The 230686-nt window shown below is 49.9% G+C and carries 199 protein-coding genes and 1 pseudogene (2 of these 200 only partly in view); 103 read left to right on the plus strand and 97 right to left on the minus strand.

The window, feature by feature from the left end:
* The 4 genes from mgtE to E7746_RS12375 form a co-directional block, all read left to right on the plus strand.
* Positions 1 to 99: the end of a magnesium transporter gene (gene mgtE / locus E7746_RS12360; RefSeq protein ID WP_135946878.1), read on the plus strand. Its footprint begins 1272 nt before the window's first position; 99 of the gene's 1371 nt are visible here — the last part of the coding sequence; its start codon lies off the left edge, out of view; it ends in the stop codon at positions 97 to 99.
* A gap of 73 nt (positions 100 to 172) precedes the next feature.
* Positions 173 to 754, plus strand: a complete 582-nt coding sequence (locus E7746_RS12365) for an FKBP-type peptidyl-prolyl cis-trans isomerase (RefSeq protein ID WP_136411000.1) — start codon at positions 173 to 175, stop codon at positions 752 to 754.
* 61 nt (positions 755 to 815) lie between these two features.
* Positions 816 to 1427: a nicotinamide riboside transporter PnuC gene (pnuC, locus tag E7746_RS12370; protein ID WP_136411001.1), complete on the plus strand. Its 612-nt coding sequence runs from the start codon at positions 816 to 818 to the stop codon at positions 1425 to 1427.
* Complete coding sequence (locus E7746_RS12375) at positions 1391 to 2023, plus strand: thiamine diphosphokinase (RefSeq protein WP_136411002.1); 633 nt, start codon at positions 1391 to 1393, stop codon at positions 2021 to 2023. Before pnuC ends, E7746_RS12375 begins: the two co-directional genes overlap by 37 nt.
* Positions 2024 to 2033: 10 nt before the next feature.
* Here E7746_RS12375 and E7746_RS12380 read toward each other — a convergent pair whose 3' ends face one another.
* Together E7746_RS12380 and E7746_RS12385 are read right to left on the minus strand one after the other, a co-directional pair.
* Positions 2034 to 2462: a hypothetical protein gene (locus tag E7746_RS12380; protein ID WP_136411003.1), complete on the minus strand. Its 429-nt coding sequence runs from the start codon at positions 2460 to 2462 to the stop codon at positions 2034 to 2036.
* Between the two features lie 16 nt (positions 2463 to 2478).
* A complete protein-coding gene (locus E7746_RS12385; RefSeq protein WP_136411004.1) occupies positions 2479 to 5670 on the minus strand; it encodes a toll/interleukin-1 receptor domain-containing protein in 3192 nt (1063 codons plus the stop codon).
* Between the two features lie 373 nt (positions 5671 to 6043).
* Between E7746_RS12385 and E7746_RS12390 the strand changes: the two genes are divergently transcribed.
* The 5 genes from E7746_RS12390 to E7746_RS12410 all read left to right on the plus strand — a co-directional run bounded on the left by E7746_RS12390 (position 6044) and on the right by E7746_RS12410 (position 9667).
* On the plus strand, positions 6044 to 6529 hold the full coding sequence (locus tag E7746_RS12390; RefSeq protein ID WP_136411005.1) for a hypothetical protein: 486 nt from the start codon (positions 6044 to 6046) through the stop codon (positions 6527 to 6529).
* Between the two features lie 44 nt (positions 6530 to 6573).
* Entirely contained in the window at positions 6574 to 7029 is a 456-nt protein-coding gene (locus E7746_RS12395) for a hypothetical protein (RefSeq protein ID WP_136411006.1), read from the plus strand.
* Positions 7030 to 7199: 170 nt separating this feature from the next.
* Positions 7200 to 8507 carry a gliding motility-associated protein GldE gene (gldE, locus tag E7746_RS12400; RefSeq protein ID WP_238337191.1) on the plus strand — a complete coding sequence of 436 codons (1308 nt, stop codon included), beginning with the start codon at positions 7200 to 7202 and terminating at the stop codon, positions 8505 to 8507.
* Complete coding sequence (locus E7746_RS12405) at positions 8494 to 9108, plus strand: hypothetical protein (RefSeq protein WP_135946882.1); 615 nt, start codon at positions 8494 to 8496, stop codon at positions 9106 to 9108. The genes gldE and E7746_RS12405 overlap by 14 nt, the downstream gene beginning before the upstream one ends.
* Positions 9101 to 9667 (plus strand): 4'-phosphopantetheinyl transferase family protein, encoded by a 567-nt coding sequence (locus E7746_RS12410; protein ID WP_123394746.1) that lies wholly within the window; start codon positions 9101 to 9103, stop codon positions 9665 to 9667. The genes E7746_RS12405 and E7746_RS12410 overlap by 8 nt, the downstream gene beginning before the upstream one ends.
* Here the strand turns inward: E7746_RS12410 and upp are convergent.
* The 5 genes from upp to E7746_RS12435 all read right to left on the minus strand — a co-directional run bounded on the left by upp (position 9649) and on the right by E7746_RS12435 (position 13791).
* Positions 9649 to 10302, minus strand: a complete 654-nt coding sequence (gene upp, locus E7746_RS12415) for a uracil phosphoribosyltransferase (protein ID WP_123394747.1) — start codon at positions 10300 to 10302, stop codon at positions 9649 to 9651. The genes E7746_RS12410 and upp overlap by 19 nt on opposite strands.
* Before the next feature lie 32 nt (positions 10303 to 10334).
* Entirely contained in the window at positions 10335 to 10955 is a 621-nt protein-coding gene (locus E7746_RS12420; RefSeq protein ID WP_123394748.1) for an HAD family hydrolase, read from the minus strand.
* A gap of 115 nt (positions 10956 to 11070) precedes the next feature.
* Positions 11071 to 12051: a 6-phosphofructokinase gene (gene pfkA / locus E7746_RS12425; protein ID WP_123394749.1), complete on the minus strand. Its 981-nt coding sequence runs from the start codon at positions 12049 to 12051 to the stop codon at positions 11071 to 11073.
* Between the two features lie 80 nt (positions 12052 to 12131).
* Positions 12132 to 12755, minus strand: coding sequence for a hypothetical protein (locus E7746_RS12430; RefSeq protein ID WP_123394750.1), 624 nt, complete (start codon positions 12753 to 12755; stop codon positions 12132 to 12134).
* A gap of 13 nt (positions 12756 to 12768) precedes the next feature.
* On the minus strand, positions 12769 to 13791 hold the full coding sequence (locus E7746_RS12435) for a lysylphosphatidylglycerol synthase transmembrane domain-containing protein (protein ID WP_136411007.1): 1023 nt from the start codon (positions 13789 to 13791) through the stop codon (positions 12769 to 12771).
* Positions 13792 to 14000: 209 nt separating this feature from the next.
* Here E7746_RS12435 and E7746_RS12440 point away from each other — a divergent pair, with 209 nt between their 5' ends.
* Positions 14001 to 14912 carry a helix-turn-helix domain-containing protein gene (locus E7746_RS12440; protein ID WP_135946884.1) on the plus strand — a complete coding sequence of 304 codons (912 nt, stop codon included), beginning with the start codon at positions 14001 to 14003 and terminating at the stop codon, positions 14910 to 14912.
* Here E7746_RS12440 and E7746_RS12445 read toward each other — a convergent pair whose 3' ends face one another.
* The 4 genes from E7746_RS12445 to E7746_RS12460 form a co-directional block, all read right to left on the minus strand.
* On the minus strand, positions 14913 to 15479 hold the full coding sequence (locus tag E7746_RS12445) for a DUF6291 domain-containing protein (RefSeq protein WP_123394753.1): 567 nt from the start codon (positions 15477 to 15479) through the stop codon (positions 14913 to 14915). It lies immediately after the preceding gene.
* Between the two features lie 67 nt (positions 15480 to 15546).
* Positions 15547 to 17745, minus strand: coding sequence for an alpha-galactosidase (locus E7746_RS12450; protein ID WP_136411008.1), 2199 nt, complete (start codon positions 17743 to 17745; stop codon positions 15547 to 15549).
* A gap of 219 nt (positions 17746 to 17964) precedes the next feature.
* Positions 17965 to 18243 (minus strand): hypothetical protein, encoded by a 279-nt coding sequence (locus tag E7746_RS12455; protein ID WP_136411009.1) that lies wholly within the window; start codon positions 18241 to 18243, stop codon positions 17965 to 17967.
* Entirely contained in the window at positions 18240 to 19277 is a 1038-nt protein-coding gene (locus E7746_RS12460; protein ID WP_238337198.1) for an NAD-dependent epimerase/dehydratase family protein, read from the minus strand. Before E7746_RS12460 ends, E7746_RS12455 begins: the two co-directional genes overlap by 4 nt.
* Before the next feature lie 239 nt (positions 19278 to 19516).
* On the opposite strand from E7746_RS12460, the gene E7746_RS12465 reads away from it, so the two are divergent.
* Positions 19517 to 20533 carry a malate dehydrogenase gene (locus E7746_RS12465; RefSeq protein ID WP_123394912.1) on the plus strand — a complete coding sequence of 339 codons (1017 nt, stop codon included), beginning with the start codon at positions 19517 to 19519 and terminating at the stop codon, positions 20531 to 20533.
* 72 nt (positions 20534 to 20605) lie between these two features.
* On the opposite strand, the gene E7746_RS12470 is transcribed toward E7746_RS12465, so the two are convergent.
* The 6 genes from E7746_RS12470 to E7746_RS12495 all read right to left on the minus strand — a co-directional run bounded on the left by E7746_RS12470 (position 20606) and on the right by E7746_RS12495 (position 29911).
* Positions 20606 to 21628, minus strand: a complete 1023-nt coding sequence (locus E7746_RS12470) for an MBL fold metallo-hydrolase (protein ID WP_136411010.1) — start codon at positions 21626 to 21628, stop codon at positions 20606 to 20608.
* 2 nt (positions 21629 to 21630) lie between these two features.
* Positions 21631 to 22344 carry an SAM-dependent methyltransferase gene (locus tag E7746_RS12475; protein WP_123394910.1) on the minus strand — a complete coding sequence of 238 codons (714 nt, stop codon included), beginning with the start codon at positions 22342 to 22344 and terminating at the stop codon, positions 21631 to 21633.
* Positions 22345 to 22539: 195 nt separating this feature from the next.
* On the minus strand, positions 22540 to 24621 hold the full coding sequence (locus E7746_RS12480; protein ID WP_136411011.1) for a hypothetical protein: 2082 nt from the start codon (positions 24619 to 24621) through the stop codon (positions 22540 to 22542).
* A gap of 20 nt (positions 24622 to 24641) precedes the next feature.
* Positions 24642 to 27368 carry a TonB-dependent receptor gene (locus E7746_RS12485; RefSeq protein ID WP_136411012.1) on the minus strand — a complete coding sequence of 909 codons (2727 nt, stop codon included), beginning with the start codon at positions 27366 to 27368 and terminating at the stop codon, positions 24642 to 24644.
* 243 nt (positions 27369 to 27611) lie between these two features.
* On the minus strand, positions 27612 to 28745 hold the full coding sequence (locus E7746_RS12490) for a DUF4421 domain-containing protein (protein WP_136411013.1): 1134 nt from the start codon (positions 28743 to 28745) through the stop codon (positions 27612 to 27614).
* A 128-nt stretch (positions 28746 to 28873) separates the two neighbouring features.
* Positions 28874 to 29911, minus strand: a complete 1038-nt coding sequence (locus tag E7746_RS12495; protein ID WP_136411014.1) for a linear amide C-N hydrolase — start codon at positions 29909 to 29911, stop codon at positions 28874 to 28876.
* A 187-nt stretch (positions 29912 to 30098) separates the two neighbouring features.
* Here E7746_RS12495 and E7746_RS12500 point away from each other — a divergent pair, with 187 nt between their 5' ends.
* The 6 genes from E7746_RS12500 to E7746_RS12525 all read left to right on the plus strand — a co-directional run bounded on the left by E7746_RS12500 (position 30099) and on the right by E7746_RS12525 (position 37709).
* Positions 30099 to 31919 (plus strand): Na/Pi cotransporter family protein, encoded by a 1821-nt coding sequence (locus E7746_RS12500; protein WP_136411356.1) that lies wholly within the window; start codon positions 30099 to 30101, stop codon positions 31917 to 31919.
* 180 nt (positions 31920 to 32099) lie between these two features.
* Positions 32100 to 32543 carry a response regulator transcription factor gene (locus E7746_RS12505; RefSeq protein WP_168184384.1) on the plus strand — a complete coding sequence of 148 codons (444 nt, stop codon included), beginning with the start codon at positions 32100 to 32102 and terminating at the stop codon, positions 32541 to 32543.
* Positions 32540 to 32809: a winged helix-turn-helix domain-containing protein gene (locus E7746_RS12510; RefSeq protein WP_136411016.1), complete on the plus strand. Its 270-nt coding sequence runs from the start codon at positions 32540 to 32542 to the stop codon at positions 32807 to 32809. The genes E7746_RS12505 and E7746_RS12510 overlap by 4 nt, the downstream gene beginning before the upstream one ends.
* Before the next feature lies 1 nt (position 32810).
* A complete protein-coding gene (locus tag E7746_RS12515; RefSeq protein WP_136411357.1) occupies positions 32811 to 33410 on the plus strand; it encodes a ribonuclease HII in 600 nt (199 codons plus the stop codon).
* A 135-nt stretch (positions 33411 to 33545) separates the two neighbouring features.
* On the plus strand, positions 33546 to 35927 hold the full coding sequence (locus E7746_RS12520; RefSeq protein WP_136411017.1) for a TIM-barrel domain-containing protein: 2382 nt from the start codon (positions 33546 to 33548) through the stop codon (positions 35925 to 35927).
* A gap of 396 nt (positions 35928 to 36323) precedes the next feature.
* Positions 36324 to 37709 (plus strand): alpha-amylase family glycosyl hydrolase, encoded by a 1386-nt coding sequence (locus E7746_RS12525; RefSeq protein ID WP_168184385.1) that lies wholly within the window; start codon positions 36324 to 36326, stop codon positions 37707 to 37709.
* 523 nt (positions 37710 to 38232) lie between these two features.
* Here E7746_RS12525 and E7746_RS12530 read toward each other — a convergent pair.
* A complete protein-coding gene (locus E7746_RS12530) occupies positions 38233 to 39621 on the minus strand; it encodes a DDE transposase (RefSeq protein WP_136409462.1) in 1389 nt (462 codons plus the stop codon).
* Positions 39622 to 39826: 205 nt separating this feature from the next.
* On the opposite strand from E7746_RS12530, the gene E7746_RS15390 reads away from it, so the two are divergent.
* The 3 genes from E7746_RS15390 to E7746_RS12545 are packed head-to-tail and all read left to right on the plus strand — an operon-like array spanning position 39827 to position 41482.
* Positions 39827 to 40252, plus strand: a complete 426-nt coding sequence (locus tag E7746_RS15390) for a Fur family transcriptional regulator (RefSeq protein WP_136411019.1) — start codon at positions 39827 to 39829, stop codon at positions 40250 to 40252.
* A 31-nt stretch (positions 40253 to 40283) separates the two neighbouring features.
* A complete protein-coding gene (gene rbr / locus E7746_RS12540; protein ID WP_123394897.1) occupies positions 40284 to 40826 on the plus strand; it encodes a rubrerythrin in 543 nt (180 codons plus the stop codon).
* Positions 40827 to 40837: 11 nt separating this feature from the next.
* A complete protein-coding gene (locus tag E7746_RS12545) occupies positions 40838 to 41482 on the plus strand; it encodes a flavin reductase (protein ID WP_168184386.1) in 645 nt (214 codons plus the stop codon).
* A 119-nt stretch (positions 41483 to 41601) separates the two neighbouring features.
* Here the strand turns inward: E7746_RS12545 and E7746_RS12550 are convergent, their stop codons facing one another.
* Positions 41602 to 42261: an FRG domain-containing protein gene (locus E7746_RS12550; RefSeq protein WP_136411020.1), complete on the minus strand. Its 660-nt coding sequence runs from the start codon at positions 42259 to 42261 to the stop codon at positions 41602 to 41604.
* Positions 42262 to 43056: 795 nt separating this feature from the next.
* Here E7746_RS12550 and E7746_RS12555 point away from each other — a divergent pair.
* A complete protein-coding gene (locus E7746_RS12555) occupies positions 43057 to 44358 on the plus strand; it encodes a Fic family protein (RefSeq protein ID WP_136411021.1) in 1302 nt (433 codons plus the stop codon).
* Positions 44359 to 44602: 244 nt separating this feature from the next.
* Here the strand turns inward: E7746_RS12555 and E7746_RS12560 are convergent, their stop codons facing one another.
* Both E7746_RS12560 and E7746_RS12565 read right to left on the minus strand, forming a co-directional pair.
* Positions 44603 to 44824 (minus strand): DUF2795 domain-containing protein, encoded by a 222-nt coding sequence (locus tag E7746_RS12560; RefSeq protein WP_008863178.1) that lies wholly within the window; start codon positions 44822 to 44824, stop codon positions 44603 to 44605.
* A gap of 57 nt (positions 44825 to 44881) precedes the next feature.
* Positions 44882 to 45445: a cob(I)yrinic acid a,c-diamide adenosyltransferase gene (locus E7746_RS12565; protein ID WP_136411022.1), complete on the minus strand. Its 564-nt coding sequence runs from the start codon at positions 45443 to 45445 to the stop codon at positions 44882 to 44884.
* 164 nt (positions 45446 to 45609) lie between these two features.
* Here E7746_RS12565 and E7746_RS12570 point away from each other — a divergent pair, with 164 nt between their 5' ends.
* The gene (locus E7746_RS12570; protein ID WP_136411023.1) at positions 45610 to 47280 is read left to right on the plus strand and encodes a nucleoside kinase; all 1671 of its coding nucleotides are present in this window, start codon (positions 45610 to 45612) and stop codon (positions 47278 to 47280) included.
* Here the strand turns inward: E7746_RS12570 and E7746_RS12575 are convergent.
* Positions 47277 to 47807 (minus strand): RNA methyltransferase, encoded by a 531-nt coding sequence (locus tag E7746_RS12575; protein ID WP_136411024.1) that lies wholly within the window; start codon positions 47805 to 47807, stop codon positions 47277 to 47279. The genes E7746_RS12570 and E7746_RS12575 overlap by 4 nt on opposite strands.
* Before the next feature lie 55 nt (positions 47808 to 47862).
* Positions 47863 to 48471, minus strand: a complete 609-nt coding sequence (locus tag E7746_RS12580) for a class I SAM-dependent methyltransferase (RefSeq protein WP_136411025.1) — start codon at positions 48469 to 48471, stop codon at positions 47863 to 47865.
* 103 nt (positions 48472 to 48574) lie between these two features.
* Here E7746_RS12580 and E7746_RS12585 point away from each other — a divergent pair, with 103 nt between their 5' ends.
* On the plus strand, positions 48575 to 50437 hold the full coding sequence (locus E7746_RS12585; RefSeq protein ID WP_136411026.1) for a TonB-dependent receptor plug domain-containing protein: 1863 nt from the start codon (positions 48575 to 48577) through the stop codon (positions 50435 to 50437).
* A 92-nt stretch (positions 50438 to 50529) separates the two neighbouring features.
* On the opposite strand, the gene ribF is transcribed toward E7746_RS12585, so the two are convergent.
* Genes ribF through E7746_RS12605 form a run of 4 tightly spaced genes read right to left on the minus strand, consistent with a single transcriptional unit; the run spans position 50530 to position 54095 of the window.
* Complete coding sequence (gene ribF, locus E7746_RS12590; protein WP_136411027.1) at positions 50530 to 51453, minus strand: riboflavin biosynthesis protein RibF; 924 nt, start codon at positions 51451 to 51453, stop codon at positions 50530 to 50532.
* Between the two features lie 2 nt (positions 51454 to 51455).
* Positions 51456 to 52562 carry an Mrp/NBP35 family ATP-binding protein gene (locus tag E7746_RS12595; protein ID WP_123394882.1) on the minus strand — a complete coding sequence of 369 codons (1107 nt, stop codon included), beginning with the start codon at positions 52560 to 52562 and terminating at the stop codon, positions 51456 to 51458.
* A gap of 32 nt (positions 52563 to 52594) precedes the next feature.
* Complete coding sequence (gene trmB, locus E7746_RS12600) at positions 52595 to 53395, minus strand: tRNA (guanosine(46)-N7)-methyltransferase TrmB (protein ID WP_136411028.1); 801 nt, start codon at positions 53393 to 53395, stop codon at positions 52595 to 52597.
* A 1-nt stretch (position 53396) separates the two neighbouring features.
* A complete protein-coding gene (locus E7746_RS12605) occupies positions 53397 to 54095 on the minus strand; it encodes an XRE family transcriptional regulator (protein WP_168184387.1) in 699 nt (232 codons plus the stop codon).
* A 182-nt stretch (positions 54096 to 54277) separates the two neighbouring features.
* On the opposite strand from E7746_RS12605, the gene panB reads away from it, so the two are divergent.
* Entirely contained in the window at positions 54278 to 55096 is an 819-nt protein-coding gene (panB, locus tag E7746_RS12610; protein WP_136411030.1) for a 3-methyl-2-oxobutanoate hydroxymethyltransferase, read from the plus strand.
* A 126-nt stretch (positions 55097 to 55222) separates the two neighbouring features.
* Here panB and E7746_RS12615 read toward each other — a convergent pair whose 3' ends face one another.
* Positions 55223 to 55753 carry a hypothetical protein gene (locus E7746_RS12615; RefSeq protein WP_136411031.1) on the minus strand — a complete coding sequence of 177 codons (531 nt, stop codon included), beginning with the start codon at positions 55751 to 55753 and terminating at the stop codon, positions 55223 to 55225.
* Positions 55754 to 56115: 362 nt separating this feature from the next.
* Here E7746_RS12615 and E7746_RS12620 point away from each other — a divergent pair, with 362 nt between their 5' ends.
* The 6 genes from E7746_RS12620 to E7746_RS12645 all read left to right on the plus strand — a co-directional run bounded on the left by E7746_RS12620 (position 56116) and on the right by E7746_RS12645 (position 60638).
* A complete protein-coding gene (locus tag E7746_RS12620) occupies positions 56116 to 56973 on the plus strand; it encodes a lysophospholipid acyltransferase family protein (RefSeq protein ID WP_123394877.1) in 858 nt (285 codons plus the stop codon).
* Positions 56970 to 58187 carry a sigma-54 interaction domain-containing protein gene (locus E7746_RS12625; RefSeq protein ID WP_136411032.1) on the plus strand — a complete coding sequence of 406 codons (1218 nt, stop codon included), beginning with the start codon at positions 56970 to 56972 and terminating at the stop codon, positions 58185 to 58187. The genes E7746_RS12620 and E7746_RS12625 overlap by 4 nt, the downstream gene beginning before the upstream one ends.
* A gap of 49 nt (positions 58188 to 58236) precedes the next feature.
* Complete coding sequence (locus E7746_RS12630; RefSeq protein WP_238337210.1) at positions 58237 to 58764, plus strand: LptE family protein; 528 nt, start codon at positions 58237 to 58239, stop codon at positions 58762 to 58764.
* A 10-nt stretch (positions 58765 to 58774) separates the two neighbouring features.
* Positions 58775 to 59557, plus strand: coding sequence for a hypothetical protein (locus E7746_RS12635; RefSeq protein WP_136411033.1), 783 nt, complete (start codon positions 58775 to 58777; stop codon positions 59555 to 59557).
* 12 nt (positions 59558 to 59569) lie between these two features.
* On the plus strand, positions 59570 to 59929 hold the full coding sequence (gene secG / locus E7746_RS12640; protein ID WP_123394874.1) for a preprotein translocase subunit SecG: 360 nt from the start codon (positions 59570 to 59572) through the stop codon (positions 59927 to 59929).
* 247 nt (positions 59930 to 60176) lie between these two features.
* A complete protein-coding gene (locus tag E7746_RS12645; protein ID WP_136411034.1) occupies positions 60177 to 60638 on the plus strand; it encodes an Lrp/AsnC ligand binding domain-containing protein in 462 nt (153 codons plus the stop codon).
* Positions 60639 to 60726: 88 nt separating this feature from the next.
* Here the strand turns inward: E7746_RS12645 and E7746_RS12650 are convergent, their stop codons facing one another.
* On the minus strand, positions 60727 to 61623 hold the full coding sequence (locus E7746_RS12650; protein WP_123394872.1) for an FKBP-type peptidyl-prolyl cis-trans isomerase: 897 nt from the start codon (positions 61621 to 61623) through the stop codon (positions 60727 to 60729).
* 32 nt (positions 61624 to 61655) lie between these two features.
* Positions 61656 to 62276: an FKBP-type peptidyl-prolyl cis-trans isomerase gene (locus E7746_RS12655; RefSeq protein ID WP_136411035.1), complete on the minus strand. Its 621-nt coding sequence runs from the start codon at positions 62274 to 62276 to the stop codon at positions 61656 to 61658.
* A gap of 345 nt (positions 62277 to 62621) precedes the next feature.
* Between E7746_RS12655 and E7746_RS12660 the strand changes: the two genes are divergently transcribed.
* From E7746_RS12660 to E7746_RS12700, 9 genes are all read left to right on the plus strand, one after another.
* Positions 62622 to 63818 (plus strand): C1 family peptidase, encoded by a 1197-nt coding sequence (locus E7746_RS12660; protein ID WP_136411036.1) that lies wholly within the window; start codon positions 62622 to 62624, stop codon positions 63816 to 63818.
* 30 nt (positions 63819 to 63848) lie between these two features.
* The gene (locus tag E7746_RS12665) at positions 63849 to 64574 is read left to right on the plus strand and encodes a tRNA threonylcarbamoyladenosine dehydratase (RefSeq protein WP_136411037.1); all 726 of its coding nucleotides are present in this window, start codon (positions 63849 to 63851) and stop codon (positions 64572 to 64574) included.
* On the plus strand, positions 64571 to 65251 hold the full coding sequence (locus tag E7746_RS12670) for an ABC transporter ATP-binding protein (RefSeq protein WP_123394868.1): 681 nt from the start codon (positions 64571 to 64573) through the stop codon (positions 65249 to 65251). Before E7746_RS12665 ends, E7746_RS12670 begins: the two co-directional genes overlap by 4 nt.
* Positions 65252 to 65923, plus strand: a complete 672-nt coding sequence (locus E7746_RS12675; protein WP_123394867.1) for a NigD1/NigD2 family lipoprotein — start codon at positions 65252 to 65254, stop codon at positions 65921 to 65923.
* 12 nt (positions 65924 to 65935) lie between these two features.
* On the plus strand, positions 65936 to 66247 hold the full coding sequence (locus E7746_RS12680) for a DUF3467 domain-containing protein (RefSeq protein ID WP_123394866.1): 312 nt from the start codon (positions 65936 to 65938) through the stop codon (positions 66245 to 66247).
* Between the two features lie 32 nt (positions 66248 to 66279).
* Positions 66280 to 67770: a cysteine--tRNA ligase gene (cysS, locus tag E7746_RS12685; protein WP_370640273.1), complete on the plus strand. Its 1491-nt coding sequence runs from the start codon at positions 66280 to 66282 to the stop codon at positions 67768 to 67770.
* A gap of 17 nt (positions 67771 to 67787) precedes the next feature.
* A complete protein-coding gene (locus E7746_RS12690; protein WP_136411038.1) occupies positions 67788 to 68732 on the plus strand; it encodes a DMT family transporter in 945 nt (314 codons plus the stop codon).
* Between the two features lie 9 nt (positions 68733 to 68741).
* Complete coding sequence (locus tag E7746_RS12695; RefSeq protein ID WP_136411039.1) at positions 68742 to 70142, plus strand: ATP-dependent DNA helicase; 1401 nt, start codon at positions 68742 to 68744, stop codon at positions 70140 to 70142.
* A 274-nt stretch (positions 70143 to 70416) separates the two neighbouring features.
* Complete coding sequence (locus E7746_RS12700; protein WP_168184388.1) at positions 70417 to 72372, plus strand: ATP-binding protein; 1956 nt, start codon at positions 70417 to 70419, stop codon at positions 72370 to 72372.
* 2 nt (positions 72373 to 72374) lie between these two features.
* On the opposite strand, the gene E7746_RS12705 is transcribed toward E7746_RS12700, so the two are convergent.
* Genes E7746_RS12705 through E7746_RS12715 form a run of 3 tightly spaced genes read right to left on the minus strand, consistent with a single transcriptional unit; the run spans position 72375 to position 74632 of the window.
* A complete protein-coding gene (locus tag E7746_RS12705) occupies positions 72375 to 73082 on the minus strand; it encodes a YgjP-like metallopeptidase domain-containing protein (RefSeq protein WP_136411041.1) in 708 nt (235 codons plus the stop codon).
* The gene (locus E7746_RS12710) at positions 73079 to 73948 is read right to left on the minus strand and encodes an NAD kinase (protein ID WP_136411042.1); all 870 of its coding nucleotides are present in this window, start codon (positions 73946 to 73948) and stop codon (positions 73079 to 73081) included. The genes E7746_RS12705 and E7746_RS12710 overlap by 4 nt, the downstream gene beginning before the upstream one ends.
* Before the next feature lie 27 nt (positions 73949 to 73975).
* Positions 73976 to 74632: a CBS domain-containing protein gene (locus tag E7746_RS12715; RefSeq protein WP_168184389.1), complete on the minus strand. Its 657-nt coding sequence runs from the start codon at positions 74630 to 74632 to the stop codon at positions 73976 to 73978.
* Positions 74633 to 74766: 134 nt separating this feature from the next.
* Between E7746_RS12715 and E7746_RS12720 the strand changes: the two genes are divergently transcribed.
* The 7 genes from E7746_RS12720 (at position 74767) to queG (ending at position 82817) form a co-directional block, all read left to right on the plus strand.
* Positions 74767 to 75480 carry a pyridoxine 5'-phosphate synthase gene (locus tag E7746_RS12720; RefSeq protein WP_136411044.1) on the plus strand — a complete coding sequence of 238 codons (714 nt, stop codon included), beginning with the start codon at positions 74767 to 74769 and terminating at the stop codon, positions 75478 to 75480.
* 44 nt (positions 75481 to 75524) lie between these two features.
* Positions 75525 to 76328, plus strand: coding sequence for a MotA/TolQ/ExbB proton channel family protein (locus E7746_RS12725; RefSeq protein ID WP_136411045.1), 804 nt, complete (start codon positions 75525 to 75527; stop codon positions 76326 to 76328).
* A 14-nt stretch (positions 76329 to 76342) separates the two neighbouring features.
* Positions 76343 to 76792, plus strand: coding sequence for an ExbD/TolR family protein (locus E7746_RS12730; protein WP_123394857.1), 450 nt, complete (start codon positions 76343 to 76345; stop codon positions 76790 to 76792).
* Positions 76793 to 76828: 36 nt separating this feature from the next.
* On the plus strand, positions 76829 to 77632 hold the full coding sequence (locus E7746_RS12735) for a hypothetical protein (protein WP_136411046.1): 804 nt from the start codon (positions 76829 to 76831) through the stop codon (positions 77630 to 77632).
* A 126-nt stretch (positions 77633 to 77758) separates the two neighbouring features.
* Complete coding sequence (locus E7746_RS12740; protein WP_136411047.1) at positions 77759 to 81271, plus strand: protein O-mannosyl-transferase family; 3513 nt, start codon at positions 77759 to 77761, stop codon at positions 81269 to 81271.
* A 15-nt stretch (positions 81272 to 81286) separates the two neighbouring features.
* Positions 81287 to 81904 carry a polysaccharide deacetylase family protein gene (locus E7746_RS12745; RefSeq protein ID WP_123394854.1) on the plus strand — a complete coding sequence of 206 codons (618 nt, stop codon included), beginning with the start codon at positions 81287 to 81289 and terminating at the stop codon, positions 81902 to 81904.
* On the plus strand, positions 81879 to 82817 hold the full coding sequence (queG, locus tag E7746_RS12750; protein WP_123394853.1) for a tRNA epoxyqueuosine(34) reductase QueG: 939 nt from the start codon (positions 81879 to 81881) through the stop codon (positions 82815 to 82817). The genes E7746_RS12745 and queG overlap by 26 nt, the downstream gene beginning before the upstream one ends.
* Here the strand turns inward: queG and E7746_RS12755 are convergent.
* Complete coding sequence (locus E7746_RS12755) at positions 82802 to 85357, minus strand: carboxypeptidase-like regulatory domain-containing protein (protein WP_136411048.1); 2556 nt, start codon at positions 85355 to 85357, stop codon at positions 82802 to 82804. The genes queG and E7746_RS12755 overlap by 16 nt on opposite strands.
* Complete coding sequence (locus E7746_RS12760) at positions 85354 to 86208, minus strand: GLPGLI family protein (protein WP_238337211.1); 855 nt, start codon at positions 86206 to 86208, stop codon at positions 85354 to 85356. The genes E7746_RS12755 and E7746_RS12760 overlap by 4 nt, the downstream gene beginning before the upstream one ends.
* Before the next feature lie 194 nt (positions 86209 to 86402).
* Between E7746_RS12760 and E7746_RS12765 the strand changes: the two genes are divergently transcribed.
* Positions 86403 to 87884: a sensor histidine kinase gene (locus E7746_RS12765; RefSeq protein WP_123394850.1), complete on the plus strand. Its 1482-nt coding sequence runs from the start codon at positions 86403 to 86405 to the stop codon at positions 87882 to 87884.
* Complete coding sequence (locus tag E7746_RS12770; RefSeq protein ID WP_136411050.1) at positions 87881 to 88564, plus strand: response regulator transcription factor; 684 nt, start codon at positions 87881 to 87883, stop codon at positions 88562 to 88564. The genes E7746_RS12765 and E7746_RS12770 overlap by 4 nt, the downstream gene beginning before the upstream one ends.
* Here the strand turns inward: E7746_RS12770 and E7746_RS12775 are convergent.
* The 3 genes from E7746_RS12775 to E7746_RS12785 all read right to left on the minus strand — a co-directional run bounded on the left by E7746_RS12775 (position 88561) and on the right by E7746_RS12785 (position 92158).
* Positions 88561 to 89439, minus strand: coding sequence for a transposase (locus E7746_RS12775; protein WP_136411051.1), 879 nt, complete (start codon positions 89437 to 89439; stop codon positions 88561 to 88563). The two genes, E7746_RS12770 and E7746_RS12775, sit on opposite strands and share 4 nt — an antisense overlap.
* Before the next feature lie 69 nt (positions 89440 to 89508).
* Entirely contained in the window at positions 89509 to 91062 is a 1554-nt protein-coding gene (locus E7746_RS12780; RefSeq protein WP_123394847.1) for a YifB family Mg chelatase-like AAA ATPase, read from the minus strand.
* Between the two features lie 106 nt (positions 91063 to 91168).
* On the minus strand, positions 91169 to 92158 hold the full coding sequence (locus E7746_RS12785) for a DUF4369 domain-containing protein (protein WP_168184391.1): 990 nt from the start codon (positions 92156 to 92158) through the stop codon (positions 91169 to 91171).
* A 180-nt stretch (positions 92159 to 92338) separates the two neighbouring features.
* Between E7746_RS12785 and E7746_RS12790 the strand changes: the two genes are divergently transcribed.
* Entirely contained in the window at positions 92339 to 93184 is an 846-nt protein-coding gene (locus E7746_RS12790) for a phospholipase A (RefSeq protein WP_238337215.1), read from the plus strand.
* Here E7746_RS12790 and E7746_RS12795 read toward each other — a convergent pair.
* The 7 genes from E7746_RS12795 to E7746_RS12825 form a co-directional block, all read right to left on the minus strand.
* A complete protein-coding gene (locus tag E7746_RS12795; protein WP_317130896.1) occupies positions 93181 to 93570 on the minus strand; it encodes a DUF2752 domain-containing protein in 390 nt (129 codons plus the stop codon). The genes E7746_RS12790 and E7746_RS12795 overlap by 4 nt on opposite strands.
* Positions 93571 to 93573: 3 nt before the next feature.
* A complete protein-coding gene (locus E7746_RS12800; RefSeq protein ID WP_136411054.1) occupies positions 93574 to 94005 on the minus strand; it encodes a CD225/dispanin family protein in 432 nt (143 codons plus the stop codon).
* A 53-nt stretch (positions 94006 to 94058) separates the two neighbouring features.
* Positions 94059 to 94943, minus strand: coding sequence for a deoxyribose-phosphate aldolase (gene deoC / locus E7746_RS12805; RefSeq protein WP_123394842.1), 885 nt, complete (start codon positions 94941 to 94943; stop codon positions 94059 to 94061).
* A gap of 25 nt (positions 94944 to 94968) precedes the next feature.
* Positions 94969 to 95295, minus strand: coding sequence for a nucleotide pyrophosphohydrolase (locus E7746_RS12810; RefSeq protein ID WP_123395398.1), 327 nt, complete (start codon positions 95293 to 95295; stop codon positions 94969 to 94971).
* 22 nt (positions 95296 to 95317) lie between these two features.
* Positions 95318 to 95770 carry a D-aminoacyl-tRNA deacylase gene (gene dtd / locus E7746_RS12815; protein WP_123394841.1) on the minus strand — a complete coding sequence of 151 codons (453 nt, stop codon included), beginning with the start codon at positions 95768 to 95770 and terminating at the stop codon, positions 95318 to 95320.
* Positions 95771 to 95897: 127 nt separating this feature from the next.
* A complete protein-coding gene (locus tag E7746_RS12820; protein ID WP_168184392.1) occupies positions 95898 to 96854 on the minus strand; it encodes a glycosyltransferase family 2 protein in 957 nt (318 codons plus the stop codon).
* A 34-nt stretch (positions 96855 to 96888) separates the two neighbouring features.
* Positions 96889 to 97860 carry a glycosyltransferase family 2 protein gene (locus tag E7746_RS12825; RefSeq protein WP_168184393.1) on the minus strand — a complete coding sequence of 324 codons (972 nt, stop codon included), beginning with the start codon at positions 97858 to 97860 and terminating at the stop codon, positions 96889 to 96891.
* A 102-nt stretch (positions 97861 to 97962) separates the two neighbouring features.
* On the opposite strand from E7746_RS12825, the gene E7746_RS12830 reads away from it, so the two are divergent.
* Genes E7746_RS12830 through E7746_RS12840 form a run of 3 tightly spaced genes read left to right on the plus strand, consistent with a single transcriptional unit; the run spans position 97963 to position 100390 of the window.
* Complete coding sequence (locus E7746_RS12830; RefSeq protein ID WP_136411056.1) at positions 97963 to 98787, plus strand: glycosyltransferase family 2 protein; 825 nt, start codon at positions 97963 to 97965, stop codon at positions 98785 to 98787.
* A gap of 14 nt (positions 98788 to 98801) precedes the next feature.
* Positions 98802 to 99548 (plus strand): lipopolysaccharide kinase InaA family protein, encoded by a 747-nt coding sequence (locus tag E7746_RS12835; protein WP_123394837.1) that lies wholly within the window; start codon positions 98802 to 98804, stop codon positions 99546 to 99548.
* 20 nt (positions 99549 to 99568) lie between these two features.
* Positions 99569 to 100390, plus strand: coding sequence for a glycosyltransferase family 2 protein (locus E7746_RS12840; RefSeq protein WP_123394836.1), 822 nt, complete (start codon positions 99569 to 99571; stop codon positions 100388 to 100390).
* A gap of 2 nt (positions 100391 to 100392) precedes the next feature.
* Here E7746_RS12840 and E7746_RS12845 read toward each other — a convergent pair whose 3' ends face one another.
* Positions 100393 to 101157 (minus strand): glycosyltransferase family 2 protein, encoded by a 765-nt coding sequence (locus tag E7746_RS12845; RefSeq protein ID WP_136411057.1) that lies wholly within the window; start codon positions 101155 to 101157, stop codon positions 100393 to 100395.
* An 18-nt stretch (positions 101158 to 101175) separates the two neighbouring features.
* A complete protein-coding gene (locus tag E7746_RS12850) occupies positions 101176 to 101886 on the minus strand; it encodes a DNA alkylation repair protein (protein ID WP_123394834.1) in 711 nt (236 codons plus the stop codon).
* A 294-nt stretch (positions 101887 to 102180) separates the two neighbouring features.
* Between E7746_RS12850 and E7746_RS12855 the strand changes: the two genes are divergently transcribed.
* The 5 genes from E7746_RS12855 (at position 102181) to uvrC (ending at position 108228) form a co-directional block, all read left to right on the plus strand.
* Complete coding sequence (locus E7746_RS12855; protein ID WP_123394833.1) at positions 102181 to 103413, plus strand: nucleoside recognition domain-containing protein; 1233 nt, start codon at positions 102181 to 102183, stop codon at positions 103411 to 103413.
* 71 nt (positions 103414 to 103484) lie between these two features.
* Positions 103485 to 103910: an rRNA maturation RNase YbeY gene (gene ybeY, locus E7746_RS12860; RefSeq protein ID WP_136411360.1), complete on the plus strand. Its 426-nt coding sequence runs from the start codon at positions 103485 to 103487 to the stop codon at positions 103908 to 103910.
* Between the two features lie 24 nt (positions 103911 to 103934).
* Positions 103935 to 105812: a tRNA uridine-5-carboxymethylaminomethyl(34) synthesis enzyme MnmG gene (gene mnmG, locus E7746_RS12865; RefSeq protein ID WP_123394831.1), complete on the plus strand. Its 1878-nt coding sequence runs from the start codon at positions 103935 to 103937 to the stop codon at positions 105810 to 105812.
* 58 nt (positions 105813 to 105870) lie between these two features.
* Positions 105871 to 106389: an adenine phosphoribosyltransferase gene (locus E7746_RS12870; RefSeq protein ID WP_123394830.1), complete on the plus strand. Its 519-nt coding sequence runs from the start codon at positions 105871 to 105873 to the stop codon at positions 106387 to 106389.
* A gap of 18 nt (positions 106390 to 106407) precedes the next feature.
* Positions 106408 to 108228 carry an excinuclease ABC subunit UvrC gene (gene uvrC / locus E7746_RS12875; protein ID WP_136411058.1) on the plus strand — a complete coding sequence of 607 codons (1821 nt, stop codon included), beginning with the start codon at positions 106408 to 106410 and terminating at the stop codon, positions 108226 to 108228.
* Positions 108229 to 108288: 60 nt separating this feature from the next.
* Here the strand turns inward: uvrC and E7746_RS12880 are convergent, their stop codons facing one another.
* The gene (locus E7746_RS12880) at positions 108289 to 109380 is read right to left on the minus strand and encodes a TlpA disulfide reductase family protein (protein ID WP_168184394.1); all 1092 of its coding nucleotides are present in this window, start codon (positions 109378 to 109380) and stop codon (positions 108289 to 108291) included.
* Between the two features lie 180 nt (positions 109381 to 109560).
* On the opposite strand from E7746_RS12880, the gene E7746_RS12885 reads away from it, so the two are divergent.
* Positions 109561 to 110934, plus strand: a complete 1374-nt coding sequence (locus tag E7746_RS12885; protein WP_136411059.1) for an MATE family efflux transporter — start codon at positions 109561 to 109563, stop codon at positions 110932 to 110934.
* Here the strand turns inward: E7746_RS12885 and E7746_RS12890 are convergent.
* The 5 genes from E7746_RS12890 to nadA form a co-directional block, all read right to left on the minus strand.
* Positions 110900 to 111421, minus strand: a complete 522-nt coding sequence (locus E7746_RS12890) for a hypothetical protein (protein WP_123394826.1) — start codon at positions 111419 to 111421, stop codon at positions 110900 to 110902. The two genes, E7746_RS12885 and E7746_RS12890, sit on opposite strands and share 35 nt — an antisense overlap.
* 80 nt (positions 111422 to 111501) lie before the next feature.
* Entirely contained in the window at positions 111502 to 113901 is a 2400-nt protein-coding gene (gene porZ, locus E7746_RS12895) for a type IX secretion system anionic LPS delivery protein PorZ (protein ID WP_136411060.1), read from the minus strand.
* A 23-nt stretch (positions 113902 to 113924) separates the two neighbouring features.
* On the minus strand, positions 113925 to 114515 hold the full coding sequence (locus tag E7746_RS12900) for a non-canonical purine NTP diphosphatase (RefSeq protein WP_136411061.1): 591 nt from the start codon (positions 114513 to 114515) through the stop codon (positions 113925 to 113927).
* 64 nt (positions 114516 to 114579) lie between these two features.
* Positions 114580 to 117351: a leucine--tRNA ligase gene (leuS, locus tag E7746_RS12905; protein WP_136411062.1), complete on the minus strand. Its 2772-nt coding sequence runs from the start codon at positions 117349 to 117351 to the stop codon at positions 114580 to 114582.
* 33 nt (positions 117352 to 117384) lie between these two features.
* Positions 117385 to 118365 carry a quinolinate synthase NadA gene (gene nadA / locus E7746_RS12910; protein ID WP_135946969.1) on the minus strand — a complete coding sequence of 327 codons (981 nt, stop codon included), beginning with the start codon at positions 118363 to 118365 and terminating at the stop codon, positions 117385 to 117387.
* Positions 118366 to 119369: 1004 nt separating this feature from the next.
* On the opposite strand from nadA, the gene E7746_RS12915 reads away from it, so the two are divergent.
* Positions 119370 to 119876, plus strand: coding sequence for an RNA polymerase sigma factor (locus tag E7746_RS12915; RefSeq protein WP_123394822.1), 507 nt, complete (start codon positions 119370 to 119372; stop codon positions 119874 to 119876).
* A gap of 181 nt (positions 119877 to 120057) precedes the next feature.
* The gene (locus E7746_RS12920) at positions 120058 to 121311 is read left to right on the plus strand and encodes a DUF4925 domain-containing protein (protein WP_168184395.1); all 1254 of its coding nucleotides are present in this window, start codon (positions 120058 to 120060) and stop codon (positions 121309 to 121311) included.
* Positions 121312 to 121969: 658 nt separating this feature from the next.
* Here E7746_RS12920 and E7746_RS12930 read toward each other — a convergent pair.
* From E7746_RS12930 to E7746_RS12945, 4 genes are all read right to left on the minus strand, one after another.
* Positions 121970 to 123250, minus strand: coding sequence for a hemolysin family protein (locus tag E7746_RS12930; protein WP_136411064.1), 1281 nt, complete (start codon positions 123248 to 123250; stop codon positions 121970 to 121972).
* A 172-nt stretch (positions 123251 to 123422) separates the two neighbouring features.
* The gene (locus tag E7746_RS12935; RefSeq protein ID WP_136411065.1) at positions 123423 to 124301 is read right to left on the minus strand and encodes a carbohydrate kinase family protein; all 879 of its coding nucleotides are present in this window, start codon (positions 124299 to 124301) and stop codon (positions 123423 to 123425) included.
* Between the two features lie 32 nt (positions 124302 to 124333).
* On the minus strand, positions 124334 to 125515 hold the full coding sequence (locus E7746_RS12940) for an MFS transporter (RefSeq protein WP_238337217.1): 1182 nt from the start codon (positions 125513 to 125515) through the stop codon (positions 124334 to 124336).
* A 3-nt stretch (positions 125516 to 125518) separates the two neighbouring features.
* Positions 125519 to 127336 (minus strand): GH32 C-terminal domain-containing protein, encoded by a 1818-nt coding sequence (locus E7746_RS12945; RefSeq protein WP_238337219.1) that lies wholly within the window; start codon positions 127334 to 127336, stop codon positions 125519 to 125521.
* Between the two features lie 235 nt (positions 127337 to 127571).
* Here E7746_RS12945 and E7746_RS12950 point away from each other — a divergent pair, with 235 nt between their 5' ends.
* The 4 genes from E7746_RS12950 (at position 127572) to E7746_RS12960 (ending at position 135386) form a co-directional block, all read left to right on the plus strand.
* Entirely contained in the window at positions 127572 to 130307 is a 2736-nt protein-coding gene (locus E7746_RS12950; RefSeq protein WP_136411067.1) for a hybrid sensor histidine kinase/response regulator transcription factor, read from the plus strand.
* A 217-nt stretch (positions 130308 to 130524) separates the two neighbouring features.
* Positions 130525 to 133581, plus strand: a complete 3057-nt coding sequence (locus E7746_RS12955; protein WP_136411068.1) for a SusC/RagA family TonB-linked outer membrane protein — start codon at positions 130525 to 130527, stop codon at positions 133579 to 133581.
* Positions 133582 to 133622: 41 nt separating this feature from the next.
* Positions 133623 to 133901 (plus strand): hypothetical protein, encoded by a 279-nt coding sequence (locus E7746_RS15300; RefSeq protein WP_238337221.1) that lies wholly within the window; start codon positions 133623 to 133625, stop codon positions 133899 to 133901.
* Positions 133902 to 133913: 12 nt separating this feature from the next.
* On the plus strand, positions 133914 to 135386 hold the full coding sequence (locus E7746_RS12960) for a RagB/SusD family nutrient uptake outer membrane protein (protein WP_238337224.1): 1473 nt from the start codon (positions 133914 to 133916) through the stop codon (positions 135384 to 135386).
* A 116-nt stretch (positions 135387 to 135502) separates the two neighbouring features.
* On the opposite strand, the gene E7746_RS12965 is transcribed toward E7746_RS12960, so the two are convergent.
* The 4 genes from E7746_RS12965 to E7746_RS12980 are packed head-to-tail and all read right to left on the minus strand — an operon-like array spanning position 135503 to position 139174.
* Positions 135503 to 136348, minus strand: coding sequence for an SDR family NAD(P)-dependent oxidoreductase (locus E7746_RS12965; RefSeq protein ID WP_168184396.1), 846 nt, complete (start codon positions 136346 to 136348; stop codon positions 135503 to 135505).
* Positions 136345 to 137151, minus strand: coding sequence for an SDR family NAD(P)-dependent oxidoreductase (locus E7746_RS12970; protein WP_136411070.1), 807 nt, complete (start codon positions 137149 to 137151; stop codon positions 136345 to 136347). Before E7746_RS12970 ends, E7746_RS12965 begins: the two co-directional genes overlap by 4 nt.
* Positions 137148 to 138386 (minus strand): NADH:flavin oxidoreductase, encoded by a 1239-nt coding sequence (locus tag E7746_RS12975; RefSeq protein ID WP_136411071.1) that lies wholly within the window; start codon positions 138384 to 138386, stop codon positions 137148 to 137150. The genes E7746_RS12970 and E7746_RS12975 overlap by 4 nt, the downstream gene beginning before the upstream one ends.
* Positions 138387 to 138400: 14 nt before the next feature.
* Positions 138401 to 139174, minus strand: a complete 774-nt coding sequence (locus tag E7746_RS12980) for a DUF1295 domain-containing protein (protein WP_136411072.1) — start codon at positions 139172 to 139174, stop codon at positions 138401 to 138403.
* Between the two features lie 460 nt (positions 139175 to 139634).
* Here E7746_RS12980 and E7746_RS12985 point away from each other — a divergent pair, with 460 nt between their 5' ends.
* The 4 genes from E7746_RS12985 (at position 139635) to E7746_RS13000 (ending at position 145096) form a co-directional block, all read left to right on the plus strand.
* Positions 139635 to 140738 (plus strand): PDDEXK nuclease domain-containing protein, encoded by a 1104-nt coding sequence (locus E7746_RS12985; protein WP_136411073.1) that lies wholly within the window; start codon positions 139635 to 139637, stop codon positions 140736 to 140738.
* A gap of 145 nt (positions 140739 to 140883) precedes the next feature.
* Positions 140884 to 143463 carry a YfhO family protein gene (locus tag E7746_RS12990; protein WP_238337227.1) on the plus strand — a complete coding sequence of 860 codons (2580 nt, stop codon included), beginning with the start codon at positions 140884 to 140886 and terminating at the stop codon, positions 143461 to 143463.
* Positions 143453 to 144169 carry a hypothetical protein gene (locus E7746_RS12995; RefSeq protein WP_136411074.1) on the plus strand — a complete coding sequence of 239 codons (717 nt, stop codon included), beginning with the start codon at positions 143453 to 143455 and terminating at the stop codon, positions 144167 to 144169. Before E7746_RS12990 ends, E7746_RS12995 begins: the two co-directional genes overlap by 11 nt.
* Before the next feature lie 12 nt (positions 144170 to 144181).
* Positions 144182 to 145096, plus strand: coding sequence for a site-specific tyrosine recombinase (locus E7746_RS13000; protein ID WP_123394808.1), 915 nt, complete (start codon positions 144182 to 144184; stop codon positions 145094 to 145096).
* A 4-nt stretch (positions 145097 to 145100) separates the two neighbouring features.
* On the opposite strand, the gene E7746_RS13005 is transcribed toward E7746_RS13000, so the two are convergent.
* The 10 genes from E7746_RS13005 to E7746_RS13050 all read right to left on the minus strand — a co-directional run bounded on the left by E7746_RS13005 (position 145101) and on the right by E7746_RS13050 (position 161230).
* On the minus strand, positions 145101 to 145709 hold the full coding sequence (locus E7746_RS13005) for a DUF4294 domain-containing protein (RefSeq protein WP_238337228.1): 609 nt from the start codon (positions 145707 to 145709) through the stop codon (positions 145101 to 145103).
* 73 nt (positions 145710 to 145782) lie between these two features.
* Positions 145783 to 147354, minus strand: coding sequence for an L-aspartate oxidase (gene nadB, locus E7746_RS13010; protein WP_136411076.1), 1572 nt, complete (start codon positions 147352 to 147354; stop codon positions 145783 to 145785).
* Positions 147355 to 147418: 64 nt separating this feature from the next.
* Positions 147419 to 148849 carry an MATE family efflux transporter gene (locus tag E7746_RS13015; RefSeq protein WP_136411077.1) on the minus strand — a complete coding sequence of 477 codons (1431 nt, stop codon included), beginning with the start codon at positions 148847 to 148849 and terminating at the stop codon, positions 147419 to 147421.
* A 281-nt stretch (positions 148850 to 149130) separates the two neighbouring features.
* A complete protein-coding gene (locus E7746_RS13020) occupies positions 149131 to 150063 on the minus strand; it encodes an Abi family protein (RefSeq protein ID WP_238337230.1) in 933 nt (310 codons plus the stop codon).
* A 606-nt stretch (positions 150064 to 150669) separates the two neighbouring features.
* Positions 150670 to 154137 (minus strand): hypothetical protein, encoded by a 3468-nt coding sequence (locus E7746_RS13025; protein ID WP_136411078.1) that lies wholly within the window; start codon positions 154135 to 154137, stop codon positions 150670 to 150672.
* A gap of 27 nt (positions 154138 to 154164) precedes the next feature.
* Positions 154165 to 155616: a hypothetical protein gene (locus tag E7746_RS13030; protein ID WP_136411079.1), complete on the minus strand. Its 1452-nt coding sequence runs from the start codon at positions 155614 to 155616 to the stop codon at positions 154165 to 154167.
* Between the two features lie 53 nt (positions 155617 to 155669).
* The gene (locus E7746_RS13035; protein ID WP_136411080.1) at positions 155670 to 156749 is read right to left on the minus strand and encodes a FimB/Mfa2 family fimbrial subunit; all 1080 of its coding nucleotides are present in this window, start codon (positions 156747 to 156749) and stop codon (positions 155670 to 155672) included.
* A gap of 350 nt (positions 156750 to 157099) precedes the next feature.
* Positions 157100 to 159154, minus strand: coding sequence for a fimbria major subunit (locus tag E7746_RS13040; RefSeq protein ID WP_136411081.1), 2055 nt, complete (start codon positions 159152 to 159154; stop codon positions 157100 to 157102).
* A 58-nt stretch (positions 159155 to 159212) separates the two neighbouring features.
* A complete protein-coding gene (locus tag E7746_RS13045) occupies positions 159213 to 160610 on the minus strand; it encodes a hypothetical protein (RefSeq protein WP_238337231.1) in 1398 nt (465 codons plus the stop codon).
* Between the two features lie 53 nt (positions 160611 to 160663).
* Positions 160664 to 161230, minus strand: coding sequence for a DUF3575 domain-containing protein (locus E7746_RS13050; protein WP_262709695.1), 567 nt, complete (start codon positions 161228 to 161230; stop codon positions 160664 to 160666).
* Between the two features lie 700 nt (positions 161231 to 161930).
* Between E7746_RS13050 and E7746_RS13055 the strand changes: the two genes are divergently transcribed.
* From E7746_RS13055 to E7746_RS13095, 9 genes are all read left to right on the plus strand, one after another.
* Positions 161931 to 162509 carry a DUF3575 domain-containing protein gene (locus E7746_RS13055; RefSeq protein WP_136411083.1) on the plus strand — a complete coding sequence of 193 codons (579 nt, stop codon included), beginning with the start codon at positions 161931 to 161933 and terminating at the stop codon, positions 162507 to 162509.
* A gap of 41 nt (positions 162510 to 162550) precedes the next feature.
* Positions 162551 to 163990, plus strand: coding sequence for a DUF3868 domain-containing protein (locus E7746_RS13060; protein WP_168184397.1), 1440 nt, complete (start codon positions 162551 to 162553; stop codon positions 163988 to 163990).
* A gap of 45 nt (positions 163991 to 164035) precedes the next feature.
* The gene (locus tag E7746_RS13065; protein ID WP_136411085.1) at positions 164036 to 166207 is read left to right on the plus strand and encodes a fimbria major subunit; all 2172 of its coding nucleotides are present in this window, start codon (positions 164036 to 164038) and stop codon (positions 166205 to 166207) included.
* 150 nt (positions 166208 to 166357) lie between these two features.
* Positions 166358 to 167401 carry a FimB/Mfa2 family fimbrial subunit gene (locus E7746_RS13070; RefSeq protein WP_136411086.1) on the plus strand — a complete coding sequence of 348 codons (1044 nt, stop codon included), beginning with the start codon at positions 166358 to 166360 and terminating at the stop codon, positions 167399 to 167401.
* A 46-nt stretch (positions 167402 to 167447) separates the two neighbouring features.
* Positions 167448 to 169118: a hypothetical protein gene (locus tag E7746_RS13075; protein WP_136411087.1), complete on the plus strand. Its 1671-nt coding sequence runs from the start codon at positions 167448 to 167450 to the stop codon at positions 169116 to 169118.
* Positions 169119 to 169122: 4 nt separating this feature from the next.
* Positions 169123 to 171558, plus strand: coding sequence for a fimbrial tip adhesin FimD (fimD, locus tag E7746_RS13080; RefSeq protein ID WP_136411088.1), 2436 nt, complete (start codon positions 169123 to 169125; stop codon positions 171556 to 171558).
* 34 nt (positions 171559 to 171592) lie between these two features.
* Positions 171593 to 173626: a DUF4906 domain-containing protein gene (locus tag E7746_RS13085; protein WP_136411089.1), complete on the plus strand. Its 2034-nt coding sequence runs from the start codon at positions 171593 to 171595 to the stop codon at positions 173624 to 173626.
* A 164-nt stretch (positions 173627 to 173790) separates the two neighbouring features.
* Positions 173791 to 175224 (plus strand): alpha-amylase family glycosyl hydrolase, encoded by a 1434-nt coding sequence (locus E7746_RS13090; RefSeq protein ID WP_136411090.1) that lies wholly within the window; start codon positions 173791 to 173793, stop codon positions 175222 to 175224.
* A gap of 134 nt (positions 175225 to 175358) precedes the next feature.
* The gene (locus E7746_RS13095; RefSeq protein WP_136411091.1) at positions 175359 to 176129 is read left to right on the plus strand and encodes a hypothetical protein; all 771 of its coding nucleotides are present in this window, start codon (positions 175359 to 175361) and stop codon (positions 176127 to 176129) included.
* Here E7746_RS13095 and E7746_RS13100 read toward each other — a convergent pair.
* Genes E7746_RS13100 through E7746_RS13110 form a run of 3 tightly spaced genes read right to left on the minus strand, consistent with a single transcriptional unit; the run spans position 176126 to position 178941 of the window.
* Entirely contained in the window at positions 176126 to 176731 is a 606-nt protein-coding gene (locus E7746_RS13100) for a WbqC family protein (RefSeq protein WP_136411092.1), read from the minus strand. The genes E7746_RS13095 and E7746_RS13100 overlap by 4 nt on opposite strands.
* A complete protein-coding gene (gene lepB / locus E7746_RS13105) occupies positions 176728 to 178131 on the minus strand; it encodes a signal peptidase I (protein WP_202877186.1) in 1404 nt (467 codons plus the stop codon). The genes E7746_RS13100 and lepB overlap by 4 nt, the downstream gene beginning before the upstream one ends.
* A 60-nt stretch (positions 178132 to 178191) precedes the next feature.
* The gene (locus E7746_RS13110; protein WP_136411094.1) at positions 178192 to 178941 is read right to left on the minus strand and encodes a 4-hydroxy-tetrahydrodipicolinate reductase; all 750 of its coding nucleotides are present in this window, start codon (positions 178939 to 178941) and stop codon (positions 178192 to 178194) included.
* Between the two features lie 123 nt (positions 178942 to 179064).
* Between E7746_RS13110 and E7746_RS13115 the strand changes: the two genes are divergently transcribed.
* From E7746_RS13115 to E7746_RS13125, 3 genes are all read left to right on the plus strand, one after another.
* The gene (locus tag E7746_RS13115) at positions 179065 to 180717 is read left to right on the plus strand and encodes an alpha/beta fold hydrolase (RefSeq protein ID WP_136411095.1); all 1653 of its coding nucleotides are present in this window, start codon (positions 179065 to 179067) and stop codon (positions 180715 to 180717) included.
* A gap of 88 nt (positions 180718 to 180805) precedes the next feature.
* Positions 180806 to 181303 (plus strand): transposase, encoded by a 498-nt coding sequence (locus E7746_RS13120; protein WP_136411096.1) that lies wholly within the window; start codon positions 180806 to 180808, stop codon positions 181301 to 181303.
* A gap of 172 nt (positions 181304 to 181475) precedes the next feature.
* A complete protein-coding gene (locus E7746_RS13125; RefSeq protein WP_136411097.1) occupies positions 181476 to 183992 on the plus strand; it encodes a glycoside hydrolase family 2 TIM barrel-domain containing protein in 2517 nt (838 codons plus the stop codon).
* A 3-nt stretch (positions 183993 to 183995) separates the two neighbouring features.
* Here the strand turns inward: E7746_RS13125 and E7746_RS13130 are convergent, their stop codons facing one another.
* The gene (locus E7746_RS13130) at positions 183996 to 185285 is read right to left on the minus strand and encodes an ATP-binding protein (RefSeq protein WP_136411098.1); all 1290 of its coding nucleotides are present in this window, start codon (positions 185283 to 185285) and stop codon (positions 183996 to 183998) included.
* Between the two features lie 409 nt (positions 185286 to 185694).
* Here E7746_RS13130 and E7746_RS13135 point away from each other — a divergent pair, with 409 nt between their 5' ends.
* Together E7746_RS13135 and serS are read left to right on the plus strand one after the other, a co-directional pair.
* On the plus strand, positions 185695 to 186144 hold the full coding sequence (locus E7746_RS13135; protein ID WP_136411099.1) for a GatB/YqeY domain-containing protein: 450 nt from the start codon (positions 185695 to 185697) through the stop codon (positions 186142 to 186144).
* Positions 186145 to 186172: 28 nt separating this feature from the next.
* Entirely contained in the window at positions 186173 to 187444 is a 1272-nt protein-coding gene (serS, locus tag E7746_RS13140; protein ID WP_123394783.1) for a serine--tRNA ligase, read from the plus strand.
* On the opposite strand, the gene E7746_RS13145 is transcribed toward serS, so the two are convergent.
* From E7746_RS13145 to E7746_RS13175, 7 genes are all read right to left on the minus strand, one after another.
* A complete protein-coding gene (locus E7746_RS13145; RefSeq protein ID WP_136411100.1) occupies positions 187441 to 188037 on the minus strand; it encodes a TatD family hydrolase in 597 nt (198 codons plus the stop codon). The two genes, serS and E7746_RS13145, sit on opposite strands and share 4 nt — an antisense overlap.
* Positions 188034 to 188258, minus strand: a complete 225-nt coding sequence (gene yidD, locus E7746_RS13150) for a membrane protein insertion efficiency factor YidD (protein WP_370270938.1) — start codon at positions 188256 to 188258, stop codon at positions 188034 to 188036. Before yidD ends, E7746_RS13145 begins: the two co-directional genes overlap by 4 nt.
* Positions 188255 to 188644, minus strand: coding sequence for a ribonuclease P protein component (locus tag E7746_RS13155; protein ID WP_123394781.1), 390 nt, complete (start codon positions 188642 to 188644; stop codon positions 188255 to 188257). Before E7746_RS13155 ends, yidD begins: the two co-directional genes overlap by 4 nt.
* A gap of 104 nt (positions 188645 to 188748) precedes the next feature.
* Positions 188749 to 189501, minus strand: coding sequence for a uroporphyrinogen-III synthase (locus E7746_RS13160; RefSeq protein ID WP_123394780.1), 753 nt, complete (start codon positions 189499 to 189501; stop codon positions 188749 to 188751).
* A gap of 25 nt (positions 189502 to 189526) precedes the next feature.
* Positions 189527 to 190324: a DUF4271 domain-containing protein gene (locus E7746_RS13165; protein WP_123394779.1), complete on the minus strand. Its 798-nt coding sequence runs from the start codon at positions 190322 to 190324 to the stop codon at positions 189527 to 189529.
* Positions 190325 to 190337: 13 nt separating this feature from the next.
* Entirely contained in the window at positions 190338 to 190898 is a 561-nt protein-coding gene (locus tag E7746_RS13170; RefSeq protein WP_136411101.1) for an LOG family protein, read from the minus strand.
* A gap of 4 nt (positions 190899 to 190902) precedes the next feature.
* Positions 190903 to 191511: a riboflavin synthase gene (locus E7746_RS13175; protein WP_136411102.1), complete on the minus strand. Its 609-nt coding sequence runs from the start codon at positions 191509 to 191511 to the stop codon at positions 190903 to 190905.
* 646 nt (positions 191512 to 192157) lie between these two features.
* Between E7746_RS13175 and E7746_RS13180 the strand changes: the two genes are divergently transcribed.
* Positions 192158 to 194956, plus strand: a complete 2799-nt coding sequence (locus tag E7746_RS13180) for a sugar-binding domain-containing protein (protein ID WP_136411103.1) — start codon at positions 192158 to 192160, stop codon at positions 194954 to 194956.
* 4 nt (positions 194957 to 194960) lie between these two features.
* On the opposite strand, the gene E7746_RS13185 is transcribed toward E7746_RS13180, so the two are convergent.
* The 7 genes from E7746_RS13185 to E7746_RS13215 all read right to left on the minus strand — a co-directional run bounded on the left by E7746_RS13185 (position 194961) and on the right by E7746_RS13215 (position 200402).
* On the minus strand, positions 194961 to 196241 hold the full coding sequence (locus E7746_RS13185) for a hemolysin family protein (RefSeq protein ID WP_123394776.1): 1281 nt from the start codon (positions 196239 to 196241) through the stop codon (positions 194961 to 194963).
* Positions 196238 to 197035, minus strand: coding sequence for an LPS export ABC transporter periplasmic protein LptC (gene lptC, locus E7746_RS13190; RefSeq protein WP_238337238.1), 798 nt, complete (start codon positions 197033 to 197035; stop codon positions 196238 to 196240). The genes E7746_RS13185 and lptC overlap by 4 nt, the downstream gene beginning before the upstream one ends.
* A gap of 4 nt (positions 197036 to 197039) precedes the next feature.
* Entirely contained in the window at positions 197040 to 198299 is a 1260-nt protein-coding gene (locus E7746_RS13195) for a hypothetical protein (protein WP_136411104.1), read from the minus strand.
* Positions 198286 to 199017 carry a type III pantothenate kinase gene (locus E7746_RS13200; protein WP_123394774.1) on the minus strand — a complete coding sequence of 244 codons (732 nt, stop codon included), beginning with the start codon at positions 199015 to 199017 and terminating at the stop codon, positions 198286 to 198288. Before E7746_RS13200 ends, E7746_RS13195 begins: the two co-directional genes overlap by 14 nt.
* A gap of 130 nt (positions 199018 to 199147) precedes the next feature.
* Positions 199148 to 199531: a hypothetical protein gene (locus E7746_RS13205; protein ID WP_136411105.1), complete on the minus strand. Its 384-nt coding sequence runs from the start codon at positions 199529 to 199531 to the stop codon at positions 199148 to 199150.
* A 34-nt stretch (positions 199532 to 199565) separates the two neighbouring features.
* Complete coding sequence (locus E7746_RS13210) at positions 199566 to 199868, minus strand: FtsB family cell division protein (RefSeq protein ID WP_123394772.1); 303 nt, start codon at positions 199866 to 199868, stop codon at positions 199566 to 199568.
* Between the two features lie 51 nt (positions 199869 to 199919).
* Entirely contained in the window at positions 199920 to 200402 is a 483-nt protein-coding gene (locus E7746_RS13215) for a hypothetical protein (RefSeq protein ID WP_168184398.1), read from the minus strand.
* A gap of 103 nt (positions 200403 to 200505) precedes the next feature.
* On the opposite strand from E7746_RS13215, the gene E7746_RS13220 reads away from it, so the two are divergent.
* Complete coding sequence (locus E7746_RS13220) at positions 200506 to 202092, plus strand: mechanosensitive ion channel family protein (RefSeq protein ID WP_136411107.1); 1587 nt, start codon at positions 200506 to 200508, stop codon at positions 202090 to 202092.
* Between the two features lie 10 nt (positions 202093 to 202102).
* On the opposite strand, the gene E7746_RS13225 is transcribed toward E7746_RS13220, so the two are convergent.
* Both E7746_RS13225 and gap read right to left on the minus strand, forming a co-directional pair.
* Positions 202103 to 202783 carry an SGNH/GDSL hydrolase family protein gene (locus tag E7746_RS13225; protein ID WP_123394769.1) on the minus strand — a complete coding sequence of 227 codons (681 nt, stop codon included), beginning with the start codon at positions 202781 to 202783 and terminating at the stop codon, positions 202103 to 202105.
* Positions 202784 to 202971: 188 nt separating this feature from the next.
* Positions 202972 to 203982: a type I glyceraldehyde-3-phosphate dehydrogenase gene (gene gap / locus E7746_RS13230; RefSeq protein ID WP_123394768.1), complete on the minus strand. Its 1011-nt coding sequence runs from the start codon at positions 203980 to 203982 to the stop codon at positions 202972 to 202974.
* A 281-nt stretch (positions 203983 to 204263) separates the two neighbouring features.
* Here gap and mscL point away from each other — a divergent pair, with 281 nt between their 5' ends.
* The 6 genes from mscL to E7746_RS13260 all read left to right on the plus strand — a co-directional run bounded on the left by mscL (position 204264) and on the right by E7746_RS13260 (position 211536).
* Complete coding sequence (gene mscL, locus E7746_RS13235) at positions 204264 to 204695, plus strand: large-conductance mechanosensitive channel protein MscL (protein ID WP_123394767.1); 432 nt, start codon at positions 204264 to 204266, stop codon at positions 204693 to 204695.
* 28 nt (positions 204696 to 204723) lie between these two features.
* Positions 204724 to 205932, plus strand: a complete 1209-nt coding sequence (locus E7746_RS13240; protein WP_123394766.1) for a saccharopine dehydrogenase family protein — start codon at positions 204724 to 204726, stop codon at positions 205930 to 205932.
* A gap of 248 nt (positions 205933 to 206180) precedes the next feature.
* Positions 206181 to 207476, plus strand: coding sequence for a formyl-CoA transferase (gene frc / locus E7746_RS13245; RefSeq protein WP_123395390.1), 1296 nt, complete (start codon positions 206181 to 206183; stop codon positions 207474 to 207476).
* Positions 207477 to 207575: 99 nt separating this feature from the next.
* Positions 207576 to 209303 carry an oxalyl-CoA decarboxylase gene (oxc, locus tag E7746_RS13250; protein ID WP_136411108.1) on the plus strand — a complete coding sequence of 576 codons (1728 nt, stop codon included), beginning with the start codon at positions 207576 to 207578 and terminating at the stop codon, positions 209301 to 209303.
* Between the two features lie 45 nt (positions 209304 to 209348).
* Positions 209349 to 210320: an AEC family transporter gene (locus E7746_RS13255; RefSeq protein ID WP_136411109.1), complete on the plus strand. Its 972-nt coding sequence runs from the start codon at positions 209349 to 209351 to the stop codon at positions 210318 to 210320.
* Between the two features lie 148 nt (positions 210321 to 210468).
* Entirely contained in the window at positions 210469 to 211536 is a 1068-nt protein-coding gene (locus E7746_RS13260; RefSeq protein WP_168184399.1) for a lysylphosphatidylglycerol synthase transmembrane domain-containing protein, read from the plus strand.
* A gap of 54 nt (positions 211537 to 211590) precedes the next feature.
* Here E7746_RS13260 and E7746_RS13265 read toward each other — a convergent pair whose 3' ends face one another.
* The 3 genes from E7746_RS13265 to E7746_RS13275 form a co-directional block, all read right to left on the minus strand.
* On the minus strand, positions 211591 to 212394 hold the full coding sequence (locus tag E7746_RS13265) for a M48 family metallopeptidase (RefSeq protein ID WP_370271022.1): 804 nt from the start codon (positions 212392 to 212394) through the stop codon (positions 211591 to 211593).
* A 125-nt stretch (positions 212395 to 212519) separates the two neighbouring features.
* Complete coding sequence (locus E7746_RS13270) at positions 212520 to 212900, minus strand: AraC family ligand binding domain-containing protein (protein WP_317130897.1); 381 nt, start codon at positions 212898 to 212900, stop codon at positions 212520 to 212522.
* 4 nt (positions 212901 to 212904) lie between these two features.
* On the minus strand, positions 212905 to 213399 hold the full coding sequence (locus tag E7746_RS13275; protein WP_136411111.1) for a hypothetical protein: 495 nt from the start codon (positions 213397 to 213399) through the stop codon (positions 212905 to 212907).
* A 122-nt stretch (positions 213400 to 213521) separates the two neighbouring features.
* Here E7746_RS13275 and E7746_RS13280 point away from each other — a divergent pair.
* From E7746_RS13280 to xyn10D/fae1, 5 genes and pseudogenes are all read left to right on the plus strand, one after another.
* Positions 213522 to 213783, plus strand: a pseudogene (locus E7746_RS13280) (nitroreductase family protein); the annotation flags it as partial.
* A 70-nt stretch (positions 213784 to 213853) separates the two neighbouring features.
* Complete coding sequence (locus tag E7746_RS13285; protein WP_136411112.1) at positions 213854 to 214411, plus strand: sugar O-acetyltransferase; 558 nt, start codon at positions 213854 to 213856, stop codon at positions 214409 to 214411.
* A gap of 224 nt (positions 214412 to 214635) precedes the next feature.
* Positions 214636 to 215076 carry a flavodoxin family protein gene (locus tag E7746_RS13290; RefSeq protein WP_238337392.1) on the plus strand — a complete coding sequence of 147 codons (441 nt, stop codon included), beginning with the start codon at positions 214636 to 214638 and terminating at the stop codon, positions 215074 to 215076.
* Positions 215077 to 215336: 260 nt separating this feature from the next.
* A complete protein-coding gene (locus tag E7746_RS13295) occupies positions 215337 to 215954 on the plus strand; it encodes a hypothetical protein (RefSeq protein ID WP_136411113.1) in 618 nt (205 codons plus the stop codon).
* Between the two features lie 441 nt (positions 215955 to 216395).
* Positions 216396 to 218549, plus strand: coding sequence for a bifunctional endo-1,4-beta-xylanase/feruloyl esterase (gene xyn10D/fae1, locus E7746_RS13300; RefSeq protein ID WP_136411114.1), 2154 nt, complete (start codon positions 216396 to 216398; stop codon positions 218547 to 218549).
* Positions 218550 to 218625: 76 nt separating this feature from the next.
* Here xyn10D/fae1 and E7746_RS13305 read toward each other — a convergent pair whose 3' ends face one another.
* Together E7746_RS13305 and E7746_RS13310 are read right to left on the minus strand one after the other, a co-directional pair.
* Positions 218626 to 218841, minus strand: coding sequence for a hypothetical protein (locus tag E7746_RS13305; RefSeq protein ID WP_136411115.1), 216 nt, complete (start codon positions 218839 to 218841; stop codon positions 218626 to 218628).
* 94 nt (positions 218842 to 218935) lie between these two features.
* A complete protein-coding gene (locus tag E7746_RS13310) occupies positions 218936 to 220075 on the minus strand; it encodes a dipeptide epimerase (protein ID WP_136411116.1) in 1140 nt (379 codons plus the stop codon).
* Positions 220076 to 220265: 190 nt separating this feature from the next.
* On the opposite strand from E7746_RS13310, the gene E7746_RS13315 reads away from it, so the two are divergent.
* From E7746_RS13315 to E7746_RS13340, 6 genes are all read left to right on the plus strand, one after another.
* Entirely contained in the window at positions 220266 to 221951 is a 1686-nt protein-coding gene (locus tag E7746_RS13315; protein WP_136411117.1) for a phosphoethanolamine transferase, read from the plus strand.
* A gap of 96 nt (positions 221952 to 222047) precedes the next feature.
* Positions 222048 to 223691 (plus strand): dipeptidase, encoded by a 1644-nt coding sequence (locus E7746_RS13320; RefSeq protein ID WP_136411118.1) that lies wholly within the window; start codon positions 222048 to 222050, stop codon positions 223689 to 223691.
* A gap of 6 nt (positions 223692 to 223697) precedes the next feature.
* On the plus strand, positions 223698 to 224171 hold the full coding sequence (gene queF, locus E7746_RS13325; RefSeq protein WP_123394920.1) for a preQ(1) synthase: 474 nt from the start codon (positions 223698 to 223700) through the stop codon (positions 224169 to 224171).
* Between the two features lie 12 nt (positions 224172 to 224183).
* Complete coding sequence (gene queC, locus E7746_RS13330) at positions 224184 to 224849, plus strand: 7-cyano-7-deazaguanine synthase QueC (RefSeq protein ID WP_136411119.1); 666 nt, start codon at positions 224184 to 224186, stop codon at positions 224847 to 224849.
* Between the two features lie 45 nt (positions 224850 to 224894).
* Positions 224895 to 225956 carry a hypothetical protein gene (locus E7746_RS13335; RefSeq protein WP_238337239.1) on the plus strand — a complete coding sequence of 354 codons (1062 nt, stop codon included), beginning with the start codon at positions 224895 to 224897 and terminating at the stop codon, positions 225954 to 225956.
* A 164-nt stretch (positions 225957 to 226120) separates the two neighbouring features.
* Positions 226121 to 226450, plus strand: coding sequence for a hypothetical protein (locus tag E7746_RS13340; protein WP_136411121.1), 330 nt, complete (start codon positions 226121 to 226123; stop codon positions 226448 to 226450).
* 116 nt (positions 226451 to 226566) lie between these two features.
* On the opposite strand, the gene E7746_RS13345 is transcribed toward E7746_RS13340, so the two are convergent.
* Positions 226567 to 228669 carry a glycoside hydrolase family 97 protein gene (locus E7746_RS13345; protein ID WP_136411122.1) on the minus strand — a complete coding sequence of 701 codons (2103 nt, stop codon included), beginning with the start codon at positions 228667 to 228669 and terminating at the stop codon, positions 226567 to 226569.
* 299 nt (positions 228670 to 228968) lie between these two features.
* On the opposite strand from E7746_RS13345, the gene E7746_RS13350 reads away from it, so the two are divergent.
* Both E7746_RS13350 and E7746_RS13355 read left to right on the plus strand, forming a co-directional pair.
* Complete coding sequence (locus tag E7746_RS13350) at positions 228969 to 230462, plus strand: TolC family protein (protein ID WP_136411123.1); 1494 nt, start codon at positions 228969 to 228971, stop codon at positions 230460 to 230462.
* A 9-nt stretch (positions 230463 to 230471) separates the two neighbouring features.
* On the plus strand, positions 230472 to 230686 hold the 5' portion of the coding sequence (locus E7746_RS13355; RefSeq protein ID WP_123394927.1) for an HlyD family secretion protein. Its footprint extends 814 nt past the window's final position; 215 of the gene's 1029 nt are visible here — the first part of the coding sequence; the start codon lies at positions 230472 to 230474; the stop codon falls past the right edge of the window.

The raw sequence follows: 230686 nt of genomic DNA on the forward strand, positions 1-230686 counted from the left end.
ACAGGGCCCTTCATATCGATTACCAACGACATTATCGGTATGGTCATCTATATGTCGATAAGCTCGGCACTGCTTGCGGCATTCGGGACCGCCGTTTAATCCTTTTTGGCTCGATTTTTGTTATTAACTTATAGTACAATAAGTATATCACACAATAAAAACTGAATAAATTATGGAAAAGATTGAACCCGGCAAATATGTCGAGATGGTATATGACCTCTATGTTGTGGAGCCCGATGGCGAGAAGCTTGTTCATCAGGTTGATGCCGAAGCTCCCGAGAAGATAATATTCGGCGTTACTCGCGGCGTCATTGTTCCGCTTGAAAAGGCCATCGAAGGCTTGACAACAGGCGACGCATTTGATGTCAAGGTGTCGGCAGCCGAAGGCTTCGGAGCTCATGACCCCGAGCAGGTGGCTCACCTTGAGAAGGAGCTGTTTGAGGTCGACGGAAAGTTTGACTCCGAACTTGTAAAGGTAGGCGCCACAGTACCTATGATGACAGCCGACGGATATCGCATCGACGGCAAGGTGATTGAAATCACCGACAAGGAGGTGGTAATGGACTTCAATCATCCTCTTGCAGGCAAGGACACCCGCTTTGTGGGCAAGATCGGCGTAGTACGCGAAGCAACTCCCGAGGAGCTGCAGCCGGCTCACGGTTGTGGTGGATGCGGATGCGGCGACCACAGTTGTGGTGACGGATGCGGTGATGGTTGCGGCGACCACGGTTGTGGCGACGGATGCTGCAAGTAAGCTCCCTGTAATTGGTTTTCAATCCATCGAAACATGGTTCTGATCAATTGCCACAGCTTCTATGGATTATCTTGAGATAGTAGGCACAGCAATAGGCGTTGCCTACCTATATCTGGAATATAAAGCAAGTATATGGCTATGGATAGCCGGCATAATCATGCCGGCTGTCTATCTTGTTGTCTACTACCGAGCCGGCCTTTACGCCGACTTCGGCATAAACGTGTACTATCTTTTAGCTTCGTTCTACGGACTGGCGTGCTGGCTTAAAAGCTCTCCCGCCACCGATAAGGACAAGGAGCCGGAACTTCCCGTAAGGCGCACCCCGGTTCATCTCTATCCGAGGCTGGCGGTTGTATTCTTGGTGCTCTTTGTGGCTATAGCCATGATTCTGATAGAATTTACCGACAGCAATGTGCCCTGGGCCGACAGTTTCACCACTGCGCTGAGCATCGTCGCTATGTGGATGCTTGCCAAGAAGTATGCCGAGCAGTGGCTCGTGTGGATATTGATCGACATAGTGAGCAGCGGCCTATACGTGTATAAAAGCCTCTATTTCACAGCCGCACTGTATGCGGTATATGCTGTCATCGCAATATTCGGTTATAGAAAATGGTTACAACTTGCAAAAACGAATCAATGCTGTCAGTCAATGACTTCAAGCCCGAAGCCGTAATTGTAGGAGCCGGTGAGTTCCCGAGCCATCCCATACCTCTTAAATGGCTTGAGGGATGCCAACGGGTCGTGTGCTGCGACGGAGCGGCCGACCGCTATCTGGAAACCGGCATGCCTATATGGCGCATCGTAGGCGACTGCGACTCTTTGTCGCCCGAAAACAGCCTGCGCTATGCCCCGATTATAAGACGGTTTGCCGACCAGGAAACCAACGACCAGACCAAGGCCGCCCTATATCTGCACGGAAAAGGCTACAACCACATTGCCATCATAGCCGCCACAGGCATGAGGGAGGATCACACACTCGGCAACATCAGCCTGCTCATCGACTACATGAGGCAGGGCATCGACGCGCGCATCTATACCGACTATGGCGTATTCATCCCCGTGTCCGGGAACGCCTCATTCCGGTGTCCCGCAGGCACGCGAGTGTCAATATTCAGCTTTGGAGCTACAAAGTTCCGCGCCGAAGGATTACGCTATCCCCTCCACGACTTTACAAGCTGGTGGCAGGGCACACTCAACGACACAGTCAACGACGACTTCTCAATAGAAGCCGACGGCGACTATCTCGTATTCATAAACTACGAAAAATAATCACTCTGCACTAATCAACATTGATGACAAGCTCGATGCTTGATTCATCGTAGGTCTTGGGTATCACATAAGCCACGGCCATGTCGGTAACAGCTGTAGTGATATCTTTTCTTACAAGTATATTAAGAATGTACCGCCCGTCGCTGTAACTCAATCCGTAGTTTAGTTTTTTGATACCATAGTATATTGTCGATTTCACTATCAGCAGTGTGTGCTTGTTGAAGTCCACCTTGGTTGGATTTGCCGCCTCCCCCACTATCCGGGTCAACTCCGCCTGGTCGTTGACCAAGACAGGCTCGTCGATCGGGCAGTTCAGCTCCGAAGCACTTACCGGCAACTTATATTCATGCCATGTAAATTCTTCCTCATCGTCGGAGCACGACATTGTGACAAATGCCGTCATCACACACAAAAGCACAATCAGATACTTTAGTTTCATATCAATTCTATCCTATTTAATCTTCTGAATAAAACTTGACATTATTATCTATAGCCTCTATCCGTTCTTTTGCTACCGCGCTGTCAACCTGTTGGTACAATTGCTTTGCTATTGCATAGCTGCGCACTAAATCATCGGTACCTGAATAGAACGCATCGCCCCATGATTGAAGTGACTCGTTATTGGATATCTCCGACACAAGCTTTAGATTTGTAGTAAAAGCCGATTCAATAGATAACGCTACCGAAACTACCGATAATAACACTGCTTGCAAATTCAAATCATCCTCATGCTCCGCAATGTCCAACAATTGCACTTGGTCAAGAATTGTCACACCTGAAAATTTGTCAGGATATTTAGCTTTTATTCTGAGCCACAATAATGCTGCTTCTTCGGCCAATCTCCGTCCCATGCCCATACTGCAGTAAGGGAATACATCCTCATCATCATTGATCACCCTGTCGCATCGTATACCCAATGCCTTAGCCGCATCAACCCCGCCAATCCAGTCGGCGGTCAAGCTATAAAGCTCTTTCGGCAGATATTTACATTCGACATATTCGGGCGCAATTCCATTAAGCATAGGCAAAGAGTCGGTTCGGCGACGACACACATCATAGAAGTCCCGCAAATAAGAGTCCACCTCTTCCTCGTCGTAAATCTCCAAAGGAATCATCAGCCTTACATACTCGTCAAGGCGTGAAAAATCAATATTATCTTCAATCTCCTTGATTCGTTCCTTACGTTCATTATCAGCTATTTCCAATTTTTCGGGAGCTGACTCGTTTTTACGCTTTTGGGCAATTCCGTACCAATATACGGCTGCCGGCAGGTTGTCTATGCCTTTATCTTTTTCTTCAAAGTATATTTCCCCGAGATTATAGGGAGATATTTTGTCATTGCGGAGCGAAGCCTTTTTATACCACTTTATAGCCTCGGGAATGTCTATCGTTGTTCCTATTCCCATTTGATGGAAAACTCCCATATCGATTAAGTTCTGTACTGAGTTTACCGATTCAACAGCTTTATTCAAATATTTAAATGCCTCTATCTGGTTGGGCGACGTACTTAAATCTCCACTCAGATTCATAAGCATTAACGAGCTGTAATAAGGCTCGTATGCCTCTTTTAATCCTGCTTCGGCGGCACGTTTCAAGTAAACGTTGGCCTCTTCAAGAATCTTTTCATCGTCATCATCGTCAACATTATATTGGCTCTTTATAAACTTACCGTATTCCAAATCGGCAACCGGTCCTGCACCTCCGTCAATCGCCTGTTTATAGTACTCTTTAGCTTTTTCAAGCTTTATGGGAACTCCGACACCGTTGGCATAGAGATACCCGAGTCTTATGGCTGCCTCTATTTTACCGGCATTCAATGCCTTTTCAAGATATTTACGACCGGCAATTTCATCGGAAAACGGCAGTTCGATATCCGTAAGAATGACTCCATACTTTAACATTGCCACGGCATCTTCATTCTCGGCAGCACGTTTAAGGTATTTCATCGCTCTTTTATCATCTTTTTGAGCCCAACTGTATTCCTGGAAATTACTGCAATCTTTTAGGATAATGTAATCCTCCAGCTCTTTGGTACGGAATATTTCATATAACCCTAACAACGATTCTTTTCTGCCAACACCTCCCAAATTGGCGGCTTCTTCAAAATATTTTATACAAGCTTCATTTTTGCCCTCAGGTGAGTTTGAGTCACGACACATTACGCCGAGCATATAAAAACAATTGGATTGAAACATTGCCGCTCCACGCTTAAACCAATCCCATGCAAGTTTATCATCCTCATCTACACCTTCGCCATTATAATACATGACCCCAATGAAATAGCAAGAAAATCCATCACCCGCACCGGCTGCTTTGCGGAACCATTTCAATGCATTTGAATAATTCTGGGCTACACCGGTACCAAAATAATAACATAATGCAATGGCCGACAAGCATGACGGCTCTTCATATTCGGCTCCTTTCATCAGCCACTCGATACCTTTTTGAGGATCTTTTGTTTTAAATGTATTTGGCTCATACATATATAGGTTGGACATATCAGCGTATGCTTCCATATATCCCAATGATATTGCTTTGTTATAACATTCAACAGCCTTATCCATATCTTGAGGTATATCATTTCCTTCCCAATACATTTGCCCCATAACCGAGTATGCCTCAGGGATATTGGCTTCAACAGCCTTTTTAAGCAATTCTATTCCCTTCAACGGATTCGGCCTTGCCGACCATCCAAATAATGTTTCCTTTGCAAGATAAAGAATTGCCCTATTATTTCCCGCCTTTATCGATCTCTTCAACAGCGATAGATAAGTGGGGAGATCCTTCTCCACTCCAATGCCTATAGCATAGCATTTGCACAAGGAGTATATGCCGAATGAATCATTCTTTTCCGATGACTCTTTAGCATATCTATACGACTTTTCGTTGTCAACGTGCTTATTCTTATAATAACACGACATAATGAATGCCGCGTATGAATTACCATTATCGGCCTGCTTTTCAACGCAGTCAAACTCCGCATCGGGAATGCTCCATATTCGAGAACGGTAATCGACTATTCCGGCAACCAATTCCCGCGAATCCTTGTAGTCGTTCAATGCGGGTTCCAGAAGATCGGAAAATGCTGAAGGTAAATCGAATTCCAAAAGAGCGCTCTTGCCGAATTTATAGGACGATTCATATTTCGACTCATCAGCATTTTTTGGCAAACTCTTATCGATGGACGGTTTTGCATTGTCGCTCTCCCGGACTTTATCGACATTCCTGGCCTCCGGCCTCTCTTTCAGCTTTTTACCAAGTTGTTGCGACAGTTTCTTGCCAAGTTCAACGATTTTATCCTCATTGAATGGCACAGCGTCAATGCGGTTGAACCTCACCAATCGATAAGCCAGTTTATAATCCGACTTGAACGTGCCAATCTTAAACGACACTATGGTCTTTTCAAAGTCAATGGCCAGCGCTATCTCATTGGCGGTATTCTCCGATTGATTTGAATTTTCCGACCATACAAACAGCACTATCTGACATTCAAACAAAGCTTTTGCAATGACTTCAGCAAAGTCATCGCCTAAATCGATTGCCGAGCGGTCGATAAAGCTCGTTATGCCGTATTTATCCAACTCCTGCTCTATGCGGTCTACAATTTCGGAATCCTTGCGCGAATAGCTTATGAATACATCACTCATAATGATTGGCCTATGTGAGAAAAGTTTATAAAGGCTGCAAAATGCAGCTGAAATATTTCAGTAAAAAGCATCAAAGTCCTGCCGACAACCGGTTTATTACGACAAAGATGCTTTTCTGATTCAAATATAACTAATAGGTTTATAAATTCAAACTATTTCATGTCATATTTAGATATTAATTAACCATTGCAAATGCCTCAATGATAATTTTTTAGTTCCCGGCAATTTTTTATCTGTTGTAATCGTGATGCGGAACAACACTCGCAATTGAAAACAATATCACAATATTAACAATAATTAGCATTACCGTTATTGTATTTTACCCATGCGATATTGTATATTTGCAACAGCAATACAATATTATAGTTCTTATATGAAACCAAACATCACATCCCGTGACAAAGACTTCATTGAAGCTTGTCAATCTGTTCTGTCACACTGTTCATGCGATTCGAGGCCATGCATGAGGGCTATAGTGGCATCGGCCATCGCATCTCCGGCGCCGAGTTACTATGTTTCACCCGATTATGCATTCCGAATCATATCAAGCTACCTCAACCATGGTAAATTGCCAAGCAGGAGGCTTGCGCGTGAAATGTGGCTTGAGATAGCCTCTAAAGTGACGCGGCTGAAGCGCGAAAATCCCTCTATGCCATTGATAAAGGCGGTTACCGAGGTAACTGCGCACGAGCATGCATCGCGGTTCTTTATCTCCGACACCTATGCTCTGCGATTGCTTCAGCGTCGCAACCGCAGCAGCCGGCTCGCACTGAAGCCCAACCTGCTCTCTTGGCACGACGGAGGAAATCCGTTCCGTCGCAGTCCGCGCCACATCCGCCACACACGCCAATCTGATTAACATCCTAAAATTTAACATTTTAAAAATCAATCAAACACACACCCATGAAAACAACATCTTCAACAATTACACTACGACTGAGTTACGATGAAATCGCTAAGGAAATTCACGCCGCTTCGGCCTTGCGAAGCTACTTCTCACGAATCGACGAGCAGCTGCCGCCCATGCTGCTGAGCAACCATGACAAGGCTCTCGCCCCCGTAATAGCCGATGCCTGCGCTCTTATCGCACTGCGTCTTGCCGACAATTTGGCCGATGTCACTCTCGACAATGAAGAGTATGCCGAATTTGTGGTTATGCCACGCAACATCTCGGCGGCTACGGCATTGCGCCGCGCACTTGAGCATGCAGTAGCAGCTTACGCGCTTCACCTCTGCTTCGCCGGGGTCGATAACACCCTTGCCGCCGACGGCTATAGAGTGGAATCTGACGCCCATATCGACGGCGTGAAGTCGTCGCTCCTGCGCATCAGCGGCACGCCCCGTGTGACGGGTTGGTGATGACGCCTGCATAAATTATTGTTACAAAGGGTGGTGAGTTGAAAAATTTTACGTAAATTTGCAGAGCTTTATAATAGCATCGGCGCAGGAGCGTCGTTTTTGTTTAACTAATTTATAACGACTTGGACACTGACCCCTTGCCAGCCACATCGCCTTTGGTAGCGATGATAATGGCTGCTGAACAACTTGTTACCGTAGTTCCCCCATCTGCAGGCTGCATAGTCGCACTCGTGTGCGCCGCCATAGCCCTTGTGGTTTCCGGATTTGTTTCAGGTAGCGAAATTGCGTATTTTTCACTCACCCCCTCACAGTGTGAGGAACTTGATGAGTCACCCAAAGGAGCATCTATAAGAAAACTGCTCTCGGCTCCGGAAAGACTTCTTGCTACTATTCTCATAGCCAACAATCTCGTCAATGTGACGATTGTTATTCTGTGTAACTTCGCCATGAACCGCATTTTCATATTTCATAGCGGAGTCCTAAGTTTTGTATTCCAGACCGTAGTACTTACATTCCTGATTTTGCTCTTCGGCGAGATTCTGCCGAAACTTTATGCCAACAACTACACCCTTCAGTGGGCGAAAATGGCCGTAGGCGGAATCGGAGCTATGGTCAAAACGTTCTCGCCGCTCTCGTCGATGCTCGTCAAGAGCTCTACTATCGTAAACCGCGTGGTCACAAAAAAGGCCGAGAACATATCTACCGACGACCTCACCCAAGCTCTTGAAATAACCGATGTAAAAGCGCCCGACGAAAAGGAGATGCTTGAAGGCATTCTCAAGTTCGGCGACACTACAGCTTCCGAAATCATGACACCGCGCGTCGATATGACCGACATCGACATCACTTCCACATTTGAAGAGGTTATGGATGTGGTGCTCTCAAGCGGATTCTCCCGACTTCCCGTCTACGCCGACACCGAGGACAACATTAAAGGCGTGCTCTACAGCCGCGACCTGCTTCCCTATATCGGACGCAAGACCGAGAACTTCGAATGGCAGAAACTTGTGCGTGAAACCTACTTCGTGCCCGAATCGCGCATGATCGACGACCTCCTTGAGGACTTCCGCCGTCGACGCATCCACATGGCTATCGTGGTCGATGAGTACGGAGGCACCCAGGGCCTTGTGACCCTTGAGGATGTACTTGAAGAGATTGTGGGCGACATCAACGACGAGTACGACGAAGAAGAGATTACCTACCGTAAGCTTCCCGACGACACCTACGTGTTTGAGGGCAAGACACTGCTCACCGACTTTTTCCGTATCACCGACCTTGACGAGGAGGATTATGCCGCCGTAACCGAGGATTGCGACACCCTTGCCGGAATGTTGCTTGCCATAAAGGGTGACTTCCCCAAAAGCAAGGAGTCGATTGTCTACGGCCGCTGCCGATTCCTCGTGTTGACAATAGAGCGTCATCGCATAGCAAGCGTAAGAGTCAAGGTAATGCCTGTCGAGGACTATGCTGAAAAGTGATCTACGCCGCAGTCGCGTCATAAGCTATGCGGCAGTACTGCTTGTCACGGCCGTTTCCGTGCTTGGAATGGAGTGTGGCCGCTCCGACAACAGCTCCCCCGCCCCGCGGCGCACGGCCTACCCCCGCATCGAGTGTTACGACACGGTCTACGCCCGCGTCAACTCTTTCCCTTTGAACTTATGGATAAACTTCAACGCTTCGGTCGACGGACAACGCGATGACGACGGCTCGCAATGGCTCGATGTCACCTATCCGCGTTACAACGCCGTCCTGCACCTCACCTATACGCCTGTCAACCGTGGCACAGCAGCCCGGGTGCTCGACAACCGCCGGGAGCGCATGGACATGAACGTTGGCGAACATCATGCCGATGTTACCGCAACAACCTCGCAGTCGGGCGTGACATCCCTTATCGTCAAGGCTCCTGCCGCTGTCGTGACTCCGCTGCAGTGGATGGCTACCGACAGCGTTGCATTTGTGCTCAGCGGTGCCCTGGAGATTAAAGGCAACGACAGGTCGGCGGAAGAAACGGCTCCTATTGTCGAAGCCGTCTACAACGACATCCTGATGGCGGCGCGGAGGCTGTCACGTGATGATTGATACCCTTGAACTTGCCGGATGCAGGGTCTACCTGCTGGAATTTGCCGTGGGCGACAGGTGCAGCGGTCAGCGCGAAGGCGAAAAGCGGGCCGTAAGGGAGATTGTTGAGTCGGTTTTCGGCGACAATGCCGTTTTGTCGCATCGCCCCGACGGTTCACCCGTGGTCGAGGGATGCAATGTGGAAATATCGGTTTCCCACTGTCGCGGAGTCGCGGCGGTTGCTGTCAATACCGATTCGCAGCGCATCGGCATCGACATCGAGGAGTTTCGCGACGCCTTGAAGAAGGTCGCTAAAAAATATCTTTCACCGGCTGAAATGGAGCGATGCACCGCTCCCTGCCAACTGCTTACCGCATGGACCGTCAAGGAGGCCCTTTACAAGGCCGCCGGAGTAAGCGGTGTGAATTTTGCCAACGGTGTGAGGCTTCCGTTGCCTGAAAGCGACACGGGCGAAGTCGACACTCCGTCGGGTGTCAAGCGGTTCAAGGTCATGTCGGTTGACTGGCGAGGTCGACGGCTCAGCATTGCCATTCCCTGCGCTCACTCCTTTATTCCGTAGGCAAGATCGCCGGCATCACCGAGTCCCGGCACAATGTAGCTGTGGGAATTTATTTCGGGGTCTATTGCGCCCACCCACACCGTGGTCTTGTCATCGGGAAATCGTTCGCGTATATAGTCTATCGCAACCTGTGAGGCGATCACCGATGCTATGTGAATCTTTTCGGGCTCACCCTTTGTAAGCAACGCCCGGTAGCTCAGCTCCATCGATGCGCCGGTGGCGAGCATGGGATCGGCAAGTATGAGCGTCTTCCCGTCAAGGCGCGGCGATGCTATGTATTCAATGAACACATCGAAGTTCTCTTTCTCCTTATATTTGCGATAAGCCGACACAAAAGCGTTTTCGGCCTGATCGAGTGTGTTCAGGAAGCCGAGATGAAAAGGCACTCCTGCGCGGAATATCGTGCCGAGCACAACTTTGTCGGCAATTACATTGCAGGTTGCGGTGTCGAGCGGTGTCGTTATTTCGACCTGACGGTAATTGAATGTCTTGCTTATTTCGTAGGCCATAATCTCGCCTATTCTTTCAAGATTGCGGCGGAATCGGAGCATGTCGTGCTGAATGTCGACATTACGCAGCTCCATCATGTATTGACTGATGACCGAATGATTGTCGTCGAAGTTTACTATCTTCATGGTTGTTATTGTTTAGTGACGGTGTTATGTTGTTATGAGAGGCCCTTCTCGGCGATAAGGTCGTAGAACTCCTTGCCGGGAGCCACGTGCATTATATTGAATCCCAATGCGGCCGCAGCATCGACATTGGCCTGCGAATCGTCGAAAAACAGGGTTTCCTCAGGCTGTATGCCCAATTTGCTCACGACACGCTCAAATATTTCGGCATCGGGCTTTATGCACTTCTCCTCAAATGAGGTGACGGTGCCGTCGAAGTAGTCGTGCAGTTGCAGTCCCTCCTGGCGGAACTCCTCGGCGATGCGCGAATTCCACATGATTGAGTTGGTGTTGGAGAGCAGGTATATTCCGAAGCGCTCACGGAGTTTGCGCAGCTCTTGCAGTCGGCGCAAGGGTATTCCCACCAGAAATTGGTTGAATGCGTTGTCGATTGCGGCATCGTCGACATCCTCGGGAATGTGACGGCGCACCTCCTCGCGAAACTCCTCTTCAGTTATTTTACCCTCCTCAAGTTTCAGGAATGGGCCCTTCTGGCCGTAGTCGCCCAGAAAGCGGTCTATGTCGTTCATTCCGAGCCGACGGAAAGCTGCCTCGCAGTTTTGTCGGCGTATGTCCATGATGACACCGCCGAGGTCGAAAAGCAAATTCTTTATCATGTCACAAACTTACTAAATTTTATCATTACGGCATCGCATTAAATGCCCGAAAATGCAGAATCCGGCAACTCAGTTCAGTGAGAGGCCGGATTCCGTAAAAATTTTAATTGGCTTATTATATCGACAAGCGGCGAAGTGTGTTGAGCAGGTCGCGGTTGATGGGCTTGTCATTCTTGATGGCCTTTGAGAACGGAACGTAGACAATCTGGTCGTTGGATATACCGATCATCACGTTGCGCTGATCCTCAAGGAGAGCGTCGATGGCGGCTGAACCGAGGCGCGACGCAAGGATGCGGTCGCTTGCCGTGGGTGAACCACCGCGCTGCAGATGTCCGAGTATCGACACTCTTACATCATAGCCGGGATACTCGTTCTTCACGCGTTCGGCGAGAGCCATTGCACCGCCGGTGACGGGGCTTTCGGCTACGAGCACGATCGATGAGTTTTTGCTCTTGCGGAATCCGTTCTGGATAAGTTCGGCCAACTGGTCGACCTCGGTCGATATTTCGGGGATTATAGCTGCTTCGGCTCCGGCGGCTATGGCACCGTTAAGGGCAAGGAAGCCTGCGTCGCGGCCCATAACTTCGATAAAGAAGAGTCGCTCATGGCTCGTTGCGGTGTCACGTATCTTGTCGACACACTCCATGATGGTGTTGAGGGCTGTGTCGTAGCCTATGGTCTTGTCGGTACCAAACAGGTCGTTGTCAATTGTACCGGGAAGACCGATGATGGGGAAATTGAATTCGGAAGCGAATATGCGCGCTCCTGTAAGCGAGCCGTCGCCGCCTATCACAACAAGAGCGTCGATGCCGTGCTGGCGTATTGTGTCGTAAGCAAGCTGTCGTCCTTCTGCTGTTTCAAACTCTTTACAACGGGCGGTTTTCAGGATTGTGCCGCCCATCTGAATGATATTCGATACGTTTTGGGTCTTGAATTCAACTATCTCGTTGGTTATAAGGCCGCGATAGCCGCGGTAGATGCCTTTTACCTTGAAACCGCTGAATATTGCCGAGCGGGTTACCGCACGAATTGCGGCGTTCATTCCGGGAGCGTCGCCTCCCGAGGTGAGAATACCAATAGTCTTAATTGCTGGCATATATATTATTATTAATAAAATGAACAAGCGTCACGGCGCAAAGATACTTAATAGGAGTGTGATATGCAATAAATGAAATCCTAAATTTTATTTACGGGGCTCTCTGCGTCGGCGTCACCGTTGTTCATGTTGTCGGCCGGCGTTGAGGCCTCGGCGGCCTTGGTTGTTGCTACAGGTTCCACAGCGGTGATGATGCAGCATGTGGCACCGCGCCAGGGGAGCGATCCCCAATAGCGTTTATAGGTGACATTGACCTGACGGCCGGTACCCTTGACATCTACGAGCATTTTTGCCAGTTCGGGATTGTCGACCGAGAAGATGAAGTCACGTGAATAGAGTCGCGTCGAGTCGGTAAGCGCACTCTGCACAATCATCTGTCCCTCCCAGGTCTTGAACACGATTCCCCTGCGCTCCATCGACACTATATAGCCTCGCTCGGTGGCATCGGTAACGTATGGATTGAAGTAGCGTATCCATGTAGCGGCGGCGAGCACAAGCGCGATAATGACCACCGACCACCAGAATATGCGTTTCCACGCGCGGCGACGGCGATGCGGCTTCTCCTCGCGTGCGGGCTGCTGTGGCTCGTTGGCTTCAGTCTTGGCGTTAATGTCGTTGTCGAAGTTGATCGTTGAAGGCTGCGTCGACTGCTTGTTATCATCGTCGTCGGCCATGAAGTAATCGGGCTTGTTGTCGAAGTCCATGTTATAGGGAGCTTTAGTTGATTGATTGTTGTTGCTTTGAGGTGACGCTGCGCTTGTCGAGGGCTATGCCGATGAATGCATATAGTCCGAGCAACACAAGCAGGCATGTCTGTGCGCCCCACACTATCATGGCGAATGCCGCAGCCTGATTCATGCCCACGCCGTAGATGCCGAGCGAGAAAATGACGGCAATGTGCCAGGGGCCGAGTCCGCCGTTGCTGGGGATGCCCATCGATACGCTCGAAAGCACGAATGTCACGAGAGCGGCCACGATGCCGAGATGCTCGGTGAAGGGGAAAGCGAAGAATGCAAGATAGAGCTGCATGAAGTAGCAGCCCCAGATGGCTACGGTGTAGAGGAGCCAGCGGCCCTTGTGAGGCATGCGACCTATGACGGCAAATCCTTCCCAAAGGTCGGCCACTGCCTTGCGCACCTTCAGCACCCATTTGTTGGTGGTGCGGCTTGTGAATAGCCACACAAGCAGGAGCGCGCCCGCTACGACTACGCCCCACACCCACGGCGAACTGATTGTGTTGAGAATGCCCTGATAGGTTTCAGGATATTTTTCGCCGAAAGCGATAAACGCGCTGTTGGCGATGAAGAATGTGCTCACTGTGAGCAGCAGCACGGTCACGGTGTCGGCAAGTCGGTCACACACCATTGAGCCAAACACGGTGGTGAATTGCGAGTCTTGTCTTTTTGCGATGTAGATCGAGCGCCACAGTTCGCCAAGACGCGGAAATATCAGGTTTATGGCGTAGGTGCCGAATATACTCCACACGAGAGGATTCAGCGGAGTCCTTATGTTGAGCGCATTAAGCTGTATGCTCCAGCGCATGGCTCGGAAAATATGGGAAAATATACTGATTACTAACGCTATACCTATCCAGATGTAGTTGCATTTGCTTATCTCCTCCTTCATGGCTTCGATGTCGACCTTTGTGTAAAGGTAGTAACATAACCATGCGCTCAGCACTATAGGCAATCCGTACTTGAACAGGTTGCGAAGCAGGGCCATTGATTTTTTCTTTTCCACGTTGTTGAAAAATGTAGGTTGAAAGACTCACTTTAGTGATGCAAAGATAGCACAATTAAATTACACCGTCACAACATAGCCAAGCCTAATTTGGGCAACGAAATGGATGATTGTTTCTATTTGTTGGCATAAAAGTCGAATAATAGGTAAATATTATGATGATTTTATGAAATATCTTATTTTTGTGGAATCAAAGGATAAAAACTGACATGAAAGAACAATCAATCGAGCTCGACCACATTAAGCATATTGCCAATTTTTCATCAGACTACAGCAGTTTCGGCCGCGATTACGTGTTTTCACGGTTGAAACCGGGCACGCATCCGGCGTTGAACTATGAGAGTCCGTGGCGTTTCAACGGCATGACATTGGTGCTGGCCCTTGAAGGATTTAAGTCGATAGAGGTCAATCTTGAGATGCTGGAGGTAAGTCCGGCATCGATAATATCGATACATCCCGACAGCATCGTGAGAATGGGTGAGATTGACTGGTCACACCTTGAAGCATACGTCCTGTTTATGTCACGCGATTTCATCCGCGACATAAACCTCGACATGAACGTGATTAATGCAAGTGTGCTGATGTCGCATCATAAGCCGGTAATAAAGCTTTCCGATAAGGAAACCGAACTCGTGCGACGCTATCTTGAACTGCTGCACCTGAATGCTTCGGAGGACGAAAAAAGTCTATACGTAAAGAGCATTGCCCGCAATCTTGTGGCCGCACTCGTTTATCAGATTATGGAAGCCGTGTCAAAGCGCAAGAACGAAACCGAGGAGGAACCCGATTCTCACTCGCGTTCTCGCCGTGTGAGTTATGTCCACGATTTTATGACTCTTGTCAACCGACACCACGGGCGGGAGCGTTCGGTGGGATTCTATGCCGACAAGCTTTACATCTCTCCGAAATATCTGTCGCTGATAATCAAGGAATCGACCGGTCGCAGCGCAGCCGAATGGATCGACGAGTATGTGATACTTGAAGCCAAAAATCTGCTCCGGTTCTCAGGCAAAAACATCCAGCAGATAGCCTACGAGCTCAACTTTACCAACCAGTCATCGTTTGGTAAATACTTCAAGCACCTCACCGGCATGTCGCCTTCGGAATTCCAACGCTCCTGATTAGTGGCGGCGGCGATGGCGGTTGCGGCGGCGCGACCTGTGGGCGATGAGCTTTTCAAGCGTGCTTTTGCCCGGTTGGCCGGCGGCAGGGACATTGACTGCGGCAGGCGCAGGCTCGGCCACCGGAGCGGGCTGTCGGCCGCTTGGCACCGTTGCCGGGGCAGGAGATGCCGATTCCGGTTGCTTAACCACCATCACAGGGTCAGACTGCACTGCGGGCTTAGGTTGCATTGCGGGGCTGGGCTGCGCCGAAATGTTGCGGACTATCGAGGGCCTTTGCTCGGCCTCCTGGCGGCGGGATTGTGATGCGGCCTTGCGATCGCGGGCGAGGCGGCGAAGCTCACGGGCACGATAGCGGCGGCGTATCGTGGGCATGATGAGCATGAAGATGGCGCGGGGCACGCCCTCCGAAACTTCAATTACCGTCAGGTCGCGCTGATAGGCCTCGATTGCGGCGCATATCTCGTCGCGGTAATGCTTGGGAAGGCGGTCGACTGCATCCTTCCACTCCTGATCAAACTTTAATCCCCGGCCTCGGCGGCTCTGTACTTTCGATGTATTTTCCATAGTTACTTTTTTCCTGCAAATATAGTACGCCGAAACCCCCGATTTCACCCCATAATGTCGCGAAGCGCTATTCCATGGCGGTGAGCTTCACGACGCGACTTGTGTTGCGGCTTGAAGTGAAGGCGTCAAGGCCGACCTTCATCAGGTAGTCGCCCGACAGCACCTCTCCGTTGCGGGCAAGTGTCGAACGCCTTCCGGGCATAAGGTTTATCTCCTCCACCTTATAACGCTTGTCGGGGTCGAGGCCCTGCAGCTTGACCGGCAAAAGCTTCTCCTGAAAGCGGGGATTGATGTCAAACGCGTAGAGAATCGCAAGATTCTTGTCCTTGGAAACATAGTCGACAGCGGCGTGATTGCTTTCGTAGGGCGACACGAGCCGGTACAAATCGCCATCCATCACAGCCGGTTGCAGGGCTTTCCAGTTGGCCACCGCCTGGCGACAATAGGCGAGTTCGTCGGGAGTCATCTCCTTAAGACCTATGTCGAAGCCGAGCTTGCACATAGACGCAACATCGGTTCGGAATTTCATCGAAGTATTCCTGTTCCAGCTCGTGACATGGGCCGCCATGGCCTTGGATGGGAAGAACTGTGAAAATCCCCACTGGATATAGATTCGCTCCACAGGATCAGTATTGTCGCTGCACCAAAATTCAGTGAAATATTTGAGAGCCTCGTAATCGCAACGGGCACCGCCGCCCGAGCAAAGCATCATGGGCACATCGGGATATTTTGCCTTTATGCGTTTCAGTACATTGTACACTCCCCTCACATGATCGATATAGAGCTGTCCCTGCTTATCCTTGCAGTAGGGAGAGTATATGTTGGTTATTGGGCTGTTGCAATCCCACTTGAAGTAGGCCACCTCGGGATTCTCGGTGAGAATGTCGTCGACCACTCCGTAGACATGATCCTGCACCTTGGGATTGCTCATGTCGAGCACAAGCTGATTGCGATAGTAGTAGGTGTCGCGGTTAGGCTGCATTATCACCCAGTCGCGATGTTTCTCAAACAGTTCGCTCTTGGGATTGACCATCTCCGGCTCAATCCATATACCAAACTTGACACCCGCATTACGGGCCGAGTCGACCAATGCGGCTATACCGCCGGGCAACTTGTCGTGAGTCACCTCCCAGTCACCGAGGCCGGCACGGTCGTCCTTTCGCGGATACTTGTTGCCAAACCAGCCGTCGTCGAGCAGAAACATGTCGACACCGAGATCCTTGGCCTCCTTCATCAATTGTGCGAGCACATCCTGATTGAAATTGAAACCGGTGTTCTCCCAGTTGTTCAACAGCGTCAACCGGGAGCCCATGCCATCCTTAAGGCTGTAGTTGCGGGCCCAGTCGTGCAGATTGCGACTGCCCTGCGCCGCACCGTCGTAACTTACGGTAAAGATGAACTCGGGAGTGGTGAATATCTCGCCGGCTTTCAGCTCATAGGTCGAGGCATAGGGATTTATGCCCGGAATTACGCGCAGATTACCCACATTGTCAACCTCAAAGATGAATCGGAAGTTGCCGGTCCAGCCAAGCGTACCCATGATCACCTCGCCCGAATGTTCCTTCACCGGCCCGTCGATGCCTATTTCAAAGAACGGATGAGTGTGCATGGCCGCACGGCTTCCAAGCTTGGTGTCGATGACCTTCTTGCCAAACTGAAGCTGCTGACTGCTCATCTGCGCCTCCTTGGCCCAATCGCTGCTAAACTCGGTGAGAAAATAGCTCCCGGCACTCTTATACAGCATTGTCGACGCATAGGCCGAAAGGGTCACGGGCTTGCTCTCGGAATGCGATATCTCGCTCCAGGTCTTTATAACATTCTCCTTGGGATAGGCTACATAGTTCAATGTCACATTCACGGGATACTTGTCGTCTTTCAGATTAATAACCGTCATAGTGCCTCCCTCGACGGCCTTAGACTCGGAATCGACATAGTAGAGATAGGTTGTGGGATTGCCATCGGCATGAGTCACGGCAAGAGCGGGCTCAAAGAACTCCTCATTGCCCGAAGCCGAGTACACTTCCCAGCCTCGCCTCGACACCGAACCGTCGCTGGCGGCGTGACGATACCAGTCAAAACGCGTCAAATCCTCATCATGACGCAAGCGAGGGCCAAGATAGCTTTGATACAAGCGGCCGTTGTCGCCCACTTGAAGAATCAGATCGGTATTGTCGGTACCTATTCTTATTACCTTTTTCTCGGCACATTCAGCCTCGACAGGCAACATAAACAAAATTACGGCAATGATTGAGATTAATGCTTTCATGATAATGCAGTCAGAGTTTTTGCAAATTTAATCAAAACCTGACAAAATCCACACCTATAAAAGAGCGTTACGGTAGGGGTATAAAAAAAATTATTTGTCTCACGACAAATAATCTCCTTAACCTTAAATCTAATACCATGAAAAACACATTGCAAAGGTAATGCTTTTTATGTTATAAAACATAGTTTCCGGAATAAAAATCGCTATTTTTCACACTTTTTAACAGTATAAATAGAATCCAATTGCCGCATAAGAGAGCAATAATACGCATAAAAGGATGATGCTCAACTCCTTACGCTGAGCATAGCATTTATAGGCATAATATCCCGACAATATCGCATAAATCGGGAATATCACGGTCATAAGCCATTTTGTACTATCCTCGTCGGCCGGATCAAGCGATGTCATGACAAACGGCCATGAAAAAAGCGGCAACATCATCACTATTATGACGATTATGAACCACAACGGCGGACGATTGTAATTGTCGGTACTCATTTCTTTAATTTTTTATTAGCTTCCTTCTCCTCGGCCTGCTCCTTACGGTAGGCCTCAACTGTGGCCTTTATGCCCCGCTCCAGGTCAAATTGCGGATTGAAACCGAAATCGGCCACTGCATCCGACACATCGACATTCCAGTTGCGCTGCTTCATAATCTTATACTTGTCGGAGTTGAGCGTCGACGGCTTCATCTTTGCCACGCCGTACTTCTCGGCGACTATCGAGGCAATCTTGACGGCCCACAGCGGCAATCTCACGGGAATCACCCACTTCTTGTCGAGCTCACGCGCCACGATGCGACGGAACTGGCTCTGCGTATAGGCTTTAGGCTCGCTTATAAGGTAAGATTTTCCGGTCTTGCCACGTTGCAGCGCGTCAAACACCGCCGCAGCCAGGTCGCTTACATAAATAAATGTAAGCATCTGCTTGCGATAGCCCACTCCGAAATCCCAATGACGGTCGATGCTCTTTATCATCATCAGATAGTCGCGCTCGTGAGGGCCGTAAACGCCTGTGGGCCTGAATATAATCCACGGAAAGTCGGGAGTCATGGCCAAGAACGTTTCGCTCTTCACCTTCGACAGGCCGTAACGTGTATTGGGATTGGGAATGTTGCGCGAGGTGTAAGGCGCATAGCCCTTCTCGTCGCCGGGGCCGAGAGCGCTGAGGCTGCTCATATAAAGGAACCGCTCGGGAACCTTGTCAATGGCCTTGAGAGTTTCAACCACGCTTTTAAGATACATATAGTTGATGCGGTTGAAGTCGAAGTAGTTGGTCACCTTGGTCGCACCGAGATTGTAAACAATCCAATCCCACTTCTCGCCGACGGGAAGTGCGTCGGAGAGAGCCTGTTGCATCTGAACCGGATCATCATAGTCAAGAACGACAAAGTGCAACCTCGGGTCGTCGAGAAACCTGCGCGAAGTCGATTCACGCACTGCCACCCATGTTTCATAACCGCGCCTCAAGCTCTCGGCGGCAATAAAACCGCCGATAAAACCTCCGGCACCAATAATCAATACTCGTTTCATAATTGCAAAGATACGAATAAAAAGATACAAATAAGTTGAGAGCAATGCCAAATATTCTTATGATTGGAGCATTGCCGAACATGAGTATCTAAGGCGATAAGTTGAGAGCAAAAGTAAAATTATCAGAAAAACAACATTACATAACAGTCATAAGCAAACAAAATCGACACGACGATGTTATGAATATAGAACAATCAGCAAATAACCATATTAATATCAACATAAAAACATTTTGTTCTATGAGCTTTTTAACAAATGAAAAACTGACCATTGTCGGAGCTGCCGGAATGATCGGTTCCAACATGGCACAAACAGCGGCAATGATGCGACTCACTCCCAACATCTGCCTATACGATCCCTTTGAACCGGCTCTTAAAGGTGTAGCCGAGGAGCTTTACCACTGCGGTTTTGAAGGAATGAACATAACCTACACATCAGACATCAAAGAGGCACTCACCGGAGCATCCTACATCGTATCATCGGGCGGCGCCGCCCGTAAGGCCGGAATGACCCGCGAGGACCTTCTGAAGGGCAACGCCGAAATCGCAGCACAGTTTGGAAAGGATGTGCGCGCTTATTGTCCCGATGTAAAACACATCGTAGTCATATTCAACCCCGCCGACATAACCGGACTTATCACTCTGTTATACTCGGGACTCAAACCCTCGCAAGTAACCACTCTCGCAGCACTCGACAGCACCCGACTACGCAGCGAATTGTCGAAGTACTTCAAGATTCCCGCCGACGACATAGTAAACGCCCGCACCTACGGCGGTCACGGCGAACAGATGGCAGTGTTTGCCTCCACGACAACCGTCAACGGCAAGCCTCTAACTGAAATCATAGGCACCGAAGCCCTGCCCGAAAAGGAGTGGGAGGAGATGAAGGTGCGTGTGATACAGGGAGGAAAGAACATCATCGATCTTAGAGGAAGGTCGTCGTTCCAAAGCCCGGCCTACCTGTCGATAGAGATGATTGCCGCCGCGATGGGCGGAAAGCCTTTCCGCTGGCCTGCAGGAACCTATGTAAACGACGCCAAGTATCATCATATAATGATGGCCATGGAAACGACCATCAGCAAGGACGGCGTCAAGTGCAAGGAGATTACCGGAACACGCGAAGAGCAGGATGAGATGGAAAAGAGCTACCAGCACTTGTGCAAGCTCCGTGACGAAATAATCGAAATGGGCATTATTCCTCCCATCAAGGACTGGCATAAACTCAACAAATACGTTGACGAATCCACCGACAAATAAAATAATTACATAAGATGCTTCATAACGAGGAGGCCTGCGCATCACCATGATTGCGAAGGCCTCCTTTATTTCTTATATCCTGAGAGTGTAGAGTCGCGAGCAGTCGAAGCGCGGAAGCGCGACAAGCTGTATGTCGGCACCTATGTCGTCGGGTGAATCCATGCCGCCGCCCACCTTAAGGCCGATATTCTCCAACGCCGTGCGCGACTCGTTGAGCGCAATCTCGGGAGTGTTGTTGTCGTGACTAAGGTGACACAGGAATACATAGGACAATCTATCGGCATAAATCGAGGCGAGATACTCGGCCGTCATGCGGTTGTCGAGATGTCCGTTGACGTTCATTATGCGCGCCTTCAGATACTCGGGGTAGGGCCCGAATCGAAGCATATTGAGGTCGTAGTTGCTTTCAATCATCAGGTAATCGGCCCGGCGCATGTAGTAGTCGGCGCGTTCCGATATGCAGCCGAGGTCGGTAGCAAATGCAAACGCCCGGTTGTCGTGCTCGACATAGAATCCGGCATTGTCGCTGCCGTCGTGCATCACCTCGAAGGCAGTAAACGTGAAGTTGTCGACAGTAAACGGAATCTCCTTGTAAATATTGACCTGATAGTCCATTATGCGTCGCGACACGCTGTGACGGCGCAATATGCCCGAAAGAGTGCGCGGCGTGCAGTAGAGCCTTATGTGACGATATTTGCGCACGATCGAGTAAGCGTAACGCATGTGGTCGCTGTGATCGTGGGTTATGCATATACCCTTCACGTGGTTCATGTCGAGGCCATACTCATTAAGTCCGCGCTCGATGCGCTTGCAATCGACCCCTGCATCGATCAGGAATCCAGAACGCGCATCGCCTATGTAGGCGCAGTTGCCGCTGCTTCCGCTGCCGAATGACATGAACACAATCTTGTTGGGCACAGGCTTGACCACTACCGGGCCGAGCGGGTCGCCGTCGACCTTTACTTCAGCCTGGCCACCGGTCAGTCCTGCAAGCCTGGCATGTCGTTCTATATCGGGATGCACCGGCATCGACGACTCAAAGTCGTCAAAAAGGCCCGGCATATCATGTGATGAAAAATTGATGCGTTTCGCCATAGTTATTTGTAGAGCAAGAAAATGGTTGGAATCTTATCATAGTTATATGTGGCCCGGGCCCACTTGGACAGCGGCTGAGTGATTATGCTCTGCCGGGAGCAAGTGATGTCGGATGCGACACAAAGCAACAGCGATTGCGGCAGCGTGCGTGACAGCTCGGCAATCAGCTTGTTGTTGCGGTAGGGAGTTTCGATGAAAATCTGAGTCTGATTCTCCCTCATGATACGACGCTCCATTTCATGCATTTTGGCGGTACGCGCCGACTGGTCGATGGGCAGATAACCGTTGAACGTAAAGCTCTGACCGTTAAAACCGGAACCCATCAACGATAGCAATATGCTCGAAGGCCCCACAAGCGGAACCACACGATAGCCACGACGCTGTGCGATAGCCACAACATCGGCACCCGGATCGGCGACGGCAGGACATCCGGCTTCGGAAATCACGCCAATGTCGTGCCCCTCCTCGGCAGGGCCAAGCAGAGCGGGAATCTGCTCGGGAGCCGTGTGCTGATTCAGCTCGCTGAAATGGAGCGAATCAATGTCAATGGAACGGTCGCATGCCTTCAGGAATCTTCGCGCCGAGCGCACATTCTCGACAATAAAGTAGCTTACGCGGTGAATCACCTCCAGATTGTAGGAGGGAAGCACACGGTCAACGGGCGAATCGCCAAGCGTAACGGGAATAAGATAGATTGTCGGAATGTCCCGGTCCATAATACAAATTGATTTACAGTCTGCAAATTTACCTATTAAACTCCATTCCACACACTTAATAATTGCAAAAAAGCGATTATGTCGTAAATTATTACAAATCAGTAGCCATTGTCACCACAAAAAAGAGCGACGACATCGATGATGCCGTCGCTTCGATATTAGAATTCCAATTTTTACCTTTTCAAAGAGCTTATTTTATTCACCCTTCACTTCACCTCCGAGCCATGTAGAGTAGATGAGCTTGAAGTCGGCCTTTCCGGTCACCTCGTAGCGTACAGTGTCGTTGACATTGCCGCTCTTTCCATCATAAGCCGATGAACCGTAATAGGTCACGTAATCAATCTCGTAAACAATAGGCTGGGTGTAGCCGTCGATCAAGTTGGCCTCGGGATAGAGAGCCTTCAAGGTAGCCGGCATGGTGACATAGAGGAAGTTTTCGCGCATCTTGGGAATAACCACACTCTGGGTCATGTCGGGCCACATGCTTGAAGCATACTTCTCAACCTGCGATATGTCATGGTTGACATTGCAGTAGAAAGCCGAACATCCCGAGAAGAATTCCGAATTGCCACGGTCGATATAGCCTTCGCCCTCGTTAGCCTTAACCCAGTCTACAGTAGTCTGATAGAAGGTGAGTCCGGGTTCTGACTGGCGGACATTGGGAATCGATATGGTGACATTGGGATTGAACATCCAAGAGCCCTTGGTCTTTACATACTGCTCGGTAACAACATCCACGTTGGTGTTCATTACCCATTCGCTGCCGTTGTAGGTAAGCTCCTTGCAACGCACTGTAGTGCTCTTGTCGGAGCCGTAGTACTTATAGGCAACATACTTAACATCGTCGGCCAATGCATAGGGGAACTTGTTTTTCAGGAATACGGGAAGCAGTGTTTCAGGCAGGGTTCCGGAGAGGTTGCCATACTTCTGACCCATTGCAGTGTAATCGTCGTTGGTAAGCGTAACGACATTTGAAGCCAAGCTCCAAGCCGAGCCGTTGTAGGTGTACAATGAGTTGGCGGGAACTGACTCAACAGGAGTCGGAGCAGGAACATAGGGATTGTCCTCGGCCATTGGAGCGGTTGCCGTACCGTTAACCGAAGTGATGATGAAGTTAAGATAGGTGGGCTCACCGGTATTGCGGTCGAGATTCACCGACATCATGTAGCCGGTTATTACAGCATCCTCACCCTTCTTGAAGAGAGCCTTGGTGGCTTCGGTGGGCTGATAAGCGCTGCACTTTGTTTCGGCACCTTCGACTACAAAGTTGGTGTAGTTGCCGGTAGAGATGACATTGGCAGTGAACTTGACATATATGCCCATCTTGCCTTTGCCGTCCTTGTTGGCGGCTACAAACTCATCGCGATAGGTGTTCATTGCAGCGCCGTCAAGCTCGATAGGAGCGGGATAGTCGTAGATTTCGCTACCCACTACATTTTCGCTGTTTATCGACATCTGCAGGCCGCCGTTATACTTCGAGCCGGTACCGTTCAATGCGATCATCTGACCGATTTTATAATTGTCGGCCACGAAGTCGCGTCCAACATACACGAGCAAGCTTCCAGAATCGTCGCTCAATATATAACCCTGAGCGCATATAGCGGTAACAAAGCCCTGAACATTGTAGGTTTCACCAATCTTGACATCCTTGATGGGAGTGATGACACCATTCTCAAAGTCAGGTTCAACTTCGGCTTCATTATAAGAAATCAATACGTAGTCGCCTGAAACAGCCTCGGGGAAACGCTGCGACAGCAGTCGAGGCAGATAGCTTGAAGCGGGACGCTCGGGAGTGAAAGCCTTGGCATAGGCTGAAGTGCTACCCCACACCTCCTTATATTCGTCGTCGGACACGGTAGCCATCTCGGCGGCATCAACCTGAGTGATAAGCTCGGGCACAGCCTGAGCCTGCTTGTAGGTAAGATTTATAGCCGAACCGTCGTTAAGAGCGAAGTAAGGGAAGAGGATTGAATCCATGTAGGCGGGAAGGTAATCCTTTGCGGGGATTTCATCGGTAAAGTAACCGTTGCTGCCTACTGCCGACAGCTGCTTGCTCAAGCCCTTAGACTTAGCCAACGCAACATTCGCAGGATTAGCTGCTACATTCTTATAATCGTCGGCAGTGAGCGTATAGTCCAAAGTTTCCACGTTAGAGCTTACGGGAGGCACTTCAAAGCCGTCGAGATAATCCTCATTCCAGGAGTTTTCCGAACAACCAGCGAGTGCGACTACGGCTGCGCCGATAATCATGCTCTTGAATATATTGTTATATTTCATTGTCGTTTCGCAATTTTATATTAGAAATTAATTCTCATACGAACGGTGTAGGTGCGGCCGAATGAATAGAATACGCTATAAGCTTCCTGCCATGTTCCGTTGGACGAGGTAGGAGTCTGGGCATCCATGATGTAGTTATAGTTGAACAAGTTGTAGACATTGCCGTAGAGAGTGGCATTGACATTTCCAATCTTGAAACGATAACTTGCATTGAGGTCAAGCTGCTGTCCCCAGGGAATTTGCCAAAGGTCGTTGACATTGATAGCCTTTGTTCCGAGCGAAGAGGGCGAAATGTAGAAGTCGCTGTAGTTGCGGGCATTCATCACCCAGTCACCGCCGATGCGGAATCCCTTGAAGGGAAGGAAAGTCAATGAAAGCGAACCGGTGGTCTGAGCCGAACCGCCCACCTTCACGCCCTTCTGGTTAAGGGTCGACTTCAAGTGGTTTTCAGCACCGATACCGTCGGCAAGAGCACCATCGGTAAGATTCTGGATAGGCTGTCCAAGCTGATTGTAGAAGTAACCGTTGGCATTGCTGTCCCAAATCCAGTCACCCCATGAAATCATACCTTCGACATTCAACCATCTTACAGGAATCCAGTTGAAGTTCATCTCTATACCCATGTGACGAGCGTCGACACCGGTCATGTTCATATAGAATGTACCATCGGCGCGAGAGAACTCACCACGACGCGACAATCCGCTGCGGTCCATCCACTTGGTCCAATAAGCATTTACGCTGATAGCAAATGTGCGGGAGTTGTAACCGTAACCGATTTCATAGGACATTACCTTTTCGTTTACGGCATCCTTGTTGATGGCGTTGGAGTTGGTCGAGTTAAGGAATGCACCTCCCGAGAAGAAGGGGGCACGGCTTATGTAACCGAGATTGAAGAATACGTTGTTGAAATCGTCAATGTTATAGTTGGCACCACCCTTTATGGTTCCACCGATGAAGTTGACAGTTTCCGACTTTTCGTTAGCCTTGTCGTAGTAGAACTTGTCGCGACGCCAGTAGCTTGTGTTGTTAAGGGCACCCGACAATACGAAATTGAACTTACCGTCAAGGATTGTGTATTCGCCCTGGCCGTAGATACCCTCCTGTACAGTGTAACCGAGATAGTTGCGGTAAACGATGTCGCCTATGCCGAGTTTCTCGTATTTCCAGTTGGGATTGGCGGCAGCCGAGTTCAAAAGCGGGTCAACATCCTTACGTGTGCTGTAGTCGATGAAGTATTCACCGCCATATAGGTCGTTAATCTTGTTCTTGTGATCGCCGACATAGTAACGGAGGTCGATACCGCCGGTCAAATTCAATTTGTTGCGACCGAGTTCAAGCTCTTTCTTGTAGCTCGATACGAGTCCAAACCACTTGTGCGAGTTGATTGACTCCGACATTACAAGCTTTGAACCGTTGGTACTTGCTGCGTTAAGATCCTGAATAGCACCGTAGTTAAATGTACCGTCGGGGCGACGGAACTTCATGTTGAGCTCACCGTACTGGGCACCGCGCCAATCGGAGTAGGTGTATCCGTCGAGGCCCGAACCCTGACCGCTGTAACCGCCTCCGTTGGCAAGAGAAACGTAAACAGCCGATGAGAGTGAAGAAGTTTCATCGATTTTCCAGATGTGGTTCAATGAAATCTGAGGCTTGTGATAGTAGTTATAGCTCGAGTTGCGCATCTGTCCGTTATTGTCGTAACCGAATGTGGGGTTGTAACGGTACATGCTTTCGCTACCCATATAGCGCTTTGCATAGGTCTGATAGCCGTCAATTGTAAGACCGCCATAGTTGGAGTCACGCTTGTAGTGAGTCTGAGGAGCACCGAAAGCGGTCAATGCCAACTGATGGTTTTCATTTATGCGCTTCGACACGTTCACGAAGTAGTTGTAGCTGTTGAAGGGAGTGCCCTGGATGTATCCGTCGCCCCACTTGCGCGAAGCAAGCACGGTTATAGCCCATCCGTTCTTCATAAGACCGGTCGACACCTTCACACCGAAGTTGTTCATTCCGTCATTACCCATTCCATACCAAACGCTACCGCCCTTCTCGACATCGATAGTGCGGGTGGTGATGTTGATTGTACCGCCCACCGAGGGAGTCGACACGATAGTGGCACCAAGACCGCGCTGAGTCTGAATATTGGCAGCGACATCACCGAGTCCGGCCCAGTTGGACCAATAAACACCTCCCCACTCCATGTCGTTGATGGGAATACCGTTGACCATCACAGCGACATTGGGGCTCTTGAAACCACGCATATTGGTCTTAGCGTCACCGAAACCGCCACCGTCACGCGTTGTCCACACACCGGGTGTAGTCTTCAGCACTTCGGGGAGTTCCTGATTACCGAGCTTGACATCGATAGTCTGTGCTCCAAGAGTCGACACTGCCACAGGAGTAAGACGTGTGCGGGCAGCCGACTGGGTTATCACGACATCCTTAAGCATCTGGGCCTCAACCTCCATGGGTATTGTACCCATGTCGGGCTTTGCGACAACCTCAACGGGCTTGTATCCGATGTAAGTGATATTGAGTTTCTTGCCTTGGGGCACAAGCAAGGTAAAATGTCCGTCGACATCGGTAGCAGTGGCCGTGGAAGTTCCCGGAAGGGTCACTGTAGCACCGATGATAGGTTCGCCCTGCTCATCGACTACTACGCCACTACATTTGATATCATCCGGCGCGGCTATCGCCGCTGCACACATGAGCCAGATAGCACTGGCCAAGAGAAGGAGTCTCTTCATAATAATAATGACTTGGTTTGATTGTTAATTAAACTGTAACTATTTTAACACACAAAGTTGCAAATTGTAACCGGCTACTACGCTGACAAACTTCTATGTTATTGAACTGCAAACGATTCAGTAGGCTTGGGTGCTTAAATAATTATTTACAAAGATATTAAATTATATTGAATATCTATTAATAACACTACACCAAAATCACCGTTGAAGATGTTAAAAATTAGACAGGTCGGCAATAATCGCTTAAAAACGCGTGCCAATGTTTAATGTGACTGAATTATTGGAGTTGACAAATGTGTAGGAGCTTTTATAATATATGTGTCCGTCATATCGCCCTACGAGCGATGCATAAAGGCTCCTGTGGTTGTAGACAACCGACATCATAGCGCGCACATTGGTTGAAAACATGTCCTTGCGCCCTTCGGTAGCGCCTTCGTAGGAGTGGCGGTAGCCTATCGACGGCAGAATCGTGGCATTTATCAGCCACCGCTTGGGATGTAGCACCCAGTTATAGGCATAACCGCCTATAAGACCATAGTCGGTGTAGTGAAAGCGATACTTTTCATAGTCGCCCGGGAGCTTTTCGAGCATTTCGGGTGGAAGTCCCGAGAAATCGATGTTGATGTTCTGATGGGTCACCGCCGCGCCGGCAATCCACGAGCCAGCGCTTCGCAGCTGATACTTGGAGTAGCTGTAGGCAGCCGCCTGCGAATAGCGGGAATGGTTGAAGAAGTAGTATATGTCGCCTCCCACCGATGACAGCGACACATCGTCGAAGCGCTGCGACAGGTGCTCGCCCTTGTTGTAGTCGCCGAAGCGCGTTATGCGGGTACCGCCCGAAGTCGACGACAGATTCAGGTTGGCCGAAAACAGGGCGCAGCAGAAATTGAAGTCGAAGTTATGGTGATTGGCCACAGGATGACCGAATACATCGTTGGCATTAAGGGTGTAACCCACGCTCACGGCCATGAACGACAAGTAAGCACCGACATCGCTGAACACATCCGACACCATGTTCACCCTCATCTTGTGAGGGAATAGCAACGTATAGTTCTCCATCCAGTTGTAGCTCTTCAATCCCGCCTTCCAGTTTTTTCCGGCACCCACAACGTAATCGGGGTCATAGCTGTTGAAGGTGCGATCGCCCCAGTTGTAGACACCCACACACCATCGCCAGAATCCCGGATAGTCGATGTCGGGGTCGTTTATGTGAAATCCGTTATCGATCAGCTGACGATACCACTTTGCCGTGGGTGCCGAAAGTGTGTCAACCGAAGTCGAATCGGGCAAAACGCCGTCATGCGCAACGGCACCGGCCGAGCACAGCACAGCCAATGACACGAGAGTCAACCTAAGCCGGAGCAAGAGTGGGTTCATCAACTATAACTATATTAACGTAATGCAAAAATAGCACTATTAATCGACAGCGCGCAATTCAAGAGCTATAAAAATATTCCGCCCGGTAGCAAAAGCCGGACGGAATAAGAGGTTAACGCAACCAACAATCAATACATGGGCTTGAAGGGTTCCGACGACTTAAGACGATCGGTGACATCACCAATCATCACGCTCGACTTGGATGTGTCAAGCTTCATGACGGGAGCTCCGGGACGCAGGTCACACTTCTTAAGGTCGATGTAGTATATACCGGGGTTGGTCACAATGTCAAAGTAGTAAAGACGGTCGCGCAGATTGGCAAACGAACGCCACTGAGTCGATGACACATTGGGCTCGCCTTCGATACGATAGGTGTAAGGCACTGAAACGTTGACCAATATGCTTCGTATTATGGCAAGTCCGAGGTCAGAGTCGGCGGTTTTTTCAACATGGCCGTCAAAAAAGTATCCGCGTACAAAGCGGTCGGGGCTCTTTACAGTTCCGGGAAGCATGTTTTCGCCGCCAACCTTTATCCAGTACTCGTTGATAGCCTGCATTTCGGGATAGGGAGGATCGTTTGTCATCGCCTTCATATCCTCACCCTCGTAAACCTTTATGGCTCCGTGGTCAAACTCAAGAATAGCGCTACGGCCCTGAGCATCGGTGATGCCCCAGTGTAGAGCCGACACCGTTCCGCCGTCGAATGTAGCACCCGAGATGTCGAAGTTGTGCTCCTTAAGCACCTTTACCACTTCGGGAGTCGTTGCATTCATGTCGAGCAACCAGGCAACAAACACGGCAAGCGACATTCCGGGACGGCCGGCAGTCGAGTCGTTGTTGTAGACCGTTCCCTTGCAGAACAGGCCGTTTATGGCAAGTCCCATCTCGTTCATGCCCTCGGTCACGCCTCCGTCGTAGCCTACGGCATATATGGAACCGTAACGAGAAGTCCATTTCACTACGTTATCTCCGACATTGCCAACCTTGGCCATTCCACGCGGATAGACATACAGGTTGGTGGGTATGGGAGTTTTCCAATCAAGCGAACGCCCCACTATGCGAAGAGAATCCTCGCCCACATAAAGGATGCGGGAACAAGCATCGGCGCGAGGTGCGGTCAACGACGCCATCATAGCCGCAATACAAATAAAGAATCGGAGTTTCATTGTCAAGACATTTTAATACTTACGATTAAAAACGCTTGAGAGGATTATTAAGTTCGGGTGTCATAACAGCCGTATAGAAAATTTTATATCACAAAATTTTAACGAATTTATGTAATAAGGAACTTTTATTATATCTTTGTCGTTGGAAACAAAGAAGATTCTCATCAACGACTTCGATGCCTCAAGTATGAACTATACATTATTAGACTTTTTAGCTCTCCTCGGTTCCGTCGGTTTGTTCCTCTACGGAATGAAAGTGATGAGCGAAGGCCTCCAGAAGGCTGCGGGCGACCGCTTGCGTAACATCCTTTCGGCAATGACCCGCAACAGATTCACAGGTACATTGACCGGTTTTGCCATCACCGCCCTGATTCAGAGCTCGTCGGCCTCCACCGTAATGGTAGTCAGCTTCGTAAATGCAGGCTTGATGACGCTGGCCCAATCAATGGCGGTCATCTTCGGAGCAAATGTGGGTACGACATTCACGGCATGGATCATAGCCCTGTTCGGATTCAAAGTCGACACATCGCTCTTCATCCTCCCGCTCATAGCATGTTCCGTCCCGTTGCTCTTCTCAAAGAAAAGCCGCACCAAGTCCATAGGCGAGTTCCTGATAGGATTCTCATTCCTCTTCATGGGTTTGGACATGATAAGCGACTATGTCCCCGACCTTCAGAGCAATCCCGAAATGTTTGCCTTCCTCGAGCGTTACGCATCGATGGGCTTCACTTCAGTGCTGCTGTTCCTGCTTGTGGGTATAATAGTCACGGCAGTCATCCAGTCGTCGGCGGCGACATTCGCCATAGTACTTATAATGTGTACCAAGGGATGGATATCATTTGACCTTGCCTGTGCCGTAGTGCTCGGCAGCAACATAGGAACCACCATAACGCCGCTGCTCGCGTCAATGAGCGGAAACGTTGCGGCAAAACGAACGGCGATGGGACACCTGCTGTTCAACGCCCTCGGCATAATATGGACTTTGTGTGTATTCTATCCGTTTGTCAACCTCAACGTGTGGATAACCGAAGCCCTCGGACAAGGCAATCCGGAAACTCTGTTTACCTACGTGAATACTCTCGAAGATACACAGCCCGACATATACAACCAACTCTTTGCCGGCAGTCTTCCGGCAGGACATGAAGTGCTGGCCAAGATCGCCATGATGCAGTTCAGCGTGTCATTCGGCCTCTCAATGTTCCACACCGTGTTCAATCTCATCAACCTTTCGATAATGATATGGCTCACGGGAATGTATGTGAAGATTGTCGAGAAGCTAATCCCCGCAAAGCACAAGGAGGACGAAGAGTTCCAGCTCAAATTCATATCGGCCGGCTTGCTCAGTGCTTCAGAACTCAACATAGCCCAGGCCGAGAAGGAGATGACCGTATATGCCCAACGCGTACAGCGCATGATCGACATGGCGGAAAACCTCGTACACTCCAAGGAGAAGAGCGAGGAGTTCTCGCAACTGTTCTCGCGGCTTGAGAAATATGAGGAGATTTCCGACCGCATGGAAATCGAAATCGCCAACTACCTCAACCGATGCGCCGAGGGGCGACTCTCCAATGAAGGTAAACTCCACATCGCCGCGATGCTCAACATCGTCAGCGAAATCGAGAGCATAGCCGACTGCTGCTTCGGATGCGCCAAGATACTCATACGCAAGCAGGAGAGCGGTGTCGACTTCACCGAATTGATATACAAGAACATCGACACGATGTTTGGCTACCTGAAAGAGGCTATGACCGACATGATAGAGCTGCTCAGCGATGTAGAAAAAGCAAGGGAAGTGGCCATCATACGCTCCTACAACAAAGAGCGTGAGATCAACAACCTGCGCAATCAGCTGCGCACCAACAATGTCGAGAACATCAACAACAAGGTGTACGAGTATCAGTCGGGCATATACTACATGGACATTATCAACGACCTCGAAAAGATGGGCGACTATATAATAAATGTAGTAGACACGATTCGCGACCATTTTCGCAAGCATGTTGCTTAAGTAATTACATCTATGTGGCAATACCGTGACTGATGTTACGAATTGCCATTGTAATGTGATATAAGGGTTAAAAATGTGCTACAATGCGGTTACTAACATTGTAGCACATTGCTTTTACCGTTATCTTTGTCATATCAGTCATGCGAAATCATCTCAACATTCATGAAAATGCATCCTATTATGAAGCATATAGAATCAACATCCGAGCAACCGTGCCGCATACTCATTGCCGACGATGAGCCGCTGGTGTGTGAACTTATGCAATTCAATCTGGAGAAAGAGGGATTTGAGGTTGATGTGTTCCGCAATGTCGATGAGGCTTATCAGGCCGATCTCCCCAACTATAATCTGTTTATAATCGATGTGATGATGAACGACATGATGGGCATGCATTTTGCGCATCACCTCAAGCAGACAAAGAGCACCACATCGATTCCACTGATATTCTGTACGGCCTGCGATGGCGAAAATGACATCATCAACGGCCTTAACTCGGGCGCCGACGACTATATCCTGAAACCCTTCTCGATGAAGGAGATGATAGCCCGTGTTAACGCAGTGCTGCGCCGCCACCGCATGAGCCCCCCACCCCGCCGGCAAAAGTGCTTACCTGCCGTGACATGAGAATCAACATCGACGACATGACCGTGTACATCGGCGACAAGCTGATTGACCTCACCAACAACGAATTCTATCTGCTGACACTCTTTGTCAACAACCGCAACCGCCTTTTCAGCCACAACGAGATCATAGACACGATATGGCCGGGTGAAATGCCGGTGAGCCGACGCACTATAGACATAAACATAGCCCGACTGCGCAAGAAGCTCGGCAGCTACGCCGAACAGCTGGTCGACCGCCCGGGATTCGGTTACGGATATGTTGAGTGAAATGCTTCCCACATGCTATATAGCCGGGCGCAACGAAGCCGGCTGCGACGAAGCGGGACGAGGATGCCTTGCGGGATCGGTGTATGCCGCCGCAGTGATACTCCCCGACGACTTCCACCATCCGCTGCTTAACGACTCAAAACAGCTTACCGAAGCAAGGCGCGAGAAACTGCGCCCCATAATCGAGGCCGAGGCCGTTGCCTGGGCAGTGGGCATAGTAACTCCTGAAGAGATCGACCACATAAATATACTCAGGGCATCGATACTGGCAATGCATCGCGCCATAGATGCATTGAGCATAAAACCCGGTGCAATAATAATCGACGGGAATCGATTCTCGGCCTATGGCGACATCCCTTTTCAAACTTTTGTCAAGGGCGACGGACGCTTTGGCAACATAGCGGCAGCGTCAATTCTCGCCAAGACCCACCGTGACGAGTACATGAGAAACCTGCATGAGCAATATCCGCAATACGGATGGAATGTTAACAAGGGCTATCCCACCCGCGCCCACCGCGCAGCAATAGCCGAATACGGTCCCACGCCCTACCACCGCATGACCTTCCGCCTCCTCGACCCCCAGCAGCTCACCCTGTTCTAAAGCCGTTAACACATTTTAAGCGGGGCGGGGCGATTATCGTAATATACTGTAATCCATTGTTGTTGATTTGCTGTTTTTGTTAAAAAGCAGTATATTTGCATCGTCTCTATTTTTAAGAATTAGTTTACAATCAACATGCTAAAACGACTGAATCTAATCAGAACGGCGGTGATGGGTATTTTCGGAACCGTCGCCGTATGGCTCAATGCCGCACCTACAGGTACCATGACCACAGTCACTCCCGACGGCAACTGCGTAGTAGTCCGTGCCTTAAGCGACAATATAATCAGAGTAACCAATGCTCCCCGCGGCGTGAAACCAAGCCACACTCAAGCTGCCTCCATGAAGGCTGAAAAATTCAACGGTAAAATCGTAAAAAACGGCTCACAAATCGTGATGACACTGCCTTCGGGTCTTGAAGTGTCGCTCAACACTGCGAGCGGCGCAACATCGTTCACCGGAGGAAAAGAGCGACTGCTCTATGACTCGGGAGTGAGGACAACAGCATCGGACGGACGCAAATCAATGTCACTCGTGCCGGCCAAAGGCGGCTCATTCTACGGAGCCGGAGAACGCGGCCACAGCTTCAACATAGAGGGCGACACACTGGTGATGTATAACCGTCAGAACTACGGTTACGGCGAAGGCGATCCCCGCATAAACCAGATGAATATATGCATCCCGCTTTTTGTAAGCAACCAGGGTTACGGCGTGCTCTTTGACGACTATGCCGCAGCGGAACTGGTAATGAGCGATCCCATCACATATACCACCGAGGCCGAAGCCCCGATATCATACTATTTCATATACGGAGCCGACAATCTTGCGTCGGTTACCCGTGAATACACCCGACTTACAGGCCGACAGGAGCTGCCTCCTTTCTGGTCGCTCGGATACATAACATCGAAATACGGATACCACAACGAATCGGAAACCCGCGGAGTGATCGACACGCTCAAGAATGCCGGATATTCGGTTGACGGGGTGGTGCTCGACCTATACTGGTACGGAAAGGAAACCGACATGGGACGGCTCGAATGGAACAAGGAGCAGTGGCCCGATCATCGCAAGATGCTCGCCGATCTTAAGGCTCAAGGAGTCAACACCGTACTAATATCGCAACCCTACATCAACAAGATAGGTGCAATTGACAACTACAATCAGCTTGCCGAAAAAGGCATGCTCACTCATGACGCACAAGGCAAAATAAACGATGTCACCACTTGGGTGGGCGAGGCAGGAATGTTTGATGTAGCCAATCCCGACACACGCCGCTGGCTGCGCGAGCGTTACCGCACACTCACCGATGAAGGTGTAGGCGGATGGTGGGGCGACCTCGGCGAGCCCGAAGTGCATCCCGAAACCATAGTACACGCCAACGGAGAGAAGGCGCGTCAATACCACAATGTCTACGGCAATGTATGGAGCTCAATCATATATGACCTATATAAGGACGAATACCCCGACACACGACTGATGACGCTCATGCGAGGCGGAACTACCGGCCTGCAGCGTTACAGCGTATTCCCGTGGTCGACCGATGTGTCACGCTCATGGGCAGGCCTGCAGCCTCAAATAAAGATAATGCTCAATTCGGGCCTTAGCGGATTGGCATACATGTCACATGATGTGGGTGGATTCGCAATCGACAAGGAGAATCCCATTGATCCCGAACTATATGTGCGCTGGCTCCAGCTCGGAACATTCTCCCCCATTCTCCGCACCCACGCCCAGGAATTTGCCGAGCCTTACCACTATCCCGAATATGCCGATGAGCTGCTCGACTTGGTAAAAACTCGTTACCGTTGGTTGCCTTACAACTATACGCTTGCCTACGAAAACGCTTCGCAGGGATATCCGATGGTGCGTCCTCTCAACTTCGACACACACGGAGCCACACCCTACGATTCGATAACCGATGAATACATGTGGGGCTCCGAGGTGCTTGTGGCACCCGTGCTGCAACAAGGCGCCCGCAAGCGCGACATCGTAGTGCCCGACGGCACATGGATCGACTACAACAACCCCGATGTCACCTATCACGGGCCATCGAAAATAAGTTACGACGCGCCCCTCAACGTATTGCCGATGCTCATTCGCGCAGGAGCTTTCATCCCTCAGGCCGATTACGAGATGGACAACACGGGCGACTACGACGCATCGCGATACACAGTGCTTTACTATCCGCGAAGCAATGTGACGAGCGACTACGTGATGTTTGAGGACGACCGCAAGTCAACATCGTCACTTGACAACGGAGAGTATGCCCTGATTACATTCCGCGGGGCGGCATCGAAGTCATCGATAACCGTCGACATCGATATGTCGGGCGATTATCCGGGAATGCCAACCGAAAAGACAATCACACTGGTTCTGCCGGGAATCAAGAGTTCAAATATAAAATCAGTTACCGAAAACGGACGAGTTCGCACGATAACTGAATCAGCCGACAAATACTTCACTCTTACGGTGACGCTTACGCGCAACGAGCCGCTGAAAATAGTATTGTCACTGTAAAAAATAATTCTTGTCCTGAACCAAATTTTTAATGCTATGTTATAATAGTACATAGCAAAATTACTTTTTCCATTGCAAGAAATGTGATAATGATTGGTTTATTATCAGGTAAGGGGATGCCGTGACGGCATTCCCTTACTTAATTTATGCAGCGCCCGCAAAATAAGGCTGACCTAATAAGAATATTGACAACATTTGGCTTGAGCCTGGGCCGATAACTGAATATGACAACCTTTAGCAAATAGTAGTTGATTAACAACTCGTTAGCTTAAAGGGGAAAGCAATCGTAAAATTGAAATATGTTGCGTCATCAGGTATTGCGATGAACAATCGCAACGTGATGGAAGTTATTTGTTGATAATGATTTTCACACACCTATTTCACTTACAAATTCTTATGGAAACGAAACACAACAAACCGAGCAGCGACTGGAGGTCGCTAACAATCTATCAGATTATGGTCGGCTCTTTCCTCCATGGAGAAGGGGGTGCTGAAGGCTATGACAGCCTTTGGGGGCCGGCTGGGGAACGTAAAGACGGTAATCTGCAGGGAGTAATTCAGGCACTTGACCATATCGTACGCATAGGCGCCAATGCTATATGGTTAACGCCGATATTCGACAGTTCGGAGGCCGACGGTGGTGAAAAGCTTCAAGCCACAGGCTACTTTGCCAACAATTATTTCAAGATTGACCCGCACTTCGGCACCGAGGATGACTTAAGGGAGCTTGTTGAGAAAGCCCATGAGCGCGGCATATACGTGTTTCTCGACGGTGTATTCGGCCATCATGGAGGCGTGAATGAACCCTCGCCATCGGGTTTTCAGATTGACTCTACGCCCTCACTCAGCGACAGAGGCGAAGACGGAGGCACGGGAAATGTAAAGTATCCCGAATCACTCGATTATTTCAAGGAGGTTGCCACCTATTGGATCGACAAGTTTGACATCGACGGCTGGCGATTTGACCAGTCCTATCAGCTGTGCCAGAACGGCCATAACTACTGGTGCGAAATATCCCAAGCCGTGAGGGAAATTTGCGACAAACGCCGTAACGAAGGCAAAGAATGGGGCATTCTCGGATACATGGTAGGTGAGGACTGGAGCGATGCAGGAAGCATCAGTTCAAGAATATTCCGCGATGGAGGCTTAAAAAGCGCATTTGACTTCGACGGCAAACAGCTTATCAGCGGTTCGATGAACGGTGACGACTACGGCGGCCTTGACAACGGATGGGACGACATAATGAGAGTGTACTCATCGCCTGCCGATCGAGGTTATGCTCCCGACGATGTGTTGCCCAACCTGTTTCTGACCAACCATGACGGAGTGAGAGTGGCCGACAGCTTCTATGACGACAATAATGAGATAAATCTAATGACCCGATTTGCCATCCTTGCAGGATACAACGGGCCGATAACGCTATATTACGGTGACGAATTTGCCGACCTTTCGCGCGACTGCGAAGGAAGTCAATCGGACAACGCCTCACGCACATCGGGGCATCTGAAAGCCGATGACGACCGCGAACGCCGACTGTTTAACTACGTGTGTGACGCGATGACATTCAGGCGTGACAATCCGGCCATGTGGAGAGGTCGAAACGAATTTGACCGATACCGAAAAGATGATGCCGAGATTCTTGTAGTCATTAAAACGGACGACGAAACAGGCAATCGCGTGGCAATGATATTTTCAGACCGCGATGCCGATGTGACGCTGCCGGGGGAAGAGAATCCGCGAAAAGTGAGAGGCTATATCCCCGAGCTGATAAAACTCGCATGATACAATCCATTTAGCAGCACATGTTACAAATCACATAGTCGTCATAATGGAGTGAATTATATAACAAAAAAGGAAGCGAAAGAGGGTTGAAACTCTTTCGCTTCCCTTTTTCATTTGAATATATCCTATGAAACGAGGCAAATCAATAAGTAGGTTATTAGATGAGCAAGCGTGGGAGAGCAGTATATGCGATAGTTATGTGACTATTTATTGCAAAACGAATTGCCCAAAAGTCATAAAAGATCAGCTATATAAACGAATATCGGCCGTTAATAGTGTTGTGTTAGATTTTTGTCAAAATTGCTGTTTTAAAACCTATTAAAACAATATTTTAATTAGGGATATTCAGTTAATGGCTTGATTTATCAAGCTGAAAATGGAGCGTGGTCGCCCTATGGCGGTGCTGTTTTGATTATGAGGGCAAATTTTCAATTCTCGGCGATAAAATATGACATTTCGGACAAATAGGGATACACTGATTCGCCTCCGATGTGCTTCGGAGATGAGATGACAGTATGATTTTTCACGCTCGCTGTTTTTGTAACTGCTTCTCTTTTTCTTCGATGGCGAGTTGTCGGGCGGCAAGTGTTGCGGCGTTTGCCATGTGGATGCCGAAAAAGAGCAGCAGGGTTTCGCTGCGGGAGTTGCGTGCCGCTATCCGGCCAACGCTGTAGTGTTGTTTCTGATTACCGAAACTGCCCTCCATGGCGGTAGAGCGCAGTGTCCCGATTATTCGTCGGGCTGTGCTTATGTCAGCATCTTCATCCTTGGGCTTCGGGCCTTTGCGGACAAAACAGGTCGTCATGCCGTTTTCGGTGCAATACCGCCGGTTGTCGTTGTTGGCATAGATGGTGTCTGCCCCTACCCTGGTCACTTTGATACCGGTCAGTTCCTGTTGATATTCAATACACTCCTGTAATCTCACGCCCTCGTTGAAGGCTTCGAAGGAATGGTGTTCGATGAATGAAATTCCGTCAATCTGGATGTTGTTGACCTTGACTCCGAACTCCACTCGCTTGTTCTCCTTGCCTCTGACAATAGGACGGATGTACGGACGGTCTATGCTGACGATACGGTGTTTCACCTCCTTTTTCTGAGCAAGTGCGCTCTGCTGGCGATACACCTCTTTTAATGCACTGAGACGCTTGCTTTGCTCTGCGGTGAGCGTGATGTCAACGGTGTGTATCTTGCAGATTCTGTTCCATTGACCTATCTGTTTGGAAAGCAGGCCGAGCAATCGACGGCGGAGTTTGGCGGTTGCCGCCCTGGTGTGCTTGCGATGCTTGGCATAGGTGAGTCTGTCGCGGTCAATATCACGATACTTGTTGCGTGGCAACCGTTCCTTCAACGCCTTGCAGGTCTTTTTTATAAGTGATTGAATCCACTCGCAGCATTCCCACAACAGCTTTACATCTGTCGGGAATCGCAGATGGCTCTCGTAACAGGTGGCGTCGGTCAGGCACAGGTTCTTGTCTTTTAACAAACCGCCCCACTTGTCATACAGCAATTTCTGTAGTTCTTTGATATCAAGAGCTCCGGCTATACGCTGACGGATAGCACTGACTATCTTGCCGTTCTTTATGGGGTTGGCCGGATCTATGAGCACCCCGCAGAACATCTGTATGTGTATACTGCCGTTGAGCATCTCGATCAGGCCGTCATCCGACTGTCCGGTATATGGCTTGAGAAACATCAGCGCCACCTCTCCCTCCGGCGGGAACATCGGAGTGTTGCCCTGAGGATGCGTTTTGGGAAAATGCGAACGGATTTTCTCTGCCAGTTCTTTCAATGGCAATTGCGCATGGATGCGCCCGAGCTCGCTTACGGCAAAACTCTCGCGATATTTTTGCATGAAATCGAACTCGGTAAACGGCAACGTGGCCGTAATCTCGGATATTTTTCGTAACTTCACGTACAATTATTTTAAGAATTACCCCCGAATAAGCCCGTGATGGGTCCATCGGGGGTTCATTGTAAAGTTACAAAATATCTACGACTTTGGCAAACAATTAGTTGGCAATTAACTGAGTATCCCTAATTAATAAGTGTTAAATAGCTTGGTGCTGTATTAAATTAAATGCAACTTTGTACTATATATAGAATTGTTTTGATTCCAGATGAAAAGTTATGATGACAAAACCACTCTTCTCAAAAAGCTCACTGACGCGGGCATAAGACCGTCTATGCAGAGGCTTGAGATTTTAGAATTTATATCCTCATGCGATAGTCATCCTACTGCCGATGAAATATATTCCTTCATGCATCAGAATAATCCAACACTATCACGCACAACGGTATTCAATAGCGTAAAATTGCTCGCTGAGAATGGCCTTATAAACGATATCAACATATCATCCGGATCCACCAGGTACGATTCAACACTAAATACGCCGCACGCACATTTTATATGTCGCACCTGCAAAAAAATTTTTGACATTCCACTTGATATGTCGATATTGACAGTCCCTGCCGATTTTTTGTGTGATAACATAAATGTATATTTTAAAGGCGTATGCCCGGAATGCAGCAAAAAACAAATATAAACAGTTTAATAACCAAATAATAATCAAGAAAATGAAAGATTTAAAAGGAACAAAGACCGAGCGTAACCTTCAGGAAGCATTTGCCGGTGAATCAATGGCACGCAACAAGTATTCGTATTTTGCATCAAAAGCACGCAAGGACGGTTACGAGCAGATTGCAGCAATCTTCGAGGAAACTGCAAACAACGAAAAAGAGCATGCTAAACTATGGTTCAAACTGCTGAACGGAGGCGAAATCTCGGACACGATGGACAATCTGCAAGCTGCAGCGCAAGGAGAAAACTATGAATGGACCGAGATGTATTCAAAGATGGCTGAGGAGGCTGAAGCCGAAGGATTCCCGGAAATAGCTTATCGCTTCCGCGCTGTCGCCGCGATAGAAAAGCACCACGAGGAACGCTACCGTCGTTTGTTGCAGAACATTGAAGAAGGCATCGTGTTTTCACGCGAGGGCGACACTGTATGGATTTGCCGTAATTGCGGACACATACACATCGGCAAGAAAGCCCCTGAACTCTGCCCCGTATGCCATCACAAGCGCAGCTTCTTTGAAATAGAGGCAAAAAACTATTAATGCCGGAAGCGATGGACAGCAATGCTCTATATAACATAACTTACGGACTATATGTTGTCGGATGCTATTCCGACGACAAGCCCGCCGGTTGCATTGTCAACACCTGTTTTCAAGTTACAAGTGAAAATCCTACGCTGGCAATTTGTCTAAACAAAAAGAATTACACCCTTGACTGTATAAAGAAGAATCCAAAATTCTGCATATCAATCATATCAGAAGATACTGATCCTATGATAATCAGCTCCTTCGGATTCAGGTCATCGCGTGATGCCGACAAATATGCCGACTTCGGATATGTTGACCTTGACGGTGCTCCGGCTGTCAAAGGCAACTTCTGCGGCCGTCTTGTTCTGGATGCCACTGATTTCATAGACTGCGGAACGCATGTCATTGTCATAAGCAAACTGAAGGATACGCAAGATGGAAGCGGCGCACCCATGACATACGAGTATTACCACAAAGTGATAAAAGGAAGCGCGCCCAAAAACGCCCCCACCTACCGTAGCGAACAGGAGTCGACTACAGTGACCAAGAAAGATGTGCGCAGATTCAAATGTGACATATGCGGCTATGAGGTAGAATCGGAAACTAATCTTCCTGACGATTTCGTATGTCCGATATGCGGATTCGACCGCTCGCATTTCAAAGAGATATAATCGAGCAATCGACCGACAGTCGAGCGGAGCTTCACAACTACTAAAGATTTTCTTTTCCTGCAGTCGATGATTCCTGCAGCGAAAAGAAAATCTTTTTGTCAGTAGGATTTCACAAAATCCTAAGATAGCAAATCAATCATCGTATCAAACGGTGTCATATTCATACCGGGGGCCGATATATCAGCTTCCATGCCTATGGGCCACACTTGGTTATCCTGATTTGGCCCGAAATTAAAAATACCCGTCGGCATAAAATATATAACGCCTTTTCTCACAATCTCCATAACCGGCCGATAGGTTTGTGTAAGGCTATCATAATCGGAAGTAGCAAAAAATGCAGCTACGCCAAAACTGTTGGTCAAGTCAATCACATTGGTTTCTATGCCGTAATGTTGGGCAAGTCCGATATAATTGACAGCCAAACCGCCCTCAATCTCATCCTTTATTTCAGGATTGTCATTAAGGATAGTCTTGAAATCTTCTATCTGCACAAGCCGTTCCAACTTCTGCGAATCGCTCCATTTCCTGCGATAAAGCGATGGCAGACAACGCTCATAATAAGAGCTTTGCCCTCTATATAACGGCTGAAATGGAGTGGGCGATGCCACGACATGGTTATCATACAATGTCATTACTTCAAAATGAGGTGCCGCATACCATCCAATGTCCCAGCCCTTGGACTTTATATAGTTGAACACTTCAAATACATCCTTAAAGACATATCCATCGGAATTCACATCTTCATCCGAAGGCATCGAAGGGAATTTATCGTTCATCATAATATGCAAATATAAGCCCTGCAAATGAATTTATTGCAATACAATCACACAAAAAAATAGAGGCAGTTCATTTTGACACTACCTCCTACGCATTAAAAGCCTGACGATTTTATATCAATACTTCTCTTTATTTAATGATGTTTGAGAACCTATCTATCAATCAGTTGCATTATCGATTTATATAATATAACAAATCTATTTTGTCATAAAAGGCGATGGAATGCTATTAATTCTATGAATTTATTATTCAGGCATTATTGATGACTAAGATTGCCGGATATTCCAGTCCAAACTATTCCAATTTTTCAAAATTGGAATAGTTTGGAATAGTTTTAGAATTACAATAATTCCTTTTTTTGCCAATCATATCTCGTTTGGATTAAATGAGTTTCATCATCTTGTAAACTTTCATAATGCAGCGGGAAGCGAAGCTACGAGGTTGGACGTTTGCAATAAAAGTATACAAAAAGCGATTGACAAGTTTATCTATTCGCTTGCCAATCGCTTGTATTTAAGCTGTTTATATCTTAAAATCGAGTTGATTTTATATCAATATTCCTCCTCTTTGAAAAGTTATACACATACTGATTATAAGTGTAATACAAAATAAGTAGTGTAAAGTGGACAAACAAATTCGGCATGGACAAACAAACGGTAAAACAAAAAGAGACAAGCACTTCAATCGGCAAATATAATTAAGTTAATATGCGGAAACACAATGCTATAGATTATTATTTATCGCAAATTTGGATAAATTACGACAAATTGCTATATTTGTATTCTAAATAAACATATATGATTGAACAACCTCCATTTATTACGCAGGACATAGACACTTCATTGGATAATGAAGAATTGAAGAATCTTATTTCCTCAATCAACAGTCGCTATCTTTATTGGAGTGATGTCAAATATCGTATGCCTTCAGGCATGACGGGCATTGAATTATGGAGCAAGGTCAAATCAGTGAGAAATCTAACGGATGTCAAAATTTGGCCTCAGAATAACATACATTTCTCTCTGACAAATACAATGCAGAGGTTATGTCACGAGTTTGACATGAATTTTGGAGGCTCATGGGGTGCTTCCAGAATATTCCCTGACGACAAAACTACCCAGGAACTGTATCTTATCAGTTCTATAATGGAGGAGGCCATTGCCTCAAGCCAGATGGAGGGCGCCTCCACAACGCGTGAAGCTGCAAAAGAGATGCTTCGGAAAAAAGTATCTCCCAAAGATAAGAGTCAGCGCATGATTCTCAACAACTACAATACAATCAATTTCATTCGCGATCATGCTAAAGAAAAGTTGACTCCGGCATTAATAATGCAGATACACGGCATGATGACAGAAAATGCACTTGATGTTCCAGATGCCGCCGGTCGTCTAAGGCGAGATGATGAAAATATTGTAGTTGGCAACGGCATAACTGGAGAAATCGTGCACACTCCACCATCGGCAGAGTGTCTGAATGAATTCTTGGATTGTTTATGTACTTTTTTCAATGATGAGAATACCGGAATTTTCGTTCATCCGATAATCAGGGCTATAACAATACATTTTCTTGTTGGTTATTACCATCCTTTTGCTGATGGCAATGGTCGCACCGCAAGAGCTCTGTTCTATTGGTATATGATGAAGTCAAACTATTGGCTTGTGCAGTATCTGTCTATTTCACGTATCATAAAAGGCTCTAAAAAATCTTATGAAAAAGCATTTCTTTATTCTGAAGCAGACGGTAATGATATAGGATATTTCATACAATACAATCTGGATGTGCTCCTAAAATCATTTGACGCATTGAGCCGATACATCAAACGGAAGAATAATGAGAAAAAGAAAGCCGAGAAACTTTTGCATCTTGGCAATATTACAAAACGCCAATCTCAAATCTTGAGTTTATGTATTGAGAATTCGGACATCGTACTTGTCTCGACCGATATTGTTGGCAAATTTGGAGTAACTCCCAACACAGCAAAATCAGACTTAAGAAAACTGACCGAAAAAGGCTACTTGAGTGAAATCAGTTTGAACGGTAGGACAAAAGGTTATATACGCTCTGCTAATTTTGAACAACTTATAGGCAAAATCAAATAGAACATTCATATCAATTTATCGCAATTTATCGCAATTTACGATAAGTTACGCGTTAATTATTTAAGACACAGATACATATCGCACAAATAATGCCAAAACGCATATACCCTCGAAAATACTCTCCCTCTTTTGGGCAGACAAATTTCGGTGTCTGACGGCATAAAATCTAATGGAAATAACAATGGCCAAACAAATTGCATTTTGCTTGGCCATTGATTATAAGTTGTTTGCGTCAAATTTCCGATCAATATTCTTCCTCGTTGAAGAAGAAGTCCTCTTTGCTGGGGTAGTCGGGCCAGATATCTTCGATGCATTCGTAGGTTTCGCCTTCATCTTCCATTTCCTGAAGATTTTCGATTACTTCAAGCGGCGCTCCCGAACGCATTGCATAGTCAATAAGTTCTTCCTTGGTTGCGGGCCAAGGTGCATCTTCGAGCTTTGATGCAAGTTCCAATGTCCAATACATAGGCCTATTTAATTTTATAGTTATTAGAAAGGTAGAATTAGTCTGTCTATTGATCAACTAACAATTCTTATCCCAAAATATTTCATCAAATTGATTGGCGACATTGTTAAAACGTGCAAACACAAACAGGAAGTCGCTTAATCGATTCACAAATTTCAATACATTGGGATCGACATAGGTAGTGTTGGAAAGGGCAACTATGCGACGCTCGCAGCGACGGCACATTGTGCGGCACACGTGAGCGACTGCCGAGCGATGTGTTCCTCCGGGCAATACAAACGATGTCAACGGGGGCAACTGCGCATCCATAACATCGATTGAGTTTTCGATACGCTCGATGTCCTCATAGGTCAATCCGTTGCAGTGGGTTATGGCATTATCGACATTTGGAGTCGCAAGATATGCGCCTATGTTGAATAGCTTGTTCTGAACAAAACGGAGCAGGTCGACATATTCAGACTGAAGATTGGGGATTGCAATCAATACGCCGAGGTTGGCATTGAGTTCATCAACCGAACCGTAAGCCTCGATGCGTATGTCGGTTTTCTTCACTTTTTGTCCGCCAACGAGCGAAGTCACTCCGAGATCGCCCGTACGAGTGTATATCTTACTTTTAGTCATAACGTTAAAAGTGTTTTTGATTTGTAATGGGCGGCAAAGGTAATCAAAAAAAGTGACAAATACAATAAATAATCGTCTTGGATTTTTTTAACTGTTGTCGGAAACTTATTTGCCCTAACTTTTGTATCTTTACAAAAGTATAATTCATTTTCGACTATTAAATTATGAGCGACCAACTGAAAGTTTATTGTAAGAATATAGAAGAGTATATTCCGTTCAAGGGCGGCGACACGCTTATGGACATATACAACACCATCGCCGACCGCATTCCCGAGCGTCCGATATGCGCTCATGTCAACAACAAGACCGAGGACCTGCAGTTTCCGTTGTTCGCTCCCAAGCAAGTCGAATTCCTCACCCGCCAAAGCCCTTCGGGACATCGTGTCTACGTGCGCTCGCTGTGCATGATGCTTTACAAGTCGGTAGTCGACCTGTTTCCGGGCGTCAGGCTCATAATCGAGCATTCCATATCGCGCGGTTACTACTGCAGGCTTACAGGTGACATAACCGTAAACGAGGATGTAGTCACGCGACTAAAGGCCCGGATGACCGAACTCGTAAAGCGTGATATAAAATTTGAGCGCAAGGAGCGTCTTACATCCGATGTTATAAAGATATTCGAGAAGCAAGGGCTTGACGACAAGGTTAAGCTGCTACGCTCCATCCATGAATTATATACCGTATATTATCGCCTCGACAACGTGTGCGACAGCTACTATGGCAATCTCGCGCCGTCGACCGGCATGCTCAACATATTTGACCTCCAATTGTATAAGGAGGGATTCCTGCTACTTGGAGCCGACAGCAGCAACCCGTCAATGGCCGCGTCACCAATAGTACAGGAGAAGATGTATCACGCATTCACCGACTACCTGGCCTTCAACCGAGTGATCGGGGTCGACAACGTGGGTGAACTAAACGAAGCTGTGGCCAGCAAGGAGTCGGCCATGCTGATAAATGTAGCCGAAGCACTGCATGACAAAAAAATAGGACGAATATCCGATGACATTTCACGCCGTTACGCCGAAGGAGGCGCAAGGATCGTACTCATCGCCGGACCGTCATCATCGGGAAAGACCACATTCACCAAGAGGCTTGCCATACAACTTATGACCAACCTCCTTGAGCCTAAAATGATATCGCTCGACGACTACTTTGTCAACCGCGAGGTTACACCGCGTGACATTGACGGCGACTATGACTACGAATCACTGTATGCCCTCGACCTCGAAACATTCAACCGCGACCTCAACGCTCTTATTGCCAGCGAAGAAGTGAATCTGCCCACCTATAACTTTGAGCTTGGACATCGTGTGTACAAAGGGAAAAAGCTGAAACTTAACAGCAATTCAGTGCTGCTAATCGAAGGTATCCACGGCCTTAACCCCGAACTCACGGCCCACATCGACGCCAAGATGAAATACCTCATCTATGTGTCGGCACTGACCACACTGTCGATCGACGACCACAACTGGGTGCCTACAACCGACAACCGACTGCTGCGCAGAATAATACGTGATTACAAATACCGTGGTGTTAGTGCCACCGACACCATAAAGCGATGGCCAAGCGTGCGTCGCGGCGAAGAAAAGTGGATATTCCCGTTTCAGGAAAACGCCGATGCTATGTTCAACTCCTCGCTAATATTTGAGCTCGGCGTAATGAAAGAGTTTGCCGACGACATTCTCAACGGTGTTCCACGTGACATCAGAGAGTATGCCGAAGCCTACCGCTTGAGGAAATTGCTCAGCTACTTCACGCCCATCACCGACAGGCTTATACCGTCGACATCGCTTCTGCGTGAGTTCTTGGGAGGTTCTTCGTTCCACTATTAACGGAGCGAAGCCTCAAAGAAGTGCCACATGGCCACAGCCGCGCTTACCGATACATTGAGCGAGTGCTTTGTGCCAAACTGGGGAATTTCGATGCACACATCGGCGGCATCCACAACCGATTGTTCCACACCCTTGACCTCGTTGCCGGCAACAATAGCATATCGGCGACCGGGCTCGACCGTCATCTTCTCAAGCGACACGCTACCCTCGACCTGTTCGAGCACACACAGTGTGTAGCCCTCGGCCTGCAATTCCTTCACAGCCTCAAGAGTGTCCTTACAGTATTGCCAATCGACCGAATCCTCGGCACCAAGGGCGGTCTTGTGAATCTCGGGCGAAGGAGGACAGCCCGTGACACCGCACAGCAGTACCCGCTCAACCTTGAAGGCGTCGCAGGTGCGCAATATCGCGCCCACATTGGTAAGACTCCTCACATTGTCGAGCACCATTACAAGCGGAAGCTTTTCGGAAGCTTTGAATTCTTCGGGGGAGATGCGGTGCAAGTCCCAAATGGTCTTCTTTTTCATCTTGCCCGCAAAGGTAGCTAAAATCTACCTCTTAGGCAAAAATAGCCGTTACAAGCTACTGAGGCTTGGCAACCCGCACTATGTAGCAGCTGTCGTTATCCTCTACATAATCGACATTCAACCCGGCATGCCTCAGGTCATCGGCAAGCTCATCGGCCGACACAAGGAAATGACTGTGAACATGGTTATGCTGTCGCTCATGGTGAATGGAATTAATCTCCTCCTTGCTCGAAGGAAATGCAATCACGATGCGTCCGCCGGGCATCAGATTTCCTTCATAGAGTCGAGCCACCGTAGCCACAGGATCGTCAAGATGCGGAAGCATGCAGAACATCATTATTCGATCGTAGGCACCAAACAACCTGTCGCGCTCTATATTTCCCAAAATAAACCTTGCCTTTTCGGTCGACGAGAATTTACGGTGAGCCACCTTAAGCATCTCGGTCGACATGTCATAGGCATCGACCCATCCGTTTTCGGTAATTTTTTCCACAACATAGGGGATAAGCACTCCCGTTCCGGTTCCACAGTCAAGCACAACATCATCAGGCCCGATACCGGCCTTGTCGATGATGTGGTTTATAGCTTCGACATTATATGTGTTTATCTCATCCCATAACTCGGCTACGGAATCAAAAAAATCAACATTATTCTGACAGCTCATAGTGATATGCTATATAATTTTACTAACTTTAAAACAATTTTATAATTTTAATTGTTCATTGTTAAAACAACGAACCCTAAATATTTACCCAAATCCCAAATCAATGAGAAATCAATTATTGTCGATTGTGCTTTCGGCCTCAAGCCTTGTCACATTTGCCGGCTCGTTAAATGACACAATACCGCTGCATGAAGTCCAATTCATACAGCCCGGCAAAACAAATATCGAGCTTATTCCCCTGAACTCAATGCGCATAACAGCCGAACAGATAAACCGAAGCACCGAAACATCCCTGCTTCCGGTGCTTGTCAACAAAGTGCCCGGACTCTTCGTCACCGAGCGAGGCATGGCCGGATACGGAGTTTCAGGCGGCTCGGCCGGAACAATCAACATACGCGGTGTGGGACAAGGCAACAAAGTGCTGTTTATGATCAACGGCCTACCCAACTGGGCGGGAATATACGGACACTCGCTCGCCGACACATACACAACCACCGAAGTTGACCATCTGGAGGTGGTGCGCGGCCCGTCATCGCTGCTCTACGGCTCAAATGCAATGGGCGGCTCGGTCAACATCATAACCCGCGACCAGGATCGAAACGGATTTCAAGGAAGAGCCCGCATGATGTGGGGCACTCACGCAACACAACGTTACGGCATAAGCCTCGGTTACCGTCACAATAAATTCCAGGCTACAGCCGGAGCTCAATACGACCGCTCCAAAAACAATCGCCCCGGAAGCAACTTCTGGCTTGCCAACGAGGTGGCCCAGATACGCTACAATGCATCCAAGAACTGGAACGCAGGAGCCAACATCAACCTCACGCAAAGTTTAGCCCGAAATCCGGGTGCAACCAACGAACCGCTGCTGTCGATGTGGACTCACTTCTTCCGTGGCACAGCCGCGTTATATGCCAACAATGTGTATGACCGGTTGAGAGGCGGTGTTCAGATGTACTACAGCTGGGGACAACATTGGGTCGATGACGGATATGCTCCCGATGCCGAACCGTCGGACTACATTTTCCGACTATCCGACTTCAACCGCGGATTTACCGCTTACGAAACATTGAACCCGTGGACCGGCAGCGACCTAAGCCTCGGATTTGACTACAAGCAATACGGAGGCCACGCCTGGAACGACCTTGATGAAGGAGGCCGGGAAGAGATAATCGACCGCAAGGAAACCGAAGTAGCAGGCTACCTGATGCTCCAGCAGCAACTGTGTGAAATGATGTCGGTAAACGCCGGAGTACGACTCGAGCATAACACTCAATTCGGTAACGAATGGGTACCTCAGGCCGGATTCATATTGCATCCCGTGCTCAACAACACCGTGAAGTTCTCGTTCAGCAAAGGATATAGGGCTCCAAACCTTCGCGAGCTCTACCTCTACCGTCCGGCCAATCCCAACCTCAACCCCGAATACATGTATAACTACGATGTCGAAATACGCCAGCGACTGCTTGACGGACATCTCGACATGGGGCTGTCGCTATTCTTCATCGATGGAAAAGACATGATACAAACATCGATGGTCGACGGCCGTCCGCTCAACGGCAACACCGGATCGTTCATCAACAAAGGCGTGGAATTTGACGCTACATATATAATCAACCGTCAATGGAACGCCAACGCCAACTACAGTTATCTGCATACATCAAAACCCCTGCTGGCCGCTCCCCGCAACAAGTTCAACGCGGAGGTCAACTACAATCCGGGGCAATTTGAGTTCACCGCCGAAGTACAGTCGATATGGGGGCTGTACACCAATGTCACCTCAGGCACCAAAAACGATTACACTCTGCTTAATCTACGTGCAGCCTATAATGTCGACATTGCCGGAATATGCGATGCCAAGATATTCGTAAAAGGCGACAACCTCACCAACAAGCACTATGAAATAAACGAAGGTTTCCCCATGCCCGGCGCAACCGTAATGGCCGGATTTGAAGTGAAATTCTAACCATGACATCAAAATCAAAGGAAGTCACTCTCGCATTTAAGCGAAGGGTGACTTCCTCGTTTATTATCGTTATGTGACGGCGGCAATCTGCGCTATAGCAACAGGGCATTGGCAGCCTCGACATCACGCGCAAGTTGCGCTTTCAATTCGTCAAGTCCTGAAAAGCGCATCTCCTTGCGCAGAAAAGCCATAAACTCAATGCGCATTTCCGTTCCGTAAAGATCGCCGTCATAATCAATTATGTGTACCTCAATGTTCACCGGTGAATCGCATCCGTCAACCGTAGGACGATGACCTATGTTCAATATTGCCCTGTGGCGACTGCCGTCACTTAGGGTGGCAAATGCGGCATACACTCCGTTACCCGGCACCAATATGGAATCACCTATCGGCTCTATATTAGCAGTAGGGAAACCCAATTGACGACCAAGTTTCTTGCCGTGTATCACACGCCCCCTTATCGAGTAAGGTCGGCCAAGCAGCTCGGCCACCTTCCCCACTTCATGCTCATGCAGTAACTTCCTTACAGTCGACGAACTTACCGAAGGTGTCGCCACGCTACGATATTCATCGGCGCATATTATCTCAACACCCTCCTCGCGGCCAATCCTGATGTAGTCATCCATGTCAAGGTTCCTCTCATGTCCGAAGCGGTTGTTAAAACCCTTCACCATGGCCTTTACCGAATAACCGTCGCGCAGCATGACAATGAAGTCGCGGGCTGACATGGAGCGCAACCCGTCGTTAAAGTCCATCACCACACAATCGGCTATCCCGGCATGGGAAAGCATCTCCAGCCGGTCGTCAAGCGTCGAAAGCATCTCCACACGTGAACCGGGATTCACCACCTTGCGAGGATGATTGCGAAACGTAATCACCGTAGGCGACAATCCCATCTCGTCGCCCGCCTGACAGAGCACATCAAGGAGATGACGGTGTCCGGCATGGACTCCGTCAAACATCCCCACGGCCGCAATTCTCGGCCGCGTCCTGTCATAGGAAGTCAGCAGATTCATCCTTAAGAGTGAGTCACAACCTTTGCCGACGGAGGCAGCTGGGAGTTACGCTCTTCAACCGCTTCAACAACCGAACGCCCGAGGTCGAGGAACGCCTCACCGGTTATGCTGTCGTTCAATGCGATGGGCGAACCGCTGTCACCACCTTCACATATTGTACCAACAATAGGTATCTGCGCGAGAAGCTTCACCTTAAGCTCTTCGGAAAGCTTGACAGCTCCATCGCGGCCAAAGAGATAGTAACGCTCGTCGGGGTGAGCGGCAGGAGTGAACCATGCCATGTTTTCCACGATTCCAAGCACCGGCACATTGACCTTTTCATCGGTAAACATGGCGATACCCTTACGTGCATCGGCAAGTGCCACTTCCTGAGGCGTACTTACAATCACGACACCCGTAACGGCAAGTGTCTGCACAAGAGTAAGATGTATGTCGCTCGTTCCGGGAGGCATATCGATGAGGAAATAGTCGAGTTCGCCCCAGTTGGCTTGAGTTATGAGCTGATTCAATGCTCGCGAAGCCATTGCACCGCGCCAAAGCACGGGGCTGTTACGGTCGACAAGGAATCCGATTGAAAGCACCTTCACTCCGTACTTCTCGATTGGAACTATGAGGTCATTTCCATCGACTGTTTCCATATATATGGGCTCGTCCTCGACTCCAAACATCTTGGGAACCGAAGGCCCGAATATGTCGGCGTCAAGCAATCCCACCTTATAGCCGAGGCGCGCCAAGGCCACAGCCAGATTGCTCGCAACGGTCGACTTGCCCACTCCGCCTTTACCCGACGACACACCTATGATGTTTTTAACACCGGGAAGCGGATTCTCTCGCGGTTCGGGAGCTGTGTGACGGAATTTCACCGCAATGTTTCCCTTTATCTCAACTTCAGGCGAGATGTAGGTATTGATAGCCGTTTCGGCAGCCTTAACGAGCGACTTCACAAAGGGATCGGTCGACTTGTCGAAAATCAGTGAAAAACTCACCTTGTTACCGTCGATGCGAATGTCGTCCTCCACCATTCCAAGTTCGACGATGTTCTTGCCGTTACCCGGATAACGCACATTGGTAAGCGCGTCAAGAATAAGACGAGGGTATAATGTTTCCATATCTATGATGTTATTTTATTGTTTTATGAATCTTATTTTTCACTTTGACTCCCCTTAGGGCGCACTTCGGGATTGTTGCACAGTTCGGGACATTGAAGCTCACCGCGCGAGAAACTTCGATAAGTGTCGTGCTCTATCTCCACATCGGGCTCCTGCAACGGAGTTTCACGGTCAAGCTTCCACGCTATATACTTTATGGTAAGTCCGCGGTCGAGCCACTGCTGCTCATAGAAAGTGCGTATGCCGAGTATGTCACCGCCCACCGAAGCGTCATGATACAAGTCGTCGGTATCGGTAATCACCTCAAAACCGTTGAGCTGCGTCATCAATCGCGTATAGGTATAAAGGAAGGGGCTGTCGCTCTTAAGGTTTATCATGCCCCCATCCTTCATCACCTGCCGGTAAAGTCCGAGAAAGCGGGTTCCGGTAAGACGCTTTGTCACCTTCTTCATCTGCGGGTCAGGGAAGGTAATCCATATCTCGTCAACCTCATCGGGCGCGAAAAAGTAGGGTAGCAACTCAATGTTGGTACGCAGAAACGCGGCATTCTTCATTCCGCGTTCACGCACCTGACAGGCGCCGGTCCACATGCGGGCGCCCTTTATATCGATGCCTATGAAATTGCGGTCGGGAAACCTTTCGGCAAGTCCTACCGTGTACTCACCCTTTCCACAACCCAATTCAAGCACAATTGGGTTGTAATTATGAAAATAGTCGCGCCTCCAGCTGCCCTTCATCGGGAATCCCGACTCTTTAAGCACACCAAACGGATATTGGAACACGCAATCCATCGTGGCCATGTCGTTGAATTTCTTTAGCTTGTTCTTGCCCATGTCATATACACATTTCAAGATTTATAATGCACTTCACCGGATACAGGGCCACTATTTCGCTCCGCTGCAACTCGATGTCGTCAAAGTTCTCATTGCGACTGCGCAATATCACCTTTTCGGGATCGTCGGGATGCTTGCGCACATATTTCACTACACGAAAATCATCGGTAACCACTACATATATCTGTCCCCACAATATCGATGAAGGGTCGCTCTCGCGATCGATTGCAAGGTAACCGCCATTGCGTATGACAGGCTGCATCGACTCGCCCGACACCTTAACCACACACCAGTCACGGTTCAAGTTGGGCAGATTGATGCATCCTATAATGTTTTCGCGAGTCAGCTCACGGCTTAGAACCGTAGTTCCCGCTGCCACATCGATATTATAGACCGGCATTCCCTCCTGTGATTGACTCACAGGTCGCTCGACATCATCGGCATCGTTATCGTGAGCCGGCGACGTCTTTTCATAAGGCAACCCCATACCATCCTTAAGCCACGACTTCGACACGTTGAGATTTACGATTATCCTGTTGATCAATGCGTCACTCACCGGAAGCCTTCCGCTCAAATATTTTGACACATTGGATGCGTCGATACCGATAAGCTTGGCAAGCCCGGCCTGGGAAAGATGGTTGAGATACATCAGGTGACGTATACGCCCTATTATTCCGCCTTGAGTCTGTGATGTTTCCATAATAGTGATTTTTAACAATGCAAATTTACACATAAATTGCAAATATACAATCGCTTCTATCGTTAATATTTAGCTAAAAAATAAGTAAAAAACAGCGAAACAGCCAATTTTGAATAAATATGCTTGCTTGTGATATATATAAAGGGTAACTTTGCGCGGTTTTTCATCCCAAATAGATAATCATGTCAACATACACTGAAGACAGGCGCAAGGTAACCACCCACCGCCTTACCGAAATGAAGCAGCGCGGTGAAAAAATCGCAATGCTCACAGCCTACGACTACTCAATGGCCAAATTGATCGACGAGGCCGGAATGGATGTAATACTCGTAGGAGATTCAGCATCAAATGTAATGGCCGGCAACATAACGACACTGCCTATAACTCTTGACCAGATGATCTATCACGCCAAGTCGGTAGTAAAAGGAGTAAGCCGCGCACTTGTAGTAGTAGACCTTCCCTTCGGAAGCTATCAGGGCAACAGCAAGGAAGCTCTCGCATCAGCAGTACGCATCATGAAGGAGAGCCATGCCGAAGCCGTAAAGATGGAGGGAGGCTCCGAAATACGCGAATCAATAGAGCGTGTGTTATGCGCAGGTATCCCCGTAATGGGACACCTCGGACTGACACCTCAGTCAATCAACAAATTCGGCACCTACGCTGTGCGCGCCAAGGAAGAAGCCGAAGCCAACAAGCTGATCGAAGATGCCAAAATGCTTGAGGAGATCGGATGTTTCGCTCTCGTGCTCGAAAAGATTCCCGCCGCACTTGCCTCACGCGTAGCTCAGGAAGTGTCGATTCCCGTCATAGGCATCGGAGCCGGAGGCGGCACCGACGGTCAGGTTCTCGTAATGCACGACATGCTCGGAATCAACAAGGGCTTCTCTCCGCGATTCCTTCGCCGTTATGCCGACCTTTCAACCGTCATCAACGATGCGGTGGCATGCTACATCGACGATGTAAAGACCGGCGACTTCCCCAACTCATCGGAACAATACTAAGAGCCGGTACGACAATAAATTTTAATAAGAGCCGTAACTACACACGGCAAAAAATACGCGCAGCCTGCTGAATTGCCAGCACGCTGCGCGATTTTAATTTCTTAATTGTTTAATCCCGAGGTGAAATTATTTGCCAAGCGCATCCTTAAGCTTATCGGCACCCTGCTGAACAGCGTCGGCAGCCTTGCCCTTAATTTCCTCAGCCTTGTCGGCGGCTTTTGCCTTAACCTCATCAGCCTTAGATTCAGCTGCGGCCTTTGTTTCAGCGGCCTTGTCGGCAACTGCCTGCTGAGCCTGATCGGCGGCTGCGCTTATGCTGTCGCCAACTGCCGATGCAGCATCGTCAACCTTGCCGGGAAGTGCATCAACGCCGCTCTTCAATGTTTCAAAAGCACCTGCCAAAGAGGGCACCTTCTCCTTGATTGTGGGCTCAACCTTATCAAGGAACGCCTTGGCCTCGTCAACCTTACCCTCAGCAACAAGCTTCTGATAGTAAGCCTGAGCCTGAGCTGCGTAGGCCTTCAAGCTGTCGGGATTGGTGCAATTCTCAATCTTTGACTGCATTGAAGATGCTTCGTCCTGAACTTTCTTCTCTCCGCTACAAGCGGCAAAAACCATAGTAGCAACCACTGCTACCGAAAAAATAACCTTTTTCATTTTTCCTTAATAAAAATTTCACACTAACATAGTAACAAATTTATTGCTAAATGTTTCATAGAAATATATTTTTTGTGAAAAAAATTTGACTATGTGTGTGTGCGAAATCCTAATTTTTCACACTTTTTATATAAAGAATCCAAAATAAAATTGGTTTTACAAAAAATATGTTATATATTTGTGGTGTGAAAGTTGACCAAATCACAAAAACAAACCGTATTAAGCATAATCACATCCCTGTATACACTTTACAACATTTATTAGAGCCTTGTCGTGAGATACGGCTCTTTTTTCTTTTTTATGACCGCTCGATTTGTTGTGTGAACGATATTTAGTAACTTTGTAGTTCATAGATTGATGTAATGGACACAAACAACAATTCAGCAGTCAACGCACCCATCAAGCGCACTGTTCTCGATTATAACGATATCGTGGAGATAGCTCCACAGGCCCGCGGTCACGAAAAGCTCGTGAACCGTGTGCTTCATTGGCTCTCGGTCGACAAGGTGAACGATGTACATGACCGCTATTGCGACAAGCCCGGTCCCGAATTTGCCCGCAACCTGCTAAAGGATTTCGACATAAATCTACGCATCGACGGAAAGGAAGTACTCGACAACCTGCCCGAAGGAGCTTTCATCACTGTAAGCAACCACCCGTTTGGCGCTCTCGACGGAATATCGCTCATAGCAATGATGGGTTCGATACGCCCCTCGTTTAAAGTGATGGTGAACATGGTGCTTAACCACATATCGGCAATGAGGCCCAACTTCATAGCCGTTGACGCGCTTGCGTCGGACGATCCGGCCAAGAAAGCCGTGTCGATGAAAGGCATCAAGGAAGCCATAATGCAGGTACGCCGCGGAAATCCCATCGGATTCTTCCCCGCCGGAGCCGTAAGCAAAATCAACGGCAAGCTGCGCATCGAGGACCGCGAATGGCAACCTTCGATCATACGACTCATCCAGCAACTCAACGTGCCTGTGATACCTATATATTTCCACGGCCACAACAGCCTGTGGTTCAACATTCTCGGCATGATAAGCTGGCAACTGCGCACATTGCGCCTTCCTGCCGAAGTGTGGCGCAAATGTCACACTACAATACACGTATCGGTGGGCGACATCATAACTCCCGAGGAGCAGAAACAGCATGAATCGGTGGAAGCACTCGGAACATTCCTGAAAAGTAAAACCTACGAATTACGCGACCGTCGATGAGTTTAGTAGACATTTCAGCTGAAGTACAGCAAGCCAAGGCCCGATTCGGAATCGTTGGAAACGCTCCGGCACTCACCGCAGCAGTCCAGCGTGCGTTGCGCGTGGCCCCGATCGACCTGTCGGTGCTCATAACGGGCGAAAGCGGCACGGGAAAGGAGTTTTTTCCGCAGATAATACACCAATACGGAGCACGCAAACACTCCAAGTATATCGCCGTAAACTGCGGCGCGATACCCGAAGGCACTATCGACTCCGAGCTTTTCGGTCATGAGAAGGGAGCGTTTACCGGTGCCGTGGCATCGCGCAAAGGCTACTTTGAGGAGGCCGACGGCGGCACTATATTCCTCGACGAGGTCGCCGAACTTCCATTGACTACACAGGCCCGACTGCTGCGAGTGCTTGAAAGCGGCGAGTTCATAAAAGTGGGCTCTTCGACCGTACAGAAAACCAATATACGCATCGTGGCGGCAACCAATGTCGACATGATGAAGGCCATCGAGAAAGGACGATTCCGCGAGGACCTCTATTACCGACTCTCGACAGTGCACATAACCGTGCCGCCCCTACGCGAAAGAGGCAGTGACATACTGCTGCTCACGCGAAAATTCGCAGCCGATTTTGCCGAACGTTATCGCACACCCGCCGTGACATTTGAGGAGAGCGCGTCACATGCTTTGCTACACTACCGATGGCCCGGAAACGTAAGACAATTAAAGAATGTAGTAGAACAGATAGCGCTTTTTGAAGCCGGCAATGAAATAACCGCCGAAAACCTCCACGGTTATCTGCCGTCGGCCACATCGGTGTTCACGCCCGCCGTATCGCAGGAAGGAGGACACTCCTACGCCTCGGAGCGCGAGCTGCTGTTCAACATGATATTCCGCATGCGCAACGAAATCGACTCATTGCGGTCGACTGTCGAATCGCTTGAAATGCAAAACGGACGACACTCCTACAACGAAGCCGTTACGGTCGACGACTCACCACGTTCACTGGTGCGTTACACCCCGGTACACGACCTTTTTAAAGAGCAGCCCGCACCGCAAGCCGATGTCGACAACATCGACTCGGGAATGACGCTCGAGGACACCGAACGCGAAACGATTAAGCGTGCGCTTGAACGCAATGAAGGCCGTCGCAAAGCAACGGCACAGGAGCTCAACATATCGGAGCGCACTCTCTATCGCAAAATCAAGGAATACGGACTCGAATAGTACTCAAAACATAAACCAATACAATATCCGCAAGATGCGCAACAACTTCATGTCACGATATAAAAGCCGGCTGGCCGGAATAGCCGTACTTTGCCTCACCGTAATGCTCGCATTCCAGAGCTGCACGATAAGCTACAAGTTCAACGGAGCCGCACTTGACTACAATGTCTACAAGACTATAAGGGTGTCACAGTTCCCCATACGAGCCGCCCTGGTATATCCTCCGCTACAGCAACTGTTTGAGAACGAATTGCTCGACTACATAACGCGCAACACCCGACTTCAGGTCGTGGACGGAGCAAGCGACCTCGAGATGGAGGGCGAGATAACCGGCTACAGCCTCAGCCCGCAGGCCGTAACCGAAAACGCCATCGCATCAAAGACACGACTCACCATAACAGTGAGGGTGAAGTACACCGACACCAAGAATGAGAAAAACGATGTCGACCAAACCTTCTCGGCCTATCAGGACTTCGACAGCTCCGAAATGCTGACCGATGTGCAGGACCAGCTGTGTCAGGAGATTACCGATCAGCTCATAGACCTTATTTTCAACGCCACCCTCGGTAACTGGTAATCGACAAGCAATGGAAACTCTGCGTGAAACACTTGTACGCTTGCTTGAAAACGGCTCCGACAAAGTCGATTCGTCATGGGTCGATGAGATGTCACGCCAATACCCCTACTTCACCGTCCCCGCGCTGCTGCAAGTTGAGCGTGACAACGGCATGAGCGACGAACGCAGGCGCAAACTATTGCGGCGCATAGCCTTGAACACACCCTCAAAGGATGTGCTCTACTCTATAGTCGAACCGATGGCCGCCGACATAGCCGACATATATCCGCCCGACGACCGTCCGTCGGCACCCACGACCGATGAAGCAATCGACACCTTCATCGTAAACTACGGAAAGCCGACTCCCCGCGAGGACGAGCTGCTCGAACGCCTCATATTCAATCCCACCCCCGACTATGCCCTACTGCTCGCCGATGAAGAGGAGCACAGCCTGCCCCTTCCCGAAGAAGCCGCAGGCGACAGTCAGGAGAGCATGATAAACGCATTTATCATCAAGAGCAAGGAGAATCACGGACACTTCCCGGCGACAAGCGAAGAGAGCGCCGAGAAGCCCGAATACACCGTCATTGAAAAAACGCCCGAAGAGCCCATTCAGGCTCCTGAAGTGCAGGACGACTCCCTATTAAGCGAAAGTTTGGCCAAAATTTACATAAAACAACACCGTTATGCCAAAGCTTTTGAAATTATAAGCGGTTTAAGTTTGAAATATCCGGAAAAAAGTGTTTACTTTGCAGACCAATTACGTTTCTTACAGAAACTTATCATAAATCAGCAATATCAAAAACAAAAATAACAACAAAAAACAATGCACGTAGTCGTTATCACTCTCACTGTTATCGCCTCGATTCTCATGATCGGAGTGGTACTTATACAGAAATCAAAAGGCGGAGGCCTTTCTTCACAATTCGGTGGTGCCAACCAGGTAATGGGTGTACGCCGCACCAATGACTTCATCGAAAAAGCAACATGGTGGATTGCAGGTGCAATATGCCTTCTTGCCATACTCGGTGTATTCACAATGCCGCGCAACATCATCCAAAGCTCATCGCGCATCGTGCCTCAGGCTACCGAACAGACTCAGCCCGCCGACTTCAACTCCGATGTAGCTCCCGCAGCAACTCCCGTGCTTCCCACAGCACCTGCAACAGCTCCCGAAGGCGAATAATAACGCACAACAGCGTAAAATACACAACCACCCTGCGGTACACAATCTACCGCAGGGTGGTTTTTTAATATTCCACCATATAAACCACAAATACTTTCTTAATGACTAAACGGGATTACCCGATAGAGCTGTTTTTCGATTAATCAGTCATGAAATGAATGATTTTTATGACACTTTGCTTTGTTTCTAAAAAATAATCACTACTTTTGCTTTCCATTTCAACTTAAAACGATAATTTTGTTCCTGTATGGATAGAATTGACAACCTAGACCGAAAAATACTTGAAATAGTGATGCGCAATGCACGAATCCCGTCAAAGGACGTGGCAACAGAGTGTGGCGTGTCACGCGCTGCAATACATCAGCGCATTCAACGAATGATTGATTTGAAGGTAATAACCGGATCGGGCTACCATGTAAACCCCAAAGTGCTCGGCTACCGCACATGCACCTATATAGGCGTCAACCTTGAACGCGGAGCCATGTATCGTGATGTAGTCCCCGAACTTGAAAAAATCCCCGAGGTAGTAGAATGTCACTTCACTACCGGCCCCTACACCATGCTGATAAAGCTATATGCTCGCGACAACGAGCATCTTATGGAGCTGCTTAACGACAAAATACAGATGATTCACGGTGTAAAAGGCACCGAAACGCTCATTTCGCTTGATGACAGCATCAACCGCGAAATTCCGGTACACTACGAATAACAAGGATTTTTACATTCGCCTCTATATAGAAAGTCCCTGCCGCTCATAAACGGCAGGGACTTATTTTATATATGGTGTGCGATACTACTTACTTTTTGGGAGTTTCGTTTACACCTGCTACTTCTACAGTGAACACGAGAGTCTGGTTGGGGCCGATCTTTGCGTAGGGTTGTCCTTCAACACCGTAAGCAAGGTCACCGGGGATGTAGAGGATGTACTTGGCACCCTTCTTCATCAGCTTAAGACCTTCACCGAAACCGGGCACTACGCTGCGGGGGCTGAATGTGCGAGCCTCACCCTTTGAATCATCAAATACGGTTCCGTCGGTAAGCTCACCCTTATAGATGACAGCCACACGGTCGGTATCGGTTATTGAATCACCTGCACCTTCAGTGATCACCTTATATGAAAGACCCGATTCGGTAGTCTTGATTGAGGGATCCTTTGCCTTCAAGTCGGCAATGAACTTCTCACCTGCCTCACGATTGGCCTTTGCCTCGGGAGCATTTTCAAGCTCAGCCTTGCGACGCTCCTCGCTGCGCTGCTGTGCACGCTGCATCATCAACTGGAGAGCCATGTTGTTGGCCGACAACTCATCCGAGTTTACACTGTCGGCAAGGAATGCCTTCTTAAACGAAGCCATGAACACGTTGCGGTCGATATCGATGCCGCCCTGCTTGGCCATAGCGTCAAAGTTCTGTGCGAGGTTTACACCTGCGCGCAATCCCTGAAGATATGCGATATCCGATGTATCAGCCATGATGGCAACCTGCATACCGCGTATGTAGGCATCCTTCTTAAGCTGTTCGGGAGTCATTGACTGACCAAGACTTCCGGCGATTTCCGAGCCGATTACCTTTCCGGCGAGTTCGGCGATTGAATCATTGAACGCAGCGTCCTCATTTCCGGCCGCGTTGCTTTTATTGCATGCGGTAGCACTAAAAAGCATTGCGCACACTCCGCAAGCCATAAATAATTTCTTCATAATTCCTTTTTTTGATTTGATTATAAATTGGTTTAATTCACTTTTATAAGCTCTACATCGAATATCAAGGTAGAGTTGGGGCCGATTATGTTACCGGCGCCGTTAGGTCCGTAAGCAAGGTTTGACGGAATGAAAAGACGCCACTTTGCGCCCTCCTTCATCATTTGAAGAGCCTCGACCCATCCGGGTATCACCTGAGTTACGCCGAAAGTTGCAGGTGCTCCGCGGTCGACCGAGCTGTCAAATACAGTACCGTCGATGAGCTTGCCGGTGTAATGTACGGTAACGTTGTCGCCTGCTGAAGGCTGCTTGCCTGTTCCCTCTTCCAGCACCTCATACTGAAGTCCCGAAGGAGTAACGTTGACTTCCACACGCTTGCCGTTCTCTTCAAGGAAAGCCTTTCCGGCAGCGGCATTCACCTCACCCATCTTCTGAGCGGCTGCACGCTGCTCCTCTTCCATGGCCTGGAAGAAAATGCGTATCTCTTCCTTTGCCTCGTCATAGCTCATTTTAGGTTTGGCGCCTTCAAAAACTGCGGCAACTCCATCGGCAAAATCACGGACATTGATAGTCTTGATTCCCGAATTGCGGAAATTATTGCCCATACTCAACCCTAAAGCATAGCTTATACGGTCTAAATCTTGGTTATCCATGTTGTTTATAATTAAGTAAAAAATTTCGATAACTTTACCAAGCTACAAATTTAGATAGAATATTTGAATTGTCAAAAAATCAGCTATATGACACATGAATCATTTGACGACGGCGTCCCGCGACACAATCATATTTTACCTCTGTTTGCAGTCATTCAACCATATAACATAACATCCTCGGCCAATGTTCCGCAACCCCGCTCCAACACCGTGATAAACAATATTTTTTAACCCTTCGACATGCTTTATATTCAAATAGCTACATTTCTCAAGACGATTGTTTCGATTATTATTAATTTTATGTAATTTTGTAGCAAACGACTAAATTTTTATTGCCATTATATTATGAAACTGCTTTTAAGTGCCATTTTGGCCGGCGCAGTGGCTTTCAACGCCAGCGCCGACGACAAGGCTGCCAAAAACGACAGCACAGGATTCAAATTCACCGATGTGAAAGTGGTTAAGACCACACCCGTTAAGGACCAGAACCAGACCGGTACATGCTGGTGCTTCTCAGGAAACTCATTCTTTGAGGAAGAGGCCATGCACAAAGGCGCTCCCGAAGTCGATCTCAGCGAAATGTTTGTTGTGCGCAACTGCTACATCGACAAGGCAAAGAAATACGTAAGGATGAACGGTGCCACCAACTTTTCACAGGGCGGCAGCATTCTTGATGTTCCCTACGTGTGGGAACACTACGGCGCAATGCCCGAAGAGGCTTACGCAGGCTTGAACTATGGCGAGAAAAAGCACGTTCACGGTGAGCTTTCGGCTGTCATGAAGGCCTATCTTGACGCAGTTATCGCCAAGCACGACCGCAAATATTCGACTGCATGGCTTAAGGGATTTGAAGGAATCCTCGACGCCTATCTGGGAGAAGTGCCCGAATCGTTCACTTATAACGGCAAGACCTACACCCCGCAAAGCTTCGCAGCCGAGCTCAATCTCGACATGGACGACTATGTTCCCCTCACCTCGTTCACTCATCACCCCTACTACAAGCCTTTCGGTCTTGAAGTTTCCGACAATTGGCTTTGGGGCAACTACTACAACCTGCCTCTTGACGAGCTGAAGACTGTTGTTGACAACGCTATCGACAAAGGCTACTCGGTTGTATGGGCTGCCGATGTAAGCGAAGGCGGCTTCAAGTGGAATGAAGGCTTTGCCGTAATGCCTAAGGAAAAGGACGAGAAGGACCTTACCGGAACCGAACTCGCCCGTTGGGTGAAGCTTTCCGACCGTGACCGCGCCAACTCACGCTTCGACATAAAGGGCCCGGTTGAAGAGATGGAAATCACCCCCGAGATACGCCAGGACATGTTTGACCGTCAGGAAACAACCGACGACCACGGCATGGTCATCGTAGGCAAGGCCGTAGACCAGAAGGGCAACAAGTATTACAAGGTAAAGAACTCTTGGGACACCAATCAGGTGTATGACGGATATTTCTACGTATCGGAACCCTATTTCCTCGCAAAGACTCTCAGCGTGCTCGTTAACCGCAACGCAATACCTGCGGCAACAGCGGCAAAGATAAAATAACGACTCCCCCACAACCGCAATTGCACGCCAATGCCGGTAAATGAATTCAACCAACGCACGGCTCTGCTGCTCGGAAACGAAGCAGTGGAGCTGCTTGCTACACGGCGCATAACCGTTGTGGGCACCGGCGGTGTGGGCAGTTACGCGGTGGAGATGCTCGCCCGTGCCGGTGTGGGACACATAACCATCGTCGATGCCGATGTAGTGGCTCCGAGCAACCTCAACCGACAGTTGCCGGCCCTACACTCGACAATAGGAGCGCCCAAGGTCGAGGTCATGAAACGCCGCATCCACGATATAAATCCCGAATGTACCGTCACGGCATTGGAGATGTTCATGACTCCCGATAACGTATCGTCGATTCTCGGCGACAATCCCCACTATGTCATCGACGCCATCGACTCCATAGCCCCCAAGATAGCATTGATAGAGCACTGCTATCGCAATAAGATCAAGCTTATATCGTCGATGGGTGCGGGAGGACGCGTCGACCCCACGAAAATACGTTACGCCGACATCTCCGAAACATTCCATGACGGGCTTGCCCGAGTGGTGCGTCAGCGGCTTAAACAGTGCGGAATCACTTCGGGAGTAAAGGTGGTGTTCTCTACCGAACAGGCGCAGCGCAGCTCCCTCATACTCACCGACGAGATGCCCTGCAAGGCATCATCATTCGGAACCGTGGCATGGATACCGGCAATATTCGGCATGATGCTTGCCGCCTATGCCATAAACAGCATTACAGGAAAAAGATGATACAAGTACGCGACATATCAAAGAGCTACGGCAACCTGCAGGTGCTCTCCGACATAAACCTCGACATTATGAAGAGCGAAATAGTGTCGATTGTGGGCCCCAGCGGAGCGGGAAAGACAACTCTGCTGCAAATAATAGGCACTCTCGAACGCCCCGACTCGGGCAAGGTGCTTTACGACGGCGAGGATGTCATGTCGCTTAAGGACGCGCGACTTGCAAAATTCCGCAACCGCAACATAGGCTTTGTTTTCCAGTTTCATCAACTTTTGCCCGAGTTTACCGTTGTTGAGAATGTGGCAATGCCGGCACTTATCGGAGGAAGCAGCCGTGCGGCAGCCTTCTCCAAGGCCAAGGAGCTGATAGAGTACCTCGGACTCGCTGACCGCGCCGACCATAAGCCGGCTCAGCTATCGGGAGGAGAGCGACAGCGTGCCGCCGTGGCACGTGCGCTTGTCAACAGCCCTCGTGTAGTGCTAGCCGACGAGCCGTCGGGAAGCCTCGACAGCCACAACAGGCGTGAGCTGCACAAGCTGTTCTTCGACCTTCGTCGCGACATGGGACACACGTTTGTCATCGTCACCCATGACGAGTCGCTGGCCGCCGACACCGACCGCATAATACACATGCGTGACGGTCACATAACAGAAATAATAAATCAAAAAGACATCATTGCCTAAATGACACATATTTTCCGATATAAGACAATCGCATCATTCATGGCCGCATTAATGGCTGTGACCATGAGCTCATGCAGCGACGAGGAGTATAGCACCGAGATGATGCTTAGTGACATTGTCACTGTCACATCGGTGGGCAATGACACAAGATTTGAATTTCAGCGTTACGATGACTCTCCGCTCATAAAACTCACCGCCGGCAATGTAGACCTCCCCGAAAAAATAGTCAACAACCGAGTGTTGCTGCGTTACTATCCAGAATCGGGAGAGCCCTATACTTCGGGAGCGGTAAAGGTAGTGGGACTCACCCTTATCAACAACGACACGACGCGCATACGCCCCATCGAAAAATACAACTGGACAGCCACGCCGGTCTATCTTAACTCGATATGGCGCACCGGCAACTACCTGAATCTGCGCATGAAGGTGGAATACTCCGAGAAACCGCGTCAATTCGGACTTGTGGTCGACTCTCTCACTCTGAAAAATCCGCAGCCCGAGGTCTACCTCGTCCATGACAAGCAAGGTCAGCCCGAAAACTACATGATGGAAACCTATGCTTCATTCGACATGACCAACTTGTGGTCACTCCCCACTTGTCAGTCGATAAAAGTACATGTCAACGACACAAACCTAAAAAAGGACATCTACATATTCACTAAAAAACAATAACACCCTCACGATATGGATAACAACAACGGAAAAAAGAACGAGATTAAGATAGAGCTTACCCCCGAAGTGGCAAACGGTCACTACGCCAATCTCGCAATGATAGTACATTCGCCCAACGAATTTTTCATGGACTTCATCGCGCTTGCGCCAAACATGCCGCAAGCCAAGGTGCAGAGCCGCATAATCATGACTCCCGAAAATGCCAAGCAGCTGCTTTTTGCCCTGCGTGAGAATGTCGAACTGTATGAGAAGACCTTCGGCGTAATCGAGCCTCGCCGTCCTATGGGCAACAACGGCGACCTGCCCAATCCCTTCAAAGCTTGATAATAAAAAAGTAACTCACAAAAATTACGACTATGATCGAAAATTATCTTTCTTTATATAACTCACTGTCACGCCGCAAGGAACGTTTCGTCCCCATACACGAAGGAAGAGTGGGAATGTATGTATGCGGCCCAACCGTCTACGGTGACGGACATCTCGGTCACGCACGCCCTGCAATAACATTCGACATCCTTTACCGTTACCTCAACCATCTCGGCTACAAGGTGCGTTACGTGCGCAATATAACCGATGTGGGTCATCTTGAACACGATGCCGACGAAGGCGAGGACAAGATTGCCAAGAAAGCTCGACTTGAACAGCTCGAGCCCATGGAAGTGGTACAGCACTATCTCAACCGCTACCACAAGGCCATGGACGACCTGAACGTATTGCCGCCGTCAATCGAGCCTCACGCATCGGGTCACATTATCGAACAGATTGAATATATCAAGAAGATTCTTGACAGCGGATATGCCTACATCAGCGAAGGTTCGGTATATTTCGATGTCCCAAAGTACAATCGCGACCACCATTACGGCAAACTTTCGGGACGCAACATTGACGAGCTGCTCGCCACCACACGTGCGCTTGACGGTCAGCAGGAGAAGCACAATCCGGCCGATTTCGCCCTTTGGAAAAAGGCAGCGCCCGAACACATAATGCACTGGCCTTCGCCCTGGAGCGAGGGATTCCCCGGCTGGCACCTCGAATGTTCGACCATGGGCGAAAAGTATCTCGGTGAAACATTTGACATACACGGAGGCGGCATGGACCTGATGTTCCCCCATCACGAATGTGAGATAGCTCAGTCGGTGGCTCACAACGGCAAGGAAACCGTACACTACTGGATGCACAACAACATGATTACCATCAACGGACAGAAGATGGGCAAATCACTCGGCAACTTCATCACACTCGATGAGTTCTTCACCGGTTCGCATCCGTCGCTTGAACAGCCCTACTCTCCCATGACCATACGCTTCTTCATCCTGCAGGCACAATACCGAAGCACTCTCGACTTCTCTAACGAAGCGCTCCAGGCATCGGAGAAAGCTCTTAACCGAATGCTTGAGGGATGGCGACGACTCTACGAACTCACGCCGTCGGAAACATCGACAATCGATGTAAAGGATCTTCGTGCAAAATGCTACGAGGCAATGGACGACGACCTCAACACTCCTATTGTAATCGCACACCTGTTTGAGGCTTGCCGACTCATAAATCAAGTCAACGACGGAAAGGCCACCGCTACAGCCGACGACATCAAGGAACTGAAGGAGCTCTTTGACATATTCCTGATCAACATTCTCGGCATACGCACCGACATTCTCGGCAACGGAGCGTCATCAGGCGAGGCTCTGAAGCCCTTTGAGGATGCTGTGGGACTACTTCTCGACATCCGCGCCAAGGCTAAAGCGTCGAAGGATTGGGCAACAAGCGACCTTATACGCAATCGCCTCTCTGAAATAGGTTTTGACATCAAGGACACCAAGGACGGCTACGAATGGAGTCTCAAAAAATAGCGATTCATAACTGAAAAATGACTCGTACACTATCCGACAACGGAGCTTGGAAAGGACATCTGGCAATGTTGTTTGCCAATATGGTGTGGGGTATAATGGCCCCAATCTCCAAGACCATACTGCTTACAGGGCTGGTCAGCCCGGTTGCTCTCTCGGCGATAAGAATCGCCGGGGGAGCTTTGGTTTTCTTCATCATGGACATGATATTGCCGTCGTCCATTGTAAAGAAGGAGAAAATAATGCGAGGCGACTACATGAAGCTGTTTCTCGCATCCATCCTGATGATTGCCTGCAACCAAGGGCTTTACATCATGGGTGTAGGCCTCACATCACCCATCGACGCCACCGTCATGTGCACCATCACGCCTATTTTCACCATGATTCTTGCGGCAATACTCATAGGAATGCCCATAACATGGATGAAGGCTGCCGGTGTGGCCGTGGGCCTTGGAGGTGCGTTGATGCTCGTGTTGTCGGACAGCGACAGCTCCCATGGCTCGACCAACCCCGTACTCGGCGACATCCTGTGCCTTGCCGCCCAATTCTGCGCAGCGTTGTACTACGTTATATTCAAGGACATCATAAGCCGCTACTCGCCATGGACCATGATGAAGTGGATGTTCTGGTTCTCGGCCGTCACCTACGTGCCCTGTTGTCTACCGTGGCTTATGGAGGTCGACTACACCTCGCTGCCGCCTTTCGTGTGGTGGTCGATGGCCTACATCATCATTTTCGCATCATTCATCGCCTATCTGCTCATACCCTACTCCCAGCGTTTGCTTAAGCCTACGGTAGTGAGCATGTACACCTATTTCCAGCCGGTATTCTCGGCCCTGCTTGCAACAGCAATAGGAATCGCAGCTTTCGGATTGACCAAAATCACCGCAACGGCGCTGATATTCATAGGCGTGGCTTTCGTTACGCGCTCCACGACCGACAAGCCGCAACCGGCAAAACAATAGACCCGCACGATGGATACGATGCAGTTTGCCGAGCTTGTCGTGAGCTCATTGCCCTACACCCCCACTTCACAGCAAGTCGAGGTGATAGCGGCGTTGTCACGATTCTGCTCGTCACGCACACCTTCCGACACCGTATTCCTGCTCAACGGTTATGCCGGCACGGGAAAAACATCGTTATGTGCCGCACTTGTACGCACACTCAATTCGGTGGGCATAGGCACCGTGCTACTCGCGCCTACGGGACGCGCCGCCAAGGTGCTCGGCGCATTTGCCAAGCACCCCTCCTACACGATACACAGGCGTATTTACAGTGTAGGAGGCAACGACATCACATCGGCACGTGTGCTCCGTCAGGCACGTAACAACTCGACAAATGTCGTATTCATCGTCGACGAAGCATCCATGATAGGCGACGACAGCTCATCGGGCAATCTTCTTGAAAACCTTGTACACTATGTCTATTCAGGCATCAACTGCCGACTGATTCTACTCGGCGACACCGCCCAGCTGCCTCCTGTAGGATGCGAGGAGAGTCCTGCCATGAGCGTTAAGCAGCTGCGGTCGCTCGGGTTGAGAGTCAATCGTGCGGTGCTCACTGCAACCGTCAGGCAGGCATCCGACTCCGGAATCCTATATAACGCCACATGGCTTAGACGGGCTATGAAAAAGGATCCCCTGCCCCCGCCAAAGCTCACCGTAACACCATTTAGTGATGTAAACGTGGTTGACGGTGAAGAGCTTGAGGACATGATAAACGAAGCCTATGCACGTGACGGTGTGTCACAATCCATATTGATAACACGCTCCAACAAACGCGCCACCGAGTTTAATCTCGCAATACGCTCACGCATCTTCTACAGCGAAGAGGAGCTTACATCCGAGGAGCTGCTTCTTGTCGCCAAAAACAACTACTACTGGAGCAAGAAGATAAAGGGACTCGACTTCATTGCCAACGGCGATGTGGCAATGGTTGAAAAAATCTATTCCACCGAGTCACGCTACGGTCACCGGTTTGCCGATGTGCGATTACTTCTCCCCGACCGTGAAATAACTCTCGACTGTAAGATTATGCTCGACACTCTTGTGTCGGACGACGCTTCAATGAGCCGCGAGGTGATGATGAAACTCTACGAAAGCATAGTCGCCGACCCCGACGACAGCGAGCAATCGGCAGCAACACGAGCCGCCAACGCCTTGAAGAGCCCCTACTTCAATGCAATACAGGTGAAGTATGCCTACGCCGTGACATGTCACAAGGCGCAGGGCGGACAATGGAGCAATGTTTTTGTCGACATGAGCTACATTCCTCCCGAAGCTATGGGAATCGACTTCTACCGTTGGCTGTACACTGCCGTGACACGCGCCACCTCCAATCTATACCTGCTTAGCCCTACGGTTGAAATAATCTGATTGTGTTATAATCAAATCTATTTTTCGCTAACCAAGATTACAATTTGGTTAATTGATGGTCTGTTTTAATCGTTTTTATACTACGCTTTTCACAAAAATCCCTATTTTTGCAATATTAACCTAACATGACATAATGTCCCGATTAAAGCTATTTTTGTTCGTCACACTACTGATGACGAACATCAACCATCTATTATCAGCACCTATATCTGTTCGTGACAGTCTGCAGCGTGAACTATCCCGGTCAAAAACCGTTGCCGACAGTCTGAACATAATGTATAATATATTCGACATTACACCACGCAAGGATCAAAAGGAAATAGGTAATGAACTTTACGAATTTGCCAAGGCAAACAAGCTCTACGATGTACAGCTTGACATACTTCGTAATCTCTCAAACCTATATCTGATCGCACCGTCCGATTCGATGCACAAAGTGCTAATAGCCGAAACCGAACTCGTTCCTGAGAGCGATGACAAGAAAATGACAAAACTTTTTCTTGAAATAGCGCTTAACGCCAAACAAGCAAGCAACGCAACCGAAGCCGAGCGCCAGTACCGACTGCGCGAGCTTATGAAAGAATACAACGAAGAACCCAGCAACGACCTGTACGACCGCATACGCCAACTCTTCAACCTATGCATATATCTTGGAACCACAACCCACGGTGAGCTATATGTCGACTATGCCAACAAGCTAATAAACCTCATCAATCGACTGCCCCAGGAATATAACCCGCTACGCAATATGTACTATTCGCAGATGGGGCCGATATACACAGCCAATAACCAGTATGTTCAGGCTATAGCCGCCGATAAGGAGCAGCTGAAGATTGTCAAAGAACTTGAAAAACGTTATCACAGTCAAGGACGACGCTACAGGAATTACGACGCAAACTACTATAACGTTTATCGTCGCATGCTCAGCAACTACTCGGTGCTCTCGCCCGAAGAGATCGAGGACTACAACAATCAGATAAACGCGATATCACGCCGCAATTCGACCATCAGAAACGACATCATGCACAATCAGCGCAGCACCATATACTATCTTATGGCGACAAAGCGCTACAAGGAAGCCCTGCATCTGTTGAAAAAGCAGATCGACAATCCCGTCAACGCACAGCATAGGCGTCAATTCCTCAAGCTGATGATGGAGGCTGCCGGCGCGATAAACGACAAGGAGTCACTCCTTGAAGCCACAATGGCCTACAACAAGCAGCTTGAAGAGTACAACAAGCTGAAAGCCGCCGAAATATACAAGGAACTTCAGATAAAATTTGACATAAACGAGCTGCGCAACCGCAATGTCGAGCTTGAACTTGAGATGCGAAACTCCGAACTGGAGTCCAACCGCAAGCTACTGCGCGTCGTCATTACAGCGGGTATCATCCTGCTGGTAATGCTCGTAATAGCTATATGGCTATATCTCAGGACAAGACGACTTGCCAAGAATCTCGAAAAATCACGCGAAAAGCTGCAACGGGAACAGGAAAACCTCATCACGGCGCAACAGGAGCTAATCGAGGCCCGCAACCAGGCCGAGAGCGCCAACAAGATGAAAACCCAGTTCATCAGAAACATGCGTCACGAAATCCGCACCCCGTTGAGCGCCGTCATAGGATTCTCGCAACTTATTGTCGACAGCATACCCGAAAAATATCGAGGCGACATGGAACGCTATTCCGACATAATCATGATCAACAACGAAATGATTCTCACGCTCATAAACGATGTGCTTGATACCGCCGGAATGGAAACGGGAACAATTAAGCTTGACCCCAAACCCACATCGCTACAGCAAATATGTTCGATAGCCATAAGCGTGGTCGAGCACCTCGCCAACCCCGGAGTAATCATGAAGTTTGAAAACGAAGGCGATAAAGACTTCGTTCTCAACACCGATGCCGCCCGTGTCGAGCAAGTTCTCATAAACCTTCTCAAAAATGCCACAAAATTTACATCTCGGGGCTCGATAACTTTGGGATACAAAGTAGACAAGGAAAATAAACAGGTGGTATTCTCGGTTACCGATACGGGAATAGGCATCCCGGCCGACAAGATGAAGATGATATTCAACCGATTTGAGAAAGTCAACAACTTCTCACAAGGCTCAGGACTCGGATTGCATATATGCCGACTTATAGCCAACATGGTTAACGGTGAAGTGTGCATCGACCCCAACTACCGCAACGGAGCCCGATTCCTGTTCATCCATCCCATTGTCTAAGCCTACATCTTGATTATAGGCCATCGGTAAGCTTTGAGCTTGCGTTCAAGCTCGGCGGCACGCCCCGAACAAAGTTTGTCACATATCGCATGGAAGCGCTTGGAGTGTGACATCTCCTCAAGATGCGCGAGCTCGTGACACACTATGTAGTCACGCAGCTCCTGAGGCATGAACACAAGCACGTAACTCAGATGTATAACGCCTGAACCGCTGCAGCGGCCCAGCGTGGAATGTCCTCGCATTATTCCCCACTCCGCCGGGCGGCGATTCAGTTCCGCAGCCAGCTTGCGGGCTCCGGGCAGCAACACCTTGTCGGCAACCTTCAGTGCAATGCGGCACATAATCCTGCTTATGGCACGCTTCACATCGATGTCGTCCATGTCGAGCGACACACCCACCTCAATAAAGGCCCTCGGCATCATTATCGAGCCAAGCACCTTTCCGGGGCAAACGCTTTGTCGCCTGATTTCAAAGGTTATACCTTCAAATTCCATGACTCCTTCACGGTAAGTGACATCCTTGCGCAACGACATAAGTCGTGGCGTAAAACGCTCTATTGTCCTCAAAATTTCATTGAAATCCATCCCCGCAGGAGCCGATACACTCACAATGCCGTCCTTCCATCGCGCACTGATGCGTGACGTGTTGTTGCGAAACGCTATTCTCACCGTTCCCAAATCGGGAAATTCGACAAGCTTTGCCTCACTCATCTTTTGTCAATGCCCCAAAGCAATTTGTCGCGCAACGTGTCGGAAAAATGGTGGTCCTGGCTTTGAATAACTTTTGTCACGAAAGGCGCACGCCTCATCGTCACGGTTGTTCCGGCGGCAAGGCTCACCGAACGACCGTCAAGACTCAGTCGATAGGCATCCGACCGTGAATGTGTCGTGACCGAAAACACGCTGTCATCGCTGACAACAAGCGGCCTCATGGTCAACGAATGGGCGGCAATGGGCGATATGGCCCACACAGGTGCCGAAGGCTCCAATATCGGTCCGCCCACCGACAGATTATAACCGGTCGAACCGGTAGGTGTCGATACTATCAATCCGTCGCCCCGGTAATTGGCGAGCAATACATCGCCTATTCGGGCCTCCATGTCGATCATCGACGATGTATCCTGCTTCAGAATGGCCACCTCATTAAGTGCGTAAGGCCATCCGTCAACATCGGTTTCAGCACAATCGACCTCAATCATCGTGCGTGAATCTATGCGGTGGTTTCCGTTGAATACGCATTCAAGGCATTTGCCCACATCGCTTATTCTCACATCGGCAAGATATCCCAGATGCCCGGTGTTTATTCCCAATATCGGAATCTCCTTTTTCCCCACCCATTGCGCGGTGCGCAGGAAAGTTCCGTCACCGCCGAGGCTTAAGGCAATGGCGGCCGAAAAATCGTCGCCCTCTATCACATCGTTTATTTTTGGAGGCGTAGGCAACACCTTACACAGATAACGGTAGAACGAAGCCTCAATCTCAACCCAGGCATTATGCGTCGACAGCAACTCAAAAAGCGCCGAAAGCTCTTCAAGATGCTCTTCCTGGTAACTGTTGCCGTAAACCGCTATTCTCATAACATCAATATCCGTTTAATTCTTATGTCACACCTCCAGATAGTGCAACAAGGCGTTCACCCTCTCGGCAAGATCCGAATTTACAAGTCCCGGCGTGCCGCCCATTTCAACCGTGTCATATCCGTAACGCTGAAGCGAGCGTGCCACCGACTCTCCGCGACTGTGGTTGACACGCAACTGCACTGTCGTGGGGCTGTCGGGTGCCGTGCCGGCTGTAACATTAAGATTAAGCAGATGCGCGTCGGCATCCTCAACGGCATGCGCTATGGCCGATGCACTGTATTGGCTCGGACGACAGGTTATGGTCAATTCAGTGGATTCATCAACCTGAGGGAAAAGCCGCGCTACCGACCTGATAATCGACTCTCGGTCGACAGCTCCTATGTAATCGCCGGTAAGGTCGTCGACAACAGGGAATATCGAAGCCTGCTCATCGACCATTCGCCACAACAGCAGCGGCATTGGGGTGGACGCAATTACCGGCTTCATAACGGTGACCGCATCGCCTACACTCTCCATAGCATAAAGCGGTGCCGAGTCGCTAACCAAGCCTATATACACCCCGTCGTCAACCACCGGGAGAATGTGACGGCCTGCGTTACGCATCTCTTCAAGACCCTCTCTATAGGTAGTAGCCGAGCGTAAAGGTACAATTTGTGTCGATATGGCGTCTTTTGCTGTCAAAACTTTTCGCTTTCTTATTTATTCTGATTACTTTTGTAGTCGCTATTTTTAGCTTACAAATATAAGAATTTTATTCCACACTAAAGTAAGCTTTTAATAATAACAACACTTTACTACTATTAGAGGTAAAAAAGATGACTAATTTAAGTGTAAATATCAACAAAATAGCCACCTTGCGAAATGCAAGAGGTGAGAATGTGCCTAACGTGGAGCAAGTTGCTATTGATTGCGAATCATTCGGAGCCAACGGTATAACCGTACATCCGCGCCCCGACGAGCGTCACATCCGTCATGACGATGTATTTGCCCTACGCCCGCTTGTTAAAACTGAATTCAACATTGAGGGATATCCTTCTCCGGAGTTCTTGGATCTCGTTCTAAAAGTGAAACCCGAACAAGTGACCCTTGTACCCGATGCTCCCGATGCAATAACGTCAAGCGCAGGATGGAACGTAAAGGAAAACATGGAATTCCTGACTGACATAGTCGATCGCCTTCGTGATGCCGGAATACGTTCATCGATATTCGTGGACACCGATATTGAAAACATAAAAAACGCCGCAGCCACAGGCGCCGACCGCGTGGAGCTGTACACCAAGCCCTATGCCGACTTGTATCCCACCAATCCCGAAAAAGCGGTGGCTCCCTTCGTCGAAGCAAGCCGCGCAGCCCACAAGGCAGGTCTTGGCGTAAATGCAGGTCACGACCTCAGCCTCGCCAACCTGAAGTTCTTCCACGAGCGTGTACCGTTTCTCAACGAAGTGTCGATAGGACATGCGCTGATTTCCGATGCCCTCTATCTCGGACTGAAAGAAACAATCAGGCAATACAAGGAGTGCCTTGCCTGAGATAACAAATCCTCTACAAGAATTCATCACAATAAATATATTTCATGTCAACCCTAAACTCGCTTATCTCACAGGTATTCGATGCTGCAACCCACATCATATCCACGGTTGCAAATAGCGCATCGACCGTAACAGGCATTATTAAAGCCCAAGTACCCGACACGCTGACCGACACCGTAACCACGACTGCCGAAGTGGTGGAGAGCATTCCGGCTCCCGAGCCCGTTGAGCTTTCAGTGTGGGAATTGTGTCTTAAAGGTGGATTCATAATGATTCCGTTGGCCCTCCTTTCCATAATATGCATATACATATTCATTGAACGCTATATCGTACTGCGCCGCGCCAACCGCGAAGACGCATCGTTCATGAAGCGCATAAAGGACTACATCCATGAGGGCGAGATCGAGAGCGCGAAAAATCTTTGCAAGAAGAACGGTTCGCCCTACGCCCGACTGATATTAAAGGGCATAAGCCGAATAGGACGCCCGATGAACGATGTGCTTGTAGCAATCGAGAACACCGGCAACCTTGAGATAGCCAATCTCGGAAAAGGACTGCCCTGGCTCGCAACAACCGCTGCGGGAGCGCCCATGCTCGGATTCCTCGGAACGGTAATAGGTATGGTCGAGGCATTCTTCTCGCTTGCAAGCGCAGGCTCGGCCGCCAATATCGGCGTACTTGCCGGAGGTATCTATGAAGCGCTTGTCACTACCGTAGCAGGTCTTGTGGTAGGTATTATCGCTCTGTTTGCCTACAACTACCTTGTGTCACGCATCAACGGCGTCATGAAGCTTCTTGAGGGTAAGACTATGGAATTCATGGATTTGCTCAACGAGCCGGCCCAATAAAAACGCAACCAGTCATGGCACTTAGACGACCCCACGACATGATGGCGATGTTTTCGATGGCATCAATGACCGATGTCATCTTCCTTCTGCTCATCTTCTTCATGGTCACTTCCACATTCGTTTTCCCTACGGCTCTTGAAGTGAATCTGCCCCAAAGCTCCGAGCAGACAGCCATCAAACCCGGCACAAGGGTGTATATCGACAAGGAGCATCGGCTCTACGCATCATTTGGCGACGAGGAGCCTCAGGCTATCGAGCCTGAAGCTCTGTTGGCATTCCTCCAGCTTGCCCAGAAGAGCGAGCCCGAAAGCTTCATTGCCATATACGCCGACGAAGAGGTACCCTACGGAAAGATTGTTGAGGTTCTTGACATGGGAGCCCGCAACAACCTCAAGATGGTGCTTGCCACCAAACCTACACAAACTACACCGTCAGCGGCCGCAAACCCGCAACCGCTTCAATAAATATAACGCTCAAAACAACAACACCTCTCACGCACGATGAAACAATCACAGAAAGATCGCATCATAGCCGGAGTCGGAACAGCCGTGTTTCACATAATCGTCGCGGCTATACTGCTCCTGGTCTACTTGCATTATAGCGGAGAGGCCGAAGAACGCCGCTGGCCTCCCGAGGACACAAGCGAAATCGTATTCGGAGGAGAATATGTGATGTTGGGCGACATCCAGCAGGAAGTGGCACAGACCGACAACACACCGGCACCCGCCGAAGCGGTGAACGCCCCGTCGCATTCGGGTCAGGACATGACCAACGAAGGACTGCCATCCGACGAAGCTGCTCCGTTGACAACAAGCCAGCAGGAATCGCCGATGAAGGAGCAGGCGAAACCGAAACCCGCACCAACAGGCCCCACAAAAGAGGAACTTGCCGAACGTGAGCGGGTTAAGCGCGAGAAAGAACGCGCCGAAAAGCAATCCAAGATAAGCGACCGACTCAAAAGCGGCTTCTCAGGAAAGAAAGGCTCAGGCAAGACCGGCTCGCCCAACGGAAACTCGACAACCGGGGCTGTGAGCGGAATGCCGGGACACAACCTCAAGGGCCGCACGGCCGAGTCATGGGGCCGCCCGAGCAGTACGCTCAGCGGAACGATACGCATACGCGTAAGCGTCAACCGACAGGGTAGGGTGGTTGGCAATCCCACCTATGTGGGAGGTAGCGGACCGGCGGCAGCCAACAGCGCCACTCGCCGAAGCTGCATCGAGGCATCGCGCAACTCACGGTTCTCGGTCGACCTCGACGCCCAGGCCGAACAGGTGGGCATCATCACATGGAACTTTGAATAATCGTTAAAGTTAAATCACGATATTCACATTTACACCCTCCGAAGCGGCATTATACCGAGATAAATACTTATCTTTGCGTGTTTATTTTGGCTGACAGGCCTTTATTGTCACATTTTTCCCTAACGGATGAAACAATATCGCATACTAAACAACTCGCTCGGATGGCTGATGTTTGTAATCGCAGCCGTCACCTATCTGCTCACACTCGAGCCCACCGCGAGCTACTGGGACTGCCCAGAATTCATATCACAAGGTTATAAACTTGAAATCGGACACCCGCCGGGCAACCCGATATTCATGCTTGCCGCACGATTCTTCGTCAACTTCGCACCCGACGCCCAGCATGTGGCAATAGCAGTCAACACAATGTCGGCGTTATTGAGCGCAGGCACCATCCTGTTGCTCTTCTGGACCATCACCCACCTTGTCAAGAGGCTGATTGTCAATGATGATGCGACAAAGGTGTCACTCACCCAGATGCTTGCCATATTCGGTTCAGGTGTATGCGGTGCGCTTGTATATACTTGGAGCGACACCTTCTGGTTCTCGGCCGTAGAGGGTGAGGTTTACGCCTTTTCATCGTTCTGTACCGCCTTGGTGTTTTGGCTCATCCTCAAGTGGGAAAACAGGGCCGACCAGCCTCACAGCGACCGTTACCTCGTACTCATTGCCTACGTAATCGGCATATCGATTGCCGTGCACCTGCTCAACCTGCTCTGTATTCCGGCAATCGTGCTTGTGTTCTACTATAAGAAATTCAAGAACCCCGACGGCAAGGGCTCGCTCATTGCACTGCTCGTGTCGTTTGTAATCGTGGCACTGATTCTCTACGGACTCGTTCCCGGATTCATCGAGATGGCACAGTATTGCGAGCTGTTGTTTGTCAACGTATTCGGAATGGGCTACAACAGCGGAGCATTGGCCTACACCATCATTGCATTGGGCATGATGATATGGGCTGTCTATGAGCTTTACCGTCAGCGCAATGAGAAGCTGATGAAGCTATCATTCTTCCTTGCGGTATTCCTGTCGGGTATAACCTTCATCGGCGACGGGTGGTTGATTCCCGTAGTGCTGCTCGGCGCTTTGCTCTACTACCTGTTTGTCTATCTCAAGAAGATACCCGTGCGCATCTTCAATGTGATATTGTTGAGCATAACGGTAATCTTCATCGGCTACTCCTCCTATGCGTTGCTGCTCATACGTTCATCGGCCAACACGCCCATGAATCAGAATGCGCCCGACAACGTATTCGACCTCAGCTCCTATCTTAACCGAGAGCAGTATGGCGACCGTCCGCTGCTTTACGGCAACACATTCAATTCGGGCATAGTCTACGAAGTCGATGCCTCAGGCCAGCCCAAGGCCATGAAGGAAGAGGGTAAGGTACTCTACGGCAAGAGCGTAAAGACATCGCCCGACGACCCCGACCGTTACGAAGTGATCGGTCACAAGAGTGAGTATGTCATGACTCCCGAGCTCAACATGCTATTCCCGCGAATGTATGACGGAAAATATGCAGGCGCCTACAAGGACTGGACCGGAATGAAGGGCAAGCCCGTTACGGTGACAACCGCTGTCGACCAGAACGGAAATCCCTATCCCGGCAATCAGCAGACCCGCATAAAGCCTACATTCCTGGAAAACCTTCAGTTCTTCTTCAACTACCAGCTCAACCACATGTACTGGCGTTACTTCCTGTGGAACTTTGCAGGACGACAGAACGACATACAGGGTAACGGTGAGGTGACCCACGGTAACTGGATATCGGGCATCCCCTTCATCGACAATCCCCGCCTCGGCGACCAGTCGCTGCTTCCCGAACCCCTCGGCAAGGGCAACAAGGGACACAACGTGTTCTATATGCTGCCGCTTCTGCTCGGTATAATAGGAATCGGCTGGCAGTCATTCACTTCAAAGCGTGGCATCGAGCAATTCTGGGTGGTTGCATTCCTCTTCTTCATGACCGGAATAGCCATCGTGCTTTACCTGAACCAGACACCCAACCAGCCCCGTGAGCGTGACTACGCATTTGCCGGATCGTTCTACGCATTTGCAATATGGGTGGGCATGGGAGTCGCCGGTATATGGCGACTGATTGTCAACGCCGTTGAATCCAAGAAAAAGCGTCCGGCGGCTTCGACTGTTGATTCGGAGGAAACTCCCTCACAGCGCCGCACCGGCATAATAGCCGTGTCGATTGCATGCCTTATAGGCTTGATTGTTCCGTTACAGATGGTGTCGCAGACTTGGGACGACCACGACCGTTCGGGACGATATGCGGCACGTGACTTCGGTATGAATTACCTGTCAAGCGTCGAGCCAAACGGTATCATATTCACCAACGGCGACAATGATACATTCCCCTTGTGGTATGCCCAGGAAGTCGAGGGATTCCGCACCGATGTAAGAGTCGTAAACCTCTCCTACCTGACAACCGACTGGTATGTCAACCAGATGAAGTATCCGACCTATGACGCTGCGGCAATCGACATGATGGCTACGCCCGACAAATATGCCCACGACAAGCGACAATTCAACTACTTCCTCACTCCCGACACCGCCAAGGTAAACGCCCTGTCGGCGTTGAAGGCTCTCTATTCCGATGATTCCAACAAGAATTCATGGGGATTGTCGGAGTTCCGCTACCCCAACATGTACATTCCCGTCGACAAGGAAGCCGTAGTAAAGGAGGGTAGGGTGAGCGAAGATGAAGCAGCCGCTGTTGAGGAATACATTGATGTGAATCTTAGCGATGTGCCCGACGGAGGACTTTCGCTTAGCAATGTCATATCACTCGACATGATCGCCACCAATGCCGCAAACGGATGGAAACGACCCATCTACTTTGCGATGACTATTCCCGACGACTACTATCTCAACTTGTCGCCCTACATGCGCTCGACCGGAATGGCCTACGAAGTTGGTCCGATAAAGAACCACGACTTCGACGGCTACACAATCGATGTAAACACCGACAAAGCCTATGACAATGTCGTGAACAAATTCCGTTGGGGAGGCATCGACAAAGCCAAGAGCGCCGACGACATATATCTCGACGAAACGGTAAGGCGCATGGTGACGACAACCCGCAGCACCATACTACGACTTGCAACCTCGCTCTACAACGAAGGAGTGGGAGCCGAGATATATCTCAACAACGACAGCGCGTCGATGGATGAGGCTCAGCGTGAAAAGATTCACAAATTCATTGTCGATCGTTACACCAAGGCTCAGAACGTTCTCGACCTCATGACCGAGAAACTCCCTGAATATACCTCGCCCTACGGCATACAGATAGGCGCTCAGGTTGCCGATCTCTACGACAGGCTCGGACTTGTCATGGATCGAAAGGACGACATTGAAAAAGCTCAGGAAATCCTGTTGCACGAGATAGAGCTCTATACAGGCTACATACTCTACTTCCAAAGCCTGTCGCCCGCACAGTACTCTACGCTCCCGCGCGACGACCGTTACATCAACGACACCTACTATCTGCAGCTGCTTCAGCAATATGCCGAGGCCGGAGGCGATGCCGAGTCGTTGATGAAGGATCTTCAGGCTCGCGGAGTCAACTTCTCGCGCTATCTGCGCGCAGCCGAAGAGGCTCTTCCCCAATCAATTGACGAGAATCTATAAACGCGTCACTGATACATGTTTATCGAACAACCGCCATTGCTCTACCGCATTCTGTTTCCCGAAGCGGTGTGGCGCATAAAGCGTAAGAAACGCAAGGTGGTATACCTTACATTCGACGACGGCCCGATACCCGAGGTAACTCCTTGGGTATTGGACCTCCTCGATTATTACGGTATAAAGGCAACATTCTTCCTTGTAGGCGATAACGTTAAGCGCAATCCGCATCTGCTTGAAGAGATAAAGAAGCGCGGACACAGCTGGGGCAACCACACTATGAACCATCTGCAAGGTTTCAAGGTGCAGACACCGCGTTATCTCCGCAACATCAAGGAGGCCGACGACCTCATCGACAGTCCCCTCTACAGGCCGCCTCACGGCATAATGCGCTGGGGACAGGCCAAGGTCATCAAGGAGCATTTCAACATCATCATGTATGACCTTGTGTCACGCGACTACTCCAAGAAACTCAACGGCGAGCAGGTGCTGAAGAACATAAAGCGTTTTGCCCGCAACGGTTCCATTATTGTTTTTCACGACTCACTGAAGGCCGAGCGCAACCTGCGTTACGCACTGCCCCGCGCCATCGAGTGGCTTAAGGAGCAGGGCTATGAGTTCAGGGCCATCGATATGTAAGGACGACCTCATCGACGAGGCCCGCCGACTCGGCATAACCGACATAGGCATCGCAGCGGCCGAGCCTGTCGACCCCGAAACCATGTCACGCTATAGTCAATGGATTGCCGAGGGATGTCACGGCACCATGTCCTATCTTGAACGTTATCCCGATCTTCGCGCCGACCCGCGATTGATTCTTCCTGAAGCACGAAGCATAATAACAGCAGCATTCAACTACTATCCTGCACAATTCAGGCAGCCCGACAATCTGCGTTTTGCCTACTACGCCTACGGCCGTGACTACCACGAAGTGGTGCGCGAACGCTTGTCACGCCTTGCCGATTATGTGACGCAGCTCACCGGAGCGGCCACACGCGTGTGTGTCGACACCGCCCCGGTGCTTGAGCGTTATTGGGCCATAAAGTCGGGCCTTGGATTCAAGGGGCTGAATTCGCTGCTTATCCTGCCCTCTCGCGGCTCCTACTTCTTTCTTGGGGAAATCCTCACCACTGCCGAGATAACGCCTACAGAGCCTTGTAACAGGCGTTGTGGCGACTGTGGGGCTTGTCAGCGTGCATGTCCTGCCGGAGCAATCAGAGGCGACGGCACCATCGACGCGTCACGATGCCTCTCCTATCTCACCATCGAGTATCGCGGCGAGCTTCCCGACAGTGTGGATCTCGGCAACCGCATATACGGCTGCGACACCTGCCAGAGAGTGTGTCCCCACAACCGCAAGAGCCGTCCCACTGAAATTGAGGATTTCACTCCGTCACCCGAATTTCTCGCCCTCGACCGCGACGAAATTGCCAACCTAACGCCCGAGCGTTTCAATGCGCTGTTCAGGCACTCGGCCATAAAGCGCACGAAACTTTCAGGGCTGTTGCGCAACCTCAACCGGTTGTCGCCCGACAATCAAAATCTTACCTGAACCGAAGCCAACACGTTGCGCGGCCTTATACGGTAGACATATTCGCTTTGCGACAATGTGCCATAGCTCATGTAACGGTAACTGCGCTCATCAAGCAGATTGGATGCGGTGAGCGATAAGCGTGTCCGTCCGGTAATCTGCCACACAACCGATGCGTCAAACAGCACCAGATTGGAGTGATTGCCCTCGGCAAACCGCGTGTAATAGTGCTCACATCCCGCTGTAAACATCCAGTAATCATTAGGCACCACCGTCAACGACAGCGAGTGGTTGAACGAATTTACGTGACTTGACGGCTCTTCCTCGACGGCGAAACTGTTGTGCTGTCCGTGCATGTCGTAGGCCATCGACAGCCATCGCACGATGTTGCCTTTTACATAGGGATTCACCGACACAAACCATTGCTTGTACGGGACCTTGCCACCTTCGCGCATTGTTGCCGATGTGACATGGTTCGTCGAGGCATCGATGCCCACTACAAGCCGTCCGTGACCAATACCCTTGCTAAGACCGCCCGAAAGCGACATGATGCGGCTTGTGCAGGCCATAGGCGAGTAGGTCGACACTATAAAATCACCCATAAAAAGCTGATTGGACATAAAAGGCGCACGACTAAGCTGAAACGAGCCCGATATGTTGGCAAAAAAGGCCGACAACGGATTGCGGTAGTTGTAGGTTAGCGAGGCCGACGAACTGTTGGTATAACGCTCCATAGCCACCGCACGATAGATATTGCGGGAGTCGAGCATGAATGGCGTGTCGACAAACATTTCAGCTGAAGGCGACGACATTGCATAGGCCACCGAAGCCGAAAACTCCGATTTCGCCCCTATTTGCTTGCGCACCCACACCCGCGGCGACACATCTACAAAGTCACGATTGCCGGCTATACTGTAGTGACGCCACTTGACAGGCAGCCAAATCGACAGGTTGAACGACCTGTAATCGTAGTCGAGCTGCGGCGTGACATAGATACCCGACACAAAGGCATTATAGTGTCCGTCACCTTCCTCAGGCAACTCCCGGCCCGTAAGCGACGACTTAAGCCGGTGGTAGTTCAAGTCGACACCTCCCGAGGTATACAGTTTCCATCGCCCGAAAAAGCGTCCATACTTCACCTCGGTGGTGCTACGCACATCGGTTGTGTGTATCCATTGGTCGGCGTTAATCTCATCGCCCGTCACATTCAGCTCCTGCGGATTGTGGTTCACCGAGTTGCGCGACGACACTGTTATGAGCCGTTTGTCGTTGCGCTTTACAAGCCGAAGGTCGTCGACAACCGACAGCGTGCGACGCTTCACCCGTTGCCCGAGGCTGTAAGAGCCCGACACATCAGAGTCGGAGTTACGCCACAAGGCATCGGCCACAAGCTTGTTTTTCAGATAGTATCCGCTCTTGTTCACCTCCGAGTTGAGCTGCGCCGTGACATCATGGATTGATGTGCACAGCGACTTGTTCTGAACGAAGTCGGGTATGTCGCTGCTGAAATAATCGGTAGTCACTCCCGAGCCGTAATCGAGGCGATCGCCCGAATAATTGAGCTTAAGCCTCATCGATGTGTCGCCAGTGCGCCAGGCAGTTATGGCATTGGCAAGCATCGACAGGTTGTCGCGTGTGCGCTTGTCGGCAAGCGGAATGCTCACGGCATCGGCCGATATGTAGTCGCTCCATATATTTGCGTCGTAACTCCGGTCAAAAAGCATCTCATAATCATGCTCGATTATCTGTGTCGACGGGTCCCAGCCGGTATTGTCGACCTTAAGCGTAAACATATTCTGAATCTTGGAGGCAATGCGCATCGTAAAAAGCGATGCGTCATATAGCATCGGCGAAAATCCGGCGGCTCCCTGGGCTACGCCCACCCACTTTTGCCTGGCATCCTCCTTTAGCTTGAGGTTTATACCCGCCTGATCGGAAAACTCTATGTCATCGAGGGCCTTTATGGGTTGATGGTTTTCAAGCACCTCTACCGACTTCACGTCATCCTTCGACAGATTATTTGTCGCAAGCCCGTACTGGCCGCCGATGAAGTCGTTACCGTCGATGTAGAATTTGTTGATGGGCTTTCCGTTATACACGATTGTGCCGTCGTCGTCAACCTTTATTCCAGGCAGACGCTTTATGACATCTATTATGGCGTCATCCTGCTGCTTGGCAAACTTGTCGACATTGTAGACCAGCGTATCGCCTTTCTGGTATATGTCGGGGGCCTTTATTATCACATCGCGGAGCTGCGTTGCCTTGGGCGACATCTTCACCGACGCGAAGTCGTCGGTCACCTTCATCGACAACGTTTCGTAGCCCATGCAGCGAAATGTCACACTCACACCGCTCTTGACATTCAGCGTAAACGACCCGTCGGCCTTGGTCGATGAAAAGCTCACCGACTTCGACGCTTCATTTATCGACTGCACGACAACACCGGGCAGCGGCTCTCCGCTTTCGCTGTCGGTGACGGTGCCCCTGATTATCTCAGGCGCAGCCGTCATGACGGCGATTCCCAATAGCGTCGACAGAAATAGAGTGATATAACGCTTCATTTCTCCCTCCAGTCACGTTCTATATAATCGTAATCCAGCTCCATGGGATCGAAAGCTGTAAGATCGGGATTTCCGGCCTCGTCGGTCACGGTGACGGAGCCGCCGGTAGTCGTCTGATAATAGCTGAAAGGATTTGTATCATAGCGATGCAGCGTGTCGTAGAATTTCTTGCGTGTAGTGTTGTTGTAGGAAACATCGTACACCGTTATGTCACGCGACGAGTGTGAATTGATGCTTATGCACTCAAATGCGTACTCCCTGTTGGCATCGTGGGCGGCCATAATCAGTCCGGGAAGCCCGTGAAATTTCCATGGCCCGTCCATAACAGGTATCTCCACACAATAGTACACTATCCATTCACGGCCGCGGAACGAGCATCGGGCACCCTTGCACTCATAACCCAATACGGTGGTAACGCTGTCGACAAGCTCCCATTCAAACTCCGGAGCAGGCTCCTCATACTTGAACCAGTCGAGGCATATTTTCTCGGAATGGGTGAATTTACCCGCCGTGTAATCCTTCAAAATTATCATGGGTATGCCGTTGGCCAGCTTTTCAGCATTTGCAGCAATCTCATCGGGTGACATCGTATTGATGAGTGAATCGACATTCATGTTGGTGTAGCTTGAAAACTTTGACATCTCAGGAGAAATCTGAAGCATCATCTTGTCGCGGATGTCAAAGTTGTTGCCCACCGTGTCGACCTTATAGCAGAAGTCATAGATAAACTCCATGTTGTCGGTTGCAAGTGTCTTTGAATCCGGCACCCAGCTTTGAAGAATATTCAACTGACGGTGCAGCAACTTTGCATCGGCTATGTCAGGCAGCAATGTAATTGCACACAAAATCATAAAAAGAATCGTTCGTTTGATCATAACTCTTAATTGTTTTAAATTTCCGAAGGCAAAGTAACAAAGAGCAACCCCTATCAACCGAAAATAATCCTTATCCAATTATTGCACAATTATTACTAAATTATTACTCCACACGAAAAACGGCTTCCGACACCACACATAATCGATTGACAATACGTAAATTTGCCTATATGGAACGACGCATCAAAATAATATACATCATCACGATAGTATCAATCATCGCATTTCTGAGTATGCAAGCCTACTGGCTGAACTCACGCTACGAGTACTCCATAACGGAGTATTGTGCAGCCGTTAACGAAAAAATAATGACTGCGATAAAAGCATACCGAAATTACCAAAGTGAAAACAAGAACATCCCACCCGGTGACTATAGATATAATACAAGATACTCTCTGTCATACAACCGAGATATAAACAAATACGACTCTCCAAATAGCAAAATAGCCCACATAACCACCTACGTTTTTGATGCCCACAAGCTGCTTTCGATTCCACGTAACCGACAATTGACCAAAGAGCAAGAAGAGGAGGCCAACAATATCGCATTAAATAAAATCAAAGATCTTGATTATACCGATTGCACATTCGAGGTTAATAACGCACCGAAAGAGTCGGATATATGGGATGCCATGAGGGACTTTGAGCTTGAAGTATATTCGCCTTTCACGGCCGAGGGACTGGACTCGGTGCTGCAACGGGAGGATATAACGGCCCACATAACGGTTGCCACTCTCGACACGATGCTGTGGCAAAATAAGCTTGAACAACAAAAGTCATTCACATCGCCTCACATCAGGATAACGAGCCCCTTCAGCACCCTTGAAAAGAAGGTTGTGATAATTGACTACGACATTCCCGTGTCCAATGTAATAAAAATAATGATGGACACGTTGATTCTCAGCACCATCATATCGCTGCTGCTAATATTGTGTCTTATCTGGCAAATATCCACAATATTCAAGCAAAACCGCCTCGACAAGATGCGCAACGACTTCGTAAGCACGATGATTCACGAGCTGAAACGCCCCATAGCCACCTTGAAGATGTGTGTTTCGGGACTCAACAACCAACGCATGCTGGAAAACAGTGAAACACGCAATGAAATCCTCTCCGACAGCCGTGACGCACTCGACAGCCTGTCGGCCTATTTCACAAAACTGCGTGACATAACATTCAACAAAGTGGAGCAGATTCCGCTGAACGCAACCAGGTTCAGCCTGCGTGACATGCTTGAAGATGTAATTGCCAAGACCCACCTGCCGTCATATAAGTCGGTCGACATAAAAATCATTCCCGATGACGATGTGACGATAAAGGCCGACTTCATACACCTGTCAAACATCATGAGCAACCTTATCGAAAATTCCATAAAATATTCATCTGACAACGTGGAGATAGACATCGACTACCGCATTGCCGACAACATTGCGACAATATCAGTTACCGACAACGGATTCGGAATATCGGCCAAGGATATATCCCGCATATTCGACAAATATTACCGCGTGACATCACATAACGATGTACCCGGCATGGGACTCGGCCTTACCTACATAAAGATGCTCGTAGAGGCACATAACGGCACCATCAACGTGAGCAGCAAGCCCGGACAAGGCTCGACATTCACCATCACCATTCCTCAGGCATGAACAAACGACTCAACATATTGCTCGTCGATGACGACCTCAAAAACGCCATGTTGCTGAAGCGGTTTCTTGAAGCCGAAAACTACGGCGTCACCTATGCCAACAACGGCAGGGTAGGATGGGAGCTCTACTCATCGGAGAAACCCGACCTCATTCTGCTCGACATAAACATGCCCGAGATGAACGGTTTTGAGCTGGCCGCGCTGATAAGGGAGCACGACAAGCGCACTATAATATTTTTCCTGACCGACCGCACTGAAAAAGCCGACCGATTGAAAGGATTCAGCCTCAAAGGCAACGACTATATACCCAAGCCATTCTATCCCGAGGAGCTGATTGCCAAAATAGAGGAGCGCTTCAACGACGACACAATCGCCGACGAGCGCATATATCAGCTTGGCAACACCCTCTTCAACGTGTCGCAGTCATCACTCACCTACAACAATGAAACGACGGCCATATCGGTGCGACAGGCCGAAATCCTCGACATACTTGCCGCCAACAGCAACCACATTGTCAACCGCGACACAATACTTGAAAGCGTGTGGGGCGATGCCAGCTACTCCAACTCATTGGCTCTCAACGTTCAGATAACCTATCTGCGCCGACACATCACCGACCCCCTGCTCACCATCATCTCCATTAAAAAACGCGGCTACATCCTGCAGATCAAGCCGGCTTAGCAACCCTCAGTAATTTGGTTGGCGAGAGCATTCATGGTGAGGCACACGGGGCGTGTCAGCGGACCGGGAAGTCCGGCCGAGATGATGAGGAGGCGTCCTTCTTCGCACAGCCGGAACTCACGACCGGCGGGCTTATATCGCTCTTCCATAGGTTGACCGACGATGTGGATGAAGCGGGCGCCGACACTCTCGGCTTCGTCACGGATAGTCTTCTCCGATGCCGAGATAAATGGCGAAACAAGCACTCCGCCGTTGGAGCCGGTGTAAATCCACTTCTCACGGTTGAGCCGGCGCGTTTCAGGCGAGTCTTTGCGGTGGATAATTACCTGTTCCTTGAACGGGCAGTCGAGGAGCTGGAAGTTACCGTAGGCGTTATATGTGCTGTCGCCGATACGCAGGGCGTTGACGCGCCTGAAAAATTCGGGATGCTCGCGCCGAACCGCCATCCTCCGCGGATTTTCGCGAATGTACCGGTATATAGTGTCGAGCGACCGGGAGGGGCGAAGAATGCAATCATAAAAATCCTTTTCAAAAACCGTCAGCGCCTCTCCGCTAATCTGCCGGTAATCCTGATGGATTCGCACTTTCAGCATGCTTATATAGGCTCCGAGATGACGGCTGAGAGGGGCGGTTACAAAAATCAGCAGGTGGACATGATCCGGCATTATGCAATACTGAAGAACCCGCAAGGCACTGTCGAAGGAGCCCATTCGCCGGATATTTTTCTCTATGACCGCTCCCAGCCGGCTGCGCACAATGACCGAATCAGGGAAATGGCCGCACAGATGGCCAAAGACCGGAATTTCCCCGGCTTTACTGAGGGTTATGTGATAAATGCACCTTCCTTTATAATCATGTAAATAGCAGCGGCCCATAGATGATTTTTGTCTGATGTGAAGGAGGCTTGCCTCCGCCTGTCTGTCTCCGCTTGCTTGAAAAGAGGCTCACGGGAGCGGCGAGGTGACGCCCCACGACGAGCGGTCAAGGCTGCGGTAGCCGACGGCCTCGCGGATGTGGGAGGGAAGGATAGAGGGCGATGAGTCGAGGTCGGCGATTGTGCGTGCAACCTTGAGGATGCGGTCGTAGGCGCGGGCACTCATGTCGAAGCGTTCCATCGACTGCCGCAATATCTCAAGGCACTCATCGGTAAGCGCGGCATAGGTCTTAAGTAGGCGTGAGTTCATCTGTGCGTTACAATGAACACCCTTGCAATCCTTGAAACGAAGCTGCTGAATATGACGGGCTTTGACGACACGCGCCCTTATCGAAGCACTCGATTCACCGGCCGTGTCCGACGACATCTCCTTGAACGGAACCGGCATTATCTCCACCTGAATGTCGATACGGTCGAGCAGGGGACCCGAAATGCGATTCAAGTACTTCTGCACCGCTCCGGGCGGACATACACACACCTTTGTGGGATGATTATAGTAGCCGCAGGGGCATGGATTCATCGATGCCACAAGCATGAAACCCGCCGGATAGTCGACCTGATACTTGGCGCGTGATATCGATATGTGCCTGTCCTCAAGAGGCTGACGCATCACCTCAAGCACCTGTCGTGAAAATTCGGGAAATTCGTCAAGAAATAGCACTCCGTTATGAGCCAGGGAAATCTCTCCGGGCATGGGATTGGCACCTCCGCCCACAAGGGCCACCGGCGATATTGTGTGATGAGGCGATCGGAAAGGACGCTGCGTCATAAGCATGGATCCACGCTTAAGCTTGCCGGCAACCGAGTGTATCTTGGTGGTTTCAAGAGCTTCCTGAAGCGACAACGGAGGCATTATCGACGGCAACCGCTTGGCCATCATCGACTTTCCGGAACCCGGAGCGCCCACAAGCAGAATGTTGTGACCGCCGGCACACGCCACCTCAAATGCCCGCTTTACAAGTTGCTGCCCCTTGACTTCCGAGAAATCGAAGTCAAAGTCGGCAACTCCCTTGCTGAACTCCTCGCGGGTATTTATGACCGTAGGCTCAACCGACAGCAGGCCGTTGAAAAAATCGATTACCTGCGTGAGATTGTCGACACCGTACACATCAAGATTGTTGACCACGGCTGCCTCCGTGACATTGGCCTTGGGCACAATCATGCCCTTGAATCCCGCCTCACGCGCCTTTATGGCCATAGGCAGAGCCCCGCGTATAGGCAACACGCTGCCGTCAAGCGACAGCTCCCCCATTATCATGTATTGCGACAGACGGTCACCGTTGATCTGCTCCGAGGCGGCCAATATTCCCAATGCAATGGGCAGGTCATAGGCTGCACCCTCTTTCTTCACGTCGGCAGGCGACATGTTCACCAATACCGAACGCCGCGGAAAGTCACGCCCGCTGTGACGCATGGCGGCCACCACGCGCTGATAACTCTCCTTAACTGCAGTATCGGGAAGGCCCACAAGGTTAAATGACACGCCTATCTCAACCGACACCTCGATGGTGACGATTATAGCGTCAATGCCGTAAACGGCGGCTCCGTATGTCTTTACAAGCATTTTTCAGGTATAAAAAGTGAGGACATTCGCAAAGATAACGCGTTTTTTTGAAATTCATTAGGATGATTTCAAATTATTTTGTCCAAATACCTGAATTTTATATGTTTTAATGGCTCAACCGCTTGTTGACCGCCGACACCGCACGGCTCACCGAAGCTCCGCGATAAAGCTGCTTTCCGGTTGAATCGGCGACGATGAAGTAGGGCAGGCGCGGAATGTTTAGTTCGTCAAACACAGAATTGGCCACACCTCCCACGGCCCATACCTGAGGCCAGCCCACCGAATCCATGCGCGCTACATTTTTCCACGACAAGGTATCGGGAGTAAACGACACATCGACCAACTTGAACCGGCGGCGGGGATAACGGTCAAATGCCTTGCGCAAAGTGGATATTATAGTGTCACGGCCCGACTGTACAGTCGAAAAATAGAGCAACGAGCAGCTCGACCTCGAAGGTGAATAACGCTCCATCGAGTCGCCGTAGGAATAGAGCGAGAATGGACGCACCTTGACATTGAGGGCCGAATTGTTGACCTGGATAAGGAGTCGGCGATAATCGTCGACAAGCTTTTCGGGACGCGCCTTAGGCTCTATCAGTGAAAACAGAGAATCGGCCTGCGATTCATTGTCGATAGCGTCATATTGAGTCATCATCAGCAACGATGAAACGATGTTGTCCCTGTTGTCGACTACATACTTCTTTACCAATGCGTTGACTTCGGCAGGAGTTCCCGTCGACAGTACCTTTGAATTTTCATTAAGGAAGCGTCCCCACTGCTCGGTAGGCTTGTTGCCCTTTATTTTCATCGCATAGTAGTCATCGGGGTTGAAGCTGCACTCTATGGTCTGTCCGTTTTTAGCCAATACGCGCCCCACAAGCTCCTTGGTTGATGAAAATATCTCGACAACAGTGTAGTCGCTCGACACGCCGTCAATAACAAACTTACCGTCGATGGCCGTTGTCATGAATCGGTTTACGGAACCGTCGGCAACATACATGATGTAGACATGACGGGTACCGAGCCCGTCAATCGACCCGGTTATGCGAAATTGACTGTCATCACCGCATGAAGAAAGAATTAGCGATATGACCAAAACAATTAACAAATTGAAACGTTTCACCATAGTGACGGCATTATTATGATTACCGCAAAGTTAGTGATAAGGCCACACGCCACAAAGAAAAATATGAACAATCGGACATATTTAGGGACATTTATTTTAATATCCCACAAATTTATATGACTATCTTTGCAAAGAATATTGAGTAGTATAATGAATAGATATTGCCTTCTGCTATTGTTCGCAATCCTGATGTTTGTGCCAAGCGTGGCAACAGGCCAGATAGTAGCACCGTCACGTGATGCCGTTTATGATGTCGACTCGATGCGCCGCGAGTTTGACAATGCTCCATATTTCGGTCTTTACAAGGACAATTACTTCATATTCGGTCCGTCGATAGGCCCAAAAGCCAATAAGTCCAACACCAACGTAAAATTTCAGATATCGGTAGCACAGCGCCTGTCCAAGAGCGTGCTTCCGTTTAACACCTACCTATTTCTCTTCTACACCCAGAAGTGTTTCTGGAACGTATTGCAGAAGTCAATGCCTATGACCGACCTAAATTTCAACCCCGGTATAGGATTGGCGCGCCCGCTCTTTGTAAAAGACCGCTTCATAGGCAAGGCGATATTCCTGATCGAACATGAAAGCAACGGAAAAGCCGGAAAAATGAGCCGTTCATGGAACAAAATCACATTCGGAGCCAACATTCTCATCGACCCCACAATCATGGTTCACGGCAAATTCTGGATTCCTATCGTTGACGGCGAAAACAACCGCGACATATTGAGATACAGCGGAATATATCAGATGGGCTTGAGCTATATGCCTCCGTCGAAACGATTCGGAGCCTCGGTGGTGCTCGTTAAGCGCAAAGGATGGAATCTTAACTACAACACCATAATCGAGCTTAACTACAGGCTCTTCAAGGCCGAAAACCAATACTTCTTCATGCAGTACTACAACGGATACGGCGAAGGATTGCTCGAATACAACAAATTTCACTCACAATTGCGTGTAGGACTTGTGATCAAGCCCCAGTTCTTCAGCGACTATTAACAATCAGCGATGTTGCGGCCTATCCACCAGGCCGTAACCATGATGAAGCATCCCCATATCATCCATCGGGAATTGACCTTGGCGTAGAAGCGAGGCCAACGCTCGCGGTTGAATTCAGCAACAAAAAGAAGCACAACAACAGGAATTGCCGGAAGGAGCATGGCATTGTAGCGGATGGCTCCCAAAGCATCGCCGTGAAGCATCGCGTGAATCGCCCTCTGCGAACCGCATCCGGGACACTTATATCCGGTCATGGAAAAGAATGCGCATTTAGGGAAAAACGCACTGTCTGAGGGGTCGAAATAGAAATATACGCACAATCCAACAAGAACCACAAGGATTCCTATAGCTATAAAAAGGCGCCGGTTGGTTGACTTAGCCGCCACTGTTTAAAAGAGATAGTAATTGGCCGGGAAATTAAAGAACAGTGCGAAGGGCCAGCTTACAAGGCCGAACACCAAGGCTATTATACACCACAACAGGGCGGTTTCCGACGCTTTCACCGAGCCGTAATAGTCGCCACGCGAATAGCGCGACTCTACCATCGTGGAGTAGATGAGCGCAACGATTCCGGCCGGAAAACAGCAAAGCAATGTCGTGACTATGGCCCACGGAAAATAGGTCGACGGACAAGGTCGGAAGTTGTTTACAGGCTGCGCACTCCTGAAGTAGGGCATCAATTCAGGCACACGGCAGGCCTGAGTCCACTGAGCCATTCCCTGACACCACACAAGCGAGTTGGGATTTATGCCGTAGGCTATAAGCTGAGCGGCATTCATGGGGCCCACCTTGACATTGTTGACTATAGTCCAGTATTGCATTGCTATGTTATTTAGAGGGGAGCGACCGGACGGTCACTCCCCGATTATTTTTATCAGAAACACTTCACAGGCTCTCCGAGAATATCGCCGAGCAGATTGTTGGCAAGTCGGCTCGCACCTATGCGGAAACGCTCGTTGGTAAGCCACTCTTCGCCGAGCACCTCCTTGATTACGGTATAGTACTTAACCGCATCCTCGGTAGTCGACACGCCTCCGGCAGCCTTGAAGCCCACAGCGTTGCCGGTCTTCTCGTAGTACTCCTTGATGCATTGCGCCATCACGTAGGCGGCTTCAAGCGTAGCACCTTCATAGATTTTTCCGGTAGAGGTCTTAATGAAGTCGGCACCCGAATACATCGACAATATCGATGCGTTACGTATATTCTCAGCCGTCTTCAACGCACCTGTTTCAAGAATCACCTTCAGGTGAGCGTCACGGCAAGTGTGCTTCTGCTCGCTTATTTCATCGGCCACCTCTTCCCAGTCACCGTCGAGATAGTTGCCTACGTTCAACACAATGTCTATTTCGTCGGCTCCCGAAGCTACGGCAAGCGCGGTTTCAGCAATCTTCACCTCAAGAAACGACTGTGACGAGGGGAACGCACCCGATACACAGGCCACCTTTACATCCGACACATCGAGCACGGTGCGCACGACAGGGGCAAAGTTGGGGTAGACGCATATAGCCGCTACATTCTTCAGTTCGGGATGATCGTTGTCGAAAGCATTGACATTCTCGACAAAATCGGCCACCGATTGCGGAGAGTCGGTAGTTGACAATGTGGTGAGGTCAATACAGTTGAACAGGAATTTATACACATCCTGATTCATGTTTTCGCTGAGGTGCTCCGAAATTATCTTCTCTACCGCAGCCTTCACTTCGTTGTCATCAGTAGTGACAGCCGATGCCGACACAGTGTCGTGGTATTTGTCGCTCATGATTTCTAAGTATTTGAGTTATATATTAGTTGGATAATTTACTGTTGTTCTTGTGTCGCGAGGCGTCACGTTCGCTCTTCTTGCGCAGATTGGCCTTGAATGCCTCGGTGAGGTCGATACCGCTCTGGTTGGCGATTGCCATGACCACCCACATTACATCGGCAAGCTCGTCACCGAGAGTGTCACGCTCGCCCTCCTTGAACGACTGGTCGCCGTAGCGACGCGCCATTACACGGGCCACCTCGCCCACCTCCTCAGCAAGAACCGCCATGTTGGTGAGAGGGGAGAAATAACGCACTCCCACGGTAGTGATCCAGTTGTCGACCGTGGCCTGCGCGTCACGCAACGTTATGTCGTCATTATTGTCAGTCATGTCACTCTTTAAGTCTTGAATCTATGATTATGGTTACAGGGCCGTCATTCAGCAGCTCCACCTTCATGTCGGCGCCGAATACCCCCCTCTTCACCTCACGACCCGTGAGGTCATACACGCACTTGCAGTAGTGCTCGTAGAGAGGCACCGCTGTTTCGTGTCCTGCCGCGCGTATGTAACTCGGACGGTTGCCCTTGCGCGTCGAAGCCGTAAGCGTGAACTGGCTCACGGCAAGCACTTCACCGCCTACATCCTTGACCGAGCGGTTCATCACACCGGCTTCATCGTCAAAGATTCGCAGCGACGAGGTCTTTGCTGCAAGCCATTCGGCATCGGCGGGGACATCGCCGTTTTCAACACCTACCAAAACGAGAAGTCCGGCTCCGATAGAGGAATATACACTGCCGTCAATCGTGACGGAGGCATGCTGTACACGTTGTATAACAATTCGCATCGTATTTCCGCATTTCTAAACTATACAAAAATACGAAATAAATCAACTATATCATCATATCAGCGCCCTATTTATATAAAATTTATCTCAATTCCGGGGGAACCGAGCCGCTGATGAATCATCGCCGCTACCTGCGACGCATTTTTACATACAGATTGAAATTAAGGTCAGTCAGCATTATTTTTAATTTCCATATCAAAGTGCCCGGATAACGCTTCCTACATTTAATGAACTCTGCATAATCAACCGAGGCCTTTTGAAGATCGGAGGCATCGAGCGAGTCGAGAGCCTTGATGAAATTCAGGACCAATCGGGTAGTGCACTTCTTGAAAAAACGCGGATAACAGCTTCCTCCGCTCTTCTCGTAAAAGAATTTCATGAGTAGCTCGGCAGCTGTAAGGTTAAACTTTACCTGACGGTAAACATTGCGATTAAACATCATGGAACCGGCTCGTTGCCGATAATAATATAGAGGGATAGCAATTGTGACTATTCTGTCGCAGTAGTAGAGATAACGCATCGTGTAATGCACATCCTCGGCAAACCGCAACTTCTCATCAAAGTATAAATCATGTTGCTCTATTATGTCACGCCTCGCCAGGAAGCTCCAAGCCTCCCATCGATACCCTCGCTCACTGCCATACTCCTCCAAGCTGTTATACAAGCGGTTATAACGCACTCCTTTTACAACATCAAGCGGCAGGCCTGAATCGTCGACATGACAATAGGCAAACTGCACCATGTCGACATCGCCGTAGTGCTTAATGGCCTTGAAGCAACGCGACAGAAGACTCTTATCGATGAAGTCATCGGAGTCGACAAATAGAATCCATCGTCCCCCGGCGACGGCCAATCCTGCGTTACGTGCAGCCGCCAGTCCGGAATTACGCTGATGCACCACCTTGATGTTGTCGTGCAACAATGCATACTCATCGCATATAGCGCCGCAGTTGTCGGTCGACCCGTCATCAACAAGAATTATTTCATAATCGGGCGCGTCAACCTGCTCGATACAACTGTCGATACACTCTCGCAAATAGGGCTCGACATTATATATCGGAAGAATAATCGATACGGTAGGCATGGTATTGAACATTGGTCATGATGCTGAATTAAGATTATAACTTGCCGTGAAAGAATCGCCTCATTCTACGGTAGAGTGAAATGTTGAGCTTGGCGACTCCCATGTTGAATCCACCCACAAGGCTGCCGGGATAGTTTTTGGCATATTGCTTGAACTTGGCATAATCGGCATAGGCCCTGCGCTTGTCGTTACCTTCAAATTTGTACAACTTTTTCAGGAAGCTGACTACAAGCTGTGTGGTATGTTTCTTGAAAAATCGAGGATAGTCGCCGCCCGAGCTGTGGTCATGGAAAAACTTCATCAATAACTCGGCCACTAATAGGTGATGGTAAGGCACTCGATAGTTGACACTACGGTTCATTATGGAACCGGGACGCTGACGATAGTAGTAGAGCACATCGTCAACTGTGGCGATGCGCTTGCAGTAGAACAAGTAGCGTAACGTAAAGTGGGCATCCTCGGTGGCACGGAGAGTTTCATCGAAACGTAAATCGTGGCTGTCAAGGAAACGGCGGTTTATCAGATAGCCCACCGAAACCGGCTTATAGTTGCCGTCATTTCCATATAGGTTTATGTCGGTGTAGAGATTGTTGCACTTGGCGCCTTTCACCTTGTTCATAGACTCACCGGTATGCTTCACATATTCATAGGCAAACTGCACCATGTCGACATCACCGTACTTATTAACGGCACCAAGACATACCGAAAGCTGATCGGGACTGACAAAGTCGTCGGAGTCGACAAAGAGCACCCACTGTCCCGTAGCGACCGACAGTCCCTTGTTGCGTGCGGCCGGCAAACCGGCATTGGGCTGATGCACCACCTTCACATTGTCGTGCGACGACGCATATTCATCGCAGATGGCGCCGCTGTCGTCGGTTGACCCGTCATCGACAAGCACGATTTCATAATCATGATTTCCATTCTGCCCGAGGCAACTGTCGACACATTCTCGCAAATAGGGGCCTACGTTGTAGACCGGAATGATATATGAAACTATCGGCATGGCGTTTAATTGGTCATTAATGCCACAAAGATATACAAATTTTCCATACATGGCTACATGATTATTTGGGTTGTTACAGGTTTTTGTCTATATTTGCGTTATATGGATAGAAATAACGACATGACGACAGGCGTTGTAATTTCCACCTACAACAATCCCGAATGGCTTGAGAAGACGCTGTTGGGATATATGTCGCAATCATGCAAAGCCGATGAAATAATCATTGCCGACGACGGGTCGACCGACAATACCCGCAAGCTCATCGAGCGTTACTCCACGCATCTGCCTATAATCCACGTGTGGCATGAGGACAACGGTTTCCGCAAAACCGAGATACTCAACAAAGCCATCTCAGCCGCCACGGCCGACTATCTCATATTCACCGACCAGGACTGCATCCCGCGCAGCGACTTCATAGAAACTCATCGCCGATATGCCCGCGAGGGATATTTCCTTTCAGGCGGATACTTCAAGCTGCCCATGGACATAAGCCGCGACATAACGCCCGACGACATCGCTTCGGGCCGGGCTTTCGATCTTAAATGGCTTCGCAGCCGAGGACTGAAGTGCTCGTTTAAGTGCAGCAAGCTCGTGAAATCGAAGCCGTTTACAATGCTGATGAACCGCATAACCCCGGCTCGCGCGTCATGGAACGGCTGCAACTCGTCGGTGTGGCGCAAGGACATCATTAAAGCCAACGGATTTGACGAAAGAATGCGTTACGGAGGCGAGGACCGTGAATTCGGCGAAAGGCTCGTAAACAGCGGCATGAAGTCACGGCAGATAAGGTATTCGGCAATATTGCTGCATCTCGACCACAACCGCCCTTATAAAAACGAGGAGGCTATCGAGATCAACCGGGCGATACGCCGTGAAACCAAAGCGACACGCCGCATGCGCACACAATTCGGAATTGATAAAGAATAACAGGGACAACTGAAATGAAAACCATAGTAAACGATGAATTCCGCTCGCTTGGCGACTTTATAAAGTCACTTCCCGAAACATTTGAATCGGGAGGCACAACGCTGTACAAAGCCCGCAACACGGTGAAAAAATTCACCTGCGACGGCATCGACCTTATAGTAAAACGCTACAAGCGCCCCAATGCCGTGCAGCGCGTAGTCTACACTCTCTTCCGCCCGAGCAAAGCTGCCCGGGCCTATAGCTACGCCAACATACTTCTCGACCGAGGATATGCCACTCCCACGCCAATAGCCTATATCGAAATAAAGAAGGGCGGATTGATAAACGAGTGCTACTTCATATCGACAGTGACAACCGACACGCCACTATATGACGCTCTGGTGGAAACACCCGACTTCGACCGCGAGCTTGCCGCCAAGCTGGCGCAGTATGTGGCACAGATGCACATCGACGGAGTGATGCACGGCGACCCCAACCTCAATAACATCCTCTATAACCGCGAAGATGACGGAACGACACATTTCACGCTCATCGACACCAACAGGTCGACATTCAAGAGCAACCTGTCAAAGTCGAGCTGCATCAGCAACCTCGTGCGACTTACCCACAGGCGTGACCTCCTTGAATACCTGATAAGCCGTTACGCCGAATACCGCAAATGGGATGTCGACGACACTGTGCGACGCGTAATCGAGGGCCTTGACAAATTCGAGCACCGCCGTGAAGTGAAGTATCGCCTCAAGCAAAAATATCTGAAATAATTCTCCAACCGTAACCCAATATGAGCCCCGAAGAGATAAAACAACACCGAGTTTCGCTTATAGTATCGACCTACAACCGTCCCGATGCCCTGAGGGTGTGTCTTGACAGCGTTAAGCAGCAGACAATATTGCCTTACGAAGTCATAATAGGCGACGACGGTTCACGCAGCGAAACGGCCGACACAATAAAGGAGATTAGCCGCAACTTTCCCGTGCCGATAAAACATGTGTGGCACGAGGACAACGGATTCCGGCTCGCCATGATGCGCAACAAGTCGGTGGCGGCATCATCGGGCGACTACATAATCGAGGTTGACGGGGATGTGTTTCTGCATCCCAAATTCATCGAAGACCACCTTAGGGAAGCAGCACCGGGAATCTATGTAAAGGGAGGCCGCACCAATCTCGGCAAGGAGCTCACCGAGGAGATATGCCGACAGGGTGTGTCACGACGCATAAGCTGGCTCACCAAGGGCATTGAAAGCAAGCCCGAGAACGCGCTGCATCTGAAGAGCCTCGCCCACTATCTTGCGCCGAGATACCGCAAGCACCACTCGTCGGCACTAGGATGCAACATGTCGTTTTTCAAGGACGACTACATCAAGATCAACGGCTACGATGAATTCTTTGAAGGATGGGGTGGGGAAGATGTCGACTTCGGCGTCAGAATGCAGAAAATGGGATTCGGAAAACGTTACCTGAAATTTGCGGGAATAGTGTACCACCTGTGGCATGAGGACAAATTCATGTACAACCGTGAGAAAAACTTTGCCTACAGCTCAAGCCTTGACGACAACAAACCCGCACGCTGTGTCAACGGAGTTGACAAATATCTGAAGTAATATTACTGCTGCTTCTTGCGCAACGAACGCCGTGCGAGATCATAGGCCATGTAGGCCGTGCGATAGCTCTCGCGGCTTATCGCCCTCCCTTCGGGACCGTCGAGAATGGCACCCTTTGAAATATAACATTCGAGAAATGCCTTCACCCCTTTAATGTAGGGAGTGAAAAAAGGCACAGAGCTGCGACGCGCCTTTATTATGCCGCTCGACAGTGCGGCATGTCGATTCTGCACCTTACGATATTCATCGGGGGTGGAGCAGCGGTAATGCAGAATGTCGCCATCGAGAAGAACAGGCTTAAGAGAGTCGGGGAATATGACACGCTCCGAGAGGTCGCGCAGATTCCAGTTGGCGTAACGCTTGTCAAATAATCTTATCTGAATGTCGGGATACCATCCACAGTGCTTCACCGGCTGTCCGCAATAGAAGTTAAGACGCGACATCTCATACACGCGATGAGCAAATCCCTCCTCCTTGAGCTTGATCAGCGACGAGCGCAGAGCGGGCGAAAGAACCTCGTCGGCATCAATCGACAGCACGTAACTGTAGCTCGTAAGCGAAGTGGCATATTGCCGTTGCGCACCGTAACCGGGGAAACGACGCTGCGTCACCTTGCACCCATAGGCGTTGCATATCTCCACTGTTCGGTCGGTCGAGAAGGAGTCCACGACAATAATTTCGTCGGCTATATCCTGAAGCGATTTTAAACATGCTTCAATTCGATGCTCTTCATTATATGTGATAATCGTAACTGAAATATGTGCCATGGCAGGGTAGGGGAGGGGTTATTTTAGTTTCATATAATGTTTTCGTTCATCAGGGTCGAGCCGCTCTATGGCATAACGGAGCATGGTGCGCGGCATGACCGAGGCATGGGTGTCGAGGAAATCATGTAGCTCCACATCGCCTCCGCGCTTGCCCATTTCACGCAACATCCATCCGGCAGCCTTGTGTATGAGCTGATGGGGATGCGACATATAACGCTCGGCCAGTTTAATCGTGACATCGAAGCGTCCGTGACGAATCAATGCCAACGTAGACACTATGGCAATGCGCTGCTCCCACAGGTTGTCACTCTCGCTGAACCGGTAAAGCACTTCATCGTCGGAACTCTCATATACATGCTCACCTAAAATATAGGGAGCCGACAAATCGACCAAGTCCCAATTGTTGGCCTTGACGGCATTGTCGATATAGAACTTAACCAACGATTCCCTGAACGCAGGATTGCGGCGGGCTCTCTTGTACTGCTCCACCATGACAAGCAGAGCCGACAGGCGATACTCATGTATGGGCGAGTCAAGCATAACGGCAAGGTCAGGAAAATCGGCAATGAGGTAACGCTTGGAAACGGCGCGATTGTCGGGCACGGCAAGTCCGATGAAAACATCACCCTCGCCATACTCTCCGGGACCCGTCTTGAAGAAAGATGAAAGTATCTTAATCTTTTCAGGACGCGCAGCTTCGTTAAGTTCCTTTTGCCAATGCTTGATCATGTGTAAAGACTATGTCCTTCGCAAAGTTACAAATTTTTCCCTGCGAGAATTAAAAAATTCGGCAATCTATACGGGATAAATTTAAATATCAAAATCTAAGGGGCTTATAACCTCCAATAAATCACTATAATTCAATCGTTTATATTTAAATATCCGTTCATCCAAAAATATCGTGAAAAATTGCGGTAATGCTTATAAATCTTTCATATATTTAATATTTGTTAAAACCATAAATATACGCCCGATTGAAAAGTGATGTGACAAAAAATAGCTAAGTTTGTAAAAAATCTTGCAATGGCACTTAACTACATCTGGATAGCATTCTTCCTAATCGCATTTGTCGTGGCTGTGGGTAAAACGATCTTCCTCGGCGACCTCGACATCTGGAGTACTATAATGAGCGCATCGTTTTCATCGGCTGCGACGGCATTTGAAATATCACTCGGACTCACCGGCATCCTTTCATTATGGATGGGGCTGATGAAAATAGGAGAGCGCGGAGGAGTCATCCAGTTCTTCGGGCGTTTGATAAGCCCGCTGTTCACCCGCCTGTTTCCGGGAATACCCAAGGGACATCCCGCTATGGGCTCCATATTCATGAATGTGTCGGCCAATATGCTCGGCCTCGACAACGCAGCCACTCCGCTCGGCCTTAAAGCCATGCAGGAAATGCAGTCGCTTAACGACAAGAAGGACACCGCCACCGATGCCATGTTGATGTTTCTCATACTGAACGCATCGGGACTATGCTTCATCCCCATAAGCATAATGATGTATCGCGCACAGGCAGGAGCGTCCAATCCCACCGATGTGTTTCTGCCTATATTGCTCGCTACATTCATCGCCACATTTGTGGGCATCGTAGCCCTATGCATAAAACAACGCATCAATCTTCTCGACAAAGTGATGCTTGCATGGCTTGGCGGACTTGCCCTGATAGTGGCCGGCGTGGTGTGGTTTTTCGCACGGCTCCCCAAGGAGGAGGTCGAGCTTTATTCGGGCTTCGTTGCCAACGCACTGTTGTTTTCGGTCATTGTAATGTTTCTGCTTGCCGGATTGAGAAAACGCATCAACATGTATGACGCATTCATAGAGGGAGCCAAGGAGGGCTTCAAGACCGCCGTAATGATTATTCCTTATCTCGTGGCAATACTCGTGGCGATAGCGGTGTTCCGCGCCTCGGGAGCAATGGATGTGATAACACGGTGGATGGAGCTTGCCGTTAACGCCATCGGCCTCGATGCCGAATGGGTGGGAGCGTTGCCTACGGCGTTGATGAAACCGCTGAGCGGATCGGGAAGCCGCGGCATGATGGTTGACTTGATGAGCACCTACGGAGCCGATGCATTTGTTTCACGTGTGTCAGCGGCTATACAGGGAAGCACCGACACCACCTTCTACATCCTCGCCGTGTACTTCGGAAGCGTTGGCGTTGTAAAGACACGTTACGCCGTGCCCTACGCACTCCTTGCCGATGCCGTAGGGTCGGTGGCCGGAATCATCGCAGCCTACATATTTTTCAGTTAAGCTTTTTCACTTTGACATATAGTGAATTTTGCTTACTTTTGTAGTAACAAAATCACTGTAAAATGAATAAGATGGACTGGATATGCGAAAATGTGGAGATGCCGAAAATCGACACTGAAGCATTGGCTGAATGGATTGGCCGGGTGGTAAAGTCGCACGACCGTATATTGGGACCGCTGGTCTACATATTCTGCGACGACAACCGCATAATCGAAGTCAATCGACAATTTCTCAACCACGACTATTATACCGACATAATAACATTTGACTACTCACGCGGACGAATGGTGAGCGGCGACATGTTCATATCGCTCGACACCGTGGCCACCAACGCCGAGCTTGTAAATGCAAGCTACGACAACGAGCTGCTGCGCGTAATAATTCACGGAGTGCTCCACCTGTGCGGCATAAACGACAAGGGCCCCGGAGAACGTGAAATCATGGAACAGAACGAGAACGAAGCCCTCGCCATGCTCTGTTGCGATGACAATAATTAATCACACATATCCATTTTTTGACCTATGAATTTTGACTACGATGTGATAGTGGTAGGCGCGGGACATGCCGGATGTGAAGCGGCATCGGCCTCCGCACGCCTCGGTTCACGCACCCTGCTCATAACGATGGACATGAACAAAATCGCACAGATGAGCTGCAATCCCGCCGTAGGAGGCATTGCAAAGGGGCAGATCGTGCGTGAAATCGATGCCCTTGGCGGAATGATGGGAATCGTCACCGACCAAACGGCAATACAATTCCGCATGCTTAACCGATCAAAAGGGCCGGCCATGTGGAGTCCGCGAGCCCAAAGCGACCGCATGAAATTCAGTGCGGCCTGGCGTCATGTTCTTGAGAATACACCCAACCTGTCGCTATGGCAGGATTCGGTAGTGTCAATGATTATTGAAGAGGGAAAAGTAAAGGGCGTGGTAACCACGCTCGGAGTGAAGTTTACATCGAAAGCTGTAGTGCTTACAGCCGGCACATTTCTGAACGGACTGATGCACGTAGGCCGTGCGCAAGTCAAAGGAGGACGAGTGTCGGAACCGGCGTCCCACGGCATCACCGAGCAGCTGCGCGATGCAGGATTCACTACCGCACGAATGAAAACCGGAACACCCGTGCGCATCGACGGACGCAGCGTCAACTGGGCGCTCACCACACCCCAGCACGGTGACGACGACTTTCATAAATTCAGCTATCTCCCCAATGTACATCGCCGTCTGCAACAGCGCGACTGCTACACCGTCTACACCAACACCACGACACATGAGATACTGCGTCGCGGGCTTCCCGACTCACCGCTTTACAACGGACAGATACAAAGCATAGGGCCGCGCTACTGCCCGAGCATCGAAACCAAGATAGTGACATTTGCCGACAAGGAGGAGCATCAGCTGTTTCTTGAACCCGAAGGCGAGGACACTCAGGAGTTCTATCTTAACGGATTCTCATCATCGCTGCCGCTCAACATCCAGGTCGAAGCCCTGGAGTCGATTCCGGCACTGAAGGATGTGCAGATATATAGACCGGGCTATGCCATCGAATATGACTTCTTCGATCCCACACAGCTGCTTCACACTCTTGAAACGAAACTGATCAAGGGACTATTCTTTGCAGGTCAGGTCAACGGAACAACCGGATATGAGGAGGCGGCCGGACAGGGACTGATAGCCGGAGCCAATGCAGCACTTGCCGCCCAAAACCGAGAACCGTTTGTGCTCGCGCGCGACGAAGCCTACATAGGTGTTCTCATCGACGACCTCGTGACCAAGGGTGTCGACGAACCTTACCGAATGTTCACCTCACGCGCCGAATACCGCATACTGTTGCGTCAGGACGATGCCGACATGCGACTCACTCCGCGAGCCTATTCAATCGGTCTTGCATCGGAGGAGCGATACCTCCTCATGGAGTCAAAACGCCGTCAGCGTGACGAGCTCGTAGAGTTTATACGCAACTACTCGTTGAAGCCCTCACTCATAAATGAAGCCCTTGAAAGCCTCGGCACAACTCCGCTGAAGCAAGGCGTGAAACTACACGACCTGATACTTCGCCCGCAGCTTACAATAGCGATGCTTGCTCCCCACATCGACGCGCTCGCCCGTCAAATAGAACGCATCGAGCCGGAGCGAAGAGAGGAGATAATCGAAGCCGCCGAGATAATGCTGAAATACCAAGGGTACATCGAACGTGAAAAGATGGTGGCCGACAAAATACGACGCCTCGAGGATCTCAAGATTGCCGACCGCTTCAACTACTCCGAGATAAAGGCTCTCTCGACCGAAGCCCGTCAGAAGCTTGAAAAGATTCGCCCCGAAACAGTAGCACAGGCTTCCCGAATACCCGGAATATCACCGAGCGACATAAACATACTGTTGTTGCTTATGGGTAGGTGATTGTTCCACGTGAAACATTAATAATTTTCTAATATACAAATATTTAAACGTGTAAACAATGGAATACATCAAGTCAAAAATCCGTGATGTGTATGACTTCCCGAAACCCGGAATCATATTCAGAGATCTCACTACGATGTTCAAGGATCCAAGAGCCATGCACATTGTAGGATGGGACCTTGCTCAACTTTATCGCGACAAAGGCGTTACAAAAGTTGTAGGCATCGAGTCAAGAGGATTCATAGGAGGAGCTATTCTCGCTTACGAAATAGGAGCCGGTTTCGTGCCTGCACGCAAGCCCGGAAAGCTTCCCGCCGACACCGTGAGCGCTTCGTTTGAGAAGGAGTATGGCACCGATACAATCGAGATACATCGTGACGCTATAACTCCCGATGATGTAGTGGTGCTGCACGACGACCTGCTCGCAACGGGAGGCACAATGGCCGCCTGCTACGAACTTGTCAAGAGCATGAATCCGCGCAAGATCTACATAAACTTCATCGTAGAGCTGAGCGCACTGAACGGTCGCAAAAATCTCCCCGCCGATGCCGATGTAAGATCGCTTATCGTTTACTAAAACAGAAAGACAACCCATTTGGCTAAAGTAGAAAAGTCACAACAACTGAAGGAGAAAATCTCCATTCTTCCCGATACGCCCGGCTGCTATCTATATTACGATGCAGCCGGGACTGTAATCTATGTGGGCAAGGCTAAGAACCTTAAACGACGGGTGTCGTCCTACTTCAACCGCACTCATGACTCGGTGCGCACCAACCTTCTTGTGCGTGCAATAGCCGACATGAAATATATCGTCGTGCCCACCGAAGGCGATGCCCTCAACCTCGAAAATTCGCTCATAAAGGAGTACAAGCCGCGTTACAATGTGTTGCTTAAGGACGACAAGTCCTACCCATGGATAGTCGTCACCAAGGAGCATTATCCAAGGGTATTTCTTACCCGTACGCGCATAAAGGACGGCTCAAAATACTTCGGTCCCTATACAAATACGGGAATAGCAAAAGCGGTTCTTAATCTGATAAGAGAGCTCTATCCCGTGCGCACATGCCGTCATGCGATTACCCCCGATTTCATAAACAAGGGCAAGGGACGGTTATGCCTTGAGTACCATCTCAAGAATTGCCTCGGATGCTGCACCGGGCAAATAAGCCCCGAAAAGTATGCCGATATGATAGATCATGTGAAGCAGATACTTCGTGGCGAAACCCAGGAACTGCTCGACTATCTGAAGCTCGAAATGGAGCGTTTGAGCGAAGAATTACGCTTTGAGGAAGCTCAGGTGCTGAAGGAGAAATATCAGCTTGTGGAGCGTTATCAGTCCAAGAGCGTCATCGTGAGCCAGACACTCGACGACATTGATGTATTCGGAGTCGATGACGACAACACCGATGTCTACGTAAACTACATGCACGTGCGTCGAGGCGCTATAGTGCGCAGCATCACTCTTCAGTACAAGCGACGCCTTGAAGAGTCGATAGAACAGATTCTGAGCTATGCCATAGTGGAGGCCAAGGAGAAATTCAATCTGGAATATGATGAAATAATAGTGCCCGTGCTTCCCGACATGGAGATGCCCGGAGTTTCATTTATTATACCACAGCGCGGTGACAAACTCAAGCTGCTTCAGGTGTCGACCCACAATGCCCGACAGAACAAGGTCGACTCCCTGAAGATGATGGAGAAGCACAATCCCGAACAGCGGGTGGAACGCACGCTCGAACGCATGAAATCGGATTTCCGGCTAAGCGAGCTTCCCCGTCACATCGAGTGCTTCGACAACTCAAACATTCAAGGCACAAATCCCGTGGCGTCATGCGTGGTGTTCAAGAATGCCAAACCGTCGAAACGCGACTACCGTCACTTCAACATAAAGACAGTCGAGGGACCCGACGATTTCGCTTCAATGAAAGAGGTGCTCACGCGCCGCTATACGCGCTTGATGGAGGAAGGCGAAGGATTGCCCCAGCTTATAGTTGTCGATGGTGGAAAAGGACAGCTCAGCGCTGCTGTGGAGGCTTTGGACGACATGGGACTGAGAGGAACAATAGCTGTTGTGGGAATAGCGAAGCGACTTGAAGAAATCTACTTCCCGGGCGACAGCATACCGCTATATATCGACAAAAATTCCGAATCGCTGCGCATAGTTCAGCATCTTCGCGACGAAGCTCACCGATTTGGCATAACACATCATCGCAACAGACGAAGTAAAGGTCAGATAATCAGCGAATTAGACGAAATAAAAGGAATTGGCGACAAAACACAAACGGCTCTTTTACAGCACTTTAAGAGCGTAAAGCGACTGAAGGAAGCATCAATCGACCGGATAGCCGAAATAACAGGCCCTGCACGTGCCTCAATAATATACTCGGCTCTGCATCCCGACGAGCAGCCGCAATAGCAATAAAAAAGTCGCGACAATGATTGTCGCGACTTTTTATTTTGAGCTACACTCGCGTTTTTACTTCAGGCATTCGGCCACTTTGTTTACAATCTCCTCACCGCGTATGTCACGGGCAAGAATAGTGCCGTCGGGGCCAAACAGCATGATCATGGGAATACCGCTGAATCCGTAAGTATCCGAGGGAGCTGTGCCTGCATCGATTATCTGCGGCCACTTGTAGCCAAGACGGTTTATTGCCTTCTTTGTTTCATCGGCCTCATCCCATGTAGCTACACCGAGTATTGTGAAACGGTCATCGTCCTTGTATTTCTCATAGAGAGGAATCAGGGTTTCCTTGGCCTCACGGCGACAGGGACCGCACCAGCTTGCCCAGTAATCAACAAGAACATATTTGCCCTTGCCCACATAATCGGAAAGATGAGCGACTGTGCCGTCGATATTCTTTCCCTCCACATCGATGAATTTCTTTCCAACCGAAGTGCGAAGGATGTTATTTACCTTGTTGTTTTGCTCCTTTACAAAGTCAAGATTCTTTATGTCGGGCGACACTACTGCATACACTTCCTGCCACTCTTCGGGAGTACACAGCTGTGAATATTGGCGCAGTGCCGAAACTCCCACAGCATTGTCCTTGTTCTCCAGTATTGCATTCTTAACCGTAGCGCCGAAGTCCTGATAGAAAGCGTTCACTATCTCGTTACGCTTCTGCATCATTGTTTCCTGGTCAAGCGAATCCTTCTGAAGAGCCTCAAGCTGCTTCATAACGGCATCCTGCTTTGCCATTACACCACCCCACAGAGAGGCGAATTTGGTGTTAAGTTCACCGCCCTTGGCCGGCATGCGCTTGTTCATGTCCATTTCAACTGTTCCGGGCTCTACTATGAGTTCGGCGATGTAATTGGTACGCACGCCTCCGTCAATGTTTTCTTTGAATCCTATACGGCCATAGTATGCCTTGTCGGCATTTCCCTGAAACTTGAATTTTCCGGCTGCAACCTTTGTTGAATCTACAAGGTTGCTGTTATCGTCAAGTAGATAGAACATTTTACCCTCCATTTCAGGAGCTGCATTTCCGGTGACTACGTAGTCAAAGGCCGATGCTGTCGTCGCCGACAACATCACCATTGCAGAAATAAAAAGTGATTTCATTTTTAGGTGTTTTAATTTTAAACTGCTGCAAATATAGGAAGAATATTCGACAAAGAAACTCACTGGATGACTTAAAAGACTGCTCATGACAATACTAATAGTTTATAACAAACCTAAATTCGTATTTTCACACGTTTTTATTGATTTCTCTGTTCTATTATAAATGAGTAACTTTGCAATATGAAAGGTATCTGGAAAAAATACAAGGAAAATTACTCATCAATATTCAGCCTCGGAATACCCATTCTCATATCGCAATTGGGAATGATTGTGGTTGCGTTTGCCGACAATATAATGGTGGGTCGCTACTCTACCGAAGCACTTGCATCAGCATCGTTTGTAAACAATGTCTTCAACGTGGCTACATTTGCATGTCTTGGCTTCTCCTACGGCCTTACTCCTCTTATCGGCGCGTTATTCACCCAGAAACGCGACACCACGATAGGAGGCATGATAAAGAACGGACTGCTTATAAACATCATATTCTCGCTGCTCGTGACGGCGATAATGTTTATACTGTGGCTTAACATAGACCGACTCGGACAGCCCGAGGAGCTGATGCCGCTCATCAAGCCTTACTATCTCATAGTGATGGCGGGAATGCTTCCTATAGCGATATTCAATGTGTTTGCACAATGGCTGTTTGCTATAAACCGCACAAAACTTCCAATGTGGATACTCCTTTCGGCCAACTCCCTTAACATTCTCGGCAACTGGCTTCTCATATACGGTAAATGCGGATTTCCCGAACTGGGCCTCATAGGAGCCGGCTACAGCACTCTTTTTGCCCGCGTGCTGTGTCCTGTGGTCGTAATGGCAATATTCTTTCTCTACAAGGATTTCCGCACCTACAGGGACGGATTTAAAGCGTCACGCATCAATTCGATGATGATAGGACAAGTCAACCGCACATCATGGCCGGTATCGCTTCAGATGACATTCGAGTCAGGCTCGTTTACAATAGCGGCAGTCATGGCCGGATGGCTTGGAGCCATAAGTCTTGCATCGTTCCAGATAATCGTGATAACGGGTACTCTCGGCTTCTGTATCTACTACAGCATGGGATCGGCCGTATCGGTGCTCGTAGCCAATACCGCGGGATTGAACGACCGCATAGGAATGCGTCGCATAGCATTTGCCGGCTATCACATCATGTTAACTCTCGCCGCCATATCATCGACCGTATTCGTTGTGTTCGGACACGAACTTATCCATGCATTCACCGAGGATCCCGAAGTCATAGCCGCCACGGTAGTGCTGATAGTACCGCTCGTGCTATACCAGATGGGCGATGCCACGCAGATAAACTTCGCAAATGCACTCCGAGGCACATCACACGTAATGCCCATGATATGGATAGCCTTTGTGAGCTATGTAGTCATAGGCATTCCTGCTACCTATCTGCTTGCCTTTACGGCATCGATGGGTACCTACGGCATCATATTGAGTTTCTCGGTGAGCCTCTTCATTGCAGCTGCACTGTTTCTCTATTTCTTCATGCGGGCAACCAAGAGGGATATTAAAGTTGATGAAGAGCCTGTAGCTGTTCGATGACCTCACCGCGCGACATTCGGCGACGGTTTTTCAGTACTCGCGCGAAATCGTGGGCTATCGATTGCACTCCCGAGTGATTGAACACCTTGTTAAGGTAGGAGAAACTTTTGTCAAACAATCTCCTCACCTCATCGCTCTCAAGCGAACAGGTTTCGCGTCCCTCTTCATCAAGATATTTTATAAGCTCGTCCTTTATCTTGTTGTCAAGCGATGACTCATGCAGCACATAACTCCGGCAAAGCACGTTGCCTATCATCATTCCCATTGACACCTGATAGTGTTCGAGTATATGATTCCATGCCACTTTGGCCGACAATCGGGGATTGCCGTTGAAATAGTATTCATTGGTAAATTCCACCACTTCATCAACCGGAGCGTCAAGCGACACCGAGGCAAGTACATCCTCAGCGTTCCACACTACCATACCTATGGCCATACCGGTTATACCGTAGCATTTTTCATCTTCATTTATGTATCGTAATTCCATAGTCGCGTATCTGATGAGTCTATATTTAAATTAACACCAAATATACATAATTGGATTCGGTTTATAGAATTTTTTGACCATTAATTTATCACCATTATCTTTGTCACCACGCCTTCACTGCCGTCGCTGCTTGATGCAAATACGTAGTAAACTCCTGATGTCACACGTTTTCCCGAGCGGTCACAACAATTCCATGTCAACATTCCGCCTTCAGGACGGCCTTGAAAAAATATGTTGCCCGAAGCGTCACCTATCTTTACAAGCGACCTCTCGCTCAATCCCTCGATGGTCACCGGTCCCGAATAATCGGGTCTGACAGGATTGGGATAAACCGTGACATTGGAAAAGTCATCGGTAACGGGGGCAAAGTCGGCTCCATAACATGACACTCCATAACGGGTGCCCACGTAGACAGTGTTATCGGTATCGGAACATAACACTACATTTATCTCATCGGTGGGAATGTCACTGTTGTCGGTAGTAAAATGCTCTACTATTTCACGGCCGTCACGTGCTACAAGATATATGCCGTCGCTTGTCGTCGATATCCATTTGCGCCCTGAAGCATCAATCGAAATGGATGAAATCTTGATACCGTCAAGCAAATAATCGGCATATCCGCTGCCGTCGTTACGTGAAATCTTGACATGCTCGACAGTAGTTCCCGGGTTAAGCATATCGACAGGCTTTCTTATTATGAATACACCTTCATCACTTCCAAGCCACACACTGCCGTCGCTGTCCTCAACCATGCACGTTACAGCCAAAGAGGAGTAAACTTTTCCATCCTGGTCGACAAATTCATCAATCACACGATACCTGTCATCCGAAATGCTCTCCATTGTTCCCCCGGTATCGTAGACGGCAAACTTAAATTCATTCCATCCTTCGGCTATCAATGTAACGTTTCTTGATTCACGGCTCTTACATGGAAGTATGACTGCATTCCATGTGTCGTAAGTGCCGAAATCATCTATGTCGATTACTACCCAGTCGTCGACAGTCGTATTGTCGAGCTTGCGCTTGGATGCAGGAAGTACCGCTATGATAAAATCAGATGCATTAATGCCGTAACACCAAAGGTTATTGTAGCCGTCAAAGGCAAGTTCAAGGACACAGCATGAATAGTCACGCTTAAAGGGTGAATTGTTCCAATCATACTTTCCTATCTGCTTTCCGTCACGGAATTTATAGATGCCTTCATACCATGTTCCAACAAATAGTGTACCCGGTTCCTCAGGGTCCTCCAATATACGTGTTCCGGCTCTCAACAATCCGTGAGAAACACGATTGTTCAACGTTACATCCTTCAATTCGGGCGTTATATTCTCTATAAATACCTGATTGATTACATCTATGCCCATCACGGCGTCATATCCGGCCATAAATTCGTTTCGACCCACAGCTCTATTTGATGCATACACATTTCCCGAAGCTCCCTTTGCAAGATAACCGGCACCACTCACAAGTGAAGTACCCATAGGCCGCAAAAACGAATGATTGAATGTCACGCTCTCTCCCTTGTTACCCATGTTTACATTGCAAAGTCCGTCACGGTTTATGAGCCACACATTCTCCATGCCCTTGCATGTCGACACACAAGGTTCATCGTCAAGCAACCTGAATTCCGAAGGAATGTCGATGCGTTCAAGCTGTCGTCCCTCACTATTGAAAATAGCAAGCTCATAGCGGCTCGACACAGTGTGGAAGTCACCGCTATTTATGATGTGACGCGAGCGTCCCATCGTTATGTCACGTGTCTTGAAACTCCCGTTTTCAAAATCAAATTCAATGACATAAGCCTTTCCATTGTCACGTTCATCAACCGACAATGCGCGATTTTCGCTTATCCCGGCCATCGACATTGAAGCCAATTCACCCAAAGGGGTAAATGCATCAAATGTATTGTGACGCTCTTTAAGAGGCGAACTGTAGAGCTTGTCATCGCAACATATAACCATGTTTTCACCTACAACAGCAATAGCCGTCACCTCACGGTTGAATATACCTGATTCAACTACGGTGTTGTCACGTGTATTGAATGTCACGATGCCGAATCCGGCGGCTACATGCACAAGATTACCCTCAAAAGCCACATCGTTAATATTCTTACCCGTCACCTGGGGAGCATCCTTTATGTCACCGAGATTGATTATATCACCGTTATCATGCAACAAATCAATATTACCGTCACCATAGACGACAAGAAGATAACGGCCTGCGTTATTACGGTAAATATCGGCAATGTATACACCGCTCAACCCATTGAACATGGTGTAGCCGAATGTTTCATCCGACTTTTTGTCGTAATGAAAAAGATTACCCTCCGACAGGAAGAAAACCTTGTCGGCAGTGTCTATAACCTTTCCTGTGCGATGAGTATAGTTGTTATAGACCGACCATTCTCCTACAGGTATGTGCGCAGACAATGTTGTCGCCATAAGCGACGACAACACAAGTAGAAATATTCGGTAGATCATGCTTTAAAACCGGGAAACGTGACTTATGAAGAGATATTTTTTTCAGTCAGATATTTCCTGAGTTTCTCAGTAGCACGACCGCGATGACTTATTCTGTTCTTTTCCGCTGCATCCATTTCCGCAAAAGTCACATCATAACCTTCGGGCATGAATACGGGATCGTATCCGAATCCGTTGGAACCGCGCAATTCATCTATTATGACACCCTCTACCGTGCCTTCCATCTCCACTATGTCATTACCCTCTATAAGGGCTATGACAGTGCGGAAACGGGCCTTACGGTCAGTCACACCCTCCATGTTACGCATCAATAAAGCCACATTTGCAGCCGAATCGTGAGCCGGTCCGGCATAACGGGCCGAATAGACTCCGGGAGCACCGTTAAGAGCATCCACCTCCAAACCGGTGTCATCGGCAAAACAGTCGTAACCGTAATGCTCTTTTACAAACTTAGCCTTTATTGCAGCGTTACCTTCAAGCGTGTCGGCAATCTCAGGTATATCCTCATTGCATCCTATATCACCAAGTCCGAGTATAGTGAATTCATCACCCAATATAGCCCTGATCTCTTCGAGCTTATGCTTGTTGTTGGTTGCAAATACTATTTTTCTCATACCTGATGACATGGATGTTTCAATGAATTAACGCATTACACGAGTCATTTATTGCCGTGACATGTCAAGCCACGACAATATTGACTATCTTACCGGGAACTACAATGATTTTCTTCACGCTCTTTCCTTCAAGCCACTTTGCAGCGCCTTCATGCTCAAGAGCTGTCTTCTCGATGATTTCACGAGGAGTATCGGCAGCAACTTCAATGTTGAAACGAGCCTTACCGTTGAACGACACAGCCATTGTCACAGTATCCTCCTTAAGGTACTCTTCGTTGCATACAGGCCATGAACCGTCACATATAGTGCTATTGTTACCAATGGCATGCCAGAGCTCTTCAGTGATGTGAGGAGCAAAAGGAGCAAGAAGGAGCAACAGCTGTCCGAGAACCTCACGACTGTGACATTTCATCGAATTAAGTTCATTGACACATATCATGAACGCAGCTATCGAAGTGTTGAACGAAAAGTTCTCAATGTCCCATGTCACCTTCTTTATAAGCTTGTGGAGCGATTTAAGCTCGTCCTTTGAAGGTTTGCTGTCATCTACGACCAGATTGTCACCTTTATAGAAAAGTCCCCACAGACGCTTTAAAAAGCGGTTTACGCCGTCGATACCGTTAGTGTCCCAAGGCTTGCTCTGCTCAAGCGGACCGAGGAACATTTCATACAATCGAAGTGTGTCGGCACCGTAACGCTCAACAATGTCATCGGGATTTACCACATTGAACATGGACTTTGACATCTTTTCAACAGCATATCCGCACACATACTTGCCATCCTCAAGAATAAACTCGGCATCGTTGAATTCAGGACGCCATGCACGGAACTTGTCAAGGTCAAGAATATCGTTGCTGACGATGTTTACATCGACATGTATAGGTGTGACATCATAATCCTTCTTTAGATTATAAGACACAAAAGTATTGGTGTCCTTAATGCGGTATACGAAGTTGGAGCGTCCCTGGATCATACCCTGGTTTATGAGCTTGCGGAAAGGCTCGTCACGACACACAATGCCCAAATCATAAAGGAACTTGTTCCAGAAACGGCTGTATATCAAATGACCCGTAGCATGTTCGGTACCGCCTATGTAAAGGTCGACATCCTGCCAGTAATCATCGGCTTCCTTCGACACGAGAGCCTCATTGTTGCGGGGATCCATATAACGCAAATAGTAGGCCGACGATCCGGCAAATCCGGGCATCGTATTCAATTCAAGAGGATAACCTTCGGCACTCTTCCAATCCTTGGCACGACCCAACGGAGGTTCGCCCGATTCGGTAGGAAGATACTTGTCAACTTCAGGCAACAGCAAAGGCAGTTGCGACTCGTCCAACAGATGAGGAACACCGTCCTTGTAATATACGGGGAACGGTTCACCCCAGTAACGCTGACGACTGAATATAGCGTCACGAAGACGATAGTTGACCTTCACCTTTCCTATTCCCTTCTCCTCGATGAAACGCTTGGTTGCAGCAATGGCATCCTTAACTTCCATACCGTTGAGATCAAGCTCGGCTCCACATGAATTTATCATCTTACCCGACTTTGCATCGAAGCTCTCCTCGCTTACATCACATCCTTCAATAAGCGGAACTATAGGAAGATTAAAATGCTTGGCAAAGGCATAGTCACGACTGTCATGAGCGGGAACGGCCATAATAGCACCCGTACCGTAACCTGCAAGCACATAATCGCTCACCCATACGGGAATTTCCTTACCCGTAAGCGGATTAACGGCATAAGCACCGGTAAATACTCCCGATACATTCTTCTCAATCATTCGCTCACGCTCGGTCTTGTGCTTTACCTCATCTATATAGGCATCTACGGCAGCGCGCTGCTCGGGAGTAGTTATCATGTCGACATAGGCGCTTTCAGGAGCCATAACCATGAATGTAACGCCAAACACAGTATCGGCACGAGTGGTGAATATTTCAAGTTCGACATCGCTTCCTGCAATGGGGAAACGCATCTCGGCACCTTCGGAACGACCTATCCAGTTACGTTGTGTTTCCTTCAAGGAGTCGGTCCAGTCTATTCTTTCAAGACCGTCAAGAAGACGCTGAGCATAAGCCGACACTCTAAGACACCATTGATACATCAGTTTCTGTTCAACAGGATAGCCTCCACGTATTGAAAGACCTTCGCTCACCTCGTCATTAGCCAACACGGTACCAAGTTTGGGACACCAGTTAACCATAGTGTTTCCAAGATAAGCTATGCGATAGTTCATGAGAGTGTCACTCTTCTGCTTTTCATTGTAGCCATTCCACTCTTCGGCAGTAAACTCAAGTTCCTTGCCGCAGGCTGCATTCACACCCTTGCTTCCCTCCTTCTCAAAGTGAGCTATAAGGTCGGCTATGGGCATTGCCTTATCCAGCTTTGTGTCATAGTAGCTGTTAAACATCTTCATGAACGCCCACTGTGTCCATTTATAGTACTCGGGGTCACAAGTCTTGATTTCACGATCCCAGTCGTAGCAGAAACCTATTTTATCAAGCTGATTGCGATAACGTGCTATGTTATTTACTGTGGTTATCTCGGGATGCTGACCCGTCTGTATGGCATACTGTTCAGCGGGAAGACCGTAAGCGTCATATCCCATAGGATGAAGCACATTGTAACCCTGAAGACGCTTGTAACGCGAGAAGATGTCACTTGCTATGTAACCAAGTGGATGGCCTACGTGCAATCCAGCTCCCGAAGGATAAGGGAACATGTCGAGCACATAGAACTTGGGACGCGAATTGTCGATCTCCGTCTTATAAGTCTTGTTTTCTTTCCAATACTGCTGCCAGCGGCTCTCTATATCTCTATGATTATATTCCATATAATGATTTTTTATTTTATTCGGTTAATGATGTTATAGTCCCAGTTTCTCGCTTATTTCAAGCATGCGTTCTATGGGACGACGGGCCTTATCGGCTATCTCACTGTCAACCTCAACCTGAGGCTGCTCATATTTAAGACAATTATAGAGCTTCTCCATTGTGTTGAGCTTCATAAACGAGCAGTCGTTGCATGCACAAGTGGAATCGGCCGGAGGAGCGGGAATGAATATCTTGTCGGGACAGCGCTTCCTCATTTCATGAAGTATGCCGCTTTCAGTGGCCACGATAAACTCCTTGTTGTCGCTCTTTACGGCATAATTAAGCAAAGCAGCCGTAGAACCCACCTTATCGGCAAGGATGAGCAGTGGAGCGGGACATTCGGGATGAGCCAGTACCTTGGCATCGGGATACTGACGCTTCAACTCTGCAAGTTTCTCAACCGAGAACTGTTCATGAACGTGACATGCACCGTTCCACAACTTCATGTTGCGTCCCGTTACTGAATTTATATAGTTTCCGAGATTACGGTCAGGACCAAATATAATAGGAGTGTCCTCAGGAAAACTCTCCACTATCTGCCGTGCATTGGTCGATGTCACGAGCACATCGGTAAGAGCCTTTACATCGGCCGATGTATTCACATAACTTATTACAGTGTGTCCCGGATTATCATCTATGAATTTCTTAAACTCATCGGCTTTGCAACTGTCGGCAAGCGAACAGCCGGCACTGAGGTCGGGAATAAGCACCTTCTTGTCGGGACAGAGTATCTTGGCGGTTTCACCCATGAAGTTGACTCCGCACAGTACGATAATCGGTTCGGTAAGTCGCGAAGCTATCTGAGCAAGCGCAAGACTGTCGCCTATATAATCGGCGATATCCTGTATTTCACCTTTCTGGTAATAGTGGGCAAGAATGACCGCACCTTTCTCCTTCTTCAATCGAAGAATCTCAGCTTTCAAGTCAATGTCTTTGTCAACCGGAGAGTCAACATAGCCTTTATCGACATTCATTGTCATAGATTGATGTATTATAAGTATAAATCTATACTAAATAAGTAATATTATAGTAAGATGTGAATAAGCACCATGTGAATGGCTTGCAAAGGTAACAACTTATTAATTATTAGGCAAGATTAGGACATAACTTTATACACGTACATCTTTATATATAGGCAATGCAATCTTGTAGACACACTATGACAACACTGTACTGAACTTGAAAAGCAATTCACCCCCTCGACTTTCTTGTCAACATTATTATTCTATTTTGTTTTGAAAAATTTTTTTCAAAAAACTTTCAAAGTAAGATTATATAAGCATGTTGATAACTGTGATAACTTTTTAGGTATATGCTTGCATATTAACTTATGAAACTACAATCTACAAATAATCTACATATAAAATGCTGCTACATTGCAATCTTCCAATGATATCACAATGTTATTAACATACGGTTTATAACATGTAATGTTAATAAAAATGTTACGCCATTACTCTTGATAACTATGTTGAAACAGGTGTATAATCAAGTTAAATCATTATTACAACTTATTTTGTAATTACGATTATCCGGTTATACAATCAGGGGTGAATACGATGCAAATTTAGTTGTAAAAATCTCTTATTAATTTATCAAGCTTTATCTACATTACAATCTACATTTGTGAACATCATAATTTTTGAAGTGTAAGAATTACACTTCAAAAATTACGCTAAACTACATTAAGGGTGACAATAAAAAAGGCCGAAAAAAGTTCACGACATTACAAAATAAGTGTATTAGTAACACTGTTGTTGCAATGATGTAATATATAATGTAAACTATGTAATAACATTGTAATAATATGATGTTATATTTAATTAGTTGATTAATAATAAATTAGATATTTATTTAAAATTATTTTGTAAAATATTTGAAAAAAATTGACAAAAATGTTTTGCTTATTAAAATTATTTGTATATTTGCAACATCAAATTTAAACATAAAACAACCAAACTAACAAAAACAATTCATCATGGGAACTTCTACTACATTTCAAGGCAAGCTTTTGAGCCTTCAGAGCAATCTATTGAATTTTGCTTACATGTTAACATCCAATTACGACGATGCCTACGACCTGCTTCAGGACACTACATTGAAGGCTCTCGACAATGAAGACAAGTATGTTGACAATGTCAATTTCAAAGGTTGGGTATTTACTATTATGCGTAACATTTTTATCAACAACTACCGCAAAGTAGTGCGTTCATCAACAGTTGTTGATAAGACAGAGGATCTATATCATCTTAACTTGCCCCAGGATTCAGGTTTCCAGACTCCCGAAGGATCATTTGCCGCCATGGAGATAACCAAGGCCATCAACTCATTCAGCGACGAATACCGTGTTCCCTTCTCAATGCATGTTGCAGGATACAAGTATAATGAAATTGCCGAGAAGATGAATCTGCCTCTCGGAACAGTGAAGAGCCGCATATTCTTTGCACGTCAAAAACTTCAGCAGCAATTTCATGACTATCGCTAATTACATCGTAGCATACTCTTACTGACATTCCATATAATCCCTGATGAAAAGTGGCCGGTAACTCGTTTATCGGTCACTCTTTTTTATGTTACGTGCTATTTAACATGAGTTAAACCATCAATAGGGCGGGAGTATTTGTTAAAAGAAAAGTAACAACTCTTTTATAATGTATTATCAAATTATGAAAAAATCTCTCTTGTTTATAATGTCGATGGCCATGCTGGCGACATTCGGTTGTAGCGATGATGACAATAAAGCTCCATGGGAGGAGCTGCCTTCGGGATCCATAACCGGTGCCGATGCAATGATAACGTTCAACGGCGAGCGTTCCTACGGTTCTGTTCAGCTTAAGGCCGATAACTCATCCAAGGGTGTGATTAATGTTGTGAATGTGCTTCCGGGCTATCCTGAAGTAACGATGGATGTTGACATGGCTCAACAGCCCGACGGCTCGTTTAATGTCACGGGAGCCACTACACTTGACACTCCTCCCTGTATGCTTCCGTCATCGAAATCTGACGAAAAGCTTGTCATCTATAATCTTTCGGTTGAAGGAAATGTCACGACACAGGGAAAAGCCGACATGAATTTTAAAGCGGTGTTGGGCGATAATGTTCAAAACCATGTTACCGGAACATGGGTGTTGGCCGACTATCTGCCGTTGACTCCTGAAGGAATGGCTAATGCTCCCGTACAGGTTAGCTGGGTTACGAAGAGCGGTGGCGTTGAAATGGATGCCCGATTGTCGGCTATGGCAAGTCTTCTTGCCGGCAACATTGTGTATCAGATGCTGAAATCGGTTACATTTTCCCCCGATGGAAACGTAACGGCTTTATATAGCAGCGGCTTTGACCTGGTGGCATTTATGGAGGGCGGTATCGACAAGCAGCAGGGGCGTTACATCCATGTAAACAATGACTGGAAAGAGTCGCCTCGAAATCTTGCTTTCTGGTATTCACCCGGCAATTATCTGTGCGTCACACCTTATATGCCAAACATTATGGCACAGATAGCCATAGACAACGGCGAAGATCCCGACCTGAACAACGGCGCGTTACCTGAGATGGAGAAGCAGCTGCTTGAAAAGCTTGCTCAACTCGGAGTGGATGTGAGCGTGCTGATGGAGAATTTTGAATATTGGAATAAGAATGGAATTCCGTTGCAGATAGTGCGCAGCGATTACAACAGCATGAGTCTGGTATTGGATGAAAAAATGATAGATTCGGTGGTCAAGGCGTTTATTCCCGCACTTGACAAGCTCGACGAGAAGCTTGCCGAGATGATAGCCGCCGATCCCAATGACCCAGTTGTTAAGCTGTTGATGACCGAGATAATGCCTGAATTGGGCATAAACAAGTTGGCCGACCTCGGCTCGCTTTGGATCAATGATACCGAAAGTTTCACGATTGCGCTGAAGTTGAATCGCGCTCAGTGATATTAGAGCCGGTTCGACAATAAATATTAACGGCAGGGTTGCATATTGCGGGCGCTTTTTGGTCTGTTTGTCAGTCGTGTACATCCGAACATAAATCATTGGCTCCATGAAAATAAAGTTTAAGCATTGCCGACGGAAGCGCATCCGTAAGTTTTTGTCAGGCTTCCATGGAATGGTCAAGGCTGATAAAGGATACTGTGGCGTTGATTCCAGGCTTGAGGACTGCATTATCGAATGTGTGAAATCGAATTTCGGTACAGCTGAATTTCGCCCGCTTTCAGGCCGTTGGGTGGTGGAACGCACAAATTATTGGCTCGAAAACTATCGGCGACTATGCCGGAACTATGAGCGATACCTGTCTTCAGCTCGGGCAATGACATATCTTGCCGCGATACTTTTCATGCTCCGGTACTGCTGACTGACGATTACATTATACCCCTAATATTTATTTGATGGGACGAAAGTTACCTTCGCCTCGGCCACTCGTTGGCGCTTTTCTTTAGCTCTTGAGGGAGCGATGGGGTTCCATCGCTCCCTCAAGAGCTAAAGAAAATCACTCAACAATTGACCGCCCTGCCGTTAACATTTATTGTCGTACCGGCTCTTAATGATAAACTATTTTGAGTCAACGCACAATGATGCCTCTCTTGGCGGGGCGTTATTGTGCGTCCTTCGTTATTGTCACAAGCAGTTTGTCGATATGGGCTTTGTCCATGTCGACGACTTTAAACAGGAAGTCGTTCCACTTTATGTTTTCGCCCTCAACGGGTATTTTGCGTGTGTTTTCAAGAATAAGTCCGCCTATTGACGCATAATTGGCAGGCTGATAGAGGTCGCCGCGGTCAAAATAGTTGAGGAAGTCATAAACCGGGCAGCGTGCGTCGACAAGATAGCTCTTGCCGTCGTCCATCGGTAATATATAGGGCCCCGATGCCGGAGTGTCGCAGCATCCTACCAGTCCGTCGAGGATGTCGTTCAATGTCACCACACCCTGCATCGTGCCAAACTCGTCGCACACAATAAGGCAGTGTACATGCTCATTTTTAAGTCGCTCAAGAGCGTCATATACATTCATGCTTTCGGGAATGAACGTGCCTGGCGACAACACCTTGTTAAGCTCGAAGTCAGGGCTGTCGAGGGTGAGTATGAGATCCTTCAGCGATACGGTGCCCTTTATTTCCTCGTGATTATCGTCGAGAACGGGGTAGGTGTCGTGAAGTTCTGAGGCTATGCTGCGCTTTATGTCGTCAATAGACATGTCGATGTCGAGCGTTACGATGTCCTTGCGGCATGTCATGATCGATGCCACGCGCTGGTCGCCAAGCACGAGAGCACGTGTCATGATGTCCTTTTCAACCTCCTTGACTTCGCCCGATGCGGCTCCGTTTTCGATTATCTGTTTCACATCGCCTTCGGTGGTCTTGTTTTCATCGCCTCGCAGGTTAAGCAGCCTCACTATAAGGTTGGTCGACACCGAAAGCAACCACACTATCGGCATTGTAATCTTTGACAGCAGCTTCATTGGTCGGGCCACAATTTTTGCCACAGTGTCGGCTGAATTAAGCGCGATGCGCTTAGGCACAAGTTCGCCCACAACGATTGAGAGATAGGTGACAACAATAACTATCGTCACCTGTGCTATTTCATCGGAGTAGGCGGGAGCCACTCCCCACTTGACGAGGATGTCGGCAAATGTATTTGCAAATGTAGCGCCTGAGTATAGACCGGTGAGAATGCCTATAAGTGTTATGCCTATCTGAATTGTAGACAGAAAACAGTCGGGGTCATTGGCTATTTCGAGAGCTGTGCGTGCGGCACGGTTGCCACGCTTGCTCTCCTGCGACAGTCGTGATTTACGCGCTGAAATAAGAGCGGTTTCCGACATCGAAAATAATCCATTGAGCAGAATAAGACCTACTATAATCAATAATTCTTTCATAAAAATCCAAAATACACGCGATTACTGTTTAGCGTTAATTTAACGTAACCCGTCTATCTTTAAACATAGAGCCTCCCTCAACGGTTTATTAAATTTTTATGAATTAAAAAAGAAGGGGATGTATCATGGTTGACACATCCCCTGTAAAAGAGTAGAGTTAGTTGCAATGGATTTATTCGGTTATGTAGGCGGGAAGCACCGGCATGGCACCCTGCTGAGTGCAGACATAGGCCGATGTGTCGACTGCCTTCTTGTGAGCTTCGATTACCGATTTTCCCTTAAGGATGTTGGCGATGAAAGCGGCTGTGAAAGAGTCACCGGCTCCTACCGTGTCGGCTACTTCTACCTTGGGAGTTGGCTGGAACGATACATTTCCGGGTGTAAAAACATAACTTCCGTTTATGCCGCAAGTGAGAATAAGCATTTTCAGGTTGTATTTGCCAAGAAGTATCCAGCACTTGTCCTGAAGGTCGATGCCTGGATAACCGAACATACGGCTCACGATCACAAGTTCCTCGTCGTTAATCTTGAGAATGTTGCAGCGCATCATTGAGTTGCACAGAATCTCCTTGTTGTAGAATCCCTGGCGCAGATTTACATCAAAAACTATCAGTCGGCCGTCGTCCTGGGGCATTGCGTCGAGAAATCGGTTGATAGTGTTGCGTGACACTACGTTTCGTTGGGCCAATGAACCGAAGCATACGGCGCGTGTGCGTTCGGCGAGAGCTTCAAGTCGGGCAGTGTAGGGGATGTTGTCCCAAGCCACATTCTCCTTTATCTCATATTGCGGAATGCCGGCCTGGTCGATTTCGACCTGTACCGTTCCTGTGGGATAAGGCACATTTTCTATAAGGTAATTTACGCCTTTTCGGTTGAAATTCTCAAGCAGTTCGGTGCCGAGAGCGTCATTTCCCACTGCGCTTATAGCACAGCTTTCAAGGCCGAATTGCGATACGTGATAGGCGAAGTTTGCGGGAGCGCCGCCTATTTTCTTACCTTCGGGAAGTACATCCCACAGGGCTTCTCCCATTCCCACTACTATGTCATTCATGATTGTTATTGTTTAAGTTCTTTATAAATGTATTATTTCTTGATTTTAAGAGTGTAATAGAGCAGATATATTACACCAGCGGCCATTACCGCTACGGCGCCGTTCTGTCCGGCAGTGTCGGCTGCATATCCCATTGCGAGGGGGAATACCGTACCTCCGAATAGTCCCATAATCATGAGTCCCGACACTTCGTTTTTCTCATCGGGCGATGAATTCAGAGCCTGTGCGAAGATGATTGAGAACACGTTGGAGTTACCTAACCCTATCATGGCTATGCCTGCATATATGGTATAGAGCGTGTCGCAGCTCATCAGTATTCCCATTGCTACTATCATCATGATCACGCTTAGCGCGAAGAAGCGTTTTGCCGGAACCGAGCGGAGTATGAATGCTCCGAGGAAGCAACCTGCCGTACGGAATATGAAGTAGATGCTTGTTGCAAATCCGGCCTCTTCGAGCGGAAGTCCGAGTCGCTCCATGATTATTTTGGGAGCGGTGGTGTTGGTGCCCACATCGATTCCCACGTGACACATTATGCCGAGGAAGCAGAGCAGGATGAAGGGACGGCCCAGAAGCTTAAGGCAGGCACCTATGCCCGATGTCTTGTCGGGACGCTCCTCCTCGATGGGAGTTGCACCGAGCACCGATATTGAGAGGAAGCTTATCACTGCATAGATAGCAAACAGTGCACGCCATCCCAGACCGAATGTAGGCAGATAGGTTGTTGCTCCCCAGGCGGCAAGGATTGGTGCGAGAAACGAGGCGATGGCCTTTACAAACTGTCCGAATGTAAGGGTTGAAGCCAGTTTGTCGCTGCTGATGAGGTTGGTTACGAGCGGGTTCAAAGATGTCTGCATAATGGCATTGCCTATTCCAAGCAGTGAAAAAGCGGCGAGCATTGTCATGTAACCGTCGCCTGTAAGCGGCAATATGAGCGAGCAGGCTGTTACGGCGAGGGAGATGAGCACAGTCTTCTTTCGTCCTATACGGTTCATGAGCATGCCTGTAGGCACCGAAAATATGAGGAACCAGAAGAATACGAGCGACGGGAACAGATTGGCTTGCGAGTCGGTGAGTCCGAGATCCTTTTGCACGTAGTTTGATGCAGTTCCCACGAGGTCTACGAAGCCCATTGCAAAGAAGCAGAGCATTACGGGTGCTATCTGCATCAATGAGCTGCGTTTAGCTGTCGATAGTGATTGGGTGGTGTCCATGGGTTATTTTATTGTGTAAATTTTGAGATTATTTATTTTGGCTTTGCCGTTGTCGGCCGATAGGGAGAGGGTAGTGTAGGGAGTTGTGGGGAATACGAGATTGGTCATTACAAATCGTCCGTCATTTCCGAAAACCTCGATGCTTGAGCGGTCGATGAATATGCGCAGGCTCAATCGAGAGTCTTTGCCGAAGGTGGGTGATACGGTGACGGCGGGGAAATCCTGACTGAAATCGGTGACTCCGCTTTCACGACGGTCAAACGACATTGTTTCTTCGACCGGATTGTAGGCCATCATCACTTTTTCGCCTTTGTGGTTGGATAGCGTCAGGGTTACATCGGATGTGCGTCCCGGTTCAATGTCCATTACTATTTCACATGCTCCGTCGTTGACCGAAGGCAGGTTGTAGTTGCGAGCCTTAGTGCCGGCCTTGATGCTCTTGACATCGGTTACGGCTTTTCCGCGAAGCGACAGCAGTTCGGGCGAGGGTGCCGATGAGGCGTAGATCTGTCCGTCATTGCCTTTGAACAGTCCCACCTCACGTGGAAGCGTGTTGGCGCTGCGGAACTGCATAGTGGGCACTTCGGCTGCATATTGCCAGTTGCTCATCCATCCTATTACAGTGCGTCGGTTGTCGGGAGCGTTGCTGAAGCTTACGGTTGCGTAGTGATCCTTACCGTAGTCCATCCACTTTGTAGGCACGTTACCCGATGCGTCACGGTCGGGGGCGAATGTGGTTCCGTCAAAGTCGCCTATGAAGTACTGTGTCGCGCTTCCACCAAAGGGGCCGCCCGGATTGATGTTACACAGGAGAACCCACTTGCTCTCGTCGCTTCCTTCAACGGGAAGTTCAAAAAGGTCGGGACATTCCCACACACCGTCCTGTGAGCCGAGTCCTTTACCGAAGGCACTCTTAAGAGTCCACTCCTTCATGTCGGGTGAAGTGAATATGAGCATTTCGTGGTCGAGCGCATGGGCGAGTACCAATGTCCACAGTTTGGTTTCGTCGTTCCAGAACATATTTGGGTCGCGGGCTTCGCTTTCAAGGGTGATTACGGGATTGCCGGGATATTTGTTATAGGTTGCGCCGTTGTCATCGCTCCATGCCAGGCTTTGTATCTGGCTTGTTCCGGCTGAAGTGTACATTGTCACGATTGCGTCTTTGCCAAATCCGGCGCTGTTGGCTGTGTCTATTGCCGAGCTTCCGCTGAATATCATGCCGAGTCCGTCGGGCTCCACTGCGGGGTTCAACTGATGATCCCAGTGTATGAGGTCACGGCTTGTCGATTGTCCCCATGATAGATTCTGCCATTTCGAGCCGTAGGGATTCCACTGGTAGCACAGGTGCCACACACCGTCCTTGTAGACCATTCCGTTGGGGTCGTTCATCCATCCGTAGATGGGTGTGTGATGATATATCGGGCGATATTTCTCACGGTTTGTTGTGTCGATGGTGTCGGCAAATGCAATGTTGTTCCAGCAGGCGTCATCTTTTGCCTCTCTTACCGATGAGCGGCTTTGTGAGGTAACGACATCAAGGATGAGGTCGTGTCCTTTATAAGGAGTGAGGTCGAGAGGCACGGTGTAGTCCACTTTGGACTTGGCCATGCGCACGGCCAGTGTGCGTTCGAGCTTTCCGTCAACTATTATCTTCACTGTAGCATCGTCGATTGACTCCTGCACGGGAAGCAGCAGATATTTGCTGTCGCTGTCGACGCGAACAATCGTGTTGTTGGTGCCGAGATGTTCGATTTTAATACCCGGCTCCGATGCAAGGGCCGTGATCGTTGCAGCTGAGAGTGACATTGCAACTAATGACATGACTGCTTTTGCGATTATTTTCATGTTATCTTTTTTTGAGGTTGTTTTGTTTGATTGGATTTCACAATGCAAAACTAATATATAAGGATGTCACGCGTTATTAAAAATTACCCATAATATTATACAAATGTTGCATTGCTCGATATTTATAATCAAAAGCACTGTTTTTCATAATATTATATTTATTTTTGCAGCGAATGGAAAAAAGATACCATAGTTAAACCTGTAAAATAATATGCATAGAAAAATTTGTCACATTATATTTATTGTGATAATGTTGTCGGTGTTTCAATCATGTAAGGAGGAAACCAAATATCGCATAGGTGTTTCGCAATGCAGCAATGATGACTGGCGCACCAAGATGAACGAGGAGATTCAACGCGAGATTATGTTTCATCCCGAGGCTACGGTTGAAATACGCTCGGCCGATGACAGCAATGAAAAGCAGATTGCCGACATACGCTATTTTGCTGATAACGGTTTCGACATAATCATCGCCGCTCCCAATGAGGCCGATGCCATAACGCCGGTCATCGAGGAGGTGTATGATGCGGGAATACCCGTCATTGTATTTGACCGTAATATAAACGGCGACAGCTACACCGCCTATCAGGGCGTCGACAATGTAGGGATAGGAAAGTCGGCGGCCGATTATGCCCGTCATCTGCTCCCCGACGGTGGAAATGTAATCGAGATACACGGTCTTGCCGGTTCCACTCCGGCGGTGGGGCGTCATGAAGGATTTGCCAAGGAGGCTGAGCTGAAGGGAATGAACATCATCGCATCGGCCTATGGTAACTGGAATTATGAGGATGCAGCCATAAAGGTTGATTCACTTCTTAATATATATGAGGATGTAGACCTGATTTATGCTCACAATGACCGTATGGCCATAGCTGCATCGGATGTTGCGCGTAAGCATGGCAAGGATATAAGAATAATAGGTATAGATGCAGCTCCCGAAATAGGCATAAAGGCTGTTGCCGATTCGGTGATCGATGCAACGTTTCTATATCCAACCGAAGGCTACAGAATTATACGCACGGCTCTGAACATATTGAACGGCCGTCCCTACGAAAGGGAAAAGATTCTGCCGTTGTCGTCGGCTGTCGACTTGTCAAATGCCGACATCCTGTTGTTGCAGAACGAGTCACTTATGGAAGAAACATCCAAGATAAAGTATCTGAAGTCGCAGGTCGACGACTATTGGAACCGTCATTCGGCGCAGACATCGCTGTTCTATGCAATGATAATAATATTGTTGCTCCTCTTCGGAGTATTGTTCCTGGTTCTTAGGGCTTTCTGGCAGCGTAAAAAGCATCAGAATGTGTTGATGAGCCAAAACAAGATACTTGAGGAGCAGCGTGACACTCAGCGCGAACTCAATGAGCAGCTCAATGCCGCGACACAATCAAAACTGGTGTTTTTTACCAATGTGTCACATGACTTGAGAACTCCGCTCACGCTTATTGCCGAGCCGGTGGAGCAACTTGCCGTTGCCGACAACCTTACTCCGCAACAGAGCATGTTGATGAAGATAGCCAATAAGAATGTGAAGATTCTGAAGCGGTTGATCAATCAGATTCTTGATTTCCGCAAGTATGAGAACGGCAAACTCAACCTTAATCTTGTTGAATCGAAGTTTGGCACCCTTGTCAGGGAGTGGGCCGAGTCGTTCAACTCCATAGCACGCAAGCGTGACATAACACTTACCGTCGATGTGACGCTTGACAAGGATTTTACGTTGGCCGTCGATGCCGAAAAGATCGAGAGAGTGTTTTTCAACCTTATGTCGAATGCCTTCAAGTACACGCCCGACAACGGTTCGATAAAATTCAGCTGCGGATTGGATGGCGACAACCTTCGCTTCTCAATCGAGGACACAGGGCAGGGTATAGGAGCCGACGACATTAACAATATATTCGACCGATTCTATCAGGTCGACAAGATACATCCCAACGGATCGGGCATAGGATTGTCATTGGCCAAGGCCTTTGTGGAGCTTCACGGAGGTTCAATAGCAGTGGAAAGCACTCTTGGAGTTGGCTCGAAATTTACCGTGACATTACCTGTGGTCCATGTTGAGGAGTGCATGCCGGCCGATACCGACAATCTCATAACCAAAGCCGATGTCAATGCCGAGCTTGACCGGCTGGAAGAGGTCGACAGGACAACCGCCGGCACTGAGCTTCCGCTGCTTCTTGTGATTGACGACAATGACGACATACGCCGCATGATAGGCGAGTTGTTGAAGGATGAATATAACATCGTCACGGCTCCCGACGGTCGTGAAGGTGTGAGGTTAGCCGCAAAATATGTGCCCGATTTGATAATATGCGATGTCATGATGCCTGTCATGGACGGTCTTGAGTGTTGTCGCATCATCAAGGATGAGGTGTCGACATCCCACATTCCGGTGTTGATGCTCACGGCATGCTCTATGGATGAACAGAGGGCGCGAGGCTACGACAGCGGTGCCGACGGATACCTGTCAAAGCCGTTTAACAGCGCGGTGCTTAAGTCGCGATGTCGTAACCTTATAGAGAACCGCAAGCGCATCAAGAATCTGTGGTCGTCCAATGGCGGCGGTGATGTAACGGCAAAGGAGCGCAATGCGTCAGTGCTTGTAAACGATGTCGACAGCGAGTTCTATTCCAAGGTTCTCGACATAATGAAAAAGGAGATGGGAAATCCCGACTTGAATGTCGACACTCTGGCTTCGATGATGGGACTGGGACGGTCGCAATTCTATCGCAAGATAAAGGCACTTACCAACTATTCGCCCGTGGAGCTGTTGCGTAACCTGCGCTTGAAACAGGCTCGTGAAATGCTCACCACAACCGAAAAGACTATAGGCGAGATTGCCTATGAAGTGGGATTCTCCTCCCCGGCCTATTTCACGAGATGCTACAGGGAAGCATTCGATGAAACACCGACCGAACTTAGAGAACGCATAGCATTTAAAAAATAGAGATTACAACCGACACATAACATAAAACACGCCTTTCACCACAGTTGAAGGGTGTGTTTTGTGCAAAAAGGGATGAGCGATGTGAAAAATGATGCTTTATCTATCAATAATCGTGCAATGAATCAAATTTCATAGCCTGTGCAACATCGATTATATGCCTTTGCAGCCTCTTGGCCATAACTTTGTGTCGGAAATAACAAACCAATCTAAATATAACATGAAAAGAATAATTCTAAGTACATTTTTGCTCATAGTAGCAATCGCAGTACAAGCACAGAGCATCACAGTGCATGGAACGGTGGTTTCGGCAACCGATTCCGAACCTCTTATAGGTGCAAGCGTGATTTCAGATGTAAAGGGAGTAAATGGTGCGGCAACCGACTTTGACGGAAACTTCACCATGATTGTTCCCGAGGGTTCCAGCCTTACCGTTTCTTATATCGGCTTTAAGCCCAAGACCGTGAAAGCCGAGCCTGAGATGACGATTATTCTTGAAGAGGACACTGAAACTCTTGATGAAGTGGTTGTGGTGGGTTACTCTTCGGAAAAGAAATCCGACCTCACCGGTTCGGTGTCGGTTGTCAAGATGAAGGATGTAGCCGATACGCCCACCGGCAATGTCATTCAGTCGCTCCAAGGCCGTGTGGCAGGTATGACCATCACCACCGACGGTACTCCCGGCGGACTCAGTACAGGAACATCAATACGTGGAGCTTCATCATTCCGAGGCGATGCCAACGGCCCGTTGTATGTAATCGACGGTGTGATGACGCGTGAAAATCCCGGAACAATACTCAGCAGCAACGATGTCGAGTCGATACAGGTGTTGAAGGATGCCGCTTCGGCTTCAATCTACGGTGCCCAGGCTGCCAACGGTGTTATCATCATAACCACCAAGCGGGCAAAGTCGGGCGAGGCGCGCGTGACATTCGATGCTACGTTGACAATGCAGACCTACAACAGCGGTCTTGACCTGCTCGACGCCTATCAGTGGGGCGAAGTATATTGGTCGGCTTATAAATATGCACATAACGGAGCCACTCCGTCATCGGCCGTATACGGCAACGGAGCCACCCCGGTGTTGCAGACCTACAAGAATCTCAACGGTGTCGATGTGCTTCCCCAATCGACCGACTGGGAGAAGGAGATTCACCGCACTGCCCTAATGCAGACTTACAGCATCGGTCTTTCAAAGGGCTCGGAAAACGGCTCGTCGTCACTCTCGCTAAGCTGGCTCGATCATGACGGTATCGTGAAAGGTTCCGACTTTCAGCGCATCAACACCCGATTCAGCTCCGATTACGGATTCCTTGGCAATCGCCTGAAGGCTGGAGGTAATGTAGCCGTGAACTGGTGGAAAGCCCACTACATGCCCGACGGCGCTGAGGAGAATGCCGTTAAGCAGCATCCTGCCAAGGCTGTCTATGATGCCGAGGGTGTGTATGTTGACCAGATAAACGATATATTGGGTGACGCACCCAACATGATGCGTCTTATTAACAATAACAAGTCCAACAATCATGAATACTGGCGAGTGTTCGGTAACGCATATCTTCAGATTGAGCCTATAAAGAACCTTATAGTAAAGACCAACTTCGGTGTCAACTACTATAACGAAACCAACAAGACATTTGAGCCCAAGTGGCTTCGTGACGATGTCAATAAGCTTACTCAGTCAACAGCAAAGAATGTCGACTGGGTGTGGACCAACACCGCTCAGTACAACATCGACCTGGGCAAGAACTCAATCATGGCTCTTGCCGGCGTAGAGTCGAAGAAGTATCACAACGAAAGTTTCTTCGGTTACGGTACGGGACTGGAGATAGAGGATCCCAACTACATATACCTCGGCAACGTGACGGCCAACAAGAATGTGGGTGCCGGTGCTTCCAACTACTCGATGTTCTCGGGATTCGGAAAGTTGAACTATACCTACGACAACAAGTACCTTGCATCGTTCACTATACGCCGTGACGCATCGTCACGCCTCTCCAAGGATCACAACTACGACTGGTTCCCCTCGTTCTCGGCAGGATGGCGCATATCGCAGGAGAGCTTCATGGAGTCGACAAGCAGCTGGCTTTCCGACCTGAAGATTCGCGGATCATGGGGTATCAACGGTAACGACCTCATCGACAATGAAGCATTCTATGCCAAATATCTCATGAGCCTTGACCGTGGTTCCTATAACATGAACGGCGACGGCACTACATTGTCACCCGGAGCGTTCCGTATACGCACCACCAATCCCGACCTTAAATGGGAAAAGACCTATCAGACCAATTTCGGTATCGATGCAGGATTCTTCAACAACCGACTCATCGTTTCGCTCGATTATTTCCACAAGGAAACCAAGGATATGCTTGTTGAGAAACCCTATATAGCAACCATAGGTGAAGGCGGTTACTGCTGGTATAACGGCGGTGAGATGGTCAACCGAGGCTTTGAGGGACAAATCACCTGGCGCACCAATGTGAATCGTGACTTCAGCTACGAGGTAGGATTCAATTTCACGGTTCAGAAGAATGAGGTGACCGACCTGCTCGACGACATCTACTATTCCTACGGCGGAGGTTATGCCGGACACTCACTTGTGGGACAGTCGCTCGGTTCATGGATGGGATTCAAGACCGACGGTGTTTTCCGCTCTCAGGAAGAGGTTGATGAATACTGCAACCGTTATCAGGTAGAGTTCGGACACCCGGCAGTGGGTCGTGTGAAATATGTCGATGCCGACGGTGACGGCAAGATAAATTACAATGACCGCACATGGCTCGGATGTGACCTTCCCAAGGCTCAGTTCGGACTTAATCTCGCCGCCAACTGGAAAGGCTTTGACTTGAGCATGTTCTTTACATCAATTATACGTGACGCATTCAACAACTCGAAGTACTATACCGATTTGTTCCAGTGCTGGAACGGTAATCACGGCACCCGCTTGCTTGATGCCACCAAGGCTTACGACAACTATCTCTTGACCGGTTACTACAATTGTGACACTCCGGCTCCTACGACCGACAATAACAACAACGAGCATGAGGTTTCGGAATTTCACATCGAAAACGGTTCGTTCCTGCGCATGAAGACACTTACCGTAGGTTATTCGCTCCCCGCCTCGTTGCGCAGCAAGCTTAAGCTGTCGAATGCACGAATATATCTTCAGGCACAGAATCTGTTCACCATCACCAACTACTCGGGTGCCGATCCCGAAGGACTCGGTTATCCCTACGCATTGCCCCGTCAATACACTGTGGGTATACAATTCGGTTTCTGATAATAAAAACAACACAACAACACCATTAAATTTTTAATAAAATGAAAATACAAAATATATTACTGACTCTCGGATGTGCCGCAATGCTCGTGGGCTGTAGCGATGACTTCCTTGAAAACAAGCCTCAGGGCAGCCTTTCGGACGGTGTGATGAATTCGACCGATGCCATAGATTTGCTGGTAAACTCAGCCTATGCCTCACTATCGGGTTTTACCAATGAGCAGGGCGATCCCTGGGTAAGACCTACCACCAACTGGAGTTTCGGTGAAGTTCGCGCCGACAATGCCTATAAAGGCGGTGGCGGTGAAGGCGACCTGTGAGATATCCATGCCATGGAAACATTCCAGGTACAGAGCAACAACGGTAATCTTGACGGAAAGTGGTTTAACCTCTACAGCCAGATATCACGCTGTAACGCGGCTCTAAGAGTTCTCAACAAAGCCGATGAAAATGATGTGCCTGTCAAGAAATCACGCATAGCCGAGATGAAGGTGCTGCGTTCACACTTCTACTTTGAACTTGTGCGCCTCTTCAATAAGGTTCCCTACATGGATGAGAATCTCCCTGAAACCGAGTATGTCAATGTACGTAATGACGAGTTTACCCGCGAACAGCATCTCGACCGAATAGCCAAGGAGCTTCTTGAAGCTGCCAACGACCTTCCCGAACGTCAGGATGAGGTGGGCCGCATCAATCGCAATATCGCGCTTGCCTATGCAGCCAAGGTAAAGCTCTATCAGGCTTATGAGCAGGATGCACAGACTCATGCCGTAGTCAATATCAACAAGGGCCTTCTAAAGGAGGTGGTTGAACTTGTCGACCGCTTGTCGGGTTACGACCTGCTTCCCGATTTCCAGGGTCTTGACCTGGTTGCCAATGAGAATGGTGCTGAATCGGTGTTTGCCGTGCAGTATTCGATGAATGACGGTTCTGGCGATGCCGGACGCGTCAATTGGAGCAACCTGCTTAACTCACCCGGCGGCAACAGCCCCTATCATGGTGACGGATTCTTCCTCCCCTCGCAGGACCTGATAAATGCTTATCAGACCGATGATGCCGGACTTCCCGTGTTTGACTACCAGTCGCGTCCTGACTACGGTGTTGTGACATTCATCGACGATGAGCATCAGACACTCGGCAACACCGAACCCAATGTCGATCCCCGTCTTGACTTTGTGACCGGTCGTCCGACAATCACCTACAAGACCTATCGCAACACTCCCTGCCAGTCATGGGTGCGTGACCGCGGAGTCTACGGACATAATTGCGCAAAACGTTTCTGGGTATCGCCCGAGTCATCCGACATGTATCAGGGTTGGCCTTGGGGAGCTTCGCAGCTCAACTGGCAGATAATCCGTTACGCCGACATGCTTCTTTACAAGGCTGAAGCTTTGATAGAGATAGGCGAGGACCTTGAGCAGGCACGTAACATAATCAACCGCATCCGTCAGCGCGCCAAGAGCAGCGCCTATGTTAAGGACTTCAACGACCCGTCGAAGGATGCCGCCAACTATAAGATAGGGCTTTACCCCGCGGCAGGATGGAATCAGGAGTATGCTCGCAAGGCTCTCCGCACCGAGATGCGTCTTGAAAAGGCTCTTGAGGGCGAGCGTTACTTCGACCTCGTGAGATGGGGTGTTGCCAAGCAGGTGATGACTGCTTACTTCAACGCCGAGAAGGACAACCGCATCTACTATCAGGATGCCAAGTTTGACGATGGCGAGGAGTACTATCCCATTCCCGTTGCACAATATAATTTTTCATTAGGTAAATATACACAGAATCCCGGTTATCCGAGTTTCTAAAGGTAGTTAGTTTTTAAGGTTAAAAAAGGTTTTGGGTGGAAGTGTGAGCTATTGTGGATTGATTCTGTCGATAGCCGCACTTTCCATTTTTATTTCTGTTTTTTCACATTTGGACATTACTGCATAGCCTCTGAAGTCGATATGGCAAGGGCGTCGTTGACGGCTTCCGAAGCAATTGAGTGAAGCGGATCGCGGAGATAGCTTTCGGGTATCGGGGTGCAGTGATTGAGCGTGAATATTTGTCCTGTCAATTGGGAGTTGGCCGCATTAATGGCCGGTGCGGCTCCCTGGGCGGGAGTTGATATCAAGGGGCGGAAAAACTTGTCGCTCAACTTGTCGACTACAGGGTTGCCGAGCGTTATTATGCCCGAATCGACGATTCCCGGGTCGGAGCAGTTTACGCGGATGCCGCGTGGTGCAAGTTCACACGCGAGGTCGAGTGCATAGTGCGTGAGCATGAGTTTGCTGCGTCCGTAGGTCGTGAATCGGTGGTGATGGGTTATGGCGTGTTGCTTCCAGTCGGTTCGGAGTTTCGCAATGTGTCGTGTCATGGATGTGGTAAACACGATGGCGCCGCCGTTGACTATTCGCGGCAGCAACATCTGTGTCAGCAGTGCCGTGGAGAGGAAGTTGGTCTGGGTGGCCGATTCATATCCGTCGGCAGTGAGCTTCATTGTTCCGGGCATTGTACCGGCATTGTTGAAAATGGTGTCGACGGCCATGTCACGCTCCCTTATCGACATGACGAAATTGATTACCGAGTCAAATGACTCGAGGTCGAGCTGCATTGCCGTGAGCGTCACGTTGCAAGGCGACAGGCGGTCAATCATCGCCTTGGCGCGGTCTTGATTGCGACAAGCGAGGACAATGTGCGACACTCCCGACTCGATAAGTCGGTCGACAATTGCGCTTCCTATGCCGCCTGTGGCTCCCGTTACTATGTGTACAGGATTGTTGTTCATTGGTTGATGCGATCGAGTAAACGTGTTTTTATTATTAATCGCGCCCATTCGGGTAGTGAGGCTACCGTTACGATTGCCATGCGGTTGAGGCCTCCGTTTATGTATTGGGCACGGCCTTGCAAGGTGCGTCGCAATGCCTTTTTTACAAATCGTTGCGGAGTGTCGAGCGCATGCAGTTTCACCCCAAGGCGCTGAAGTTTGGGCGGCAGTCCGAACAAATTGGTGGCAATGCCTCCTGGACAGGCTACCGTTACCGATACGCCAAGTTCCTTAACCTCGATGCGCAGTGCCCGTGAGAAGGCGCGTATATATGCCTTTGTGGCCGAATAGAGGGCTATGCCCGGCATAGGCATCCAGCACGACATCGACGACATGTTGAGGATGTAGCCTTTCACTCCGTTACTGCTCATGCGTTGTGCTATGGTGCGGCTGAGATGCGTTAGCGAGCGCACATGCAGGTCGACATAGAGGTTGATGCGGCTTTCCGAAAGGTCGTTCACCGCCTTGAAATCAAATATTCCGGCATTGTTGATCAGCAGCCGAGGGGTGATGTCACGCCTGTCAAGAAACTCCGTTATTGAGGCTACGGCATTACTGTCGGTGAGGTCGAGATATAACGGGAGAGCCTTGACATTATAGAGTACTCCTAAATCGGTGGCACACTTTTCAAGGGTGTCCTGATTGCTTATCATGACGACATTGCATCCTAATGAGGCGAGCCGTCGCGAAAATTCCAGCCCTATGCCCGACGATGCGCCGGTGACAATGGCCCAGCACCCTCTAAGTCGTTTTTCGCGGTTCATTGCTTCTGTCGGGCTTTAATCTGCTCGATTTCACGGCACAGTGAGCGAGGGAGGTCCTTCACGCACTTGTGACATGCCATCTCAAGCGTGTACATTCGTCCTATGCAGTAGTTGATGTGCTCGCATCCCGATGATTCAATGCCTTCGTCACGCATTCGGTTTACGAAGTCGGGCATGGTGAGGAGAGCCCTTGCCATTTGCACAAACTCAAAGCCTTCGTCGAGCACTCGCTCGATGCCTGTGCGGGTTGAGCAACCGCCTACATATATGAGCGGAAGTTTCAGCTCGTTCCTGAACAGCTTGGCATCATCGAGGAAGTAGGTTTCGCTATAGGGCACGGTGGGTATCATCATCTTCCCGAATGCCCTTACGCCATACTTCAGCCACCAGCAGTCCATATAATGCGTGAGTGCCTGTATGGGCATCTCGCCTCTCATCACATACATGGGGGCTTTGCTGACAAATCCGCCGCTAAGCACTATGGCATGGACGCCCGCGCGTTCGATTTCGTGTGCCACGGTAAGGGCGTCGTCAATCTCCATGCCGCCCTTGAATCCGTCACGCATATTGGTCTTGACCACTACGCCCATGTCGCTTCCTGCGGCTTTCATGACCTCTTCAAGGCACATGCGCATAAATCGCATGCGATTGTCGAGCGAACCGCCCCAGCGATCGCGTCGGTGATTGGTGTAGGGCGAGAGAAACTGGCTTATTAGGTAACCGTGTCCGGCGTGAATCTCCACGCAGTCCATGCCGCTGTCACGTGCCAGACGCACGGCGTCGCCGAATGACCGGCTCATGGCTATAATTTCGTCCTCGCGCATCTTGCGCACAGGGGTGGGCGAGTATATGTTGAATCGTCCCGAGGCTGATATAGGCGTTTCTCCCGCTGTCGACTTGTGTGACATGTTTCCGCAATGGCCGAGCTGTATCGAAGCCTTTGCTCCCGTGGCATGGATTGCATCGGTTATGTCGCGCAACGCAGGCACTATTTCGGGACGCATCCACAGTTGGCGCGGAAACGAGAGTCCGTTACGCGTCACCGAGGCGTAGGCCAGGGTGGTCATGCCTACTCCGCCTTCGGCCACCGAAAGGTGATAGTCCTTGAGTTGCTGCGACGGACTGTTTCCGGGGCACATGCCCTCGAATGCCGCCGAGCGTATGGTGCGGTTGCGCAATGTGACGGGGCCTATATTGGCCGGAGTGAATAGTATTGATTCCTTTTTCGTTTCCATGTTCAGGTGGTGGATTAGTATATGAAGGGGATGATGCGTTTAAGTTTCAGCGAGGTGAACCGGGTGCCGAATTCCGAGGCATAACGGCGGTTGATTTTTCCCGCGCGAGGTGCAAGGTTGGCAAATGTCCACAATGCGAATACGGCTCCGGCCCATGACCAGGTGAGGATGGCAAATCCGGTCCATTCCACAACTTCACCGAAATAGTTGGCCGATGACACGTAACGGAACATTCCGCCGCGAGGTATGTAGTGGGCCGTGTCGCCGGGTGAACGCAGATGTCGTATTATATAGTCACTGTGGATATTTATAGCCATTCCGGCAAAGAATATTATCGTGCCTATGATGAATTGAGGCGTGAGAAGCCATGAGTCGGGATAGCGGTCGGCCGGGGAGATGTAGAATATCCAGCCGCCCTGCATCAGTGCGTTAAGTACATTGAATGTTATTCCCATGGCGATGATTGAAAGCGGCATACGCCCCTTGCCGTTTATCAGCAACGGGAAAATGAATGAACGCTGAAAGTAATGAAGCTCAAAGAGGAGAAACATCACCAGCGGTGCCGTGTCAAACCGGCGTGACGAATACCACCACAGCAGTAGCATAGCGATGAACACGGGAGCCTCCATTGCCACCCAGCCTATGCGGTTGTCGACAGTCGCTCCCCAGCGGCGATTGTACATCATGCCGTAACCCGCCTCCACAAAGTGAAGCGCAATGAACACCACTACGGCTGTGACGGCCATGACGATAAGAAACAGATTGAAGGATTCGGGAGTTATTATCATTGACAACGAATTGGTTTTGAAATCTGCCAAATATAGCGATAAAATTTCTATATCGGATGAAAAATGCGGGAAAGTGGGGCGATACCCGCATTTTTTAGTCAAAAATGCGATAAATCCCGGATATTTTGCGACACACCGATACTCCCAATCCGCATCTAACGCACAACATTCAGCCGCCACATCTCGCTGATGCTACTAACGCGGGTTTATTACAAATGCTCTTATTAAAATCCTATTTTCTAGAACTCTCGCAGAATTCGAGGATCGAATGACATGAATATCATGAAAATTACTTAGATTTGCAATTTAAGTATCAGATGCGAAATGCAATAGTTAATAGAACTTATATGTGAAAAAATTGAAGAGATAGAGAGTAACGCTATTCAATTACCAAACAAGGGATTAGAACAAATTACTAATGCACTTTCTTTTTAGATAAAATTATTTCGTTTGAAGAAATATGGCAAAGACTGACAATAAACCGGCATTTGTGAAACGCGATACCATTATCGTGGGCAAAGAGTATGCACAACTCTTAAGCACGTTGAAAGATCGTTTCCGTAGATCGCAGATAAAAGCTGCTGTTAAGGTAAATACATCAATGCTGGAGTATTACTGGTGTATGGGCCGTGATATTTCAAGACTTCATGAAGCTGCCAAATGGGGAAGCGCCTTCTTTGATTGTTTGAGTCTTGACCTCAAGACTGCTTTCCCCGGTCAGACCGGTTTTTCTGTAACTAACATCAAGTATGCCAAACGTTGGTACGAGTTTTATAATCAAGCGAATGTAATTCGTCAACGACTCGTTGACGAATTTGATATGCCTGCTGATTTCGGCATGGTTCCGTGGGGACATCACATAGACATATTTACTCGAAGCAAGTCAGTTGAAGAAGCACTTTTCTATATCGATGAAACCATAAGAAATGATTGGAGCCGTCCCGAACTTGATGCAGAAATAGATGATAATCTATATGGAAAACAAGGGCATGTTCTTACCAATTTCGATGAAAAGCTGCCGGCTCCATACAGCGGTCTTGCAAAGGCAATATTGAAAAGTCCGTATGATTTCAGATTCATCGACAAGAAAATAACTACCGAGAAACAACTGGAAGATGAGCTTGCGGCTAATATCACTCGATTCCTTCTTGAATTAGGACAGGGATTTGCATATGTCGGTCGTCAGATGGAATTGAGGATGCCTGGAGGCCAGACATTCATTCCCGATATGGTTTTTTACCATACAAGACTTAAATCGTATATCGTTTGTGAGCTGAAAGTCGTGCCGTTTATTCCTGACTTCGTAGGAAAACTGAATTTCTATGTTTCAGCGGTTGATGAGCTTATGAAGCAATCTGATGACAATCCGACAATAGGATTATTGATATGCAAATCAAAAGATGATACGGTTGTTGAATGGTCTTTCCGAGGCATGAAGCAGCCCCTCGGAGTTGCTGAATATCAACTTAAAGAATTTATTTCTGATAAAGCTGCAAAGTTACTCCCGTCCGAGGCTGAATTGCAAAACGTTATAGACACATACGATGATGTATCGGATGATTGAGAATTTCAATAATCAATATTCTGATTTTTGTCTTTGACAGCGATGTCGGAAAGTGGGGCTGTCATTTCATTAGATGTTTTTGGTGGGGCGGTGGGGAGTAGAACACGTAATTTTTTGTAACTTTGTCATAATAATTTAAATGGTTATGACCCAAACGGACAACAACACAACCCCCATGCGCCCTGACACTTCGTTGTCAAAGGGATTAAGCACATTCATCAAGAGCAAGTCGTTTATAGGTTTCGTCATTTCGGTTGCCGTACTCGCAGTGCTTTCGTTGGTTTATTTTTATCCCGATGCAATGCAAGGCAACGAACTGCGTCAGCATGACATGCAGCAGGGTGCTGCAATAGGACACGAGGTGCAGGCCTATACCGAGGCTACCGGTGAGGCTTCGCGATGGACCAACTCCATATTTTCGGGTATGCCCAACTTCCAGATTGCGCCGTCGTATCCGTCCAACGATCTGATGTCATGGATTGGCGACCTCTACACACTATGGCTGCCTTCGCCGGCCAATCTTATATTCGCCATGATGATGGGATTTTTCATCCTGCTTCTGGCCATGAAGGTTAAGTGGTATCTTGCCTTGCCTGGTGCCATAGCCTATGGATTCTCGTCCTACTTCTTCATCATAATCGGTGCGGGTCATATATGGAAATTCATAACGCTCTCCTACATACCTCCCACAATCGCGGGTATAGTGCTGTGTTACAGGGGGCGTTATCTCGCGGGCGGCGCGTTGGCGGCGTTGTTTGCAATGCTCCAGATTGCCGGCAACCACATCCAGATGTCCTATTACTTCATGTTTGTTGTCGTGGGATTTGTGGTGGCCTACGCCGTTATATTGTATCGCCGTCACAATATGTCGCAATGGGTCAAGGCTACCGGCGCTCTTGCAATCGCGGCTGTGCTTGCCGTTGCTGCCAACAGTCCGAGCCTCTATAACACCTATGAATACTCGAAGGAAACCATGCGCGGCAACCACAGCGAGTTGTCGGGCGAAGGTAATGCTTCGGCTGTGAATGCCGGAGGCGGACTTAACAAGGACTACATAACGGCGTGGAGCTACGGAAAGAGCGAAACGTTCACTCTGCTCATACCCAATGTCAAGGGCGGTGCCACGATAAAGCCCGAAAAGGGAGGCAACAAACTGCTGTCGCTTTACGATGTGGATGCCACTCAGGACCTGGTAAGGTCGGGACAGCTTCCCGGCGAGATGGCTTCGGCGCTTCAGCAGATGCCGCAATATTTCGGTGACCAGCCCATGACCAACGGCCCTGTCTACGTGGGTGCGCTGCTGATGGCCTTATTCCTGCTCGGATGCATAATCGTGAAAGGCCCCATAAAATGGATGCTGGTGATTGTCACGATTATATCAATCGCCTTGTCGTGGGGACACAACATGATGTGGCTTACCGACCTGATGATCGACCACTTCCCGATGTATAACAAATTCCGCACGGTGGCAAGTATTCTTGTCATCGCCGAATTTACCATACCGCTGCTTGCCGTGCTGGCTCTACAGCAGGTAATAGCCAACCGTGACAAGTGGCGCGAATACAGGATACCGTTGCTTGTGTCGTTCGGATTGTGCCTGCTTGTGTGTGCGATAGGCATAATCGCTCCGGGCACATTCGGCTCCTACCTGAGCGCACAGGAGCATGACTACTATGTGGCGTCGGGCATGGCGATGCAGTATCCTCAGCTTTTTGCCGCGATAGAGAAGGTGAGAATGTCGATGGTGTCGTCAGATGCGTTACGCTCGTTTATCGTCATCGGCATAGGTGCATCGTTGCTGCTGTTGTTCTTCAAGGATAAAATCAGTGCGAAGGTGCTGTGCATTGTGCTCACCGTAGTGATTGTGGGCGACCTCTACATGGTCGACAAGCGTTACATCAACAGCGACAGCTTCCTGCCCCGTCAGCTTGCACAGGGCGATCCGTTCCCCCTCACACAGGCCGACCGACAGATTCTTGCTGACACGACAATGAACTACCGCGTGATGAACATTCCGCAATTCGGCGAGGCCGCTCCTTCCTACCACCATAAGATGATAGGCGGTTATCATGCCGCCAAGCTTACGCGCTATCAGGACATGATCGACCGTCACCTGATAAAGTTCCAGGGCGGTGATGTGAGCGAGGCCGACATGAATGTCCTCAATATGCTCAACGCGCGTTACCTTGTGATGAGTGACGATGAGGTATATGTCAATCCCGACGCTCTCGGTAACGCATGGTTTGTCGACAGGGTTATGTATGTCGACGGTGCCGATGCCGAGATGGCCGCTCTCGACACCATAAATCCCGCCGTTACGGCAGTATCTGACGCAAAGTTCCGTGACATACTTGGCGCTAATGTCCCCGTAAAGCAACCGGGCGACACCATATTTGAAACCACCTATGCTCCCAATCGCCTCACCTATCATGCACAGTCGGGCAAGGGCGGTGTAGCAGTGTTCTCGGAGGTCTACTTCCCGTGGGGATGGAAAGCGTGGATCGACGGAGAGCCTGCCGACATAGCTCGTGTCGACTATCTGTTGCGAGCCATGAGAATACCGGCGGGAACCCATGAAATCAAGATGGAGTTTGACCCCGAGTCGCTTCATGTGACATCGTCGCTCGCCTACGTGTCAATAATCATAATCTATATAGCTGTGGTGGCGGCAGTCCTGCTCGGTATAATGGGATTGTCGCGTCGTAAGGAGGACGATGAATCTTAAGCGATACTACACGGCATTTAACCGCTACAAGCGCAGCAAGGGATTCGGCATACACTCGCCGTTTGCCTTCTCATTTGTGCTTCAGGTGCTCAGGGAGCGGTGCCCTTACTATGCCTACGACGACATTTCGTCGCGGCGCAAGCTTGCATTGTCGCTTGCTGCGGATGTCGCGCGACATCCGCGCATAATATCGCTCAAGAATGCCAAGATGCTGTTTCGCATCGTGTGCTACTTCAATCCGCGTGTCATGTTGCAGATAGGTACATCCTACGGTGTGTCGACAACGGCCATGCTCGATGTCGACAGCCGGTCGAAGCTCGTCATATACACCGGTGACAACCCGCACCGTGACATATATGACAAGGTGACGGCTGACTATAAGGGGCGCATCAGTGAGGCGGCGACTGCCGATGAGGCTATTGCGCACTACAGGGCCGTGAGCCAAGGTGACGGTGTAAAATTCATGGTTGTAAACTCGGTCGACAGTGACATGACGCGTGAAAGCGTGATGCGATATGCCGAAGAGGTGCTCGACGGCGAGGGTGTGGTGGCTATGCGAAACCTGTCGCGTGACGAGCGGATGGCGACACTGTTCAATGACCTGGACTCGTCGCTCACTCACGGCATGACATTCACCAACGGACGCATAGCCGTGATAGTGGGTTATCGTCATCTGCCCCGACAGAGTTTCTCGTTATGGTTTTAAGAATGATGTGACATGGCTGTCCGCTCGATAAATGACATAGAGGCTGTGCTTGCAGCCTATGACGCCTACATGATGCTTGAGCGCGGATTGAGCGACAACACACGCAGCTCCTACCGCGACGACATAGACAAGCTTGTGAAATATCTTGCCGAGGAGGGGAAGCGGTTGAGCGGCGTGACGCTTGACGACCTGCAGGCTTTTATTGCCGACCTGCACGACCTCGGTATCGCTCCGGCGTCGCAGGCACGCATTATCTCCGGGATAAAGTCATTTTTCCGTTATCTGAAGCTTGAAGGCTACATTGACGAAAATCCGGCTCTGCTGCTTGAGAGTCCGCGACTGGGGCGTCATCTGCCCGAGGTGCTGACCGTCGATGAGATCGACGCAATGGAGTCGTGTATCGACCTTGGTTCTCCCGAGGGGCAGCGCAATCTTGCCATTATGGAAACTCTCTACGGCTGCGGATTGCGCGTGAGCGAATTGGTCAATCTCGACCTGTCGCACCTGTTTCTCGACGAGGGTTACATCGTTGTGCGGGGAAAGGGCAGCAAGGAGCGCATGGTTCCCATATCGGATGTCGCCATGCACCATATACGCCTCTATCTTGAACAGCGCGCCGACATGGATATAAAGCCGGGCGAGGAGAACATCGTGTTTCTTAACCGACGGGGGCGCAGGCTCACGCGTGTAATGATATTCTATATCGTAAAGCGGCTGTGTGAGCTGGCCGGAATAAGGAAGGAGATAAGCCCCCACACACTGCGTCACTCATTTGCCACACACCTGCTTGAAGGCGGAGCCAATCTCAGGGCGATTCAGCAGATGCTCGGACATGAATCGATTGCTACGACCGAAATATACCTGCATCTCGACCGCTCGATGCTGCGTGACGAGATACTCGCCCATCATCCGCGCAACCGCAAGTGACGCATCACAACATTCCCTGCTCGACGAGCACGCACACACGCTCGATTATCGCATCGTCGGAATCCTTGTCGGGGTTGTAGCCCGCCTTCAGGTTGACACCGAAGAACTTGCCGAACGTTTGCCAGAATCCAGCACGGAATGTGCCGAGAAACGCTTTCAAAATAGAGTAGCTGCTCTGGTTGGTTTCGCGGTTTATCAGTTTTACGAGCATCTTTCCCTGGGAGCGCGTGAATTTCTTCAGCACGGGCTTGTACTGGTTGAATACCTCCTTTTCCATGCGCGTAAGGTGATCCTCACGCTCCTTCTGGGTGGGGAATGTTTCGATGTATTCGTAGGTTTCAAGAAGGGTTTCGGCAATAAGCTTGGCGTAGGGGAGTGTGCGCTTAACGTCACGCACCGTGCGCCAGTAAAACTGCTCCTGCTTCTTGTTCTTGAACTTCAGGGGCGGATAGTAGGTGATGTTGTTGAGCACAACCATCAGGGCGGTGTCGCCCTCCTCGGTGATGAAGTGATAGCGTCCCTTCACGGCTGCCTGTTGCGGATTGCGCGGCACGGGCACGCCGTCGGTGTCGAGCTTCTGGGCACACATCGACATTACACTTAATATCATCATAAGAATGGTTATAAAAACTCTCATAATCATATAACGTGCAATGTGGCTAAAAGATTATGCAGCAACGGCGTAATTAGTGCTCGGTGTGGGGATAGTCGACCGTGTAGTGCAGTCCGCGCGACTCCTTGCGCTCCATTGCCTGGCGCATTATGAGGTAACCCACGTTGATTATGTTGCGCAATTCGCATATCTCGCGACTTGCCTTGGAACACTTGAACAGCTTCTCGGTTTCCTCATAGAGGATGTCAAGACGGTTCCATGCACGCTTCAGGCGCAGGTCGCTGCGCACGATGCCCACATAGGTTGTCATTATCTGTCCCACTTCTTTTATGCTCTGGGTTATTAGCACCATCTCCTCGGGGTGGCGGGTGCCTTCATCGTCCCATTCGGGCACATCGTGACGGTAGGGGTAGTGGTCTTTCACCTCCATTGCGTGATGCGCGGCCGCATCGGCATATACAACGGCCTCGATAAGCGAGTTGGAGGCCAGTCGGTTGCCGCCGTGCAATCCAGTGCACGAGCACTCGCCCACGGCATAGAGTCGCTTGATCGACGACTCGCCGTTGGAGTCCACCTTTATGCCTCCACACAGATAGTGGGCGGCCGGAGCCACGGGTATGTAGTCCTTGGTGATGTCGATGCCGAGCGAGAGGCACTTCTGGTATATGTTGGGGAAGTGTTTCTTGGTTTCCTCGGGGTCCTTGTGCGTGACATCGAGATATACGTGCTCGTCGCCGTATTGCTTCATCTCGGAGTCGATGGCTCGTGCCACAATGTCACGCGGGGCGAGCGAGAGTCTTGGGTCATACTTGTGCATGAACTCCTCGCCGCGCTTGTTGCGCAACACGGCGCCGTAGCCGCGCATGGCCTCGGTGATGAGGAATGAGGGGCGGTCGCCGGGGTGATAGAGCGCCGTGGGGTGGAACTGGATGAACTCCATGTCCTTTACCGTGCCCTTGGCTCGGTACACCATGGCTATGCCGTCGCCGGTGGCCACAAGGGGATTGGTTGTCGTGGTATATACGGCTCCGACGCCTCCGGTGGCCATGAGTGTTACGCGGGCGAGGAATGTGTCGACCTTGCCTGTGGCGGGATTTAGCACGTAAGCTCCGTAGCAGGTTATGTCGGGGGTGCGGCGCGTAACGATTTTGCCGAGGTGGTGCTGCGTTATTATCTCGATGGCGAAGTGATCCTCGAATATGTCGATGTGGGGGTTGTTGCGCACGGCCTCGATAAGGCTCTCCTGAATTTCGGCTCCCGTGTTGTCCTTGTGGTGCAGGATACGGAATTCGGAGTGTCCGCCTTCGCGGTGCAGGTCAAAGTCGCCGTTTTCGTTCTTGTCGAAGTCGACGCCCCATTTTATGAGTTCGTTTATCTGTGACGGCGCATTTGTCACAACCATCTTCACAGCCTCGGGGTCGCTCAGCCAGTCGCCGGCTATCATCGTGTCCTCGATGTGCTTGTCGAAGTTGTCGACTGCAAGGTTGGTGACCGAAGCCACGCCTCCCTGTGCAAAGAATGTGTTGGCCTCTTCAAGCTTTGTCTTGCAGATTAATGCCACCTTTCCCGTACCGGCAACCTTGAGGGCGAAACTCATGCCCGCGATGCCTGATCCGATTACCAGATAATCATATTCGTAAGTCATATAGCAAAACTCTTTTTCGTGAATGCAAAGTTAATGTAAATCTTTGATTCCACCACAAATAAATTTACGCCTCGAGGGTGTCGGCGTCATGTCGGAGGCCGATTTGCGGAATCCACCGGCCCCGGAGAAGCCTGAACAGGAATATGGCGCCGCGGAAGGTGAGCTCGGCGCACATGGCTATCCACACTCCCTTCAGCCCCATGGAGCGTGCGAGAATCCACGCCAGCGGGAGCCTTACGGCCCAGATGCTGCCGAAGTTCATGATGGCGGGAACGGTGGTGTGACCGACCCCTACAAAGACTCCGTAGGCGACTATCGAGGCGGCAAACATGGGCTCGGCCCAGGCTTCGATGCGCAGCGACTCCACGCCGAGGCTCTGAATCTCGGCTACGGGTGTCATGAGCTCCATTATCCACGGCGCGGCGATCCACATGAGCACTCCCATGACCGACATCACCACCATGCCGAGGCCCACGGTGATGTAGCCGAACCGCTTGACGAGCTCGCGCCGCCCGGCTCCGTAGCTTTGGCCTACAAGGGTGGTGGCGGCATCGCCTATTCCGTAGCCGGGCATGTAGCACAGGCTTTCGGCTGTCACGGCAAATGCGTTGGCGGCTATGGAAAAGACCCCGAGTGGCGCCACAATCATTGTCACGGCTATCTGTGCGCCGCATATTACGGCGTGTTCAACGGTCATGGGCACCGATATTGTCACCGCCTTGCGGATAATGGACTTTCGGGGGCGATAGCTGCCGTGGCGGCCGCGCAGCCGTAGTTCGGGCTGTCGGTAACAGAGGTAATAGAGCATCAGTCCGGCTGTGACGGCTTCAGCGAGCACGGTTCCTAATGCGGCGCCGAGCACTCCGAGTCCGGCACCAGGAATGGTTATGTCGATGCCGTGCAGGTTGAGGTGATGTGACGGGAATATCAGCAGGAAGTTGAATAGGCAGTCCATGACACACATGAGGATGTTGAGCGCGCTCGGCACCTTCATGTTGCCTACGCATCGCAACATTCCTCCGGCCAGGTAGTTGAGCGTGAGCAGGGGCAATGCTGACACAAACACGAGGAAGTAGAGCGATGCCTGGGGGGTGATGTCGTCGTTGCCGCCGAGCCAGCGGGGGAGCGAGGGGGCGATGACAATGCCTATGGCCGTCACGGCGAAGCTGAATATGAGGCACGCGGTTATGGCTTGTCGCAGCACGTTGCGTGCGGCTGCGTCGTCCTTGGCTCCGACCTTGTGGGCGGCCTGTACCGAAAATCCCGTAGTGACGGCCGAACAGATGCCCCAGAAGAGCCAGAGGCTTGTCGACACAAGTCCTATCGCTGCCGAGTCGTCGGCTCCGAGCCGTCCCACCATCGACGCGTCGATATATTGCATGAGAATGCTCGACAATTGCGCGAGCATTGCCGGGAGCGACAGCATCACGGTGAGCTTCAGCTGTTGGCCGAAGCTCATCGGGGCACCTTCTCTTATTTGCGATATATCGGCCATGGGGTTGAGTAGGGCTACAAACTTACGGATAAATTCTGGATAATCCGTAAGTTTGTGCGTTTTTGTTCCGTTTTGCATTGAGTTTTGGGGGTAGTGGAGTTGTGCTTTTCAATGGGTTGATTTGTAGGTGGTTGATGGTGGACGGTTAGGGCCGTTTTGTGTTTTTGAGCGATTTTACTTTGTGTTTTTGAGCTATTTTACTTTGTGTTTTTGAAATAATGGATGGTGGGTTGCATGTCATGCTATCTTGGGATGTGCGTTAGCGGGAGCTGCGGAGCTGCTCAACAGGGTTGTGTTTGATAATTAGTTAGGGTTTTGTTTCCACAATTCCTCATTTTTCCAATCTTGGTTAAAGCCCATCGCTGCGATGTCGACTGAAGGAAATTTAGCCAATAACGTTGAGAGCTTTTCATTGAAGTTGTTGTTGGGGAAATCGAACAGAGGAAATATCGGATCATGCACAAGCGATAGTAAATACGCTTTTTATCAACATTTGTCGTGTCAATCCATGCGGTTTTTGGTTTTTTGGGTTCTGCCGGATTAAGCACGAAATCCCTATTCCACACCCTTGCGTGATGACAGCACATATTGCGAAGGTTGGCAAGTACCGTTAGCCAAGAGGTAAAAACCTGTGGTTTCAGGCCGAAATATCCTGCAATATGTTTCATCAGTTGGTTGCCTGATATGTTTGAATAAATGTAGTTCAAATTCCCGAAAGACAATACTTCCGTTATCATCCATGCCGGAGGGTAGGTTTCAATATAGTTGTGTTTGAAATTTTCAATGTAATCTTCTTTACTCGATAACAGCTCTTTTTCTATGATGGCCAATGTTTTATTAAACTTATCGGCATTGGCAAAATATTCCGGTTTTGTTATCCAATGCTTGTCATTTAATTCCTGGCATCCGATATTTGCCAATACACTGCGAATGGCTACTTCGATTTTTTCTATTTCATTGAATAGTAGAATACGGAGTTTCTTGTCAAAGCGGTAGAGGGTCAAAACTTGTTCAAAAGTAGTGCCATCTTTTAGTGCCAAATCGCTCTTGGGGATTTTGTAGAAAGGATAGATGTAAGCCGACAAGCGATGATAACCAATGTTAAGCAGATAATTTTCCACCTTATGCTCATATTTCATGAGCATGCCCCTTGATTTCAGGATTTGGACGATTTGTCCCGGGGTGGAATATGGTTTGTCGAAATTGATTTTCATGGTTGTATAATAAAAAACGACCCGCCGATTTGAGCATTGTTAAGAGGCTTGGCAGGTTCTAATGGTGCGAAGGTAGTAATAATATTTGTAATTGCCAAATAATCTGGGATATAATTAATATGCGGTGGCATGTGCGTTAGCCGGGAGCTGCGGAGCTGCTCAACAGGGTTAGCCCCATGCAAACGTGCCTTTGGGTACGTGCAGCGTGGGGTTGTGTCGTGCGCACACATCCCCATAGGGCTGCGTTAGCTGCCCAATAGCTCCAACATCCCATGGTGTAACGTTTTTATTGGGCAACTACGTAGCCCTTTTTCTTGGTGGGGGCGTGTGCCGTGTACCCGTGCTGCGGACGCCTAACGGCGGCCTTGCGCGGGCCTAACATTGTTAAGCAGCTAACGCAGCTTTTGCGCTAACGCGGGGATGTGCTGGTGGTGTGCGCCCTGCGCTGCGCGGGGCGAGAGCGGGAGATGCCGCGGAGAGTGGAGGCGGAGGGAGGGAGGGGAAAAAGGAGGAGGCAGCGAGAGAACCTGTCGCTGCCTCCGATGTGTGGGGATGTGTGTATAAAAAATAACTATATTTATGTGTGGTTTATTGTTTTCTTTGTTGCTATTGTTGTGCTCGGATTTGCTCGTAGGACAGACCCTCTTCCTCAGGAGTGAGGTCGCGGACACAACGTACCTTATTTATTTCATTGTATGCTTGTGCTGATGCTTCAAAATTGTGAGTACTAAGGTTCTGTGTAATCGAGCAAATTGTAGAGCTCTTATCTGTCAATCCTTTATTAGAATCTGCGGGAGTTTCTTTATCCCATGCAGGAATAGTCGAACTCATAAAATACCAATAATTGTTTTTGCCAAAATCTGGAATCGCTCCACTTCGCATCATGATTACAAGCTCCTTTTGATTGGGCACACGCCATCCTTTGCGATTTAAATTGTCATTTAAATTTTTACATGGAGTTGCCTCGTTTATAGAATTCTTATATTGATCAGGGGTTCTATATTTAACATCAGCTTCTGGTGATTGTGGGGTTGCTCTATTACCGATTAACGCTATTTCAAATCCGTACTGGCCGAGCATGTTGCCCTCGGAATTTACTTTATGAATAGCTATAGGTTTGACAGTATAATTGCGAAGCGAACTTCCATAGTAATGCTTAACTCTTACAACACCTCCGGTAGAATAGTCATCTTTTCCCAATTCTACCTCATAGGCGGGGTCAACAGGGTCTTCTTCGGCTGTTGCTGTAACAGTGCTTAAATCTACACCAAGATTGCGAATACAACGTACCGCCCATGGTGATTTACAATAAGTAGCAAAGTTGCTTATTGACATTCCCTGAGTTGTCCATATTGTGCGATAATCGCTTGATGCAAGAAATAAACGGGAATTATTTCCATCGCCATCACCTGATGCAGGGAAGGGCAATTGTGGATTGTTATCATAATTTAAGATAGGTTCCCTCAAAGAATTTCGTCCCATTATGACACGCATATATTTTCCTGAGGCGGGAAGATACCAACGAAGTTCATCGGCATCGATGACTCCATTACCATTGTTATCCCGGTTTCGGTTCATGCATGCGTGCATGGCATGGATAACTTGAGGAGGAATAGTATTGCCGGGAATTTGAGGATCATAGCTACTCATTCCTTTATTTCCGCCATCATCATCTTCTTCTTCTGAAAAACTATTAGGAGATAGCAGCACGGGTTGTGGAACCGGCCATGTTTTAGGGTCGGCACTAAAATTTTTAACGTAATAGGTTTGATTTGTATTTGTAATTCTGTTTACATTATTGACTTTGCCATAAGTTGTGTTAGCTGCATTTCCTGAATTGACATACGTATTCCAGTTACCGGCTTGGTTTCCTCCTCCGCGGCCTCCACTACCAATCCAAACGTTGTAGCGCCCGTTATTTACTGAAAGAGTGCCATTCACGCCATTTGAAGTTGTTACTGCTGGATAGGAGGTACCTCCTTCGACAGTATTAACTGTTCCTGACGGCCAACGAAGGTTCATGCCGAAAGTTTCATTGTCATATTCCACACCGATGGCCGTCTGTATGTTTTCGGTATAATCATAGTAAGTCTGTATCGACTTCTGCGATATACCGTACTTCGACTGATAGTAGCTGCTTTCTTTGTCGGTCGAAACAGATTGCGTCACATTGAGATAGGCCACACGGTTGGGCTTCATCACGTAATTGCGCCAATTTCCTGCGGTTTCAACTCCCGGATTTTCTGTTTCATTCTCATAAGTGTATTCATTTACAAATACAGTAAACCATCCATCGGTTGATTGAGCATATAATTTTTGCGCATTTTCACGAATTTCATTGAGATTGCATTTCATAAACGGAGTTCCATCAGGGCCTACAATTACTCCCGGATAAGGAGCGAGTGCATCCTCTCCTGTGGTTGGAACAATCTCCACCCACGAAAAATAACGGTAATTATTGTCATTCCTGCCGGGAATAGCATCGCCTGTGGATTTTCCGTCTTTGTCAATAGAATAGTTATAGGTATTTTCTCCATAGTAGGAACGCATGGAGAAACTGAATTTTTGGAGTTCTGTTTCTGTAAGCTGAATGTTGAATGCATTGTAATGCGAATCAAGTTCAAACATTTTATTTGTCACATCCGACACTATACCTTCGGCTCCGGGCTGGGGTTCTTCGTTATTGCGAAATGCTTCAACAATGATTGAATTGGCAGTCAATACCTTTACATTATATGTGTAGATTGAATTGCGTAAACTGTTGAAATCTTTAGGGTCGGGATTTTCACCCACATAGCCAAGATGGATTGTGTACACGGCATCTACTGTACGGCTGTCTACTTTATCAGGTAATCCGGTGACTCCATCGGGGTTTACAATCGGATCTTTTTGTATATAAGTGAGTTTTGCGCGTATTTCCATATAGGTGGCGAAGTTGTTGAGCGTAGGGGTTTCGGATGGGCACAAGCTTTTGTAAACGCCTGTGTTGGCATCGTTTTTTTTCCACTCCAATTCGCGATCTTGATAGTCGGTGCAGAAGTCGGCACGCCCCGTGCGCTTATTCTCCATCATCCAGAAGTCAAACGAATATACTCCGTCTTTTTCGTTGATATTAGTAGACGGATAAATCAATGATGACTTATAGTTCGTGTTTTTTTCAGCATCTTTTTCCAACGCATCACCGGCATTGGCATAATCTGTATTTTTTTCAGGTGCAGTTCCAACCGGTAGCTGTGGCCGTTCATACAACCAACTGTAAATGGGTACATTGTGTATGACAAACGATTCTGGCTCGATTTTTAAAATCTTTATGTCTGTGTTTTCCTCGGTTGCAGTCTGTAGATTTACTTTAACTTGTGTGAACGGGCGACGCAGGTGTATGCTTCCAGGCATTGCCACATTTCCGCCGTTTGTCTTTGGCAGAGGGATGGCATAAGGTTTTACTGTATTCCAATCAAAGTCAGCAGTATGCGATTCTTCAAGATATATTCCACTCATGGGAAGCGGATTTTGTGTTGCATTAGGAATATTAATATCAGCACTGCCTCGAAATAGTTCGCGTTCAATTATGATTGATCGGAAATCATCCCATGTTGATGCATTTTCAAGTAACTCCTTAAGTGAAGTACTTGTCCTTTTTTCGTCTTTAATTGTAAATCCAAAGTTGCGGTCAGGATTGGCCACAGCAACTATATAGCTACTTCCTGATTTCGTTTTTATATTTGTGAGTGCATGTCTGTTATGATCTTGAGTTCCTGCTACAAAACCATGGTCATTTTGGGCCTCAAGAAATAAACCGTTTTTACCATTATCGGTAAGAGTGCTTTCCCCTGAACGGGAATTATAAATTCCTATCCATAAGGAGTTCACCTTATAGGCATCTTCTGTGGACATGTCGGCACGCGAAGATATTTGTGTGAATGATGGAGTATTGAGATTTAAAGATATTGTCGTGTCTTCACCTTCAATCTGATTCTCACATTCAAACTTTATATCATCCTCACATGATGTCAAACCTATAAAAATGGCGATAAATGCAGGGATTATCTTAAGATATTTTATATAGTAGTTCATGTCTTATAATCAGTATGTCTTTGTATATTAATTAAATGTAGGGATGTCGACCTCGTGGCGGTCCCAGTCGCATACAGTGTAGCCAACATCGATTATGTTGGCTTCGCTGTTAACGCCGGTAATCTCGTAGCGGTAGATGTGGTTGCGCAGCAGGAAGTTGATTCCATCGTCGACGGCTTGTCCATTATTATAGTTTGCAAGTTTCATTTTGAATACCGGCGAGTCATCCTTTCCATCAGAATTGGGGTTGCTGACCGTCACCTCAATAAAGGGGTAGCGCTCATAGTCATGAGTCATTTCAGTGACCAATACCTTTGAGTACTCTACCACATATCCCGACCACACGATGCACTTGTCGGTACGCAGGGCTGTGGCGGCGGCATCTTCGGAAAAGGTGATTTCAGGCCCTTTAATCTCATCCATGAGCGGGGTTCTGTCATCGTTATATAGAGGTTTACCATTATTATCGGTTTTTTGTTGCTCTCCTATAACTGGGAATTTATATTCCGATTGAGGGGAGATTGTGGGGACGCTGACATCGCCCGATGAATCCATGCTCCATTCGCCTGTTGCGGTGCTCCAATTGCCGTTGTTGATATAGGGCATTATTGTTCCGCTGTTGTACCATCCGAAGAGCTCGACTTTGTCGACATGGAATCGGTTGTTATTGGTTGCGGGGCCCGTTACATCGATTCGGTCGATCACTTCGATTTTGGAGATGGCGCGAAGCATTTTTATGTTTTTGCCGTTGGCATTCTCATCGGAGAGATTGACGGGAACATCGTAGGTCGACTCCTTTAACTGGGCGGCTGATACAGTGAATTTCTGCATTCCGGCCATTGGGATAAGGCGATTGCCGTCGATGGAGGGAGTCCAGGGGCGATATTCACCTCCGGGGCCTCCGAGATGATAACCTTCAGGCTGCCGGAATGTTACGCACTGTGCGGCGATGTCGTCGATGGTGGTCACGCCGGGGGTGAGGCCGGGGTATTGGCCGTCGAGGCCGGTTGAGTGGCTGTTGGCGATGACCATGATGTAGAAGTTGATGTTTTCGTCGCCGGCCTTGACGGCTTCGTCAAAGTAGGGCTCGGTGATTGATGCCTTGATGGAGTACCAGGTGTAATACACATTGTCCTGGCCGGTGATTTCGGGGAAGATGGGGCGCAGGAGCGTGCGGTCGGCACCGAAGAGCAGAAACTGGCAGTCGGCCGTGTTGATGTAGTTTTCGGCGGGTGAGCCTTGGGGGCCTTCCGAGCAGTCATCGTCAGCACCGGCGCGTGACAGCAGTGAGCCGTCGGCACGCGACTGCTGCGCTTCGCGCGAGGCGGCGGGGTTGTAGGTCATCACTGTAAACTGCAGCGTCACCTTTGTGCCATCGTCGCCGTCGCCGGGACATGGTGAGTCCTCGTTGACACAGCCCGTCAGCGTCAGCATCATTGCCGAGGCTGCGGCGAGGAATTTATTGTAAAATCGGGTCATTGATTCAAGTAAATTTTTTGGGGGGGTTGATTTTAGCTGTGTCACGTAGTCGGTTATAGCTCGGTGTCCTGAGGCGGCACGATGCGCCATCCGTTGATGTAGACTCCGCCGGCTATGTACCAGTTGCGGTTGTCGTCGACGAAAAACATGAGCGAATAGTTGTCGTTGCGGTCGAGGTACTCCTGATCGCTCATCTGTCGGTTGTATTCGCCCTTGACCATGAGCAGATACTGGATGAGGTTGATGCTGATGATGTCCTCGCCGTCGGAGTTGCGGCGCACTACAAGTCGCGGGGTGCGGGTGTCGATGAGGCGGCCTGTCGACAGCTCGGCGAGGATGCCGTTGGCCTCGGTCTGCGCGCGTGCGGGGGCCTTGGATGCGGCCTGGGCTTCGGGCTTGTCGAGCGATGCCGATGTGAGGGTCATGGCCCATGGGCGGTAGCTGAACTGCGTTGTCGACACCACTTTGTTGAGGTAGTCGAGCTCGTTGTTGGCTGCCGTTATGTAGAAGCTGAAGTCGTCAGCGTTCATGGTGGTGCCGTCGGTGTTCTGGAGGAGCACCTGCATCACGTTGGTGTCCTTGGTGAGGCTTACGGGGCCGAGCGTCACGTTGCCGTAGGTGTCGGGGAAGTCGACTCCGCGCATGATGCCGTGGTAGAGGGGCACGATGTCACGGTCGACATAGAGGCCGGCGTCGGCTGTGCCGTCGAGGGGCATCTTGGCTCCGAGGGTGTTCATGGCGCTTCCCGGGGCGGCCGAGGCGACTTCAAATGCGGTGGGATTGTCGACGGGCGACTTGCCGGTGGCCCACACGAGGAGGTCGTATTTGCCGGGGAGCACCTCGACATCCATGAAGTAGTCGGGCGAGGCGAGTGCGGCGCTGTTGTCGGTCTTGCTCATGACGAGTTGGCCGTTGCTGTCGTAGATGTAGAGGGTCACCGATTTCACTTCGTGGGGAAATGCGTTGGCCCACTTCATGTTCATGTCGTAGGTGAAGGTGACTCGGTAGTGTACCGAGCAGTCGCCCTCGTCGTCATATATGGCGCTGTCACACGACGACAGCGACCCGAGGGCGATAACGCCCCATAGCAAGGTGATGATGCCCGTCAGGTGTCGGATGCAAGTAAGTTTCATAACGGTTGGTCAATGTTATATCGTTGTTGTTTTTGTTTTGTCGTTGTTGTGGGGCGTTTCCGCCTTTATATTGTTGTGGGCCTCGGTTGGGCGGGGCCTCGTTGTTGTCGTTGTTGGGTGGAGTCGATGCTTGCGCTTCGGCTTCGATTGCGGCCTTGGTGAGGGCTGCGGGTTGCTTGCGATTGGCTTGCGGGTTTCGGGGAGAGGTTGGTTGCGGTGAGAGAGAAAAAGCGGAGGGGAGCCCCGGAGGGACTTCGGGAGGAAGCTTCCTGAAGGCTCCCCTCTGCTGATTATCAAATCATTTTGCCATTTTTATGTTGTTGCGTGACAAGTCACGCGAAATGGGCCGATTAGAGTTCTACATCCTGAGTGGGAACGATGCGCCAGTTCAATACATTCAGCTTAGCTGAGATGTAGTAAGTCTGCTCGTCCATAGGAGGAACGATGGGCTGGTTCTCATCACGGAGTGCAGTTGCAAGACCTGTAATGCTTGATACATTCAGGTTGTAAACGTGGTTACGTACAAGACCGAATGAACCCGGAACACAGTCCTCAAATTTGATAAGGTTATCTACAACTGCGCCTTCGGGGAATCCAAGATGCTTGATGGGCACGCTGAAGTAGCAAAGACCTTCACCATATTTGCGAGCATATCCGGTAGACAATAGCTCTGCATTGACATTGTTAATGTTTGTTGCGTCGATTGACTGATACTTATTGTCGCCAGTTGCGTTGGGGTTATACCAATAATATCCGGTTACGTTGGGTTTTAGCTGAAGAGCAACAAAACGACCGGCAACAGGCTTTCCTGCGATTTCGCGTACAGCATAGGAGGGGTGCTCAACTATGAAATTGGAAGCTTCTGTAACAGGAACGGGCTGATAGTTAGGTGTTTCACCTTCAGCAGCTGTGTTTTTAACAACAGTGTACTGCTGTTTTACCATAGCTTTTATCAGGTCTTCGTCGCTTTTGTAGAGATTCCACTTGTTTCCGGTTCTACCATAAAGATAGAATGTTGAATTATCGGGAAGTGCAGTACCATCAGTAGCGGTAACTTTATAACGACCTACGATGACTGCAGAAGCCATAGTTGCGAGAGGATTGAACTTATCGGCTGCTGTTGCTGCAGCGTCTCCATTCCATGCTTTTGCACTTGCTGTTGTTTCACGAGAATAGAATGCTCCTTCAAATTTGTTATTAGTAAATTTAATAGAGGTTTGTAATGTGGGTGCACCTGTCATTTGAGCTGTACCTGCAGCGTTCAATATCTTGCTTTGTGCTATTTCGTTGTAGGTGAAATAGTGGAGTTCATAGGGATACTGTGAATAGTTTTCGTAAGCAGCATCACCTGCAGCATTCCTTATGACGTCCTCAATGTTGTCGGAAACACGAGGATAATTAAACTTATAATATGAGGGAGAGCAAGCCCAGTATGAACGGTGATTATCGGGATCATTCCAAGTCCAGTCAAAGATATCGATCAGGTCGGAATACGAGGGCTTCGTATTTGCAACTCCGTTTTCAATCAAACCATAATGCTTAACGGCATATTCCTGCTGGTCGATAGTATTGGGACGCCAGTATTCGGGAACGAAAGTCAAGGTGTAGCCATTTACGCCATCGAAAGGTTTTATAGTAGCAGCATCACCGGTTCCTGTGTTGTCCAGGCTCAAATTAATCTTGGCTGCATAACGTTCAACATATATATCTATTGCAGGACTCGCTGCTGCTTCTTCCTGTGTTTTAAACAATTGTGAAGTTGTGATAGGAGTCGCTACCATACGAGCGTTTGTTTCACCAGATATGGGGTTGTTACCGTAATAAACCGAGTTAGACATGGGGAAATGTCCATCTGGAAATCTAACAAATGTAACCTTTTTTCCCTCAATTTCATCAAGGCTGAGCTTAACGAAACTGTCATCTCCTGCGGTGGGATTTACAAATGCCATAACGTATGAAGGCAAGTTTTCACCTTGTGACAATTTCACCTCAATTGTTGATTGCCATACCTTACCTACATTTCCAGTAGTTCCTTGAGTGTTGTCAGATTCTGTTCCATCGCCACCTGAAGGATTAAATGTTCCGTTAGTATCGCTGGATTCGTTGTTGCTGAATGTCATTTTGTAACGTTCTCCAGTCGGCATTCCCTGAGCGTCATAGAACACGAAGAATAGGTTGTGAATATAGTTCTCTCGACCCACACCGGCTTCAAAAGTGGGGTCGCCTTCAGCGCGAGAACCGCTTGAGGTAGGATTGCTTATCGTGACATTAAGGTAGCGCACCATGTCGTATTCAACCTTACCATTGTCGATACCTTTGTCAAGGTCATCGTCGGAACATGCTGTTACAGCACCGCCCATTGCCAAGGCGGCAAGTGCTCCGAAAAGAAAGTTAATTTTTTTCATTGCAATTAATTATAAAAAGTGATTAAACAAATATTAATTTTCACACACTGTGATTAGATCAGTCAATAAGTTTGAGTTCGCGCAGGCGGTCGATTGCGGCCTGAGCCTCGGCAACACCCTTGGCGGCCTGAAGCAGCTCCACGGCGCGGGTGTAGTTGCCGGCCTTTGCTTCAAGGATTCCGCGCGCATAGTCGGCTTCGGGCAAGTTGCCGGCCTTGGCGAGATAGGCGCGTGCCATGTCAAGCTCGTCGTGGCCTATGGCGGTGAGTCCGGCGTTAAGATTGGCTACGGGCGAGTCGGGATACATTCTCACGGCCACCTCCATAACTTCCTGGAACTCGGGCGAGTCCTTGTCGAGGCTCTGTGCGAGGCGGAAGAGCTCTTCAAGCGAGAGCTTCTGCGGAGCCGAGGCCATCACTGCGGCTATCTCCTCGACGGTGGTGTAGTTGCGGATGTTGTAGTTGACGGCGTAGTCGCTGTGACGGAGCGCGGGATACACCTCCTTGAGCAGGAATGAGTATTGCTCGGGGAATTGCGACTTGAGTCGCCACTCGCGGGCGTCGGGGGCGATGCTGTTGTCGGTGATCAGGGCGAGAATGTCGTCGCGGTTGTCGAGGGTCGACTTCTTCACGTAGTCGATGAGTCCCTGCCAGTCCTCGGCCTCCCATGATGTGGTCATGAGCCCTGCGGGGAAGCTGTAGAGGTTGCGCACATAGTCGACGAGAGCCTCGGTGCGGCCCTTGGCGAGTCGCTCGTTGTTGGCGTAGGAGCCTTCGGGCGAGGCATAACCCTTGATCGAGAGCGATGTGATGGTCACGTCCTTGTCGCCCTTGATGGCGTCGATGGTTGAGCGTATTGCGGCGAGCTCCTCGGGGTTGCGGCGGTAGTCGGGGTCGATGTCGGTGCGGTTGACGCGGAAGTCGATGTAGGCCGAGCCGTGGACTTCACGTGTCTTTACGGCCTCGGCTGTGGGCTTCACGTAGACCATGAGGGGCTCAAATGTCTGCGGGGTGAAGTCGAGCCGGGCGAGTTCGCTTGAGGTCGAAGCCTCGAGTGCGTCGCCGCAGCATCCGTCGACATCGCGCTCAAGGGTGAGCGTCGACATCTCCATCCAGTCGGCGTAGGGAACTACCTCGGAGTAGGCGTAGGGTTCGCCCTTGCCCGAGCGGAGCATCACGTAGGGTGCGTTGTTGCCGTCGGCGCGCAGGTGCTGGTAGTAGCGTGTGCGGCCGGCCACCACTACGGGTCGCAGTCGCAGCGAGTCGACACCGTTGGTAATCACGGGACGCAGCCACTCCTCGCGGTTGGATCGCGAGGTCACCTGCTGGGGGTCGACTGTCATGTTGACGATGAGGTTGCTCTCGGAGCGTTCGACATTTATGTCGCTTACCGGGTCGGCGGCGGCTGCTGACAGAGCGCAGGCAGCCAACGCCAAGTTCAATATAATCTGCTTCATAATCAGCTGAATAGTGGAAATGGTTGTGATGAAGTGAGGTGGGGTGAAAACGTTTAGAACACGTAGACAAGGTTGATTGCGGCCTTTGTGGGGCCTACGTAGTTGTGGGAGCGTCCGGTGTTGACGCGACGGCCGCATCCGGCACACTCAAATGTGTCAAACTTCGTGTAAATCCAACCCACGCCCAGCTCGGCCTCGATGTTGAAGTGACGGCTCAGGATCCACGAGTAACCGTAGGCCACTCCGAGTCCGCCATACCAGCCCTGGTAGCGGTGGTCCTTGAGGTTTTTAAGATTGGTACCGAGGAAGTTGAGGCTGCCCATGTCGACATGCCCCACATTGTACTGTCCGCCAAGGGCGTGTGCTGCGACAAAGTGTCCGGCCATAGCGTCGCAGAACCAGTATCGGGCTTCGGGCTGCACCATCCAGTGCTTCCACTTCTTGCCATGGTCGAGAGTCCATGCGTTGAAATTTCCCGAAAGGTCGACCGACCATCGGGGAGCGATTTTAGCCTCGGCACCGAGATTGACTGTGAGGAGTGCGTCATAGACAAGATTGGTCTTGAGTGCTATCTCCTGAGCCTTCATGGTGTGTGTCGAAGCCAGTAGTGCAAATAGCAAAAAAAATGATCTTTCTCATTTATATTACATTTTCAAGAATAACTTACGATAAATAACAATTGGTCGAATAATGCGACGAACCTCTTGTAAACCTTCTTATTATCAGTCGATTAGATGTAGGCTTTTAATTTACACCCGAGAGGATGATAATTTACGATTGCCAAGCCTCTCTTGCTTAGAGATACTTAAGCAACGACAAAAATAGGCATTAACACCGAAATAGACAAGCATTTGCCTTAAAATTAACACATAAAAAATGAGATATTGTTAAAGTTACAATTTGACTTCGCAGGACGATGTTAAAAATTACCCCCCCCATAAGATGTTGATTGATAGCGAGTTATTTGCGAGTGATTTTGGGCGCTTAAGGCGAGATGATGAATGACTTAGATGACAAAAAATTTTTTTATGCCGACATGCCGATGTGACAATCTTAAATTTAACTTTTGCGGTGTTGGATGGCGTTAAACTGCGTGGCGCGGGCGAGTGGCTGTCGCGGCCTCGTCGGGGTGCTTTGGTGATTTGTTTGCACGTGGTTAATATGCTTGCTATTAGTCTGTTGAATGGCTGGGAGTATCTCTAAGCAAGAGATGCTTGGTGGTCGTAAATTGTTTTGTTTTTTACACATTAGTCGATTGCAAACCAATCATCTGATCTATACACGGTTATTGTTATTCATTCTTGAAAAATGTAAATAAAAATGCGGAAATTTATTTTTTTGCTATTTGCACTACTGGCTTCGGCCCACACCATGAAGGCTCAGGAGGTGGCATTAAAGACCAATCTCGTCTATGACGCACTCTTCACAGTCAATCTCGGTGCCGAAGTCCAATTCGCCCCCCGCTGGTCGCTCGACCTCTCGGGCAATCTCAACGCATGGACCCTTGACCAAGGCAAGAAGTGGAAGCACTGGATGGTGCAGCCCGAGGTGCGCTATTGGTTCTGCGAAGCTCTTGGCGGGCACTTTGTGGCCACGCATGCCCTTGGCGGACAGTACAATGTGGGCAATGTCGACCTTGACTTCAAGCTGCTTGGCACCAACTTCGGGGCCGTGCGCGATCATCGCTATCAGGGCTGGTATGCCGGACTTGGCGTGGCCTACGGCTACTTGTGGCTTGTGAGCCGTCACTTCAACATCGAGGCCGAGCTTGGCGTGGGATGGATCCACACCGGCTACGACCGTTACAACTGCGCGAGCTGCGGCCGTCGCCTCGGCAAGGGACACCACAACTATTTCGGTCCCACCAAGGCGGCTATCAACCTCGTGTATGTATTCTGATTATCAATTCTCGAAAAAAAACGACAATCATTCACTCACTTATGAAGCTAAAGATAACAGGCCTGGCCTGGCTCATGGCCATGGCTTTGCCCTGCATGGGCGCAGTAATTCCGTCGTCCGATGAAAGGGTGACCAATCTCAGCGTCGAGCGCACCGACAACAGTCTGCTCGTCAACATGACGCTCGACCTCACGGGGCTTAAGCTAAAGAGCGACCGCGAAATCACGTTTATCCCCGTAATCACGGCTGGCGACAGCGTCGTGGAATTGCCACAGGTAATTGCTGCGGGACGCAACCGCTACATTCAGCATCAGCGTCACAACGACATCGACGAGGGTGCTACGCTCACCCGTGCCGGACACACAATAGATTATCAGGCTATCGTTCCCTACCGCCGGTGGATGGCCGACGCCATGCTGTCGATGGCCGAGGACGAGTGTGGCTGCGGATTGTCGCTCGGCTCTCCGTCGACTTCCGATCTGGCTCAGCTCGACTTCCGCGAGCGCACGTTTGCTCCGCAGTGGGCCTATGTGACTCCCCGTGTCGAGGCGCGCAAGGAGCGCTCGGCCAAGGGGTCGGCCTACATCGACTTCCGCGTCAACCGCACCGACATCGACCCCGCCTACCGCCGCAATCCGCAGGAGCTGGCCGGTATACGCGACACCATCGACCTTATCAAGAACGACCCCGACTCGCGCATCGAGCGCATAACCATCACCGGCTATGCGTCGCCCGATGGTCCCTACGACAACAATGCGCGCCTCGCCGAGGGTCGCACCAAGGCGCTCACCGGCTATGTGCGCGGCCTCTACGACTTCTCGCCCGAGGTGCTGCGCTCGGCTTCGGTAGCCGAGGACTGGGACGGCCTGCGTCGTTGGGTCGAGCAATCGTCGATCGACAACCGCGATGCTCTGCTCGACATCATCGCGCTGAGCGACATCACCCCCGATGCCCGCGAGTGGAAAATCAAGTCGAAGTACCCCGCCCAGTACCGCTATCTGCTTGAAAATGTGTACCCCGCACTGCGTCACAGCGACTACACCATCGACTATGTGGTGTCGTCGTTCACCGACCCCGAGAAGATAGCCGAGGTTATGGCCCGCGACCCGCGCAAGCTCAGCCTTCATGAAATGTATCTGCTCGCGCGCAGCATTCCCGGCGACTCGGCCCGCTTCCGCGAGGTATTTGAGGTGGCTGTAAGGCTCTATCCCGACGCTCCCGAGGCCAACCTTAACGCGGCGGTTACGGCACTGTCGTTTAACGACCTCGACAATGCGGCACGCTATCTGCCCAAGGCCGGCGACTCGGCCGAGGCTGTATATGCACGAGGAATCCTCGCCGCCAAGCAGGGCGACTGCACTTCGGCGCGCAATCTGCTCGTAAAGGCTTCGCAGATGGGCCTTGCCGAGGCCGACGCTGCTATCAAGTCGCTCGACGAGTGGGTCGAATGGTCGGCACGAAACTCAAAGACTGAAAACTAATCACGATAACATTCATTTAACACAATCATTTATTAATTCAACAAAATGAAAACTATCAAATTATTAGGGGCTGCGGCAATGCTCGCTTTAGGACTTGCCTCATGCTCTGACGACAAGCTTGACAATGGCGGAAGCGATGTCGCTGAAATCGACCACACGATGTATCTCAACGTGGCCATCTCGTCGACCAACGGTTTCGGCTCACGTGCCTATGAGGGCGGTGACAATCCCGGATTTGAAGCTGGTGAAGCGATAGAGTCGCAGATAGGTACTGCCTATTTCGTATTCTATGAAGAGGAGTTGGGCCCTGACGGAAAAACCGGCACCGGAAAGCCCGGAAAGCAGGTGGGTGAAATCGCTGTTGTTTCAACATTCTCCAACAATGTTACCACCGATGCAACAGGTTCAGTACTGAAAAGCTATGTTTCAGTTGTGCCCGTTTCGGTTCGCAAGGGCGATCACGAACCCAAGTTTGTGATGTGCTATGTCAACCCCGTAACTCCGGCCAACATCCAGAACCCCATCGACTATATCGAAACTCTTACCCGTCAGGAGGTTACTACCGGTACCGGTGCTAACATGCGTTTCCCCATGAGTAACTCGGTTTACTATGATGTTGACGGTAATCTTGTTCGCGCTACTAAAATTGAAGAGGGTCAGCTCTTTGATACCGAGGCTGAGGCCAAGGAGAAAGCTGAAGAGGACGGCGAAACAGCCAAGGTGAATATCTATGTTGAGCGTTATGCCGCCAAGGTTAAATTCGCGGTAACTCAGACCGATGCGGCTATCCCCGGTTATGCCGCAGGTGAAGGAACCCAAAAATTCACCCTTAAATTTGTGCCCGAATACTGGGTCGTAAATGCCGAGGGTAAGACATCCTACATCACCAAGTCTTATCGCGCACAGGCTGCCAACGGTACTATCCTTGGTAGCAACTACACATTGGCCGATGCCAACAACATCATCAACAAGCGATTTGCCACTGCTACCGAGGGTGCCGGAACAATTCTGACCGAAGCCAATCAGTGGGCTTGGAACAACGCAGGCTTGCATCGTTCATTCTGGGGCTGCTCACCCGCTTACTACTCTACACAGTATCCTGAAGTTGCAAGCGATATCGATCCTGCTAACCCCGACAAGTATGAGCTTATCTACTTGACCGAAAATCAGGTTCGTACAGGCGGTTACGGTAATCCTGTCAATGCGGTAGGCGAAACTCCTGCCAAGCTCACCGATTATGTACGTGAAACAACCACCGGAACCGTGGGATTGACTTCAAAGAATCCCGCTGCTGCAGTTCCGTCGATTGCCCTCTACGGTAAGTACACAATCACTCCCACAACAACGGGTGCCACAGCTCTTCCTGCCAATACTTCATTCTACACCTACATGAAGAATTCCGACGGCAACGCCAACATCTACTTCGATGTTGTAAGTAAGGAAACCGATGCCACAGGTGCTGCTAATGGTAACTCGGCTGTTAACGGCGGTACAAGTATGCTTCGCCGCTTCATCAATCAGCTCTCTGTTTTGGTAAAGCGTACAGGTGAAGGCACTACCGAGGATCCCTATGTCTTTACTCAGTTTGACCCGAGCAAAACTCCCGATCTTCAGTATCTTGTATCCAACCTTACCATCAAGCGTCCCGTCGATGCTGTTCTCACCACAGGTGTTACCGGTGAGGCTGTCGAGGATCAGGTTAAGCTTGCCGCCCGTCGTCGCACTATCCAGTTGAATGCCGCTCCTACCGCCGACCAGACTACAGCTGCCGGTTTCACACTGTGCTACGCTTCAGGCAACAGCTATGTTCCTGTTACCACCGCCAACCTTACCGATGTCAACAAGATTATCTCGCAGAATGTAGGTTACGCCGACTACTACAACCAGGCAAGCGCCTACTTCAACATCCCCATCAAGCACCTCGGATGGTACCGCAAGGGTAATCTCAACCGCACGGCAACAACTCCCGAAGGTGGAGCTACAACCTACACCGACAACACCACAATCAACTGGAACAACGTGATGGTGGGCGACTTCGGCCTTGTGCGCAACCACGTTTACTCTATCAATGTCACCACGATAAAGGGTCTTGGAACCGCTATCGCCGATCCTACCGACCCCACAGTTCCGCCGGCTGAAACAACCGACTACTTCGTGGCCTATCGACTCAACATCCTCAACTGGGCCATCGTTCCCACCCAGAATGTTGAACTCTAATCGATCAATCATCTAAGCCGCCGCGCGCCACGGGCGCTCAACCGTTGACCGACTGTGGTCCGCGTCGGTTTTCAAAACCTAAGGTCGCAGGTGGATGACTACCACCTGCGGTCACCAATAAAAAATAAACTAAATTACTGCATTTCAACAATGTTACGATCTATTTCACGATTCTTGAGCCCCCTGCTCATTGGAGCAATGGCTTTAATGTCGGGTTGCGGCTTGGTCACCGAGGATGTCGAGCCATGTACCATGACTTATCAGCTTAAGTTCAAGTATGACTACAATATCCTTGAAGCCGATGCTTTCAACCGACAGGTTCATTCGGTCAACGTGTGGGCCTTTGACTCGCAGGGTCGCCTCGCGTGGACCGGCAGCGAGGCGGGAAAAGCGCTTGAGTCGCCCGACTATGTGATGAAGGCCGAGCTCGCTCCGGGACGCTACGACTTCCTTGCCTGGTGCGGATTCTCCACCGGCGACCCATTCAAGCTCGCCACCTACACTCCATCGTCGATCGAGGAGCTGAAGGTGACGCTCGCCACTCTCGGCGACGGTGACGGAAAACTATATGTCGACAGCGAGCTGCCCGGGCTATTCCACGGCTTGCTTGAGGATGTGACGCTCATCAGCTCCGAAACCGAGCACGTGGTGCAGACCGTAACGCTGCCCCTGATGAAGGACACCAAGACAGTGCGCCTCATGCTGCAGCACCTCGACGGCTCGCCCATCGAGCAGCGCGACTTCTCGGTAACCATCACCGACAACAATCAGCACCTCGACTGGAACAACGACGTGATGGACGGCCCCTGGTTTGACTACCGCCCGTGGTATGTCAACTACGGTCAGGTCACGATGCCCGAAGGCTCGCGCACCGACGCTTCGGGACGCGCCATAACCTCGGTGGCGTCGCTGCTCTTTGAAATGTCGACATCGCGTCTGCGTGCCGGACACAACACCGTGCTCACCGTACACCGCAACTGGGACGACCGTGACATTATACGCATCCCGCTCATCGACTACCTCCTACTCGTCAAGGGCCACTACAACGAGCGTTACTCCGACCAGGAGTATCTCGACCGCATGGACGAGTTCAACCTCGTGTTCTTCATCGATGCCGACAGCAACTGGTACACCGCCGCCGGAATCATGATCAACAACTGGACCATCGTGCCCCCGCAGGACACCGAAATGTAACAACAACGCTAAATCAGCCACTCTCTTTTTATAAGCGTAAATGATAATGAATACACGACGACTATATTATCTCAGGGCTTGTGGCCTGATGATTGCCGCCTTGGCGGTTGCGGCAGGGCTTAACGCCTGTTCCGATGCCGACCCTGCGTTGGAGCCCGGTGCCGGCGAAAATCCCGGCAGCATGGACAACACCGTCACCTTCTCGTTTCGCATCAGCGACGGAAACGTGTCGCGTGCCGGGCATGACGACCACGTGACATCGCCCGACGAGAATCCCGACATCAACGAAAGCTCGATCAACACCAAGGATGTTGCGTTCTACGTGTTTGCCGACGACCGCCTCGGCTATCGCCCGCTTCAGGACGACGACTTCTACTCGCTCACCGGTGCTTCGGGCGGCGGCTACACCGTCAACCTCAAAATCGACTACAAGCAGCTTGCCGTAGACCCCGACAGCCCCGACCGCATAGCCATTCGCATTCTCGCCGTGGCCAACATGAACACATCGGGCACCGACCCCTACGCCTATCCGCAGCTTGACTACGGGTCCACCTACGCTCAGGTCATCGGAGAGCTCGAAAGCAAGCAGTTTTCTCTGCCCGCCACCTGGGATCCCGCCAACCTCCCCTCGGCTACAGGTCGCGGGCTATACATCCCCATGTTTGGCACGGCGGTTTTTCAGGTAAACCCCAAGGAGCTCTACGACACCGAAACGTGGCAGACCATCTACCTTGGCAGCGTGTCGATGCTGCGTGCCGTCGTGAAGGTTGAGTTGCTCGACGGCATTGCCGACCGCGACGACGAGGGATTCCCCAAGATCGCCGACGCATGGCTCGACTACTCGGTTGTCAACGGAAAGCTGCTTCCCGCCGATGCGCTCACCTACATCAACGGCAACCAGGTCGACAAGAACAACCTGGGCGATGCCGGCGAAACTCCGGCCGTGCGCAACATGCGCTCATTCACCGGAACGCTCACCCACACCGTCAACGGCGCTTCGCTGCGTGAAACGCTTAAGATATTCCGCTCCTATTGCCCCGAGCAGTCAATCAGCTCAACAACACCATGCATCAGGCTCAAGGTGCAGCCTTCGGCATCGACCCCCGAAGCCGAGTGGCTCGACTACACCATTCCCCTTGAGGGCTACGACGGAAAGCCTTTCGGATTTGTCAACCTCTACCGCAACCACATCTACCGCATCCGCGTCAACTCGGTCAACATCGGTGTTCCCGCCGAGATTACCGTAACCGCGCTCCCCTGGACTCAGGAGGACATCGAGTGGAACTATGATCAGAATCCCGGACTCGCCGACGGAGGCGAAATAAAGTGGGTCGAGAACACCTATCAGTCAATCGACCAAAACACCGCTCGACTGGTGATGATGCGCGACATGACGCCCGCCAAGTGCTCATTTACCCTCTCGTCACCTCTCGGAGCCACATGGCGTGCCATTCTCGTGCCCGAAACCGCCGACCGCGATGCCTTCAAGTTCATCGACTCGGCCGGCAATCAGGTCGACGATGTGAGCGGAACCATCGATGGCAATGCCATAGACCTCACAATCACGGCAACCGACTCCGCCCCCAAGGAAACCAACAGGACCCGACTGCAGATTATCGTGACAACCCTCGACGGACGAACGATGACAGCCGATGTGTGTGCCGGAAAATACGGCGACAGCAAATACTTCACAATCATCCAGAACTCTCAGCTATAATAAAATGACTCTATATAGATTTCTTATAAATCGATTCTACCTCACTCTGGCAGCCGCTTTGCTGCTTGCCGTTGCGGCTTGTTCCGACGACAGCTTCAACGGGCCCGATTCCGACGGCGGTGCAGGTTACATCAAGATAAGGCTTAGCTCTTCGTCCCACGGTTCGCGTGCCGGGGAGGTCGACAAGCTTAATGAAAATCTAATATCCTCGGCCGTGTTGTGTCTATCTACGTTAACGAGTACCGACGACATGCCTCCGGTGCTTACACAGAGGTTTAGCGGATTGACAGGCTCGACCGAGGTTCTCGAAGTTAAGTTGACCGACGACATGCGCAATGCCCTCTTTCCCGACAATGCCGTTACTTGCAAGGCTTATGTCGTGGCCAACCTCCCCGACGGGCCGTCGTCGGTCACCGACGGCATGAGCGTCAGCGACATCAGGGCCATCGCCGTTACATCCGATTTCGCCACGAGCAATGTGCAGAGCTCATTTGTCATGGATGGCGATAACACCGTGACTCTCCTCAATTCCGGCACCACCGCTGAAAGCGTGTCGGGAAAAATCGACCTTCAGCGTGCAGCATCCAAGATTACAATTGCCGTCAACGTGCCCGAGAGCATCACCGTCGACGGTCAGGTGTGGCGTTCCGAGCGCACCAATATGAGCGTGCTCATCACCAACGGAGTCCAAAGCTCGGCCGTCAATCCGGCGACCCACACTCTCGTTACAGGCGACTACTACAACACCACCACCGTATCGGAGAATCAGACACATCGTCAGCGCAAGCTCGAGGCGGGCACCGACACCAAGTTCACCTATGAGCTCACGAGCCCATTCTACACTTATCCCAACGAGTGGAACCCCGACGACAGTGAATCGCCGATGACCTATATGACCCTTATGGTGCCCTGGAAGCTTGACGGCGAGGACTCCTACCGCACTTGCTACTACATGGTGCCCGTGATTCGCACCGGCAACACCATTGGACGCAACATCCACTACCGAGTGAAGATTAATGTGAATATACTTGGCAGCTTCACCCCCGACGAGCCCTTTACGCTTGACGATCTCAGCTACACGGCAGCCGAGTGGGGCAGTGTGCCTGTCGATGTCGACATTGCCGACTATCGCTACCTCGTTGTCGACCAAAATCACTACACGATGGATAACATCGAGTCTACATTTATCCCCGTCTACACTTCGCACCCCACAACGGTTACCAATGTGGAGATGACCTACTATCGCTATTACACTACATCGCAAGGAAATGAGAAACCCATCACCATAACCACGACTCAATATGAAAATACTCAAACGCCTGGCTATGGCAATATATGGACTTGTGATTTCTTGAATCCTGACAAGGTTGACCAGGTTAACCCTTCAACCGGAATAAACTTCAGTCATAAACTTGTTGTATGGAATCCGTATAATCAACGTAATGAATCTGTAAGTTTGACAAACTTAAGATCGGATAATGCCGTTAATACAGCTATTAATTCTATTTGGTATTATCGTCCCTCTAATGATCCGGCATATTCACGTTATGATATTACAATCACGATTGTGCACACTGATAAAGTAGGAAAGCCGGATGCTGCCAATTTTACAAAGACAATAACGATTACCCAATATCCGCAGATGTATATCACAACCAGACAGAATTATCCTGTAAAAGGGGCATCTGCTGTACAAGGTAATATGTTTGTTAATGGATATCAAGCAAATTGGTATGGAGATCGTTATAAATGGTATATGACCTATGGCCTTTCTTATTCAAATGTGACTAATTCCAATCCCAACCAATATGTGATAAATATTACACAGTTTGATTCGAGTACCGACTATATAATTGGAGATCCTCGTAGTCTAACAATAAATAATCTTACAAGCAAGGACGACTTTAATGGAACAGATGCCGATTCTGCCCCCGCTGACGGTTGGGCATTTGCTAATGACATGTCAGGAACTCGCAGACAATTAAAATATTACTATCCTACAGAGAGTGGGACAGATAAAGCTAATTGGATTGCTCCTAAAATCAGAGTTGCATCATCTTATGGTGTATGTGAAACTACTAATACATATATTCAAGATCAACGACGTTGCGCATCATATCAGGAGTTAGGTTATCCTGCAGGTCGATGGAGAGTACCTACTGTTGCTGAAATTGAATTCATTATGTATCAATCTCAAAAGGGACGAATCCCTAAATTGTTTAATACTGATATTGAATATATGTCAGCCCAAGGTGTTGTATCTACAACCATGACTAATGGAAAGCTTACAGTTCCAACAGACACTAATGGATCAGCATCTGTTCGTTGCGTTTACGATGAATGGTATTGGGGAAATGATACTATTGTTCCAAACAATAATGGAAGATATAGCTTCACTTGGGGCGACCGTGAGCGCACTAATCCTAATCCGACCAATTAACCGATAATCACGATATTAAGATATTTGACACAATATGAAACTTCTTAAAAATATCATGGTGGTTGTCGCCCTTTTCGGGCTGTGGAGCTGTAGCGATGACATCGTTCCGGCTCCCGGCGCGGGCGACAACGACGGCGAAACATTCACTATAACGGCTTCGGTGGCTATGCCCGACATTATGCCGGCCGGAAGCCGTGCCATGGGCGACTCACCCGACTATGCCGGGTTGAAGCTTTATCTCGCCGAGTTTGACATGAACGGCGATGAGCCGCTCAACAACTTCTTCTCCAATTTATATAGGGCTGAAAACGAGCGGGCAGGCAACAATCTGGTCACCTTCAATGTCACGTTGAAGAAGAGCGTCGAGCCCAAGGTGCTCCACCTTATAGCCGTGCCGAGCAGCGTAGACCTCGACTTCACCTACGGCTCCGAGGGTACGCTGATTCCCGGCCTCACCACGAGCGGCGGCAACGAAGCCTATTGGCGACGACTCGAGTTCCCTTCAGGTTATGGCACCATGACCGGCGATGTGTGGACCACTTCACAGGCCACTATCAATGCCCTCACCAATGTGCCGTTGATTCGCAACTTCGGTAAAATCACTGTGGTCAACGAAGCTACAGCCAATTTCACGCTTGAAGGATTTGCTGTGGTCAACACTCCCACATCGGGCTCGGTGGCTCCGTGGAACTATACAGCAATGCGATTTCCCGACTATCTTGATGATTCGGGCAATCAGTTCGACTATTCGGCTCTCAGTTATGGCGGAATGTTGCCGGGTAACGCCAACATCACCGACAATGAGCCCGGCGGATTGACCTACAGCACTGCTCCTAAATATATATATGAGCGCCCCTTCAGCTCGGTCAACCGCACTTTGGTCATAGTCAAGGGCCAATATAGCGGTGGCGAGTCGTCCTACTACAAGATCGACCTCGGGTATCAGGATACCGACGGCGTGTTTAAATACTACAATCTGCTGCGTAACTTCAACTACACCGTCACGATAAAGAGTGTGGGCGCAAGCGGTTATGCCACCGCCAAGGAGGCGATGGACGGCGTTGTCTACAACAACTTGTCGTTTGATGTGACAACCAACAAGATGCTCAACATCTCCAACGGCACTGACATGGTGTGGGTCAACTTCACAACCGCTGTCGTGACACAGAACACCGATGCCGACCGCACTATCAAGTTCGGCTTCAAATACGCTAAAAACATCGGCACGGCCGGTGAAACGGTCGACAACTCTTCGGTAACCGACCCCACGACCATGGGACTTGTCCTCGGCGATGTTATCGAAAGCGTCACCGAAACCACGGCACCCACAGTAAATGATAAAGGCGAGCCCGCCGACTACACCGGGTGGAAATTCTATGAGATAAAAACTCATGCGCCCACCGATGAAACTAAGCAGCAGAGCTTCACCATCATCAATAAGGACACAGGACTCGGGCGTACGATCAACCTTGTGTTGCGAACACCTTGGGAGCTTGATCCCGCCCATGTGCGCGTGTTTGCCGGCAACTACAACCTTCCCGGCCAGTTTCCCTACGATGACACGACCTACGAGAACAAAGTTGGTGACGGAGCCGGTGCCAAGCTCACCATATTCTTTACCATCCCCGAGGATCTGCCTGAAGCTATATTCCCATTGTCGTTTGAACTGGAATCTGACCGACAGAACATCGAGAATAACCCCATTGGTACGCTCCTTGTTACATCAGGCCCCTCGGTGTTTGACGGTGTGATAGGCACTCGCATCAAGTATATAAAGCCGATTACATGGACCGACTACAATACTGTGCTCGACGCATCGCATCCCACGGCGGTGAAGGTTCCGGCCGATCCGAAAAATCCTGACAACGGTAAATATCTTCACCGGGTGCGTTGCAGATTGCAGACTATTACCTCGCTTGAGGCACTCGGCATCGGCACTAACGGAACCACTACTACAAAAGTGCGCGTCACCAATCCCTACTTCAAGCTTAGGGGAGGCGATGGCAAAATCGAAGTCACCTTCACCCGCACAAGAGGCCAATCCCTCTCCAACGCCCCCAACAACTGATCCCACACATAAACACACCCCAAGCGGCTCCCTCCCGGAGCCGCTCTTTTTTGACCAAAAACTTATATCACGCAAACGTTTTTGTTAATTTGTTGCAACAAAGCATTGTAGGTTTTTGATATAATCGCTATATTTGCGATTACAACTTCAAAAACGGTACAATCATGAGAAAAATTTTATTTTTAGCTTTGGCTGCCGGAGCGGCAGCACTTATCGTAGCGAGTTGCACTACACGTAAAAAAAGTGATGCGGCGCTCGCTCAGGCCGACAGTACCTATACCAATCTTAAGCAACCCGATTGGAGCAGGAATGCTGTCATCTATGAAGTAAATCTGCGCCAATACACCGACAGTGGAACAATTACCGCCTTTGAGCGAGAACTTCCGCGATTGAAGGAACTCGGCGTCGACATTCTGTGGTTCATGCCCATCCATCCCATATCGGTCGACGGCCGCAAGGGAGAGCTTGGAAGCTACTATGCCGTGCAGGACTACAAGGCATTCAATCCCGAATTCGGCACCATCGATCAGTTCAAGAAGGTTGTCGACAAGGCACACGACCTCGGCATGAAGGTAATACTCGACTGGGTCCCCAATCACACAGGCCGCGACAACGCATGGGTGACCGAGCACCCCGACTGGTATGTGAAGGACTCGCTCGGAAACATGGTAGGCCCCTACGACTGGACCGATGTCTACAAACTCGATTACAATAATCCCGAGATGCGTGCCGCAATGGTCGACGCGCTTAAATTCTGGCTCACCGATGTCGATGTCGACGGCTTCCGATGCGATGTGGCGGGTGAAGTGCCTACCGACTTCTGGGACGAAACCCGTCCGAAGCTCGACGAGGTAAAGGAAGTGTTCATGCTCGCCGAAGCCAGCAAGCCCGAACTTCAGGTCAACGGATTCAACATGGGTTATAACTGGCCCATGAAGGACCTCTTCAGCGAAATCGCGGCTACGCAGGGACAATACACATTCAAGGGCGAGGATGGCACCGTAAAGACATTCCCCGTCAAGTCGGCCGTGGCAATCGACTCACTGCTTGCGCGTCAGGCCGAAGAGTATCCCACCGACAGCTATTTGATGAACATGATAACCAATCACGACCTCAACTCTTGGGAAGGCACCGCACAGGAGCGCCTTGGAAATCTGGCCGACGCATTTGCCGTGCTGAGCTACACGCTTCCCGGAATGCCGCTCATATATACCGGACAGGAAACGGGACTTAACCGCGCATTGGAATTCTTCAAGAAGGATGTGCCTCCCACATGGGAACCGCGCAACCGCTACTTCGAGTTCTACCAGAAGCTCAATCACCTCAAGCACACCCAGCCCGCGCTGCAGGCCGGAGTGCATGGCGGCGAGATAGTGCGTTACCCCACCACAAGCGACGACCTGTATATATTCAGCCGCTCGGTCGACAACACCACCGTCTACGTGTTCACCAATCTTAGCAACAAGACTCAGAACATAACCTATAAGGACAAGGCTCCCGAGCGAAACGCCACCACGGTTAACTTCTTCACCGGTCAGACCGAGGAGTTCCCCGTCAAGCTCGCCCCTGGCGAATACTACATCTACGTTAATCGCTGATAACACCTGTTTCATATAATTACATCACAGCCCCGTGACACGGCCATTACGCCTGCGTCACGGGGCCTTTTTTTATGTCAGATTTTGTCGATATGTCGATATTCGTTATTTTAGTATATCAAATAAATCAGCCCATGAAAAGAATAGTACTACTCATTGTCACACTTGCGCTTGCCGTCACTCGGTTGTCGGCTTATACTGCCCGTGAGGCATGCGACATACTCGTAGAAAATGCCAAAGTGGCTACCAATGTATGTCCCTTTGAGCTCGACATTGCTTCGACAATTACATCATTTTCATACGATAGGGATGAAAACATCTTTTCGGCCATGGTTCTGGTCAACACCGATAAGTTTCCATTGTGGATGTTTCTAAGGGATGAAGGTAACAGTTATGCCAATCTCGTCATGACACGTTATATTGTGGGCTCCGAGCGTCGATTCCTTTTAAAGAACATTATTGATGCTGGTGCAATGTTCAGCTTCTGTTTTTATGTCGATTCGGGCGATTCTATAAGCTATGGACTGAATCTCAATGAGTTGAAAAGCCTGTATGATTATCATGTAAGCGATTCCGAGCGGTGGGCTATGACTCTTGAGGCGATGGTGCTGATCTTAAACTGCGACACGCCACAAAAAATCGACGATCTTATTACATTGTCGAGCTATGAATGGGGTGATAATTGCGTCATTATAAATTATATGCTTGAGGATCATGATATGCCTGCTTTGTTGTGTGACATTCATGAACATTCTGAAATGATTAAAAGCGACACTGTGTCGCAGGTCGAGGCTGACGATCTCAAGAAAATTCTTATGGAGGCCGGTGCAAACCTTGTCATAAGATATAGGAGCGCGCTGACCGGCGACAGCTGCGACATTGTAGTGTCGCCTGATGAATTTTAGGGTTGCATAGCCTTCAGCACGAGAGGTGCTTCGGGGCCCATGTTGAATATAAGGTCGAGCACGCTCAGCCCCGGCGTGAAGCCGTAGCGCGAAGCCCATATCTGATAATACTCCACATCACGCACTTCAGGCAGCGTGGATGTCGCATCGTCAAGTGTCACTTCGCGCGGATTGATGCCGAGAGCGTTTCGGCAGAATCGGTCAATAGACGCGTCAAGCTCAACAAGACTCTCTATGTCGCCGCTGAACGCCGGCATCAGGTCGTCGGCGTAATATTCAAAGAAGGGAGTGCGCCCGTAGGCCGAAAATATTGCGCCCCAATGCACGTGCCACCAGTCGCCGTGGCTCGACACCTTCACGTCACACAATCTTGTCGAGTGCCACTCAGTGGGTTTCTCCAGCGGCACGGTGAGCCGCTGCACGCCGTTGGCGCCCTCGATGGTACATCGGTGACACTCCTTGGCACGCTTGTTAAATCGCCGCTGCGTGTCGATTGTCACCGCACCATACATGGCCATAGCCGCATAGTAGCGGATGCTTCCGCAGTAGACCGGCGGAAGCACCAATGTAGTATCGGGGTATCGTATAAGGGGCGATGTCACTGCTTGTCGGGGTTGGCGGCTTTAAGAATGCGGTTCCAGCGTATTCCGCCGTTGAAAATGCTCTTGTCCTTGTCAAACGACACGATTACTCTCCACGGCTTGCCCACGATGTGGTCCTCGGGTACGAAGCCCCAGTAGCGCGAGTCGGCCGAGTTGTCGCGGTTGTCGCCCATCATGAAGTAGTAGTCCATGCCGAATGTATAGGTCTTGGCCGGTTTTCCGTCGATATAGACCGTGCCGTCCTTGATGTAGGCGTCGTCATGGCCTTCATAGTTGCGGATGCAGCGCTCATACATGGCCCATGTGCGAGGCGTCAGGTCGATTGTCGTTCCCTTGGCGGGAATCCATAGCTCACCGTAGTCGGCGCGGGTCCAGCCCTCCGATGCGCCGGCGGGGAACATGGCCACCTGCTCCGAGGCGGGTACCTTCATCACCTTTGTCACGCGGTTGTCGGCTTCAAGGGCGCTCTTCATTGCCGGAGTGAGCGGTGCCACATATATTGGCGGCACTGTTCCGTCGGGGTTGACCGAGAATCCGAGTGCCGTTATGTTTGCGATGTCGGCGGGATTCACAGGCACTTGATTGCGGTCGGCGACACTGATGCCGAGGCGTTCCCAGTCGTCGGGTGTCAATCCGCCGCGCACCTGGAAGAAGTGGTTAAACTGCACGTTCTCGGGCTGCTCGATGGCCTCACCGTTGATGTAGATCACTCCGTCAACAATCTTTATGCGCTCGCCGGGCAGTCCCACGGCGCGTTTCACATAGTTCTCGCGACGGTCGACAGGGCGGTATATCACATCGCCAAACTGCTCCTTGTTGTTATGCACCGCAAATCGGCCGAGCATCTCCACGAGCGTGTAGTAGTCGGGATTGGTAACCTTGGTTGTCACCGTGTCGCCGGCGGGGAAGTTAAACACGACAATGTCGCCGCGCTCCACCTTGCCCAGTCCCTTCAGTCGCTTGTAGCCCCACTTGGGCCACTCGGTGTAGCTCTTGGTGTTGATGACCGGGAGCGTGTTCTGCACGAGCGGGAAGTGCACGGGGGTCATTGGCACGCGCGGACCGTAGGCCATCTTGTTTACCCACAGGTAGTCGCCCACGAGAAGCGACTTCTCGAGTGACGATGAGGGTATCTGATAGTTCTGTCCTACGAATGTGAAGATGAAGTAGACCAGTATCAGGGCGTAGACTATTGCGTCGACCCAGCTCATCACGGCCCTCACGCTCTTGCTTTTGCTCTTCTTCCACCAGGTGAAGGGGATGTAGCCCGTTATGTATATGTCAAAGAGCAAAGGCAGGAATATGAGTACCCACCAACTGCCGAGCCATGCCACCCATGCTATGAAGATGAGGGCTACTATCGTGAAGCGTATCCAGCGCGTGGTCTTGGTTTCGCGTATGCGCCGACGCAGGTCGTCGGCAAAGGATTGATTGTTTTCAGCCATCGTGACGGTGTGATGTTATTTTACCAAATCGAGCAGGTGGGAGTCGGCGATGAGGCCGTGCATAAGCTGATCCATCGTGAGGAATCCGTGCTTTCCTACGGTCCACTCGGCGGCTATTACCGCACCGAGAGCAAAGCCTTCGCGGCTCTTGGCGCAGTGTTCGATAGTAATGGTGTCGACTTCGCTGTCCCACTTGATTATGTGGGTGCCCGGCACTTCGCCCTCGCGCACGTGGTCGATGCGCAGCACATCGGCAGCGTCGTCATCCTCGCTCCACGACTTAATGAGGTTGTCCTTGGCTATTATGCCTTCGGCAAGGGTTATGGCTGTGCCGCTCGGGTGGTCGAGCTTGTGGATGTGGTGTATTTCGGTCATCGAGGGGTGATACTGCGGAAATCCGCTCATCATCGCCGCAAGGTAACGGTTGACGGCAAAAAATATGTTGACGCCGAGCGAGAAGTTGGAGGTCCAGAAGAAAGTCGCTTCACCGCGGTCGCACATCGCCTTTATCTCGGGCATGCTCTCAAGCCAGCCGGTGCTTCCCGAAACTACGGGCACTCCCTGGGCGAATGCACGCTTGTAGTTGGCCACCGCAGTGGCGGGTGTGGTGAACTCTATAGCTACATCGGCCGAAGCGAAAAGGGGCGAATCCATGTCGTCCTGATTGTCGATGTCGATCTTGCACACTATCTCATGTCCTCGGCTCAAGGCGATCTTCTCTATCGCCTTGCCCATTTTGCCGTATCCTATAAGGGCTATTTTCATAATCAATAATTATTTACTGCAAAAATACGCATTTTACCTCTAAGCGCAAAAATTTATAAGTATAGCGTATAAATACCTAAAATAAATTATAATTTTACATTTAAATCAAACATTATCACAAATATGAAACGATTTATTACCTATTTCGCGCTCATGTCGTTGTGTGTTACGACATTCGCAGCGCCTTCACGAAAAGTAATCGACAACGGCGGCAGCGGTCCTTACAAGGCTGAGGCTATCTCCGAGCCGTCGTTGCCCGGATTTGTAGTCTATCGTCCTTGCGATATCACCGGTGCCGTGAAAGGCGAGGGAGCGGCTTTGCCCCTGTTTGTTTTCGCCAACGGCGGTTGCAACGACACATCGCTGCCTCACGAGAAGATGCTCAACGACCTGGCTTCCTATGGTTACATTGTCGTCGCACTCGGTGAAATGCAGGACAGCATCAATGATCGTGAGCTTCACAAGTCGCCTAACGGTGACATGATACGTGCTATCGACTGGGCCGAAAAGCAAAACGGTGATAAAAAGAGCGATTACTACAAGTCGGTCAACCTTGATGCTGTAGCACTTGGCGGACAGAGTTGCGGAGGTGCGCAGACACTTGCCAACTGCGGTGACAAGCGCGTCAAAAGCTGTGTCATGCTTAACTCGGGAATGGGAAACATCTCCATGTCCGATGCAAGCAAGGAGTCGTTGAAGAATCTCCATTGCCCTATTCTTTACCTCATTGGAGGTGAAGGCGACATGGCTTATGGAAATGCCGTAATCGACGATGAGAACATCAAGCATGTTCCCGTAGCCTTTGCCAATCACCTTAGAGTGGGACATGGCGGAACATTCCATGAGCAATACGGAGGTTCGTTTTCAAGAATGCTTCGCTCGTGGTTTGCTTGGCAGTTCAAAAATAAGCCCAAGGAGCTTGATGTGTTCCTGAAAAACCGCATTGACGACTTCCCCGACTATACGATGAAGGCAAAGAACTTCGACGCTCCCGTCAACGAGCCCTTCACGGTGCGTGAAATGCACTGCAAGAGTCGTGACGGCAAGGACATCTGGGGAAAGATCTACATCCCTAACACCGATGAGGCAAAGAAGCCGCTGGTTGTCATGGCCCATGGCTACAACAGCAGCCACGGCGAGCCTCAGGCTTTTGCCGAGAGCCTTGCCATGCACGGTGTGGCAAGTTACATATTCGACTTCTGCGGCGGAGGCAACAACAGCAAGAGCGAAGGAGCAACTACCGACATGACAATATTCACCGAGAAGGATAATGTCGAGGACATAACCCGCACGGTGAAGTCGTGGGACTTCGTTGCCCCCGAGCGCATCGCTCTTCTTGGCTGCAGCCAGGGCGGACTTGTTGCGGCTCTCACCTCGGCTGTAAATCCCGACATGTTCAAGTCGATTGTTCTTGTCTATCCCGCATTGTCTATCCCGGCAACCGCTCCGGCTCAGCTTAAGCGTTTTGATGCCGACAACGGTAATCCCCAGGATGTGATGGGCATGAAGCTCGGTCGTGATTATTACGCCAAAATCAACGGCATGAATATCCTTGACATGACCGGAAAATATAAAGGAAATGTGCTCATCGTGTATGGCGACAAAGATCCTGTGACAGCCGGAGGAATGATGGATAAGGCAGCCGACACATATACCCACTGCACCAAGCTGATGATTCCAGGCGGCACACACGGATTCCCCTATTATGAGCATCACGAGAAGGCTACCAAAGGAATCATAGACTTCATTTTGGATACCATGGTTAAAACTAAATAGCTTGTAAGGTTGCGACTTAAAGAATAGCAAGTCGCATATTATTTAAGCGGATTCCCTATAAATGCTTGGGAATCCGCTTAATTTGTTTATGATGAGTGACAATGATGTTGAAATATTAGGACTAATTGCAAAAAAGTATGCACAAAGATGTGGTCATAAATATGGACACCACATATATATGATACAGATTGTACGCAGGCACCTGACCTCCAAACTAGACCTGGAGGCATCCGTCGAACTGTTGGCCATCACATATTCACTCAGCAGAATATCAGAGCAGGAATTCCGCGAAGCTCTTACCTGCTGGTATGAAAAATGGCGGGGTTTTCTTTCCGAAAAGAGCGTCGGCGTTGACGGTCGGATGCATTTTACACATCCGCGTCCAAGAGCTGCATACAGATCGCTTAAATTCTATCTACCATACCTCTGGACTTTTGAGCATTATCCGGAGTTGTGTATCCCCAACACCAACGCTGCGATTGAAAGCCTGAATCAACGATTAAAGACTCTTTTAAGGAATCATAGCGGGATATCAAGTCAGCGCAGAATGAAGCTGTTGGAGGAATATATAGCGCGTCATTATTAAGGCCGGATATGAAGATTGCATCGCATAGAACTATAGCATACTTTTTTGCAATTAGAGGCATTCCGCTTTTTACGAAACATATTTTCAGCATACTTTTTTGCAATTAGTCCAAATATTAAGTATCTTTGTGAATGATTGAAACGACAGTGTTTAATTTAGTAATTCATTGCTTATGCGACTAAACATCCTTTGGCTATTTCTTATTATTGCGTCACTTAATTGCAGTGCATCGCGAGTGATTGATAATTTCAACCGCGACTGGCGTTATGTGTTGGGCGATGTCGCCGGTGCCGAACATCCCGATTTCAATGACTCTGACTGGCAGCACATCGGTTTGCCCCATTCGTTCAGCACTCCCTATTTTCTGTCGACCGACTTCTATGAAGGCTACGGATGGTACCGCAAGAATTTTCACGTTGACAGGAAAGATTTGGAAGGCGTTTTGTCGCTCGACTTTGACGGAGTGTTTCAAGAGGCTGAGATATATGTTAACGGACAAAAGGCCGGAGTGCATCGAGGCGGATACACCGGTTTTAATGTCGACATGACTCCGTTTCTGCATGAGGGCGACAATGTCGTGGCTGTGCGCGTCAACAACCTTTGGCGGCCTACTCTCGCACCTCGTGGAGGAGAGCACGTGTTCAGCGGAGGCATATACCGTAAAGTCAGATTGGTAAAGAGCTCACCCGTCCATGTGGCATGGTACGGAGTAGGTGTAACAACCGATGGCCTTAAGGCATCTAACGGTAAGTCAGCTTCGGTCAACGTTGATATTGAATTGGCCAATACGCGAGCCGAGAAAGGCGAATACACTGTTAAGTCGATTTTGAAGTCGCCCGAGGGCAATGCTATAGGCGAGTGTCAGTCCCGCGTCGTGCTTTCGGGGGATTCGTTGACGGTTGTCAAGCAGTCGTTTGATAACGTGAAATCGCCTCGTTTATGGCATCCGTCAACTCCGGTGTTATATTCGGTCGATACAAAGATATATAAAGGCTCGCGTGAGATTGACAATGTCACTACCGACTTCGGTTTCCGATGGTTTGAATGGACTGCCGACCGTGGATTTTTCCTTAACGGCGAGCATTATGTGATAAAAGGAGCTAACGCTCATCAAGACCAGGCCGGGTGGGGTGACGCCGTTCCCGATGGTGCTCATCGCCGCGATGTGGCTATGCTTAAGGAGGCTGGCTTCAATTTTATAAGAGGTTCCCACTATCCACACTCTCCTGCCTATTTGAAGGCATGTGACGAAATGGGACTTTTGTTTTGGTCGGAAGCCCCGTACTGGGCTACCGCCGGGCCGAAGGACGATGGATCGTGGACGGCAAGCAGCTATCCTATTGTAGAAAAGGATTGTGAAGAGTTTGAGCAGAGCGCATTGGATCAGCTTGCCGAGATGATACGCATTCACCGCAATCATCCCTCTATAGTCGTATGGAGCATGTGTAACGAGCCGTTTTTCTGCGCCGATGGAACATTGCCGGGCGTAAAGAAACTGTTGACAAGAATGGTTGAGCTGTCGCATAAGCTTGACCCGACGCGCCCTGCAGCAATAGGCGGCGCACAACGACCGCTTGGAGATAATCGAATAGACTTCTTGGGCGATATCGCAGGATATAACGGCGACGGAGGCACGATTGCCGATTTCCTGAATCCCGGAATACCCAATTTCGTCAGTGAATATGGCGTGACGGCGACCCTTCGCCCCGGAAAATATGATCCGGGGTGGGGTGACCTTTGGAAGGATGACCATTGGCGCGGACATGATTGGCGAAGCGGACAGGCTATATGGTGCGCATTTGACCATGGCAGCATCTTCGGGCCGGCTCTTGGCAACATGGGCATAATCGACTACTTCCGCATTCCCAAGCGCTCGTGGTACTGGTATCGCAATGAATACGGTGGCATCGCTCCTCCGGAATGGCCCGTTGACAACGCGCCTGCAGCCATAGCCATAACACCGTCGTCAAGCGAAGCATCTACCGACGGCACCGATGACATACATCTGCTTGTCACGCTTCTTGACGGAGAGGGTAAAGAAGTGACCGCTTCGCCCGATGTCACTCTTGAAATTGTTTCTGGTCCCGGGGAGTTTCCCACCGGACGCGCAATCACATTCAGCAACGGCACCGACATTCCCATTATCGAGGGTAAGGCGGCCATAACCATTCGCGCTTACCAGCAGGGCAATACTGTGGTTGAGGCTCGGTCGGAGGGACTGCCTTCAAAGCGTATATCTCTTAAATTTAAAGACGGGCCTGATTACGATGCGTCGCGTCACGTGGTTTCACCCCGTCCCTATGTGCGTTATGTGCGCGACAAGGGCGAGCAGCTGGCTACATTCGGGGTGAACAGCCCTACGTTTGCGTCAAGCGCTGCAGCCGGACATGCGGCAGGTTATGCTGCCGACGGCAACCGACACACATATTGGCAGCCTGAGGCGTCCGACAATAATCCGTCGTTCACTCTCGACACCGAGCGCGGATTGCTGTTGCGTGATGTCAATGTTGAATTTGTCGACGGATATGAGTGCAATCCCGTTATGGAGGCTTCGGCCGACAACGTGACATGGCATCCGGTCGATGATGTTAAAGCGTCAGATATGCGCGTACGTTTCCTGCGACTCTCCTTTAAGCCGGGGGCAACCCTTCCCCGCCTTTCGGGAATAAGTGTCAGGGGTGTGCTGTGACAATCAATCCTTGAGTGTGCCGACGGGGACAACCAATACTCCGTCGGTGCGTTGATATGCGTAATCGCCCACTGCGGTCAGCACCATCATAAACGACGGAGCTTTCATCTTTGTCGTGTCGATTCTGCTTTTCAGGGTGAGCAGGCTCTTTGCGCCTTCGTCGATAAGCTTGTCACCGCCTAATTTTATCTCTACAAGTCCGTAGCTGCCGTTGCGCAAGTGAACTACTGCATCGCACTCAAGACCCGTTTTGTCGCGGAAGTGATACACGGTTCCGTCCAGTGCTTGTGTATAGACCCTTAGATCCCTTACGCACAAGCACTCAAACAGTAGGCCGAAAGTGTTAAGGTCGTTTATCAGGTCGTCGGGACCGAGCCCGAGTGCCGCGCAGGCAATGGACGGATCGGAGTAGTAGCGTGTATCGGAGCTTCGTATCGCCGACTTGCTTCGCAGATTCGGATTCCATGCCGGCATGTCCTCGATTACAAATATGCTCTTCAGCGCGTTGATGTAGGAGTAGACGGTCTTGTCGCTCAATTCAACGGTGTCGTTTTCGGCGATGTCGTCCAGAATTGTCTTTGCGCTCACTTGTGCTCCTTGATGACGGGCGTATGACCGCATTATTCTGCGTGTCCTGTGCTCGTCGCGCTCTACATCGTCAACTCGTGAAATGTCTATCCTCACAATTGCCTCGTAGTAGTTTATGGCTTGACGCAATGCGGTCTTGTTCATGCCTTTGTCTACGGCTTTGGGCCATCCGCCGCGACACATGATGAATGCTATGTCGTAAAGTGTCAGTCGGTTTTGTCCTCTTATCGGTGTATCGTCCGACTGTTTGAAGAGGCTTGACAGGCTTACATCACCCGATGAGTCCGATGATTCCCACAGCGACATCGGCCTCATTCTCAGCCATGAGAAGCGGCCTGTGCCTGAGTGCTTCATCTGCTCTTTGTCCTCTTTTGGCGGTACGGCCGAGCCGGTGAGTATGAATTGACCGTCTTTTCTTCGATGGTCTACTTCAAATCTCACGGCGTCCCATATTTTGGGGGCTATCTGCCATTCGTCGATAAGGCGTGGTGTGGCTCCCGACAAAATGTAATTCATGTCGGTGTCTACCATCTGAAGGTACTGAGTGCGCCTAAGCGGGTCGTCCATATATATTACGCTGCCTGATGCTTGCTGTGCCGAGGTGGTTTTTCCGCAAGCTTTGGGGCCTTCCAATACTACGGCTCCCATGGCATCCAGTTCGTCTTTTAGTATGTTGTCGATTATCCTTTTTCTATAGTCGTCCATCGTTCTTGCTTTATGCCTACAAATGTACTATATTCCAATTGAATAAACAAATATTCTGCGATTTTGTTTCTGTACTTGGCACGATTTCACTTCCGTACTTGGCACGATTTTGTTTCCGTACTTGGCACGATTTCACTTCTGTACTTGGTACGATTTCGCTTCCGTACTTGGCGCGATTTCACTTCCGTACTTGGCACGATTTCACTTCCGTACTTGGCGCGATTTCACTTCCGTACTTGGCACGATTTCACTTCCGTACTTGGCACATTTTTGCTCCCTCTTTAATCTCCCATGCCGGGCATTGTGTGACAATTGGTTGGGTCTAAGTTAATAATCGGTTATTTCTGTGATGATATTTTTCCCTATCTCGCATTTTATCGTTATTTTTGCACCTAAATTTATCACGGATATGGACCTTTTTGATAGAATCAGTGCCGATATAAAGTCGGCCATGCTCGCAAAAGACCGCGTTCGTCTGGAAACATTGCGCGGTGTAAAGAAAGAATTTTTGGAAGCCAAGACTGCCAAGGGTGCCGACGGTACTCTTACTGATGATGCAGCCGTGAAAATCCTTGTTAAGATGTTGAAGCAGCGTCGTGAAAGCGCCGAGATATACAGCAGTCAGAATCGTGCCGACCTTGCCGGCGACGAGCTTGCTCAGGTTGCTGTTATCGAAGAGTATCTGCCCAAGCAGCTTAGCGATGAGGAACTTGCCGAGGAGTTGCGTAAAATCATCTCGCAGGTGGGTGCCACATCGGCCAAGGAAATGGGTAAGGTGATGGGCGTCGCCTCAAAAGCTCTTGCCGGCCGTGCCGACGGTCGTGCCATTTCGGCTAAGGTAAAGGAGCTGCTCGCCTAATTATGCAAGAAAAATAATATATCACTATATGCTTACAATACAGCAAATAAAGGAAGATCCCCAACGCATCGTAAAGCGACTTGCCGTTAAGGGATTCGATGCTCAAGAAACTATTGACCGCATTCTTGAACTCGATGCAAAGCGTCGTCAGTGCCAGCTCACCAACGACACCAAAGCGGCCGAACTTAACAAACTCGCCGCAAAAATAGGCAAACTCATGAAGGATGGCGCTCGTGAAGAGGCTGAGCAGACAAAGGCTGCCGTAGCCGCTTTGAAGGACGAGCAGAAAGCCATCGCCGAGCAGCTTGCAGCAACCGAGGATGAAATCCGCAACATATTGCTTTCAGTTCCCAATGTACCGTGTGACATGGTTCCTGAAGGAAAAACGGCAGCCGACAATGTGGTTGAAAAGACCGGCGGTCCCATGCCCGACCTTCCCGAGGATGCTCTGCCTCACTGGGAGCTTGCCCGAAAGTACAATCTCATCGACTTTGACCTCGGTGTAAAGATTACAGGTGCCGGATTCCCGGTATATCTCGGAAAGGGTGCCCGCTTGCAGCGCGCTCTCATCCAATTCTTCCTTGACGAAGCCGGTAAGGCCGGTTATCTTGAGGTGCAACCCCCCTATGTTGTGAACGAGGCTTCGGGCTACGGAACAGGTCAGCTGCCCGACAAGGAGGGACAGATGTACTATGTTAATGAGGACAATCTCTATCTCATCCCCACCGCTGAGGTTCCCGTAACCAATCTCTATCGCGATGTCATACTCAACGACTCTCAGCTCCCGGTTAAGAATTGTGCCTACTCGGCATGCTTCCGTCGTGAGGCCGGCAGCTACGGTAAGGATGTGCGCGGACTTAACCGCCTGCATCAGTTTGACAAAGTGGAGATCGTGCGCATCGAGAAGCCCGAGAACTCCTACGCCGCTCTTGAGGAGATGAAAGCCCATGTTCAAGGATTGCTTGAGAAACTTGGATTGCCCTGGCACATACTTCGTCTTTGTGGCGGTGACATGTCGTTTACTTCGGCTATCACATTTGACTTCGAGGTATTCTCTGCCGCTCAGAAGCGCTGGCTTGAGGTTTCGTCGGTTTCAAATTTTGAAACATATCAGGCCAATCGACTCAAATGCCGTTATCGCGGCGAGGACAAGAAGACACGCTTGTGCCACACTCTCAACGGTTCGGCTCTTGCATTGCCCCGCATCATGGCAGCATTGCTCGAGAACAATCAGACACCCGAGGGAATCGTCATCCCTGAATGTCTTCGCAAATACACAGGCTTCGACATCATAGATTAAGAACCGGCTCTAAGAAGCCTGTAAGGAAGCGCGGGGTCGAGTTGCGGAAATGCCGCGGCTATCTGTTCAATGGGCAGCTGACTCTCGTCGCTTTCCACCAATAGGCGGCTTGATGGAATCACCGAAGCCGACTCGCTGTTAAACCGCTCGCCGAGTGACAGGTAGAATCCTTCGTCGACAAGCTGCCTGGCGAGTTGGGGCTTGCCTCGGAATCCATGTATTATCCAAGGCTCTTCGGGCTTCAGTTCCTTATGTAGTCTTATGATTTCGGCGAAAGCCTTTACAATATGAAGTATTACCGGTTTCTGCGTCTTCCGGCTTATCTCGAGCTGAAGACGCAGAAATTGCATCTGTCGGTCAAGGTCGGCTCCGCGCAGACGGTCGAGTCCGGCTTCACCTATGGCTACAATGAACGGTGACGCGGCTTCTATTTCAAGCCGGTCGATTGCCTTGTCGGCATCGGGAGTGTCGGTGTCCCACGGGTGCACTCCTGCTGAATAGAGCTTCCCCGGTTGCGGCGTCACCTCCTTGCTGAGGTTTATTATCGCATTTTCGCGGCTCGCATCGTGGGTGTGTATATCGAGAATTTTCATGGTACCGGGTCATATCCGCTGCCTCCCCAAGGATGACAGCGCAAAATGCGGCGCACGGCAAGCCACAGTCCCTTTATCGGGCCGTGTTTACGCAACGCCTCCACTGCATATTGGCTGCATGTCGGCGAATATCGGCACGAAGGCGGGAAATGAGGCGATATGGCGCCTTGATAAAAACGTATGGGGAGTATCAGCAATCCCGTAATCAGTCGCTTTATCATTGCTTTTCGGTCACAAATGTTGACGAAATCTTGTTGAGTGCCTTTATCACGGCGCTCTCTATGCGGCTGTAGGGTTGCAGGGAATCGGCTACATATATGAAAGCCATGTCGATGTTTACCCCTTCGGGAAGGGTAAGCTCATTGCGGTTGAGGCGATAGGCCTCGCGTACCCGTCGGCGCATTGTCACGCGGTCTACGGCGTGGCGCAGTCGCTTCTTGGGTATGGATATCAGGAATTGTACCGATGCGCCGTTACGCTCGCTCACACGCCACACGGCACGCAGCGGATAGGCCATAGCTGAACCGTTGCCCTCCTTGCGGGCAAACAGATTCTCTATAGCTGTCACCGAACATAGCTTTTCGCGTTTATAGAGCCGTAATGACATGGGTTTCGGTCTTTTCTTTAAAAGCCGTTAAATGCACCATGACGATGAATTTAACGGCTTTGTTATCTGTTTTGTTATTTGTTTCGTTTGTATTTGGCGATGGCTTAAGCCTCTTGTGCGGCATCCTCCTTAAGGAAGAGATCAAGGGCTGCAGTCATCGACGGAGCGTTGGTTGTGGGGGCCTCCATGTCAAGTCGGAGTCCTGCATCGCGCACAGCCTGAGCTGTGGTTGAACCGAAGCATCCTATCTTGATTTCATCCTGCTTGAACTTGGGGAAGTTCTTGAGCAGAGAGTCGATTCCCGACGGGCTGAAGAAGAGCAGCATGTCGTAGTCAAACGGTTCATCGGGGCCGAAATCGTTGCTCACCGTGCGGTACATCACTGCCTTTGTGTAGTTGATGTTGTTGTGGTCGAGGATGTTCAGGTCCTCCTTGTGAACGTTGCTTATCGCGTAGAGGAAACGCTCCTTGTTATGTTTGAGCAGATAGGGAAGAAGATCGTCTATCTTGCCTGTGTTTACAAAGAAAATTTTGCGCTTGCGGTAGAGAATGTACTTTTGCAGGTAATTGGCTACCGATTCGGTAGTGCAGAAGTATTTCATCGTATCGGGTACGGTGTAACGCATCTCTTCGCAAAGGCGGAAAAAATGGTCTACCGCTGTGCGTGCGGTGAATATTATCGCTGTAAAATCAGATATTGTTATACGTGACTGGCGAAATTCTTTTGCACTCAGTCCTTCAACCTTTATGAAAGGGCGAAAATCTATTTCGACACCGTATTTTTCAGCGATTTCGTAATAGGGGGATTTATCAGAGGTAGGTTTCGGTTGTGAAACAAGTACTTTTTTTACTTTCACTCTTTTAGGGGCTTATGAGGATTGGCTAATTTAATAATAAACGACATAGTGAAAATGCGCCCCGGTACACTAATAACACCGGAATTATTTCCACGGTGCAAAGGTACAAAATAAAATAAAGCAAGGATGGAAAATTGTGGTAAAAAATTCTAAAACCCTTACAAATAAACACAATACGAGCCAAAATGTAGAGCAGCGCACTGATGGAAATGAGGCTTAATGCCGCTGCCGGATAAAAGAGCACGGCGAGAGCGGGCACGAGAAGCAGGAATCCGAGAAGCGCCTGCGTGGCGTTGAAACCCTTCAGCCACTGCGATGCTCCGGTGGCGTCAGTGAACACATAACCTATCGTGCCGTAGGCGAGAAGCTGCAAAAGATAATATATTAGCGTCCCGCCGGTAAGAAGTCCTATGACAACCGGAAATCGGTTGGGTGGAATTTCGATGCCGGCAAGCAGCAGTCCAGAGAATATGAGTATTGCTTCGCATGCACACACCTGGATTACGAGCACGACCATGATTCGCGTTTCGTTGAGTGTGTGGTCGTCAAAGGCATTGGGACGCTCGCGCACCGACAGCAGGTTCTGCGACATTGTCTTGAAAAAGAGTGCGTAGTGCTTGACATTGAAGATGACGAGCAGGAGCATGGCTATGACTATGCACAGCACACCCGAGTTGTAGCCCGGCAGTTCGGGTCGTGTATCGGCCGACACGCCGAGCGAATAGGCGGTCACGCCGCTATACAGGCCTTCGGCGTCAACCGCTGTAGGCGAATCTATATAGTGGCACTGGGTGTCAAACGGGCGTGAATAATCCTGCTGCATCGTCGGTATCGTATCAGTTTATAAGCTCATTGTCGGTGAGGGCAAGGTCAAGGGCCTCTTCGTGTGTTTCTGCCACTTTCCAAAGAGTGCGGCTTCCGTGACGCATGAAGTGCTGCTCATCGGTGTGTTGCAGATGATTGAGCAGCGGCGAGTAGAATCCGTGGTCGTCGAGTATCACCACGTTGCCGTCGTAAAGGCCGAGCTGACGCCATGTTATTATTTCAAATAACTCGTCAAGTGTTCCCACGCCTCCGGGGAGTGCTATTGCTGCACACGATAGCGAGGCCATGCACTCTTTGCGCTCGTGCATCGATTCGGTGACGATAGTGCGTGAGAGCCCCTGATGATTCCAGTTGCGCTCCATCATGAATCGGGGCAGCACGCCAATGGCATTGCCTCCGGCCTCAAGCGCTCCGTCGATAACTGCGGCCATAAGTCCCATGCAGCCTCCTCCGCACACTACATCGTAGCCGCGTAACGCTATTCCACGACCTATCTCACGGGCTGTGGCGAAGTATGTCTTGTCTATGTCGGCGCTTGATGCGCAGTAAACAGCTATGCCCTTGCGTTCCATTGCGTCAACGGCTCACCTCCATCAGGCGGCTAAGATATTTGCCTATTATGTCAAATTCGATGTTGACCTTGGTGCCCTTCTCGATTTTGCAGAAGTTGGTGTGCTCGAATGTGTAGGGAATTATGGCCACGCGGAATGAGTCGATTTCCGAGTCACACACCGTAAGGCTGACGCCGTTCACTGTCACCGATCCCTTTTCGACCGTAACATAGCCGCGACGCGCCATTTCGGGATTCACCGTATAACGGAAGCGGAAGTAGCGGCTGCCGTCGACATCCTCGATGTCGTCGCACACTGCCGTGCAGTCGACATGTCCCTGAACGATGTGTCCGTCAAGACGGCCGTTCATGAGCATGCTGCGCTCAAGGTTCACGAGGTCGCCGGGCTTCAGGTCGCCGAGGTTGCTGCGGTCTAGAGTTTCCTGTATGGCGGTGACGGTATAGGTGCCGTCGCCGGGGAGCGACACTACGGTAAGGCACACTCCGTTGTGCGATACCGACTGGTCTATCTTTAGCTCGTCGACAAACGAGCATGTGAGTGTCAAGTGCACATTGCCGCCGTCGCGCTTGATGGCTGTGACCTTAGCGGCTTCTTCTACAATTCCTGAAAACATAATTGTCAAGTGTTGAGGATTGAATATTGTTGTTTATACATTGCAAATTTACGAAATATTGCCATTAGTATAAAATGAAAGTGCACTTCTTCACAGAAGCACACTCCCTCATAACCAAAATTCAAGTATATATTTCTTGTTGTCTAACAAAATGTTGCCAACTGTCAACAATTTTTGTTGTTGCTTAGAACTTACAGCCACACCCGAGTAGATGTAGTTAATATAGAGTGACGATTTTTTTGATATGAAAAGCTGATAATCAACGTGGAGTGTTGAAGCTCATCATGGCAAAATGAGTGACTGTGTTTTCTAAGTATATGACTTTCTTCAAGCTGATGCAAAATTACTTCAAAGTTTTGAAAACGAGCGTATTAAATACTATAATAAATCTAAAAAACACCGACACTCGTGAACAATGGGTTAATGCGGTGTTAATTAGGTAATTATGTTAGTGCATAATTCCATTTTAAGAATTGAAGTTGAAAAATTAACCCTCCATTTTTAGTTAAAATGACGGTTCAGGCGTATATGAACCCGATTTTAAGCATTATATATCGCGTTAAGGGCTGTTCATTTGCCCGAAGCCGGTCACGTTATTGTAAAATAAAATTTATATTTTTGTAACTGATACCAATATGACCAACCGATGAATCTCTTGAATGGATTGAAATGCAGTGTTATCGTGCTGTTGTGCGGTTTTTCGCTATGCTTTAACAGTGTAAATGCTCAGCGTGCTACTGTCGATCTTGCCGGTGAATGGAAATTTTCGACATCGCTTGCCGGTGACTCGGCGATTACGGTGAAGTTGCCCGGAACGACCGATACCAACGGGGTGGGCGTCATCAATGACAATCACGGTGAAACAACTCAGCTTACCCGTCGCACTACATTTTCGGGCAAAGCCTATTACAGCCGTTCGGTCGACATTCCGACCGACTGGAAAGGCCGTCACATAACACTGATGCTTGAACGCACTCGTCCGTCGGAGGTGTGGGTCGACGGAGTAAAGATTGGTTCATGCCGATATTTGTCGACGCCTCATCGTTACGACCTGTCGGAGGCATTGTCGCCGGGGCGTCACATCATTACTGTCATGGTTGATAACGGCGATGCTATCCCCGAACAGATAAAGTCGAGTTCTCACGCCTGCACCGAGTCGACTCAGACCAATTGGAACGGTATAATCGGACGAATTGAGCTTCAGTCGGTCAATCCGCTTCACGTGTCGTCGCTTTCGGCGTGGCCCGATGTCGATTTACGCAGCTTTAAGATTGTGGCCGATTTGTCGCGTGACAAGTCACTTAACGGTAAGAGCATGACAATCGGAGTCGGCGACCGTAGTGTGACATTGCCGCTGCGTGACGGAGTAAAGCGTTACGAGGCCGTAGTAGCCCTCGGTGACACCGCACGCCTCTGGAGCGAATGGACTCCGGTGCGTCACATCGTCACCGCTGTAATTCCGGGCATCGATTCCGCATCGGTTAAGGCTGGATTGCGTGACTTCAAGGCCAAGGGGCGGCAGATGTCGATAAATGACACCGTCACATTCCTGCGCGGACGGCATGATGCCTGTGTATGGCCGCTTACGGCCCACGTGGCAATGGATGTCGATTCATGGCGCGACTATTTCCGCACAATAAAGGACTACGGGTTAAATCACGTGCGCTTTCACTCGTGGTGTCCTCCCGATGCCTGTTTTGAGGCTGCCGACATGGAAGGCATATACCTGCAGCCCGAGCTTCCTATATGGGGTGTATTCTCCAAGGACTCCGAGGAGCTGATGCAGTTTCTGCTTGAGGACGGGAAGAGGATACAGGAGGAGTATGGCAATCATCCGTCATTCGTTATGTTTGCGCTTGGCAATGAACTTTGGGGCGAAATACCCGTCATGTCGGAATTCATAGAAACTTTCCGCGGCATTGACTCGCGTCATCTCTATGCTTATGGTTCCAATGTATATCTCGGATATAACGGTCACATCGACGGTGAGGATTTCATGGTGACATGCCGCGTAGGCGGAGGCGATGGCTACTCTACCCACACTCGTGCCTCATTCAGCTTCTATGATGCCGATGAAGGCGGTTACCTTAACAACACGCCGCCCAACACGGTTATGAATTTCCAGAAGGCCGTCGAGTTGTCACCCGTGCCTGTCGTGGGACATGAAACCGGACAGTATCAGATATATCCCGACTATGCCGAGATGTCAAAATACACGGGAGTGTTGCGCCCCGACAATTTTGCCGAGTTCAAGCGAAGGCTTGAGGCTGCGCGGCTGGGCGGTCAGGCTCTTGACTTCCATCGAGCCTCGGGCGCTTGGGCCGTTGAGCTTTACCGCGCCGACATCGAGATGAATCTCCGCACGCCCGATATGGCCGGATTCCAGTTGCTCGACCTTCAGGACTATCCCGGACAGGGCACCGCGCTTGTGGGCGTTCTCGACGCATTTATGGACAACAAGGGACTCGTGTCGCCCGAAGAGTGGCGGCGATGGTGTGATGAGGTGGTGCTTCTTGCCGAGATGCCGCGTTACACCTATAATGAAGGCGAGATGCTTGAAGTGGATTTGGCTGTCGCCGATTATGGCAATTGTGCATTGGCGGGCGATACTCTTGTGTGGAAGCTGTGTCACGGCGATGTGACGGTCGAGAATGGCCGCATGATTATCCCCGAGGGCAGGGGGCTGCTTGATGTGGGACGCATTAATGTGCCGCTGGCCACAAGATCCAAGGCGCGGCGCATGGATTTAAAGCTGGAGCTTGCAGGGTCGGACATAACCAACAGCTATCCGCTTTGGGTCTATCCCGCAGGCGGAGAGTTGTCGGCCGGTGATGTGATTATAGCATCGTCGCTCTCCGATGATGTCACCAAGGCGTTACGTGACGGAGCGCGTGTGCTTCTTGCACCTTCACGCAGCATTGTCGACAGTACCACCGTTGGCGGCCTCTTTATGACCGACTACTGGAACTACAGGATGTTCAAGACCATAAGCGAGAGCAACAACCGCCCTGTGTCGCCGGGAACAATGGGTTTGCTTATCGATGCGTCACATCCTGCACTGGCTCAGTTCCCCACCGACTATCACACCTCATGGCAGTGGTATGGAATAGTGAAGAACTCCTATCCGCTGATACTTGACGCACTCAACGACACCGATTATCGCCCGCTGGTTCAGGTGATAGACAATGTTGAGCGCAATCATCGGTTGGGACTTGTGATGGAGTTTAATGTCGACAAGGGTAAGCTGCTCCTTGTCATGGCCGATGTCGACAAGGCTTCGTCAACGAGGGAGGGGCGTCAGTTGCTGAATTCGCTTGTCGGCTACATGAACAGTGACGCATTTTCTCCTGACGCCACGCTTAGTCTTAAGCAGCTTGAGGAGCTGCTCACGGTGCCTGCGTCGTCATCGCGGATCGACGCGTTACATAACATTTCTTACGATTAGTGATTTAATCCTCCTCGGGCGGGTTGACGGTGATGCGTATAAGTTCAAGGCGCGTCGCCGACTTCTTGATGATGGAGAATGTCATTCCCTTTATGTCAAATGTGTCGCCCTGTGAAGGTATTTCGCCGAGATTGTTGAGAATGAATCCTGCAAGAGTCTGGTATTCGTCCGATTCCGGCAGGTCGAGATTGAATGTTTCGTTGAGGTCGGCTATTTCACATCGGCCCGATATTTCATATACACCTGGCTGCACTTCGCGTGCGGTCAGTCGGCGGTTGTCGTGTTCGTCCTGTATGTCGCCGAATATCTCTTCCACGAGGTCTTCAAGCGATACCAGTCCGGCTGTACCCCCGAATTCATCCACCACAATGGCCATTGAGCGCTTCTCGGCAAGGAGCCGGCGCATCATCTTGTTGGCGAGCAGGGTTTCAGGCGCGAATATCACGGGCTTTATCGCCTCTTTCCAGTTGGACTTGGGGTCGAAAAGCTCGCTCACATGTATGTAGCCCAGCACATTGTCTATGTCATCGCGGTAAACTACGATTTTCGAGCGTCCCGATGATGTGAAGAGCGCCGACAGCTCGTCGCGTGTCGTAGTGTCGATGTTGATTGCCACGACCTCGTTGCGGGGTGTCATGCAGTCGCGCAGGTGGGTCGACGAGAAGTCGATGGCGTTATGGAATATCTTCACTTCGTTTTCGACTTCGTCCTTGGCAGCCTGCTCGTCGATTGATGTCTGGATATATTGGTTGAGCTCGCCTACAGTAAGCATTCCCATCGAGTGATTCTCATTCTTTATGCCGCACATTCTCATGAGTGTCTTCGACAGCCATGCAGTGAATATGGAGATGGGGTAGAGTATTACCCAGAAAAAGAATATGGGCAGTGCGAAGTAACGCAACGATGAATTGGGATTGATGCGGAATATTGTCTTGGGAAAGAACTCGCCCGTTATCAATATTATAGCGGTGGATATGAGTGTCTGCATCAGCAGAATGAACACCTCGTTGTCGTAGATGCCCTTGAGCCACGGATCGAGCAGCTCGGCCGCCCCCATACCGTAGATTACGAGCATGATATTGTTGCCCACCAGGATGGTGGATATGAACAGATCCTGATACTTGTAGTACAGGTTGATTATGCGCCCTATGAATCCGCCGCGCTTTACATCGATTTCGACTTTGACGCGGTTGGACGATATGTAGGCAATCTCCACACCCGAGAATAGGGCGGAGAATGTCAGCGACACGAGAGCTATTATGAGCCACACTGTTGTAAGCGTCATTTCAAATCCTTTTTGAGCTTTAGTTGTTCTTCTCTATCAATACGATTTACCGGTGCCGGACGCGAGGGTAGCGGCTTGCCGTCGATTGCACGTTTGGGCGGACGGGATTGAACGGGCTGCTCATCAGCCGCCTTCTTCTCGGATGCCGGTGCTGCTTCGGGCTCCGGCTCAACGGTCACGCTGTCGGTGGCCGATGAGTCACGTGCGCCGCCGCGGAAATCCGATACGGGGAATATGCCCGACGGTCGGGTGACGGTGTAGGTGGTCATCTTCTCGTTTGACTCAAATCCGTAGCCTTCGATTATGCGGTCGCTTCGCTCGATGTGGATGAATGAATCGGAGTAGACTTTGTGGTTGCGCTGATCCCAGAATATCTGGTTGGTCAGGAACTTCTCGTTCTGCACGTTCAATATCCTTACGTTGCCGTTGAGCTCCCACAGTGACTTGTCACGGTAGTAGGTGGCCGAGTCGCAACGTATTGTGGCATCGGTATTGAAGTTGTTGTCAAATTTTTCAAGAAACAGGCTCTCGGGGAATCGCCATTTGGGCTCCTTCGACTCGTCATATACGAGCCATAGGGGAGTCGTGATGCGGTAGCGCGTTATGCCTGAGTCGGAGATCATCGTGACGACATCGCGGGTTATCATTGTCGGCACGAGCTCGCCGTCGGTTTCACGATGCACTACATCGGTCTTTTCCTGAGAGCAGGCTCCCAGAATCACAAGCCCGGTCACTGCTGCTACAGGAAACAGCCGCAGGCCGCTGAATCTATGTGCAATGTCCGACAGGGTCACTTGCTTAACGTATCTTGCTCTGATAGAACCAAAGTTCGTTGAAGTTTACGCCCAGTGTCACGCTGAAGTAGTTCTCCTTGATAAGCGGCATGGGGTTGGCCTGGCGGTGACGCCATTCAAAGCCTATGTTGATGACGGTCTTCGAGCCGGGAGCGGGAAGTCCGAATCCCATCGTGAGGCCGTATTCGCGCACATTGTTGCCGCGCACCTTTATATAGTCGTTGGAGTAGAATCCGCCAAGGCGATAGTTGACGCGCTGTGCGTAGTTTCCTCGTGCTCGGGGAGTGAGCTGTGCGCCGAGGGCAAATTTCCAGCGGTTGTTGAACTCGGTCGATTCATTGAACTCCTTGTTGAGGTCGAAGTCGGCGTTTTTCCAGGGCTGGTAGGTGAAGTCAGCCTCCACCATGAGCTTTTCATTCCACACGTAGTTCAATCCGATACCCCATGTTTCGGGAAGCGAATACTTGCCCTTGAGCGAAGTGTAGCCTACCGTGTCGGGAACCGCTGCGCCTGAGCCGTCGGTGTCGGCGTTGACATCATATTTTATTCCCCAGGTGTGACCGAGAAGAGTCTTACCGGGGGTGTAGGTGACACCCGCGGTGAGCTTGTCGCGGCCGTTTATGGGCAAGGCGTACTGAATACCAAACTGGAGGCGGTAGTCACGCACTTCGATTACGCGCTCAAAGAGGGTGGTCGAGCCGGCTGAAGTGGTAACGTATGAGTCGTTGATGGTGGTGCCGAAGAGGTAGCCTATGTTGGCTCCTAAGGTGAGGCCGGTGAACGGACGTACACCAAGTCCGAAGTAAAGCTGGTTGAGGCCGCCCGAACCTTGACGCAGCGAGGTGCCGTTGTCGACTTTGGAGCCAAACGAGTAGCCTACCGACGACAGGGGTACGAGGCCGATGCTTCCACCCAGATATTTGGTGATGGGAAACTGCATGGTGATGTAGTCGAGGCCGCCGCCGAAGTCCTTGCCCGAGGTGTTACCCTCCTTGCTCCAAAGAGCTGTGGTGGTGAGGCCCATGTCGAAGAGAAATGTCAGCGAGTCGATGGCTGCGTAGCTTGCCGGGTTCATGGCGTTTATCTGTCGGCCCGAACTCATTGCGTAACCAACGCCTCCCATGGCCCGTTGAGCCGATGTGGCGTTGTCGTTCAGGATACCGTATCCGTATTTTGAGTAAGGGCTCATCGGGTTTTGCGCCTGAGCGCTTACTGTAACTGCGACTATAGCTATCGCAGCGAAGATTTTCTTAACGAGATTCATTATATGTCAATATACTGTTTAATCCTTTACATACGAGCAGAGAGTCAATCTCGACATTGCCGTCGATCAGCGGCGCGAGTCTTACGGCGTCACCGCCGGTAAGCATCACTATGGTGTCGTCGGGCAGCTGCGAGCGATAGTAGGCTATCTCTCCGGCAACGCCTCTCACCACGCCTGACATTATGGCGCCTTCGGTGTCGGTGCCCCATAGGGCTACATTGTGTTCCGACTCCACATCGACCAGCGGCAGACGGCTCGTCATGTCGTGAAGCGCCTGTGCGCGCATCCACAGTCCGGGCGCTATGTTGCCGCCTATAAACGTTCCGTCGGTGTCGAGCACATCGTAGGTCACGGCGGTGCCTGCGTCGACCACGAGCACCGACCGTCCGGGATAGCATGCCCATGCGCCGGCTATTGCGGCTATGCGGTCGCGGCCGAGGGTCGTAGGGGTGGTGTAGCCTATCTTTATGGGCAGCGGCAGCATCGATGTCAGCTCATATACCCGCGGTGCTATGCCGCGAAGTGTCACGACTATGTCCTCGCCGTGGCGCGATACCGAGCAGTAGATGGCTGCCGTGATGTCGTAATCGGCTGCGATGTCGGTGAGTATGCGCGGCGTCAGCTCCTCGTAACGCCATGAGCGTACGAGAGCCGGTCCCCTGAAAATGGCGACTTTCGCGGCTGAATTGCCCTGGTCTATGACTAAGTTATGACCCATTGCGGTGACAAAATTACTAATTCCGCGTGAATTAACGCTTTAAAACTGCGGTGATTTTCGACCCATGAATGACTTATTGGAACCAAAATGGCGATTTTAACCTATTTTTGGCTTTATCGCGATGGTTTTGTCAGCTGTGCGACGACTTTGCGGCACGCGGAATCATGATTGAAGTATAGAGCAGGATGCAGCCTTCGGCAAGCGTGAATGCAAGCCAGTCCGATGCTCCTGCTCCGGGATAGAACATAAAGAATGTGGCTACGCAGAAGAATATCGACGACCACGCTTCGATGCGGTGCAACCGCTTTACGCGTAGTATGTCGCCCTTGTAGGGTGTCATGATGCGCCCTATCAGCGACACCACGGCTCCTGCGCCGTAAACCCATTTGAAGGCGGGGCCGCCTATGCCGAGTATGGGCATCAGCACGCCTATGGCAATCAATATCAGTCCGGCCGAAGTGACCCACGGCCACAGTCGGCTTGAATTCCTGGATGTTATTCCTGATTTCTGCATTGTGTCAAAGTGTTGAGGTTGGGGGTGTGGTTTTTTACTCGACAATGTACACATCCTCGTTTTCGCGCTGCATGTGGTAGCGTTCGCGCACGATGCGTTCCATTGTTTCGGGATCGGTGTCAAGGCTGTGGTTCAGCTTGTTGTAGTATTCGAGCGTGTCGCGGTTGGATTGTATCTCCTCTTTCAGGTCGGTTATCTGTCGGTTGTACTCCATCGACTTGAGGATGGAGTTTTCGTTGAAAAACAGCACGATGACCACAAACACCACTACTATGATGAATGTGACTGAAATGTAGTGGCGACACCACTCCCATATTTTTTTTACTGATGAACCCATGACTGTGCAAAGGTAGTCAAACGTTGTGATATAGACAATACAATTAACAATCTATTGCACAAGCTCCTTGACTATCGACAGGCCCGGAGTCACAGTAAATGACATTGTGACGGAGCGGCTTAACGCTTCCGATGTGTAGCGCAGGTGGTAGTGCAGGCGGGGCTTGAGGCATGTAAGTGTGAATGTGGCGGTGTCGGGTGTGTCGTCCGATGTTCCATGGCCGCTTATTATGCGCTCCTCGATGGTGATGTCGCAATCCTTTATCGTAATAGCCAGGCTTACCGAGCCGTCGGATGAGAGCAATCCGCCGAATCCCTGCCGTGTGATGACTGTGCTGTAGTCGTCGCGACAGGTCAGCTCGATGCCGAAGCTGCCGGCGAGAACTCCCTCGTGCGACAATAGCCCGGCGGCAAATTCAGTCACAGCCTCGTTGCGTGAACCCGGCTTCATTATGAGTGCTATTACCGCCGCGGCGGCTATGAATCCGAGTACACAAAGCTCAACAGTCCCTATTGCAATCCATGATAATGTCATCGTTGCCAAAGATACGCATTTTTTTCAAACCAATTCAATCCCGACTATGTTATTATTAGACCATTATTAGGTTATATTACTTTTTTATTGTACTATTTTACTTATGGTTATCTCTTGGATTCCTACCCACAAGGTAGCGCAGTGGCTGCTGAATTTAGTCGACAGAATCCTGTTGTGGCTCGGACTCACCAAGTCGAGCATGGCCGAGGAGGTCGTCTATACGGTGATTATTCTCGGCATCGCACTGCTGGCCGGATGGCTGACACGTAAGGTCGTGGTGTTGATAACGCAGCACTTCGTATATGCCCGGCGAACGATATTCACCGAGGAGATGGAGCATGAGCAGTTGATCAACAAGAGCAGTCACATAATACCGCCGCTTGTATTTATGGCGTTTATCCCGTTTGCGTTCCAGACCGATTCCCATGCGCTCGACATTCTTATGCGCATAGTGCTTGTGTATTTCGTGCTGACGGTGGGATGGACGATTTGCTCGGTGTTCAATGTCATCTGGGTGAACTACAACAGGAAGGAGAACACCAAGAACCTGCCGCTGAAGGGCATCCTAAATGTGGCCAAGGGGCTTGTGTGGATGGTGATAGCCATAATATCGGTGGCACTGCTTGTCGACCGCTCACCGGCGGCTTTGCTTACGGGACTTGGCGCGTTTGCGGCGGCGTTGATGTTGATTTTCAAGGACTCAATCCTCGGCTTTGTGGCGGGATTGCAGCTGTCGGCCAACGACATGTTGCGCGTGGGCGACTGGATCGCCATTCCCGGCACGATTGTCAACGGCATCGTAACTGATGTGTCGCTGACCGCCGTCAAGGTTCGCAACTGGGACAACACCACCGTCACGGTGCCTCCCTACACGCTCGTGTCGACGCAGCTTCAGAACTGGAACAAGATGAAGCAGCGCGGACGGCGTCAGATACAGCGATCGATTCTTATCGACATATCCACGATACGCCCTACGACACCCGAGATGCTTGAGGATTTCAAGAAGCTGCCATTCATGAAGGACTATATCGAAAAGATGCAGAAATATGCAGCCGAGGGCGAGGCCACCTCGCTGATGCGCGACGACATAAAGGTCAACGGCTCGATCGACACCAATCTCGGTGTGTTCCGAGCCTATACTGGACTCTATCTGCATCATCACCCGTGGATTACGATGGGCGAGCTCACATGCATGGTGCGTGAGCTTCAGCAGACACCCCAGGCGCAGCCGCTTGAGCTGTTCTGCTACACCAATACCGCCGACTGGGTGAAGTATGAGGGCATACAGAGCGACATATTCGAGCATCTGATGGCGGCCGTGCCGGCTTTCGGACTGTCGGCTTACTCGGCTCCGTCGAGTCGCGATGTCGTCAACATAGGTAATCCCAAGCCTGAGGCGATGCCCTATAACGGTAATTCGCCCGTGCCTATGCCTGCCTATGACCCGAAGACCAATTGGGTGATTCCGCCAAACACTTCGGGCGACCCAGGATTTGCCTACAACGAGCATCCCGTTTATCCGGCCAATATCGCCGACATGGTGGCTGATGCCGAGGTGAAGGCCAATACGCCATTATCACCGTCAACAACACCTACACCGGCCGCTCCTGCTCCGTCAGCTCCTGCTCACGGTGATGTGGCTGCAGGCGGTGACGCCGCAAAGCAAAGTGACGCCCCCAAGGGCAAGTGACGCCGGAGCGTTATTGCTTCAAGTGCTGTTTTACCTGCTCGGCAATCTGCTCCATTCCCTTTATCGAGGGATGTCCCGCCTTCTTGTCAATGTCGTGCAACATGATGGGCGTTACTCCGTAGCGCTCGCATAGCGAGGTTATCGATTCGTTGATTTCGGGCTTCAGTTCGCTGTTTATTATAAAGTATATGTCGGTGCCTGGATAGTAGTCGACCATTGTCGACAGCATATAGGCCATTGCCGGCCTCACGCTGTAGAGCTGTTGAGGCGTCCAGTTCTCATACACATATTCGCCTATGGGGGCGTTGGCCCATGAGTCGTTGGTGCCTCCGAATATGAATATGATGTCGGGCGAACCGAGATTTTTCATTCTTGCGATGAACGACCGTCCCGAATAGTCCTCTCCGTTATAGCCCGTGTTGCATATCGTAGAACCCGAGAACGAGTTGTTGAGGCACAGCCTCCAGCCCTGATCCTTGATGAGCCGGTGCCACCATGTCTGAGTCACGGCGTTGACATCGGTTAGCTCGGGGTTGGGAACGGTGAAGTACCACAGGAAGTTGGAGTCGGGGGTTACGAATCCCTGGAATGTCGAGTAGGAGTCGCCGAGAATCGACACGCCTTTGCGGCTCTGCGCCGACATGCTTGCCAGCGAAGCCACAATCGCAATAATGACAATTAATCTTTTCATGCTAAATGATGATGTGATTTTGGATATGATTATGCAAATATGGCCATGATTCCGGAATAAAACAAAAAATGTGGAGTGAAAAATGCCCTTACGTGTGTTTTCAGGAGGCGGTATGGGGTGCAAAAAAATAAGTCGGCGACTGTCCGGGATGGACGGTCGCCGACTCTTTATCGAAGTGTTACGGTTTATTAGCCGTTTACTTTCTTCATGTGAGCGATGAGGTCGAGAACCTTGTTAGAGTAACCGATCTCGTTGTCATACCAGCTAACAACCTTAACGAAGGTCGGAGTCAACTGGATACCAGCCTTAGCGTCGAAGATAGAAGTGCGAGTGTCACCGAGGAAGTCGCTTGATACGACTGCATCTTCAGTGTAACCAAGGATACCCTTGAGTTCGCCTTCTGCAGCTTCCTTCATGGCAGCGCAGATTTCATCGTAAGTTGCGGGCTTTGCAAGGTTTACAGTAAGGTCAACAACTGATACATCGAGGGTGGGGACACGCATTGACATACCGGTAAGCTTACCGTTGAGTTCGGGGATTACTTTACCTACAGCCTTAGCAGCACCGGTTGATGAGGGGATGATGTTGCCTGAAGCGGCACGACCACCACGCCAGTCCTTCATTGAGGGACCGTCAACAGTCTTCTGAGTTGCAGTAGTAGAGTGAACAGTAGTCATAAGACCTTCAACAACGCCAAACTTGTCGTTGAGCACCTTGGTGATAGGAGCAAGACAGTTGGTTGTGCAAGAAGCGTTAGATACAAACTGAGTACCCTTTACGTATTTGTCAAGGTTTACACCGCAAACAAACATGGGGGTGTCGTCCTTAGAAGGAGCTGACATAACCACATACTTGGCACCAGCCTCGATGTGAGCCTGAGCCTTTTCCTTGGTGAGGAACAAGCCGGTTGACTCAACAACGTATTCTGCGTTTACAGCGCCCCAGTTGATTTCTTTCGGGTCGCGGCATGCAGTTACGCGGATTTCCTTACCGTTAACGATGAGGAGGCTCTTTTCCATGTCGAAATCGACTGTGCCGTCAAATTTGCCGTGCATAGTGTCATACTTGAGCATGTAAGCCATGTAGTCAACAGGGAGAAGGTCGTTGATAGCGACAACTTCGATGTCATCTCTCTTAGTGGAAGCACGGAAAACGAAACGTCCGATGCGGCCAAAACCATTAATACCTACTTTTGTCATAATTGTTTAATAATTATTGGGTTATGATTAACATCTACTATTGTGGGGTTCAGCTACAAGCTTGGTGACAACTGAACCTTGAAATTTTGCATCACAAAATTACTATTTTTTTTTAAATTAAGTCATTGTGGAAGCAAAATAAAGGAAAAATTTCTTTAATTTTGTACGAAATTAGTTCTTTTCAACAGCCAAAATTGCAAAAAGAGCGTTTTTTAACGGGGGACGATAGTGACCGACCCCGTTTTTACTGGTTTTAATCATTTATTTAACACTACACAATCATGGGTAAAATTCTCAGTGAGTTCAAAGAGTTTGCGATGAAGGGCAACGTGGTCGACATGGCCGTCGGTGTAATCATCGGTGGTGCGTTTGGCAAAATCGTGTCATCGCTTGTCAATGATGTCATCATGCCTGTAGTGGGCATTGCCACAGGCGGGCTTGACTTTAAGGAACACAAACTTATACTGAAAGCTGCCGTGATGAACGGCGAGGAAGTGGTGACTCCTGAAGTGGCCATGACCTACGGTGTATTCATCCAGAACATTGTCGACTTCCTCATTGTTGCTTTCTGTATATTCATGGCTATAAAATTCATGAACCGATTCAAGAAGAAGGTTGAGGAAGCTCCTGCAGCTCCCGCCGAACCTACTAAGGAGGAGGTGCTTCTAACCGAGATTCGTGACTTGCTCAAGCAGCAGGCCGACAAGAAATAGTCATAACCTCAAAATTCAGTTTAAAGAGATGTCGAAAGTCATTATAATCGGAGCAGGCGGAGTAGGAACCGTCGTTGCTCACAAGTGTGCGCAGAATCCCGATGTGTTCAATGAGATAGTGCTTGCATCGCGCACCAAGAGCAAGTGCGATGCAATCGCCAAGGCTATAGGTGCTCCCAACATCACCACCGACTCGGTCGATGCCGACAAGGTTGATGAGCTCGTGGCTCTGTTCAACCGTCACAAGCCCGACCTTGTAATCAACGTGGCCCTGCCTTATCAGGACCTTACGATTATGGACGCCTGTCTTGAATGTGGCGTCAACTACCTTGACACTGCCAACTACGAGCCCAAGGATGAGGCTCACTTTGAGTACTCTTGGCAGTGGGCTTATCGTGAACGCTTCGAGAAGGCCGGACTGACGGCTATCCTCGGTTGCGGATTCGATCCCGGAGTGTCGGGCGTCTTCACTGCCTATGCCGCCAAGCACTATTTCTCTGAAATGGAGTATCTCGACATTGTTGACTGCAATGCCGGCGACCATGGCAAGGCTTTTGCAACCAACTTCAACCCCGAAATCAACATTCGCGAGATAACCCAGAACGGCCGTTACTACAGCGAAGGCAAGTGGGTGGTTACCAAGCCGCTTGAAATACACGCTCCGCTCACCTATCCCAATATAGGCCCGCGCGACTCCTATCTGCTCTATCACGAGGAGCTCGAGTCGCTTGTAGTGAATTTCCCCACCATTAAGAGAGCGCGATTCTGGATGACTTTCGGCCAGGAGTATCTTACTCACCTGCGCGTGATCCAGAACATCGGCATGGCTCGTATCGACGAGGTAGAGTACAACGGCACCAAGATTGTTCCGTTGCAGTTCCTTAAGGCCGTGCTTCCCAATCCGCAGGATCTCGGCGAGAACTACCACGGCGAAACATCGATAGGATGCCGCATCTCAGGTAAGGACAAGGAGGGCAAGCCTCTCACCTACTACATATATAATAACTGCAGCCATGAGGCAGCCTACAAGGAAACAGGAATGCAGGCCGTAAGCTACACCACCGGTGTGCCCGCAATGGCCGGAGCAATGATGTTCCTTACCGGCAAGTGGGTTAAGCCCGGCGTGCACAATGTCGAGGAGTTTGATCCCGATCCGTTCCTGGATGTAATCGCAAAGCAGGGTCTGCCCTGGAACGAAGTGTTCAACGGCGACCTTGAGGTAAATAAAATTGGATAAACAATATCATCAAAATAGATTGACGGAATTGCCCGCGACGGGTGGTTCCGTTATTTTTTTACATATATTGAGGAAGCTGTGTCGTTATGGGTAAATGCTGTTAAATAATGATAAGAACCTATGCTGTGGAAACTTTTGAAAATAGAGAATGTTGAACTTGTATTGATTAGGTTGTGAATTATTACTTATTGTGATACTCATAGCATTAAATGACACACGAATATTCTAACGATATAAATAAGAAAATTATGAACACAGCTCCTTTACAGGGAATCAAAGTGATAGATTTCACCGAGGTTCAGTCAGGCCCTTCATGTACACAGCTTCTTGCATGGCTTGGTGCCGAAGTTATTAAAATCGAACGCCCGGGTGTAGGTGATGCAACACGTAACGAATTGCAGTTTGACCCCGATTGTCCAAGTTACTATTTCCTACAGTTAAATTCCGACAAGAAGTCGCTTGCCCTCGATGCTAAGACCCCCGACGGTAAGGCTATCCTTACAAAATTAATTGCCGGTGCCGATGTGTTTATCGAAAATCTTCATCCAGGCGCCATGGATAAGCTCGGATTCAGCTGGGAAGAGGTGCACAAGATCAATCCTCGATGTGTCTACGGCACTATAAAGGGATTCCCCCTGTCGTCAAAGTATAAGGACCTGAAGGCCTACGAGCCTGTGGCCCAGGTAACAGCCGGAGCCGCTTCAACCACCGGATGGTGGGAAGGCCCCGATGATGTTCCCACTCAGTCGGGAGCCGCGCTCGGTGACTCAAACACCGGTATGCACTTGACCATCGGTATTCTTGCCGCATTGATGCAGCGTGAGCGCACCGGCGAGGGCAGTTTCATATATCAGTCGATGCACAACGCCTGTCTTAACTTGTGTCGTATCAAGACACGCGACCAGCTTACACTCGACCGTATCGGCTATCTTACCCAGTTCCCGCAATATCCCGACCAGAAGTTTGGCGACTTTGTGCCTCGAAGCGGTAATCAGGAGGGTAGCGGAGTGCTTGGATGGACCTACAAGTGCAAGGGCTGGGAAACCGACCCCAATGCCTACGTGTATGTAATCCTTCAGCGCGGCGAGAAGCAGTTTGAGCTCGCTGCCAAGGCACTCGGATTTGAGGATTGGCTCACCAATCCCGACTTCAACACCGCCGATGCTCGTGACAAGCACAAACAGGCAATATATGAGCGTATCGGCAAGTGGACCATCGACAAGACCAAGTATGAGGTGACCGAGATATTGTCAAAGGCCGGTGTGCCGGTAGGTCCCGTGCTTTCGACCAAGGAGATCATGAGCGACGAGAGCCTCTATGACGGCAATACACTTGTCAAGATCAATCAGGGCGGCAAGATAGGCGAGTTTGTAACCGTGGGTGTACCGTTCACCATCTCCAACTATCAGCCTGTCTACGGCCCGTGTCCTACTCTCGGCGGCGATACCGACGAGGTGCTCACATCGCTCGGCTACACAGCCGACGAGCAGGCACGATTCAAGGCCAACGGCACTACCGCGCCCATGCCTGCACCTGCCAAGTAACCTTGCAAGGAATTCATTATATTTCTCTCCATAGTGACAGTCAACAGCCGACATGTCACTATGGATTTTTCAAAGCCTAACATAAAAAAAGCAACTATTATGTCAATAGATTCAATACCTCACACCGACCCGTCAACAGCCAATGAAGTTACGGGAATGTTGATTCTTACACAAGCGTTAAAGAGAGTCGGCATCGACACTATGTATGGCCTGGTGGGCATTCCTGTCACGGAGTTCGCCTATATTGCACAGGGTGAAGGCATCAAGTTTGTCGGCTTCCGTCACGAGCAGCAGGCCGGTATGGCTGCCGCCACTCACGGATTCCTCACCAAGACTCCGGGTGTGCTGCTCACAGTGTCGTCGCTTGGATTCCTAAACGGATTGACCGCTACGGCCAACGCCACGGTCAACTGCTATCCTATGATTCAGATTTCGGGCTCGAGCGAGCGTGAGCCCATCGATTTGATGCAGGGTACCTACGAGGGACTCGACCAGCTGAACATCGCCAAGCCTCTTGTTAAAGCGGCTTACCGCATCAACCGTCCCGAGGATATAATGACCGGCGTTGTGCGTGCCTATCGTGCGGCTGTGTCGGGCCGTCCGGGCGGTGTCTATCTCGATGTCACTACCCCGTGTCTTGGCGCGGTGATGGACCGCAAGGCTGCCGAAGCCACATTATATACTCCTGTCGACTTGTGTCCGGCGGTGGTTCCGTCGCCTCAGTCGGTAGCGAGGGCCATGGAGCTGCTGGCCGGAGCCAAGAAGCCCGTCATCCTGCTTGGAAAGGGAGCCGCCTACGCTCAGGTCGACGACAAGATCAGGAAGTTTGTCGAAGCCACCGGAGTGCCTTTCTACCAGATGTCGATGGCCAAGGGACTGTTGCCCGATAATCATGAGCTGAGCGTGAACTCCATGCGCAGTTACTTCATGGAGCAGGCCGATGTGGTGATGCTCATAGGCGCACGCCTCAACTGGCTGCTGTCGCGAGGTCACGGCAAGTGGAATCCCGACGGCAAGTTCATCCAGATTGACATCGACCCCGAGGAGATTGACATAAACCGTGCTATAGCAGCTCCCGTGGTGGGCGACATCGAGTCGTCGATCGACGCGATGCTTGCCGCGTTGCCATCCTACAAAATGTCGATGGATTCCGATTGGGTTCCCTCGCTGCAGAGTGCGTCCAAGGCCAAGAATGCAAAGTTTGCCGAGCGGTTCGTGCCTCAGACCGTGCCTATGACTCACTGGAGCGCGCTGAGTGCCGTCAGGAAGGTGTTTGCATCCAACCCCGATGTCGTGCTTGTGAACGAGGGTGCCAATACACTCGACGACACGCGCAACGCCATCGACATGATGTTGCCGCGTCACCGCATCGACTGTGCCACATGGGCCATCATGGGCATGGGTATGGGTTCGGCCATAGGTGCCGCCGTAGCTTCGGGCAAATCGGTTGTAGCCATCGAGGGCGACAGCGCCTTCGGATTCAGCGGCATGGACTTCAGCACTATATGCCGTTTCAATCTGCCTGTCACCGTGGTCATTTTCAATAACGGCGGTATATATAACGGAGTAGGCGAGAACCTATCAAAGGACGGCGATCCCGCTCCTACCACACTTAACATCAACGCCCGTTACGACAAGCTCGGCGAGGCATTCGGCGCCAAGACCTACTATGTCACTACGCCGGCCGACCTTGCCACGGCTCTTTCCGAGTCCATAGCCTCTAAGAAGCCATGCCTTATCGATGTGCAGCTTGCTGCCGATTCAGGCAAGGAGAGCGGTCACATAGGCTATCTTAATCCGGCGGCTCTTATATCGGTAAAGGTATAAGCCGCAGGCGGCTGTAATTGAATACGCAATTTTTACACATTTACTATGTTACACATTATTTTATACGCCATCGTGCCTATTGTGGTGGTGATGCTGGCCGGATTCATTTCGGGCAAAAAAGGCATCTTCAACGGTGACGATTCCAAGAAATTCAACAAGGTTGTGCTTGACTATGCATTGCCGGCTGCCTTGTTTGTATCGATTGTGCAGGCCGACCGTGAGATGCTGGCCCGTGACTTGAAATTGTCGATTGTGTCGCTTGTCGTAATCATGGTGTGCTTCATGGCGGTCTATTTCATATACCGTTATTGCTTCAAGAAGAACACCGGAGCCGATGCAGCTGTTTCGGCGCTGATAAGCGGTTCGCCTACTATCGGCTTCCTCGGATTTGCCGTACTGGAGCCTATCTTCGGTACCAATCCGTCGGTTGCGCTTGTAGTGGCTATAGTGGGAATCGTGGTCAATGCTGTCGGCATCCCTGTGGGACTGTCGCTGCTTAACGCCTCGCTCGACGGCACTCAGGCTGCTGCGGCGGGCAAGAAGGAGAGTGCGTGGAAACCTGTGATTCACGCTCTTGAACAGCCTGTGGCATGGGCTCCTATACTCGCTGTGATTCTCGTGCTCCTCGGCCTTAAATGGCCTGACTGGGCAAGCCCTTCATTTGACTTGATAGCCAAGGCCAATGCGTCAATGGCGGTGTTCTCGGCCGGTATCACTCTTTCATCGGTCAAGATTGTCATCAACTGGCAGGCTCTGCTCGGTTCAATACTGAAGCTTATCGTAATGCCTGCACTGGCATTGATAGCCGGCTTGTTGTGGCACATGGATCCGCTTAACATAAAGATGCTTGTCGTGGCATGTGCTCTTCCCCCGGCATTCTCGGGAATCATCATTGCCGACGAATACAACACCTATGTGGCCACCGGTACTTCATCGTTGACATTGAGTGTGATTCTGTTCATCGGATTCTGTCCGCTCTGGATATGGATTACCGACATGGCCCTGAACGCTTTCTGATAAAAAATAGGAACAGCTATACATCGAAATCCGGTGCATAGATGTGCTTGAGTCATTGACTTGCACATTCCTGCACTGTTTTTTTCATGTTACTGTGAAAAATGGGCCTGCGGTTAATCAATAGCGGGGTTTGGATTGTTGAAAAATTGTGGATAAAAATGTTACATCTCCGTCGCCTCGACATGGCCGTTGGTATATTTTGGGTCGTGTGCTGAAGGTGGTTGTGCCGCTCTCTATTTCGGCGGGGCTTGTCGTGTGGCTTTTTCACAAGGTCGACATAGACAAGGTGAAGTCTATCATAGAGCAGGGTGTCGATTACCGTTACATCGCGGCCATGATGGTGATTACCATTTTGTCGCACATCATAAGGGGTGTGCGCTGGGGCATTCAGCTTCGTGCGGCCGGAATACCCCGCATCCCTGCCGTGGCTGAGAGTGTGTCGATATTCGGGGCCTATGCGCTTAATCTGATGTTTCCTTATCTTGGCGAGGCGTGGCGTTGTGTCTACATAGCCCGGCGCGAGAATTGCAAGCTGTCGACGGTTGTAGGCACCGACCTCGGCGACCGGGCATCGGATGCGGTGATGATACTGATGCTTATAATCCTGACCCTGATTGTGGCGCGGGGCTATATCGACAAGTTTCTTGACCGATACCCCATGGGCAAGGCGCTTGACCGCTTTACTACCGACGGCACGCTGTGGATTTTTATCATCCTTGCCGTAATCGTGGTGGCTGTCGTGGGCTATGTGTTCCGCAATACGAGTTTTGTAATCGGCGTGAAGAAGAGCGTCATGAGAATGTGGAACGGTTTCAGCGTCCTGTTTCACATGAAGGGCACGGGGCTTTACATCGTGTTCACTTTCGGAATATGGATATGCTACTTCCTTGAAACCTATTTGTGCTTCTTCGCCTTTCCGTTTACGCGACAGCTCATAACGGGCGAGGGCTATGCCCTGGGGTTGATTCCGGGGCTGGTGGTTTTTGTGTTCGGCTCGTGCAGCATGGCCGTTCCTTCCAACGGCGGTCTTGGGCCGTGGAACATCGCGGTTATATTTGCGTTGAGCTTGTTTGGAATCGGGAACAATGACGCAGCGGCCTATTCGATTGTGTTCTGGAGCTTCCAGGCGATGGTGCTTATTGCGTCGGGCATATTCGGAGCATTCTACATCATGTTGTCGCGCAGGGATGCCCGCCGGTTGTCGGAAAAACAGTGAAGCCGCAACTCGTGGTGAGCGCGGCTTCATGGTGATATTGTTGAGGGGTTGATGTTACTTCTTCTCCTCGGCTTTTACCTCGGGAGGTGTTATGCCTTCGTCGGTGGCACGCTTCTCCATGCGCTGGATGCGCTTGTCGAGGTCGGGGTGCGATGAGAAGAGCTGGTTGATTTTGCTCTGCTTTCCTTCGCCCTGAATCTCCTTAAGGCGCTTGAACGAGAGAGCCATGGCCCAGGGGTTCTTGCCCGATTTCTTAAGGAACTCGTAGCCGTAGTCGTCGGCTTGGTTCTCCTGCTTCTGTGAATATTTGGCGTTGGCGAGAGCCTCTCCGAGGTCGCCTATCTGCGAGTCGGTAAGGGCTGCGATTGTACCGCCGTTTGCCGAAATGCCGTCCTTAAGTGCCGAAGTGAGCAGTGCGGTGCGGAATGCTTTCTTTGAATCCTTGTGGGCTACATGTCCTATTTCGTGACCGATTACGCCGAGCAGCTCTTCGTCGGACATTATATCCATAAGAGCGGCAAATACGCGCACGCTTCCGTCGGCGCATGCAAATGCATTAACATCTACTACCCAGTAAACCTTGAAGTTCAAGGGTATTCCTTCAACATCGGTAAGTCCCTCGGTGAGTCGGTTAAGACGCTGGGTATAGGGGTGGTCGGGTTCGCACACCTTGTTGTGGGTATCCATCCAGTCGATATACTCCTTTACATAGGCAGTCATCTGTTCGTCGGTTAAAGTGGCTGCTTGAACTGCCTTTGCGGCTCCGCCTACGGCTTTCTTAAGGTTGAATTGAGCAAATGCCGGGGTTGTGGCGAAAACGCACAACAATACACAAATTAATTTGCTGATAGTCTTCATAATATGTTTAAATAGTTGATTTAGGAATTCAAATTGCACTGCAAAGTAAGCGAATTTCCATTACATGACAAAATTTTTAATTTCACATATTTATTGTCGAACCGGCTCTTAAAAAGGCTGTCAGCTCATCTTTTTTGCCTGCTTTCGGTATTTTGTAGGAGAGAGTCCCGTTTCTTTATTGAATATCTTATAAGTTCCGGGCTGAATGCCACCATCAGATATGTGATCTCTCCGGCATTATTTGCCGACTCCGGTTTATATTCCCAATAGTGAGGCATTGACGGCGGAATCAGCACTACATCTCCTTCGACGAAAGGCATCAGGGTGTCGCCTGTCATGCGCACACCGTTGCCGCCGGTTACATAATATAGTTCCCAAGCCTCGTGCCTGTGCATCTTGGCTTCGAGGCTCGGTGCAATGTGCTGGGAGATGAAAAAGAAGGAATGATCTTTCACCTCGGGCAATGTATAGGAAATTACTGCATCGTCCATTATGGCGTATGTCATTAACTTATGGGCGCTTTATTTTTGCTTTCCAGGGCTTGAATACAGAGATTATCAACACCACGGTCAGCAACAGCAACTGAACAGGCCCCCATACCGCACTTGTTGCAAGGTTGGCATCGTAGGTATCTATGTTTGAGAGATACCATTCAGGCGACTGTACATTACCGTTGACAGCCGGACCCATTATTATCCATCCTATGAGTATCATGACAATTGTCAACAACCATTTGACACTCAGCCATCGTTGTCGGAAGAATCCCCATTTTGTCCAGATGCCATACACTATAGCAGTAACCAATATTCCAATAACTCCACCGAAAATCAGCAAATCATCCAATATTTTTATTGCCAGGGAAAGTGTGGACATTCCTTCCGGCGTTGTTGGGGTTACTGCAACTCGGAGTAAATTCATAGCGACTCCGCAACCAATCCAAAGAATTGCCGCAAAAAGATGAAATGTTTTAAGCCATTTCTGGCCTGTAATACCAAGGGACTTCATATTATCGTAATTTTATTTGTGCAAATAAACAACAAATATTTGAAACAATTTAACAAATGACCGACAAACAGACGCCTTAATTTTGCATTACAAAACATAAACATCAAAAATATACATAGAATATGGAATTTTCAGAAGTATTGGATCGTCGCCGCACCTACCGCGACTACTCCGACCGTGAAGTGAGTGATGAAATCCTCGACAAAGTAATCTCGGCAGCTTTCAAGGCTCCGACCAACGACCATCTGCGCCAGTTCGAGTTTGTAGTGGTACGCGTTAAAACCGTTCTATAATCAACGGCAAAGTCCTCTGCTTCACCCGGTGGAACAAAGCTCGCTCAACTATTTCGCATCGGCATGGTGCGCTCTTGAAAACATGCTACTTTAGAATCATTGCACACTATGTTGCAAGTAATTAACTTTGCAAAATTAAATATAAGATATGGTTATTCAATATGACAGAAAAAGAAAAGATGCTGAAAGGCATGATATATGATGCCAACAACGACCCCCGACTTATAGCCGAGAGAGCCGAATGCAAGGAATTGTGTCACGATTACAATCATCTTCGGCCAAAGGATGTCGAGGGAGGAAGAAAAATTATCAAGGAACTGTTGGGCAGTGTAAAAGGAAACTTCTTGATAGAGCAGCCGTTCCTATGCGATTATGGCTATAACATACATATAGGTGATAATTTCTACGCCAATCATAATTTAGTGATACTTGACGGGGCTACTGTAAAATTTGGGGACAACGTGTTTGTCGCTCCTAATTGTGGCTTTTATACGGCAGGTCATCCGATCGATGCCGCCGAGAGAAACAAGGGCCTCGAATATGCTCGTCCGATAACTGTCGGCAATGATGTGTGGATTGGTGGTAATGTGTGCGTTCTGCCGGGAGTGACCATCGGCGATGATTGTGTAATTGGAGCCGGTAGCGTCGTGGTGAAGGACATTCCGCCTCACTCGGTAGCCGTCGGAAATCCGTGTAAAGTAATAAAGAAAATTAAATAGCAAATATGTTAAAGTGAAATAGCCTATATTAGCATGAGGCTCAGGGGATAGGGCCGCTTCCATGTAGGCTGACTCGGAGTGATATGTCAAAAAATAGTATATTTGCATCATGTAAAATATTATCTTATGAAAGTTCTTATCGTTAACGGCAGTCCCCATATTGAGGGAGGCTGCACTGACCGCGCACTGTCTGCCGTCAGCACAGGCATTGCGTTTTCAATGACATTGTAAATGAAACCGCTCCCAAGCTTGCCGAGGCTGACGGTATTGTAATCGGAAGTCCGGTATATTACGCCGGGTGCAACGGACAGGTGCTTTCATTCCTTGACCGCCTCTTCTACAGCACGAGTGGTGTTGTGAATAAAACCATGAAAGTGGGAGCAGCCGTTGTTTCATCCCGAAGAGCCGGCTCGACTTCAGCCTTTGACGAAATCAACAAATATTTTACCATCAGTGCCATGCCGATTGTTTCATCCACCTATTGGAATGAAGTGCACGGCTTCACCGCCACCGATGTAGAGGATGATCGTGAAGGGCTCCAGACAATGCGAAATCTCGGAAGAAATATGGCATTCCTTATAAAGGCAATAAAGGCAGCAGCCCAAACCGACGGACTGCCGACGCAGGAAAGAGAGTCCTTAACAAGCTTCCACACCGAGCAATAACAAACGCTCCCCGCGTTAGCGCCAAAGCTGCAGAGCAGCTTAATAATGTTAGGCCCGCGCAAGGCCGCCGTTAGGCGTCCGCAGCACGGGTATAGGGCACAGGGTACAACGCACCATAGAAAAAGGACTACGTAGTTGCCCAATAACCCACAAGCAATCCTGTATATGCCGTCAAGCATTACATGTGCGAAACTGCTTCGCGACATTATGGGGTGAAATCGGGGGGTTCGGCGCATTATTTTTGCAGGAAAAAAGTAACTATGGAAAATAGAGCGAAAGTACAGAGCCGCCGAGGCAAGGGATTGAAGTTTGATCAGGAATGGAAGGATGCAGTCGACCGCCTTCCCAAGCATTACCGCGACGAGATATGCGCCGCAATCGAGGCCTATCAGCGCGACCTGATTGTAATTGAAGTTTCGGAGGGCGTTCCCCGCGCCATATTCATGCTCATCATGCCCACGATACGCCGCCGCTATCGTGCCCGTGAGCTTCGCCGCCTCGCCCGCGAGCGCAAGGCCGCATCATCACGCCGCCAAGCGACCGAGCAAAGACCCTCCATCGTCCGCAACATCTCGGCGCAACCCAAGCCCGCAGTGCATCCCGCCCCTGTGAAGCAGCCCAAGCCCGCAATGCAGCCCAAGCCCGCAATGCAGCCCAAGTCCGCAATGCAGTCCGCTCCAGTGAAGCAGCCCAATAATCAACCTGAATCGGCATCTCCTGCTCCGGTAACGGTGCCAAGCGGCCAACAGTCCGTACCGATGGCCGAGCCCGCACCTGCCGCCGTCAATACACCTGCCGCCGGCCAACCGGGCAAAAGCACGCTTGAAAAGCTCATCGCCCACAGCTCACGCCGCCGCAACCGCCATCGCCGCCACTAACCTAAGTGCAAAACAATACCCGGTGCTGTATATGCCGTCAGGCATTACATGTATTTAACCGCGGGTTGCCATAGGCCCACCCGTGGGCCTCCACCCAACGGTAATCCACATGGATAGCGTTTTATTGGGCAGCTAACGCAGCCCTCGAGGGTGTGGGGGAGGCGCGCCATGACCTCACGCTGCACGCACCTAAAGGCGCGTTTGCATGAGGCTAACCTTATTGAGCAGCTAACGCAGCTCCCACGCTAACGCGGGGATTTACCGGCAGAGGGATGTGCAACCCACATTTCACTAAATTTATTTTTATTTTTTTTAGAAATGTGTTAAACCTTTTGAGCATGCATCGGTCTAACTAATGTCATGTTTGGCTTTAAAAAGCCTTTCATCCATGCCTAAAAATAACCCTTAATATTTAAATCAATCATTAACAACTACTTACCAATGAAACGAACATGCTTATCGGTTCTGCTTGCTGTATTCATGGCAGGATCAGCGTTTGCTCAATTTGGCAGACAAGTGGACAATGGCCCCAAGAGCCTTAAGGATGCTTACGATGGCTATTTCACCATCGGTGTGGCTGTAAACCAGCGCAACGTATCCGACCCCGCACAAATGGAGCTTATCAAAAAGGAGTTCAACAGCATCACTGCTGAGAACGACATGAAATCGGGTGAATTGCATCCGAAAGAAGGTGTATGGAACTGGGAACGCGCCGACAAGATTGCCGACTTCTGCCGCAAGAACGGAATCAAGCTGCGCGGACACTGCCTCGTATGGCACGCACAGTTCTGCGACTGGATGATGAATGATGAAAAAGGCAACCCCGTGCCCAAGGAAGTGTTCTACGCTCGCCTGCGTGACCACATCCACACAGTGGTTAACCGATATAAGGATGTAGTATATGCATGGGATGTTGTAAACGAAGCAATGTCCGATGCCGGCCGCGGATTCAGAGGTCGTGAACCCAACCCCTACCGAGAGAGCAAGCTCTATAAGCTCTACGGCGACGAGTTCATTGCCAAGGCATTTGAATTTGCTCACGAAGCCGATCCCAATGCCCTTCTTTTCTATAACGACTACAATGCAGCCGTTCCCGCAAAGCGCGACCGCATCTACAACATGGTAAAGAAGATGCAGGCTGCAGGTGTTCCCATCACCGGTATCGGTATGCAGGGTCACTACAACATCTACGGCCCCACACCCGAGGACATCGACTCAGCCCTCACCAAGTATTCGGAACTCGTAAAGCACATCCACATCACCGAGCTTGATGTACGTTGCAACGAGGAGATGGGCGGAAACCTTCAGTTCTCTCGTGGCGAAAACAAAGCCATGGCTCCCTACCTTTCAACTCTTCAGGAGGACCAGTATGCACGCATTTTCCGTGTACTCCGCAAGCACAAGGATGTTATCGACAACGTAACACTCTGGAACCTCTGCGACGGTGACTCTTGGCTGGGTGTAAACAATCATCCTCTTCTTTACGATGAAAACCTCAAGCCCAAGAAAGCTTACTATGCAGTGAAGAACTTCAATCCTGCTCTTGACAACAACGTTCCCAAGGAAGACTTCAAGCCGAGCGAATTGAATCAGCCCGGACAGCAGTATCCTATGGTTAACTCGGAAGGTTATGCTCGTTTCCGCATCGATGCTCCCGACGCTAAGTCGGTTATCGTAAGCCTCGGACTCGGTGGACGCGGTGGAACAGTTCTTCATAAGGACAAGGACGGTGTATGGACCGGAACTACTGAAGGCCCCATGGACGAAGGATTCCACTACTACCACTTCACTATCGACGGTGCTACAGTTAACGATCCCGGTGCCAACAATTACTACGGCTCAACCCGTTGGGAGAGCGGTATCGAGATTCCCGCACACGACCGCGACTTCTATGCTGCCAAGAATGTACCTCACGGCAACGTTCAGCAGGTGCTTTTCAACTCTCCCAGCACAGGATTGCAGAAGAGAGCTTTCGTTTACACTCCCGCCGAATACAACAAGAACACCAAGAAGAAATATCCCGTGCTCTATCTGCAGCATGGCTGGGGTGAGGACGAAACCGCATGGTCCAACCAGGGTCACGCCAACCTCATCATGGATAACCTCATTGCCGAAGGCAAGTGCGAGCCGTTTATCATCGTTATGACCTACGGTATGACCAACGAAGCCCGTCACGGAACAATCGGTTCATTCAATCCCAAGAACTTTGAAACAGTATTGGTTGACGAGTTGATTCCCTACATCGACAGCAACTTCCGCACTATCCCCAACAAGAAGAACCGCGCTATGGCCGGCCTCTCGATGGGTGGTATGGAAACCAAGAACATCACCCTCGCTCGTCCCGAAGTATTTGACTACTACGGACTCTTCAGCGGCGGCACATATTCACCCTCCGACCTCAAGGATGTAAAGCCCCGACTGATATTCACCTCTTGCGGCTCAAAGGAGAATCCCGAAGGCGTCAAGAAGTCAGTTGAGGATCTGAAGGCTGCCGGTTTCAACGCCGTATCCTACGTTTCCGACGGAACAGCTCACGAATTCCTTACATGGCGTCGCAGCCTCAAGGAAATGGCTCCGCTGCTCTTCAAGAAATAATCGACCCCACCACCACTCTATAGAATGGGCTGTGCCAACCTCGGCACAGCCCATTTCTCATATATGCCACCTCGCATCAGATGTAGCAGCCGATTACGGTGATGATTGCGCCGGCGATTATCATGCCGAAGCCGATTGCCCTCTTCTTCAGCCACTGAGCCTTAAGCTCCTCCTTCACCATGGGCATTCTCTCGGCTGACTTGAATGCATTGCGGTACTTCATCGACCATATCATCAGCAATATGGCTCCGATTATATCGATGGCCAGGCCGGCATAGATCACAATATCCATAATAATTACGCTTTTAAATGAAAACAAGCGATTTTACAAGTTTGTTTTTGGTCTTGTAAATCGCTTGTATATCTCGGATATTGCCGATGGATTGCTATCCTTGCATTTGGGGAAGCACACCGATGCCGGGACGGTCGCGGGGTATTGTGACTTTTCCGTTGACGATTTTCATTCCGTCGAAGCAGTCGTTGGTTATGAGCAGGTTGCCGTCGAGGTCGGCCCAGTCGACCATTGGCGCCAGTTGTGAGGCTGCCGATACTCCACACGAAGTTTCGGTCATGCACCCGAGCATCACCTTCATTCCCATTGCGCGAGCCAGAACGGCCATCTTGTAGGCTTCGTGCATTCCCGTGCTCTTCATCAGCTTTATATTGATGCCGTCGTAGGCACCTGCCGCGCGAGCCACATCGGGTAGGCGCTGCAGAAACTCGTCGGCAATGATTGGCAGCGGGCTTCGCTCGCGCAGCCATGCGGTTTCATCGATCATCTCCTTAGGCATGGGCTGCTCTACGAAAAGACAGTTGCGCTCGGCAAGCCAGTTGCACATTTCAAGTGCCCGGTACTTGTCGTCCCACCCCTGATTTGCGTCGACGCATATCGGACGGTCGGTCTTTGAACGAATCACTTCAACGAGTTCACGGTCGTTGTCGAGTCCCATCTTTACCTTAAGCACATTATAGGGCGAGGCTTCATCCACTTTTTGGCGTACAACCTCGGCGGTGTCAATGCCTATGGTGAATGAGGTGTCGGGAGCCTTGTCGGGGTTAAGGCCCCATATCTTATACCACGGCTGCTGCATTATTTTGCCTGTAAGGTCGTGCAGCGCAATGTCGACCGAAGCCTTTGCCGCGCGATTGTCGGGGGCTACGGAGTCCATGTATTCATGTATCTCCTCGATTCGGAACGGGTCGGAAAATTGCGATAGGTCGAGCATCCCGAGGAACTTGGTTACGCTCTCGACGCTTTCGCCGAGGTAGGGAGGCATCGACGCCTCACCGTAGCCGATAAGCCCGTCATACTCAATCTGCACCTGCACATCGGGAGTTGTGGTGCGGCTCGATTTGGCCAGGTTGAAGGAGTGACGCAGTTGCAGTTCGTAAGTCTTGAATGAAAGGTTGAGCTTTCCGCTGCGCGCAGTGTGGCGTGTCGGAGTGTCAAATGCCGACAATGATATAGGGGAAGAAGCGGCAACAAGTCCGAGCCCGGCCGCTTTCAGGAAATTCCGTCGATTCATAGCTGTAGGATTAGTTTGGCTCAAAGTTACGATATTTTTGCATCTTTGCTGTGATATCGGGATAAAAATCGGGAAACTTATTGTCGGTAATGCCTGATTGATAATGTTAGAGAACGATTCAGGGGTGTTATGTGTTACATAATCGAGGCTCGCGAAATAATTGCCACGAGCCGTAAAAGAGGGATCGATTATGACACGTTCAGCTGCAATATTGAGCAAAATGCTGTTCTTCGGTATGCCGGCAATAGCTATCATACCAAATCTTATATTGTGGTACACCGAGGGACTTGACTTGATTCAGGGATTGGCCAGTGTGTTGTTACCTTTCGGATTGTATTGGCTCATCATGTCGTCGGCCATCCGAATAGGACGATGCGCCATGTGGTTCACGATAGTGCTGCTGCTTGCCGCATTTGAGATGGTGCTTCTCTTCCTTTACGGCAACTCGGTGATTTCGGTAGACATGTGGATGAATCTCTTCACCACCAACTCCTCGGAGGTTGGTGAGCTGCTCAAGGGGCTATGGCCTGTCATCGGCGTGATGTGTGTGTTCAGCCTGCCGCTGATTGTTATCGGCGTGATTGCCTATATAAAGAAGTGGCGTGTGTCGGGAACATTTCTATGTGTCAACCGACGCATAGGGCTGATGATTGCTTCGAGCGGCGCTATCCTGTGTGCCGTGGGATATTTCGCCGGTTCGCCCGTCGTGCCTCACAACCAGGTGTTTCCGGTCAATGCGCTTTACAATTCATGGATTGCCACACAGCGTGCCGTGGCCACGATGAATTACGACAAGAGCTCGGGCAGCTTCGAGTACAGCGCCGAAAGCTGGCACTGCGACATAGCTCCCGAGGTGTATGTGCTCGTTGTGGGTGAAACCTCACGCGCCGACAACTGGCAGCTATTCGGATATGAGCGACAAACCACTCCGGGCATTATGGAGGCCGACGGTCTTGTGGGTTTCAAGAAGGCGATGAGCGAGTCCAATGTCACGCATAAGAGTGTGCCGCTGCTACTGTCGCCCGTTTCGTCGGAGTCGTTTGGCGACTCGATCTATTTTGTAAAGAGCGTGATAACCGCATTCAAGGAGGCGGGATTCCGCACCGCGTTCATATCCAATCACAGGCGCAATCACTCCTTCATCGACTTCTTCGGAAGCGAGGCCGACACCTGTATATTTGTAAAGGAGCTAAACAATGACGACTCGGCTCCCGACATGGATATGCTCCCTTATGTCACCGAAGAGATGCAACGTGGTGGCCGACGACAGATGATAGTGCTCCATACCTACGGCTCTCACTTCAAATACAATGACCGATATCCGCGTTACTATGCGCGTTTCAAGCCCGACCGCATTAAGGAGGTGGGTCCCGAAGGACGGCAGAGGCTCTTGAACTCCTACGACAATACCATAGCCTATACGGCCGACTTGCTCACAATGCTGATGAACGAGATCGAGGGTGCGGGCTATCGCGGAGCGTTGCTCTACACAGCCGACCACGGCGAGGACCTGTTTGACGATGGTAGCAACAAATTTCTCCATGCGTCGCCGCGTCCCACCTACTATCAGCTCCACGTGCCCTTTATCGTGTGGCTGTCGAGCCGTTATGTCGAAGCCTATCCCCATGTATTGGCGAGAGCCCTCGAGAATCGCGACAAAAACGTGTCGTCGAGCGCGTCATTTTTCCACACCGCGCTTGAGCTTGCCGACATACGCACTCCGTGGTTCAATCCCTCGCTGTCGGTGGTGAATACGCGCTACAATCTGCCTCAGCGGGTGTTCCTGAACGACCGCAACCGGGGCGTGTTGCTGCGTGACGCCGGATTGAATACACGTGATTACACCCGTCTTGACTCGGCCGGCATCAAATATTGACACGTTGCAGGCGCTTGTCGTTTGGCTGTTAGGTATAAAAGAGTTATCTTTGCATATAACCCGCAAGGGAGGATTATGTAAAACGATAATTGAATTATGCTTAAAAGAGTAATAGCAACAGCGGCGGTTGCAGCGGCCGCCATCGGCTCGGCACTTGCCTGTACAAGTCTTATCGCCTCCAAAGGCGCGACAGCCGACAACAGTGTCATGATAACTTACGCTGCCGATTCCCACACACTATACGGTGAATTGTATTCACAGCCGGCCAAGGATCATCCCAAGGGAGCCATGCGCAAGGTCTACGAGTGGGACACCGGCCGTTATCTTGGCGAAATACCCGAAGTGGCTCACACCTATGCAACCATAGGCAACATGAACGAGCACGGCCTTGCCATAAGCGAAAGCACATGGGGCGGCCGCGAGGAGCTTGTCGACACTACCGGAATCGTCGACTACGGTTCGCTCATTTACATAACGCTTCAGCGTGCCAAGACCGCACGCGAGGCCATAAAGGTGATGACCGACCTCGTGCGTGACTACGGTTACTACAGCAGCGGCGAGTCATTCTCGATAGCCGATGGCAAAGAGGCCTGGATAATGGAGATGATAGGTAAGGGCGGTAAGAGCAAAGGTGCAGTGTGGGTTGCACGCCGCATTCCCGACGGAATGATATCGGGACACGCCAACCATGCACGCATACACACCTTCCCCCTGAAGGACAAGGAAACACTATATTCGCCCGATGTCATCGACTTTGCCCGCAGTCAGGGCTATTTCGACGGCAAGGACGAGGACTTCGACTTCTCCAAGGCCTACGCCATAACCGACTTCAGCGCATTGCGCGGATGTGACGCTCGAGTGTGGTCGTTCTTCGACAGGCACGCCAAGGGCATGGACAAGTATCTCCCCTGGATAATGAACGGCGAGGGCGAGCCTATGCCCCTGTGGGTTAAGCCCGACTCGGTGGTCGATGTGCGCAATATGCAGTGGGCTATGCGCGACCATTTTGAGGACACTCCCTTTGACATGACTAAGGATGTGGGTGCGGGTCCCTACAAGGTGCCTTACCGCTGGCGTCCGATGACATTCAAGGTCGACGATGTTGAATACACCAACGAACGCGCTATAGCTACGCAGCAGACCGGATTCTCATTCGTGGCTCAACTGCGTGACAATGTACCCGATGCAATGAAGGGTGTGCTGTGGTTTGGCGTGGACGATGCCAACACTTGCGTGTATGTTCCCATATATTGCTGCGTCACCAAGGTTCCGCACTGCTATGCTCATGGCAACGGCGACATGCTCACCCTGTCGTGGGATGCCGCATTCTGGGTTCATAACTACGTGGCCAATCAGGCTTATAACCGTTATTCGCAGATGATTCCCGACATACGCCGCGTGCAGAACGGTCTTGAGGATTCGATTGCATCGGCTGTCAAGGTCGTTGAGGCCGAGGTGATGACATTGCCCGATGTGCGCCAACGTGAGGAGCTCTCCAATTTCTCCGATTTCTGGGCCAATCACTCCACCAAGGAGTTCAAGAAGCTCGGCGACTACCTGCTTGTGAAGTATATCGACGGAAACATCAAGCGCGAAACCGAGCCCGGGGTGTTCAAGCGCACTCCCGAGGGAATGTGCGCATCGCCTGAATATGGCGGATATTCCGAGGATTACTACCGCGCAGTCGCCAAGGATGCCGGTGAGCGATTGAAAGTCACTGATATAAAAGGAAGTAAGTAAACCGATATGTCACGCACCGATAATGAAATGCCTGGAGTGACGCTTCTCGGCAATCAGGCTACGAAATATCCTTCGGAGTATGCTCCCGAAGTTCTTGAAACATTCATCAACAAGCATCCCGACAATGAGTATCTTGTGACATTCACCTGCCCCGAGTTTACTTCATTGTGCCCCAAGACCGGTCAGCCCGACTTTGCGCGCATAATCATCAACTACATCCCGCGCGAGAAGATGGTCGAGAGCAAGAGCCTGAAGCTCTATCTGTTCAGTTTCCGCAACCACGGCGATTTCCATGAGGATTGTATCAACATAATAATGAAGGACCTCGTGGCGCTGATGAATCCGCGTTACCTGGAAGTGATAGGGCTATTCACTCCACGTGGAGGAATATCGATATATCCTTTTGCCAACTATGGCGACGAGGAGCATCAGGATATGGTGAAGGCACGTATGCTTGCATCGTTCCGTAACGATTTTTAGATTTATCTCATTATGAAGAAAGATGCTGTAATGGTGCTGTCGGGAGGCATGGACTCGGTGACTATGCTGCATGACTATGCCGACGACATCGCCCTTGCTGTGACATTCGGTTACGGCTCCAACCATAACGCACGCGAAGCCGAGTGTGCCCGGTTGCATTGTAAGCTGACAGGTATAGAGCTGATTGAGATTGACCTTGCTTTCATGGGGCGTTACTTTGAAAGTTCGCTGTTGAGCGGTGCCGACGCTATTCCCGAGGGGTACTATACGGCCGACAACATGAAGTCGACGGTGGTGCCGTTTCGCAACGGCATAATGCTTGCCGTGGCTGCCGGACTTGCCGAGAGCCGAGGCTTGAAAGCGGTGATGATTGCCAATCATGCCGGCGACCATGCCATATATCCCGACTGCCGAGCCGGTTTTATCGATGCCATGGGCAAGGCCATAGCCGAGGGCACATTTGACCGCCTTGAACTGAGAGCACCCTATACATTGCTCACAAAGAGCGACATTGCGCGTCGCGGAAAGGAGCTTGGCATAGACTATTCGACCACCTACTCCTGCTATAAGGGACGGGAACACCATTGTGGAAAGTGCGGTACATGCGTCGAGCGTCGTGAAGCTCTTGCCGATGCCGGCATTGTCGACACCACCGTCTACGACAGCGAGCTGCTGTAACACTCACAGGAAATTATGCGGTTTTCCGATTGCCGACATATAATATTGCAAAATATCCGTCATGTGATGGTTGTCGCAGCGGCGTTGTCGGCCGTTATCGGAACATTGTCGGCCGGGGCGACCAATATCGTCACCTACACACTTCTTGACAGTGTGACGACAACCGCCGACGAGCTGATAATGACATTCAGAAGGATATGCAACGAGAACGACCGAACAAACATCCTGTTTGACCTCACTTCGTCCAACGCACCATTCACCATCTATAAAGTGGAATGGACCAACGGTGGTGTTCTCAACGAGCCGTTGGAACCGTTTTCGCTTATAGCTCAAGGTGATGATATTGAGGGTAAAAGTTCACGCTGGCACATTTCGCTTGACTTTCCCTTCAGTGACGCTTTTCACGAAGAAGATGTGCTGTTACTCACTACCGATCGCGGTGTCATATATTGCCCCACATCCAGGGCCGGTCAGTTGCAGCGTACTATAGACCTGTTGCGTTATGACTACGAGAAGGAGCTTGACAGCACAAAGCGCAGTTCACGTAACGCATGGACAATACTCGGCATTGTCGTGTGCATGGCCGTTGCTGCAGGCGTGATTGTCGCGATCGTAGTGCGCCGACGGTTTGTCAGGAAGCGAAAGGAGATTGAGGAGCTGTCGTTGCTTGTCGTTGAGCGTTCCGACCGTAACCGTGAGTTGCAGGCAAAAATCGACACTCTCTACGGCAGCAGCCTCGATACCCTCAATATGCTTTGCAACGAATATTTCGAGAAAAACGAATCGGATAGAGTAAAACTGTCACTCTACAATGAAGTAGAGAAACACATTCTTGCGTTACGTGACTCCAAAAGCGTGACCCAGCTGGAAGATATTGTCAACACATATCTTGACGGAATAATATTGAAGGTCAGGCAACAGATACCGTCGCTCAGTGCGGGTGACATAAAATTCCTGACCTATCTCTATGCCGGATTTTCGCCTCGTGCCGTGTGCATATTCACCGACATAAAGATAAAGAATTTCTATAACAGGCGTAGCCGGTTGAAAGAGCGCATACTTGACTCCGGAGCACCCGACAGGTTGCTTTTCGTGTCTAAAATGTAGACCATAACCCGTTGATTCATAGAATGAGGAATCGGACTTTTGTCCTCTTGTTGATTATCAAAGTTTTATGTCGTGAAATGAGGACAATTTCCAGCCTCCGATTATTGCTTAGAACTGTTGATGACGCTTAATTTTGCAGCATCAAACACAAAACAGTTCGCAATATGAAAAAATTAATTATGCTATCATTGCTCGTAATGAGCACACTCGCAGCTTCGGCTGAGATTAAGTTTCAGAGTATCGACAACAAGGGCGCGACAAATGTTATGCTTACCGATACCGATGCCCCCGATGATGCAAAAATAACCGATGCCGTTCTTTATTGTAATGGCAAGAAGTATCGCGCCAAGAACATAAGATGCAATGTTGTGGCCGGTGTGGCTGTGTATAGGCTGCAGTTCAAGCGGCTCACGGTTTTCAGTGGTTGCAAGGTGACGGTAACCGTCAACGGCAAGAAGACGACGGTTGACATTCAGAAGCATCTTACACACTGATAGGCTGTCAGGCTATTAACGGGATTATAGCAACAGGGGCTGCGTCGTGATTGCGTCGCAGCCCCTGCTTGGTTATGTTTTAGAGTCGATCCGGCTCTTAGCCTCCTGCCGGAGTCTTATTGTTCTATCAGCGAGATGGCAAATCCTCCGCCCGAGGCCATTTTAATGGGCAGGATGTCGCTTGATGTCACGGTGCGTGATGTTATCACGTAGGCTTCGGGATTGGTCACGCAGTCGGCATCGGGAGCGTCGGCATATATTGTTGCCTTGTACTGCTTTCCGGGAGTGAGGAAGTCGAGCTTCAGGTCGACTGTACGTGGCTGCTCGTTGGTTACGCCGCCTACAAACCAATTGGCGCTGTTCTTGTCCTTGCGTGCGGCGATTATGAATTCGCCCGGCTCGGCATCGAGGTATCGGCTTTCGCTCCAGTTAACGGGCACATCCTTTATGAACTGGAAAGCATCCATCTTCTCGGCATAGTGCTCGGGAAGGTCGGCCGCCATCTGTAGGGGAGAGTACATCGTGACATAGAGTGCGAGCTGATTGGCCACAGTGGCGCGTTTGTGCTCCTTGCTGCCGGGAACAAATGAGCCTATGTCCATGCGGAATATACCGGGGGTGAAGTCCATCGGGCCACCTTTGAGTCGGGTGAACGGCAGAATCGTCACGTGGCCCGGCGACATGTTGCGGTACTCGGTGCCCATTGCGCTTTCATTGCCTATGAGGTTGGGATATGTGCGGGCAAGTCCGGTGGGGCGCACGGCCTCGTGAGCGTTGACCATGATGTGCTTGTCGGCCGCTTTCTTCACGGCGTTGAGGTAGTGGTTGACCGACGACTGGCTGTAGTGAGTTTCACCCTTCGGAAGTATGTTGCCCACATATCCGCTCTTCACCGAGTTGTAGCCATACTTGTTCATGAGGTCGTAGGCTTTGTCGAGGTGACGCTCGTAGTTGGGGATGGAGCCTGAGGTTTCGTGGTGCATCATCAGCTTTATGCCCTTGGAGTGGGCGTAGTCGTTGAGGGCGGCTATGTCGAAGTCGGGGTAGGGGGTCACGAAGTCAAACACGAAGTCCTTCTCCTTTCCGAGCCAGTCCTCCCAACCTATGTTCCAACCCTCGATGAGGAGCTGGTCCATGCCGTTGTCGGCTGCAAAATCGATGTATCGTCTTACATTCTCGTTGTTGGCACCGTGATGTCCGTTGGGCTTCGCCTTTGAGTAGTCAAATGTCGCGAGATCGAAGTTTTCGGCGTTACAGTAGGCCCACGAGCTCTTGCCGGTGATCATCTCCCACCACACTCCCATGTATTTTACGGGCTTTATCCACGATGTGTCGTCGAGAGCGCAGGGCTCGTTGAGGTTGTAAATGATGTCGGAGGCAAGGATGTCGGTAGCTTTGTCCGACACCATGATTACGCGCCACGGAGTGCTGAACGGAGTGTTGATTACACCCTTGTCGCCGTTACGGTCAGGAGTAAGCCATGAAGTGAACGTTAGGGTTGCTTCGTCGAGGTTGAGGTGCATTGCGGGATAGTCGACAAGAGCTGCCTCGTGGATGTTGATGTAGGTTCCCGAGTCGCTCTTGAGCATGATCGATGTCTGCACGCCGGTAGGAGAGAATATCGACTGCGACACGTTGCCCATGTGGTTGTCCTCGGAGTGGGCGCGAATTTCGCTAAGTCGTGATTTTATGTATTCATATTCCTGAGTGTCGTAGTCGCCGGGAATCCACCATGCTGTGTAGTCGCCACCCATGGCCATGTCGGTTTTCTCGTCCTTGATGGTGAAATGCTTCAGCGAAGCCTGCTCGGGGAATACGTAACGGAATCCGATGCCGTCGTTGTAGGCACGGAACACTATGTTCATTTTGCGTGACTCGCCGTCGATGTGCTGCGTCATGTCGACGGTCATCGAGTTGTTGTTGTCGCGAATCTTGTCGTTCTCGCCCCACACGGGAGTCCATGTCGTGTCGCTTGACGCGCGATCGACCTTGTCGACTGTGAATCCGGTAGTCAACGGTGCGGCGTTCTTAAGTTCAAATCCCATTGTCGAGGGAGCCACAATCACCTCTCCCTTGTAGGTCATTGAGTAGACGGGCTGCTGATTGGCGTTAAGGTCAAATGTCACAACTGTGTTTCCATCGGGCGATGACAATACTTCCTTGGCATTTATGCACTGCATCGAGACCAAGGCAATAAGAATCGGGTATAATCGGTTCATATCCTTGTGAATGAATAAAAATGAATTAATTATGCTATATATTGCAACTATTTAGAATATCACTTGATACAAAAATAGTAAAAAAGTTGGAAATAAGGGAGTGTTAAGGCCATTCAATGCGTTACGTGACAATAATATACTATAAAATGATGTTTCAATCGGAAAAATTGACCAATTATTAATGAAAATGGACGGAATTTTGAGAAGTCGATACAAACTTTTTACTGATAAATTAGGTTATATTTGCAACGGGATTTCTCCTTAAAAATGAATTTAAAATAAAAAACGAGGGTATATTTATGCGACTATCTATTTTTAGATACATTCTATGCTCCACAATCATTGCACTTCCCGCGCTATCGGCAAGTGCTCAGGAGCCGCCGTCAAGTTCATCGGTGGTGACGCTTGACTCATGTCGTGCAATGGCGGTGGCCAACAACAAGCAGATGCGCATTCAGGCCGAGCGCATCAAGGCCGCCGGGTATCAGAAGAAAGAGGCTTTTGCCGCTTATCTTCCATCGATAGACTTTGCCGGGGGATATACCTATAACCAGAAGGACATATCGATTTTTGATTCCGACCAGTTTCTCCCCGTAAAGAATTTCGACATGACCACCCAGCAGTATGAGTACAGTCTTGTGACCAATCCTGAAACGGGAATGCCCATAAAGGGCCCCGACGGACAGTATGTGCCTTCATCGGTGGCTTATCTTCCCAAGGAGGCCATGACTTACGACATACACAATGTGTTTTTCGGAGCCGTGACATTGACGCAGCCTGTGTATATGGGCGGCAAAATAGTGGCCATGAACAAGATTACGAAGTATGCCGAGGAACTTGCCCGCTCGCTTCATGACGGCGGAGCCGAGGACATCATATATGCCGTCGACGCTGCATACTGGCAGGTGGTGTCGCTGAAGTCGAAATATGAACTGGCCACAAGCTATGTAGCGTTGCTTGACACGCTTCACCGCAATGTCAAGGCGATGGTGGATGCCGGTGTGGCCACCAAGAGCGACTTGCTGACGGTTGATGTGAAGCTCAATGCCGCCAATGTCGACCTTGTGAAGGTTGATAACGGCCTCGTGTTGTCGCGCATGGCACTCGCCCAGTTGTGCGGACTTCCCGTAAACACCGTGATGACCCTTGAGGATGAGAACGAGGAGCGTCCCGATGTGGAGCCCATCGCCACGATGTATGACATGAGCGAGGTGTATGCCCGCCGTCAGGATCTTCACGCACTGGAGCTCGGAGTCAAGATAAAGGAGCAGCAAAGCAAGGTGGCGTTGTCGTCGATGCTTCCCAATGTTGCCTTGATCGGAGCCTATTCATTCTCCAACCCCAATATGTACGACGGCTTCAAGAAGAATTTCAACGGAGCATTCTCCATAGGAGCCGTGGTGACGATACCTATATGGCACTGGGGAGGAAATTATAATAAGTACCGGGCTGCCAAGAGCGAGGTCAATGTGATGAAGCTTCAGCTCGAGGACGCCAAGGAGATGATTGAGCTTCAGGTTAATCAGGCCGCTTTCAAGGCGCGTGAGGCCATGAAGACCTACACCATGACGAGCTCCAATCTTGAAAAAGCCAATGAGAATCTTCGTCAGGCCGAGCTTGGCTTTAAGGAGGGAATGCTCACCGTGGACAATGTGATGGAGGCCCAGACAGCATGGCTGAAGGCCAACTCCGAGAACGTGGACGCTGAAATAGATGTGAACTTGTGCAGAGTATATCTGTCGAAGGTGCTCGGAACAATGGATTATCAACAATATTACGATACAGAAAAATAGCAACTCAATATGGCAAACGTAGAACAACAACCAACCACTCAATTGCAGACGAAGAAAGAGGGCGCTCTTGTGGGTACGCTTATAATCGTTGTCGTCGCAGTTGCATTATTGGCTCTCATAGGATTCCTATTCCTGAAGCCCAAATCGGAAATAATCGAAGGTCAGGCCGAGGCTACTTCGGTGCGTATATCGGGCAAGCTCCCGGGGCGTGTCCTTGAATTCTA

Source organism: Muribaculum gordoncarteri, assembly GCF_004803695.1.
In the GTDB taxonomy this organism is placed as follows: Bacteria; Bacteroidota; Bacteroidia; order Bacteroidales; family Muribaculaceae; genus Muribaculum; species Muribaculum gordoncarteri.

Excerpts from the sequence above, each read along its gene's own strand:
- E7746_RS12365 (WP_136411000.1), top strand. The coding sequence starts at position 173 with ATGGAAAAGATTGAACCCGGCAAATATGTCGAGATGGTATATGACCTC.
- pnuC (WP_136411001.1), top strand. The coding sequence starts at position 816 with ATGGATTATCTTGAGATAGTAGGCACAGCAATAGGCGTTGCCTACCTA.
- E7746_RS12375 (WP_136411002.1), top strand. The coding sequence starts at position 1,391 with ATGCTGTCAGTCAATGACTTCAAGCCCGAAGCCGTAATTGTAGGAGCC.
- E7746_RS12380 (WP_136411003.1), bottom strand. The coding sequence starts at position 2,462 with ATGAAACTAAAGTATCTGATTGTGCTTTTGTGTGTGATGACGGCATTT.
- E7746_RS12385 (WP_136411004.1), bottom strand. The coding sequence starts at position 5,670 with ATGAGTGATGTATTCATAAGCTATTCGCGCAAGGATTCCGAAATTGTA.
- E7746_RS12390 (WP_136411005.1), top strand. The coding sequence starts at position 6,044 with ATGAAACCAAACATCACATCCCGTGACAAAGACTTCATTGAAGCTTGT.
- E7746_RS12395 (WP_136411006.1), top strand. The coding sequence starts at position 6,574 with ATGAAAACAACATCTTCAACAATTACACTACGACTGAGTTACGATGAA.
- gldE (WP_238337191.1), top strand. The coding sequence starts at position 7,200 with ATGGCTGCTGAACAACTTGTTACCGTAGTTCCCCCATCTGCAGGCTGC.
- E7746_RS12405 (WP_135946882.1), top strand. The coding sequence starts at position 8,494 with ATGCTGAAAAGTGATCTACGCCGCAGTCGCGTCATAAGCTATGCGGCA.
- E7746_RS12410 (WP_123394746.1), top strand. The coding sequence starts at position 9,101 with ATGATTGATACCCTTGAACTTGCCGGATGCAGGGTCTACCTGCTGGAA.
- upp (WP_123394747.1), bottom strand. The coding sequence starts at position 10,302 with ATGAAGATAGTAAACTTCGACGACAATCATTCGGTCATCAGTCAATAC.
- E7746_RS12420 (WP_123394748.1), bottom strand. The coding sequence starts at position 10,955 with ATGATAAAGAATTTGCTTTTCGACCTCGGCGGTGTCATCATGGACATA.
- pfkA (WP_123394749.1), bottom strand. The coding sequence starts at position 12,051 with ATGCCAGCAATTAAGACTATTGGTATTCTCACCTCGGGAGGCGACGCT.
- E7746_RS12430 (WP_123394750.1), bottom strand. The coding sequence starts at position 12,755 with ATGGACTTCGACAACAAGCCCGATTACTTCATGGCCGACGACGATGAT.
- E7746_RS12440 (WP_135946884.1), top strand. The coding sequence starts at position 14,001 with ATGAAAGAACAATCAATCGAGCTCGACCACATTAAGCATATTGCCAAT.
- E7746_RS12445 (WP_123394753.1), bottom strand. The coding sequence starts at position 15,479 with ATGGAAAATACATCGAAAGTACAGAGCCGCCGAGGCCGGGGATTAAAG.
- E7746_RS12450 (WP_136411008.1), bottom strand. The coding sequence starts at position 17,745 with ATGAAAGCATTAATCTCAATCATTGCCGTAATTTTGTTTATGTTGCCT.
- E7746_RS12455 (WP_136411009.1), bottom strand. The coding sequence starts at position 18,243 with ATGAGTACCGACAATTACAATCGTCCGCCGTTGTGGTTCATAATCGTC.
- E7746_RS12460 (WP_238337198.1), bottom strand. The coding sequence starts at position 19,277 with ATGAAACGAGTATTGATTATTGGTGCCGGAGGTTTTATCGGCGGTTTT.
- E7746_RS12465 (WP_123394912.1), top strand. The coding sequence starts at position 19,517 with ATGAGCTTTTTAACAAATGAAAAACTGACCATTGTCGGAGCTGCCGGA.
- E7746_RS12470 (WP_136411010.1), bottom strand. The coding sequence starts at position 21,628 with ATGGCGAAACGCATCAATTTTTCATCACATGATATGCCGGGCCTTTTT.
- E7746_RS12475 (WP_123394910.1), bottom strand. The coding sequence starts at position 22,344 with ATGGACCGGGACATTCCGACAATCTATCTTATTCCCGTTACGCTTGGC.
- E7746_RS12480 (WP_136411011.1), bottom strand. The coding sequence starts at position 24,621 with ATGAAATATAACAATATATTCAAGAGCATGATTATCGGCGCAGCCGTA.
- E7746_RS12485 (WP_136411012.1), bottom strand. The coding sequence starts at position 27,368 with ATGAAGAGACTCCTTCTCTTGGCCAGTGCTATCTGGCTCATGTGTGCA.
- E7746_RS12490 (WP_136411013.1), bottom strand. The coding sequence starts at position 28,745 with ATGAACCCACTCTTGCTCCGGCTTAGGTTGACTCTCGTGTCATTGGCT.
- E7746_RS12495 (WP_136411014.1), bottom strand. The coding sequence starts at position 29,911 with ATGAAACTCCGATTCTTTATTTGTATTGCGGCTATGATGGCGTCGTTG.
- E7746_RS12500 (WP_136411356.1), top strand. The coding sequence starts at position 30,099 with ATGAACTATACATTATTAGACTTTTTAGCTCTCCTCGGTTCCGTCGGT.
- E7746_RS12505 (WP_168184384.1), top strand. The coding sequence starts at position 32,100 with ATGAAGCATATAGAATCAACATCCGAGCAACCGTGCCGCATACTCATT.
- E7746_RS12510 (WP_136411016.1), top strand. The coding sequence starts at position 32,540 with ATGAGAATCAACATCGACGACATGACCGTGTACATCGGCGACAAGCTG.
- E7746_RS12515 (WP_136411357.1), top strand. The coding sequence starts at position 32,811 with ATGCTTCCCACATGCTATATAGCCGGGCGCAACGAAGCCGGCTGCGAC.
- E7746_RS12520 (WP_136411017.1), top strand. The coding sequence starts at position 33,546 with ATGCTAAAACGACTGAATCTAATCAGAACGGCGGTGATGGGTATTTTC.
- E7746_RS12525 (WP_168184385.1), top strand. The coding sequence starts at position 36,324 with ATGGAAACGAAACACAACAAACCGAGCAGCGACTGGAGGTCGCTAACA.
- E7746_RS15390 (WP_136411019.1), top strand. The coding sequence starts at position 39,827 with ATGAAAAGTTATGATGACAAAACCACTCTTCTCAAAAAGCTCACTGAC.
- rbr (WP_123394897.1), top strand. The coding sequence starts at position 40,284 with ATGAAAGATTTAAAAGGAACAAAGACCGAGCGTAACCTTCAGGAAGCA.
- E7746_RS12545 (WP_168184386.1), top strand. The coding sequence starts at position 40,838 with ATGGACAGCAATGCTCTATATAACATAACTTACGGACTATATGTTGTC.
- E7746_RS12550 (WP_136411020.1), bottom strand. The coding sequence starts at position 42,261 with ATGATGAACGATAAATTCCCTTCGATGCCTTCGGATGAAGATGTGAAT.
- E7746_RS12555 (WP_136411021.1), top strand. The coding sequence starts at position 43,057 with ATGATTGAACAACCTCCATTTATTACGCAGGACATAGACACTTCATTG.
- E7746_RS12560 (WP_008863178.1), bottom strand. The coding sequence starts at position 44,824 with ATGTATTGGACATTGGAACTTGCATCAAAGCTCGAAGATGCACCTTGG.
- E7746_RS12565 (WP_136411022.1), bottom strand. The coding sequence starts at position 45,445 with ATGACTAAAAGTAAGATATACACTCGTACGGGCGATCTCGGAGTGACT.
- E7746_RS12570 (WP_136411023.1), top strand. The coding sequence starts at position 45,610 with ATGAGCGACCAACTGAAAGTTTATTGTAAGAATATAGAAGAGTATATT.
- E7746_RS12575 (WP_136411024.1), bottom strand. The coding sequence starts at position 47,807 with ATGAAAAAGAAGACCATTTGGGACTTGCACCGCATCTCCCCCGAAGAA.
- E7746_RS12580 (WP_136411025.1), bottom strand. The coding sequence starts at position 48,471 with ATGAGCTGTCAGAATAATGTTGATTTTTTTGATTCCGTAGCCGAGTTA.
- E7746_RS12585 (WP_136411026.1), top strand. The coding sequence starts at position 48,575 with ATGAGAAATCAATTATTGTCGATTGTGCTTTCGGCCTCAAGCCTTGTC.
- ribF (WP_136411027.1), bottom strand. The coding sequence starts at position 51,453 with ATGAATCTGCTGACTTCCTATGACAGGACGCGGCCGAGAATTGCGGCC.
- E7746_RS12595 (WP_123394882.1), bottom strand. The coding sequence starts at position 52,562 with ATGGAAACATTATACCCTCGTCTTATTCTTGACGCGCTTACCAATGTG.
- trmB (WP_136411028.1), bottom strand. The coding sequence starts at position 53,395 with ATGGGCAAGAACAAGCTAAAGAAATTCAACGACATGGCCACGATGGAT.
- E7746_RS12605 (WP_168184387.1), bottom strand. The coding sequence starts at position 54,095 with ATGGAAACATCACAGACTCAAGGCGGAATAATAGGGCGTATACGTCAC.
- panB (WP_136411030.1), top strand. The coding sequence starts at position 54,278 with ATGTCAACATACACTGAAGACAGGCGCAAGGTAACCACCCACCGCCTT.
- E7746_RS12615 (WP_136411031.1), bottom strand. The coding sequence starts at position 55,753 with ATGAAAAAGGTTATTTTTTCGGTAGCAGTGGTTGCTACTATGGTTTTT.
- E7746_RS12620 (WP_123394877.1), top strand. The coding sequence starts at position 56,116 with ATGGACACAAACAACAATTCAGCAGTCAACGCACCCATCAAGCGCACT.
- E7746_RS12625 (WP_136411032.1), top strand. The coding sequence starts at position 56,970 with ATGAGTTTAGTAGACATTTCAGCTGAAGTACAGCAAGCCAAGGCCCGA.
- E7746_RS12630 (WP_238337210.1), top strand. The coding sequence starts at position 58,237 with ATGTCACGATATAAAAGCCGGCTGGCCGGAATAGCCGTACTTTGCCTC.
- E7746_RS12635 (WP_136411033.1), top strand. The coding sequence starts at position 58,775 with ATGGAAACTCTGCGTGAAACACTTGTACGCTTGCTTGAAAACGGCTCC.
- secG (WP_123394874.1), top strand. The coding sequence starts at position 59,570 with ATGCACGTAGTCGTTATCACTCTCACTGTTATCGCCTCGATTCTCATG.
- E7746_RS12645 (WP_136411034.1), top strand. The coding sequence starts at position 60,177 with ATGGATAGAATTGACAACCTAGACCGAAAAATACTTGAAATAGTGATG.
- E7746_RS12650 (WP_123394872.1), bottom strand. The coding sequence starts at position 61,623 with ATGAAGAAATTATTTATGGCTTGCGGAGTGTGCGCAATGCTTTTTAGT.
- E7746_RS12655 (WP_136411035.1), bottom strand. The coding sequence starts at position 62,276 with ATGGATAACCAAGATTTAGACCGTATAAGCTATGCTTTAGGGTTGAGT.
- E7746_RS12660 (WP_136411036.1), top strand. The coding sequence starts at position 62,622 with ATGAAACTGCTTTTAAGTGCCATTTTGGCCGGCGCAGTGGCTTTCAAC.
- E7746_RS12665 (WP_136411037.1), top strand. The coding sequence starts at position 63,849 with ATGCCGGTAAATGAATTCAACCAACGCACGGCTCTGCTGCTCGGAAAC.
- E7746_RS12670 (WP_123394868.1), top strand. The coding sequence starts at position 64,571 with ATGATACAAGTACGCGACATATCAAAGAGCTACGGCAACCTGCAGGTG.
- E7746_RS12675 (WP_123394867.1), top strand. The coding sequence starts at position 65,252 with ATGACACATATTTTCCGATATAAGACAATCGCATCATTCATGGCCGCA.
- E7746_RS12680 (WP_123394866.1), top strand. The coding sequence starts at position 65,936 with ATGGATAACAACAACGGAAAAAAGAACGAGATTAAGATAGAGCTTACC.
- cysS (WP_370640273.1), top strand. The coding sequence starts at position 66,280 with ATGATCGAAAATTATCTTTCTTTATATAACTCACTGTCACGCCGCAAG.
- E7746_RS12690 (WP_136411038.1), top strand. The coding sequence starts at position 67,788 with ATGACTCGTACACTATCCGACAACGGAGCTTGGAAAGGACATCTGGCA.
- E7746_RS12695 (WP_136411039.1), top strand. The coding sequence starts at position 68,742 with ATGGATACGATGCAGTTTGCCGAGCTTGTCGTGAGCTCATTGCCCTAC.
- E7746_RS12700 (WP_168184388.1), top strand. The coding sequence starts at position 70,417 with ATGTATAATATATTCGACATTACACCACGCAAGGATCAAAAGGAAATA.
- E7746_RS12705 (WP_136411041.1), bottom strand. The coding sequence starts at position 73,082 with ATGAGTGAGGCAAAGCTTGTCGAATTTCCCGATTTGGGAACGGTGAGA.
- E7746_RS12710 (WP_136411042.1), bottom strand. The coding sequence starts at position 73,948 with ATGAGAATAGCGGTTTACGGCAACAGTTACCAGGAAGAGCATCTTGAA.
- E7746_RS12720 (WP_136411044.1), top strand. The coding sequence starts at position 74,767 with ATGACTAATTTAAGTGTAAATATCAACAAAATAGCCACCTTGCGAAAT.
- E7746_RS12725 (WP_136411045.1), top strand. The coding sequence starts at position 75,525 with ATGTCAACCCTAAACTCGCTTATCTCACAGGTATTCGATGCTGCAACC.
- E7746_RS12730 (WP_123394857.1), top strand. The coding sequence starts at position 76,343 with ATGGCACTTAGACGACCCCACGACATGATGGCGATGTTTTCGATGGCA.
- E7746_RS12735 (WP_136411046.1), top strand. The coding sequence starts at position 76,829 with ATGAAACAATCACAGAAAGATCGCATCATAGCCGGAGTCGGAACAGCC.
- E7746_RS12740 (WP_136411047.1), top strand. The coding sequence starts at position 77,759 with ATGAAACAATATCGCATACTAAACAACTCGCTCGGATGGCTGATGTTT.
- E7746_RS12745 (WP_123394854.1), top strand. The coding sequence starts at position 81,287 with ATGTTTATCGAACAACCGCCATTGCTCTACCGCATTCTGTTTCCCGAA.
- queG (WP_123394853.1), top strand. The coding sequence starts at position 81,879 with ATGAGTTCAGGGCCATCGATATGTAAGGACGACCTCATCGACGAGGCC.
- E7746_RS12755 (WP_136411048.1), bottom strand. The coding sequence starts at position 85,357 with ATGAAGCGTTATATCACTCTATTTCTGTCGACGCTATTGGGAATCGCC.
- E7746_RS12760 (WP_238337211.1), bottom strand. The coding sequence starts at position 86,208 with ATGATTTTGTGTGCAATTACATTGCTGCCTGACATAGCCGATGCAAAG.
- E7746_RS12765 (WP_123394850.1), top strand. The coding sequence starts at position 86,403 with ATGGAACGACGCATCAAAATAATATACATCATCACGATAGTATCAATC.
- E7746_RS12770 (WP_136411050.1), top strand. The coding sequence starts at position 87,881 with ATGAACAAACGACTCAACATATTGCTCGTCGATGACGACCTCAAAAAC.
- E7746_RS12775 (WP_136411051.1), bottom strand. The coding sequence starts at position 89,439 with ATGGGCCGCTGCTATTTACATGATTATAAAGGAAGGTGCATTTATCAC.
- E7746_RS12780 (WP_123394847.1), bottom strand. The coding sequence starts at position 91,062 with ATGCTTGTAAAGACATACGGAGCCGCCGTTTACGGCATTGACGCTATA.
- E7746_RS12790 (WP_238337215.1), top strand. The coding sequence starts at position 92,339 with ATGAATAGATATTGCCTTCTGCTATTGTTCGCAATCCTGATGTTTGTG.
- E7746_RS12800 (WP_136411054.1), bottom strand. The coding sequence starts at position 94,005 with ATGCAATACTGGACTATAGTCAACAATGTCAAGGTGGGCCCCATGAAT.
- deoC (WP_123394842.1), bottom strand. The coding sequence starts at position 94,943 with ATGAGCGACAAATACCACGACACTGTGTCGGCATCGGCTGTCACTACT.
- dtd (WP_123394841.1), bottom strand. The coding sequence starts at position 95,770 with ATGCGAATTGTTATACAACGTGTACAGCATGCCTCCGTCACGATTGAC.
- E7746_RS12820 (WP_168184392.1), bottom strand. The coding sequence starts at position 96,854 with ATGCCTACCGTATCGATTATTCTTCCGATATATAATGTCGAGCCCTAT.
- E7746_RS12825 (WP_168184393.1), bottom strand. The coding sequence starts at position 97,860 with ATGCCGATAGTTTCATATATCATTCCGGTCTACAACGTAGGCCCCTAT.
- E7746_RS12830 (WP_136411056.1), top strand. The coding sequence starts at position 97,963 with ATGGATAGAAATAACGACATGACGACAGGCGTTGTAATTTCCACCTAC.
- E7746_RS12835 (WP_123394837.1), top strand. The coding sequence starts at position 98,802 with ATGAAAACCATAGTAAACGATGAATTCCGCTCGCTTGGCGACTTTATA.
- E7746_RS12840 (WP_123394836.1), top strand. The coding sequence starts at position 99,569 with ATGAGCCCCGAAGAGATAAAACAACACCGAGTTTCGCTTATAGTATCG.
- E7746_RS12845 (WP_136411057.1), bottom strand. The coding sequence starts at position 101,157 with ATGGCACATATTTCAGTTACGATTATCACATATAATGAAGAGCATCGA.
- E7746_RS12850 (WP_123394834.1), bottom strand. The coding sequence starts at position 101,886 with ATGATCAAGCATTGGCAAAAGGAACTTAACGAAGCTGCGCGTCCTGAA.
- E7746_RS12855 (WP_123394833.1), top strand. The coding sequence starts at position 102,181 with ATGGCACTTAACTACATCTGGATAGCATTCTTCCTAATCGCATTTGTC.
- ybeY (WP_136411360.1), top strand. The coding sequence starts at position 103,485 with ATGGACTGGATATGCGAAAATGTGGAGATGCCGAAAATCGACACTGAA.
- mnmG (WP_123394831.1), top strand. The coding sequence starts at position 103,935 with ATGAATTTTGACTACGATGTGATAGTGGTAGGCGCGGGACATGCCGGA.
- E7746_RS12870 (WP_123394830.1), top strand. The coding sequence starts at position 105,871 with ATGGAATACATCAAGTCAAAAATCCGTGATGTGTATGACTTCCCGAAA.
- E7746_RS12880 (WP_168184394.1), bottom strand. The coding sequence starts at position 109,380 with ATGAAATCACTTTTTATTTCTGCAATGGTGATGTTGTCGGCGACGACA.
- E7746_RS12885 (WP_136411059.1), top strand. The coding sequence starts at position 109,561 with ATGAAAGGTATCTGGAAAAAATACAAGGAAAATTACTCATCAATATTC.
- E7746_RS12890 (WP_123394826.1), bottom strand. The coding sequence starts at position 111,421 with ATGGAATTACGATACATAAATGAAGATGAAAAATGCTACGGTATAACC.
- porZ (WP_136411060.1), bottom strand. The coding sequence starts at position 113,901 with ATGATCTACCGAATATTTCTACTTGTGTTGTCGTCGCTTATGGCGACA.
- E7746_RS12900 (WP_136411061.1), bottom strand. The coding sequence starts at position 114,515 with ATGAGAAAAATAGTATTTGCAACCAACAACAAGCATAAGCTCGAAGAG.
- leuS (WP_136411062.1), bottom strand. The coding sequence starts at position 117,351 with ATGGAATATAATCATAGAGATATAGAGAGCCGCTGGCAGCAGTATTGG.
- nadA (WP_135946969.1), bottom strand. The coding sequence starts at position 118,365 with ATGAATGTCGATAAAGGCTATGTTGACTCTCCGGTTGACAAAGACATT.
- E7746_RS12915 (WP_123394822.1), top strand. The coding sequence starts at position 119,370 with ATGGGAACTTCTACTACATTTCAAGGCAAGCTTTTGAGCCTTCAGAGC.
- E7746_RS12920 (WP_168184395.1), top strand. The coding sequence starts at position 120,058 with ATGAAAAAATCTCTCTTGTTTATAATGTCGATGGCCATGCTGGCGACA.
- E7746_RS12930 (WP_136411064.1), bottom strand. The coding sequence starts at position 123,250 with ATGAAAGAATTATTGATTATAGTAGGTCTTATTCTGCTCAATGGATTA.
- E7746_RS12935 (WP_136411065.1), bottom strand. The coding sequence starts at position 124,301 with ATGAATGACATAGTAGTGGGAATGGGAGAAGCCCTGTGGGATGTACTT.
- E7746_RS12940 (WP_238337217.1), bottom strand. The coding sequence starts at position 125,515 with ATGGACACCACCCAATCACTATCGACAGCTAAACGCAGCTCATTGATG.
- E7746_RS12945 (WP_238337219.1), bottom strand. The coding sequence starts at position 127,336 with ATGTCATTAGTTGCAATGTCACTCTCAGCTGCAACGATCACGGCCCTT.
- E7746_RS12950 (WP_136411067.1), top strand. The coding sequence starts at position 127,572 with ATGCATAGAAAAATTTGTCACATTATATTTATTGTGATAATGTTGTCG.
- E7746_RS12955 (WP_136411068.1), top strand. The coding sequence starts at position 130,525 with ATGAAAAGAATAATTCTAAGTACATTTTTGCTCATAGTAGCAATCGCA.
- E7746_RS15300 (WP_238337221.1), top strand. The coding sequence starts at position 133,623 with ATGAAAATACAAAATATATTACTGACTCTCGGATGTGCCGCAATGCTC.
- E7746_RS12960 (WP_238337224.1), top strand. The coding sequence starts at position 133,914 with ATGGAAACATTCCAGGTACAGAGCAACAACGGTAATCTTGACGGAAAG.
- E7746_RS12965 (WP_168184396.1), bottom strand. The coding sequence starts at position 136,348 with ATGAACAACAATCCTGTACACATAGTAACGGGAGCCACAGGCGGCATA.
- E7746_RS12970 (WP_136411070.1), bottom strand. The coding sequence starts at position 137,151 with ATGAACCGCGAAAAACGACTTAGAGGGTGCTGGGCCATTGTCACCGGC.
- E7746_RS12975 (WP_136411071.1), bottom strand. The coding sequence starts at position 138,386 with ATGGAAACGAAAAAGGAATCAATACTATTCACTCCGGCCAATATAGGC.
- E7746_RS12980 (WP_136411072.1), bottom strand. The coding sequence starts at position 139,174 with ATGATAATAACTCCCGAATCCTTCAATCTGTTTCTTATCGTCATGGCC.
- E7746_RS12985 (WP_136411073.1), top strand. The coding sequence starts at position 139,635 with ATGGCAAAGACTGACAATAAACCGGCATTTGTGAAACGCGATACCATT.
- E7746_RS12990 (WP_238337227.1), top strand. The coding sequence starts at position 140,884 with ATGACCCAAACGGACAACAACACAACCCCCATGCGCCCTGACACTTCG.
- E7746_RS12995 (WP_136411074.1), top strand. The coding sequence starts at position 143,453 with ATGAATCTTAAGCGATACTACACGGCATTTAACCGCTACAAGCGCAGC.
- E7746_RS13000 (WP_123394808.1), top strand. The coding sequence starts at position 144,182 with ATGGCTGTCCGCTCGATAAATGACATAGAGGCTGTGCTTGCAGCCTAT.
- E7746_RS13005 (WP_238337228.1), bottom strand. The coding sequence starts at position 145,709 with ATGATGATATTAAGTGTAATGTCGATGTGTGCCCAGAAGCTCGACACC.
- nadB (WP_136411076.1), bottom strand. The coding sequence starts at position 147,354 with ATGACTTACGAATATGATTATCTGGTAATCGGATCAGGCATCGCGGGC.
- E7746_RS13015 (WP_136411077.1), bottom strand. The coding sequence starts at position 148,849 with ATGGCCGATATATCGCAAATAAGAGAAGGTGCCCCGATGAGCTTCGGC.
- E7746_RS13020 (WP_238337230.1), bottom strand. The coding sequence starts at position 150,063 with ATGAAAATCAATTTCGACAAACCATATTCCACCCCGGGACAAATCGTC.
- E7746_RS13025 (WP_136411078.1), bottom strand. The coding sequence starts at position 154,137 with ATGAACTACTATATAAAATATCTTAAGATAATCCCTGCATTTATCGCC.
- E7746_RS13030 (WP_136411079.1), bottom strand. The coding sequence starts at position 155,616 with ATGACCCGATTTTACAATAAATTCCTCGCCGCAGCCTCGGCAATGATG.
- E7746_RS13035 (WP_136411080.1), bottom strand. The coding sequence starts at position 156,749 with ATGAAACTTACTTGCATCCGACACCTGACGGGCATCATCACCTTGCTA.
- E7746_RS13040 (WP_136411081.1), bottom strand. The coding sequence starts at position 159,154 with ATGAAAAAAATTAACTTTCTTTTCGGAGCACTTGCCGCCTTGGCAATG.
- E7746_RS13045 (WP_238337231.1), bottom strand. The coding sequence starts at position 160,610 with ATGAAGCAGATTATATTGAACTTGGCGTTGGCTGCCTGCGCTCTGTCA.
- E7746_RS13055 (WP_136411083.1), top strand. The coding sequence starts at position 161,931 with ATGCGGAAATTTATTTTTTTGCTATTTGCACTACTGGCTTCGGCCCAC.
- E7746_RS13060 (WP_168184397.1), top strand. The coding sequence starts at position 162,551 with ATGAAGCTAAAGATAACAGGCCTGGCCTGGCTCATGGCCATGGCTTTG.
- E7746_RS13065 (WP_136411085.1), top strand. The coding sequence starts at position 164,036 with ATGAAAACTATCAAATTATTAGGGGCTGCGGCAATGCTCGCTTTAGGA.
- E7746_RS13070 (WP_136411086.1), top strand. The coding sequence starts at position 166,358 with ATGTTACGATCTATTTCACGATTCTTGAGCCCCCTGCTCATTGGAGCA.
- E7746_RS13075 (WP_136411087.1), top strand. The coding sequence starts at position 167,448 with ATGAATACACGACGACTATATTATCTCAGGGCTTGTGGCCTGATGATT.
- fimD (WP_136411088.1), top strand. The coding sequence starts at position 169,123 with ATGACTCTATATAGATTTCTTATAAATCGATTCTACCTCACTCTGGCA.
- E7746_RS13085 (WP_136411089.1), top strand. The coding sequence starts at position 171,593 with ATGAAACTTCTTAAAAATATCATGGTGGTTGTCGCCCTTTTCGGGCTG.
- E7746_RS13090 (WP_136411090.1), top strand. The coding sequence starts at position 173,791 with ATGAGAAAAATTTTATTTTTAGCTTTGGCTGCCGGAGCGGCAGCACTT.
- E7746_RS13095 (WP_136411091.1), top strand. The coding sequence starts at position 175,359 with ATGAAAAGAATAGTACTACTCATTGTCACACTTGCGCTTGCCGTCACT.
- E7746_RS13110 (WP_136411094.1), bottom strand. The coding sequence starts at position 178,941 with ATGAAAATAGCCCTTATAGGATACGGCAAAATGGGCAAGGCGATAGAG.
- E7746_RS13115 (WP_136411095.1), top strand. The coding sequence starts at position 179,065 with ATGAAACGATTTATTACCTATTTCGCGCTCATGTCGTTGTGTGTTACG.
- E7746_RS13120 (WP_136411096.1), top strand. The coding sequence starts at position 180,806 with ATGATGAGTGACAATGATGTTGAAATATTAGGACTAATTGCAAAAAAG.
- E7746_RS13125 (WP_136411097.1), top strand. The coding sequence starts at position 181,476 with ATGCGACTAAACATCCTTTGGCTATTTCTTATTATTGCGTCACTTAAT.
- E7746_RS13130 (WP_136411098.1), bottom strand. The coding sequence starts at position 185,285 with ATGGACGACTATAGAAAAAGGATAATCGACAACATACTAAAAGACGAA.
- E7746_RS13135 (WP_136411099.1), top strand. The coding sequence starts at position 185,695 with ATGGACCTTTTTGATAGAATCAGTGCCGATATAAAGTCGGCCATGCTC.
- serS (WP_123394783.1), top strand. The coding sequence starts at position 186,173 with ATGCTTACAATACAGCAAATAAAGGAAGATCCCCAACGCATCGTAAAG.
- E7746_RS13145 (WP_136411100.1), bottom strand. The coding sequence starts at position 188,037 with ATGAAAATTCTCGATATACACACCCACGATGCGAGCCGCGAAAATGCG.
- yidD (WP_370270938.1), bottom strand. The coding sequence starts at position 188,258 with ATGATAAAGCGACTGATTACGGGATTGCTGATACTCCCCATACGTTTT.
- E7746_RS13155 (WP_123394781.1), bottom strand. The coding sequence starts at position 188,644 with ATGTCATTACGGCTCTATAAACGCGAAAAGCTATGTTCGGTGACAGCT.
- E7746_RS13165 (WP_123394779.1), bottom strand. The coding sequence starts at position 190,324 with ATGCAGCAGGATTATTCACGCCCGTTTGACACCCAGTGCCACTATATA.
- E7746_RS13170 (WP_136411101.1), bottom strand. The coding sequence starts at position 190,898 with ATGGAACGCAAGGGCATAGCTGTTTACTGCGCATCAAGCGCCGACATA.
- E7746_RS13175 (WP_136411102.1), bottom strand. The coding sequence starts at position 191,511 with ATGTTTTCAGGAATTGTAGAAGAAGCCGCTAAGGTCACAGCCATCAAG.
- E7746_RS13180 (WP_136411103.1), top strand. The coding sequence starts at position 192,158 with ATGAATCTCTTGAATGGATTGAAATGCAGTGTTATCGTGCTGTTGTGC.
- E7746_RS13185 (WP_123394776.1), bottom strand. The coding sequence starts at position 196,241 with ATGACGCTTACAACAGTGTGGCTCATAATAGCTCTCGTGTCGCTGACA.
- E7746_RS13195 (WP_136411104.1), bottom strand. The coding sequence starts at position 198,299 with ATGAATCTCGTTAAGAAAATCTTCGCTGCGATAGCTATAGTCGCAGTT.
- E7746_RS13200 (WP_123394774.1), bottom strand. The coding sequence starts at position 199,017 with ATGGGTCATAACTTAGTCATAGACCAGGGCAATTCAGCCGCGAAAGTC.
- E7746_RS13205 (WP_136411105.1), bottom strand. The coding sequence starts at position 199,531 with ATGCAGAAATCAGGAATAACATCCAGGAATTCAAGCCGACTGTGGCCG.
- E7746_RS13210 (WP_123394772.1), bottom strand. The coding sequence starts at position 199,868 with ATGGGTTCATCAGTAAAAAAAATATGGGAGTGGTGTCGCCACTACATT.
- E7746_RS13215 (WP_168184398.1), bottom strand. The coding sequence starts at position 200,402 with ATGACATTATCATGGATTGCAATAGGGACTGTTGAGCTTTGTGTACTC.
- E7746_RS13220 (WP_136411107.1), top strand. The coding sequence starts at position 200,506 with ATGGTTATCTCTTGGATTCCTACCCACAAGGTAGCGCAGTGGCTGCTG.
- E7746_RS13225 (WP_123394769.1), bottom strand. The coding sequence starts at position 202,783 with ATGAAAAGATTAATTGTCATTATTGCGATTGTGGCTTCGCTGGCAAGC.
- gap (WP_123394768.1), bottom strand. The coding sequence starts at position 203,982 with ATGACAAAAGTAGGTATTAATGGTTTTGGCCGCATCGGACGTTTCGTT.
- mscL (WP_123394767.1), top strand. The coding sequence starts at position 204,264 with ATGGGTAAAATTCTCAGTGAGTTCAAAGAGTTTGCGATGAAGGGCAAC.
- E7746_RS13240 (WP_123394766.1), top strand. The coding sequence starts at position 204,724 with ATGTCGAAAGTCATTATAATCGGAGCAGGCGGAGTAGGAACCGTCGTT.
- frc (WP_123395390.1), top strand. The coding sequence starts at position 206,181 with ATGAACACAGCTCCTTTACAGGGAATCAAAGTGATAGATTTCACCGAG.
- oxc (WP_136411108.1), top strand. The coding sequence starts at position 207,576 with ATGTCAATAGATTCAATACCTCACACCGACCCGTCAACAGCCAATGAA.
- E7746_RS13255 (WP_136411109.1), top strand. The coding sequence starts at position 209,349 with ATGTTACACATTATTTTATACGCCATCGTGCCTATTGTGGTGGTGATG.
- E7746_RS13265 (WP_370271022.1), bottom strand. The coding sequence starts at position 212,394 with ATGAAGACTATCAGCAAATTAATTTGTGTATTGTTGTGCGTTTTCGCC.
- E7746_RS13270 (WP_317130897.1), bottom strand. The coding sequence starts at position 212,900 with ATGACATACGCCATAATGGACGATGCAGTAATTTCCTATACATTGCCC.
- E7746_RS13275 (WP_136411111.1), bottom strand. The coding sequence starts at position 213,399 with ATGAAGTCCCTTGGTATTACAGGCCAGAAATGGCTTAAAACATTTCAT.
- E7746_RS13285 (WP_136411112.1), top strand. The coding sequence starts at position 213,854 with ATGACAGAAAAAGAAAAGATGCTGAAAGGCATGATATATGATGCCAAC.
- E7746_RS13295 (WP_136411113.1), top strand. The coding sequence starts at position 215,337 with ATGGAAAATAGAGCGAAAGTACAGAGCCGCCGAGGCAAGGGATTGAAG.
- xyn10D/fae1 (WP_136411114.1), top strand. The coding sequence starts at position 216,396 with ATGAAACGAACATGCTTATCGGTTCTGCTTGCTGTATTCATGGCAGGA.
- E7746_RS13305 (WP_136411115.1), bottom strand. The coding sequence starts at position 218,841 with ATGGATATTGTGATCTATGCCGGCCTGGCCATCGATATAATCGGAGCC.
- E7746_RS13310 (WP_136411116.1), bottom strand. The coding sequence starts at position 220,075 with ATGAATCGACGGAATTTCCTGAAAGCGGCCGGGCTCGGACTTGTTGCC.
- E7746_RS13315 (WP_136411117.1), top strand. The coding sequence starts at position 220,266 with ATGACACGTTCAGCTGCAATATTGAGCAAAATGCTGTTCTTCGGTATG.
- E7746_RS13320 (WP_136411118.1), top strand. The coding sequence starts at position 222,048 with ATGCTTAAAAGAGTAATAGCAACAGCGGCGGTTGCAGCGGCCGCCATC.
- queF (WP_123394920.1), top strand. The coding sequence starts at position 223,698 with ATGTCACGCACCGATAATGAAATGCCTGGAGTGACGCTTCTCGGCAAT.
- queC (WP_136411119.1), top strand. The coding sequence starts at position 224,184 with ATGAAGAAAGATGCTGTAATGGTGCTGTCGGGAGGCATGGACTCGGTG.
- E7746_RS13340 (WP_136411121.1), top strand. The coding sequence starts at position 226,121 with ATGAAAAAATTAATTATGCTATCATTGCTCGTAATGAGCACACTCGCA.
- E7746_RS13345 (WP_136411122.1), bottom strand. The coding sequence starts at position 228,669 with ATGAACCGATTATACCCGATTCTTATTGCCTTGGTCTCGATGCAGTGC.
- E7746_RS13350 (WP_136411123.1), top strand. The coding sequence starts at position 228,969 with ATGCGACTATCTATTTTTAGATACATTCTATGCTCCACAATCATTGCA.